188 protein-coding genes, 2 tRNA genes and 1 other RNA gene (2 of these 191 running past the window's edge) are annotated in these 230,686 nt (G+C 46.4%); 82 read left to right on the top strand and 109 right to left on the bottom strand.

Going from position 1 to position 230,686, the window contains the following annotated elements; all coding sequences use genetic code 11:
* The 5 genes in view from asnB to V7S65_RS07750 are tightly spaced (at most 41 nt apart) and all read right to left on the bottom strand, a layout consistent with a single transcriptional unit that may run on beyond the window.
* Nucleotides 1-676, bottom strand: partial view of an asparagine synthase (glutamine-hydrolyzing) gene (gene asnB, locus V7S65_RS07770; protein ID WP_111578100.1) — the 5' portion only. Its footprint begins 1,226 nt before the window's first position; 676 of the gene's 1,902 nt are visible here — the first part of the coding sequence; it begins with the start codon at nucleotides 674-676; its stop codon lies beyond the left edge, outside the window.
* Nucleotides 664-1,587 carry a glycosyltransferase family 2 protein gene (locus V7S65_RS07765; protein WP_079467416.1) on the bottom strand — a complete coding sequence of 308 codons (924 nt, stop codon included), beginning with the start codon at nucleotides 1,585-1,587 and terminating at the stop codon, nucleotides 664-666. Before V7S65_RS07765 ends, asnB begins: the two co-directional genes overlap by 13 nt.
* Nucleotides 1,571-2,779: a glycosyltransferase gene (locus V7S65_RS07760; RefSeq protein WP_079467417.1), complete on the bottom strand. Its 1,209-nt coding sequence runs from the start codon at nucleotides 2,777-2,779 to the stop codon at nucleotides 1,571-1,573. The genes V7S65_RS07765 and V7S65_RS07760 overlap by 17 nt, the downstream gene beginning before the upstream one ends.
* Nucleotides 2,779-3,930 carry a sugar transferase gene (locus tag V7S65_RS07755; protein ID WP_200817178.1) on the bottom strand — a complete coding sequence of 384 codons (1,152 nt, stop codon included), beginning with the start codon at nucleotides 3,928-3,930 and terminating at the stop codon, nucleotides 2,779-2,781. Before V7S65_RS07755 ends, V7S65_RS07760 begins: the two co-directional genes overlap by 1 nt.
* A 41-nt stretch (nucleotides 3,931-3,971) precedes the next feature.
* The gene (locus tag V7S65_RS07750) at nucleotides 3,972-4,364 is read right to left on the bottom strand and encodes a response regulator (protein WP_079467418.1); all 393 of its coding nucleotides are present in this window, start codon (nucleotides 4,362-4,364) and stop codon (nucleotides 3,972-3,974) included.
* Nucleotides 4,365-4,787: 423 nt separating this feature from the next.
* Between V7S65_RS07750 and V7S65_RS07745 the strand changes: the two genes are divergently transcribed.
* The 8 genes from V7S65_RS07745 (at nucleotide 4,788) to V7S65_RS07710 (ending at nucleotide 20,196) form a co-directional block, all read left to right on the top strand.
* Nucleotides 4,788-5,972: a glycosyltransferase family 2 protein gene (locus V7S65_RS07745; protein ID WP_181784999.1), complete on the top strand. Its 1,185-nt coding sequence runs from the start codon at nucleotides 4,788-4,790 to the stop codon at nucleotides 5,970-5,972.
* 395 nt (nucleotides 5,973-6,367) lie between these two features.
* On the top strand, nucleotides 6,368-12,487 hold the full coding sequence (locus V7S65_RS07740; protein ID WP_336388633.1) for a fibronectin type III domain-containing protein: 6,120 nt from the start codon (nucleotides 6,368-6,370) through the stop codon (nucleotides 12,485-12,487).
* 391 nt (nucleotides 12,488-12,878) lie between these two features.
* Nucleotides 12,879-15,065, top strand: a complete 2,187-nt coding sequence (locus V7S65_RS07735; RefSeq protein ID WP_336388634.1) for a GumC family protein — start codon at nucleotides 12,879-12,881, stop codon at nucleotides 15,063-15,065.
* 10 nt (nucleotides 15,066-15,075) lie between these two features.
* The gene (locus tag V7S65_RS07730; protein WP_339545453.1) at nucleotides 15,076-16,155 is read left to right on the top strand and encodes an acyltransferase; all 1,080 of its coding nucleotides are present in this window, start codon (nucleotides 15,076-15,078) and stop codon (nucleotides 16,153-16,155) included.
* Nucleotides 16,156-16,275: 120 nt separating this feature from the next.
* Nucleotides 16,276-17,709 carry an O-antigen ligase family protein gene (locus V7S65_RS07725; RefSeq protein WP_079467423.1) on the top strand — a complete coding sequence of 478 codons (1,434 nt, stop codon included), beginning with the start codon at nucleotides 16,276-16,278 and terminating at the stop codon, nucleotides 17,707-17,709.
* Complete coding sequence (locus V7S65_RS07720) at nucleotides 17,706-18,422, top strand: TolC family protein (protein ID WP_336388636.1); 717 nt, start codon at nucleotides 17,706-17,708, stop codon at nucleotides 18,420-18,422. The genes V7S65_RS07725 and V7S65_RS07720 overlap by 4 nt, the downstream gene beginning before the upstream one ends.
* A 58-nt stretch (nucleotides 18,423-18,480) precedes the next feature.
* Nucleotides 18,481-19,248 (top strand): carboxylesterase family protein, encoded by a 768-nt coding sequence (locus tag V7S65_RS07715; protein ID WP_336388637.1) that lies wholly within the window; start codon nucleotides 18,481-18,483, stop codon nucleotides 19,246-19,248.
* A gap of 6 nt (nucleotides 19,249-19,254) precedes the next feature.
* Complete coding sequence (locus tag V7S65_RS07710) at nucleotides 19,255-20,196, top strand: alpha/beta fold hydrolase (RefSeq protein WP_336388638.1); 942 nt, start codon at nucleotides 19,255-19,257, stop codon at nucleotides 20,194-20,196.
* Nucleotides 20,197-20,274: 78 nt separating this feature from the next.
* On the opposite strand, the gene V7S65_RS07705 is transcribed toward V7S65_RS07710, so the two are convergent.
* The 4 genes from V7S65_RS07705 to V7S65_RS07690 all read right to left on the bottom strand — a co-directional run bounded on the left by V7S65_RS07705 (nucleotide 20,275) and on the right by V7S65_RS07690 (nucleotide 25,794).
* Entirely contained in the window at nucleotides 20,275-21,681 is a 1,407-nt protein-coding gene (locus tag V7S65_RS07705; RefSeq protein WP_336388639.1) for a right-handed parallel beta-helix repeat-containing protein, read from the bottom strand.
* Nucleotides 21,682-22,238: 557 nt separating this feature from the next.
* The gene (gene metK / locus V7S65_RS07700) at nucleotides 22,239-23,495 is read right to left on the bottom strand and encodes a methionine adenosyltransferase (RefSeq protein ID WP_079467428.1); all 1,257 of its coding nucleotides are present in this window, start codon (nucleotides 23,493-23,495) and stop codon (nucleotides 22,239-22,241) included.
* Nucleotides 23,496-23,516: 21 nt separating this feature from the next.
* Nucleotides 23,517-24,878 carry a DUF4270 family protein gene (locus V7S65_RS07695; protein ID WP_079467429.1) on the bottom strand — a complete coding sequence of 454 codons (1,362 nt, stop codon included), beginning with the start codon at nucleotides 24,876-24,878 and terminating at the stop codon, nucleotides 23,517-23,519.
* Between the two features lie 97 nt (nucleotides 24,879-24,975).
* On the bottom strand, nucleotides 24,976-25,794 hold the full coding sequence (locus V7S65_RS07690; RefSeq protein WP_079467430.1) for a glycogen/starch synthase: 819 nt from the start codon (nucleotides 25,792-25,794) through the stop codon (nucleotides 24,976-24,978).
* A 110-nt stretch (nucleotides 25,795-25,904) separates the two neighbouring features.
* Between V7S65_RS07690 and panC the strand changes: the two genes are divergently transcribed.
* From panC to amaB, 9 genes are all read left to right on the top strand, one after another.
* Nucleotides 25,905-26,768, top strand: coding sequence for a pantoate--beta-alanine ligase (gene panC, locus V7S65_RS07685; protein WP_336388640.1), 864 nt, complete (start codon nucleotides 25,905-25,907; stop codon nucleotides 26,766-26,768).
* A 115-nt stretch (nucleotides 26,769-26,883) separates the two neighbouring features.
* Nucleotides 26,884-27,228, top strand: coding sequence for an aspartate 1-decarboxylase (gene panD / locus V7S65_RS07680; RefSeq protein WP_079467432.1), 345 nt, complete (start codon nucleotides 26,884-26,886; stop codon nucleotides 27,226-27,228).
* Nucleotides 27,229-27,278: 50 nt separating this feature from the next.
* Nucleotides 27,279-28,289 carry a lysylphosphatidylglycerol synthase transmembrane domain-containing protein gene (locus V7S65_RS07675; protein ID WP_336388641.1) on the top strand — a complete coding sequence of 337 codons (1,011 nt, stop codon included), beginning with the start codon at nucleotides 27,279-27,281 and terminating at the stop codon, nucleotides 28,287-28,289.
* Nucleotides 28,290-28,423: 134 nt separating this feature from the next.
* Entirely contained in the window at nucleotides 28,424-30,568 is a 2,145-nt protein-coding gene (ppk1, locus tag V7S65_RS07670) for a polyphosphate kinase 1 (protein ID WP_079467434.1), read from the top strand.
* Nucleotides 30,569-30,613: 45 nt separating this feature from the next.
* Nucleotides 30,614-31,501 carry a Ppx/GppA phosphatase family protein gene (locus tag V7S65_RS07665; RefSeq protein WP_079467435.1) on the top strand — a complete coding sequence of 296 codons (888 nt, stop codon included), beginning with the start codon at nucleotides 30,614-30,616 and terminating at the stop codon, nucleotides 31,499-31,501.
* Nucleotides 31,502-31,596: 95 nt separating this feature from the next.
* On the top strand, nucleotides 31,597-32,412 hold the full coding sequence (panB, locus tag V7S65_RS07660; protein WP_336388642.1) for a 3-methyl-2-oxobutanoate hydroxymethyltransferase: 816 nt from the start codon (nucleotides 31,597-31,599) through the stop codon (nucleotides 32,410-32,412).
* A 426-nt stretch (nucleotides 32,413-32,838) separates the two neighbouring features.
* Nucleotides 32,839-33,909, top strand: a complete 1,071-nt coding sequence (locus V7S65_RS07655) for a saccharopine dehydrogenase family protein (RefSeq protein WP_336388643.1) — start codon at nucleotides 32,839-32,841, stop codon at nucleotides 33,907-33,909.
* An 18-nt stretch (nucleotides 33,910-33,927) separates the two neighbouring features.
* Nucleotides 33,928-34,818 (top strand): DUF1338 domain-containing protein, encoded by an 891-nt coding sequence (locus V7S65_RS07650; RefSeq protein ID WP_336388644.1) that lies wholly within the window; start codon nucleotides 33,928-33,930, stop codon nucleotides 34,816-34,818.
* Between the two features lie 23 nt (nucleotides 34,819-34,841).
* Nucleotides 34,842-36,368: an L-piperidine-6-carboxylate dehydrogenase gene (amaB, locus tag V7S65_RS07645; RefSeq protein WP_079467439.1), complete on the top strand. Its 1,527-nt coding sequence runs from the start codon at nucleotides 34,842-34,844 to the stop codon at nucleotides 36,366-36,368.
* A gap of 359 nt (nucleotides 36,369-36,727) precedes the next feature.
* Here the strand turns inward: amaB and V7S65_RS07640 are convergent, their stop codons facing one another.
* Entirely contained in the window at nucleotides 36,728-37,261 is a 534-nt protein-coding gene (locus tag V7S65_RS07640; protein ID WP_079467440.1) for a phosphoglycerate mutase family protein, read from the bottom strand.
* Between the two features lie 347 nt (nucleotides 37,262-37,608).
* On the opposite strand from V7S65_RS07640, the gene V7S65_RS07635 reads away from it, so the two are divergent.
* A complete protein-coding gene (locus V7S65_RS07635) occupies nucleotides 37,609-39,306 on the top strand; it encodes a S8 family peptidase (RefSeq protein ID WP_336388645.1) in 1,698 nt (565 codons plus the stop codon).
* Nucleotides 39,307-39,375: 69 nt separating this feature from the next.
* Here V7S65_RS07635 and V7S65_RS07630 read toward each other — a convergent pair whose 3' ends face one another.
* From V7S65_RS07630 to bioD, 10 genes are all read right to left on the bottom strand, one after another.
* The gene (locus tag V7S65_RS07630; RefSeq protein ID WP_079467441.1) at nucleotides 39,376-39,786 is read right to left on the bottom strand and encodes a DUF4870 domain-containing protein; all 411 of its coding nucleotides are present in this window, start codon (nucleotides 39,784-39,786) and stop codon (nucleotides 39,376-39,378) included.
* Nucleotides 39,787-39,853: 67 nt separating this feature from the next.
* Nucleotides 39,854-40,229, bottom strand: an RNA gene (gene rnpB, locus V7S65_RS07625) — RNase P RNA component class A.
* A 25-nt stretch (nucleotides 40,230-40,254) separates the two neighbouring features.
* Complete coding sequence (locus V7S65_RS07620) at nucleotides 40,255-41,304, bottom strand: Smr/MutS family protein (RefSeq protein ID WP_133256180.1); 1,050 nt, start codon at nucleotides 41,302-41,304, stop codon at nucleotides 40,255-40,257.
* A gap of 143 nt (nucleotides 41,305-41,447) precedes the next feature.
* Nucleotides 41,448-41,912 carry a DoxX family protein gene (locus V7S65_RS07615; protein WP_079467443.1) on the bottom strand — a complete coding sequence of 155 codons (465 nt, stop codon included), beginning with the start codon at nucleotides 41,910-41,912 and terminating at the stop codon, nucleotides 41,448-41,450.
* Between the two features lie 47 nt (nucleotides 41,913-41,959).
* On the bottom strand, nucleotides 41,960-43,594 hold the full coding sequence (locus tag V7S65_RS07610; RefSeq protein WP_336388646.1) for an amino acid permease: 1,635 nt from the start codon (nucleotides 43,592-43,594) through the stop codon (nucleotides 41,960-41,962).
* Between the two features lie 182 nt (nucleotides 43,595-43,776).
* Nucleotides 43,777-44,748 carry a polyprenyl synthetase family protein gene (locus V7S65_RS07605; protein ID WP_111578087.1) on the bottom strand — a complete coding sequence of 324 codons (972 nt, stop codon included), beginning with the start codon at nucleotides 44,746-44,748 and terminating at the stop codon, nucleotides 43,777-43,779.
* 20 nt (nucleotides 44,749-44,768) lie between these two features.
* On the bottom strand, nucleotides 44,769-47,804 hold the full coding sequence (gene rnr / locus V7S65_RS07600) for a ribonuclease R (RefSeq protein WP_336388647.1): 3,036 nt from the start codon (nucleotides 47,802-47,804) through the stop codon (nucleotides 44,769-44,771).
* 12 nt (nucleotides 47,805-47,816) lie between these two features.
* Complete coding sequence (lpxK, locus tag V7S65_RS07595) at nucleotides 47,817-48,890, bottom strand: tetraacyldisaccharide 4'-kinase (RefSeq protein ID WP_336388648.1); 1,074 nt, start codon at nucleotides 48,888-48,890, stop codon at nucleotides 47,817-47,819.
* A 6-nt stretch (nucleotides 48,891-48,896) separates the two neighbouring features.
* On the bottom strand, nucleotides 48,897-49,472 hold the full coding sequence (locus V7S65_RS07590) for a 5-formyltetrahydrofolate cyclo-ligase (protein ID WP_336388649.1): 576 nt from the start codon (nucleotides 49,470-49,472) through the stop codon (nucleotides 48,897-48,899).
* Nucleotides 49,469-50,113, bottom strand: coding sequence for a dethiobiotin synthase (gene bioD, locus V7S65_RS07585; RefSeq protein ID WP_336388650.1), 645 nt, complete (start codon nucleotides 50,111-50,113; stop codon nucleotides 49,469-49,471). Before bioD ends, V7S65_RS07590 begins: the two co-directional genes overlap by 4 nt.
* A gap of 79 nt (nucleotides 50,114-50,192) precedes the next feature.
* Between bioD and V7S65_RS07580 the strand changes: the two genes are divergently transcribed.
* From V7S65_RS07580 to V7S65_RS07570, 3 genes are all read left to right on the top strand, one after another.
* The gene (locus V7S65_RS07580) at nucleotides 50,193-51,551 is read left to right on the top strand and encodes a pyridoxal-phosphate dependent enzyme (RefSeq protein ID WP_079467449.1); all 1,359 of its coding nucleotides are present in this window, start codon (nucleotides 50,193-50,195) and stop codon (nucleotides 51,549-51,551) included.
* 9 nt (nucleotides 51,552-51,560) lie between these two features.
* Complete coding sequence (locus V7S65_RS07575) at nucleotides 51,561-52,337, top strand: helical backbone metal receptor (RefSeq protein ID WP_336388651.1); 777 nt, start codon at nucleotides 51,561-51,563, stop codon at nucleotides 52,335-52,337.
* Between the two features lie 67 nt (nucleotides 52,338-52,404).
* The gene (locus V7S65_RS07570; protein ID WP_336388652.1) at nucleotides 52,405-52,842 is read left to right on the top strand and encodes a QcrA and Rieske domain-containing protein; all 438 of its coding nucleotides are present in this window, start codon (nucleotides 52,405-52,407) and stop codon (nucleotides 52,840-52,842) included.
* Here V7S65_RS07570 and V7S65_RS07565 read toward each other — a convergent pair.
* Nucleotides 52,839-53,651 (bottom strand): alpha/beta fold hydrolase, encoded by an 813-nt coding sequence (locus V7S65_RS07565; RefSeq protein ID WP_336388653.1) that lies wholly within the window; start codon nucleotides 53,649-53,651, stop codon nucleotides 52,839-52,841. The two genes, V7S65_RS07570 and V7S65_RS07565, sit on opposite strands and share 4 nt — an antisense overlap.
* 136 nt (nucleotides 53,652-53,787) lie before the next feature.
* On the opposite strand from V7S65_RS07565, the gene fbaA reads away from it, so the two are divergent.
* The 4 genes from fbaA (at nucleotide 53,788) to V7S65_RS07545 (ending at nucleotide 57,642) form a co-directional block, all read left to right on the top strand.
* Nucleotides 53,788-54,855, top strand: coding sequence for a class II fructose-bisphosphate aldolase (gene fbaA / locus V7S65_RS07560; RefSeq protein WP_079467453.1), 1,068 nt, complete (start codon nucleotides 53,788-53,790; stop codon nucleotides 54,853-54,855).
* A gap of 201 nt (nucleotides 54,856-55,056) precedes the next feature.
* Nucleotides 55,057-55,905 (top strand): acetyl-CoA carboxylase, carboxyltransferase subunit beta, encoded by an 849-nt coding sequence (gene accD, locus V7S65_RS07555; protein WP_079467454.1) that lies wholly within the window; start codon nucleotides 55,057-55,059, stop codon nucleotides 55,903-55,905.
* A gap of 101 nt (nucleotides 55,906-56,006) precedes the next feature.
* Nucleotides 56,007-56,444: an SsrA-binding protein SmpB gene (gene smpB / locus V7S65_RS07550; RefSeq protein ID WP_079467455.1), complete on the top strand. Its 438-nt coding sequence runs from the start codon at nucleotides 56,007-56,009 to the stop codon at nucleotides 56,442-56,444.
* Nucleotides 56,445-56,490: 46 nt separating this feature from the next.
* Nucleotides 56,491-57,642, top strand: coding sequence for a tetratricopeptide repeat protein (locus tag V7S65_RS07545; RefSeq protein WP_336388654.1), 1,152 nt, complete (start codon nucleotides 56,491-56,493; stop codon nucleotides 57,640-57,642).
* Between the two features lie 153 nt (nucleotides 57,643-57,795).
* Here V7S65_RS07545 and trxA read toward each other — a convergent pair whose 3' ends face one another.
* Nucleotides 57,796-58,092, bottom strand: a complete 297-nt coding sequence (gene trxA, locus V7S65_RS07540; protein ID WP_111578081.1) for a thioredoxin — start codon at nucleotides 58,090-58,092, stop codon at nucleotides 57,796-57,798.
* A 97-nt stretch (nucleotides 58,093-58,189) separates the two neighbouring features.
* Between trxA and V7S65_RS07535 the strand changes: the two genes are divergently transcribed.
* Nucleotides 58,190-58,753 carry a methyltransferase family protein gene (locus V7S65_RS07535; protein ID WP_079467458.1) on the top strand — a complete coding sequence of 188 codons (564 nt, stop codon included), beginning with the start codon at nucleotides 58,190-58,192 and terminating at the stop codon, nucleotides 58,751-58,753.
* Between the two features lie 54 nt (nucleotides 58,754-58,807).
* Here V7S65_RS07535 and V7S65_RS07530 read toward each other — a convergent pair whose 3' ends face one another.
* From V7S65_RS07530 to V7S65_RS07510, 5 genes are all read right to left on the bottom strand, one after another.
* Nucleotides 58,808-60,298 carry a RagB/SusD family nutrient uptake outer membrane protein gene (locus V7S65_RS07530; protein WP_079467460.1) on the bottom strand — a complete coding sequence of 497 codons (1,491 nt, stop codon included), beginning with the start codon at nucleotides 60,296-60,298 and terminating at the stop codon, nucleotides 58,808-58,810.
* 11 nt (nucleotides 60,299-60,309) lie between these two features.
* Nucleotides 60,310-63,399: a SusC/RagA family TonB-linked outer membrane protein gene (locus V7S65_RS07525; protein WP_336388655.1), complete on the bottom strand. Its 3,090-nt coding sequence runs from the start codon at nucleotides 63,397-63,399 to the stop codon at nucleotides 60,310-60,312.
* Between the two features lie 436 nt (nucleotides 63,400-63,835).
* On the bottom strand, nucleotides 63,836-65,551 hold the full coding sequence (gene aspT, locus V7S65_RS07520; RefSeq protein WP_336388656.1) for an aspartate-alanine antiporter: 1,716 nt from the start codon (nucleotides 65,549-65,551) through the stop codon (nucleotides 63,836-63,838).
* Nucleotides 65,552-65,620: 69 nt separating this feature from the next.
* On the bottom strand, nucleotides 65,621-66,082 hold the full coding sequence (rnhA, locus tag V7S65_RS07515) for a ribonuclease HI (RefSeq protein ID WP_336388657.1): 462 nt from the start codon (nucleotides 66,080-66,082) through the stop codon (nucleotides 65,621-65,623).
* A 69-nt stretch (nucleotides 66,083-66,151) separates the two neighbouring features.
* Nucleotides 66,152-67,789, bottom strand: a complete 1,638-nt coding sequence (locus V7S65_RS07510) for an acyl-CoA carboxylase subunit beta (RefSeq protein WP_336388658.1) — start codon at nucleotides 67,787-67,789, stop codon at nucleotides 66,152-66,154.
* 114 nt (nucleotides 67,790-67,903) lie between these two features.
* Here V7S65_RS07510 and V7S65_RS07505 point away from each other — a divergent pair, with 114 nt between their 5' ends.
* Nucleotides 67,904-68,365 (top strand): DinB family protein, encoded by a 462-nt coding sequence (locus V7S65_RS07505; RefSeq protein WP_336388659.1) that lies wholly within the window; start codon nucleotides 67,904-67,906, stop codon nucleotides 68,363-68,365.
* A gap of 8 nt (nucleotides 68,366-68,373) precedes the next feature.
* Here V7S65_RS07505 and V7S65_RS07500 read toward each other — a convergent pair whose 3' ends face one another.
* The 3 genes from V7S65_RS07500 to V7S65_RS07490 form a co-directional block, all read right to left on the bottom strand.
* A complete protein-coding gene (locus V7S65_RS07500; RefSeq protein ID WP_111578076.1) occupies nucleotides 68,374-69,306 on the bottom strand; it encodes a bifunctional helix-turn-helix transcriptional regulator/GNAT family N-acetyltransferase in 933 nt (310 codons plus the stop codon).
* A gap of 102 nt (nucleotides 69,307-69,408) precedes the next feature.
* Nucleotides 69,409-69,978, bottom strand: a complete 570-nt coding sequence (locus V7S65_RS07495) for a Crp/Fnr family transcriptional regulator (RefSeq protein ID WP_336388660.1) — start codon at nucleotides 69,976-69,978, stop codon at nucleotides 69,409-69,411.
* Between the two features lie 2 nt (nucleotides 69,979-69,980).
* A complete protein-coding gene (locus tag V7S65_RS07490) occupies nucleotides 69,981-71,399 on the bottom strand; it encodes an MFS transporter (RefSeq protein WP_336388661.1) in 1,419 nt (472 codons plus the stop codon).
* Between the two features lie 174 nt (nucleotides 71,400-71,573).
* Here V7S65_RS07490 and V7S65_RS07485 point away from each other — a divergent pair, with 174 nt between their 5' ends.
* Nucleotides 71,574-73,016 carry a sodium:solute symporter gene (locus tag V7S65_RS07485; protein ID WP_336388662.1) on the top strand — a complete coding sequence of 481 codons (1,443 nt, stop codon included), beginning with the start codon at nucleotides 71,574-71,576 and terminating at the stop codon, nucleotides 73,014-73,016.
* Nucleotides 73,017-73,061: 45 nt separating this feature from the next.
* Here the strand turns inward: V7S65_RS07485 and V7S65_RS07480 are convergent, their stop codons facing one another.
* Nucleotides 73,062-74,018, bottom strand: a complete 957-nt coding sequence (locus V7S65_RS07480) for an ion channel (RefSeq protein ID WP_079467469.1) — start codon at nucleotides 74,016-74,018, stop codon at nucleotides 73,062-73,064.
* A gap of 153 nt (nucleotides 74,019-74,171) precedes the next feature.
* Entirely contained in the window at nucleotides 74,172-74,879 is a 708-nt protein-coding gene (locus tag V7S65_RS07475) for a DsbA family oxidoreductase (protein WP_336388663.1), read from the bottom strand.
* A gap of 105 nt (nucleotides 74,880-74,984) precedes the next feature.
* On the opposite strand from V7S65_RS07475, the gene V7S65_RS07470 reads away from it, so the two are divergent.
* A complete protein-coding gene (locus tag V7S65_RS07470; protein ID WP_079469925.1) occupies nucleotides 74,985-75,371 on the top strand; it encodes a winged helix-turn-helix transcriptional regulator in 387 nt (128 codons plus the stop codon).
* Nucleotides 75,372-75,375: 4 nt separating this feature from the next.
* On the opposite strand, the gene V7S65_RS07465 is transcribed toward V7S65_RS07470, so the two are convergent.
* The gene (locus V7S65_RS07465; protein ID WP_111578071.1) at nucleotides 75,376-76,302 is read right to left on the bottom strand and encodes an NADP-dependent oxidoreductase; all 927 of its coding nucleotides are present in this window, start codon (nucleotides 76,300-76,302) and stop codon (nucleotides 75,376-75,378) included.
* A 96-nt stretch (nucleotides 76,303-76,398) separates the two neighbouring features.
* On the opposite strand from V7S65_RS07465, the gene V7S65_RS07460 reads away from it, so the two are divergent.
* From V7S65_RS07460 to V7S65_RS07445, 4 genes are all read left to right on the top strand, one after another.
* Nucleotides 76,399-77,730: a DEAD/DEAH box helicase gene (locus V7S65_RS07460; RefSeq protein ID WP_079467472.1), complete on the top strand. Its 1,332-nt coding sequence runs from the start codon at nucleotides 76,399-76,401 to the stop codon at nucleotides 77,728-77,730.
* Nucleotides 77,731-78,073: 343 nt separating this feature from the next.
* Entirely contained in the window at nucleotides 78,074-78,631 is a 558-nt protein-coding gene (locus tag V7S65_RS07455; RefSeq protein WP_079467473.1) for an RNA polymerase sigma factor, read from the top strand.
* Between the two features lie 66 nt (nucleotides 78,632-78,697).
* Nucleotides 78,698-79,762 carry a FecR family protein gene (locus V7S65_RS07450; RefSeq protein ID WP_336388664.1) on the top strand — a complete coding sequence of 355 codons (1,065 nt, stop codon included), beginning with the start codon at nucleotides 78,698-78,700 and terminating at the stop codon, nucleotides 79,760-79,762.
* 25 nt (nucleotides 79,763-79,787) lie between these two features.
* Nucleotides 79,788-80,774, top strand: coding sequence for a hypothetical protein (locus tag V7S65_RS07445; protein WP_336388665.1), 987 nt, complete (start codon nucleotides 79,788-79,790; stop codon nucleotides 80,772-80,774).
* Between the two features lie 58 nt (nucleotides 80,775-80,832).
* Here the strand turns inward: V7S65_RS07445 and V7S65_RS07440 are convergent, their stop codons facing one another.
* Nucleotides 80,833-81,720 (bottom strand): LysR substrate-binding domain-containing protein, encoded by an 888-nt coding sequence (locus V7S65_RS07440; RefSeq protein WP_111578068.1) that lies wholly within the window; start codon nucleotides 81,718-81,720, stop codon nucleotides 80,833-80,835.
* Nucleotides 81,721-81,837: 117 nt separating this feature from the next.
* Here V7S65_RS07440 and V7S65_RS07435 point away from each other — a divergent pair, with 117 nt between their 5' ends.
* The gene (locus V7S65_RS07435; protein WP_336388666.1) at nucleotides 81,838-83,085 is read left to right on the top strand and encodes an MFS transporter; all 1,248 of its coding nucleotides are present in this window, start codon (nucleotides 81,838-81,840) and stop codon (nucleotides 83,083-83,085) included.
* A gap of 47 nt (nucleotides 83,086-83,132) precedes the next feature.
* Here V7S65_RS07435 and V7S65_RS07430 read toward each other — a convergent pair whose 3' ends face one another.
* Together V7S65_RS07430 and V7S65_RS07425 are read right to left on the bottom strand one after the other, a co-directional pair.
* Nucleotides 83,133-85,568, bottom strand: coding sequence for a TonB-dependent receptor (locus V7S65_RS07430; protein WP_336388667.1), 2,436 nt, complete (start codon nucleotides 85,566-85,568; stop codon nucleotides 83,133-83,135).
* Between the two features lie 90 nt (nucleotides 85,569-85,658).
* The gene (locus V7S65_RS07425; protein ID WP_336388668.1) at nucleotides 85,659-86,642 is read right to left on the bottom strand and encodes a glycoside hydrolase family 43 protein; all 984 of its coding nucleotides are present in this window, start codon (nucleotides 86,640-86,642) and stop codon (nucleotides 85,659-85,661) included.
* A gap of 114 nt (nucleotides 86,643-86,756) precedes the next feature.
* Here V7S65_RS07425 and V7S65_RS07420 point away from each other — a divergent pair, with 114 nt between their 5' ends.
* Entirely contained in the window at nucleotides 86,757-89,966 is a 3,210-nt protein-coding gene (locus V7S65_RS07420; protein ID WP_336388669.1) for an AsmA-like C-terminal region-containing protein, read from the top strand.
* Here V7S65_RS07420 and V7S65_RS07415 read toward each other — a convergent pair.
* Complete coding sequence (locus tag V7S65_RS07415; RefSeq protein WP_336388670.1) at nucleotides 89,963-91,285, bottom strand: cytochrome P460 family protein; 1,323 nt, start codon at nucleotides 91,283-91,285, stop codon at nucleotides 89,963-89,965. The genes V7S65_RS07420 and V7S65_RS07415 overlap by 4 nt on opposite strands.
* A gap of 282 nt (nucleotides 91,286-91,567) precedes the next feature.
* Between V7S65_RS07415 and V7S65_RS07410 the strand changes: the two genes are divergently transcribed.
* The 3 genes from V7S65_RS07410 (at nucleotide 91,568) to fabF (ending at nucleotide 95,897) form a co-directional block, all read left to right on the top strand.
* Nucleotides 91,568-93,949, top strand: a complete 2,382-nt coding sequence (locus V7S65_RS07410) for an ABC transporter permease (protein ID WP_336388671.1) — start codon at nucleotides 91,568-91,570, stop codon at nucleotides 93,947-93,949.
* A gap of 142 nt (nucleotides 93,950-94,091) precedes the next feature.
* Nucleotides 94,092-94,649 carry a TetR/AcrR family transcriptional regulator gene (locus tag V7S65_RS07405; protein WP_336388672.1) on the top strand — a complete coding sequence of 186 codons (558 nt, stop codon included), beginning with the start codon at nucleotides 94,092-94,094 and terminating at the stop codon, nucleotides 94,647-94,649.
* Between the two features lie 6 nt (nucleotides 94,650-94,655).
* Nucleotides 94,656-95,897 (top strand): beta-ketoacyl-ACP synthase II, encoded by a 1,242-nt coding sequence (fabF, locus tag V7S65_RS07400; RefSeq protein WP_336388673.1) that lies wholly within the window; start codon nucleotides 94,656-94,658, stop codon nucleotides 95,895-95,897.
* 38 nt (nucleotides 95,898-95,935) lie between these two features.
* Here the strand turns inward: fabF and V7S65_RS07395 are convergent, their stop codons facing one another.
* Nucleotides 95,936-96,325 carry a RidA family protein gene (locus V7S65_RS07395; protein ID WP_079467484.1) on the bottom strand — a complete coding sequence of 130 codons (390 nt, stop codon included), beginning with the start codon at nucleotides 96,323-96,325 and terminating at the stop codon, nucleotides 95,936-95,938.
* A 129-nt stretch (nucleotides 96,326-96,454) separates the two neighbouring features.
* Nucleotides 96,455-97,024: a Crp/Fnr family transcriptional regulator gene (locus V7S65_RS07390; protein ID WP_336388674.1), complete on the bottom strand. Its 570-nt coding sequence runs from the start codon at nucleotides 97,022-97,024 to the stop codon at nucleotides 96,455-96,457.
* A gap of 159 nt (nucleotides 97,025-97,183) precedes the next feature.
* On the opposite strand from V7S65_RS07390, the gene V7S65_RS07385 reads away from it, so the two are divergent.
* Nucleotides 97,184-98,407, top strand: coding sequence for an alpha/beta hydrolase-fold protein (locus tag V7S65_RS07385; RefSeq protein WP_336388675.1), 1,224 nt, complete (start codon nucleotides 97,184-97,186; stop codon nucleotides 98,405-98,407).
* A 53-nt stretch (nucleotides 98,408-98,460) separates the two neighbouring features.
* Here V7S65_RS07385 and V7S65_RS07380 read toward each other — a convergent pair whose 3' ends face one another.
* Nucleotides 98,461-99,801 carry a DUF3472 domain-containing protein gene (locus tag V7S65_RS07380; protein ID WP_336388676.1) on the bottom strand — a complete coding sequence of 447 codons (1,341 nt, stop codon included), beginning with the start codon at nucleotides 99,799-99,801 and terminating at the stop codon, nucleotides 98,461-98,463.
* 257 nt (nucleotides 99,802-100,058) lie between these two features.
* Here V7S65_RS07380 and V7S65_RS07375 point away from each other — a divergent pair, with 257 nt between their 5' ends.
* Nucleotides 100,059-101,042, top strand: coding sequence for a DUF6268 family outer membrane beta-barrel protein (locus tag V7S65_RS07375; RefSeq protein ID WP_336388677.1), 984 nt, complete (start codon nucleotides 100,059-100,061; stop codon nucleotides 101,040-101,042).
* A 57-nt stretch (nucleotides 101,043-101,099) separates the two neighbouring features.
* On the opposite strand, the gene V7S65_RS07370 is transcribed toward V7S65_RS07375, so the two are convergent.
* Nucleotides 101,100-104,366 (bottom strand): S41 family peptidase, encoded by a 3,267-nt coding sequence (locus tag V7S65_RS07370; RefSeq protein WP_336388678.1) that lies wholly within the window; start codon nucleotides 104,364-104,366, stop codon nucleotides 101,100-101,102.
* 299 nt (nucleotides 104,367-104,665) lie between these two features.
* Here V7S65_RS07370 and V7S65_RS07365 point away from each other — a divergent pair, with 299 nt between their 5' ends.
* Together V7S65_RS07365 and V7S65_RS07360 are read left to right on the top strand one after the other, a co-directional pair.
* Nucleotides 104,666-105,127, top strand: coding sequence for a cold-shock protein (locus tag V7S65_RS07365; RefSeq protein WP_079469927.1), 462 nt, complete (start codon nucleotides 104,666-104,668; stop codon nucleotides 105,125-105,127).
* Nucleotides 105,128-105,247: 120 nt separating this feature from the next.
* Nucleotides 105,248-106,333 (top strand): metallophosphoesterase, encoded by a 1,086-nt coding sequence (locus V7S65_RS07360; protein ID WP_336388679.1) that lies wholly within the window; start codon nucleotides 105,248-105,250, stop codon nucleotides 106,331-106,333.
* Here the strand turns inward: V7S65_RS07360 and V7S65_RS07355 are convergent.
* Nucleotides 106,321-107,346: a sterol desaturase family protein gene (locus tag V7S65_RS07355; protein WP_079467490.1), complete on the bottom strand. Its 1,026-nt coding sequence runs from the start codon at nucleotides 107,344-107,346 to the stop codon at nucleotides 106,321-106,323. The genes V7S65_RS07360 and V7S65_RS07355 overlap by 13 nt on opposite strands.
* A 181-nt stretch (nucleotides 107,347-107,527) precedes the next feature.
* Here V7S65_RS07355 and V7S65_RS07350 point away from each other — a divergent pair, with 181 nt between their 5' ends.
* A complete protein-coding gene (locus V7S65_RS07350) occupies nucleotides 107,528-108,220 on the top strand; it encodes a molybdopterin-dependent oxidoreductase (RefSeq protein WP_079469929.1) in 693 nt (230 codons plus the stop codon).
* Here the strand turns inward: V7S65_RS07350 and V7S65_RS07345 are convergent.
* Nucleotides 108,217-109,479, bottom strand: a complete 1,263-nt coding sequence (locus V7S65_RS07345; RefSeq protein ID WP_336388680.1) for an alpha/beta hydrolase — start codon at nucleotides 109,477-109,479, stop codon at nucleotides 108,217-108,219. The two genes, V7S65_RS07350 and V7S65_RS07345, sit on opposite strands and share 4 nt — an antisense overlap.
* A gap of 183 nt (nucleotides 109,480-109,662) precedes the next feature.
* Here V7S65_RS07345 and V7S65_RS07340 point away from each other — a divergent pair, with 183 nt between their 5' ends.
* Together V7S65_RS07340 and V7S65_RS07335 are read left to right on the top strand one after the other, a co-directional pair.
* A complete protein-coding gene (locus tag V7S65_RS07340) occupies nucleotides 109,663-110,154 on the top strand; it encodes a BON domain-containing protein (protein WP_111578478.1) in 492 nt (163 codons plus the stop codon).
* A gap of 24 nt (nucleotides 110,155-110,178) precedes the next feature.
* Nucleotides 110,179-110,604, top strand: coding sequence for an SH3 domain-containing protein (locus V7S65_RS07335; protein ID WP_079467492.1), 426 nt, complete (start codon nucleotides 110,179-110,181; stop codon nucleotides 110,602-110,604).
* A 73-nt stretch (nucleotides 110,605-110,677) separates the two neighbouring features.
* On the opposite strand, the gene V7S65_RS07330 is transcribed toward V7S65_RS07335, so the two are convergent.
* The 6 genes from V7S65_RS07330 to V7S65_RS07305 form a co-directional block, all read right to left on the bottom strand.
* Entirely contained in the window at nucleotides 110,678-113,344 is a 2,667-nt protein-coding gene (locus V7S65_RS07330) for an MBG domain-containing protein (RefSeq protein WP_336388681.1), read from the bottom strand.
* A 26-nt stretch (nucleotides 113,345-113,370) separates the two neighbouring features.
* The gene (locus V7S65_RS07325; protein ID WP_336388682.1) at nucleotides 113,371-115,011 is read right to left on the bottom strand and encodes a RagB/SusD family nutrient uptake outer membrane protein; all 1,641 of its coding nucleotides are present in this window, start codon (nucleotides 115,009-115,011) and stop codon (nucleotides 113,371-113,373) included.
* Between the two features lie 9 nt (nucleotides 115,012-115,020).
* On the bottom strand, nucleotides 115,021-118,263 hold the full coding sequence (locus V7S65_RS07320) for a TonB-dependent receptor (RefSeq protein WP_336388683.1): 3,243 nt from the start codon (nucleotides 118,261-118,263) through the stop codon (nucleotides 115,021-115,023).
* 274 nt (nucleotides 118,264-118,537) lie between these two features.
* Nucleotides 118,538-119,728, bottom strand: a complete 1,191-nt coding sequence (locus V7S65_RS07315; protein WP_336388684.1) for a FecR family protein — start codon at nucleotides 119,726-119,728, stop codon at nucleotides 118,538-118,540.
* An 83-nt stretch (nucleotides 119,729-119,811) separates the two neighbouring features.
* Nucleotides 119,812-120,405: an RNA polymerase sigma-70 factor gene (locus V7S65_RS07310; protein WP_336388685.1), complete on the bottom strand. Its 594-nt coding sequence runs from the start codon at nucleotides 120,403-120,405 to the stop codon at nucleotides 119,812-119,814.
* Between the two features lie 251 nt (nucleotides 120,406-120,656).
* Nucleotides 120,657-122,594 carry an alpha-L-arabinofuranosidase C-terminal domain-containing protein gene (locus tag V7S65_RS07305; protein WP_336388686.1) on the bottom strand — a complete coding sequence of 646 codons (1,938 nt, stop codon included), beginning with the start codon at nucleotides 122,592-122,594 and terminating at the stop codon, nucleotides 120,657-120,659.
* Between the two features lie 244 nt (nucleotides 122,595-122,838).
* On the opposite strand from V7S65_RS07305, the gene V7S65_RS07300 reads away from it, so the two are divergent.
* The 6 genes from V7S65_RS07300 to V7S65_RS07275 all read left to right on the top strand — a co-directional run bounded on the left by V7S65_RS07300 (nucleotide 122,839) and on the right by V7S65_RS07275 (nucleotide 126,647).
* On the top strand, nucleotides 122,839-123,312 hold the full coding sequence (locus V7S65_RS07300; RefSeq protein WP_336388687.1) for a GNAT family N-acetyltransferase: 474 nt from the start codon (nucleotides 122,839-122,841) through the stop codon (nucleotides 123,310-123,312).
* 100 nt (nucleotides 123,313-123,412) lie between these two features.
* Entirely contained in the window at nucleotides 123,413-123,754 is a 342-nt protein-coding gene (locus V7S65_RS07295; protein ID WP_079467499.1) for a YciI family protein, read from the top strand.
* Nucleotides 123,755-123,759: 5 nt separating this feature from the next.
* On the top strand, nucleotides 123,760-124,992 hold the full coding sequence (locus V7S65_RS07290) for an RNA polymerase sigma factor (protein ID WP_336388688.1): 1,233 nt from the start codon (nucleotides 123,760-123,762) through the stop codon (nucleotides 124,990-124,992).
* Between the two features lie 32 nt (nucleotides 124,993-125,024).
* Nucleotides 125,025-125,864: an AraC family transcriptional regulator gene (locus V7S65_RS07285; RefSeq protein ID WP_336388689.1), complete on the top strand. Its 840-nt coding sequence runs from the start codon at nucleotides 125,025-125,027 to the stop codon at nucleotides 125,862-125,864.
* A gap of 67 nt (nucleotides 125,865-125,931) precedes the next feature.
* Nucleotides 125,932-126,339, top strand: a complete 408-nt coding sequence (locus V7S65_RS07280; protein WP_336388690.1) for a DinB family protein — start codon at nucleotides 125,932-125,934, stop codon at nucleotides 126,337-126,339.
* A 17-nt stretch (nucleotides 126,340-126,356) separates the two neighbouring features.
* The gene (locus tag V7S65_RS07275; RefSeq protein ID WP_111578045.1) at nucleotides 126,357-126,647 is read left to right on the top strand and encodes a DUF1330 domain-containing protein; all 291 of its coding nucleotides are present in this window, start codon (nucleotides 126,357-126,359) and stop codon (nucleotides 126,645-126,647) included.
* Between the two features lie 62 nt (nucleotides 126,648-126,709).
* Here the strand turns inward: V7S65_RS07275 and ppsA are convergent, their stop codons facing one another.
* The 4 genes from ppsA to V7S65_RS07255 form a co-directional block, all read right to left on the bottom strand.
* On the bottom strand, nucleotides 126,710-129,322 hold the full coding sequence (ppsA, locus tag V7S65_RS07270; protein WP_336388691.1) for a phosphoenolpyruvate synthase: 2,613 nt from the start codon (nucleotides 129,320-129,322) through the stop codon (nucleotides 126,710-126,712).
* Between the two features lie 173 nt (nucleotides 129,323-129,495).
* Complete coding sequence (locus V7S65_RS07265; RefSeq protein ID WP_336388692.1) at nucleotides 129,496-129,948, bottom strand: hypothetical protein; 453 nt, start codon at nucleotides 129,946-129,948, stop codon at nucleotides 129,496-129,498.
* A 418-nt stretch (nucleotides 129,949-130,366) separates the two neighbouring features.
* Nucleotides 130,367-130,621 (bottom strand): hypothetical protein, encoded by a 255-nt coding sequence (locus V7S65_RS07260; protein ID WP_336388693.1) that lies wholly within the window; start codon nucleotides 130,619-130,621, stop codon nucleotides 130,367-130,369.
* 57 nt (nucleotides 130,622-130,678) lie between these two features.
* A complete protein-coding gene (locus tag V7S65_RS07255; protein ID WP_339545662.1) occupies nucleotides 130,679-131,365 on the bottom strand; it encodes an FISUMP domain-containing protein in 687 nt (228 codons plus the stop codon).
* A 331-nt stretch (nucleotides 131,366-131,696) separates the two neighbouring features.
* Here V7S65_RS07255 and V7S65_RS07250 point away from each other — a divergent pair, with 331 nt between their 5' ends.
* The 3 genes from V7S65_RS07250 to V7S65_RS07240 all read left to right on the top strand — a co-directional run bounded on the left by V7S65_RS07250 (nucleotide 131,697) and on the right by V7S65_RS07240 (nucleotide 134,376).
* Nucleotides 131,697-132,728: a WG repeat-containing protein gene (locus tag V7S65_RS07250; RefSeq protein WP_336388695.1), complete on the top strand. Its 1,032-nt coding sequence runs from the start codon at nucleotides 131,697-131,699 to the stop codon at nucleotides 132,726-132,728.
* 191 nt (nucleotides 132,729-132,919) lie between these two features.
* A complete protein-coding gene (locus tag V7S65_RS07245; RefSeq protein ID WP_339545407.1) occupies nucleotides 132,920-133,657 on the top strand; it encodes a hypothetical protein in 738 nt (245 codons plus the stop codon).
* A gap of 98 nt (nucleotides 133,658-133,755) precedes the next feature.
* The gene (locus tag V7S65_RS07240; protein WP_339545405.1) at nucleotides 133,756-134,376 is read left to right on the top strand and encodes a hypothetical protein; all 621 of its coding nucleotides are present in this window, start codon (nucleotides 133,756-133,758) and stop codon (nucleotides 134,374-134,376) included.
* A gap of 22 nt (nucleotides 134,377-134,398) precedes the next feature.
* Here the strand turns inward: V7S65_RS07240 and V7S65_RS07235 are convergent, their stop codons facing one another.
* Together V7S65_RS07235 and V7S65_RS07230 are read right to left on the bottom strand one after the other, a co-directional pair.
* Nucleotides 134,399-135,418 carry an efflux RND transporter permease subunit gene (locus V7S65_RS07235; protein ID WP_336388698.1) on the bottom strand — a complete coding sequence of 340 codons (1,020 nt, stop codon included), beginning with the start codon at nucleotides 135,416-135,418 and terminating at the stop codon, nucleotides 134,399-134,401.
* A 153-nt stretch (nucleotides 135,419-135,571) separates the two neighbouring features.
* Nucleotides 135,572-135,724: a hypothetical protein gene (locus V7S65_RS07230; protein ID WP_336388699.1), complete on the bottom strand. Its 153-nt coding sequence runs from the start codon at nucleotides 135,722-135,724 to the stop codon at nucleotides 135,572-135,574.
* Nucleotides 135,725-135,792: 68 nt separating this feature from the next.
* Here V7S65_RS07230 and V7S65_RS07225 point away from each other — a divergent pair, with 68 nt between their 5' ends.
* Nucleotides 135,793-137,346 (top strand): S41 family peptidase, encoded by a 1,554-nt coding sequence (locus V7S65_RS07225; RefSeq protein WP_336388700.1) that lies wholly within the window; start codon nucleotides 135,793-135,795, stop codon nucleotides 137,344-137,346.
* Between the two features lie 43 nt (nucleotides 137,347-137,389).
* Here the strand turns inward: V7S65_RS07225 and V7S65_RS07220 are convergent, their stop codons facing one another.
* From V7S65_RS07220 to V7S65_RS07210, 3 genes are all read right to left on the bottom strand, one after another.
* A complete protein-coding gene (locus tag V7S65_RS07220) occupies nucleotides 137,390-137,752 on the bottom strand; it encodes a VOC family protein (protein ID WP_079467514.1) in 363 nt (120 codons plus the stop codon).
* Between the two features lie 93 nt (nucleotides 137,753-137,845).
* Nucleotides 137,846-138,199 carry a winged helix-turn-helix transcriptional regulator gene (locus tag V7S65_RS07215; protein ID WP_336388701.1) on the bottom strand — a complete coding sequence of 118 codons (354 nt, stop codon included), beginning with the start codon at nucleotides 138,197-138,199 and terminating at the stop codon, nucleotides 137,846-137,848.
* A gap of 2 nt (nucleotides 138,200-138,201) precedes the next feature.
* The gene (locus V7S65_RS07210) at nucleotides 138,202-138,837 is read right to left on the bottom strand and encodes an NAD(P)-dependent oxidoreductase (RefSeq protein ID WP_336388702.1); all 636 of its coding nucleotides are present in this window, start codon (nucleotides 138,835-138,837) and stop codon (nucleotides 138,202-138,204) included.
* 128 nt (nucleotides 138,838-138,965) lie between these two features.
* On the opposite strand from V7S65_RS07210, the gene V7S65_RS07205 reads away from it, so the two are divergent.
* Nucleotides 138,966-139,352 (top strand): winged helix-turn-helix transcriptional regulator, encoded by a 387-nt coding sequence (locus V7S65_RS07205; RefSeq protein WP_336388703.1) that lies wholly within the window; start codon nucleotides 138,966-138,968, stop codon nucleotides 139,350-139,352.
* 147 nt (nucleotides 139,353-139,499) lie between these two features.
* Here the strand turns inward: V7S65_RS07205 and V7S65_RS07200 are convergent, their stop codons facing one another.
* Complete coding sequence (locus V7S65_RS07200) at nucleotides 139,500-141,026, bottom strand: family 43 glycosylhydrolase (RefSeq protein ID WP_079467515.1); 1,527 nt, start codon at nucleotides 141,024-141,026, stop codon at nucleotides 139,500-139,502.
* An 89-nt stretch (nucleotides 141,027-141,115) separates the two neighbouring features.
* Nucleotides 141,116-142,312 (bottom strand): metallophosphoesterase, encoded by a 1,197-nt coding sequence (locus tag V7S65_RS07195; protein ID WP_079467516.1) that lies wholly within the window; start codon nucleotides 142,310-142,312, stop codon nucleotides 141,116-141,118.
* 105 nt (nucleotides 142,313-142,417) lie between these two features.
* Here V7S65_RS07195 and V7S65_RS07190 point away from each other — a divergent pair, with 105 nt between their 5' ends.
* Nucleotides 142,418-142,780 (top strand): DUF2200 domain-containing protein, encoded by a 363-nt coding sequence (locus tag V7S65_RS07190; RefSeq protein WP_111578036.1) that lies wholly within the window; start codon nucleotides 142,418-142,420, stop codon nucleotides 142,778-142,780.
* Nucleotides 142,781-142,852: 72 nt separating this feature from the next.
* On the opposite strand, the gene V7S65_RS07185 is transcribed toward V7S65_RS07190, so the two are convergent.
* Together V7S65_RS07185 and V7S65_RS07180 are read right to left on the bottom strand one after the other, a co-directional pair.
* Nucleotides 142,853-143,596: a hypothetical protein gene (locus V7S65_RS07185; RefSeq protein WP_336388704.1), complete on the bottom strand. Its 744-nt coding sequence runs from the start codon at nucleotides 143,594-143,596 to the stop codon at nucleotides 142,853-142,855.
* A gap of 222 nt (nucleotides 143,597-143,818) precedes the next feature.
* On the bottom strand, nucleotides 143,819-143,950 hold the full coding sequence (locus tag V7S65_RS07180; RefSeq protein ID WP_336388705.1) for a hypothetical protein: 132 nt from the start codon (nucleotides 143,948-143,950) through the stop codon (nucleotides 143,819-143,821).
* Between the two features lie 314 nt (nucleotides 143,951-144,264).
* Between V7S65_RS07180 and V7S65_RS07175 the strand changes: the two genes are divergently transcribed.
* Both V7S65_RS07175 and V7S65_RS07170 read left to right on the top strand, forming a co-directional pair.
* On the top strand, nucleotides 144,265-144,705 hold the full coding sequence (locus V7S65_RS07175) for a nuclear transport factor 2 family protein (protein ID WP_336388706.1): 441 nt from the start codon (nucleotides 144,265-144,267) through the stop codon (nucleotides 144,703-144,705).
* A gap of 112 nt (nucleotides 144,706-144,817) precedes the next feature.
* A complete protein-coding gene (locus V7S65_RS07170; RefSeq protein ID WP_336388707.1) occupies nucleotides 144,818-145,099 on the top strand; it encodes an SDR family NAD(P)-dependent oxidoreductase in 282 nt (93 codons plus the stop codon).
* A gap of 130 nt (nucleotides 145,100-145,229) precedes the next feature.
* Here V7S65_RS07170 and V7S65_RS07165 read toward each other — a convergent pair.
* Nucleotides 145,230-145,313 (bottom strand) — tRNA-Leu (locus tag V7S65_RS07165).
* Between the two features lie 145 nt (nucleotides 145,314-145,458).
* Between V7S65_RS07165 and V7S65_RS07160 the strand changes: the two genes are divergently transcribed.
* Together V7S65_RS07160 and V7S65_RS07155 are read left to right on the top strand one after the other, a co-directional pair.
* Nucleotides 145,459-146,736: a hemolysin family protein gene (locus tag V7S65_RS07160; protein WP_336388708.1), complete on the top strand. Its 1,278-nt coding sequence runs from the start codon at nucleotides 145,459-145,461 to the stop codon at nucleotides 146,734-146,736.
* A gap of 61 nt (nucleotides 146,737-146,797) precedes the next feature.
* Nucleotides 146,798-148,282 carry an arylsulfatase gene (locus tag V7S65_RS07155; RefSeq protein WP_336388709.1) on the top strand — a complete coding sequence of 495 codons (1,485 nt, stop codon included), beginning with the start codon at nucleotides 146,798-146,800 and terminating at the stop codon, nucleotides 148,280-148,282.
* A 46-nt stretch (nucleotides 148,283-148,328) separates the two neighbouring features.
* On the opposite strand, the gene V7S65_RS07150 is transcribed toward V7S65_RS07155, so the two are convergent.
* The 7 genes from V7S65_RS07150 to V7S65_RS07120 all read right to left on the bottom strand — a co-directional run bounded on the left by V7S65_RS07150 (nucleotide 148,329) and on the right by V7S65_RS07120 (nucleotide 154,976).
* Nucleotides 148,329-149,078, bottom strand: coding sequence for an ABC transporter permease (locus tag V7S65_RS07150; RefSeq protein WP_336388710.1), 750 nt, complete (start codon nucleotides 149,076-149,078; stop codon nucleotides 148,329-148,331).
* Between the two features lie 16 nt (nucleotides 149,079-149,094).
* Entirely contained in the window at nucleotides 149,095-149,883 is a 789-nt protein-coding gene (locus tag V7S65_RS07145; RefSeq protein WP_336388711.1) for an ABC transporter ATP-binding protein, read from the bottom strand.
* 176 nt (nucleotides 149,884-150,059) lie between these two features.
* Nucleotides 150,060-150,695 carry a response regulator transcription factor gene (locus V7S65_RS07140; RefSeq protein WP_079467524.1) on the bottom strand — a complete coding sequence of 212 codons (636 nt, stop codon included), beginning with the start codon at nucleotides 150,693-150,695 and terminating at the stop codon, nucleotides 150,060-150,062.
* A gap of 9 nt (nucleotides 150,696-150,704) precedes the next feature.
* Nucleotides 150,705-151,484, bottom strand: coding sequence for a sensor histidine kinase (locus V7S65_RS07135; RefSeq protein ID WP_336388712.1), 780 nt, complete (start codon nucleotides 151,482-151,484; stop codon nucleotides 150,705-150,707).
* On the bottom strand, nucleotides 151,454-152,092 hold the full coding sequence (locus V7S65_RS07130) for a hypothetical protein (RefSeq protein WP_111580394.1): 639 nt from the start codon (nucleotides 152,090-152,092) through the stop codon (nucleotides 151,454-151,456). Before V7S65_RS07130 ends, V7S65_RS07135 begins: the two co-directional genes overlap by 31 nt.
* A gap of 24 nt (nucleotides 152,093-152,116) precedes the next feature.
* Nucleotides 152,117-152,665, bottom strand: coding sequence for a hypothetical protein (locus tag V7S65_RS07125; protein WP_111580395.1), 549 nt, complete (start codon nucleotides 152,663-152,665; stop codon nucleotides 152,117-152,119).
* A 109-nt stretch (nucleotides 152,666-152,774) separates the two neighbouring features.
* On the bottom strand, nucleotides 152,775-154,976 hold the full coding sequence (locus tag V7S65_RS07120; protein WP_336388713.1) for a B12-binding domain-containing radical SAM protein: 2,202 nt from the start codon (nucleotides 154,974-154,976) through the stop codon (nucleotides 152,775-152,777).
* A 235-nt stretch (nucleotides 154,977-155,211) separates the two neighbouring features.
* Here V7S65_RS07120 and V7S65_RS07115 point away from each other — a divergent pair, with 235 nt between their 5' ends.
* The 5 genes from V7S65_RS07115 to V7S65_RS07095 all read left to right on the top strand — a co-directional run bounded on the left by V7S65_RS07115 (nucleotide 155,212) and on the right by V7S65_RS07095 (nucleotide 161,739).
* Nucleotides 155,212-156,468, top strand: coding sequence for a peroxiredoxin family protein (locus V7S65_RS07115; protein WP_336388714.1), 1,257 nt, complete (start codon nucleotides 155,212-155,214; stop codon nucleotides 156,466-156,468).
* 83 nt (nucleotides 156,469-156,551) lie between these two features.
* Nucleotides 156,552-157,196 carry a YceI family protein gene (locus V7S65_RS07110; RefSeq protein ID WP_079467530.1) on the top strand — a complete coding sequence of 215 codons (645 nt, stop codon included), beginning with the start codon at nucleotides 156,552-156,554 and terminating at the stop codon, nucleotides 157,194-157,196.
* Between the two features lie 200 nt (nucleotides 157,197-157,396).
* On the top strand, nucleotides 157,397-158,350 hold the full coding sequence (locus V7S65_RS07105) for a cytochrome-c peroxidase (RefSeq protein ID WP_336388715.1): 954 nt from the start codon (nucleotides 157,397-157,399) through the stop codon (nucleotides 158,348-158,350).
* Between the two features lie 20 nt (nucleotides 158,351-158,370).
* The gene (locus tag V7S65_RS07100) at nucleotides 158,371-160,926 is read left to right on the top strand and encodes a TonB-dependent receptor plug domain-containing protein (protein WP_336388716.1); all 2,556 of its coding nucleotides are present in this window, start codon (nucleotides 158,371-158,373) and stop codon (nucleotides 160,924-160,926) included.
* A gap of 18 nt (nucleotides 160,927-160,944) precedes the next feature.
* Nucleotides 160,945-161,739: a DUF4397 domain-containing protein gene (locus V7S65_RS07095; RefSeq protein ID WP_336388717.1), complete on the top strand. Its 795-nt coding sequence runs from the start codon at nucleotides 160,945-160,947 to the stop codon at nucleotides 161,737-161,739.
* 67 nt (nucleotides 161,740-161,806) lie between these two features.
* Here the strand turns inward: V7S65_RS07095 and V7S65_RS07090 are convergent, their stop codons facing one another.
* Complete coding sequence (locus V7S65_RS07090) at nucleotides 161,807-162,676, bottom strand: SDR family oxidoreductase (protein WP_079467533.1); 870 nt, start codon at nucleotides 162,674-162,676, stop codon at nucleotides 161,807-161,809.
* Between the two features lie 177 nt (nucleotides 162,677-162,853).
* On the opposite strand from V7S65_RS07090, the gene V7S65_RS07085 reads away from it, so the two are divergent.
* Nucleotides 162,854-163,225, top strand: a complete 372-nt coding sequence (locus tag V7S65_RS07085; protein WP_336388718.1) for a winged helix-turn-helix transcriptional regulator — start codon at nucleotides 162,854-162,856, stop codon at nucleotides 163,223-163,225.
* A gap of 5 nt (nucleotides 163,226-163,230) precedes the next feature.
* Here V7S65_RS07085 and V7S65_RS07080 read toward each other — a convergent pair whose 3' ends face one another.
* On the bottom strand, nucleotides 163,231-165,135 hold the full coding sequence (locus V7S65_RS07080) for a TonB-dependent receptor plug domain-containing protein (protein WP_336388719.1): 1,905 nt from the start codon (nucleotides 165,133-165,135) through the stop codon (nucleotides 163,231-163,233).
* A 56-nt stretch (nucleotides 165,136-165,191) separates the two neighbouring features.
* Nucleotides 165,192-165,644 carry a GNAT family N-acetyltransferase gene (locus V7S65_RS07075; protein WP_079467536.1) on the bottom strand — a complete coding sequence of 151 codons (453 nt, stop codon included), beginning with the start codon at nucleotides 165,642-165,644 and terminating at the stop codon, nucleotides 165,192-165,194.
* 130 nt (nucleotides 165,645-165,774) lie between these two features.
* On the opposite strand from V7S65_RS07075, the gene V7S65_RS07070 reads away from it, so the two are divergent.
* Nucleotides 165,775-165,912, top strand: coding sequence for an alanyl-tRNA synthetase (locus tag V7S65_RS07070; RefSeq protein ID WP_079467537.1), 138 nt, complete (start codon nucleotides 165,775-165,777; stop codon nucleotides 165,910-165,912).
* On the opposite strand, the gene V7S65_RS07065 is transcribed toward V7S65_RS07070, so the two are convergent.
* The 5 genes from V7S65_RS07065 to V7S65_RS07045 all read right to left on the bottom strand — a co-directional run bounded on the left by V7S65_RS07065 (nucleotide 165,909) and on the right by V7S65_RS07045 (nucleotide 169,929).
* On the bottom strand, nucleotides 165,909-166,694 hold the full coding sequence (locus V7S65_RS07065) for a PhzF family phenazine biosynthesis protein (RefSeq protein WP_336388720.1): 786 nt from the start codon (nucleotides 166,692-166,694) through the stop codon (nucleotides 165,909-165,911). The genes V7S65_RS07070 and V7S65_RS07065 overlap by 4 nt on opposite strands.
* 145 nt (nucleotides 166,695-166,839) lie before the next feature.
* Nucleotides 166,840-167,058 (bottom strand): CDGSH iron-sulfur domain-containing protein, encoded by a 219-nt coding sequence (locus tag V7S65_RS07060; protein WP_079467539.1) that lies wholly within the window; start codon nucleotides 167,056-167,058, stop codon nucleotides 166,840-166,842.
* 62 nt (nucleotides 167,059-167,120) lie between these two features.
* Nucleotides 167,121-167,501: a VOC family protein gene (locus tag V7S65_RS07055; RefSeq protein ID WP_336388721.1), complete on the bottom strand. Its 381-nt coding sequence runs from the start codon at nucleotides 167,499-167,501 to the stop codon at nucleotides 167,121-167,123.
* Nucleotides 167,502-167,637: 136 nt separating this feature from the next.
* Nucleotides 167,638-168,978, bottom strand: a complete 1,341-nt coding sequence (locus V7S65_RS07050) for an MBL fold metallo-hydrolase (protein ID WP_336388722.1) — start codon at nucleotides 168,976-168,978, stop codon at nucleotides 167,638-167,640.
* Nucleotides 168,979-169,134: 156 nt separating this feature from the next.
* Nucleotides 169,135-169,929, bottom strand: coding sequence for a DUF3108 domain-containing protein (locus tag V7S65_RS07045; protein WP_336388723.1), 795 nt, complete (start codon nucleotides 169,927-169,929; stop codon nucleotides 169,135-169,137).
* Nucleotides 169,930-170,178: 249 nt separating this feature from the next.
* Here V7S65_RS07045 and V7S65_RS07040 point away from each other — a divergent pair, with 249 nt between their 5' ends.
* The 4 genes from V7S65_RS07040 to V7S65_RS07025 all read left to right on the top strand — a co-directional run bounded on the left by V7S65_RS07040 (nucleotide 170,179) and on the right by V7S65_RS07025 (nucleotide 173,291).
* Nucleotides 170,179-171,195 carry a sensor histidine kinase gene (locus tag V7S65_RS07040; protein WP_133256299.1) on the top strand — a complete coding sequence of 339 codons (1,017 nt, stop codon included), beginning with the start codon at nucleotides 170,179-170,181 and terminating at the stop codon, nucleotides 171,193-171,195.
* Nucleotides 171,192-171,902 (top strand): LytR/AlgR family response regulator transcription factor, encoded by a 711-nt coding sequence (locus tag V7S65_RS07035; RefSeq protein ID WP_336388724.1) that lies wholly within the window; start codon nucleotides 171,192-171,194, stop codon nucleotides 171,900-171,902. Before V7S65_RS07040 ends, V7S65_RS07035 begins: the two co-directional genes overlap by 4 nt.
* Before the next feature lie 44 nt (nucleotides 171,903-171,946).
* Nucleotides 171,947-172,753, top strand: coding sequence for a helix-turn-helix transcriptional regulator (locus V7S65_RS07030; protein WP_111580407.1), 807 nt, complete (start codon nucleotides 171,947-171,949; stop codon nucleotides 172,751-172,753).
* Nucleotides 172,754-172,823: 70 nt separating this feature from the next.
* Nucleotides 172,824-173,291 carry a YybH family protein gene (locus V7S65_RS07025; RefSeq protein WP_336388725.1) on the top strand — a complete coding sequence of 156 codons (468 nt, stop codon included), beginning with the start codon at nucleotides 172,824-172,826 and terminating at the stop codon, nucleotides 173,289-173,291.
* 96 nt (nucleotides 173,292-173,387) lie between these two features.
* On the opposite strand, the gene V7S65_RS07020 is transcribed toward V7S65_RS07025, so the two are convergent.
* From V7S65_RS07020 to V7S65_RS07010, 3 genes are all read right to left on the bottom strand, one after another.
* Nucleotides 173,388-175,505 carry a right-handed parallel beta-helix repeat-containing protein gene (locus V7S65_RS07020; RefSeq protein WP_336388726.1) on the bottom strand — a complete coding sequence of 706 codons (2,118 nt, stop codon included), beginning with the start codon at nucleotides 175,503-175,505 and terminating at the stop codon, nucleotides 173,388-173,390.
* Nucleotides 175,506-175,650: 145 nt separating this feature from the next.
* Nucleotides 175,651-177,618 carry a M1 family aminopeptidase gene (locus V7S65_RS07015; protein ID WP_336388727.1) on the bottom strand — a complete coding sequence of 656 codons (1,968 nt, stop codon included), beginning with the start codon at nucleotides 177,616-177,618 and terminating at the stop codon, nucleotides 175,651-175,653.
* Nucleotides 177,619-177,670: 52 nt separating this feature from the next.
* On the bottom strand, nucleotides 177,671-178,468 hold the full coding sequence (locus tag V7S65_RS07010) for an AraC family transcriptional regulator (protein WP_336388728.1): 798 nt from the start codon (nucleotides 178,466-178,468) through the stop codon (nucleotides 177,671-177,673).
* Between the two features lie 127 nt (nucleotides 178,469-178,595).
* Between V7S65_RS07010 and V7S65_RS07005 the strand changes: the two genes are divergently transcribed.
* Nucleotides 178,596-179,021 carry a hypothetical protein gene (locus V7S65_RS07005; RefSeq protein WP_079467549.1) on the top strand — a complete coding sequence of 142 codons (426 nt, stop codon included), beginning with the start codon at nucleotides 178,596-178,598 and terminating at the stop codon, nucleotides 179,019-179,021.
* On the opposite strand, the gene V7S65_RS07000 is transcribed toward V7S65_RS07005, so the two are convergent.
* Nucleotides 179,012-179,509 carry a YdeI/OmpD-associated family protein gene (locus V7S65_RS07000; RefSeq protein WP_336388729.1) on the bottom strand — a complete coding sequence of 166 codons (498 nt, stop codon included), beginning with the start codon at nucleotides 179,507-179,509 and terminating at the stop codon, nucleotides 179,012-179,014. The genes V7S65_RS07005 and V7S65_RS07000 overlap by 10 nt on opposite strands.
* A gap of 39 nt (nucleotides 179,510-179,548) precedes the next feature.
* Nucleotides 179,549-180,532, bottom strand: a complete 984-nt coding sequence (locus V7S65_RS06995) for a terpene synthase family protein (RefSeq protein WP_336388730.1) — start codon at nucleotides 180,530-180,532, stop codon at nucleotides 179,549-179,551.
* A gap of 213 nt (nucleotides 180,533-180,745) precedes the next feature.
* Between V7S65_RS06995 and V7S65_RS06990 the strand changes: the two genes are divergently transcribed.
* Nucleotides 180,746-181,192 (top strand): hypothetical protein, encoded by a 447-nt coding sequence (locus tag V7S65_RS06990; protein ID WP_336388731.1) that lies wholly within the window; start codon nucleotides 180,746-180,748, stop codon nucleotides 181,190-181,192.
* Here V7S65_RS06990 and V7S65_RS06985 read toward each other — a convergent pair.
* On the bottom strand, nucleotides 181,179-182,672 hold the full coding sequence (locus tag V7S65_RS06985; RefSeq protein ID WP_336388732.1) for an alpha-L-fucosidase: 1,494 nt from the start codon (nucleotides 182,670-182,672) through the stop codon (nucleotides 181,179-181,181). The two genes, V7S65_RS06990 and V7S65_RS06985, sit on opposite strands and share 14 nt — an antisense overlap.
* Nucleotides 182,673-182,839: 167 nt before the next feature.
* Between V7S65_RS06985 and V7S65_RS06980 the strand changes: the two genes are divergently transcribed.
* The 3 genes from V7S65_RS06980 to V7S65_RS06970 are packed head-to-tail and all read left to right on the top strand — an operon-like array spanning nucleotide 182,840 to nucleotide 185,812.
* Nucleotides 182,840-184,057 carry an acyltransferase family protein gene (locus V7S65_RS06980; protein WP_336388733.1) on the top strand — a complete coding sequence of 406 codons (1,218 nt, stop codon included), beginning with the start codon at nucleotides 182,840-182,842 and terminating at the stop codon, nucleotides 184,055-184,057.
* A gap of 13 nt (nucleotides 184,058-184,070) precedes the next feature.
* A complete protein-coding gene (locus V7S65_RS06975; protein ID WP_336388734.1) occupies nucleotides 184,071-185,096 on the top strand; it encodes a sensor histidine kinase in 1,026 nt (341 codons plus the stop codon).
* Nucleotides 185,096-185,812, top strand: coding sequence for a LytR/AlgR family response regulator transcription factor (locus tag V7S65_RS06970; RefSeq protein ID WP_079467556.1), 717 nt, complete (start codon nucleotides 185,096-185,098; stop codon nucleotides 185,810-185,812). The genes V7S65_RS06975 and V7S65_RS06970 overlap by 1 nt, the downstream gene beginning before the upstream one ends.
* A gap of 5 nt (nucleotides 185,813-185,817) precedes the next feature.
* On the opposite strand, the gene V7S65_RS06965 is transcribed toward V7S65_RS06970, so the two are convergent.
* The 4 genes from V7S65_RS06965 to V7S65_RS06950 form a co-directional block, all read right to left on the bottom strand.
* Nucleotides 185,818-186,516 (bottom strand): hypothetical protein, encoded by a 699-nt coding sequence (locus V7S65_RS06965; RefSeq protein ID WP_336388735.1) that lies wholly within the window; start codon nucleotides 186,514-186,516, stop codon nucleotides 185,818-185,820.
* 518 nt (nucleotides 186,517-187,034) lie between these two features.
* The gene (locus tag V7S65_RS06960) at nucleotides 187,035-187,367 is read right to left on the bottom strand and encodes a hypothetical protein (RefSeq protein ID WP_336388736.1); all 333 of its coding nucleotides are present in this window, start codon (nucleotides 187,365-187,367) and stop codon (nucleotides 187,035-187,037) included.
* A 64-nt stretch (nucleotides 187,368-187,431) separates the two neighbouring features.
* A complete protein-coding gene (locus V7S65_RS06955; RefSeq protein WP_336388737.1) occupies nucleotides 187,432-187,944 on the bottom strand; it encodes a hypothetical protein in 513 nt (170 codons plus the stop codon).
* Nucleotides 187,945-187,963: 19 nt separating this feature from the next.
* Nucleotides 187,964-188,239, bottom strand: coding sequence for a hypothetical protein (locus V7S65_RS06950; RefSeq protein ID WP_111580420.1), 276 nt, complete (start codon nucleotides 188,237-188,239; stop codon nucleotides 187,964-187,966).
* A 105-nt stretch (nucleotides 188,240-188,344) separates the two neighbouring features.
* Between V7S65_RS06950 and V7S65_RS06945 the strand changes: the two genes are divergently transcribed.
* From V7S65_RS06945 to msrA, 3 genes are read left to right on the top strand one after another with little or no spacing between them, the layout of a single operon-like run.
* The gene (locus tag V7S65_RS06945) at nucleotides 188,345-189,187 is read left to right on the top strand and encodes a hypothetical protein (protein WP_111580421.1); all 843 of its coding nucleotides are present in this window, start codon (nucleotides 188,345-188,347) and stop codon (nucleotides 189,185-189,187) included.
* 39 nt (nucleotides 189,188-189,226) lie between these two features.
* Complete coding sequence (locus tag V7S65_RS06940; protein ID WP_336388738.1) at nucleotides 189,227-190,384, top strand: acyltransferase family protein; 1,158 nt, start codon at nucleotides 189,227-189,229, stop codon at nucleotides 190,382-190,384.
* A 33-nt stretch (nucleotides 190,385-190,417) separates the two neighbouring features.
* Nucleotides 190,418-190,909 (top strand): peptide-methionine (S)-S-oxide reductase MsrA, encoded by a 492-nt coding sequence (msrA, locus tag V7S65_RS06935; RefSeq protein WP_111580423.1) that lies wholly within the window; start codon nucleotides 190,418-190,420, stop codon nucleotides 190,907-190,909.
* 69 nt (nucleotides 190,910-190,978) lie between these two features.
* Here the strand turns inward: msrA and V7S65_RS06930 are convergent, their stop codons facing one another.
* The 6 genes from V7S65_RS06930 to V7S65_RS32225 all read right to left on the bottom strand — a co-directional run bounded on the left by V7S65_RS06930 (nucleotide 190,979) and on the right by V7S65_RS32225 (nucleotide 199,788).
* Nucleotides 190,979-193,363 carry an ABC transporter permease gene (locus tag V7S65_RS06930; protein ID WP_336388739.1) on the bottom strand — a complete coding sequence of 795 codons (2,385 nt, stop codon included), beginning with the start codon at nucleotides 193,361-193,363 and terminating at the stop codon, nucleotides 190,979-190,981.
* Nucleotides 193,364-193,522: 159 nt separating this feature from the next.
* Nucleotides 193,523-195,247 carry a tetratricopeptide repeat protein gene (locus tag V7S65_RS06925; protein ID WP_336388740.1) on the bottom strand — a complete coding sequence of 575 codons (1,725 nt, stop codon included), beginning with the start codon at nucleotides 195,245-195,247 and terminating at the stop codon, nucleotides 193,523-193,525.
* A 151-nt stretch (nucleotides 195,248-195,398) separates the two neighbouring features.
* Entirely contained in the window at nucleotides 195,399-196,646 is a 1,248-nt protein-coding gene (locus tag V7S65_RS06920; protein WP_336388741.1) for an eCIS core domain-containing protein, read from the bottom strand.
* Nucleotides 196,647-196,773: 127 nt separating this feature from the next.
* Nucleotides 196,774-198,303, bottom strand: a complete 1,530-nt coding sequence (locus tag V7S65_RS06915; RefSeq protein ID WP_336388742.1) for a hypothetical protein — start codon at nucleotides 198,301-198,303, stop codon at nucleotides 196,774-196,776.
* A gap of 424 nt (nucleotides 198,304-198,727) precedes the next feature.
* On the bottom strand, nucleotides 198,728-199,303 hold the full coding sequence (locus V7S65_RS06910; protein ID WP_336388743.1) for a hypothetical protein: 576 nt from the start codon (nucleotides 199,301-199,303) through the stop codon (nucleotides 198,728-198,730).
* Nucleotides 199,304-199,395: 92 nt separating this feature from the next.
* Complete coding sequence (locus V7S65_RS32225) at nucleotides 199,396-199,788, bottom strand: HYC_CC_PP family protein (RefSeq protein WP_407934869.1); 393 nt, start codon at nucleotides 199,786-199,788, stop codon at nucleotides 199,396-199,398.
* A 217-nt stretch (nucleotides 199,789-200,005) separates the two neighbouring features.
* Between V7S65_RS32225 and V7S65_RS06905 the strand changes: the two genes are divergently transcribed.
* On the top strand, nucleotides 200,006-200,353 hold the full coding sequence (locus V7S65_RS06905; RefSeq protein ID WP_336388744.1) for a helix-turn-helix domain-containing protein: 348 nt from the start codon (nucleotides 200,006-200,008) through the stop codon (nucleotides 200,351-200,353).
* A gap of 47 nt (nucleotides 200,354-200,400) precedes the next feature.
* Here V7S65_RS06905 and V7S65_RS06900 read toward each other — a convergent pair whose 3' ends face one another.
* From V7S65_RS06900 to V7S65_RS06870, 7 genes are all read right to left on the bottom strand, one after another.
* Entirely contained in the window at nucleotides 200,401-200,880 is a 480-nt protein-coding gene (locus V7S65_RS06900) for a hypothetical protein (protein ID WP_336388745.1), read from the bottom strand.
* A complete protein-coding gene (locus tag V7S65_RS06895; protein WP_336388876.1) occupies nucleotides 200,881-201,885 on the bottom strand; it encodes an RHS repeat domain-containing protein in 1,005 nt (334 codons plus the stop codon).
* A gap of 1,213 nt (nucleotides 201,886-203,098) precedes the next feature.
* A tRNA-Lys gene (locus tag V7S65_RS06890) sits at nucleotides 203,099-203,212 on the bottom strand.
* 41 nt (nucleotides 203,213-203,253) lie between these two features.
* Nucleotides 203,254-204,117, bottom strand: coding sequence for a tyrosine-type recombinase/integrase (locus V7S65_RS06885; RefSeq protein ID WP_336388746.1), 864 nt, complete (start codon nucleotides 204,115-204,117; stop codon nucleotides 203,254-203,256).
* Nucleotides 204,114-204,968 (bottom strand): tyrosine-type recombinase/integrase, encoded by an 855-nt coding sequence (locus tag V7S65_RS06880; RefSeq protein WP_336388747.1) that lies wholly within the window; start codon nucleotides 204,966-204,968, stop codon nucleotides 204,114-204,116. Before V7S65_RS06880 ends, V7S65_RS06885 begins: the two co-directional genes overlap by 4 nt.
* A 167-nt stretch (nucleotides 204,969-205,135) precedes the next feature.
* Nucleotides 205,136-207,805: a CHC2 zinc finger domain-containing protein gene (locus V7S65_RS06875; RefSeq protein ID WP_336388748.1), complete on the bottom strand. Its 2,670-nt coding sequence runs from the start codon at nucleotides 207,803-207,805 to the stop codon at nucleotides 205,136-205,138.
* Nucleotides 207,802-208,062, bottom strand: a complete 261-nt coding sequence (locus V7S65_RS06870) for a SymE family type I addiction module toxin (protein ID WP_336388749.1) — start codon at nucleotides 208,060-208,062, stop codon at nucleotides 207,802-207,804. Before V7S65_RS06870 ends, V7S65_RS06875 begins: the two co-directional genes overlap by 4 nt.
* Before the next feature lie 152 nt (nucleotides 208,063-208,214).
* Here V7S65_RS06870 and V7S65_RS06865 point away from each other — a divergent pair, with 152 nt between their 5' ends.
* The gene (locus tag V7S65_RS06865; protein ID WP_336388750.1) at nucleotides 208,215-208,562 is read left to right on the top strand and encodes a helix-turn-helix domain-containing protein; all 348 of its coding nucleotides are present in this window, start codon (nucleotides 208,215-208,217) and stop codon (nucleotides 208,560-208,562) included.
* Between the two features lie 36 nt (nucleotides 208,563-208,598).
* Here V7S65_RS06865 and V7S65_RS06860 read toward each other — a convergent pair whose 3' ends face one another.
* The 8 genes from V7S65_RS06860 to V7S65_RS06825 form a co-directional block, all read right to left on the bottom strand.
* Nucleotides 208,599-209,144, bottom strand: a complete 546-nt coding sequence (locus V7S65_RS06860; RefSeq protein ID WP_339545380.1) for a hypothetical protein — start codon at nucleotides 209,142-209,144, stop codon at nucleotides 208,599-208,601.
* 66 nt (nucleotides 209,145-209,210) lie between these two features.
* A complete protein-coding gene (locus V7S65_RS06855; RefSeq protein WP_336388752.1) occupies nucleotides 209,211-217,748 on the bottom strand; it encodes an RHS repeat domain-containing protein in 8,538 nt (2,845 codons plus the stop codon).
* A gap of 34 nt (nucleotides 217,749-217,782) precedes the next feature.
* On the bottom strand, nucleotides 217,783-218,577 hold the full coding sequence (locus V7S65_RS06850; RefSeq protein WP_336388753.1) for a hypothetical protein: 795 nt from the start codon (nucleotides 218,575-218,577) through the stop codon (nucleotides 217,783-217,785).
* An 18-nt stretch (nucleotides 218,578-218,595) separates the two neighbouring features.
* Nucleotides 218,596-225,117 (bottom strand): hypothetical protein, encoded by a 6,522-nt coding sequence (locus V7S65_RS06845; RefSeq protein ID WP_336388754.1) that lies wholly within the window; start codon nucleotides 225,115-225,117, stop codon nucleotides 218,596-218,598.
* Nucleotides 225,114-225,635, bottom strand: a complete 522-nt coding sequence (locus tag V7S65_RS06840; RefSeq protein ID WP_336388755.1) for a hypothetical protein — start codon at nucleotides 225,633-225,635, stop codon at nucleotides 225,114-225,116. Before V7S65_RS06840 ends, V7S65_RS06845 begins: the two co-directional genes overlap by 4 nt.
* Nucleotides 225,636-225,637: 2 nt before the next feature.
* Nucleotides 225,638-226,741, bottom strand: coding sequence for a hypothetical protein (locus V7S65_RS06835; protein ID WP_336388756.1), 1,104 nt, complete (start codon nucleotides 226,739-226,741; stop codon nucleotides 225,638-225,640).
* A 6-nt stretch (nucleotides 226,742-226,747) separates the two neighbouring features.
* Nucleotides 226,748-229,285, bottom strand: a complete 2,538-nt coding sequence (locus tag V7S65_RS06830) for a hypothetical protein (RefSeq protein ID WP_336388757.1) — start codon at nucleotides 229,283-229,285, stop codon at nucleotides 226,748-226,750.
* A 245-nt stretch (nucleotides 229,286-229,530) separates the two neighbouring features.
* A protein-coding gene (locus V7S65_RS06825; RefSeq protein ID WP_336388758.1) for a PKD domain-containing protein crosses the window boundary here: on the bottom strand, nucleotides 229,531-230,686 show its end. It continues 2,402 nt past the right edge of the window; 1,156 of the gene's 3,558 nt are visible here — the last part of the coding sequence; its start codon lies beyond the right edge, outside the window; the stop codon is at nucleotides 229,531-229,533.

Raw genomic sequence — 230,686 nt, 5'->3', positions numbered from 1 at the left:
CGTTCCAGTATTGGACTTCCCGGATTGAAGCATCCCCGAGCGATAACTTCAGGAGATGCCCCGGTTTCAGCTTATGGGTATTCCTGTAAATAGTGTATGGCGCCGGAATGTAGCTGTACTGGAGGAACAGCGACAAACTCTTCTCATCAATTTCTTTCCGGAAAGCTGGGTGCTCACAAATTCCTTTTAACTCCGAGGCAAAAAGCAGGGTGCGGTTGTGCCAGTAATAGTATAAAGGCTTAACACCAGCGCGGTCGCGGAACAGCGTTACTTCCTCTGCGGTGCGGTCATAAATAACAAAGGCAAACATACCGATGCATTTATCCAGGATCTTTTCCTTCCATTGTGCATAGCCTTTCAGCAACACTTCTGTATCTGCACCTGAATGAAAGTGGTGACCCAGCTTTTCCAGTTCGGTGCGGATCTCTTTAAAGTTATATATCTCTCCATTGAAAATAATGGAATACTGTTCAAAGTGCATTGGCTGGTGCCCGGATTTCGAGAGATCCAGGATCGATAAACGCCGCTGACCGAGGCCAACAGAAGCCTGTGGATGTTCGTACACTTCATAGCCGGCGTCATTTGGCCCGCGGTGTGCCATTACATCTGTCATGCTACGCAGGATGTCTGCGTCTGATTTTTGGGTAAAATCAATAAACCCTGCTATGCCACACATATATTATCTGGTTTAGGGTGTTTAAGATTCCAGAAAATTCCCTTCCAGAATGCATTCATATGAACCGATTCCCTTTTTAATAAAAACTGAACGGTATTTTTGGGAATGGTGAGAAAAATAAAATAAAGCATGAAAAACATCCTGGCAGGAAGTTTTACGTTCCGGCGCATGAATAATATCCTGTTACGTGTAATATAATACGTTTTCAACGGGCTGTTCTTACCGGTGGTCATGGACTCCTTGTGATAGATCAGCGATTTGTACTGGTAGTATATTTTATATCCCTGGCGTTTGAATTGTTCGCACCAATCGAATTCTTCATAATACAGAAAATATACTTCCGGCATCAGGCCCACCTTTGCAAGGGCGCGGGCAGATACCATCATGGCGCCTCCGTGTGCGTAGTGCGTTTCTGATACGGTGTCGTACTGACCCTTATCTTCTTCCCGGCAACCAATCATACTGTTTCTCCCGGTGAGTGTATCCACGGCTTTATACCCGGCATACTCTATTGTTCCTTTCTGAAAAAAATAATGGAACTTGGGGCTTACCACACCGGCATCCGGGTGTTTGGCAAATACTTCCAGCAGGCCTTCTATCAGTCCTTCGGTAAATTCTGTATCATTATTCACCAGGAAAAGATATTCACCGGTGGCGGCTTTGATACCGAGATTATTTCCTCCCGCAAAACCCAGGTTACTTTTGCTTTCGATAACAATAGCAGACGGGTACTCATCCTTTATCGCAGCAACCGGACTTTCTGCAGAGGCGTTATCCACTACAATGATCTCCAGGTTGGGATAGCTGATCCTGTTAAGGGAGGCCATGAGTTCCACCGTTACCTTAGCATTGTTATAATTAACAGTTATAATCGATACCAGCGGATAATATGTATTACTTTCTGGCTGCATCTAATAAAGGATTATCAATACCTGTTTGGGTATGAGTAGTATGTATAAAAGTTTTATCGGCGCCTTTCAGGCGGAATAACAATAATATCATGATGCCGACAGCGCGTGGTAAGGTAAGCACAGCGGTAAAAAGATATTTTGTAAAGAACTTCCCCGGAATAGGCAACAAAAGACTAAGTATATTCAGTATAAACAACGCTATCCACCAGTAAACAGAAACGGGTATAAAACGTTCCAGCAGGAAGGCCAGTGCTGTGCAAACCGTTAATGCCGCCAATAGCAGCATCCGCGGCAACAGTGCGTTCTGGCACACAGCAAGATTGAAGTAATTGATATCGCCTTTGAATAAAGCCGACCATCCTTTACTCCAGAATGTGCGCAGGTATACCAGCTGACTGGACATCCAGCGCTTCCGTTGATTTTCAAACACCGCCGCATGCGTAATCTTTTCATCATACACGTAGGCGTCTTCCAGGTATAAAATGCTGTGTCCTTTTGAGATCACCAGCAATTGCAACACTTTATCAAATCCACCGGTAGCCTGTATTTCACTGAGAATTTGTTTGATGAGCGGGTAGTGAAAAGCCATACCCGAACCGATTACCGAAGAAGACAATCCAAGTGCATTGGCGCCTTTGCGGTAAAGGTGATTGGCGATGATTTCATTGGCCGCATCCAGGATGGCAAAAGGAGTGTTCAGATTTTTGGCGACTCTTTGTCCCTGGATGGCGTAATGTCCCTGCTGATAAGCATGATTAATCTTCAAAAGAAAATCTGCTTCCAGCATATTATCTGCATCACAGATAAGGGCCAGGTCATAATTATCTCCCAACCTTTCAAAAGCGGTATTCAGCGATTTAGCTTTGGTACTTTTATCAAACTTAACGGCTATCACATTCACGCCTGTTGCTGCCAGCTCTTCCATCGTCCGTGGCTGGAGTGAATCCGCAATTACCACTACTTCAAACTGCTTTAATGGATAACGCAGGCGGTTATAACTATTTACAGTAGATAAAATAATACTGTCTTCCTTATATGCCGGGATGAGGATTGCAATCCTCGCATAGTTAACAGTTTCCTCATATGCAATTTTCTTTTTCCGGCTCAAACGACCAGCTATGGCTAACAACAGATTGTACAATACACAACCGGCCAGGTAAACAAACAGTATTACTTCTATAATTGTTATCATTATACATTATCTTTTTGTACAAGCGCGAATGGCGTACTTGCCATCAGCCACATATCATACCTGAGCGAGCGTTTATGGGCATAATTAATATCCAGGTCGATCCTTTCTTTCACCGACATATCTTTCTTTCCTCTTTTGCTAACCTGCCATAAACCTGTGATACCGGCCGGAGCAAGGAATCTTTCCACCCATTCGTCTGTAGTGAGCGTGGTAGCTTCATATAAAGGCAAAGGACGGTTACCCACCAGCGACATATCTCCTTTCAGTACATTCAGCAGTTGCGGAATTTCATCCAGACTGGTGTTACGGAGGAAGCTGCCGAGTTTGGTTACCCGCGGATCGTTGGATACTTTTATAAAAACAGGGCCGTCCGTTTGTCCGTCGTACTGATTCAGGTGTTTAATTTTATCCAGCTGTTTATCCGCATCAGGCACCATTGTACGGAACTTATAGAATTTGAAGACGCGGTAATTTCTACCTGCACGTTTGGCAGCGTAGAACACCGGGCCTTTGGATTCCATCCTGATCAGTACCGCGATAGCCAGCAATACAGGGCTCAGCAATATTAAACCGCCGCCGGCCAATGCTACATCGAGGGTACGTTTCAGGAAATTACTGTAGAACTTACGGTTGTATAACCGGGTGCGGAGACTGCTGCTTTTATATACCGGGAACGTGCGCATGCGTTTAAACTTGCTCACGATGGCGATTTTGTTACCCAGTACATGCCACGCGTCCATTGTGATGATATCATCAATAAAGGAATGCCTGGTCACCAGTGATTTCAGTTCATCAAATCCTTTTTCTGTGTATACGAAAAAAGGAATGGAGCAAAGAAACTGGTGCGTTTTAAAATAGGCCTCCCATTCTGAAAGGGCCGATTCATAGGCACTGTCGAACCGGTAAATAATGGCTGCCGGCACTTTCTTAAAAACGTGCTGCAACTGGCTGATCACTTTTTGCGCATCCTCTACGTTCTCTGTCACTATGCTTCTGAACTGATTGTTTTCAGTCAGCATTCCCTTATGCGGAGCACCAACAAAAAGCAAAATACTTTCAGCATCCGGTAGTTTGTAAAGCAGGGAGCTTTTACCGGTATCTACTCCTCTGATGCTTTCTACCTGCAGTAAGTTGTGAGTAAAGGTATCCATCGGTTAAAAATTAGTAGTGTATTCGTAGGTGACAATAACATTTATACGGCAGCAGCACTCAATTGTTTCTCCAGTATATAATCCACTTTGTTTAACAATTGCATCGGGTCGAAGGGCTTTTGCAGCACTTCTCTCACATTATTATATTTTGTTGAAAGATCATTTATTTTGTCGGCATAGAATCCTGAAAGCACCACTACCGGCGTATCCTGGTAGAGATAGCTGCCTGACAGGTAATCCAGCAGTTCCCAGCCGTCAATATTGGGCATCTGCAGGTCGGTGATAATCAGATCCGCTTTGTTTCCTTTCAACAGCCAGGTAATAGCTACCAGCCCGTCCTGTGCGGAAACCACCGAATATTCTTTTCCTAAAACTGCCTCCAGCAAATAACGCATCGGCATACTATCATCGATTATTAGAATTTTCTTTTTCATTTATACCTTCTTTACAAACAATTATTAAAACCGTTAATATGGGACACGCAAAAAATTATGCAAGCTCCCGAAGGCCTTTGATGGGATGTGGTCAATTATTAGTCAGGTAAGATACCTTCTGCGGTTTTAACATGGGGATATGAGAGAGGAAAGATGGTTTTTACATTTTTGTTGTTCGTTACCAGATCCGTTATCTGATGAACATGAAGCAAAAGTATTATTTTCAGGATATCATAGATACTTTTTTTGGTAAACGACTTAATTTGGTGGGTAAGTGTTGCAATTTTTACTGTAAACGGTCGGAATGATGTCAATAAAACGATATGAAACAACGATCTAATATAAAAATACAATTGCGTATGATGCAAATTGTGATACTTTTGCATTGAAAACATACGTGTCCCCATAAATGTATTGTCCTCTATGTCGATTTTGTCTGTGATTTTCTGGCTGAGTATTTTTATAGTATGCTATAGCTACGTAGGATATGGTTTCCTCCTTTACCTTGTAATCCGCGTCAAACGGCTATTACAGGGCAAAACCTCCGGAACGGCTGCGCCTTTTGTACCGGATGTTACTTTCCTGGTAGCTGCTTATAATGAAGAAGATTTTATTGCGGAAAAGATAGCCAATAGTCTGTCGATGGATTACCCCGCCGCGAAAATACAGTTCATTTTTGTTACAGATGGTTCTTCCGATAACACCAATGAAATCATTTCGCAGCATCCACGGATTACCTTATTGTATGATCCGCAGCGCAAAGGAAAAATGGCCGCAGTAAACCGTGCCATGGCATCAGTTACCACTCCTTTTGTAGTGCTGTCGGACGCCAATACCCTGCTGAACCCCGCAGCGGTATCCCTGCTCATGCAACACTTTGCAGATGACCAGGTGGGCGTGGTCGCCGGCGAAAAGAAAGTGATGGCTACCACCGGTGGTGCGGAGGCCGAGGGCGAGGGCATGTACTGGAAATATGAGTCATTACTGAAAAAATGGGATGCAGAACTATATAGCGTGATGGGCGCCGCCGGCGAACTGATAGCTATCCGTACTGCACTCTATGAACAGCCACTGGAAGATACCATACTGGATGATTTCATGATTTCATTCAAAATTAACATGAAGGGTTACCGGGTGATGTATGAACCTGCCGCTTATGCAATGGAAACCTCGTCGGCCTCCCTTCAGGAAGAGTATAAGCGCAAGGTAAGGATCAGTGCAGGTGGTTTTCAGTCGATGGGCCGGTTGCTCCCTCTGTTAAATCCTTTCAGATACCCAAAAATTACGTGGCAGTATGTGTCCCACCGGGTACTCCGCTGGACGCTTGCGCCTTTATCCCTGTTACTGGCATTGGTTTCCAATATTCTTCTTATCCTGTTCAATGGTGGTATTATATATATAGTTACCGGCGTATTACAGCTGCTTTTCTATATGGCCGCATTTACCGGTTACTTACTTGCCCAAAAACAGATCAAAGCCAAATATTTCTATATCCCTTTTTACTTTGTATTCATGAACGTGGCCGTTTACATCGGTTGCATCCGCTTCTTCAGGAAACGGCAATCCGCTGTATGGGAACGGGCACAACGTAGTATTGCTGTTCAATAATGAGAGCGCCGGTTTATTTCACCCGACAAAAATTTGCGTTTACCAGCAAAAAAACGCCGTTTGCAAAAAAAAACTTAATATATAGCTACAGTTATTTACTTTAGCGGTGAATATATAAAACCAATTGTAGAATCATTTTTGTCACAAATGAGCTGAGAATACAAATACACCATCAGTGAATTGATGATTTACCTACAGCCATTTTTTTCCAAAGACCTCATCCTTCGATAAAGCCACGTCAACTTTGGATAACAGCTATCCGGAGTGTATTTAATTTTTACCATCTCCTTTGAATTGCAAGTATGTCCGGCTTTCCGGATCAGTGCTTGTTATACTTTTTTTTCTGCAGTTGAAGCCGAATGACTGCCGGATAACATAACATATAACATACTTCCATGAATCGAACTTTACACCGCATGCTCCTTTTAATGCTCTTAGGGCTCTGCTATCTACCTGCAGTGAAGGCCCAAACAGCGTTAAACCCCAGTGATCCTGTAATCACTTATAATCCTGCAGCCCCCCCAGCAGATCCGCAGTATGATAAAATCACCAAATGGGTGAGAACTGTCAGGATGAGCTATGGCACCAGTTCTTATAAATGCTACATTTATAAGAACATGGCGTTTCGCCTGAAATTCCCGAAAACCTATGCCCCTGGTGTAAACGACGGGAAAAAATATCCCATTTACCTGTTCTTTCATGGTGTAGGTGAAAAAGGCACCATCTACGATAACGAATTCCAGTTATTATGGGGAGGCCAGACATGGGCCAACCGCGTTGATAACGGCCAGTTCGATGGTTATCTTATTTATCCTCAAAGCCAGGGTGGTTACTGGGGTCCCAACGACTACGATAACCTGAAAGAGGTGATTGATTCCATTGTTACCAGCGCGAAAGGCGATCCCGATCGCCTGAGCGTAAACGGGTTGTCCGGTGGTGGATGGGCCACATGGGAATTCACCATGCGCTATCCCCAGTTAACAGCGGCTTCTTTACCAATGAGCGCAATGGCCACAGATTACGGCAATCATATTGATACCTACAAGTTTACGCCGATGTGGCTTTTCCAGGGTGGCCTGGATGGCAACCCTGCTCCTTATACTACTAACCAGGTGGTGGCATTGATTAATGCCGCCGGTGGTAATTTTAAACTTACTACGTACCCCAACGATGAACATAATACCTGGGTTGATGCATGGAACGAGCCTGATTTTGCGCCCTTCATGCTGAGAGCCAACAGGCTGAATCCTTATCCATTATATGGATCTGCAACTTTTTGTCCGGGCGAGACTATCACCGTTGGTATAGCGCCGGGATTTTTACAATATGAATGGCAGAAAGATGGTGCCACTATATCTACCGGCACATCCAACTCCATCGCGGTAACCACTCCGGGCGCCTATCGTGTAAGAGGGCAACTGCCTAACGGCTGGACCGGCTGGTCGCCGACCCCGCTGGTGATCAGTTATAAGCCTGCTTCTCCTCCACAAACCATTACCACCTCCCCTGCCCTTGCCAGCAATGTGCTTCCGGCTCCGGATGGTACTACCAGTATTACCCTGCAGGTGCCTGCGGGTATGCTCAGTTATGAATGGATACGCGCGGGCAGCGCCACCATTATCAGTACCACCAACACTTTAACAACCTCTACTCCGGGAGCTTATGTAGTACGGGTTAAAGCACCAAACTACTGCATCGGCACCTATTCCGATACATTCAGGGTGGTAAACAGCACCGGCGTGAACGGGCCTGATCCTATCAGCAGCCTGGCAGTAAACAGTTTCACCAAAACACAGATCGTGTTGTCGTGGGTGGAAAATGCCACACCAACCTATAGTGAAAAGTATTTTGAAATATACCGGGCAACCCAGGCCGGTGGCCCTTATGTGCTTGTTGGAAAAAACAACGCCAACGTAGTTTCCTTTACTGATAACAATCTTATTCCAAATACCAGCTATTTCTATAAAGTACGTCCTGTAAACGACAATGCGGCCGGACCTCTCTCTGCTGAGGTAAAAGGCACCACTGCGTCAGACAGCTCTGCTCCTTCTGCCCCTCCGTCTTTAACCCTCGGTAGTTATACTAATAACCAGGTAATACTGAACTGGTCTGCTGCTACAGATGACGCAGGTATCGCCGGTTACGATATTTATGCAAACAATGTGTTGAGAACATCCGTAGGCAAAGTACTTACCGCAACCGTAACAGGTCTTACAGATGGTACTTTGTATAACTTCTACGTAAAGGCAAAAGATGTGTCGGGAAAATCATCTACCCCAAGTAACCAGGTAACGGTGAGAACCAAAAAGGCAAATCTTAATTATAAATATTATACCGGTTCTTACAGTAACCTGCCCAACTTTACCAACCTTACACCTGCCCAAACAGGTAAGGCTTATGTACCGGACCAGAGTATTGTACCAGCTGGTGTTACCACCAATTACGCAGTAATGTGGACAGGTTATATCCGTATCCCTGTTACTGGTACCTATAAATTTGAAACGTATTCAGATGATGGCAGCAAGCTGTATTTCAATAAAGCATACAGTAACTCTGCAACTGCAACCGTAAATAACGACGGCGCTCATGCTGCTGCTTACGCATCAGGCACTGTAATTGTCAATGCGGGAGTGTATCCTATCACGGTTACCTACTTCCAGGGCGGCGGTGGCTCCGCTATGGGCGTATACTGGACCAGCACTGCTGCGGGTATCAATACCCGTACGCTGATACCGGCAGAAGCCTTTATTGATACGTCTGTAGTAAATGGTACCGCACCTACCGCTCCTACTACCCTGGCAGTAGCTGTAAATAATTACAGTAAACTAAACCTGACATGGGCAGATAAAAGCAATAATGAAACAGGCTTTGAAATATACAGAAGCACCAGCAGCGGCGGAACTTATACCATCGTTGCTACTGCGGCGGCCAATGCGGTAAGCTATACAGATACTGCGCTGAACGCCTCCACTGCTTACTATTATAAGATAAGGGCTATCGGCCTTTATGGTGAGTCGGCCTATAGCGCTGTAGCCAATGCTACCACAGCAGCCAAGCCATTACCACCGGCAGTGCCTACCAACCTGGTTACACAGGCGCTTTCCACCCAGGTAGTGAAATTAACCTGGACAGATAACAGCACCATTGAAACAGGTTACGAAATTCAACGCTCCCTGGCAGACAGCCTGCACTTTAGCGTGCTGAAGAGCGTAGCTCCTGTGGCCTCCGGACAGGGAACATTCTCTGATTCTTCCCTCGTTGCCAATACAGTAGTATATTATAAGATAAGAGCTTTCGGTGAAGGCGGTTACTCTGCATTTACCAAAGCAGTGATAGCAAAATCACTGAACAATCCTCCGGTAATAGCCGATATCAGCAGTCAGACGATCCGTTACGGCACCACCCAGAGTATCCCGCTGTCGGCTACCGATCCGGATAATGATGCAATTACCTTTAGTCTTTATAACGCACCTGCATTCTTCTCCCTGCAGCAGAACGCCGGTACCACTTCCCTGATCCTGGCGCCAACTGCAGCGCAGCAAGGCACCTATAACGGTGTTGGAGTGATTGCCACAGATGCCAACGGAGGAAAAGACACCGCGTTGTTTAATATCATCGTAAATGATAACTATCCTCCGGTAATAGATTCCGTTGCAGGATGGAGCGCAGATGAAGGAACGCAGAAAACCGTAAAGGTATCCCTGCATGATCTGAATCCGGGTAATACCTACACCTGGACAGCACTCCAGATTCCTCCTTTTGCCACCATCACCAGTAATAATGATACCTGTGTGATCAACCTGCAACCAGGTTACGGCGCATCCGGTACTTATACTATTAAATTACAGGCAACAGACAACCAGGGTGGTATTGATGTACGCAGCTTCGTATTAACCGTGGTGGATAAACCAACACCTAACTATAAGCTGCTCCTTAACTTCACACTGAACAGCCTGGCACCTGCACCGTGGAATAATATCACCGGGGCTACTTCCAACCTGAAAGATGACAACGGACAAACCACCAGTGTTGGTCTGTCGTTCGATGAAACATGGTGGGCAGCAGGTACAGAAGGCGCCACTACCGGCAATAACAGCGGTGTATACCCTGATGCCGTGATGAGCCAGTACCTTTACTTTGGTTCGCTTCCCGGCTTCTTTACAGGTGCGCCGTCTATGCACGGACACCTCACCGGTCTGGAAACAAACAGGACTTATTCCATTAAGTTCTTCTCCAGCAGTAAATGGTGGGCGCCGCAGCCGGATAACGGCAGCACACAGTACACTATTAATGGTGTAACCAAAGCCCTGAACGTTCAGAACAATACTGCGAATACAGCGGTTTTTGAAAACCTGACAGCAGATGCTAACGGTGAAATCAAATTTACCCTCAGTATTCCGGCCGGTGGCCAGGTAGGCTACCTGAATGCGATGGAAATAAATGCAGGCGGAGCCGGTGATACTACCATCGTAGTAAATCAGCCTCCGGTAATTACGGCTATTCCAAACAAAACATTGGAAGCCGGAGATACCATCCATGTACAGCTGCAGGGATCCGATCCTGAAAATGATGCCATTACTTACACGGGTTATAACCTTCCTTCCTTTGTTTCTGTAGTACAGTCCCAGGGTAGTAATCCTTACCTCCTGGTGGCCCCTGCTACCAACAACGCAGGTCAGTTTAACAACATCGGTGTAATTGGTACGGATACTCATGGCAACAGCGACACGGCGGTATTTAACCTCACAGTGAATGCACCGGCAGGTGGAGATACCAGCGGTTATAAACTGTTCCTCAATATTAAACAGAACAGTACTGCGCCTGCTCCATGGAATAATGTTACCGGAAGAGTTACCAACAACCTGAAAAACGACCAGGGACAAACCACCGCATCCAGCCTGGTGTTTGATGAAACCTGGTGGGCGACCAATGGTGAAGGCGCTATTACCGGCAATAACAGTGGTGTATACCCTGATGCTGTGATCAACGACTTCCTCTACTTTGGTTCATTGCCGGGCTTCTTCACCGGAGCGCCAAGCATGACCGGCCATATCACTGGCCTGGAAGCCGGTAAGAAGTTTACCGTTAAGTTCTTCTCCAGCAGTAAATGGTGGGCGCCGCAGCCGGATAATGGCAGCACGAAATTTACTATCAACGGTGTTAGCCAGACACTGTATGTACAAAATAATTCCACAAGCGTGGTGAGCTTCACAAACCTCAGCCCCGACGCGAATGGTGAAATAGTATTTACGCTGAGTATCCCTGCGGGCGGACAGGTAGGTTACCTGAATGCCATCGAAGTGGTAGCGGGTACTTCCACAGCGCCAACAGTCAATCACGCACCGGTAATAACAGATATTACCAACCAGAGTGTGGAGGCAGGTTATAGTCTGAATGTTCCCGTGACGGCAACGGACCCGGACAACAACCCGATTACTTATAGTACCGTCAACCTGCCTTCTTTTGCTACATTGACGCAATCAGGCGGTAACGTATCGCTTTCTATTGCGCCAACCATCAGCGATGCAGGCACCTACAATAATGTAAAAGTTATTGTGAAAGATACCTACGGCGCTGCTGATACTACTACATTCAATATCACGGTAACTCCGCCGCCGAACACCAGCGGCAGTTACAAACTGTTACTGAACTTCAAGCTCAATAACACGGTACCGGCTCCATGGAACAATATTACAGGCGCTACGTCTAACCTGAAAAACGATCAGGGACAAACCACTACCGTAGGATTGAGATTTGATGAAACATGGTGGGCAGCAGGCGTTGAAGGCGCTACCACCGGTAATAACAGTGGTGTGTATCCGGATGCGGTACTGGCCGAATACCTGTACTTTGGCTCATTACCTGGCTTCTTTACAGGCGCACCGGTAATGCACGGTCACCTCACCGGGTTAAGTGCCAATACCACTTACACCATCAAGTTCCTGTCCAACAGTAAATGGTGGGCGCCACAGCCGGATAACGGCAGCACCCAATTCACCATCAATGGTGTAAGCAAAACGCTGAGTGCGCAAAACAATACCAGCACAACAGCCGATTTCCTGAACCTTACAGCGGACGCCAACGGTGAAATTGCCTTCACTCTCAGCATCCCTCCGGGCGGTCAGGTAGGCTATCTGAATGCGATGGAAATTATTGCTACCACCAATATCCAAAACCTGGGCAATAATACCCAGCTGATGGGTACCGGCAGTTCAATGAGCGTGACAACAAACATTGCAAAAAGCAGCATGCTGGTGAACGTTTATCCAAACCCTTACATAGATAACCTGGCCATTGATATGACACTGCAGAAAACAGCACCTGTAATGCTCATCGAAATCAATGACCTCAGTGGTAAGCGTCTCTACAGTGAAACCAGGAAAGAAGTACCGCAGGGTAAAAACCTGATAAGGATCAATACACAACGTACAGTAGTACTGCCGGGTGTGTACATCCTGAAGATTACTTCTTCTACCGGTGAAACAAAGAGTGTTAAACTTATCAGGCAGAACTGAGTTGTAACTGAATGATTATTATAAAAGTAAAACCGTTCCGGGCGATGTTCCGGAACGGTTTTTTTGTAAAAAATTCTCTTTACCCCCCAAACTTCAACGGTTACCAACTAATTTTTATGTTTCGCTTAAAAATAAAGTGTGTTTTAATATAATCTTTTACCTTTGAGCCATAACCGGATATACCTGGATAGCTATGCTCCCCGGATATCTCCCCATTAACCTCATCCGCGCCAAAAACCTGATATATTGTAAGGCTTCTTGCCAAACATTATCATCTTATTTTTTACCATCTCCTCTGACATACCAGTTACCACGCCGGGGCAAGGCTGATATACACTTATCTGTGTATCCCACTCTGCGTATCAATTAAAGCTTAAAGGAAAAATTCTATATGGACATTGTGTATTTCATAAAGGCATTGCTTAAAAAGAAATGGTGGATCCTGTTCAGCACCATCGCCGCTGTGGCAGCAGCATTTGCCTTTACAATCGGTAAACCCAAGTTATATGCCTCCACCGCCCAGATGGCGACAGGCTTTACAACAAATGAACAGATTAAACTACGCGATGAAAATCTGAATCTTTTTGAAGCAGACGTTAAATTTGATAACGTCATCGAAACCATGAATTCACCGCTGGTGATAGGATTGCTGGCATGCGACCTGATGGTACACGATCTCACCTCCAACAAACCATTCAGGCATCTTTCAGAAAAAGATTTAAAAGATCCTCATTATACCAGTGCCAACAAGGAAGAAATTGTGCGTATCTGCCGCCAGAAAATTGACTCGCTGCAAATACTCTCTTCCTCCCAGCCGGACGAAAGAAAAATACTGGAGTTCATGAAGATTTACCGGTACGACTTTGAGTCTATCCGTAAAATGCTTTACGCTACACGTCTTTCCCGTACAGATTATATCAATATCATTTGTTATTCAGATAATCCTGAATTATCTGCTTACACCGTTAATACCCTTTACAAAGAGTTTATCCGTTTTTACCGCAGTTCACGTTCCGAACGTTCTGTTGAAAACGTAGAGACATTTGAAGCACTGGTGAACCAGAAGAAACAGGAACTGGATCAGAAAGTTGAAGCGCTCAGAGGTTACAAAACACAACAGGGCGTGTTAAACGTGGAAACCGCCAGCGGCAACGAATGGGACCTGATCAAACAGTTTGAGAAATCTGTATCAGATGAAAGAGCTAATTACAATAACCTGCAGGCTTCTCTCAGTAATGTAAACGCACAGCTGGCCCAGGCAAGCAGTGGCAAACCAACTTACTCCAATTCAAACGGAGAAATAGTTAGCCTGAGAAAACAAATCAACGATCTGAATGACCAGTATGTAAATTCCGGTTCCACTGATAATGCGCTGGCAGAGAAAATAAAAACGCAGCGCGCCAAACTGCAAAAGGTACTGCTCGACGCCTCCGCTACTACCGGTAAAGTGAGTACCCGCGAAGAACTGATCCAAAGCAGGGATGCATTGGAAGCACAGGTAAGCGCCTCCAGGTTAAATATCAGCACCCTGGAAGGAAAGATCCGTAATCTTCGTTCCTCTGTTGGCTCTTACGCCAATAAGGAAGCTACTGTTACGTCCCTGCAACAGGAAGTAGAGTTAGCGCAGGATGAATATAATAAGCTGAAAGAAAAACTGGGGTCCGCATTGGATAACCGGAATGTTCCACAGGATAATTTCCGTCAAACATTAAAAGGACAACCGGCTTTCACACCCGAATCATCCAAAAGGCTGATCATTATGGGCATGTCTGGCATGGCTGTTTTTATGATCTCCTGCATCGGCATTCTCTTCCATGAGTTTATGGATAATTCACTGAAATCACCTTCTGTATTCAACCGCAGCTCCAACCTGAAACTGATTGCCACTATCAATCATACCAATCTTCAGCGATATAAATTGCTGCAAATACTGCAACGGAAAACGGATGAAGCGCAATGGTTAAAAAGACAAAATGTTTTCCGTGAACTGTTACGCAAACTCAGGTATGAACTGGAAAGCAGCGGTAAAAAAATATTTTTGTTCACCAGTACAGAACCGCAGCAGGGCAAAACCACATTGCTGCAGGCAGTGGCTTACAGCCTTAGTTTGAGCAACAAGAAAGTGTTGATCATCGACACCAATTTTTGTAACAACGATGTGAGCGTTCAAATGGAAGCAAAGCCAACCCTGGAACATTTCTCTGTACCACCGGAAGAGTTTTCCATTGAAAAGGTAAAAGAGATTGTTACTACTTACGAAACACCAGGTATTGAAATTATCGGATGTAAAGGTGGCGACTATACGCCGTCAGAAATTTTACCGCCGAACCACCTGCTCAATTATTTGCCGGAACTGAAAAAACATTACGACTATATTTTGATGGAAGGCGCGCCACTGAACGATTTCACAGATAGCCGCGAGTTGGCGGCTTACGCCGAAGGTGTGGTGGCAATTTTCTCATCTCATTTAAAAATAAAACAGATTGACAGAGAATCTTCCGAGTTCCTGGAATCTCTTGGTGATAAGTTCCTGGGAGTAGTTTTGAATAATGTAAAAGAAGATTTTATTGAGCTTTGATCTTTTAAACATGTATCAACGGATCTTTAAAGACATATTTAGTTTGCGACCCGAAAAAAATGATTCGCGTTATGCCTGGATCGATTACGCCAAGGGAATAGCCATTGTACTGGTGGTTTACCGTCATCTGGCATATGGTCTGGTGGCGCGGGGCGTATCTCTTCCAAAAGAGGTGCTGGCTACAAACGATATGCTTTACAGTTTCAGGATGCCATTATTTTTCCTGCTTTCCGGATTTTTTTTCAGCAGAAGTGTTGCTAAAAGAGGCGCCGTAAGCTTTGGAATATCAAAGATCAATACGCTATTATATCCCTATATACTTTGGGCAGTAATACAAATCAGCTTACAGATCTTCTTTCCAGATTACTCAAACGCGGAACGGTCGGGAAGAGATTTTCTGAATATCCTGCTCCAGCCAAGAACGCTGGATCAGCTGTGGTACCTGTTTGCGTTATTCAACGTAACTATGTTGTACCTGCTGACATCACTGCTGATCAAAGAGAAAAAGGGCTGGCAACTGGTGACAGGGCTGCTACTGCTGGGCGTAGCGCCTTATGTGCGAAGCCACAGTGCGCTTTATGATATTGCATTGCACTACATCTACTTTGCAATCGGCGATATTACTGCGGGATACTTTTTCCGTGCGCAAACACAACAGCAGTTATCCAACCCGGTAAACCTGCTCGTGCTGACACCGGTGTTTTGTGCCCTGCAATGGTATTACCTGTATCATCAGCAAATGAACCTGTACCTGTTAATGCTCATTGCGCTTAATGGCTGTTTGTTTGTAATAATGCTGGCATCCTGGCTTGCAAAACTGCAGAAGCTACAGTTCCTGAGCGTAACCGGCCATTACTCTCTATATATCTATCTGCTGCATATTACTGTTTTTGCGGCATTGCGGGCAATGCTGCTGAGTATCGGAATTACCAACGGAATAGTATTGCTGCTGATCTGTATACCATCCGCTATCCTGCTTTCGATTATTGCTTACCGTTTACTGGTAAAAATAGGATGCAGTTTCCTCTTTACAGGAAAGTTTGGTATAAGCCGTTCAAATGGAAAAATAATGACACATAGTTTTATATGAAAGTACAACCAAAGAAAAAGCCGATAGACCAACATCTTCATCAGATGCTGATCCTAATCTTTATAGCGCTTACTATTATCGCTATGGCTGTTAAAATAGTGTTCTTATAAATTGACCTAAGTGGAAATTGCGAAAAAAAATATCTTCAATATCTTTATTATTATCGGTTGGGTACTGCTGATTCCGGCAATAGCTTATATCAGCGCCCAGGAGATAAAATACATTGCGCTGCTCATCGGGCTGGTGATAGGAACCACTGTTGCTGCGATTTCCATTCTGAATTACCGCGCAGGTTATTTTATCTCCTGTACGGTAGCACTGACAGTACGTTTGCTTGAAAGAATGTCCGGCACGGAAATACCCGTGGGCGTATTGATAGATGCCATCCTGTTAATCACGTTACTGGGCAGTTTGCTAAAGGCAGGAGACGACAGTATTAAGAAAGTAGACTTTCTCCGGGATCCTGTGCTGATCACCTTTTACATCTACGGAGGGTACGTGCTGCTGCAGTTTTTCAATCCTGCGTTTGTTTTCGACCGGCATGGCTGGACCACCTTTGCGCGGGTATTTGTCCGCAATATGATCTTTATGTACCTGGTCATGAAAATGATCCGCAACATGAATGACCTGAAAGTGTTCCTGAAATTCTGGATTATCATACTTACTATAGCAGCCTTTTATGCATGTATTCAGCAGTGGTTTGGATTAATGCCGTTTGAAAAAGCGTACATCGCCAAATACCCCGAGAAATTCAAAACAGTAATTATTCTCACCGGTATCCGTATTTTCTCCTTTGTGTCGGACCCCGCTGTATTTGGCGTTATCATGGCCTGCGGCTGTATTATAAATATTGTACTGCTGACCAGCTCCAGTAAAATGATATCTGCATCAAAAAAAGTGTTCCTGCTGATATCACTGGCGCTTCAGTTTATGGCACTGGGATTTTCCGGTACCCGCACAGCATACATCATGGTTCCAATGGGACTGATCATGATGCTGTTTGTAAACCTGCGGAACAGGAATACCGTGATTGGCGCACTGGTATTTGTATTTGCTTTCCTGGTATTGATGTTCGGTCCGTTTCACGGCAATTCCACTGTTATCAGGATGAGGACTGCCTTCTCCGGCTCGGAAGACGCATCCCTGAATGTGCGGGAAGTGAACAGGCATCGTATACAACCTTACATCTACAGCCATCCTATCGGTGGCGGGTTCCTCAGTTGCGAACCTGGTTCCGGTAGCGAACTGGATGGCTTTCCGCCCGACAGCGGTTATTTACGTACCGCCCTTGAACAGGGATGGATTGGCTTACTGCTCATCATGGTAAATATCTACATGGTGATGCAATATATGGTCGCCAATTATTTTGCCAGCAGAACAGAAATGGAAAAGCAGTTTACGCTGGTCATCCTTTGTGTGATGTTCGCCCTGGTAGTAAGTATTTATGCACAGGAATCATCCGGCCTTATTGAATCAGCCCTGCTTTACTATGCCCTCAACGGCATCTCTATAAAATTAAAATATTTATTATCATCTCCAAATATCACAACATGAAACGAGTACTATTCTTTTTATTAGTAGCATTAACAGGTACAGTGGCAAAGGCGCAAAGAGCCGATACCAGCATTGTGCTGCGCCTGCCTGCAGATCAGCCAACAGTGGCCAGACTGAAAGCAAGACTGGTGGAGCTTGCAATGGAAAATCCCCAGATCAAAGCATTGGACATAAAAAAACAGATTACAAAATACGACGAAAACAGGGCTAAAGCCGGCTGGCTGGATATGATTGTTGCTTCAGGTAACCTGAATGAATTTACCATTAAAGGAAGCGGTACCACCAGCAACAACACACTATACCCCAGGTACAACTTCGGTATCAATGTACCACTCGGACATTTGATCAGTATTCCTAACGAAGTAAAAACTGCGAAGGCAAACGGGAAAGTATTCGAACAACAGAAAGAAGGTGAAAAGCTGGCTTTAAAATCGGCCGTATTGCGCGCCTACGAAGACTATGCAGCGAACAAACAATTGTATGAACTGCAACTCCCCCTGCTGGAAGATTCCTACAATCACTACAAACAGGTGGAACAGCGCTTCTCAAAAGGAGACCAGAACACTGCCGTGGAAGGTTTGAATGAGGCATACCGTATTTATAATGCAGAAATGGTGCGTAAGGTAAACCTCGAAAGAGAAGTAAAACAATCAAAGCTGGTACTGGAAGCAATTATCGGCACTTCGCTGGAAGAAGTATTGCTTCATTTATAAGATGGAGGTTTGTGAACAAGGTAGCCGGCAAGGCAGATTACCGAAAATAAAATCAAGAATGAAAGTATTTCTTATTATCACGTTTATGCTGCAGACGGTATTACTGTCTGCACAGGACCTGAAACCATTCAAACAGATTGAGGTGCAGATTACGCCCTGGCACCGCATCCCGGCGCTGCTGAAGCTACCGGACAATCTGAAAGGCGGAAAAAGATACCCGTTACTTATTTGTCTTCATGGCAGAAGTATTGCGGGTACTGATATTACTAAAATCTTCCGGCAGGGCGTAGCGAGACAAATGCATGAAGGAAAGAATATTGATGCCGTTAATAAAGTGGATGGCAAAAAATATGAGTTTATTGTAATGGCGCCGCTGGCCACCAGTTGGTCACTTGGTCCGGAACACCTGGATGCGGCGATTACGGATGTATTGAAAAAATACCCGATCGACTCGTCCCGTATTTACATCACCGGGTACAGTGCGGGCGGATGGTCTGTTGCGATGGCCGTAACCGATAAAAGAACGGCAAAGCGCGTGGCCGCAGCCGTGAACATGTCTCCTGCCACTATTGATGCAGAGAACCTGAAAAGTTTCCAGGTAACTGCGCAGAACAATATTCATGTATGGTATTTCGGTGGCCGTGAAGAACCCGTGTTTCTTGGCAACTGTAAACTTTATGCGGATAGCACAAACAAATACAAACCGGGGCTAACCAAACTAAGCATCGGGGAGCATAAACACTGCTGCTGGGAACAATATTACAACCCTTCCTACCGGGAAGATGGTATGAATATTTACGAGTGGCTGCTGCAATTTAAAAGATAATCCCGTATGCCCAGGGTCGCTAAATGGATACTATCACTGGTGGGTGGCATTCTATTGCTGCTGACAGCGGCTTTCCTGTTCATTAAACACGGGCAGGAAACCGCGCCTCTTAATGAGCACACGCGCAAATCTGCACCGGGGCAGTTCATACGCCTCGAACAGGGACTTGTACATTACAGCCTGTATGGCCCGGACACCGCCCCGTTGCTGGTATTGATCCACGGAGGTGGCTGCAGTGGCATGGAAGTATGGAAGTTTAACATCCCCTATCTCCTGTCCAAAGGCTACCGGGTGCTTACTTATGATCTTTACGGCAGGGGCTATTCCGACCGGCCGGAAACGGTGTATGACCTTGGCCTGTACCGGAGGCAACTGATTGCTTTGCTGGACACATTACAGCTTCGCCAGTCATTTGATATGATCGCAATGTCAATGGGAGCCCCTATCGGGCTGGATTACGCCGCCGGCCACCCGGAACGTGTAAAACAGATCATATTGCTGGGACCAGCTGCCAGCGGCGACCTTCAGCCCAGCAGGTTGTTGCGGATCCCGGTTATGAGCGATATTTTAATGAGTGGTTACTGGTATCCCCGCTCAGTGGAGAACCAACGGAAAGAATTCGTCAATCAGCCGCTGTTTAACAGCTACGCGGAGCGGTTAGAATATTTTATAAATTTCAGGGGGTATAAGCGTATCACGCTGTCGTCCTGGATGAACATGCTGAATCAAAGCCAGCTTTATTTACTGAAGAAAATACCAGCCGGAAAAATATTACTCATCTATGGTAAACAAGACCCCTTTTTCTCAAAAGAAAAATTAAGTTCTTATACTGCTTTATACCCAACTTTAGAAGTACATGAAGTAGACAGTGCCGGGCATATGCCTCATTATGAGCAACCACAGGAGGTGAATGAAATGATGTGGAAGTATCTTGAAGGAAAAAAATAATGCCCGGTAAAAAAGAAAACAGCCGCCCGGATAACCAGGGCGGCTGTTTCATTATAGCATATTGCTGAATTGTCCGGATTAGTTTGTTCTATAGCCCGTGGTCAGCAATGCTGAACCGGATTTAGGCTGATAGAAATTGTTGGTGTCCACACCAGCATCCGCCACTGTTGCAAATTTGGAATTGGCATCTGCGCCGGTTCCTTCTGTAACAGACGCTCCATTTTCAGTGTATATATAGGCATTAGGAACGATTGTGCCGCCATTTACACGTGGTTGAATGAACGCGTTATCTTTAACGATCTGCGCTGCAGTCTGGCCGAAATAGCCGTTAATACGGAGAGACACGCCACCGGTTCTTGCAATGGTGTTGTTGGTGATTTGCACCACTGCCTTGTCGGTTCCTCTCAGGCTCACACCATCTCCCTGGTTATCTCTCAACAGGTTGTTATGGATAATGTGTGTGGCGCCATTTTCGCCGGATCCGTAAAACTGGATCAGTTCACCCCATCCATCGTGTACATAGTTGTCGTGCACGTTGGTGTTGGTAGTACGGCCGCCAATCAGGATGCCGCCGTTATGACCTGAATTATGCTGACCACCCCAGTTAGTAACGGTGTTGCCATATATTTCCAGTTTGTCGATAGCGGCAGTCTGGATACCGTCTGCACCACCATTTGAAACACTATTGTTATAGATCTTTACATTGCGCCATTTAATGGGCTGCACATACTCCTGTCCGCTGGTAAATCCTGAAGGAGCACCATAGTAAGGGGCATTAGCAGTGAGGTTCCAGTAAAGGGCAGTATGACCAATATAGAATGCTTCGTTGTTGGTACCGCTGATAGCCACATCGTGGATCAGCAGATTCTCCATGTAGGAATTAGGATACTGTGTGCTTACATCGCCCTTTACCGGGTCTGTTTTAGCCCATATCCCTGTGCCGCCGTTACGTATGGTAACATTGGCGATCTCAAAATTATCGGTGTGCTTGCTGAGCGTAAAGTTAAAATATGCTTCTCTGCCTGCCTGGGTACTTCCTTCTACTACAAACTCAGATTTTGATTTTTCACCACCCGCTTTCACGTAATGGCAGTTTACAAAACTGATGGCTGTAGACCAGGAACCACCACTCCAGGATGGATTACCTATTTTAACTACGGTGCCACTGGCGTTTTTAACAATGATAGGGCTGCCTGAAGCGCCTTTCAGGTTATTAAAAACGATAGCAGAAAATGTTCCTTTCAGATTCAAAATTTCCCCGGCTTTGTAAATGCTCCCATCTACAACCAATCTCCCGTCTTTGTCGGGAACAAGCGTGTATTGCTTCCCGCCGACAGGGGGCTTTGCAGCAGTTTCAGTTGGATTATTTTCCGGTAGTACCTGGCTTAATTGATCCTTATTGCAACTTTCAGTTGTGATGACTAAAGCCAGAGCAACGGATACGAATGTAAACATAGACAATCGTGCGGTAATGTAGTGCCTCATGGTTTTTCAGATATTATATGGTTTCAATAAAAAGCTCACAATTACCCATTGGTAAATTGCAAATTGATTCAAGTGATATGGATTCGGTCATTCAAAAAATAATGCACTGCATACAATTGTCTCCGGAAACAATTTAAACGGTCCATTTTAATTTATGGCTGCGAATATCCAGAATTTTGGATATAAAACAGCATCTTAACGGACGTCCACCGCGAAATATTATATGCCTGAAAAAGGGCTTTATGAGTTACAACGGATTTCAGGAAACGAACTGACGTCTTTATGCATTTATTCCCAAATGGGCCGATCCGATAATGCGCTTGCCAGTCTTAAAACGTAGGCCAATCAATAATATTACTATTAAATATACTATAAAATCAATAGTAATATGTAACTTTTTTTGAACTTTTTATAAAAAAATTGAAAAACTTTTCCACATTCTAAAAATGTGATAAAATGAAGCACAAATGAATAAAAAGGTACAGGCTCTAAACAAAAAAGCCGTCTCAATAGTTGAAACGGCCAGTTTGTAATTATATATAATACTTCCGGGGTGATTATAAACCGAAAGCTGCTTTTACTTTGTCAACGTAATCCAGCTTCTCCCAGGTAAACAGCTCAACTTCCACACTCTTCTCGTGTTTCTTGCCTTTGTTGAATACTTTGGTAACCACCTTAGGTTCGCGGCCCATGTGACCATAAGCAGCAGTTTCGCTGTAGATAGGGTTGCGCAGTTTCAGTCTTTGCTCGATCGCATAAGGACGCAGGTCAAAGATCTCTTCAATCTTCTTTGCAATCTCGCCATCGTTCAGTTTCACTTTGGAGGTACCGTTGGTGTTTACATAAATACCGCATGGTTTAGCTACACCGATTGCGTAGGATACCTGTACCAGTATTTCGTCGCACACACCTGCAGCCACCATGTTTTTGGCGATATGACGGGTTGCATAAGCAGCGGAACGGTCTACTTTGGAAGGATCTTTACCGGAGAAAGCGCCACCACCGTGAGCACCTTTACCACCGTACGTATCTACGATGATTTTGCGGCCGGTTAAGCCGGTATCACCGTGAGGGCCACCGATTACAAATTTACCGGTTGGGTTGATATGGTGATTGATATCAAAGCCTTCAAACAGTTTTTGCAGTTCCGGTTTCAGCTGTGCTTTTACGCGGGGGATCAGGATATTGATCATATCTTCCTTGATCTTTGCCAGCATTTTCTCATCAGCATCGAAATCATCGTGCTGGGTAGAAATTACGATAGAATCGATTCTTACCGGTTTATTATCATCAGAATATTCGATGGTTACCTGGGATTTGGCATCCGGGCGCAGGTATTTGATTTCTTTATTTTCACGACGGAGTACAGCAAGTTCCAGCAACAGTTTGTGTGCCAGATCCAGTGCCAGCGGCATGTAGTTTTCTGTTTCGCGGGTAGCATAACCAAACATCATACCCTGATCTCCAGCACCTTGTTCTTCCGGAGATTTACGGTCAACGCCCTGGTTGATATCCGGAGATTGTTCATGTATGGCAGAAAGAATTCCACAGGAATTCGCTTCAAACATGTACTCACTCTTGGTATAGCCAATTTTACGGATTACTTCTCTTGCAATGTCCTGCACATCAAGGTATGCCTCTGATTTCACCTCACCTGCCAAAACAACCTGGCCGGTAGTTACAAGCGTTTCACAAGCTACTTTAGATTTTGCATCGTATGCCAGAAAGTTGTCGATCAAAGCGTCAGAGATCTGATCAGCTACTTTATCAGGATGTCCTTCTGAAACGGATTCAGATGTAAATAAATAAGGCATAAAAAACTGGGATTAGTAGTTTTATGGTTTAGTGTAAATAATTCTGAGCTTGATATTATACTGTGACAGGTTACTACCACCTACTTTCACACGGTTCAGATCCATGTACAACGGCGAATATCCTTCAAGTTTGAAACCCTTGTTGGGGTCCAGTTTCCTGATAAACCGCTGCATGGTATTGGCGAGGTTAAAGGTGTATTGCACCACCTGTACGCCTCCAAAGTTGGTAATCACCTGGCGGGTGCCGCCGAAATAGGCTGCGCCTCCACCTGTATAATAGTCTGCGGGGATCTTGGTGGTATCACCGTTTGTATACTGGCGTAAAGATAAGCTTCCTGGTTCAATAAATATATTATTCATATCACTTGGGCCGGAAGTTATTTGTGTAATCACCAGCTCAGCTTTATTGATCAATACATTCGGGAAGTTTTCCAGACCAGGTATCGTCAGGTTGGTAAACAGCCCTGGTGCGGCGTTCAGGAAGAGGATACTATCCCCGTTCGGGTTGCTGGTATTGATAAACCTGGCGGCCTGTGAACCATTGTAATTACGGGTGAAGTAATTGGCATGGGCGCTGGCATACTGATCGAACGACATGGTAGCGCGGAGCGAATCGGCTGTAGTGTTTTTGTAGAACACCGTCAGCTTCGTGTTGGTATTGTTCAGGTTCAGGTAAATCATGTTCCTGTTGGTACCGAGGTTGGTGTCCGGTACAATGGCGAATCCTTTCAGGTAAGCGCGGAAAGAGGAATCTGTGGCAAAAGCGCCATCAGACTTCTGGCTCAGCAGCTGATTACCGAAAGCGGTGCTCAGTTTAATACGCAGCTGGGCGGTTTCCTTGGTACCGTAAACGCTTACGGAGTCACGGAGCGACAGTGGCGTAACGGTAGCAGTACCCAGTAGCTCTCCCGGGTTATAAGCCAGGGCTTTGTTATAAGCGTAATTGGAGTCGATGGTGAACCCGGTTTCAGCCATCCGGTACACCCGGAAGGTTTGAGGTGAGGAAGAATCACCGGTATAGCCGCTGTAGCTCAGCGACAATACAACGGAATCCAGTGTTTGACCGGTACCTTCAAAGGTAAAGGCGCTTTTGGGTAACGATACCTGCGTGTATACGAAAGCGTGAGTTCTCCCAAAAACAGGGTCGGTGGTAACAGATCCCAGGATTTTATTATAGGCGTTTTGTCCGTTTAAAATAGAGGAATCATACCGGAGTATGTTGTTGGCAATAATACCTGTGAGCGTTGTGTCCTGTGCATTCACAAAATCGCCGGGAGGAATTAAACCACTTCCCAGGATAGTGGATTTGTTACAACCGGTTGCTCCGTACAGCAGAGTAATATAGGTAGCTAAGAAGCTAAGGTTCCTGAAATTGATCTTCACGCGTTATGTTGTTAGTGAGTATTGGTTTTACTGCCCGAACATGCTTTTAATACGCTTTAAATACGCTTCAACTACGCTTTAAAGGTGGACTTGATGGTTATTTACCCAGCAGTTGATTATACAATTGCAGGTAATCGCCCAGATCATCGTTGTCTTTTTTAAACGGCAGAATGATCTTCCCTTTTTCCGCTTTCACTTCGTCCACTACTTTCTTTTCCAGTTTATCACCGGCCAGTACAACTGCGTCCGCGTATTTTGCCGCTCCCCTGTTCAGCGCAGTGTTGGTACCTTCCTTAAACAGTTCCATATCTTTTTCCTTGATCTGGTTACTGATTGTGGCCTTCTTAACAAAGGTAGTGCCTAACTTTTCCTTGAATGTATTGGGAGTCAGCGAATATATGATCTTTGAATTGGCAAAGACAGGCTCTTTTTTGTAAGCCGTTTTCAGATACATAGGTATCAGAGAGGTCATCCAGCCACTGCAATGAATGATGTCCGGAGGCCATCCGAACTTTTTCACCGTTTCCAGGGCTCCTTTGCAAAAGAAGACAGCTCTCGCTGCGTTGTCGTCAAAAAACTCTTCGTTTTCATCGGCAAACACAGTTTTACGCTTAAAATAATCTTCATTATCCAGGAAGTAAACCTGCAACCGGGCGTTTGGAAGCGAAGCCACCTTGATAATCAATGGGTAATCATCCCCGTCAATCACAATGTTGATCCCCGACAATCTTACGACCTCGTGCAAACGGTGTCTTCTCTCATTAATAATTCCAAATCTAGGCATGATCACTCTCACTTCCAGGCCAGCCTCATTGGACTTAATTGCCATTTTATTGACCATTGCCGCGTAATCACTCAATTCCAGGTACGGCGACATCTCTTGGGCAATAAAAAGAATTCTTTTCTTTGTGGACATTTAACGCTGATTATTAATGCAGTAATTTTTAATTTGGCTTGCAAAATTACGGATTTTTTACGGAATATTGGTCAATCTGTCAGTTTTAACATCCTTTTAAGCAATGATTTATGTATCTATTTAAGCGCAGCGCGGACCTGAAGAAGCACCTGGACCTGGTAAGAAAAAGCAACAAAAGCATTGGTTTTGTGCCCACTATGGGAGCCCTCCATGCCGGTCACCTGTCACTTATTCAGGCAACCCGGCAAAAAAATGATGTGGTCGTTTGCAGCATCTTTGTCAATCCAACTCAGTTTAATGATCCAAAAGATTTTGAAAAATATCCCATCACAATAGAAGAGGATATAAAAAAATTAAATAATGTATCGACAGATATACTTTTTTTGCCATCCGTAGAGGAAATGTATCCTGAAGGTCTGGAAAGCGATCTGCATTATGACTTCGGCGACCTGGAAACTATCCTTGAAGGCAAATTCCGCCCAGGGCATTTTCAGGGCGTGGGTCGTATTGTACACAAGTTACTGGATATTGTGCAACCTGACCAGCTTTTTATGGGACAAAAAGATCTGCAGCAATGTCTTATCATCCGCCGGCTCCTCGCCATAACCCATTCCCCGGTAAAGCTGGTGGTGTGTCCTACCGAAAGGGAAAAAGATGGTTTGGCCATGAGCAGCCGCAATGCGCGCCTCTCTCCCGCTGCCCGGAAAAAAGCTGTGGGGATCTACCAGGCCCTCCTTCACATAAAAGATAACTTCGGGAAAGGCCTTCACTTTATGGAAGGCGCCCATGAAGCTTTTGATACACTGAAAAAACAAGGCTTTGAACCGGAATACGTGGATATCCTCCGGCTGGATAATGATACCCTCGTTCCCCTGGATCAGCCGCCCGGAAATGCTACCGTAGTTGTTGCCGTTGCAGCCTGGCTCGATGGCGTCCGGCTTATCGATAATATGATACTGCAGGGCAGCCTCTAACCTTATCCTGCAAGGGATGCAGCAGACACTGCACTACTGCTGCATCCCCTGTTCGATCTTCCATATTTTTTCCCTAGCTTTGCAAACGCTCTATAGCGCTAAGCCAGTATAAATTATGCAAATCGAAATTTTAAAGTGTAAGATTCACCGCGCGGTTGTGACGGAAGCCAATCTGCAATATGTTGGAAGTATTACGATTGACGAAGACCTTATGGACGCCGCTGGTTTAATCGAGTATGAAAAAGTGCAGGTATTAAACGTAAATAACGGAGAACGCCTGGAAACCTATGTGATCAAAGGAAAACGTGGTTCAGGTGTGATCTGTATGAATGGTCCCGCTGCCCGTCTTGTTGCCCCAGGTGATATAGTAATTATTATTTCCTATGCCACTATGGATTTTGAAGAAGCGAAAAAATATACGCCTGTTGCCATTTTCCCCAAAGAAGGAAATAAACTGTAAACCCGTATCTGTACCTGTTTTTAACTAACGCCCTAAAACAACTTTGGATCATGCCCAAAACGCTTAAGAACGTCATTAAGTTTATTTGCTTTTTCGGCATCGGGGTGATGTTGATATGGCTTTTTACCAAAGACATCACAACAGAACAATGGGAACAGATCAATACCGCTTTCCGTAAAGCCAATTACTGGCTGCTTATACCCACCATGACCATCGGTATTGCCAGTCACTGGTTCAGGGCCGTAAGATGGAAACTGCTGATGAAACCACTGGGTCATCAGCCCACCACACTAAATACCTTTTTTGCGGTAATGGTAGGCTATCTTGCCAACCTCGCGGTACCCCGCCTGGGAGAAGTAACCCGCTGCGGGATACTGGCCCAGTATGAAAAAGTGCCGGCCGACAAACTCGTAGGCACCATGATCGCGGAACGCGCAGTAGATATGGTTTGCCTGCTCCTGCTCATGGCCCTCACCGTGCTCACCCAGCTGGATGTTCTCGGCTCCTATGTCAACGAATCGATCTTCGTACCGGTATCCAACAAAATAGCACACGCCAATGGTATACAACTGCTGATAGGCATCGTTATACTCGCCGGCGTAATACTGCTTTTACTCTGGCTACTGAAAAAATTTGCCAGATCCAAAGTAGCTATCACCATTAAAAACCTTGCAAGAGGTATCATGGAAGGCATTCTTTCTATCGGCAAAATGGAAAAGAAAGGCTGGTTCCTGATACATACGGTGTTGATCTGGTCCTGCTACCTGTCGCAGGTATACATCGGGTTCTTTTGTCTGAAAGAAACCAGCCACCTGGGCATCAGCGCAGCTCTCGCCGTACTGATGATTGGTAGTGTAGGCATGATCGTTACCCCCGGCGGTATTGGCGCTTACCAGCCCCTGGTACAGAAATCACTGGAGCTGTACGGCATCCCTTTAGCTATCGGTTTTGCCTTTGGCTGGATCATCTGGGTGGCACAAACAGTGCTGGTGATCCTGCTCGGCTTCATCAGCCTGGTGGCCCTACCTGTTTACAATAAAAAACTTCCTGCACATAGTTAAGTTAAGCGAAGGGAAATCCCCTTCGCCACATTCTCCCCTATTTTCTTTAACTTTAATTTAATACTTCAATTAAAGCGAAAGCTGTATCATCGTGGTTTAGACGATGTGATTTTTTTGAATGTAAATAAGTTCGTATGCGTTTGCCGAATGGTGAGAACCTTGATATTATGACAATGCCCGAAGTAACAGTACCAAAAAAAACAACCAAGAAGCCCCTTACAGAGAAGAAGAAAATGATTGCCAGGGATATCAGCTGGCTCTCTTTTAATGCCAGGGTTTTACAGGAAGCAGCAGACAAAACCGTTCCATTGCATGAGCGTATCCGCTTCTTAGGCATCTTTTCCAATAACCTCGATGAATTTTTCAGGGTAAGAGTAGCTACCCTCAAACGCATGATGTCTTTCGGTAAAGCCGGAAAAATGCATCTCGAAGAAAATCCTGATAAAATACTGGATGAAATACAGGCCCGTGTAATTGAGCAACAGCGCGAATTTGACCTGGTGTGGAAAGATATTGCGGAAGAACTGGAAGCCCAGCACATCTTCATGCGAACGGAAAAGCAGCTTAACCGCGAGCAACAGAAATTTGTACTCAACTACTTCAATGAACAGGTACGCACCAACATCATCCCCCTGATGATTGAAAGCATACAACAGTTCCCAATCCTGCGTGATAAATCTATTTACCTGGCTATTGTACTGGCCCGCCAGGATAATTCTGTACGACAAAAATTTGCACTCATAGAAATACCTACCACTGTACTTCCACGCTTTATTATCCTGCCCTCCAAACCCGGAGAACATGATATCATCCTGCTGGAAGACCTGGTACGCTTCTGCTTACCCAATATCTTTTCCTATTTCGGTTACGATAAATTTTCCGCACACATCATCAAAGTAACGCGCGATGCGGAACTGGATATTGATAATGATATTTCCGACAGTCTTATTCACCAGATTGAAAAAGGACTGAAAGACCGTCGTAAAGGCAAGCCGGTAAGGTTTGTATATGACAAGGACATAGACCCGCTGCTGCTGGAATACCTGATGCGCAGACAGGGCCTCTCCGGAAAGGATAACCTGATACCAGGCGCCAGGATCCATAACTTCAAAGACTTTATGGATTTCCCGGAATCCATCTTCCCGCCTCATTTACACCGTAAAACCTTTACCCATCCGCTGTTTGTTAATGCGCCCAGCGTAATGCATGTAATACAACAGCAGGACGTAATGCTGCACTTCCCCTATCACTCGTTTGATACCATCATCGACCTGCTGAGGGAAGCCGCGATAGATCCGAATGTATCTTCTATAAAAATAACTGCGTACAGGCTTGCCCGTAATTCCAAAATAGTGAATGCACTGGTGAATGCCGTACGTAATGGTAAACAGGTAACCGTAGTGCTGGAGCTGCGTGCGCGCTTTGATGAAGCCGCCAACCTCGACTGGAAATCAAGACTGGAAGAGGAAGGCGTGAAAGTGTTACTGGGTATCCCGAATATGAAGATCCACGCCAAACTGTGTGTGATCAAAAAACGGATTGGTACCAAAACACTGCAATGCGGCTTTGTAAGCACCGGTAATCTCAACGAAAGAACAGCCAGGGTATACGGCGATCACTGCCTGCTCACCACCAACCGCGCTATCATTGCCGATATGAACCGCATCTTTTCCTACCTGGAAAACGTCCGGCATGATATCAAAATCCTGCAGGGCTGCAAAACCCTCCCGGTTAGTCCGTTTAACATGCGCGATACCTTCCTCCGCCTGATGGACCGGGAAATCAAGAATGCGAAGCATAAAAAGAAAGCGGCTATCACCATTAAAATGAATTCACTTTCTGATGCTGGCCTCATCACCAAACTGTATGAAGCCGCGAAAGCCGGCGTGGAAGTAAAGATGGTAATAAGAGGTATCTGTTGCGCCTATACGGAAAATAAAAAGTGGAAAAAGAATATCACCGCTGTGAGCATTGTGGATGAATACCTGGAACATGCCCGCGTATTTATTTTTCACCACGGAGGACAGGAAAAGGTATACATTGCTTCGTGCGACTGGATGATCCGTAATCTGGATCACCGTGTGGAGGCTGCTGCTCCTATAACGGACCCGGCTATACGCAAGGAACTGATAGACATCATGAATATTCAGCTCAGCGGTAATGTAAAAGCCCGTATACTGGACAACGAGCAGAAAAATGAATATAAGAAAGCAGGTGATAAAAAGATCCGTACACAGATAGAGATCTATAAATACCTGCACGAAAAAGAATACCATTAACTTTAAAAAGTTATACTTTTGCCCTTTTGATCTAACGACTGACAGATGAAATTAGCTGCGATTGATATAGGCTCCAATGCTGCCAGATTGCTCATCTCTGAAGCATCGCCGAATAGTGCGGGCGTAATGGACTTTACCAAGCTAAACCTGGTAAGAGTACCGTTACGGCTGGGTTTTGACGTATTTAACAACCAGGTTATTTCAGACAAAAAGGCCACACATCTTATTGATACCATCCGGGCCTATAAGCTGCTGCTGGATGTATACGAGGTGAAATATCTCAAGGCATGCGCCACCTCAGCCATGCGCGACGCCAGCAACGGCGTGGGTATCCTGCAGGAGGTAAAAGCACAAACCGGCATCGATATACAGATTATTACAGGGCAGGAAGAAGCTGCTTTTATTTACGAAAACCATGTGGCTGAAAACATGGATAAAACAAAGTCGTACCTCTACATCGATGTAGGCGGCGGCAGCACAGAAATCACCCTTTTCAGCGCAGGCAAACAAATCTTTAAAGAATCCTTTAATATAGGCACGATCCGGCTGCTGCAGCAACAGGTAACCGAAGCGCACTGGCAGCAGCTGAAAGACTTTCTGAAACAACAACTCAAAGGCATCGGCCCCGTGATTGCGATCGGTTCCGGCGGTAACATCAATAAAATATTCTCTCTCTCTAAACGAAAAGAAGGCAAGCCCCTTTCACTGGATACGCTGAAAGACTATTACAAGGAGTTCAGCGCCTTCACCGTGGAAGAACGTATTCACCTGTACGGCCTGCGGGAAGACCGCGCCGACGTGATTGTTCCCGCCCTGCAGATCTATGTAAATATTATGCGCTGGGCAGATACGCCGGAAATATATGTACCCAAGATAGGACTTGCAGATGGCCTTATTCACGCCCTTTATGAGGAGATCGCGGTGAGTTCCTGATCCCCGGCCGTACATAAAAAACATTTTCTTTTATCTTTTTATATTGCCACCTTTGCGGTTATTGCTAACAGCTAAATGCTAAAAGCTCACTGCTTATGTCTGTGAATAAAGAAATAAAGCGTGTCACTACGCATATACTGCAGAAGATGAAAGTAGACGGGGAAAAGATCTCCATGCTTACTGCGTATGATTATTCTATGGCCCGCATTTTTGATGATGCAGGCATTGATATCCTGCTGGTGGGAGATTCTGCATCCAATGTAATGGCGGGTCATGAAACCACCCTTCCTATTACGCTGGACCAGATGATCTATCATGCCGCTTCCGTAGTCAGGGCTATTAAACGCTGCTTTGTGATCGTGGATCTGCCCTTTGGCTCTTACCAGGGGAACTCCAAAGAAGCATTGGGATCTGCCATCCGTATTATGAAAGAAACAGGCGCCCACGGTATCAAAATTGAAGGCGGCGAAGAAATCATTGAATCCGTAAAACGTATCATCTCCGCCGGTGTTCCGGTAATGGGCCACCTGGGACTTACGCCCCAGTCGATTTATAAGTTTGGTACCTATGCCGTACGCGCTACGGAAGAAGCAGAAGCCAATAAGCTGATCAAGGACGCGAAACTGTTGCAGGAAGCCGGCTGCTTTGCCATTGTACTGGAAAAGATCCCGGCATCACTGGCGAAGATCGTTGCTGAAACCGTGGAAATTCCCATCATTGGCATCGGTGCAGGCAGGTATGTGGATGGACAGGTACTGGTAATGCACGATATGCTCGGCATTAATAAGGAGTTCAAACCACGTTTCCTCCGTCGGTATCTCGACCTTTACAACCAGATCTTTGGCGCCACCCAGGCATACATCAATGATGTAAAATCCAAAGATTTCCCGAATGAAAATGAACAGTACTGATTAAATGATAAGTAAGAATGACGGATTTGCAGAGAGATCATTATCTCCATACAAATTCGTCATTTGTATTTAATATAAATTCCCTATATTCGCTTCGCACTTTATAAGTTGAATGAACTACCTGTTAAACATACAACTCTCTTTACTCTCCTATCTGCGGAGCACCTGCTCCCATGTGCCATAGGTAGCACTTCCTTTCTTTTCCTTTCCTGCAGCGCCGCTTAGCGGTTTGTAATGCTATTGTATCTGCAATACTGACTTTCATCACAACAGATGATTTGCATGGGTTTGTTTTCAATCCATCCGCAAATGCATTGGTTCGTGTATAACAGTGACGGGTATACGTAGTTAAGGGAAGCGTCATTTATTATTGTTTATTCCGGAAGCAAAACATGCTTCCCTCTTCACTATAATTCCAAACAGATTATGAAACGTGTAATGATTATTGGCGCCGGTAAGATCGGCGAAACCGCGGCCTTCTTACTGCAACAGTCCGGCGACTATGAAGTAACGCTGGCCGACAGCAACAACGCCCTGCTGCAGAAATGCACCAACGCCCGTATCCGCAAAACAGTACTGGATGTAAACAATGCCACCTCGCTTCAGCAGGCATTGCAGGAACAGGACATGGTGCTGAGCGCCTGCCCCTTTTTCCTGAACGTAAAAATTGCTACCGCAGCCGCCAAAGCCAACACCCACTATTTTGATTTAACAGAAGATGTGGCCACTACCAATGCCATCCGCGAAATAGCCGCACAGGCCAATGTAAGCTTCATGCCACAATGCGGACTGGCGCCTGGTTTCATCAGCATCGCCGCCCATGATATTGCCAAACAGTTTGATACGCTGGACGCTGTTCGTCTCCGTGTAGGCGCGCTGCCGCAGTTTCCTACCAACAGCCTCATGTATAACCTTACCTGGAGCACCGATGGACTGATCAACGAATACTGCAACCCCTGCGATGCCATTCACGAAGGCGAACGCAAAGAGGTAATGCCAATGGAAGGCTACGAGCGCTTTGCCCTTGATGGCGTGGAATATGAGGCGTTTAATACCTCCGGCGGACTAGGCGCCCTTGCTGAAATCCTGGACCGTAAAGTGTACAATCTCGATTACAAAACAGTGCGCTATCCCGGCCACTGCCAGCTGATGAAAATCCTTTTGAATGAGCTGAAACTCAATAAAAAAAGAGAAATGCTGAAGGAGATTATGGAAGATAGCATACCTTTCACCCAGCAGGATGTGGTATTGGTTTTTGTATCGGTATCGGGAATGGTGAACGGCCGCTCTGTGCAACGCTCCTATTCACGCAAGATCTATAACCAGGCAGTATCTGGCAGGGACTTTACCGCCATACAACTTACCACTGCCGGCGCGGCCTGTGCAGTGATAGACCTGCATGCGAAAGGACTGCTGCCAGCCAATGGTTTTGTGCGCCAGGAAGACGTAGCATTTAATGACCTGATCAACAACCGTTTTGCGGTATATTATAACTAGCCCTAAAAGCTGTATGTCATGTTAAAAGATGTTTTAAACGGGCTGATGGAGCGCTATCAGCAAAGGGTTCCGGATGTTGGAGCCGTTATCGCCGCTATGATAAAGGAAGGCATTATTACGCGGGCAGACGATATAGAGAATGACCACATCGCCTTCCGCACAATGGGTGTACCACAGCTCGGGGTACAGTCGCTCGAGAAGATATTTCTCCATTACGGCTATACGAAAATGGATAAGTATCACTTCCCTGCCAAGAAGCTGGATGCGTGGTGGTATGCTCCGCCGGAGCCGCAATACCCGCGTATCTTTATCAGTGAGCTGCGGGTGGCCGAACTGAGTGCTGCTGCACAAACCATCATCCATCATTACACGGATGAAGTGAAGACTGACCCGGTGAATGCATTGGACCTCGACGACAGCAAGGCTGTAGATGCCTTCCTTCACAGCGCCCTGTGGCAAACCCCTACCCTGGCCGATTACAAAGTGTTGGCCGCGGAGAGCGAGTACGCCGCCTGGGTGATCTACAACCGTTATTACCTCAATCACTTTACCGTAAGCGTACATAATCTTCCTCCGGGATATAATACCGTGGCCGATTTCAACCAGTTCCTGGAGAAACATGGTTTTCATCTCAACGACTCCGGTGGTAAAATTAAAACCAGTCCGGATGGCAGATTGCTGCAAAGCGCTACAGTAGCGGGCATGATCACTGCTACTTTTTCTGGCGGGGAACAATTCCCCATCGCCGGCTCCTATGTAGAGTTTGCTGAAAGAAAGGTACTCCCTGCATTTGCGCATTTACCTGCCAGCGAAATACGCCGGGAACACCGCAGGGAAGGTTTTGAAGCCGGAAACGCCGATAAGATCTTTGAAAGCACCTACGCCGCGCAAACAAAAAAAAGTTCCTAATTTAGTTTATTAATACACCAACAATGGAAGACATCTTAAAAGCATTTGGCATCACTGCGGCACAAAGTGGTATCAGCACGGGAACCCACTGGTTGCCGGCTCACGGCGAGGAAATCACCTCGGTTTCGCCGGTAAATAATAAGAAGATTATTACCGTCAGAAGCGCTAACCGGGAAGATTATGACCAGGTGGTTGCCGTAGCCCAGGAGGCTTTCAAGGAATGGCGCACATGGCCGGCGCCCAAAAGGGGCGAAATAGTACGACAGATCGGGGTAGCCCTCCGTGAACATAAAGAACATCTTGGGAAACTGGTATCCTATGAAATGGGAAAGAGTTTGCAGGAAGGATATGGAGAAGTACAGGAGATGATCGACATCTGCGACTTTGCAGTGGGCCTCTCCAGGCAGCTGCATGGCTTAACGATGCACTCTGAGCGCCCGGGCCACCGGATGTATGAGCAGTGGCATCCGCTGGGTATTACCGGTATTATTTCCGCCTTTAACTTCCCGGTAGCAGTTTGGAGCTGGAACTCCATGCTGGCATGGGTTTGCGGAAACGTATGTATCTGGAAGCCTTCTGAAAAAACACCTGTTACGGCCTTAGCCTGTCAGCATATAGTAGCCAATGTATTCGCCGCCAATAAAGTACCGGAAGGCGTTTCCTGCCTGGTAACCGGCAACCGTGATGCAGGTGAATGGTTGGCGCACGACAAACGTATTCCGCTGGTTTCCGCCACCGGATCCACCCGCATGGGTAAAGCCGTAGGAGCTGCCGTAGGCGAGCGTTTAGGGCGCTCCCTGCTGGAGCTGGGCGGTAATAATGCCATCATTATTTCACAGGATGCCGACCTGGATATGTCGCTCATTGGCGCCGTGTTTGGCGCCGTGGGTACCGCCGGGCAGCGTTGCACTTCCACCCGCAGGCTCATCATCCATGAAAGCGTGTATGATGCGTTTACCGCGCGGCTGGTAAAAGCGTACGCGCAGTTGCGTATCGGCAACCCGCTGGATCAGCACAACCACGTAGGTCCGTTGATCGACAAAGCCGCCGTGGATGCTTATCTCAGCTCAATAGAACAGGTAAAACAACAGGGCGGTTCCTTCCTCGTGGAAGGCGGTGTATTGTCCGGCCCGGGTTATGAATCCGGATGCTATGTGAAACCCTGCATTGCAGCGGTGGAAAACACTTACGCCATAGTACAGCACGAAACCTTTGCGCCTATTTTGTACGTCATGAAATACGCTACGCTGGCCGAAGCCATTGCCATGCAGAATGATGTGCCGCAGGGGCTTTCCTCTGCCATCATGACGCTGAACCTCCGCGAAGCAGAACAGTTCCTTTCAAATGCAGGATCCGACTGTGGTATTGCCAACGTAAATATCGGCACATCCGGCGCTGAAATAGGCGGCGCTTTCGGCGGTGAAAAAGAAACCGGAGGTGGCCGTGAAAGTGGCTCCGATGCGTGGAGAGCTTACATGCGCCGGCAAACCAATACCATCAACTATTCCAACAGTCTCCCACTGGCACAGGGCATCAAATTTGATCTCTGATGCAAATAAATCAGCTATCCGTTTGCAGGTACAAATACCCCAAAACGGATAGCTGACAACAATATTTTTACTGTAAATTTTTCCGGATCATCCAGCTCCGAGGCGCTTGCCCCGGAGCTTTTAATTTTCGTGACAGGAGATGCTACCCGATCAGATTTTTAAAAGCGGTTGATAAAATTACTACGTGTCAAAAACGTTTCAGCAACCTGCGTTGCTTTTCTCTACATACACCGACGGCGGCAAGGTTTTAAAAATAGTAGCGAGGTTAGAGAACCCCGCTTTTCGTTAAACGGAAACCATGCTTATGAGAAAAGTTAGAAATGGCGGGAAGCCATTAGAAACTCTTCCGGATATAAATATTAGACTTTTTTTTGAATATTCATATTCAACTTTTGTGCTACTGCCGTATTATTACCACTGTGTTTCACCACTAAAACCTGCCCGGACCCTTTATCATACAGTGTTTTCATGATTTTACCCTTTACGCCCGCATGCTGTAACATCGCAGTAATATTTTCGGGAACGCTGCAAATAACAATCGTTTTGCCCTTATTTTTCTTTATCATGTCTTTAAGGGTGGCGGTTGTTTGCTCCGGATCGCCGTTTAACCGGAAGTAGTCCAGCTGCTGCTGGTGCGCCTTTGAGAGCGGGGTAACCGTTTGCACGGCACGGTTCAGATAGGTGGTGTAAATGGCGGAGATCTCCGTTCCTTCCAGGGAAGACGCCAGTTGGGTGGCCTGTTCCAGCCCTGTGGCACTGAGGCCGGGATCTGCTGATGGGGATGATTCCATTTCCGCAGCATTCACAAAAATGAGGGTGGTTACTTCAGGTTCAGCGGCAGACACAGGTGTGCCGGTAGCCAGCAAAGTGGCCATGAGAACAGCTTTCAACATGATTGGTAGATTTAAATAAATGAAATACGATACCTGTAATAATCCCGAACGAAGATCTGGCAGATGAGGGGTATGAGGAATAAGAACAGGTTAAAATTAAGACAGCCGGGAACAATTGCAAAAGGGATTGTGACAGGTGGTTACGGGCTATGTCCGGCAAGCAAATCAGGATAAGATAGACGTAAACAATGCCCGTCCCCGGAATGCCCGGAAAACCCTCCAATCTCCCAATCAACCAATATATAGCGCGTTTATCATTAAAATTTAATGTTATACCGCTTTTTCTATACCTTTAATCTTATCATCATGATATTTTTAGTTGTTTTTTATAGGGAAAATTATTGAACATGAAATTGTTAAGCCGAGAGGTTGCAGTCCTGGCAGGGTGTGTTGCATTGATGACTGCATTTACAACAAATACTGAAGCGCAGAGTAAACCCCAGATACCCAAAAACTGGCAGTTGTTGAGTTACGATACCGACAGTGTATTTGGTACGTCAACAGAAAAGGCCTATAAGGAATTGTTAAAAGGGAAGAAAAGTACACCCGTTATTGTGGCGGTGATCGACTCTGGTATTGACACCACGCATGAAGATCTCAAAAGCATACTGTGGACCAACACCCGCGAAATTCCCGGTAACGGCAAGGATGACGACCGTAACGGATATGTGGACGATATTCATGGCTGGAACTTCCTGGGTGGTAAAGACGGCAGCAGCCTGAAAGAAGACTCTGAAGAAGCCGCCCGTGAATACTACCGCTACAAAAGCCTTTATGGCAACCCGGATTCCGCACTGGCAAAAGATTCAAAAGAATATGCCATCTGGCAGCAGTTGCAGTCGAAAATTGAGAAGCCCAATTCCCAGTTTAAGATGCAATACAAAAGCATGTCGAAGCTCCAGGAAAACGTGAACAAGTGTGAATCCATCCTGAAAACCTACCTGGGCAAGGATGATTTCAATGTAGCCCAGCTGGACAGTATTCAAACAACCAACCAGGACGTATTGCTGGCGCGTAATTTCATGAGCCGTTTGCTGAAAAGCGCCGGTGATGAACCCGCTACTTTCGGCGAGTTCAAAATGGAATTCGACGAATACATGAATGAACTGAAGCGTAAGGCAGAAAGTACAGAAGTAGCGCCAAACGCCAACAGGGAAAGGATTGTAGGCGACAACCTCAACGATATCAACGATAACAAATACGGCAACAACGACGTGATGGGTACCTTTGGTTTCCACGGTACGCACGTTTCCGGTATCATTGCAGCTGCCAGGAACAATGGCGTAGGTATGGACGGCGTGGCCGACAATGTGCGCATCATGGCGGTAAAAGCCGTACCGGATGGCGATGAAAGAGATAAAGATGTGGCCCTGGCCATCCGTTATGCGGTAGACAATGGCGCTCAGATCATTAATATGAGCTTTGGCAAACCGTTTTCCCCCCATAAGGATTGGGTGGATGCGGCTATTAAATATGCAGAAGAAAAAGGCGTATTGCTGATACACGCAGCCGGTAACGACGGCAGCAACAACGACTCTGTTGCCAACTATCCTAACCCCAATTACCTGGATGGCACCATTGCCACCAATGTGATTACTGTAGGTGCAAGCAATACAGGATTGGGCAACGATAAAGTGGCTCCTTTCTCTAACTATGGTAAGAAAAGCGTGGATCTTTTTGCGCCTGGTGTGCAAATCTACTCTACTATTCCAGGTGGCAACAAATACGGCAGCGCCAGCGGCACCAGCATGGCCAGCCCTGTGGTAGCGGGCGTAGCAGCACTGGTACTCTCCTATTATCCGGAACTCAGCGCCAGGCAGCTGAAATATGTACTGGAAAAAAGCGCAACACCATTACCGGGTGGTACTACTGAAGTAAATAAACCAGGTACATCTGATGAAAAGGTAAATTTTGCGGATCTGTCTATCACCGGTGGAATGATCAATGCTTATGAAGCATTAAAGCTGGCGGCTACTATCAAAGGTGAAAATGTGAAAGGTAAAAAACAGCACAAGGCAAAAATAAAGGCTATCAAAAAGAACTAATTCAATCAGTATAAAAAAGGGCGGGAATTTTATCTTAAAAGATAAAATTCCCGCCCTTTTTTTATGTAATTATTTAACGAGACGAACGCTTAGCGGATACTTGTAAGATTCGCCCTTATTGGCTTTCACGGCAGCAATGATACTAAAGATCACATTCAGCAACCATAATACACCGAGCAGGTTGGTCCAGCCCCATGTACTATAAAACTCCCCTCTTGCATGACGCCAGAAGCTGGTAAGCGACCAGAAGCCGGTTACAATATTATTGATCAGGTTTACAATCACCGCTGCAATACTCAGGGTGATCTGGAAATTGATCGCTTCTTTTCCCTGGTTATCTACAAAAGTGGATTCATTCCTTTTGATAAGCCAAAAAACAAGTACGCCAATGATGTTACCGACGGTAGGTAATATCAGCATACCAATAATTCCCCCCAGGTGTACAAGGGTTCCCCAGGTTCGTTCATCATTCTGATTCATAAAATAGAGATTAAATATAATGCGGGAAGTTAACAGCTTATTTCAGGATATCAAAAAAGAGAAGAAAAAAAACTACAAACCTGTAAGCCGGATTCTGTTTCTGCCCAGGCAAGCCGGGACAGACTGCTATCATTTATCTGCGACAACGTTCGCACGTTGTCTGTATCTGCCTACCCTCGGTCATCGGGCGAGCAGCCCTCAATCGACCGTATACATGGCATTTCAGCACGCAAGGTTTACCCGCACAAACAGTTACCTGCCTGCACCGTGGGCTCTTACCCCACATTTTCACCCTTATCTGCCGAAGCAGACGGTTATTTTCTGTGGCACTTGCTGTTCCCGGTTTGCACCGGGACCCACCCGTTAGGTGGTGCGTTGCTCTGCGCTGTCCGGACTTTCCTTCCCACTGAACAAGTCAGCGAAACGATAGCACGGTTTGTAGTTGAAGCGCGAAGGTAAATAAAAATATTACCTAAACGTTATTTCTGTAGCCCCATAGCCGTATTTGGCGTGATATTGATTCACAAAGCTGGCTACTTCCGGCGTTTGTTTCAGGATCTGGTGAATTTCGTCTTTGAGCTTTCCCTTTCCGATACCATGAATCACGATCAGGTTATGCTGATGATGACTGATAGCCAGTTCCAGGTAACGCTGGAAGGCATTGAGCTGTATAGCCAGGATGGCAATGTTGCTCAGCCCTTTCCAGTTTTTTTCGAGTGCCTCGATGTGCAGATCTACTTCTTGTTTGGGCTCCAGCGAAGTTTCGGGCTGCAGCTGTATTTTACTTAACAGGCTGGCAAAGTTTCCTGATCCAACGGTGGCAATGGGTGCCTTCTTTTTGGCCTGTTCCGCCGGTGCCGGTGGTTCGGGTTCTTTCTCCGGAAATTTATCAAACAGTGGGTAAGTGATGGTAGCTTCTGCTTTGGTACGCAGTTGCTCCAGCTGTACAAACATCTGTTTGGGCTTGATCTTCCAGGTTTTCTTTACAGAAGTCGCCAGCTTGGGCTGTGGCTCTTTCAGGAAAAAAGTAAACTCAAACCGCGGATTATCATTCAGCGATTCAAAGATAAGATCAGCGAGATAGAAGTGATTATAAGGGTGTATTTCGTTCTTGATTTCCAGGTCCAGCTGATTATTCAGCCATATCTGGAAATAGAAGCGCATGGCATGCGGCGTATCATTAAACAGGTGAAACTTCATCAGCTTCACGGTTTCATCGTATCCATCCATCTGGTATACCGGCAAAACAGACAGGAACATGCCCTTATCTGTTTTAAACACTTCATACTTGCTTCTGTCTACTTTGATTTCGTCGCCGGGAATCAGTTTTGGCTTTTCTTTGACCAGTTTCTGCTGGGTAAAACGATGGAAATAAGGGAAGTCGATCTGATCCAGGTACACCGGAAAAGACGTTCCTTTCACCTCTATCATGACCATATTATCATTCACAATGTCAACAACCGTTCCTTCTTCTTTTGAACTCAACAACAAGATGTTGTCGCCTTTTTGGTATTTCATAATTGCATTCTTCAACTGCAAAAATAGAATATTGAAGGGATATGCGTGGAAGAGATTTAAGATTTGCCTGATCAGGCGGAGACATAGCTCCTTATTGCCATTAAAATGGTAACACTCACCTGTACGGCTATATGAAGAAAGCGTTATTCAGCGTACTTCCTGGTCCTTGTTTTTTCAGGATGCCGCCGCATGTAGTCGTCTACCGAAATGCGGCCACTGCCTTCTATCAGGAAGAAGATCAGCAGGAACAGCACCAGTAAGGAAATACCCATGACCGGGTATACCGTAAACAGCCCTGTTGGAGAATGAACAAAAAATACAGCCCCCAGCAATACCGGGATATTCACCAGCGCAGAAACCCTTGTAAGCAATCCCATAGCGATGAACAGCCCTCCTACTGTGTGTGCGAATACAACATAATGTCCCAGTAATATGGACAGTGTGGCCAAAGCCGGGCTCTGGTTAATCATGGAAAGCAGTGCGTCCCTGTCCTGTACAAACCGGACGCCTACATACATGAGAAATACCCCCAGCAGAATGCGAACCACACTCAGCCAATTCGGGTGATGTGTATCACCCCAGTGTTCAACCCGTTGTAGCATGTTCATAAAATATAAATTTTAAGATCAAAGAGCTACCCTGAAGTTACGAAGATTTACGCTTTTGTGGCCAGCTTACTGTTGGTATAGCTGTAGAGGAAATAGATGGTTAATCCTACCGCGAGCCATACCGAGAAAACGATCCAGTTTTTAAGCGCTATTTCCGTCATCAGGTAGAAACAGCTGAGCATCCCCAGAACCGGTATCAGTGAGAGCTTGCGGGTGAGTGAGAAATAAGAAAGTGCAATGGTAACGAGCACAAATATGTAGAAGGGAATATTATGTTTCCATACCTCCCAGCCGCCGGCGAAGGAAAGTTTTGTCATGATTTCCTTACTAAACAGGAAAACGAGTACCACTACAATGCCCGGAACGATAAACTGCCCGTTGATATAAGGCAGCTGAAACCGTTTTACGATTGATTTTTCCTCCCTGGGCAGAATGAGTACACCGCCACAAACCAGGATAAAGGCAAACAGGGTACCGATGCTCGTCAGATCCGTAACGATGGTCAGGTTCAGGAAAAGCGCGGGAATACCCACCAGGATACCCGTGATAATAGTAGCGAAAGATGGCGTTTTAAACCGGGGATGTATTTTGCTGAAGCGCTTCGGCAACAGGCCATCGCGGCTCATGCTCATCCAGATACGCGGCTGGCCGATCTGGAAAACCAGCAGTACGCTGGTAGTGGCCACCACAGCGCTCACAGAAATGAGATAACTGATCCAGGGCAGGTTTACCTGTGTGAAAACATAAGCCAGCGGGTCGTTTACCTTCAGGTTATAATACGGCACCATGCCGGTGAGCACAAATGAGATGAGGATATAAAGTACGGTACAGATAATCAGGGAATAGATCATGCCTTTGGGCAGATCCCGCTGCGGGTTGGCGCATTCTTCGGCCGTGGTGCTTACCGCGTCAAAGCCGATATAAGCAAAAAATACGGCCGATACCCCCTTCAGCACACCAGAGAACCCGTTGGGCATAAAAGGGTGCCAATTGGCCTTATTTACGTAAAAGAAGCCTACTACAATCACAAACAGGATCACCAGGATCTTCAGGGCCACCATAAAGTTGGCGCTTCTCTTACTTTCCTGGATGCCTACATAGGCCAGGTAAGTTACCAGCAGTACAATCAGAAACGCCGGGAGGTTCACAATGAAGGGGATACCTGCAATATGCGGCGCCGCGGCAATGGTTTCGGGAGTAGCGCTGTCGTAGTTACTGGCCAGCCAGTCGGGTAAACTGAGGCCGATACCACCTAAGAGGTTATTGAAATATCCGCTCCAGGAAATGGCTACGGCGATATTACCGATGGCATATTCCAGGATCAGGGCCCAGCCGATCACCCAGGCGGCCAGTTCTCCGAAAGTAACGTAAGAGTAAGTGTAAGCGCTGCCGGATACCGGTACGCGGGAAGCAAATTCTGCATAGCAGAGTGCGGAGAATCCGCAGGTAACTGCTGTAATCACAAAGAGCAGGGAAACGCCTGGTCCACCGTGGAAAGAGGCTTCGCCAATGGTGGAAAAGATCCCGGCCCCGATAACCGCTGCAATTCCCATAGCGGTAAGGTCTTTCACCTTCAACACCTTATTCATCCCCCCTGTTTCATGACCATCTGACAAACCGTCTTTGGCATCTTTAATAATGGCAGTAAGTGATTTTTTCCGAAACAGCGAATTTGACGACATTGGCTAAGGAATTACGTTTACAGTTGTCTTTAAATTTAATGAATATGATTGTCTTGTTCTCTAAAAAACAATAATGCTGATTGCCCTGATTAAATCTTTCAGAAAAAATCAATGCAATCAGCAATATCACTTTCATCCTGAATAAGACAAGCGCGAATATAATGCGAATTTGAATACGAACCTTATTGCTGACGGTTTAAGAGGTAGTTAGCCACTTCCATCAGTGCAGCCTTGCGGTTAGACAGTACCGCCACATTATCCAGGCTCTGGAAAGCCAGCTGCTGGAAGCGTTCTTTTTCCTTCTCTGCCCATTCATCTACTTTACAGCTGCGGAATAATGCCAGTACCCGTTCCACTTTATCGGCCGGCGACGTTTCCATCAGCATTTTCAGTTCCGCCCGTTGTTCCGGGGTACACAGTTCCAGCGCCTTCAGGAGCAGGAATGTTTTTTTATTAACGAGGATGTCTCCCCCCTGCTGTTTGCCAAATTTTTCAGGGTCGCCAAAAGCATCCAGGTAGTCGTCCTGGATCTGAAAAGCGATACCGATATTTTTACCAAAGGAATAAATATGCTGCTGGTTGCCTTCGCCGGCCCCGCCTATGATAGCGCCCAGCTGCAGGCTGGCGGCGAGCAACACGGAGGTTTTAAGCCCGATCATATGTACATAATCGTCGTACTGCACCTTTTCGGGGTCCATGCCTTCAAAGTCCATGTCGAGCTGCTGCCCTTCACATACTTCAATGGCGGCTTTATTAAATACGGAGATGATCTTTTGTTTGTAGTGTGTTTCTATCTTGTTCAGGCGCTCATATACATAAATGAGCATCACATCACCGGCCAGGATAGCTGCAGGTTCGCCATAAACCGTATGAACGGTGGGCTTACCGCGGCGAATCGGCGCTTTATCCATGATATCATCATGCAGTAACGTAAAATTATGAAACAGTTCTATCGCACTGCCCACCTCAAATGCATCCGTACGCAGGTCATCAAATAATTCGTTCCCCATCAGGCACAGTACAGGGCGGATCCTCTTTCCGCTTATTCCCAGGATATGGGACGCTGCATTGTATAGTTTACTGGGCTGTTCCGGAAACTGTTGTTTTTCAAAATGCTGACTAAACTGCGCTGTTAAATCTTTGAATGAATGCATTGCTGTTGGCTCGTGTTTTATTATTTACTCTTTTTCTTTGACTTGCTTTTATCAGCTGCCTTCTTTGCCGGTGCGGCTTTTTTAGGGGCAGCTTTTTTGGCTGGTACTGCTTTTTTGGCTACTGGTTTTGCAGCAGCTTTCTTCGCGGGTACTGTCTTCTTAGCAACCGGTTTAGCGGCAGCTTTCTTTGCAGGTACGGCTTTCTTAGCTACTGGTTTAGCAGCAGCTTTCTTCGCAGGTACCGCTTTCTTTGCTACTACTGGTTTTACAGCAGCTTTCTTCGCGGGTACTGCTTTCTTAGCTACCGGTTTTGCAGTAGCTTTCTTTGCAGGTAACCCTTTCTTAGCTACTGGTTTTGCAGCGGCTTTCTTCGCGGGTACTGCTTTCTTAGCTACTGGTTTTGCAGCGGCTTTCTTCGCAGGTACCGCTTTCTTAGCAGCTGGTTTTACGGCGGCTTTCTTCGCGGGTACTGCTTTCTTAGCTACCGGTTCAACAGCAGCTTTCTTTGCGGGTACTGCTTTCTTAACTACCGGTTCAACAGCAGCTTTCTTTGCGGGTACTGCTTTCTTAGCAGCCGGCGCTGGTTTTGCAGCTGCTTTCTTCGCAGGTGCTTTAACTGCTGGTTCCTGTTTAGCAGTCGTTTTCTTAACAACCACTTTTTCAGCCACCGGCGCTGGAGCTGGAGCTGGTGCTGGTGCTGGTGCAGGAACTACCGGTACTGGTTTTTCTTCCGCTACCTTTTCAGTCACTTCTTTCTTCGGTTTCTTTTTATGCACAGGCGCTGATGCCGGTGTTGCCGGTACTGCAGGCGTTTCTGGTGCATCCGGTGTTACCGGTACCACATGCGTTTCCACAATCACCTGGTCAACAACCGGTAGCGGATCGGATTCACTGAGAGATACTTCCGGCGCCCTGTGAGGTGCTTTAGCTTCCTGTTCCCAGGGCTTATAACGTTGTTTGTCTTTTTTCTTCTTCCGGTCGTCACGACGGTGATCTCCACCTTTACGGTCGTCGCGGCGGTCTTCCCGGCGTTTATGCTGGAACGGAGCGGCAGCAGGTGTGCCGGTGCCGGTCAGTTCATCTTCCAGGTCGTAGTCCAGCTGGCGTTTGGCCAGGCTGGCCGCCACCACGCGGATACTCACTTTTTCGCCTATACGAAACTTGCGGCCGGTGCTTTGGCCCACGAGGGAATACTCTCCTTCATTATATTGGAACTCTTCTCTTTTATTCAGATTGTGAATGCTGATCAGTCCTTCGCACTTGGTGTCCACTGTTTCCACCCAGAAGCCGAAATGCGCTACCCCACTGATCACGCCATCGAAGGTATGACCAATGAACTGTTGCATGTATTCCACCTGTTTGTATTTGTTACCGGCGCGTTCTGCTTCCATTGCCTTACGTTCCATTTCAGAGCTGTGTTTGCACTTCTGCTCCATCTGCTTGTCGGGACGCACGCTGTTAGCGAGGCATTCCGCCAGTACGCGGTGTACCAGTACATCAGGGAAACGGCGGATGGGGGAAGTGAAATGGCAGTAGTCCTCGAAACCAAGACCATAGTGCCCCACATTATTCACCGTATAAATGGCTTTTGCCATTGTACGGATGCCCAGTGTTTCCAGCACCGGTTGTTCCGGTTTGCCTTTCACCTGCGCCAGCATTTTATTGAAGGAGCTGGCAATACTTTCCGGTGTGCTGAGATCGAACTTATAACCGAATTTTCCGGCGAACAGTGCAAACACTTTCAGCTTTTCCGGATCGGGCGTATCATGCACACGGTAAGGGAACGGGATAGGCTGTTTATTGATCCGCAGCTTGCCCACGTATGCCGCGATGGTTTTATTGGCCATCAGCATAAACTCTTCAATCAGCTGGTGCGCTTCTTTGCTCTCTTTGATGACAATACCAATAGGCTTGCCGGTTTCATCTAGTTTGAAGCGTACTTCCTGTGAGGAGAAGTTAATGGCGCCATGCGCAAAACGCTGTCCACGCAGGGTTTGGGCGATGCGGTTTAACAGCATCACTTCATTCTTATACGGACCGTCAGATTTGCCTTCTATGATTTCCTGAACTTCTTCGTAGGTAAACCGGTGATCAGAATGGATCACGGTGCGACCAATCCAGTGCTGCTTCACCTCTCCTTTTTCGTTCATCTGGAACATGGCGGAGAAGGTCAGTTTATCTTCGTGCGGACGCAGGGAACAAAGCTCGTTGGAGATCTTTTCCGGCAGCATCGGTAATACACGGTCGGGCAGGTACACGGAGGTAGCCCGTTTATCGGCTTCTTTATCGAGTTCGGTGCCAGGCAGTACATAGTGACTTACATCCGCAATATGCACGCCCAGTTCATACAAACCGTTTTTCAGTAACCGGATGGAGATGGCATCATCAAAATCTTTGGCATCCACCGGATCGATGGTCATGGTGAGGATTTTGCGGATATCTTTCCGTTTACCTACTTCTTCTTCAGAAATATTTTCCTGGATGGTATCCAGTTCGGCTATTACCTCTTTAGGGAAATTGAGGGGGAATCCTGCTTCAATGAGGATTTCCTTCATGGCCAGGTCGTTGGTATCGCTGGCATCCAGGATTTCCACGATTTCGCCTACGGGTTTGCGTGATTTTTCTCCCCAGGCTACTATCTTCACCACGGCTTTATCGCCGCTTTTCGCTTCTCCGAGGGAGTTGGCAGGGATATAAATATCCGGCATAAACAATCCCTTTTCGGGGATGAGGAAAGCAAAGCTTTTGCTGACCTGCAGAGTACCGGTAAATTCGGTTTTATTTCGTTTAAGGATGTCCGTTATGATGCCTTCCATGCGGCCGTCGTTATGGGCTGCTTTCAATACATCCACCAGTACTTCATCTTTATCGAGGGCGGTATGCAGGTTTTTCTGCTTCACCATGATGTCTTTTGTAAGGCCATCCACGATCACAAAGGCCATTCCGGACCTTGTTACTTCCAATATGCCTTTAAAGGTTTTCTTCTGGCTATGGCTTTGTTGGGGGTTGTTAGGGTTATGATTACCGCCTTTTTTATTTTTCTTTTTTCTACTCATGTTAGTCGTAAGTTATTGTTGACCGGGCGCTGGCAGGTGCCGGCCTATGTAGTCAAAAATAAAGTTATTAAATAATTCTGCTTCTCCGAAGAGGAATGCAATCTCCACCGGAATAACAGCAATCTGCAGATTTTGTTCTGCCAGCATTCCTTTGAGCAGATGTAATCTTACCGCATCCTTTTCTGTGGTAATAACAATCTTTTCTGTGCCGGGCAGGTCGCTGCATTCTTTTTTTATTTTTAGTATATCCTTCTCCGTATAATAATAATGATCGGGAAAAGACAAGAGGTATACCTGTTCGTAACGTCGTTTCAATTCTTCGAGCAATGGTTCGGGCCTTGCTATACCACACGCCAGCAATACGGTTGCTGATTTGGGGAGGGCCACCGGGTAATGGGTGATCATATCGGACAAGGCGCCGTATTGCAAGGTAGTGAAAAAGAGCCGCTGATGAGGCAATGGTTTAATTTCTTTTTCCAGGGCCAGCTTCTCTTCCTTGCTCATGGCCGGCGGACACTTGGATACAATAATACAGTCGGCCCGGTGATATCCCTGTCTTCCTTCCCTTAAACGGCCAAAAGGTACTACATGATCCCGGGTAAACAACCGGCTGTAATCGGTGATCATGATATTAAGACCGGGTTTTATGGAACGGTGCTGGAAAGCATCATCGAGCAGCACCACCTGGGTATCGGGTTCATCTCCCAGCAGCTGCGGGATGGCCAGCATCCTTTCTTCCCCCACGCACACCTTGATATCCGGGAATTTATCGTGAAACTGCATGGGTTCGTCCCCGATATCGGCGGCAGTGCTTCTTTCATCGGCCAGGATATAGCCGCTGGTACGGCGGTTATACCCCCGGCTGAGGGTGGCAACTTTTAAATGATCCTTCAGCAGGCGGATCATGTATTCCACGTGCGGGGTTTTCCCAGTGCCTCCCACCGACAGGTTGCCCGCGGCGATCACAGGGAGGTCAAATTCCACCGCAGTGAGCAGTCCTTTATCATAAAATCTGTTCCGCAACCACATCACCAGGCCATACAGCAGGGAAAAAGGATATAAAAGAATATTCAGGTATTTAAGCACGGTTGTTTATTTAAATTGATAAATGTGATCCGGGGTCACCACTGTATGCAGCGGTACATCCCACGAATCCGCGTCTTCTATCTGCAGCACGGGTTCAAACAGCGAGAGGCCGATGGTACGCACATCCGGCCGGCATTGTTTAAGAAAACGGTCGTACATGCCTTTGCCGTATCCTACCCGTTGTCCGTGCCGGTCGAAGGCCAGCAAAGGTACAAATACAAGGTCTATATTTTCCGGTGGTACCCCTTCCCCATGGTCCGGTTCCGGGATGCCGAACTTGTTTTTTACCAGGATGGTGTTGGTTTTCCAGAGATAGTGATTCATCTCGCCGGTTTTCATGTCCGAGCGGGAAAGCACCCATTCCATTTCCGGCCATTGGGCTCTCCCCCATTTCACCAGGGGCCAGGTGTCTACTTCTTTTTTTTCAGAGATAGGGAGAAAGATATGCGCTTTCCTGACGTTGCTGTAATCGAGCTGACGGGCATTCGCCAGCAACTGCTCATTCAGTGCAAGGGCAGTGGGTTCGTCCAGGTTAAGCCGCAGCTCCAGGAAATGTTTTCGTATATCCTTTTTCGTGGTCATGCCAGTAAACTATGCAGCGAGGTTGACAACAACTGTGCCTGTTGTTGAACGAATGCCTTATCTACCGTATCTGTCAGCGGGATGCGGCCAACTTTAGGATACCCGCTCCACTTTACCACATCGTCCTCATTGCTGTGATAGTCGCCGCCAAACACCCATCCGATAACGGGCACGCCTGTATGTTGCAGCATCTTTGCAGTGAGCATTGCATGGTTGATACTGCCCAGGTAATTCTGCGCCACAATGAGCACCCGGGCTTTCAGGGCCACTATCAGGTCGAGTGTAAACAGCTCCTCGTTTATGGGCACCATCAGCCCCCCCGCGCCTTCCATCACCAATGGCCGGCTAACCGGCTGGTACTGGTCTGCCAGCTGCAGGATACGCGCCATATTGATGGTGCAATGCTCCAGCCGCGCCGCCAGATGCGGGGAGGCAGGCGCCTGCAGCCGCCAGGCTTCCGGGTGACAAACTGACACCTTATTTGACAATAAAGAAGATACCGTATCCGTATCTGTGCCTTCCATTAAACCCGTTTGAATGGGTTTCCAGTAATCGGCAGTCAATGCTTCCGTAACACAGGCCGCAGTAATGGTTTTGCCCACACCCGTACCTGTTCCTGTTATAAAAATCCGTTCACTCATTGCCGCAAATATACGGAGAGGATCGCCTCCGCGTGTCGGTTCAATTCCGTATTTTCGTAACCATACAACCTCATTTTTTATGAAATACTGTGATAACATACTCGAAACGATAGGCAATACCCCGATGGTAAAGTTGCACCGCGTAACCGCTTCCCTTCCCTGCACCGTACTGGCGAAGGTGGAGTTTTTTAACCCCGGCAACTCTATTAAAGACCGCATGGCCGTGAAAATGGTGGATGTAGCGGAAGAGAAAGGATTGCTGAAACCCGGCGGCACCCTCATTGAAGGTACTTCCGGCAATACAGGTATGGGCCTGGCCCTGGCGGCCATTATCAGGGGATACAAGTGTATTTTCACCACTACCGATAAACAATCCAAAGAAAAAGTGGATATCCTGAAAGCAGTAGGCGCCGAAGTAATTGTTTGTCCTACGAATGTGGAACCCGAAGATCCCCGCTCCTATTATTCCGTGTCCAAAAGACTGGCCACCGAAGTGCCCAATTCATTTTATGTGAATCAATATGATAACCTGGCCAACCGCGATGCGCACTACGAACAAACCGGTCCGGAAATATGGGAACAAACCGACGGGAAAATTACGCACCTGGTGGTGGCTACCGGCACTGGTGGCACCGTTACAGGCACCGGGAAATACCTGAAAGAAAAAAATCCGGACATTAAAGTATGGGCTATCGACAGTTATGGCTCCTTACTGAAGAAGTATTTTGAAACCGGCCAGCTGGATATGAGCGAGGTGTATCCTTATATTACAGAGGGTATCGGGGAAGATTTTGTGCCGGAGAATTACGACATGAAGGTGATCGACAAATTTGAAAAAGTAACTGATAAAGATGCAGCCGTGATGGCACGCCGCATCACCAAAGAAGAAGGCATCTTTGTTGGCTATTCCGCCGGATCAGCCATAGCAGGGCTGTTACAGCTGAAAGAAGGACTGAAGCCAACAGATGTGGTGGTAGTTATCTTTCATGATCATGGTAGCCGCTATGTAGGTAAAATATATAACGACCAGTGGATGCTGGAGCGTGGTTTCCTGGATGTAAAAACAGTGAAAGATGTAGTGAACGGCCGCCGGAACCAGCCACTGGTAACGATCAGCGCAGATGAAAAAGTGAGTGAAGCCATTGCCCGGATGAAAAAATATGATATCGAGCATATACCCGTAGAACAGGGCGGGGAACTGATTGGGTCCATTTCTGAAAACGGGTTGTTTAACCGCCTGATCGATGATGCCAACCTGAAAGATGCACTGATAAGCCAGGTAATACAGCCATCGTTCCCGCTGGTGAGCCAGGACACTCCTATTGAAAAGCTTTCGGTATACATCAACCGGGAAAATGGCGCGGTACTTACGAAAGACGACAGCGGCAACCACCACATTGTAACGAAGTACGATATCATACAGGCATTGGGCAGATAAAAGAACCACATGTTGTTTACCGATCAGCTCAACAGGCAGATAACGCTTGACCATCCGCCACAGCGGATTGTTTCACTGGTGCCATCCCAAACGGAGTTATTGTATTCCCTCGGACTGGAAAAGGAAGTGGTAGGCATTACTAAATTCTGCGTACATCCGTTAACGTGGTTCAGGGAGAAAACACGGGTGGGTGGCACCAAAAATGTTCACGCCGACATTATACGGCAGCTTGCTCCCGATCTGATCATTGCCAATAAAGAAGAAAACCTGGCCACTGACGTAGAGCCGCTGATGAAGGATTACCCCGTATGGGTGAGTAATATCCAAACATTGGAAGATGCTTATGAAATGATAGCCGGCATCGGCGCCATCACCAATCGTGTGCAGGCCGCCACTGACCTGACTTCCCGGATAGAAGCCGGCTTTGCCTCACTGCAGCCGCTTGCAGCGCCTGTTCCCACCGCTTATTTTATCTGGCGTGATCCCTGGATGGTAGCTGGTGGCGACACCTTCATTCACCAGATGTTGCAGTTATGCGGGTTTCACAATGTATTCGGCGATCTGCCCCGTTATCCGGCTGTTACTGCCAGTCAGCTGGCCGGCAGCGGGTGCCGCAGGGTGTTATTGTCGTCTGAACCCTATCCTTTCAAAGAAAAACATATAACGGAATTGCAGGCCATTTTGCCGGAAGCGCGTATCCAGCTGGTTGACGGGGAAATGTTTTCCTGGTATGGCAGCCGTTTGGCAGAGGCACCCGCCTACTTTCAATCGGTGATAGAAAATTAAATCGCCTGAGGCAACTTTCTTCTTTTCACTTGCGTAAACAGGATAACGATCAACTAAAACGCATTTTATGGAAAGAAGAGATTTTGTTTCCAACATTGGATTAACGCTGGCATTAGTATGTACAGCCGGTTTGGCTGCCTGCAGCAAGGGAGGCAGTAATGATCCCGATCCAACTCCTCCGGGCGGCGGCAACGCAAAGCTAACATTGAACCTCGGCAGTGACCTCACCAATGTGGGCGATTTCAGGATCTCCAACGGGGTGATCATTATCCGTACCGGTTCCGGCAATACTGCATCGGCTTTCACGGCCCTTTCCAGCACCTGCACCCACCAGGGATGCACCGTTGCTACCTTTAACAACACGTCTAAATTAATAGAATGTAATGCGCCTTGTGGTCATGGCAGCCGGTATACCACTACCGGGGCGGTGAATACGGGTCCGGCTACTGCTGCATTAACGGCTTACACCATCAAGGTAGATGGCAATGTACTCACCGTTAGTTAGTGTTTCTGCAGGAAGTCGAGCACCCATTCAGCGAATGGTACGGCGCGTACTACTGAATTATGATCTCCGGTTACGGTGCCGTGCATTCCTGCCGGCATCATAGCTGCGAGAGCGCCACCGGTATCATTATCTTCGTCTTTATCCCCCCCGATAACCAATACCGGCTGATGCACGCCGGCCAGCTCCTGTGGTGTAGTAGAGGGCTGGCCAAACTGCATCATGGCGAGGGCGCGCTGATCCAGTCCGGTCTGTTGTACGTATTTAACCATAGCGGCCAGTTCGGGCACGTCTTTCCCGGAGAGGGCTTCATAAAACTGCCGGCGGCGTGGCCAGACAGGATCCGTAAAAGCCGTACCCATACCGCCCATTACCGCGCTGCGTACCCTGGCATCCAGCACCAGCAGGCGCGCAACAATAATAGCTCCCCTTGAATAGCCTACCACCTGGTAGTTATTAATATTAAGATGGGTCATGAGTCCCATGATATCTTTTGTTTCTGCATCGTCGAGGTAAGCGAGACTGTCGTGCGGATGGTCCGACGCACCGTTTCCCCTCAGATCGAGGGTAATTACCTTATACCCGTGCACCAGCAGGGAATCGTACAAAGCTGTTTTCTTCCAGGAATCCCCGTTCGCAATAAAACCATGTACCAATAATACCGGTGCGCCGGTACCTGTTATTGTATAATGTATACGGGTGCTGTCGAAGGAGGTAAAGTATAGCAACGAATCCGCCACATTGGCCGCAGACGCTGTAGCAGCGGACATTTTCAGGAATACGCCTGCAAGGAAAAACAGAAATAATTTCATACGGAACCGGATTAATACCGGTTAAAATACATTTTTCTGTTGGTAGAATTAATACGTAAGCGCTTACTTTTCGCTATAAATCTTCTATTTAACTCCTTATATTTGCTTTCCTAAAAAATTAAACACATATCAGAGTATGGGAAAATACAGAGCTGGCGTACTATTCGGCGAAGAGCTGGATGCGCTGTATAACGATGCCAAAGACAACGGATTTGCTATGCCTGCCGTAAATGTTGTGGGAACTAACTCCGTGAATGCGGTACTGGAAACAGCTGCTAAAGTAAATTCACCGGTTATTATTCAGTTTTCTAACGGTGGTGCACAATTTTTTGCCGGTAAAGGCATGCCGAACGACAAACTGCAGGCGAACATTGCAGGTGGTGTTTCCGGCGCTAAACACGTACATGAAGTAGCAAAATATTACGGTGTTCCGGTAGTGCTGCATACCGACCATGCTGCTAAAAAATGGTTACCATGGATCGATGGTTTGCTGGATGCCGGCGAACAGTTCTTCAAACAAACCGGTCAACCGCTGTACAGCTCTCACATGCTGGATCTTTCCGAAGAACCGATTGCAGAAAACATTGAAATTTCTCATAAATATTTTGAGAGAATGAACAAACTGGGTATGTCCATCGAAATCGAACTGGGCGTAACCGGTGGTGAGGAAGACGGTGTGGACAACTCCGGTGTAGACAACTCCAAGCTGTATACCCAACCTGAGGAAGTAGCTTATGCGTATGAAATTTTATCAAAGGTAGGTCCCCGTTTCACGGTAGCTGCTGCTTTTGGTAACGTTCACGGCGTATACTCTCCGGGTAACGTAGAACTCCGTCCGGTGATCCTGCATAACAGCCAGGAATTCATCCAGGAGAAATATAAAACAGCCGCTAAGCCAGTTTACTATGTATTCCACGGTGGTAGCGGTTCTCCAAAACACCAGATCACTGAAGCACTGGGTTATGGCGTTATCAAAATGAACATCGATACAGATATGCAGTGGGCATTCTGGGAAGGTATTCATGATTTCTACGAAGCTAAGAAAGATTACCTGCAGGGCCAGCTGGGTAACCCCGAAGGCGCTGACAAACCAAATAAGAAATACTACGATCCGCGCGTATGGCTGCGTAAAGGTGAAGAAACCTTTGTTAAGCGCCTGGAAGAAGCGTTCAGGGATCTGAACTGTATTAACAGGAACGCATAATTTAGCATTAAGCTGAACGTATAAGGCAAAAAGCTGTTGTAACCGGGATAAAAGCGATCATATATTATATGTATATGTTATTATCTCCGCTACAATGGCTTTTTGCTTTTTGATTTAAACTTTATACTTTTCCCTATATGTTTTTGGCTTTATGCGATAATTCGTATCTTGCACCACTATTTTCTAATCTAATAGTAAAATATGTCAAGCTGGTTTAAGCGAATTAAACAAGGCATCTCTACCACCACCAGTGAAAAGAAAGAAGCACCGGATGGTTTGTGGCACAAGTGTCCTAACTGTAAAAAAACCACCACCGTAAAGGATCTGAAGGAACATTACTATGTTTGCGATAAGTGTAATTATCACAACCGTATTAACTCTGCAGAGTATTTTGAGATCATATTTGATAACAATCAGTTCGAGGAACTGTTCCCAAATATATACCCGACCGACTTCCTGGGATTTAAAGATCTGAAGCCTTACGCCGACAGGCTGAAGGATGCACAGAAGAAATCCGGACTGAAAGATGCGATGACCGTAGGGGCCGGCAAGGTGCTGGGTAACGACCTGGTAGTGGCTTGTATGGATTTTAACTTCATCGGGGGCTCTATGGGTTCCGTAGTAGGTGAAAAGATAGCCCGTTCTATCGACTACTGCATCATCCACAAGATGCCGCTGATGGTCATCTCCAAATCAGGCGGCGCCCGTATGATGGAAAGCGCCTTCTCCCTGATGCAGATGGCTAAAACATCGGCCAAGCTTACACAGCTGGCGGATGCAAGACTCCCCTACATCTCTTTAATGACGGATCCTACCACCGGTGGTGTAACCGCCTCTTACGCAATGCTGGGCGACCTTAACATTGCGGAACCGGGCGCACTCATTGGTTTTGCAGGACCCAGGATTATTAAAGAAACCATTAAAAAAGATTTACCTGCTGGTTTCCAGAGCGCTGAGTTCCTGCTGGAACATGGTTTCCTGGATTTCATCATGGATAGAAAAGAACTGAAAACGAAGTTGGCAAGTTTGCTGACCATCTTTAAAAATTAAGACAACAGCTTTTAGCCTTCAATTGTTAGCAATGGTATGGATCTCTCCCGCCGCAGCTAACAACTGAAGGCTAAAAACTAACAGCTCATATTAAAGCGCAAATGGCAGAATTAAAGAACAGATCGGCATATTTTGAGTACGCAATAGAAGATAAATTTATTGCAGGGATGGTGTTGCTTGGTACAGAGATCAAGTCGATCCGTGCAGGTAAGGTGAGCTTTAATGATTCTTTCTGCTATTTTTCCAAAGGAGAATTGTACGTAAAGAGCCTGCATATTGCAGAATACTCGCACGGTACTTCCTCCAATCATGATCCGCTGCGTGAACGCAAGCTGCTGCTTACCAAGCGGGAACTGAGAAAGATGGAAAACAAAATGAAAGAACGGGGCTATACCATTGTACCACTTCGTATGTTCATTACCGATAAAAGCCTGGCAAAAATGGAGATTGGGATCGGTAAAGGTAAAAAGCTCCACGACAAACGCGACTCTATCAAAGCAAGGGAGGCAGACAGGGAGCTTAGAAGACAATTCAAATAAATACAGCGCCGGCAGGCAAAGCATATCCTTATAAAACAGTTCCCCATTGAAAAAGCAAGCATTCAGGCAGTTACTGAGCATTACCGCCATCCTTCTCTACACCTGTATTCTTTCCTGTAAATCGGGTGAAAAACTATATAACAAAGGCAGATACGATGAAGCCGTTACCGCTTTTGTGAAAAAGCTGCAGCGTAAACCGCAGGATGCCACCGCCACACGGATGCTGCCTGATGCCTATAAACAGGCACTACTGGTGCGGGAAGACCGCGTGAACGAATACCTCCGTTCCAATAACCAACTCAAGTGGGAAAACATACGGAATGAGTACCGTGCCTTACAAACCCTCTACAACGCCATTCACAGCTCCCCTGCTGCCCTTAAACTGGTGCAGCCGAAGGATTACCGGGATGCCATCACCGGCGCCCAGGAAAACGCCGCAGAAATGCGGTACGACCGGGGCATGGCTTTACTGGACAAAGGCGATAAGGCCAGTGCGCGGCAGGCATACGACGAATTTGGCGCGGCGCTGAAACTGATCCCCAATTACCGGGATACCAAACAGCGGCGGGATGAGGCTTACCAGATGGGAGTAATCAATGTGGTAGTCAGTGAAATTGAAGTGCGCTCCCCCTATTACCAGTTCAGCGCCGATCAGTTCCGTGATTACCTGGTGCGTAACCTGCAACAGCGCAATATCAACCAGTTTGTACAATTTTACGATGAACGGGTGGTTCGCAATGGAAACCTCCGTCCCGATGAATATATTGAACTCCGCTTTTTTGACTTCGTAGTGGGCCAAACCTATGTAGACCGCATCCAGCGCGATGTTTCAAAAGAAATTGTGGTGGGTACCACGAAGGACTCTACCGGTAAAGAGTTTAACATCTACAAAACGGTGAAAGCCACGCTCTATATCACTAAAAAAACGGTAGTCTCAAAAGGATTGCTGGACTACCGCATCACCAACACCGGCAACGGACAATTACTGCGAACCGACCGTATTCCCGGCAGCTACACCTGGCTCAACCAGTTTGGTACCTTTAAGGGAGATGAAAGGGCGCTCAGTGATGAGGACAAGCAACTGATGGGAGGACGGGATATGCCGCCACCGCCGCCTACTGACTTATTTATGGAATTTACCCGGCCTATTTATGACCAGCTGGCAAGAGATCTGCAAAGTTTTTATAATAGGATTTAGCGGACTCCAACAGAGAGATAGTGCATGGGGAGTGCATGAACAGTGCATCAATAGTGCATGAGGAGTGCATGCTAACAGTATGGATAGTGCATGGATGATCCATGAGATACGCAAGTCCGAAGCACCGGAGAAGCATCCGGGAAGTAATAATGACTATATCTTTTGCTTTAACAGCGGTATCAGCTGATGCGCGGGCACTACCCCGCTCTGCCGCCAAATCAGTTTTCCTTCGCGGAAAAGCAACAATGTAGGTACGCTGGCAATCTGCCATTGAGCGGCCAGCTGCTGGTTTCTATCTATATCAATCTTGATAATCCTGAGTTGTTCTCCCATTTTATCCTTTACTTCTTTCAGGATAGGCGGTACCATCTGGCAGGGACCACACCAGGTAGCAAAACAATCAATCAGTACAGGGGTGGGTGAAGCGAGTATTGCCTGCAGGTTCTCCATAACACAAGTTTTAAATTGCTCCCACAAATTACGACTTTTTGAAAATCAGAAAATATAATATATATTACAAATATAATCCCGTCTTATTTGTTGGTCTATGAACGTGCTATCCACCATTATTTATTTTGCCTGGTTCCTGTCTGAAATACTGCTGCACCGCATTCTCCGTGGCAAGGACGCAGATGACAAGAAAAAACAGGATCAGGGCAGCCTCGCTTTTATCTGGATCGTAATTATTGTGTTCATCAATATTTCTGTATTGGTATCTGCAAAAACATCTTACCTGATTCTTCCGGGGCCTGATATGAATCGTATAGGCCTTAGCGTTATACTGCTGGGAATGGTGCTTCGCTTTGTGGCCATTGCGCAGCTGGGCCGGTTGTTTACCGTAAATGTAACTATCCGGAAAGATCATCATATCAAAAAGGATGGACTGTACAGCATATTGCGGCATCCCTCCTATGCCGGTTCCCTGCTGTCTTTCCTGGGATTCGGGTTATCGCAGAATAACTGGCTGGGATTAGCCATTGTGTTCATCCCGGTTTTTGTGGCATTTGTTTACCGGATGAAGATAGAAGAAAAAGTACTGAGCGAGAAGTTTGGAGAAGAATACACCGATTATATGAAGCATACCAGCCGGATCATTCCGTGGATATATTAAGCCATTAATTATAAAAAAGCCTCCGGAAAATTCCGGAGGCTTTTTTTATGATCCTTAATTATTGATGTTCGGATTATTTTGTAATTCTGTAATCGGGATAGCAAAGAGGTAGTATTTACTGTACGGTACAAACGGTGTTCCATCCGGTTGCTTCAGCGTCAGATGCCCCTGTGCAGACACTTTCACAAAGGTGCCATCACCTCTCGGCACGCTGATAATACTATCCTGCCCGTTATAAGAGAGGAAAGGCTTCCTTACTACGGTGCCGCCTGTACGAATAATATCAGACAGTGAAAACCCTTCTCCCCACAATTCTTTTCTTCTCTCCACCAGGATAGTGTCTACCAGGCTGCCGCCGCCTTTATAAAGCGTGGCATTCCTTGCGGCACGCAATACGTTGAGGGCTTCTGCGCCTTTGGTAGTGTTGCCGCTTTGTGCATAAGCTTCTGCTTCTATCAGGTACATTTCTGCGGAGCGCATCAGCACCAGGTCGCCCACCAATGCACCGGCGTCACGGAAACGGAATTTCTTATAGCGCAGGTAGCCTTCCTGGTCAGGCAGGGTGTCCCAGTCGAATAAACGGAAACGTACATCTGCACTGTCGAAGAAGTTCTTAAAGTAAGGATCTGCCATAAAGCTCTGGTAGTATGAGGCCGGGCTGGAAACATCGAGGAAATGGAAGTTGTAGCTGGCGTTGCTCTGGTTGGGCGTTTGCGCGTGTCCCCAGATCCATTCTCCATTGTTGATATCGCTGAAGCCTTTGTTGTAATCATCGCCCGACATCAGGGGATAACCATTACGGGCAGCAACAGCAGCGGTGATAGCGCTTGTCCACTGACGGTTGTAGAGGTATGCGCGGGCCAGTAAACCATTGGCTACGTTGAGATCAATTTTCCATTTCTGGGTGGCATTGCGTTGATAATTCTGCAGCAGCGGCAATGCTTTCTGCAGGTCATCAATTACCTGTTTGTACACTTCTGCCACCGTTGATTTTGCCTTTCCCGCAGTGGTTGGGCCGGATGGCTCTGTGTAGATGGGAATGGCTTTCTCTGTACCGGTTCTGTTAAACTGGTAGAAAGATGCCAGCGTGAGATAGCAATTGGCACGCAGCGCATACGCCTGGCCTTTGAGACGTTGCTTTTTATCGGCATCGCCGGTAGCATTATCCACTTTTGCGATCACATTATTACAGTTGTCGATCACCTTGTACAGAATGGTCCAGAAAGCGTTTACACGGTTCTTGGTGTTGTCTGTCATTTCAGTGTATCCATAGGAATCACGTAGTCCATACGATTGGGTTACCGCGATATCGCTGCCCATCGCGTCGCTGGTGAGATGAATGGATTTATAACCAGGCACTGCAAAGGTGAAGAACTCTTCAAACATATATGCCCAGGTACCATTGATCACGGTTTCCACGTTGTCGGCAGTATTAAACACCTGGTCGTCCGGTACGGCATTGGTTGGTTTGGTATCCAGGAAATCCTTGTTGCAGGCGCCCAATACCAAAGCAGCGATTATTATTAAGAATATATTCTTTTTCATGGTCGTAATTTTTAGAAGCTCAGATTAATACCTGCAGAAATGGATTTAATGGCCGGGTAACGATAGTAGGTGGTACCTCCTACCGATTGTTCCGGATCCAGCCCCTGGTGGTTATAGATCGTGAACAGGTTTTCTCCCTGTACATATACCAGTACATTATTAAGATGTGCTTTATCCATTAATGATTTGGGAAGGTTGTAGCTGATGTTCAGGCTTTTCAGGCGGGCATAGCTGGCATCATACAGGAACCGGTCGGATACGGATGTCCAGTTGGTTTGTACGGTAGTCAGTTTAGGCACATCCGTTATCTTGTTGTCCGGCGTCCAGCGGTTCAGCATTTCCGTGCTGAAAGGACGGCCTGCAGAGGTACCTGTGCCCAGCAGGAACAGGTAATCCTGGTCCAGTACTTTACCACCAAGACTGTACACCATCAGGAAGGAAAGTGAAAAACCTTTGTAGGTGAATGTATTGGTAAAACCGCCGTATACATCCGGCAGGGAGGAACCATTGTAATACTGCGTAGCGGAGGAATAGGTGCCGGTAGTGCCTTTGGTGCCATCTGCATTATCGACGTACCACATAGGCAAACCTGTTTCCTGGTTTACGCCAGCCCATTTTCTCAGGTAAAAATCATAGATAGATTTACCTACCATGAGTTTTTTGGTACCGCTGATAATTTCTTTCTGCGGTAACTCGGTGATCTTATTCTTATAGTGCGTGGCGTTCAGATCAATGGTCCAGCTGAACTCTTTTGTTTTCACGGGCACTGCGTGTATGGAAGCTTCCACACCGGTATTTTTCAGCGCGCCGATATTCTCATCCACAGCGGAATAACCTACGGAAGGCGCCATAGGACGGGAATACAGCAGGTCCTGTGATTTGCGCTGGAAGTATTCTACGGTACCGCCTAAACGATTTCCAAACATACTGAAGTCAACACCAATATTTAAGTTCAGGTTGGTTTCCCATTGCAGGTTCGGGTTGTATACCTGGCGGCGGTAGGTACCACCTTCACCGAGGTTACTGTTTACGTTCAGCAACGGGTAGTAGTTGTAGAATGCATCGTCCCCGAGGTTATCGTTCCCCTGTCCGCCGTAGCTGGCGCGGAGTGTGAGCAGGTTAAGCCAGGAATTGTTTTTAAGAAAATCTTCTTCTGTTAATTTCCAGGAACCGCCTACAGACCAGAAGGTACCCCAGCGGTGATTGGGTGCGAAACGGGAAGATCCGTCGCGGCGAAGGGAAGCAGATAAAAAGTATTTTCCTACGTAGTCATATTCAGCCCTGCCCAGGAAACTGGAGAGGGTGTAAGTATCGGTATATCCCTGCAAACCCGTGATGAGAGAGGCATCCGAGAGTTCTTCCAGTCCAGGCAGGGAGAAGCCGGATTTCTGACCATCCAAAAAGGTAGTGGTGTATTTGTAGGCTTCCTGGCCTGCCAGCAGGTTCAGGTGATGCTTTTCATTAAATGTTTCTTCGTAGGTGAAGATGTTGTTGAATGTCCAGCTGAACACGCGGGTATTCAACCGTTCTATGGTTCCGCCTACTTCTGCATCAAAGCCCAGATTAGGGTTGGTGTAGTCGTATTGTTGTTTGGCGGTATAATCGGCGTTATAACTTGATTTGAATTTAAGTCCGCGCCAGATAGTGGCTTCGCCATACAAACGGGCAGATAAATCATCGCGGGTGAGGCGGTGTTTATCGATAGCGGAGGTAGCCACCAGGTTGGTGTTGGTGTTTGCAGCACTGGGACGGTAGCTGCCGTAGTCAAAGATCTTATTGCCGTTGGCATCCAGGATATAGGCGCCGGTGGACCGGTCGCGCTCATAAATAGGATAGAAATTTGACATCAGGCGGCCGTAGTTTACGTAGTTATCAGAGCGACTGTCTTCCGAAGGAGGCGCATCCTGTTCGGAGTGCGTACCATTCAGGTTCAGTCCTACCTTTAACCATTTCTTGGCATCAATATCAATATTGCTGCGGAGGTTATAACGTTTGAAACCGGAAGCGAGATAAATACCCTGGTCGTTCAGGTATCCCCCGGAAACATAGTATCTTGATTTTTCGGTAGCACCGCTGAGTGCTACATCTGCTTCGGTACGTTTCCCGGTTCTTTGCATGGCATCGTCCCAGTTATCGTTCCACAGGGCTTTAGCGCCTGCTACCAGTTTCCCGTCGGTGCCTACCGGCTGCGGGAAAGCGGTGCCATAGGGGTTAATCCCTACCCTTCTTACGAGGTTGCTGCTGGCCTGGGCGGCGGCAGTAGCGGGTGATAAGCCGCTGGTAAGACCACCATTGCGGATGGCTTCCCAGTACATTTCAAAATACTGATCGGTGCTTACCCGGTCGTAATTATCCACTGCTCTTTTTGAAAAACCCTGACTAACGCGAACGTCTATATTACTTCCCTGTTTCTTTCCTTTTTTGGTGGTGATGATGATCACACCGTTGGCGCCACGGGAGCCGTACAGCGCGCTGGAAGCAGCATCTTTCAGAACGCTGATGGATTCTATGTCGTAAGGATTGAGTGCATTCAGGCTACCTCCGTAAGGCACTCCGTCTACCACGTATAACGGATCAGCGGATGCGTTGATGGAACCAATACCGCGGATACGGATGGTAGCATCGGAACCCGGCTGACCACTGGTAGACGTACTTTGCACACCAGCTGCGAGGCCCTGTAATGCTTTGGTAACGCTGGATACCTGCCTGTTTACCAGTTCATCGCTTTTGATCTGCGAAACAGAACCGGTATAGGAACTCCTTTTAGCAGTACCATAGGCTACTACTACAATTTCATCAATATCTTTCCCTAAAGAACGGAGTGAAATATTGATGGGGGATGTGCTGATAGGTACTTCCTGTTGTTCCAGGCCGATGAAGCGGATCACGAGCGTGGTGGCGGCAGGATCAGTTACCTGGATCCTGAAGTTACCTTCAGGATCACTCACCACGCCGTTGGTGGTTCCTTTAATTACCACCGAGGCGCCTGGTAAGGGCGAATTATCTTTCGCGGAATAAACACGACCGGTCACCGTACGTGTTTGTGCAAATACTGCCACGGGTCCAATGAGCAGTAGAAAGAGAAGTAGTCGTTGTAACATAGTAAAATGTTGAGAGTTTTGCAGTGATCTGGTTTTTCCTGGCAATACCTATCCCTGTCTGTTATTGAACAGGCATTGCAGCATTGTATCCCATTGTTTTTTAACGCCGGTACAGACGGAGTTCCGGAAACAGTTATTGATCGTTGTAACCTGCTGTGGTTAAGCAGACAAATATTTATTGCTGATTTTTAATGATGGCAACAACAATAGTTGCATAAACAATATGGTTGGGTAATCTTCTCCATAAGCAAATCTTTAAATTCATTCCGTTCAATTATCCTATAATTCCTATAGACTAATGGGACGCAAAGCTATATGCTTTCATAATTAAAAACAAAAGAATTGTTAAAAATGTTGAAGAAAAGATTTTTCATCAGAATAGATTTTCAGTACAGACGCGGGTTTCATTGTTAAAAAATGTGATGAGCGGAGAACATCAACTGCCTCTGTGCATCAGCAGCACGATGATAACGCCTGAAGTGGTGAGTGTAATATTAGCTACTGCATATGCCACGGTATATCCCAGTGCGGGCACTTTGCTGTTGATAGCATCCTGTACTGCCAGCAGCGGCGCGGATTCATCATGCGCGCCGGCGCAGGCGCCAAGACCAATAGCCGGATGAAATTTAAATACATACTTTGCCAGGAACAGCGCCAGCATCATTGGCAGCAGGCTTAGCACTACACCAGCCAGGAAAAGTGTGACACCTTCTTCTTTCAGTCCCTGCAAAAATCCTTCACTGGCGCTCAGTCCAACGATGGCGATAAATACATGCAGTCCCAGTTTGGTAAGCACCCATTGTGATGCAGCCGGGATGTAACCGAACCGTGGATGGATACCGCGCATCCAGCCGAATACCAGCCCTGCGATCAGGGCGCCGCCACTGGTACTCAACTCCACAGGAACGTTGCTGATATGTGCGCTCAAACTGCCAAATAAAGTACCCGCCACAATGCCGGCTGCGAGGTAAACAATATCTGTTTCCACGCCGCCCCTTTCCTTATAACCAATGATGGCAATGGCCTTGTCCAGGTCTTCCTGGATACCCACCAGTTCTACCACATCGCCTTTTTGTATCACGGTAGATGCGTGCAGCGGCATCTCGATACCGGCGCGTAAAATTTTACGCACGCTGATACCATGAAAATCCGGGTGTTTTGCAAATGCTTTCAGGGGCTTGTTGCTGGCGGCTTTGCTGGTGATGATCACGGTTACTGACTGTACCGGGAACGTGAGCAGTTCCTCATCGGCTACTTCTTTTCCCAACAGGGATGCTGACGCAATGGCCGCCGCACGCTGGCCACCCACCGCAATAATATCTCCCGGCTTAATTATAAAATCAGGGGAAGCTTCCATCAGCTTTCCTTCTCTTCTGATGCGCAGGATGTAGAGATGTCTTTTCTTATCATGAAAGATGTCTTCTAATTCACGGATGGTTTTACCATCACCGGTAAGTTCCGGGTTAACAAGATAAGCGCGGAAGGCTACCTGGTCGTAGGCGTTGGTAACATTCTCCTCTTCTTCAGCACCTGGATCTGTTATTTTTTCTTCCAGCTCCTTTGTTTTCTCTATCAGCTTTGCACGGCTGCCAGACATAAACCACGGGCCTATTACAGAAAGGAACCAGCTGGTACCGGCGGTACCAAAAATATAGGTAACCGCATACGCCACCGGGATCTGGTTGATGAGCGTATTTTTTTCATCGTCTGTAATATTGAGTTCATTGATGGTATTTGACGCCACGCCGATAATAGCAGAGCAGGTATTAGCGCCGGACATTAGCCCTGCGGTAGTACCTGTTTCAAAACGCAGCAGGGAAGCCAGCCCCCAGCAAAATAACAAACTGCTGCAGCATACTATAAATGAAAACAACGCCAGTGGCAATCCATCTTTTTTAAGTCCCTGGAAAAACTGCGGACCGATACCATAGCCGGTACAAAATAAAAAGAAGAGAAAGAAAATAGATTTTGTTTCTGAAGGAATACTGATGTGAAAGCTGCCGATGGCAATCCCCACCAACAGCACACCGGTAACGGTACCGAGGGTAAAACCTTTTATATGCACCTTACCAACCAGGAAGCCGGTCAGGAGGGTTAGCATCACCGCTATTTCGGGGTATTTCTGTAACGTGTTTATCAACCAGGGGAGCATAATTGGAATTTAAGATTGCGCTTATACTACAATTATGATCACCGGTTGGTTCAGGGCAAGTGTTATTCTTTAGGCCAATCCTTTTTCAAAACCTTCATCAATCAGCCAGTTGCCACTGTCGGCCGCTTCTGTAGCCAGTTCATCACAGCGGTTGTTGAAAGGGTTGCTGGCGTGGCCTTTCACCCATTGCATTTTTACCTGGTGTCTTTTATACAATGGTATAAAACGCAGCCAGAGGTCTTTATTTTTTTTGTCTTTAAAATTAATTTTCACCCAGCCCCATAGCCATCCTTTCTCAATACTATCCACTACATATTTGCTGTCTGTAAAAACGGTTACTGTTAATCCATCCTTCTTCAGTGCTTCCAGCGCAACAATAACGGCCAGCAGTTCCATCCTGTTATTGGTGGTTTTACGGTAGCCCTGTGATAATTCTTTCCGGACGTTTCCCCATATGAGTACTACGCCATACCCACCCGGACCGGGATTACCGCGGGATGCACCATCTGTATATACTACCAGTTCAGCCATGTTCAATTTTAGAGAAGCGCGAAGATAAGGAAAAGTGCGGAGGGGATCGAACACTTTCCCCTCCGTTCTTTACACCTGGAATACGCCTACATTAAAAGGCTGTTCCACCGGTGCGTTGTTGGCTGCTTTAATACCTTCTGCAATTCTTATCCGGGTATCGGCGGGATCAATGATATCGTCTACCCACAACCTGGAAGCGGCGTAGTAGGGAGTCGTCTGCGCGTAATATTTATCGGTAATTTCTTTCAGCAGGCGGGCTTCTTCTTCGGGTGTGATCACCTGTCCTTTTGCTTTGAGAGAAGCCACCTGGATCTGCAATAATGTTTTGGCGGCCTGCTCTCCTCCCATCACCGCAATTTTAGCGGATGGCCAGGCATATATAAAGCGGGGATCATAGGCTTTACCACACATGGCGTAGTTGCCGGCGCCATAGGAATTACCAATGATGATGGTGATTTTTGGCACCACGGAGTTGGCCACGGCATTCACCAGTTTTGCGCCGTCTTTGATAATACCGGCGTGTTCGCTTCTGCTGCCTACCATGAATCCTGTTACATCCTGGAGAAATACGAGGGGAATTTTTTTCTGGTTACAGTTCATGATGAAGCGGGCTGCTTTATCGGCGCTGTCGTTGTAGATAACGCCCCCCATTTGCATTTCGCCTTTTTTGCTTTTTACAATTTTACGTTGATTGGCAACGATGCCTACCGCCCAGCCATCGATGCGGGCGTAGCCGCAGATGATGCTTTTGCCGTAGTCCTGTTTGTATTGGTCGAGTGTGTTGGCATCTACAATGCGGTCAATGATGTCCAGCATATCATAGGGCCGGGAGCTGTCGGCCGGCAGCACACTGTCCAGTTCATCGGCAGGCTTTGCCGGTGGCTGCGGTTCAATCCTGTCGAAGCCAGCATTGCCGGTATGACCAAGTTTGCTTACAATGCGTTTGATCTGATCGAGGCACTCCTCATCAGATTTGAATTTATAATCGGCGATGCCGGAGATCTCTGTATGTGTAACGGCGCCTCCTAACGTTTCCGCATCTACGTCTTCCCCGATGGCGGCCTTTACGAGGTAAGGTCCGGCGAGGAAGATGGAGCCGTTGCCTTCCACCATGAGCACTTCATCGCTCATGATAGGCAGGTAAGCGCCACCGGCCACGCAACTGCCCATTACTGCAGCGATTTGCGTGATGCCCATTGCGCTCATGCGGGCGTTGTTGCGGAAGATGCGGCCAAAGTGTTCTTTGTCGGGGAATATTTCATCCTGCATGGGCAGGAATACGCCGGCACTGTCTACCAGGTAGATGACCGGCAGCCTGTTTTCCATAGCGATTTCCTGGAGGCGCAGGTTCTTTTTACCGGTCATGGGGAACCAGGCCCCTGCCTTTACGGTCATGTCGTTGGCCACAATCATACATTGGCGGCCGCTTACATACCCGATTCCTCCTACGGTACCTGCTGCGGGGCATCCGCCATATTCTTCGTACATGTCGTAGGCGGCAAATGCGCCGATTTCGGTAAAGGGGGTGTCTTTATCGATGAGGTATTGAATGCGTTCCCTGGCAGTGAGCTTACCTCTTTGTCTCACTTTCTCCAGGCTTTTCTTTCCTCCGCCCTGTTCTATTACGCCCAGGCGTTGTTTCATGGTGCTGATTGCCATCCGCATAGCATCTTCATTTTTGTTGGTTTCCAGTTGCTGCTGATCCATAACGATGGTTTTTATATTCTTTAAAAATAAGGGAAAGAATTCAGTAAATTACGAATAACGGGAAGGCTACCGGTGTTTGGCGCCGGATATCTTTTAAAATAAAAATCCTATTGTATGTCTTTATTACTGGAGCATTTAGCCGTATCGCTTGAAAATCTTTACAATGGCGCGCCCTGGATTGATGTTACCTTCCAGGAGCATCTTTCGCGTATTGATGCGCAACAGGCGGTAAAATCTTTCGGAGAATCCAATAATACCTGGGAGATTGTTAACCATGTGATTTTCTGGCACCAGCGGGTGCAGCGATACATGCACAATGAGGCGCCGGAGCAGGACGGGGATCTGCCTGATTTTTATATGCCGGAAAACCACGGGGAAGAAAACTGGGAGGCAACCAAACACCGGCTGGCGCATTCTTTTGAGCTGATGGCCGCTACCATCCGCAAATTCCCGGAGAAAGAGCTGTTTGACACCTTTCCGGGAACCGAACATAAGGCCATTTATTACCTGCAGGGGCTGGCTGAGCATGATGCGTATCACCTGGGGCAGATCGTACTGCTGCACAAATATGCCTGATGGCAAGCTTAAAATAAATCCATGTCGTAACGCTGTTCATACAGCTGCTGCCCCCACAGTTGCAGGTATTTTTCGCCCGTTTTGCGAAAGCCGGCATTCTTGTACAGGGCAATGGCGGTTTCCTGCATGCTGGTAGTCATCAGGTATACTTTCTGGTAATGTTTTTCTTTACAGAAGGCCAATGCTTCCTGTAATAGTTTCTTGCCAAGACCTTTACCCCTAAAATCGGGATGGATGAGGAACCAGCGCAACTGCGCCAGGTGGCGGGAAGATCCCAGGATGGCTACAGAACCCACAATCTGATCGTTTACGGTAGCAAGAAACATCCTGTCTTTGGCCGGATTATAGGTGGGGAGAAATTCATAGAACGTCTTACAAACATATGCCTCAAACTCCAGGTTATATCCTGATTCCTTCGCATACAATTGCCCGTGCAGGTAGATAAGGTATCCTACATCCCCCGGCTGGAGATTATAACGGATATGGATATCCGAAGTTTGTTCGCCCGGTTGCGCAGATAATACCTGTTCAATGGTTTTCATGGCGCCGGCCACCTGGTATTGTTGTTTTTCGGAGAGATGACCGGTGATCTGTTGAATTTCCCGGTTAGATTTATCTTCCAGGCCGGCCAGCATTTTTTTACCGGCGGCGCTGAGATAAAGAAAAAACGTACGTCCGTCGGCGGTAGACTGCTGCCTGTTCAGCCACCCGTTCTTCTCAAACTTTTTCAGCAGGCGGCTGAGATACCCACCGTCAATTTTCAGGATGGCTATTAATTGGCCCGCCGTGCATTTTCCAAGCTGCCCTATTTCAAATAAAACCCTTACTTCAGACAGCGACAGGTTGCTGTCCAGGATGTGCTGGTTCAATAGCCCGATCATGCCGGTATAGAAACGGTTAAAGCGACGGATATCACCTACAACCGGAGATTCGACAGTCATACTTACTTGTTTTCCAGACAAAAGTAAATAAATACTTGACAAAAGCAAATTTATTATTTGCCTTTGTCAAGTATTTAAAAGAAGGGATTGCGATGGGTAATATCAGCGTTTTGATTTCAGGCGGCTGAGGGTTTCCTGCGAGATATTTAAGTAAGATGCCACCAGTTTATTGGGCAGGCGTTGCACGATATGGGGGCTTTCGTCCAGCAGCCGGCGATACCGTTCACCGGCGCTTTGCGTGATGAAAGACATCAGCCGGCCCGTATTGATTACATAGGCATTTTCGAGGTAGCTCCTGTAAAATTTCTCCCAGGAGGGAATTATATCCAGCAGGTAATAAAAATCGTTGCGGGAAATGGACAACAACTGGGAAGGCAATACTGCCTGTATAAATTCGTGGGAGGTTTGCTGTGCAATAAAGCTCATCAGGCCGCAGGCAAAATTATTTTCAAAAGCCAGGTAGCGGGTGGCTTCCTGCCCGTTTTCATCAATGAAATAAATCCGTATACAGCCGCCGGCAACAAAAAAGATATTCCTGGCTACCTCTCCTTCCGTTAGCAGCAGCTGGTTACGGCCGGCCTGCAACGGTTTGAAGTGTGATAGTATTACGCCGAGTTGTGCGTCGGTAACACTGATTTTACTGAGTATAAAAGCGGATAATTGTTCGTACATGATCAGGCGTTATTACGGCGTCCTTGTGTTCTCAGCACCAAATATATCAATAAAGCAGCGACTGCCACCAGCACGGCCGCCACCAGGAATACAACCGAGATGGCGTGTGTGATAGTGCCGCTTTTGACCAGGAGCGCGAACACAGCTCCCAGTACAGCCGTTCCCGTTATATGGCCGGTGGTGCGTGCCAGCGATAACAACCCGCTCATCAGTCCGCGTTGCTCCGGCGCTGCCAGTTCCATCACGGCCGTGTTATTGGGTGTTTGGAAAAAAGTGAGTCCCAGCTGGATCAGCCCAATGCGCCACAAGAAACCAAAGATCCCCTGTCCGGTGCTAAGGCTGCTCATGGCCAGGCAACCGGCCACCATTACCAGTACGCCTGCCAGCATTACCTTACGGGCATGGAACCGGTCCGCGGCCTTGCCCGCAAATACACTCAGCACCGCGGTTACCAACGGACCAAAAGACATCAGCAACCCGGTTTGTAATGATGTGTAATGTCCTTCATTTACCAGGTAAAAGGGCAACAGCACTACGGTGGCCATGATCACCGTATACACCAGCCAGGCCGCCAGCAGGCTGGCACTGAGCAGGGAATTGCGGAACAGCTGCAGTTGCAGAAATGGTTGCGGTACTTTCTTTTCATATCTTATAAATAACACCAGTCCGGCTGCGAACCCTGCCAGCAACAACAATACCGGCTGGCTCAGCGGGCCTTTATCTTCCATAAAGGTCATACCCATACAATAACAAACCAGTACGCCTGCCAGGAGGATCATGCCGGTCCAGTCGGTTCGCTGCGGCGCCGCCTTCGCCACCACCGGTATATGCCTGCGTACTAACGTATACGCCACTACGCCGATGGGAATATTTACCAGGAACATCGACTGCCATCCCAGCGTGGAAATGAGGATGCCGCCGCAGGTGGGGCCGGAAGCGATGCCCAGTGGCACCATCATGGTAAGCCAGCCCATTGTTTTGCCCAGCCGGGCTTTTGGTACCATATCGCCGGCAATAGCGAAACTCAGCGAGAGGCAGAAGGCCGCGCCAACACCCTGTAAGCCCCTGCACACAATAAGGGTACCGATTCCCGGCGCAATGCCGCAACCCAGTGAAGCCACCGTGAACAGCGCAATACCGGCGAGATATAATTTCTTCTTGCCAAAAATATCTCCCAGGCGGCCAGCCCCTGCAATCAGTGCGGTGAGCAATAACATATAGCTAAGCACTACCCATTGGGCCGACGCAAAAGATGCATGGAGTTGTGCTATTAATACCGGCAATCCCACGATGACGATACTGGTATCGAGGTTTACCATAAAAAGGATCAGGGCGATACCGGTTACTGCCGCCTTCACGCCCCATGAACCGGGCAACAGCTGTTCCGCCACCGGCGGGGCTTTCATTGTTAAATCAGACATATTGTTTTTTTTGATGACGCAAAGATGCCCCTAACCTTTTCCCTGAAAATTGATCCACGTCAAAAAATCAGTAGCGGAATTTCCATCCACGGTGAAGTCCGGAAGATATTATATTTGCGTTTTCGCTCTTTTGCGCCTTTAGCGGGAAAGTAGTATCTTGATTAAATTTGATTTATGTCTCCAGGATTATTATTCTCATTCGTCATTGCCTACTTCGTCATCCTGCTGGTGGTAGCCTGGTATACGGGCCGCAATTCCAACAACGACTCCTTTTTCATCGGTAACCGCAACAGTAACTGGATGCTGGTGGCCTTTGGAATGATAGGCACCTCACTGAGCGGGGTTACCTTTGTAAGTGTGCCAGGCGCCGTTGGGCGCGACGCCTTTTCCTATATGCAGATCACCCTGGGGTATTTTATCGGGTACATTACCATTGCCTATGTATTGATACCGCTTTATTACCGGCTGCAATTAACATCTATCTATAATTACCTCGACAGCCGCTTTGGAAGAAGTGCCTATAAAACCGGCGCCTCCTTCTTTATCCTCTCCCGTACGCTGGGGGCAACCGCAAGACTATACCTGGTAGTGAGGATTTTGCAGGATGCCATCCTCTCCAGTTTTGGCGTGCCTTTCTGGCTAACCACTATCATCATCTTATTTATGATATTGCTGTACACGTATGAGGGCGGCGTAAAAACAATTGTATATACCGATACCCTGCAAACTACCTGTATGCTGGCCGGGCTGGTAATTTGCGTAGGATATATCCTGCATACCATGAACCTTAGTTTGGGAGAAAGTTTTACGGCCATGGGTGAAAGGGGGCTGACAAAGATCTTTAATACCGATCCGAATGACAAGCTCTTTTTCATAAAACAGATTGTGGCGGGCGCCTTCATCACCATCACTATGACCGGTCTTGACCAGGAGATGATGCAGAAAAACATCTCTGTAAAAACTTTAAAAGACTCGAAGAAGAACATGGTGTCGCTGGCTTTTATTATGGTAATCGTTATTGGCCTGTTCCTCTTCCTGGGAGGTTTACTTCATTTATATGGCGCACAGCAACAGGTAACTGCCACCGGCGATAAATTATTCCCGGAACTGGCATTGCATCATATGCCGCCGGTGATTTCCGTAATCTTTATCATTGCGCTTATCTCTGCATTGTTTCCCAGTGCGGACGGTGCTATGACAGCCCTCACCTCTTCCCTCTGCATCGACATCCTCGATATGCAAAAACGTACCGACTGGACCGAAGCAGAAAAGAAAAAATACCGTCAGCGTATTCACCTGATGATGGCATTTATCTTCCTGCTTTTTGTAATGGTATTTGAATGGGTGAATAACCAGAGCATGATAGGCGTGATCCTGAAAGTGGCTACTTATACGTATGGACCGCTGCTCGGGCTTTTTGCTTTTGGCATTTTAACCAAACGCAAAGTGCATGATGCACTGGTGCCCGTGATTTGTGTGGCTGCGCCATTGCTTTGCCTGGTAGTAGATGTGTACCAGACGCACATTTTTGGTAAATTCCAGATAGGGCTGGAACTGTTGATCATCAACGGGCTGTTTACTTTCCTGGGATTATTGCTGATTTCCCGTAAAGACTGATGATATTACCCGGATGCAGTGATCATCACTGCATCCGGGTATAAACTATTCCACTGTTTTTGTTTTGTTCAGATGGTGCAGCTCCAGCACGGTTGTTTTCCCGTTATCGCTTTCCCGGTACATCGGCACAAATTTCCTGTTGTAAATAATTTCCTGGTAAGTGTAAGAGGTGCGCTGCAATACCGTATTGGAGTACACATCATTAAAGCCCCTTACGGTTACATATAGCTCTGCATCGGCCACTTCCATGTCCTGCGCAGTGAACCCCAGAAACGGACTGTTTTCATCAATAGGATGCACCACCGTCCAGTTCATAGACAGCGTTTCAATTTTACTTCGCTCCAATGCCAGGTTGTAAAACTTATATACCGCCTCCCCGTTTTCCTGCACCTGGAAACCCGTTGTTACCAGTACTTCCACGTTGGTGAGGGTATGATTTTCTTTGTAAGAAGCAAAGCGGAACATCAGGGCTGTTTTATCCTTGTAAGGAGCAATCAGTGCATGATCACTGAACAACAGGTGTGCGCGTGGTTTTGAAAAGCGGCCATAGATAAGACCGGTAGCCACCGCAAAAGAGAGGAAGCCCGTCATGGCTTCAATGGCTGCCACGAAGTTTACACCGTCGCCCACCGGGTTAACGCGGCCATAACCCACGGTGGTAAAGGTTTCCGTACTGAAAAAGAATACTTCTTTAAATTTTTCCCAGCTGGTTTTACCGATGATTCCCTGAAATCCTTCTGTGCCTATCCACCAGTAAATGCCTGTATAGAGCAGGTTTATGGAGAAATAAAATAGCAGGATCACCAGGGCGAACTGCCAGGCGGGAACACTTAATAGGGCGTGATAAATATTAAAACGTTGCATAAACGAACGTCCTTCGCGGCGTATGTTAAAGCTTCCGTCGCGGTTAATAAACCGGCCGCCATAGCCATTTGCATTGGTACCGAAACCGGTGTCGTCGTTTTGCCTGGAAAAAGGGTTTATTCTTTTCAGAAGCGCCATAAATGGATATTTGAGGTGTAAAGCTAAGAAGAAAAGTGAGGAAAATTATGAATCAGGATGATCGTGTTTGGATGGTGTTAACAGTTGGGGAGGGAAAAAAATTGGCCGGCCAACATTCCTGCTAACCAGCCAACTCCCTTATAAAAAATCAAACTATTGGCAATCTCCGTCTGGTGTACAAACCTGGCCGGATAAGGTATCGAGTGTATTTACCGGTTGCGTGCTTTTCCATTCTGCAAAAGCCTGTTCCAGGGTTTGTGTGAATGCTTCTACCGGTTGTGCGCCGGACACACCGTATTTTCGGTCCAGTACAAAAAACGGTACGCCCCTGATTCCCAGCTGCTGTGCTTCATCCACATCTTTATTCACTGCTGCTGCCATTTCTGAAGTTTCCAGTACGGATTCCACAGCGGCTTTATCCAGCCCGATTTCCACGCCCAGTTCCAGCAGGGTGGCATGATTGCTCACATCTTTACCTTCGGTAAAATAGGCGTAAAACAGACGTTCTTCTGCGGCGTCGCCGAGGCCCTGTTGTTTGGCCAGCTGAATAAGGCGGTGGGCGTCAAAAGAATTAGCGATAACGGCTTTATCAAAGTTATAGGTAAGACCAGCTTCGCGGGCAGTTCCTGCCAGTTGGTCGTGTACGGTTAACGACCATTCGCGCGACTGTCCTTTCATTTCTGCTACATAGTCGTATACGTCCTTTCCGGGCTGGGATTTAAGGGAAGGATTCAGCTGAAAGCTTTTCCATTCCACGGTAATATCATCTTTCCCCGGAAATTTCTCCAGTGCTGCTTCAAATCTCCGTTTGCCGATATAGCAAAACGGGCACATGATATCTGACCATATTTCTACTTTCATCATTTTTAATTTAGGTTCTACCAACAAAGTTAATATATTTGCTATCAAAAAGTAACCAGTTTCCCGAAAGTAAGTGCTTTACAAAAGGTAACCAACTGTATGCAGATGAAAACAGAAGAACTCACAATTGATTGCGGCCGGCCAGAAACAGAAAACAGCGCTCATACTGATTGCCATAAAGTAATTATGCCGGTAAGAGATGCGCTGGATGTGATCAGCGGAAAATGGAAACTGCCCATTATTATAGCTGTTTCCCGCGGACATAAACGTTTCCGTGATATAGAGCGCAGTATTCCGAAAATAACGTCGAAAGTGCTTTCCAAAGAGCTGAAAGACCTGGAAACGCATAAGCTGGTAAAGCGAACCGTGTATGATACGCAGCCGGTATCAGTAGAATATACCTTAACGCCTTATGCAGCCACGCTGGACAGTGTAATTATTGCCCTGCAGAAATGGGGCATCCAGCACCGGAAAAAAATACTCGGCAAATAACTGCTTATCCTTCAGATATCTTCAGTACTATTTTCCCTCTTCCGCTACCGCCATGTTTGCTGTATTCCTGTGCCGCGGCGGCTTCCGACAGGGAGTGAAACACTTTGCGGACGTAGGGTTGGATCAATCCTTTATCCAGCAGCTTATGCACCTCCTGCATGGATGCCAGCGTTTTGGTACCGCCCCATAACGCGCGCACGCCAGCTGCTGCCACCTTTTCAGCGTCAGGCATTTGCACGATACATAGCAATAGTCCTTCCGGTTTGAGCACAGCCAGCGATCTTTCCGTGACATCTCCCCCAACGGTATCAAATACAATATCCACCGGCGCCACCTGGGTTTCAAAAGGCGCTGCATTATAATCAATCACTTCATTGGCGCCGAGCGAGGTAACGAAGTCGAGATTCTCCTCACTGGCCGTTGCAATCACGTAGGCGCCGGCATTAAACGCCAGTTGTACGGCAAAATGCCCTACCCCGCCTGCTCCTGCATGTATGAGGATGCGTTGTCCCTTTACGAGGCCGGCTACATCAAACAGTGCGCCCCAGGCTGTTCTGGCCCCTGCCATTGTAGCGGCTTCTTCAAAAGATACGCCGGGTGGTTTGCGGAACAGCAACTCCGCCGTTGAAATAGCGTAGGTGGCATAAGAACCATCTACTGAACCATATACTTCGTCGCCTATTTTCTTGCCAAATACGCCTTCTCCCACAGCGGTAACAATACCGGAAGCTTCCACACCCGGTATATAAGGCAAAGGATGTTTCATAAAACCCTCCCTTATTTTCCAGTCGATAGGATTTACGCCACTGGCCACTACTTTGATTAATACCTGGTCTTTTGCCGGCACCGGAACGGGCACTTCCTGCAGTTGCAACTGCTCAGGGCCTCCATATGCGTGTACACAAATAGCCGGTATGTGGAGGTTTTTCATAGCTTTTTTTATGCTAATGTATTGAAATAAGAATTACAAAGGACAAATCCATAATTGGTAATTCTTTACCTTTGCCGTTCATATTATAGTAGTATCATGACTTTTGGTGATTTAAACCTGAACACCCCATTATTAAACGCGATAGACGAATTAGGTTATAAAAGACCTACCACCATACAACAGCGCGCCTTTTCCGTTATCATGTCCGGACAGGATGTGTGCGGAATTGCGCAAACAGGTACCGGTAAAACCTTCGCTTACCTGTTGCCCACCTTACGGCAGTTTAAATTTTCGAAAGAGAAATATCCCACGGTGCTGATCATTGTGCCTACCAGGGAGCTGGTAGTACAGGTGGTGGAAGCCGTTAAAAAGCTCACCACCTACATGAACGTATCGGTGCTGGGCATTTATGGCGGCGTGAATATGAATCCCCAGATGGAGGCCGTGCAGGACAAACTGGATATCCTGGTGGCTACCCCGGGTCGCCTGTATGACGTTATCCTCAGCGGAGCATTAAAAGTGAAGCTGGTAAAGCGTTTGATCATTGATGAGGTAGATGAAATGCTGAACCTCGGTTTCCGGACGCAGTTAAGAAATATTATGGACCTGCTGCCCCAGAAGCGGCAGAACCTGATGTTTTCTGCCACCATTACGGAAGACGTGGAGAAAATGATTGAAACACATTTTAATAACCCGGTAAGAATAGAAGCCGCACCCACCGGTACCCCGCTTGAAAATATCGACCAGATCGTGTACCGGGTTCCTAACTTTTACACGAAGGTGAACCTGCTGGAAATGCTGATCACGGACGATAAGAGCATGACCAAAACCCTCATTTTCGCCGCCACCAAGCAACTGGCGGATGATCTGCATGAGCAGCTGGAGAAAGAATTCCCCGGCCAGGTTGGTATCATTCACTCCAACAAGGAACAGAATCATCGTTTTAATACCGTCCGCAAATTTCAGCAGAACGAATACCGTTTCCTGATTGCCACGGATATCATTGCCCGCGGACTTGATATCGCCGAAGTTACCCATGTGATCAACTTTGATACACCGGAGGTACCGGAAAACTATATTCACCGTATAGGCAGAACCGGCAGGGCAGATAAAAAAGGAATTTCGATCCTGTTTACCAAAGATGCGGAAACAGAAGACCTCGCACGGATTGAAAGCCTGATGAACTATGCCATCCCGGTGCAGCCATTACCCGAAGACCTGGTAATTTCTGATGTATTAACGGAAGATGAAAAACCGAAGATACATATGCGGAATACGCTGGTAAAAGCGCCCAAGCGGGAAGATGTAGGCCCGGCCTTTCACCAGAAGCTGGCCAAAAATATGAAGACCAACAAAAAGGTGACCCACAAAGAAAAGATGATGCTGAAATATGGCAAACCCAAGAAAAGGGGCGCCAAAAAGAAATAGTTACTGCGGGTTATTTTGTGCAGTCTGCACGAAATAACCCGCGATTTCCCGCTACCCTTCCCTGTTTTCAAACACCTGAGACAGCTTCTAGAAATAATGGAATAACAATTCATTAACAAACTTTACTTCTTATTACAAATCCGGCCATCCCCCCTGATCGAATATATTCTGTAGTGTGCATGTTATTGTATTAAAATCAGTTGTTTTACGGGTAGTTTTTCCTCATTGCTTGAAATAGCCATGCTGTTTCTGCCTGTCTGACGTATTTTCCTTTACCGCGTATCAGTAACCATTTGACAACAGCAGCCGGCACCGGGCCTGCGATTATCAACTAAATCCCAGCATGAGTGCATCTATCAACGATATAGAATTGCTTGCACAACTGAAATCGGGCAGTGTTTCCGCTTTCCAATATTTCTATGAGAGCTACCGTCAATGGCTGTACGTGACTGCATATACTATTCTAAAAAACGAAACAGAGGCCCAGGAGCTTGTCCAGGACTTTTTTGTCGATTTCTGGCAAAAGGACCTGAGTGCGCGGATTGACCTGAGTACTACCAGTTCTCTCAAAAATTTTCTCTTTGTCAGCGTCCGGAACCGCTGTTTAAATAAAATTGCCAAAGATGCCACGCGGAACAAAAGGTTAAAGGATATCATGCTGCCTGAAACCTACACCATGCCTCAAAGCAGGTTAGAAACCAACGAGCTGAAAGAGCAGCTGGAAACCGCTATCAGTCAGCTCCCGGAACGCCAATCGGTGGCATTCCGGCTGGCTTACCAGGAACACAAAACGCGAAAAGAAATAGCAGCCTTCATGGACACCAGTGAAGAAACTGTAAAAAAACAGGTAGCCAACGCGCTGAAAACTTTAAGGGCATCTTTAAAAAAAATCCTTTTTTAATACCCCGCCCGATTAAATAAACGGTTAATAGTGTACATGAACAGCGCAGAAGAAATATACAGGCTAATGACTGAAAAGCTTGCGGGAAGAATTTCCGCAGCAGATGACCAATTGCTGGAGGAACTGATCGAAGAAGATGAAGTAGTAAGGGAGAAGTGGGAAAAACTTTCCATGATGCAGATCCCGCCCCCTCCTGCCCCCTGGCTGGAGGTGATTGACTTTAAGCAGAAGAGGCCGCTGTACCGCATATTACTTCCTTGGGCCGCTGCCGCTGCGGTGATTGCCATTATTGCATTTTCCGCGTGGAAGTGGGACTTTTTCGCCAGTCCCAAACCTGCGCCGGTGGCTGCCATCAATAAAGATGTACTGCTGGAAATCACCGGCCAGCCTACCATTAACCTGACGCAGACAGCCGGCAGTGTTACCATTGGCGGCAAACCCATTCCCAATAAAAACAATACGCTGTATCTCAACTCATCAGACGATCTTCCGCAAGGGATCCACGCATTGATAGTACCACACGGAAAAAGCTACGAAGTAGCCCTCCCCGATGGTTCCGTTATTACGCTCAATGCTGCCACTACGATGGAATTCCCGGCTACCTTCAAAGGCGCCACCAGGGAGATCACGCTCAACGGGGAAGCTTATCTGAATATCGCCCGGCGCGCCGGTAAACCATTCCTCGTACACCTGCCCAACAGCACCGTGGAAGTATTGGGTACCAGTTTTAATATCAACAGCTACGACAGCGGCCTGGTGAAAGTATCCCTGGTAGAAGGAAAGGTGCGGATGAAGGCCGGCAAAAAAACAGTTACCATGAAACCCGGACAGCAGGCCATCTTCAACAAAGAAGCCGCTACCCTTGATACACAACCTTTTAATGCAACCGTGGAACTGGGCTGGCAGAAAGGACTCTACTGCTTTTCTGATACCCACCTGGATGAAATATGTAATGCCATTTTCCGGTGGTATGGCGTCCGCGCTTCACTGGATCACCCTGACCTTGCCAGCAGAACCTTCACCGGTCTGCTGGATAAAAGTACACCTATGAGCTTCTTCCTGGAAGGGATCAAAGCTACCACAGGTACTGATTATTATTTTACCGCAGACAGTACACTGCATTTCAAATAATAGGCAATATCAAAGGAAAATAACCATGAATCAACCAGAAACCAAGTACCTGCTGATCAATCCGGGGAAAAGAGTTTGCACAACGTATGAACAGGTGCCCGGCTACCTGCAGTCCCAACTGATCCCTAATGCCAAATGCTTTACTGATATTGATGAAAACGGGGTGATCATGGATCAGCAGATTCAACTCAACGAGTTATCTGTTCATTACCACCTTATTCATCTGAAACAGGGCGTGGAACTCACCACTGTAGCGCCAGACAAAGCCTGTTTAGCCGTTGGCATTTCAGGTTTTGCTGAAAACGCAGCCGCTTTCCCCATGAAAATGAAGCTGGCTAAAAGAGAAATGAATGTCCACCGTGGGGCTACCGATACCGCTACCCTGGTTACAGAAAAGGAATTTGTGATCAGCTTTCACGTAAACCTTCACCTCCCGCTGGTAAAATATTTAGTGGCTGAATTTCCCCTGTTCAAAGTGCTGAACCTGAAAGAACCAACCGTAGATAAACAGCCCGTGAAAAAAGCGCCACCCTATCATCTGAATGAAGTCAACTACCAGATCATGCACCGGATCCGGAGCTTTAAAGCAGTAGGCGAGGCTGCTGATGTTTTCTTCCGGCGCAATGCCATCGACTTTTACGCTACCTATCTCCGTTACCTGCAAGGTCCTCCCTCATTGATGCTGATGGAACACTACCGGGAGAAGCTGCGGGAAATAGCCGGTTATATTATTCATCATCCGGCGGAAGTGACCGACAAAGAAGCACTCTGCGACAGGTTTGGCGTAGCGCCGGAGTTCCTGGAAGCGCCATTTGAACAGGAATTCCTCATCACCGTGGAAGAACTCATCCTGCAGGAGAAAATGGCCTTTGTATTTAAAATGCTCATCGAAACAAACCATACACTCACCCATATTGCCAGCCTCACCCAATATAGCGGCTGGGAAGAACTGTCAACGGAGTTTGAAAAATATTATAAATGCAATATCGCAGAATTGCGAACCGCACAATAACCCCTTACTTGTGGCCACCCGGCGGCAGCCATGCGCTGCTGCTGAGTGCCATATGGCACTACTTCCCCGCAGACGGCAACTCCTTCAGTAATTCTTTTATAAACAGATCTGCCGCCTTTTTGTGATAAGTTTCCTTCTGCCAGATAATGTACGCCCTCCGCTGCAACTCTTTCCCTTCAATAGGAATGGCCACCAGGTTTTTCCATCCCAGCAACGCTCTTTCATTGAGTAAAGTGGCCCAATGCCCCTTCTCTACCAGCGATAAAATAGAATGCACATCATTCATTTCAATCTTTACCGCAGGCTGAATTTTATTCTTCTGTAATATCTCATCCAGCGAATCACGCGCGCTGAAACCACGCGAAGCAAAGATCAGGTCCATGCCATTCAAACTTTGCAGGTTGATCTTTTTTAATCCGGCCAGCTTATTCTTTTTAGACACCGCCACCACAATCCTGGAGCGGAACAGCTCCCGCGTTTCCAGGTCTTTGTAAAAAGCTTCCTGGTGAAAAGCCAGCACCAGGTCCAGCTCAGACGCCCGCAGCTTGTTTTCCAGCTGCTCGGTGGTGCCGTATTCCACGTATATTTTGATGCCTGGATACTTCACCGGGAAAGTAGCCAGCGCCGGCAACAGGAACGAAGTAAAGGCATACGTAACGCCTATACGTAATTCGCCGCTCAGCATATTCTGCAGATCCTGGATGGCCTGTTTGCCTTTCTCTACATCGAGCAGGATCTGGCGGGCATGCAGCAGGAAAACCCCGCCTGCTTCTGTAAGATGAACATGCTTGCCGATCCGGTCGAACAACAACATGCCCAGTTCATTTTCCAACTGCTTGATTTGCTGCGATAACGTAGACTGGGTAATATACAACGCCGCTGCCGCTTCTGTAAAATGCGCCATTTCTGCGGCCTTCACGAAATACATCAGTTGACGGAGTTCCATGCATTAATCGTTTTTATCAATAGATATCATTAAAACAATCTATTTCACAAATATACTTCTCTTACCGAAATTTGCACCAGTTTAATAACGGATCAATACCCTAAATATGATTTTCAGATGGATGCTTTTCGTGCTTTAAAATCCCGGAATTTCCGGTTATTCTTCTACGGACAATCAGTTTCACTCATAGGTACCTGGATGCAAAAAACAGCCGTATGCTGGCTGGTATACCGTCTCACTAACTCCGCAGTGCTGCTGGGCGTGGTGAGCTTTGTAAGTTTAATTCCTTCCCTGCTCCTGTCGCCGTACGCAGGTAGTTATATCGACCGGCATAACCGGTACCGGATCCTGATGATCACCCAGATCATTTCCATGCTGCAGGCAGGCGCGCTGGCGCTCATGATCCTGCTGCGTTACTACAATATACCAGGCATCATTTTCCTGTCGCTGATACAAGGCGTTATCAATGCCTTTGACGTTACCTGCCGCCAGTCGCTGATGGTGGAAATGGTAGAAAAAAGAGAAGACCTTCCCAACGCCATTGCGCTCAATTCCACGATGGCCAACTTTGCCCGGATCGCGGGACCTGCGCTGGCAGGGATAATCCTGAGTACTTTCGGGGAAGACATCTGCTTTGTGAGCAATTTCCTGAGCTATGTGCCGGTGCTGATTTCTTTGTGGATGATGAAAATTGTGCTGCCGCCCGTTCTCCGGTCCGACCAGAGCATCTGGGCCGAACTGAAGGAAGGTTTTCATTATATCGCGGGCGATAAGGACCTGTCGTCCCTCCTGCTGATGCTTTCAGCCAGCAGCCTGTTTGTGATCCCTTTTAATACCCTGATGCCGGTATTTGCCAAAGATATTTTCAACGGCGACGCCAAAACATTCAGCTGGTTTGAAAGCGCTGCCGGTCTTGGTTCTATCGCGTCCGCCATTTACATGGCGAAACTCAAACCGGGAAAAGACCTGGTAAAGATCCTGGTTACGGCCAGCCTTATTTTTTCATTGAGCGTGTTACTATTGTCCCTGTCGGGGTGGCTGCCGCTGGCACTGGTATTTATGGCGCTTTCCGGTGTGGGTATGATGGCACAAACGTCGTCTATTAACACTTATATTCAAACGCATGCCATACCCACCATGCGCGCAAGGGCCATCAGTTATTATATCATGGCTTTCCAGGGGATCATTCCTGTGGGTAGTTTGCTCACCGGCCTGCTGGCGCATTTTATTGGTCCGAGGTTAACGGTATTTGTAGCGGGGTTGGCGGGCGCCGTGGCTACTGTCGTCTTTGTATATTATCGTAAAAAACTACGCATTCAACACTACGAAATACAGGGAGATAATCGCGCCGGCGTAGCGGCATAAACGAAAAGCCTGAACTGTGATGATATACAGCCCAGGCTTCTTTTTTATTAAAACTTAAACGACAAACTTCCGGTAAAACTTCTCAGCTTCTGCGGATTCACAGTAGTATAACCGATCCAGTAGTGCTTATCGGTAATGTTATCCATTTTAACCGCCACCCGGAAACGGGGCTGATCGTAGAAAATGCTGCCGTTTAACACGGTGTACGATGGTAATATAAAAGTGCCGACTGTTCTGTCGTTCACTATCTTATTATCACTGGCATAATTACCACCAAATCCAAAACCAAGACCATCGGCTACGCCGGCGGATATACGATAACTGAGCCAGAGGTTAGCTACAGAAGGCGCACCAGCAGTGCCGGGACGCATTCCTTCCACATCTTTGGCTGCTGCTTCATATTTGGAATCATTGTAGGCAAAACCAGCCACAATGTTAAAGCCCTGGAAAGGATTCGCAATTACTTCTGCCTCAAACCCTTTGCTCACCTGCGTTCCATCCTGTACAGAAAAATTGGGGTTCGCCAAATCCGGACGAAGTACATCTTTTACTTTGATATTGTAGTAACTGAGCGTACTGTTGATACGGCCATTTAACAACTGTAACTTCACGCCGCCTTCCAGCTGGTTGGCCTGTTCCGGCTTAAACGCTTTACCCGCAGCACTCGTACCCACCTGGTTGGTAAAACCGTTCTGATAGTTACCGAATATGGAGATCCGGTCTTTTAAAGGTTCATACACGATTCCCAGTTTTGGAGAGAAAGCCGTTTGGTTATAACCTCCTTCATAAATGCCTTTAACATCATTGTAGCTGCCTTTATTATCAAAATAATCCACGCGGAGAGCAGCCATGATCATCAGGTTGTCGGTCAGGTTTAACATATCCGATATGTATGCGCTGTAGGTATTCGTAAGATTCCTGATTGGGAAAGTAAATGCCAGGCCGTGGTTGGCATACAAGGTATCCATGTTACGGCGGTTGAAATTGGAATACGTTGGAATATCGCCGTGAGAAGGAATGGTATCATAAGTGCCGCCACCGAAGAACTGGTTGGCATTATGATGGAAGTAATCCAATCCGCCTACGAAACGGTTTCTCAGGCTGCCGATCCTGAAATCTCCATTGAAGTTCTGTTGTATTTCCAGGATCCCGTCTCTGCTGTTATCCGTAAACTGGTCGTTGCGTGAAATATAGTTACTTCCTTTGGCGCCGGCTACCCCGGTAGCTGCGGCATCAGACAGGAGATAAAAATAGGGAGAAGGACCGTCTGAAAAGCTGTTGGTAGAACTGATGTTGGTGCTCATGGTCCACTGGTCAGACAACTTGTACTTCATCTGCCCGAAAATATTGGTATTACGGGAAGTCTGGTACAGGTCATTCTTAACGTAAGCGCGTTTATAATCTATCTTCAGCTCATCCGCGCGGTTGGTACCCAGGTCTGCTATTGGCTGCATATAAGGGAAGAAAAACACACCCAGACCGGTATTCTGCCCGGTGGAGTATTCCGCGTCGAAGAGGAATGACAAACGGTCATTAACCCGGTAGGACAAGCTGGGCGCAAAGGAAAAATTCTTGTTAAAGCCATAATCCTGCCAGCTGTCTTCGTAGTTGTAAGCGGTATTGATTCTCAGCAATACATCCTTTTCCTTGTCCAACGGCGTGTTTACATCTGCGCTAATGCGGTTAAAGCCGTAGCTGCCTATCGCATAGGTAACATCTCCGCCGAAATGGTCGTAAGGCTTTTTAGTAACGCGGTTAATGAGGCCGCCGTAGGAAGTGAGGCTGTTACCAAACAACGTAGCAGATGGTCCTTTGATGACTTCTACCTGTTCCAGGTTATACGCATCAATTTTAGCGGTCACATTACCTGCCAGGCCATTACGCAGTTTACTCTGCGTAATAAAGCCACGGAGGTTATAATAACCGCCACCATCGCCGCCTCTGCCGGTGGCGTCCCACATGCGGGTAAGACCGGGGGCATTTTTCAGTGCATCATCCACCGAAAAAATTACCTGTTGCTGTAAGAGATCTTTTGTGATGGTGCTGTATACCTGCGGGTTTTCCAGGTTTTTCAGCGGCATTTTTGCCACATCGTAGCTGGATGTTCTGATGAGTTTATTATGGTTACCGGTTACCACCACTTCTTTAAGGGCTTTGCTGGTAACGGCCAGCTGCAACCTGATATTGGTGGTTTTCCCGGCATTTACCACTACCTGTTCTTCTATCGGGGTATAACCCATCAGGGTTACCGTGAGGTGATAGCTACCCGGTTTAATACGGCTAAATACAAAAGATCCATCCGTTTCTGATATAACGGTTTCATTGATTTCCTGTAAAACGATGACTACATCGCTGGCTGGCTTACCATCTGTGGTTACCACTTTTCCCCTGATGGTACCAGCATTCTCCTCTTCTGCCCGCAGGCATACGGGTGAAAAAAGGAATGCTATTAATAAAAAAATTAAGCCGGTTTGCCTGATCATATTTTGCTTTTTTGATGATGCAAAATTGGAGCAGGCAAGACCGGCAAGATAATCGTATCCGGAATTTTATTTACGCGATAGGGAAATTGTTTAATGTATCACCGCTTTGGTAACGCCTTCACGGGTGATTTTCACTGGCTTGATATAACCGTCTTTATCAAAATACATCCGGTCAATGCAGGTTTCACGGGAGTTAGCCGCTTTTTCTGTTAACGGCCGGCGGTGGTAAACAATATACCAGCGGTTTTCCTTTGGAATGCCGATTACCGAGTGATGCCCGGCGCCGGTGGCAATAGTGGCATCCTGTTCCAGGATCTTCCCGATCCTTTTGAACGGACCCATCGGGGAATCAGCAATGGCGTAGGCTACGCTGTAGTCGGGGCCTGTCCAGCCGCCTTCAGACCACATGAAGTAATACTTACCATCTTTTTTGAACATGGTTGGTCCTTCCACATATTTTTCGGGAGTGATCTCTTTAAAGGTAGTGCCGTCTGCAAAGGGAATAAAGCCGGTTAAATCGGGCTTCAGCTGTGCAATATTGCAATGCCCCCATCCGCCGTAAATCAGGTAGTACTTACCATCGCTGTCGTGGAACACATACTGATCAATAGGCTGCGCCTTGTTAATGATCTTATCTACCAGTGGTTTGCCGAGATAATCTTTAAACGGACCGGCAGGATTATCAGCCACCGCTACACCAATGCCGCCTGTTTCCTCATTGCTTTGTATATCGTTTGCGCCAAAGAACAGGTAGTACTTTTGCGCAATTTCTATTATCGACGGCGCCCATACGGCGCGTTTAGCCCATTTTATGGAAGCGGTGTCAAGGATGCGCGGATGCTTTGTCCACGTAACCAGGTCGGGCGATGAGAAAGCATCGAAGAACACCTGCTTTTCGTAAGCAGCAGAATAAGTAGGATAAATCCAGTACTCCTTACCAAATACCACTCCTTCCGGATCGGCGTACCAGCCCGGGAATACGGGGTTTCCGGATAACTTGTCCAGCTTTTTCTGCTGGGCCATTGTAACGTGCGTACTTCCTGCGAGCAACAACAGGGCTATCAATCTTTTCATGTAACCAGATTTTTTATGAATCGTTAAAAATAATAAAAATCGCCCGCCGTTCTTAAGAGATAACAAATTTCTGCTATATTTTTTCATAATTTTATCGTTCAGAAAGGCATTTACATGAAGCGGGGAAAAAAAATAATCAGGCTGTTCCTGGTCATTACGGGTATTTTTTTATTGGTGATGACAATAGCCGGGGGGATCTTATACAGCCAACAGGAGCGGCTCACGCAGATGGCGGTGAAGGAATTGAATAAGCAGTTTGCGGGAGAGCTGGTCATCACAAAAAGTAGTATTTCTCCATTCAGCAATTTCCCATATATTTCTATTGCCCTGCACGACGTTCGTTTTTTTGCAGATAAAAAGATGCAGGGGCAGCCACTGTACCAGGTAGAACGCCTGTACGTGGGCTTCAGCTTACCGGATATCCTCCGGCAACATTATAATGCCCGCATTATTGCGCTGGCCAACGGACGGGTGCATGTAGCCCGTTATGCCAACGGCGACGTGGATCTGATCAAAGCCCATGAATTTAAAAGCAGCGGCCCCGCTACACCGGCCGATTCCAGTGAGGATCTCAGCCTGGATCTCAAAAAAATAATCCTGAAAAATATTGATGTCACTTACGTCGACGGCGCATCCGGTTTGAAAGTGAATACCCATATAGATAAGATCAAAACAGCTTTCTCTATGGATTCCGCCCGCATTGCCATCGATATGGACAGTAAGCTGGAAATAGATATTACCGGGAAATCAGATACCACGCTCTTCCGGCACAAACAACTGAACTTTAAACTGGCTGCCGTTTACGACAAGCAAAAAAAACAACTGACCTTACCTCCCGGCACCATCCGGCTGGAACAAGCCTCGCTGCAACTGCAGGGAGTAGTGAGCGAACATTATGCAGACCTGAAGGTAAAAGGCGATAAGCCGGATCTGAACCTCCTGCTGGCAATGGTGCCCGCAGACGTAGCCGCGATGCTGGAAAAATACCGCCACGATGGCCGCGTATTTTTCGATGGCATCATCAAAGGCGCTATTGGAAAAGGCGTCATGCCTTTGATGGAGTTTAATTTTGGCTGCGAAAATGTATGGTTCCAGAATAAGAAAATTGACCGGAAAGTAGACCAACTGGGCTTCAAAGGATTTTATACCAACGGCGCCGCACACAACCTGCAAACATCCGAACTGCATATCCTGAACTTCAACGCCAAACCGGGAAGCGGTGTGTTCAAAGGTAACTTCGTGATGAAAAATTTCACCGACCCGCAGATCCTGATGCAGTTATACTCTGAACTGAACCTGCGCTTTGTAGGCGAATTCCTCGGCATTAAAGACCTGGAACAAATCAGTGGTGAAATTAAGCTGAACATGAACTTCCGGGAAATAGTGGATATGCGGATACCGGAGGAAAGTTTGGCTAAACTGAAAGACGGCGTGCAAAGTGAACTCACCGTTAAAAACCTCGAGTTCCGCATCCCCGGCTATCACCTGCCGGTGCGCAATATGAATGTGCATGCGCAAATTGAGCAGGGACGGTTACACCTTGATTCCATTGCTTTTCGTATAGGCAGCTCCGATATACTGGCACAGGGCGCCATCAGTGATGTACCGGCGCTGTTTCACCAGCAGAATAAACCCGTAGCTGTAAACTTCAGCGCTTCCAGCAAGCGTTTACAGCTGGGAGAATTATATAAGTTTGATTCCACCCATCCCATCTTATCCAAAGAAGTAATTACCGGGTTTAACATTGGCCTGGCGTTTGAAACGTCCGTAAAAGAATTGCTGCACCCCAACCCTTTGCCTAAAGGGACTTTCAAAGTAGAGAAGCTGTATGCAAAATTCCAGCAGTATCCGCACGCCCTGCACGATTTTAATGCAGCAGTGATGGTCAATGACACCAGTTTACGGGTAACTAATTTTAGTGGAAATATCGACAGCACCAGCTTTGCTTTCAAAGGAAGGTTAAATAATTATCTCATCTGGTTTGATAAAATTAAAAAAGGAAACACCGAAGTGGCGTTCGACTTTAAGTCGGACCGCCTCGCAGTGAATGACCTCATCAGTGAACGTGGCCATAAATTTATTCCGCAGGGATATTGGTATGAAGAAGCCAACAACGTATGGCTGCGGAGTAAAATGAGTATAAAATATGATACTGTTTTTAAAAAGATAGATGCCCGCATCGCCAATATTTCCGGCACATTGAAACAACATCCTATTAAAGTGGAAAATATAACCGGCCGTATACGCTATGGTCATAACCGCTTTATTGTGGTGGATACGCTTACCGGTAAAGTAGGCCGTACCGATTTCAACCTGAACATGCGTTATGCTACCGGTAAAAGTAAACGCCAGTTAAAACGCAGCAATTACTTCCGGTTCAAATCTGATATGCTCGACATTGATGAGCTGATGAACTATGACTTCAGCGAACACCCCGTAGCCACTAATGCACCGGCGCGACGTACCACGGTAAAAGAAAATGATTCGCTCCATGCCACCGGCTTCAATGTATTCAATATTCCTTTTTCAGAATTTGAAACACAGGTGGATGTAAAGAAGATCAAATACAAAAAGCTGTGGCTGAAAAATGTGCTTGCCAATATTCACATGCGGGAAGACCAGAAAATAAAGGTAGATACCATTGCCATGAATATTGCAGGCGGGCATATTGCCATGCGTGGCATGTTCAATGCCGCTGATCCAAAGAAACTGTATTTCCGGAGCGGGATCTATCTCAAAAATGTAGACATCTCCAAAATGCTCATCAAGTTTGATAACTTCGGGCAGGATTTTGTGCTCAATAACAACCTGAAAGGTATACTGAGCGGAAGTATCAAAAGTTATGTACGCATGCATCCCGATCTTACGCCGGTGCTGAGTGAAACGGAATCGCAGATGGATATTGAAATTACCAATGGCACCCTGCTGGACTTTGGTCCTATGCAGGCAATGGCGGGTTATTTCAAAGATAAGAACCTCCGCATGGTACGCTTTGATACACTCCGCAACAAGCTAACCCTGAAAAACGGGACATTGATAATCCCGAATATGAACATCAATTCTTCGCTCGGCTATATCGAAGTGTCGGGCAATCAATCGCTGGATATGAGCATGAACTACTACCTCCGTATTCCCATGAAAATGGTGACCCAGGTAGGTTTCCAGGCCCTTTTTGGCCGGAAGCAGGAAGAAGTGAATGTAGACCAGGTAGATGAAATTGAGTATAGGGATAAAGATAAAAAGGTGCGTTTTATGAATATCAATATTTCCGGTACTCCTGACAAGTACAAGATTGCCCTTAAAAAAGCAAAGAAAACTTCCTAAGGCATTACAGACGCCCGCTGACGGATAATGTAAGCGATCCTGCTTTTTATTTCTTCTTCACTGGTTTTATCAGCAACCAGGTTTTTGCCATTATATTTTTTATATAATGGGGAGATGTTACCCGGCTGGAACTGCACCTGTTCTACGGAAGCTACGATACCCGGAATAACGGCGCCGAACCAATGATCATCCGGTTGCTGTTTCCAGGTGACCAATGTAAGCAGGGCATCTGCAGGATAAGTAGCAGCTCCTTTCCTGGCGCTGGCTGCCGCGCGGTCGTTGCCATACAGCGTACTCATTGTCTGATCTTTTTGAATACCGCTGGTGATCACCTTCCATTCATTCATCTTTAAGCCCAATGTATCGGGCAACGATGCAGCCGTGTGCTGTGTTGGTGTAGTGAACACAAAATCGTTGTTACGCATGGGTTGATGACAGTTAACACATTCCATTGTGAACATCGCATTTTTACCATAAGGCTTCAAATCCGTTCCTTTCCAGCGCGCCCATCCCCAGCCTTTGGTAGCAGCGTATTGATGGCTGTCTTTGATCATAAACTCTACCTGTTTAAACTCCCCGGGGGTGATGTTCCCCGCGGCATCGGTGAGTTCATCCCAGGCTATTTTTGCAAAAGCAGTGCCGTCGGGCCAGGGGTTGGTTTGGTGTTCCCGGATGGCTTTTACGGCGATGTCATTCCCGGTAATTACCCGCATGGTGCCATTGTCCAGTCGTTGCGTACTGCTGATGGCCTTCCAGTTTTTATAATCCGGCATATAGGCGATACCGTTAGGCACGGGCAATACCTTTGCAATGGAGCTATCGGGCCGCCAGGCAGCGTATTGACGGTCAGCGGCGGCTATCTTATTACTATCGGGTTTAAGCGGAGTTATTTGTGTGGCCAGGTAATTTTTCAGGATACTGATTTCATCATTGGTAAGGCGCGCCGCAGGATGGAGCGCGGTGTACTGCGACAGGGGCATTACGTTAAACTGCATCTGGTTGAGGGATTCAAACAGTTTGCCTTTTCGCTGGTCTTTCGGTATACTATCCCAGTTGGAAAAGTTAAGTACCTTCCGGCCTTCTGTAATATGACCGGCCACCAGCCAGATAGCGGGTGAAATCTGGTCGAACCAGGCCAGGTGCGTTTCATTCGAGTGGCAGTCGTAGCAGGCTTTCCTCAACACAGCACTCACTTCCGGCGGAACATCCGGTTCTCCTGTCACCGGCGGATGAGTAATACGCGGCCTGATAAACTGTAAGGCAATAAAGCAGCCCATCAATATCAGCAGCACTACTTTCCATTTCTTATACCGTTTCATAGTGTTGTTATTTATATTTGTAGCAAAGTAAATGACGTGGTCACCGCAAGCAAGTACTTTTAGGTGAATCAGGCAAATGAGGGTGTGAATCAGTCTTATTTAACAATGAACCGGGCAGATAGTTGTAGCAACCCGGCAGCAGACCGGCGAAACCTGTTCATATCCGGACACCTGCCCTTTAAAAACGGACAATAGTATTTACCCAAACAACTCATTATCAGCACATAATGCTATGGCATTATCTTAGTCGGAATTAGTCGCACTACTCCCAAATGTGTACATATGATGATGCTAAAAAATTATATTAAGATCACGTTCAGACATCTCTGGAAAAACAAAACCTACAGTTTTCTGAATATTTTCGGGCTGGCGATTGGTTTAGCCTGCGCCGGTGTAATTTTTTTATGGGTAGAAGATGAAGTGACCTACGACAGCTCGCATGTAAAAAAAGACCGGATCTACCAGGTGTGGGAAAACTGGAATTACGATGGTAATATCCGCACATTTACCTCTACACCTGCCCTGCTGGCTGACGCCATGAAGACAGAAATACCGGGCATCACACAAACCTGCCGTACCTCAGAACAGGCCACCAACCTGTTGTTCACCTTCGGGGATAAAAAAATGTATGCGGCCGGTATTTATGTGGATGCCAGTCTCTTTAATATTTTCACGTTTCCTTTTACAGAAGGGAATGCTGCTGTTCCGTTTCCGCAGCTATACTCCATTGTTATCACAGAAAAAACCGCCCGGAAATTTTTTGGCGACACGAAGAATGTAGTGGGTAAAACTATTACGGTCGATAATGCGCAGCCCTACGTGGTATCCGGTGTAATAAAAGATATCCCGGAAAATTCCACGCTGAAATTTGAATGGGTTGCTCCTTTTGAGATCTATTTTTCCCAAAACGCATATCTGAAAAACTGGGGCTCCAATTCTGTCGACACATATGCCGAACTGGCTCCTCATGCAGACCTGACCGCTATCAACCATAAACTTCAAAACTTCATTGCAGCGCACAGTCCCGGCGCCATTAACCAGGCATTCCTGTTTAGTATGAACAACTGGCGGTTACATGACCAGTTCAGTAATGGAAAACAAAGTGGCGGCCGTATAGAGTATGTCCGTTTGTTTTCGCTCATTGCCTGGATCATTCTATTCATTGCCTGTATCAACTTTATGAACCTGGCCACTGCCCGCAGTGAAAAACGTGCGAAAGAAGTAGGCATCCGTAAAGTAGTTGGTGCGGGAAAAGGCAGGCTGATCACACAGTTTATCAGTGAGGCATTGTTTATGTCCCTGCTGGCCGCCGGGGTGGCCGTATTATTGTTATTCCTGGTGTTGCCGGGGTTTAATGCGCTGGTAGATAAACACCTTAGCGTGGGGCTGGACAGGCCGGTACATCTCATCTGGTTGCTGGGGATTACGGTAATATGTGGCGTGCTGGCAGGCAGCTATCCATCACTGTACCTGTCTTCCTTTAACCCGGTTTTTGTGTTAAAGGGTATTAAATCCAAGACCGGCAGCGCGGCCTTTATCCGCAAAGGGCTGGTGATTGCGCAGTTCAGTATTTCCATTACACTCATTATCTGTACAGCCATTATTTACCAGCAGATCCAGCATGTGAAGAAGCGGAACCTCGGTCTTAATAAAGATAATCTTATCTCCATGCAGCTTCAGGGTACGATGAAGCAAAACTTTGCAGCTATCAAAACGGCTTTGCTGGCCACCGGCATGGTAGAAAATGCGGCGTTGGCGGATCATGTTCCTTTGTATGGCGGCAACAACACCAGTGATATCGGCTGGACCGGGAAATCTCCCACCGATAACATTCTTATTTCGCAGCGGGTCGTGAGCCCGGAATTCATTCAAACGGCAGGTATGAAAATCGTGGCAGGCAGTGATTTTAAACCCGTAACCGCTGCCAACGGCATGGATGTATTGATAACAGAGTCGCTGGAACAGTTGATGGGTAAAGGAAGCGCCGTAGGCAAAACTATTACCACACCGTTCAGTGAAGATTCTACTATTCATTCCCGTGTAGCCGGTGTAGTGAAAAACTATGTATATGGCAACATGTATGGCACGCCTGATCCCGTGGTATTTTACTGTATGCCTGATGAAGCCAACCTGATGTATGTACGTATGAATACAGGGGCGGACAAGGAAGCCGCACTTCATAAAATCGGCGACGTGATGAAGCAGTTGAATCCGGCTTATCCGTTTACTTACCAGTTTGTGGACGACCAGTTTAACGCCATGTTTATCAATGAAACGCTGATGCAGCAGCTTTCCCGGTTGTTTGCCACGCTGGCTATTGTGATCAGCTGCCTGGGATTATTCGGACTGGCTGCCTATACCGCCGAGCGCAGAACCAAAGAAATAGGCATCCGTAAAGTGCTTGGCGCCAGTGTATCCGGTATTACCCGGCTGCTTTCCGCCGATTTCCTGAAGCTGGTGGGTATTGCAGCGCTGATTGCCTTCCCGGTGGCGTGGTATACGATGGACCAGTGGTTACAGAAATTCCCTTACCGCATCTCCATTCATTACTGGGTGTTTGTGCTGGCCGGCATCGCCGCCATGCTGATAGCCCTGCTCACCATCAGCTTCCAGAGTATAAAAGCGGCGTTGATGAATCCCGTAAGCAGTTTAAAAGCAGAATAACGCCATCGCGTATATCAATAGTTCCTGCGGGAAGGTTTGGCTCAAACCTTCCCGTTTTGTTATGGGCCGTTGAGAAGCGAAAAAGCTGCACATTTGTTTACTTACTACTAAGTAAGTATATTTGTGCCGCAAACGGCAAAATATGTCTGAAACAAAAGATAAAATAGTGGCGCTGGCCGACCGCCTGGTAAGGACTAAAGGGTTTAATGCCTTTAGTTACAAGGACATTTCAGGACCGCTGGAAATAAAAAATGCAGCGGTACATTATCATTTCCCGGCAAAGGCCGACCTGGGCGTGGAAATAGTGGACCAGGACGTTGCGAAATTTATTGCGCAAACAAACAGGTGGAAAAGTTTGCCGGAAGAAGAACAGCTGGTGAAGCTGATAGACGTATTCCGGCGGCACAGCAAGGAAGGTAATATCTGTTTGATGGGCTCCCTCGCACCAGATTTTGACACGCTGGAACCGGCTATGCAGGCGAAAGTACAGGAAATGGCCAACGGCATCCTCGCCTGGCTTAGCCATTGCCTCGAAGAAGGCCGGAAAAAGAAACGTATTCACTTTAAAGGCGCCGCCAACACGCGGGCGCTCATTATCATATCCAATTTGCAGGCGTCCCTTCTTTTATCGAGGGTGATGGGACCATCGGCTTTCCGCCATATTGCGGAACAGCTGCTGGACGACCTGTGTCATAAATAACCAGCTATGAAAAGAGTTGTCATAACAGGAATGGGTACAGTATCCCCTGTCGGTAACAATGTTACTGATTTCTGGAATAGTCTTGTTAACGGTAAAAGCGGCGCTGCCACCATCAGCCATTTTGATGCCAGCCGCTTCCGCACACAGTTTGCACATGAGCTGAAAGGCTTTGATCCCACTGCGTTGCTGGACAAAGGCGAAGTGCGCAAAACCGATCCGTTTACACAATATGCCCTGGTAGCAGCCGACCAGGCAGTGAAAGATTCCGGGCTGGACTTCAGCACAATGGATCCTTTTGATACCGGCGTGATCTGGGGCTCGGGGCAGGGCGGTATGCAAACGTTCGAGGAACAGGTCACCGAATATGTTTCCGGCGATTTTAATCCCCGTTTCAGCCCTTATTTTGTACCCAAGCTCATCACCAATATGGCGTCGGGTATGATCTCCATTAAATATGGCCTGATGGGTATTAACTATACAACGGTATCGGCCTGCGCTACTTCCAATACCGCTATCATGGATGCATTAACGTATATCCGTTTGGGTAAGGCGAAGGTAATTGTAACCGGTGGCTCTGAAGCGCCCATTACGCCTGCATCCGTAGGCGGGTTCTGTGCCATGAAAGCGATGTCGGTGCGCAATGATGACCCCACCACCGCCTCGCGTCCTTTCGATGTACACCGCGATGGCTTTGTAATGGGAGAAGGCGCCGGCGCACTCATACTGGAAGAGTATGAACATGCCAAAGCCAGGGGCGCACATATTTACGCCGAAGTAGCCGGCGCCGCTATGACCGCCGATGCCTATCACATGACAGCTACCCATCCGGAGGGACTGGGCGCCCTGCGGGCGATGCAGCTGGCACTGGAAGACGCGGGATTGAATAAAGAAGAAGTAAATTACCTCAATGCGCACGCTACCTCTACGCCGGTAGGCGACCTGAGTGAAATAGCCGCTATCGGCAAAATGTTTGGCGCCGCGCCGGCACAGCTGCACATCAGCGCCACCAAATCCATGACCGGTCACCTGCTGGGCGCCGCAGGCGCTATAGAGGCTATTGCCAGCGTAATGAGCATTCAGAAAGGCATCATCCCTCCTACTATCAATACGCAGGAACTGGATCCCGCCATTCCTTCCACCTTACATATTGTACTGGGAACCGCAATAGAAAAAGAAGTGAATGTAGCCATGAGTAATACGTTCGGCTTCGGCGGGCACAATGGTATTGTTGTTTTCAGAAAAGCTTAATAAAAGAGGCCCGGCAGTGTACCGGGCCTCTCTCTTCATTATTTCACCACCGTAGCTTCAAATTCAATCTTTAATGTTTCAAAAAGACTCTTCACTTCCAGCAAAGTGAGCGCCTGCTTAATACCATGCTTTGCTATCCAATCCTGGAAAACATCAAAGCAGTCCAAAAACTCTGCGGATGAAGTAGTATATACATTCAACCTCGCAATACCGCTGCATTCGTATCCTGCATCACTGATCACTTTTTCCAGGTTTTCCAACGCCTGTATTACCTGGGTTTTCATGTCGGCGTTACTTGATTGCCCGTCGGCGTCTATAGCCGTTTGACCGGAGCAATAAAGCGTGCCCGCCGCCTGTTTTATTTCAACGGCCTGCACATAACTGCGTTTATCCTGCCACTGCCACGGATTAATAACCTGTTTTTCCATTTGCTGATCCTTTTAGTTTGTGCCGCTACAGGCACAACAGTTAATAAAAAATGTACACTACAAAGATGGGAACAATGCACCCTTCCTTTGTGTGACAAACATCACAATTATAAACTGCGGAGAATAAGGTCAGGACGGACGCCAAAGCCTGCTAAGGGTTTCACGCGAAACGCCCAGGTAGGCAGCCAGCAGGGTTTTAGGCACTCTTTGAAATAAAGAAGGATATCGCGTAAGGAGTTGTTCATAGCGCTCCTTTGCATTGGAAGTAAGGAAAGACAAGATGCGCTGCTGCGACCCAATGTGACCGCCATTCGCTTTTTTGAGAAAGAAATAGGTCATCTTTGGAAGACCGGCACATAGCTTTTCGTAGTCCTCCAGCGAAAGACACAGCACAGCCGTATCTTCAAGGCATTGCAACGACATGGTAGCTTTGGTTTGATTGAAATAGGCCAGGAAATCACTCTCCCACCAATCTTCCATCGCAAAGGAAACAATGTGCTGCCTGCCTGAGTCGTCGTCATACACGAGCATAACGAGTCCTGACACTACAAAATAGGAGTACTTTACACGTTCCCCATGCTGTATAAGAAACTCACGCTTTTTATACTTTTCAATAGTGAAATGAGCGCGCACAAAGGCAAATTCCTCATCGGTAAGCGGCACTATTTTTTCTATATGTTCCCTTAGTTTTTCCAGCATATATCAGCAATATAGCGTCACAAAGTTATAGTAACCGCTGATATCAATCACCTTTTTATCCCACAAATCCGGTACTCCGTCACATTAATTCCCGCCTGCATCACAACCCGGGAAATACCTGCCCTAAAAATTTCATCTTTCCATAAATAATAACCCGGTATGAAAAAACTATTCCTGGCATTCTTTATACTGTGCGCTTTCATCAGCGCAACAGCCCAGTTGAAACAAAGCCTGGTTTCCTTCGGGCAACCCGACAGCATCTATTCTGCTGTGCTGAAAGAAAACAGACCTCTATGGATATACACGCCACCGGATGATACCAGCTACTTTGTAAAGCCCGCCTATCCCGTGGTGTATGTGCTGGATGGCGACTTCCACTTCTCCTCCCTTCAATCCATGATCCTGCAACTCAGTACCATCAACGGCAATACCGCATTGCCGCGGATGATCATTGTTGGTATTCCGAACACGGGCCGTAACCGTACACGCGACCTCACTCCCACACGCGATTCCGTGTATGCCGGCTCCGGCGGTGGCGAGGCTTTCACCGAGTTTATCGGCAAAGAACTCATTCCCTATATCGATAAAAAATACGCCACTGCTCCCTACCGCACATTGATAGGGCACTCCCTCGGCGGACTGATGGTAGTGAACACCCTGTTGCATCACCGGGAACTGTTTAATGGTTACATTGCAATAGATCCGAGCCTTTTCTGGAACAAAGGCCAGATACTGCAACAGGCCACCCGGCAATTACAACAGCCATTTAAAAATAAAAGTTTATACCTGGCCGTGGCGCATACCATGAAACCCGGACTGGATACCGTGCAATTAAGAAAAGATACCTCACAGGGATCTGTTCATACCAGCGCTATCCTTACCTTAACAGACCTCCTGAGAAAGTTTCCCGGTAACCAGTTAAAATGGAGTTATAAATATTATGAAGATGATGACCATAACTCGATACCATTTGTGGGAGAATACGACGGGTTAAGATTCCTGTTTCCGCATTACCGTTTTCCTACTTATCTCTATACTGATAACAGCTGCCCGGCAGACTCGCTGAAAACACTTATCACCACGCACTTCAATACCTTGTCGAAAGACATGGGCTACCGCGTACGCCCCTACGAAACTACGTTGAATGAATTCGGGTACGCTAACCTGCAACGGAAAAAATTTGATAAATCTAAAATGTTCTTTCAGCTGAACATAGATTATTACCCGGAGAGCTTTAACACTTATGATGGTATGGGAGATTATTACCTGGAGATGAAAGATACTGTCCATGCCAACATCTTCTGGAAAAAAGCACTGAGCATCCGGTTTACAAAGGAAATTAAAGATAAGATGGAGATGGTAAATAATACTCCGTCACGTTGAGGGTTACTATTGTTTGAAAAAAGGGGCTGCAGTCACAGCCCCTTTTTATTTGTTTATGGTAAGGTATTAAAATTAATCACCGGCGCTGTACCCGATGGTGTACGGGTAAGCGGTGTATTGATCTTTACAAAATTGGAGAAGAAACCACAGTTGCGCAGGTAAAACTTTGTAGATTCCACGCCACCGGCAAAGTCCATACGGGATTGGGATGCAGCAGTAGCGTCGCCTGTAAACTGCGCCTTTGTTAACTCATACCAGGTACCGTTGGTATCCATTGCCCACTGGTTGCCGTATTGTGCTTTCCTGCCGATGTAACCTGTTTCAGTAGAGAAATTCTCCAGGAAAGAATACAACCCTGTTAAGTAAGTGTTGGTTTGCGGACGTCGGAAGCTGGCAATCAGCTGCCAGGCGCCGGTTTCAGGGGCATAAAACCAGGAAGTGAATTCCGTTTTATTATTTGCCACCGGCACAGCATGTGTTAAAAAGCGATAGGTAGTACCCGCCTGCCAGTTGTATACCAGGTAGCTTTGTCCGCCTGCGCCTTCATTACCAAAGGAACCTGTTTGTACGTTAGGACCTTTGCGCAGCAATTCTATCTTCAGTGAATCCGGGATGCTGTTGGGATCATCTGTATCGGCAGGACTCCAAACTGAAAATAACACCCTTCTTTCTGTTGTACTGTTTACCTGTATGCCAAAATATCCCTGGCTAAAGCCATTGGACATAAAGTAAGACCCAACGGGGTCCTGACCGGTGGGCACCGTTACTTCATTATAAAACCATTCAACGCTTTTACCTGCGGGCGGTGTATAACCCAGGTGTACAGAGGGACCTCTTCTGCCCCAGTATACATCGGTTTGAATGTAGTTGAGCCGGCCACTGGTGGCGGCGCCGCTGATGTACAGGTCAGACAGGTCGGCGAAGTAGCTGCCTGTTTTGGATACGCCCTGGAAATCTACTTTCACATAGCCGGTATCCGTTAGGTTGAAATCTCCCACATCAATAGTGTGATAGTTCCCGCCGGAAGCGGTGATGGTTTTCGACTGGCCCGCTGCTGTTATTTTCAGCTGGCTGCTGCCACCGGGTACTTTTCCTCGCAACGCCAGATGCAGCGTGCCGGTAGTGCTGGTGCGGAAGTAAGCGCTGAATACGGAACTGCTGCTGGTCCAGTTGGCCAGGCCATAGTCTACCACTACTTCCGCAGCGCCGGCGCTGCTTTGTGTTAACCAGGCGTTGCTGCCCAATGCCACGGCAATATCCGTAATGCCGGAAGCCTTAACAGTGGCGGGCGACAGACTGTCTTTCGGGGATTCGCCGGAGGCAAAATAGTTCTTTGAACAGGATGCGAGGGTGAGGCATCCGAATGCGAACGCAAGCGATAATTTTGGTTTCATTGCACTGTATGTTTGGTTAAAAAAGACAAATGGGCTCACAGATTTTTTCGTACGCTCTTCTACGTGGTATACCTTGAATTTAGTTACTGCAACGGTTATACGGAAACAACAACTGCCAATTATGACATTGTAATGACGCCTGTATTTTAAGAAGCGGGCCGATTGTGTTATTTATCTCCCGAAAAATAAATATGGTGATGACATAGGGGTACACCGGGTACATGGTGTCTTCCTCTAAAGCAATAAATATCACCTTCATGATGAATCAGCAACGCATATACCAACAGCCAGTGCAACGAAAGAAAAGATATACCTGTTTGTTACTCGCCTTATTTGCATTTACTCCTGTACAACGCCTGTGGGCCCAGCTGGGCGCCACTTCGCTTAATGGCCCCGGTATAGGGATCAGCGTGGATTACCTGCCTCCCTCCCGTTATATCAGGCCGGAAGACAGTGTAAAAACAAAGTCCACCACCTCGCAGCAGCGCTATAATTTCGGCGCCGTATTTATGCTGAGCAGCTATGTGGATACCGCTACCGGAAAGGTCCGTAACTGGAGCCTGTCGGCCTCCGGCAGCTATACCAAGCTGATTAACGAAGATTATGATCACCGCATCTTCCCGGAAGAACTGCTGGAAACACAACTGGCATTGCAACATTTCAGGAGTATCGGTAACCGCTGGGGTATGCTGAGTGTGTTATCTGGCGGGGTTTTCACCGATATGGAAAAGATCAATGGGAAAGATATTTTTATAAACGGAGGCGTATTATTTGTAAAACAACATAACCGGCGCTTCTCTTATGGTATAGGCGCTATGTTTACCAATTCCTTTGGTACGCCTATGCTGTTGCCCGCATTGCTCATTAAGTATCAAACAGACAGCAGGTTCAGGATAGATGTTAATTTCCCGGAGAAGATCAGTGTATCCAGCAGTCTGAATAAACAAACAGACCTGGCGCTGGCGTTCCGTATGCGCGGTTCCTCGTACGACGTGGAAAATGCACCGGATAAAAAGCGGCTGATGGGTTATGCGGAAATGAGCGTGGGATTGGAGAATACGTGGCACCTGAACAGGCATATAGATTTTGTGGCATCGGGCGGCAGTATCCTTTACAGCGGTACTACTTTCCGGGAGAAGAATTTATCGGAGATGTTTTCGGATAAGCCGATGCATCGCTTTGCCACCAACTACTTTTTCAGTGGCGGATTACGCTGGAATTTCCAGCCACGCAAGCAATAAAAAAAACGGTCGCTGTTTGTCTTAAACAAACAGCGACCGTTCAGTTATATTAAGTCTCTATCTCACTTCGTAAGGAGGCTGTGCAGGCGCCTTGTAAGGCTTTGTTTGCAACAGGCTCTTTATCTCTGTGATGGCCCGTTCCAGCTGCGGATCAACACCTTTGGCCATATCGCCGAGATTTTCATCTACTGCAATATCCGGATCCACGCCGTGTCCTTCGCGGAACCAGGTGCCGTCGTTGTTAAACATCCGGAATGATGGTACCGTGATGATGCCGCCGTCTATTAACCCCGGTGTGTTGCTGATGCCTATAAGGCCGCCCCAGGTACGGGTGCCGATGATAGGGCCCAATCCTGCTTTGCGGAAGTAATCCGGGAACGCATCGCCACCGGAACCGCTCCAGCCGTTGATGAGCATCACCTTCGGTCCGAAATGCGCATAAGAAGGCCATTGGGTGGGCGTACCGTTACGGGTGGCCCAGTAAGCCAGTGGCTTGCGGTTCAGCATTTCAATAAAACGATCAGGAACCTGTCCGCCGTTGTTGAAACGTTCATCAATGATAAGGGCTGCCTTATCCCATTGACCATTGAACTGGCGGATCAGTTCATCCTGCCCGTCGATGCCGGTACTTGGCACAAAGATGTATCCCACCTGGTTATTGGTGGCATCCGCAATACGTTTGCGGTTACTTTCTATCCAGGCCAGGTGACGCAGGCGGTATTCGCTGCCGATAGTTTTTACAATCGCCGTTTTAGCGCCTTCCAGCGAAGGACGGCTGTTCCAGGTAAGCTCCACTACTTTCCCGGCGAGCGACTGGAACGCACTGTAAGGTTCCTGCGCGGTGGTGAGTGGCTCACCGTTTACGGCCAGGATGTAATCGCCTTCGTGGATGTTTACACCCGGTTCGTCAAGCGGGTTGCGGGCTTCCGCATTCCATGCCGCACCGCGGATGATGCGTTTAACTTTATAGTATTTACCATCTGCCTGCCAGTCCACACCCAGGTAGCCTACATTTTCATGTTTGCCATCTTCAATATCTCCGCCAAAGTTATACGTGTGCGAAGCATTCATTTCACCCAGCACTTCATTGATCACAAAGCTCACTTCCTCGCGGGTGCGGGCGCCTTCCAGGAGACGCAGGTATTTATCTTTTACATTGTTCCAGTTTACACCGTGCATGCGGGGATCGTAGAAGAAGTCGCGTTCCATGCGCCAGGTGTCCATAAACAGCTGTTTCCATTCTTCTGCGGGGTTCACGGTCATTTCCATTTCTTCCACCCGCATAGCGGTATCAATTTTCTGATTTTCGGCTACGTCGATCACGCCATAGGGTCCGTTATTGATCAGTATTTTGTTCCCGTCGGCGGAAAGTTCGTACTGGCCAGGATCTTTGATGATGGTTTTCACCTGTTTGGTGGCGATATCATAGTATTGCAGGGTGGCTTCACCGCTGCTTTCCTCATCGCTGGGCGGCGTGCTGCTAATGAACAGGATCTTGCCTTTCACTGCACTGAGGCGGGAGTAGTTGCCGCCTGGCACCGGCAACAGTACCATCCTGGTTTCCATGTTGTCCAGGTCGATGCTGGTGGCGGTTTCCTTTTTCTCTTCCGCAGGCTTCTCCTTCTTCTCTTTTCCTTTTTTGGCAGCCGGTTTTTCCGGTTCTTTTTTATCTTCCTTTACATTCACCGCATCGTTGCGGGTAGCCAGCAGGGAGGGTGTTTCCTTTTGCAGGCCAATGATCCCGATCACGGTGCTGTTGGCGTAGATGAAGGTATTGTCGATGCTGCTGTAAGTAGGTTTGAACGACTGGTTAGTGAGTACATAGAGATACTTACCATCCTCATCAAACACCGGCCGGGCGGCATCATAGAAGCCGCTGGTTACCTGGTGGCGCTGGTTATTTTTTGTATCGAAGAGGAACACCGCTTCATGACCGTTGTCCATGTCGCGGCTATAGGTGAGCCACCTGCTGTCTGGAGTCCAGCTGAAGCGGAAGCCTTCCAGTACATCGGGTGAATAATGAAGGGCTTTATCTACCGCCGTGGTTTTGCCACTGGCTATATCCAGCACCCATATTTTCAGTTCCTGGTCTATAAACGCCACTTGCTTGCTGTTGGGCGACCAGTGCGGGCGATAGCGGAATCCGGCGCCGTAGTGCGTGATTTGTTTAGCTTCATTTTCCTTGCCGGCGGAGGCCAGCCAGAGCTCATATTCGCCCGACTTATCGCTCCACCAGGCAATGGTTTTGCCATCGGGCGACCATACGGGGTAGCGTTCTGCCACGCCACTGGTACGGGTAAGGTCTTTCACATAACCGTTTATGGCGGGTACGGAGAATACATCACCGCGGGCGCTTATCAATGCGCGCTGGCCATCAGGGCTGATGGCGGTGGATTGGATATATTTCACCGTGCGTTGCGTGCGTGGTTTCAGCGCAGCGAGATCCGTGCTGATATTGACTTTCACCTCGGTGGATTGCTGCGTGTTCAGCGACAGCACAAACAATTTACCATCGGCTTCATACACGATGTCGTCCGGCCCCAGCGAGGGAAAGTGCACGTCATAGTCTTTGTAGCTGGTAATTTGCTCGTATGCTTTGGTATTGGTATCGTAGCGCCAGAGGTTCATCCTTTTCTCTGCGCCGCGGTCGGACAGGAAGTAGATAAAGTTACTGTGCCACATGGGGAATTCATCGCCGGCTTCACTTTTAGCGGAGATATTCTCCGACTGTTGCTTCGTAAAATCAAACACATGAATATCTGCTTTCATACCACCGCGATATCTTTTCCAGTTGCGGAAACTCTGGGAGCGGGTTACCAGGGCCATTTTGGAGCCATCCGGCGACCATGACCCGAATTCAGCGTAGGCCAGTGGCAGTTTGGTAGCGGCGCCGCCATTTTCCGGGATGGTATAAAACTGGTTGAAGCGTTCTTTGGTACTTTCCCTGCCGGAGGCGAAAAGCACCTGTTTGCCGTCGGGCGTCCAATCCACCACGCGGTCGGAGCCACCATATGAGGTGAGGCGCAGGGGTACACCGCCGGCTACCGGTAACACGTATACGTCGGTGTTACCATCATAGTTGGCGCTGAAGGCGAGTTTACTGCCATCCGGCGAAAATTTCGGAAAGGTTTCCACGCCCGGTGGGGAGATCAGTTTGATGGCGGTGCCCCCTGTTTTCGGAACAATCCAGATATCATTGGCATAGGAAAATGCGATCTGCGACCGGGATACATCAGGATAGCGGAACAGGCCGGCATCTACCTGTGCCATTGCCTGTTTTCCTGCTATAGCAGCAAGGAAAACCAGGGCCGTTTTTTTCATCATAAGCGTTTTAAATTTTTTGACAGGACCACTTTTACGCGGTTTATTTGTTGCGGATTAAAAACCAGTTCGCTAATCTATGGAAATCCGTTGATACCATAATTACCCCTGATCACAAATAAAATATCATGATAATCAGTATTGCGAAGTAGTTATTTCCCGATGTGCAAAAAATATAGAATAGCCGCTATGGGGAGTCCTGGGGCAAAATGCGTGTGCATAAAGGCTGTGCTGCTTTATATTCCGGGCCTTTTACGCAAAAAAAGCCGATCTTTGTAAGGTATCAAAATATATACATAAATATGGCTAGATCCCAGGAAACAGTTGGTAAAAAAGAAAAAGAAAAGAAAAAAGCGAAACAAAGACTGGATAAACAGGAAAGAAAGGAAGAACGAAAGAGAGAAAGCGGTAAAGGAAAGAGTCTGGAAGATATGATGGCTTACATAGATGAGAATGGTAATATCTCCTCTACTCCACCCGATCCAAGCAGGAAAAGGGAAATCAATGTGGAAGACATTCAGCTCGGACCAGGCAGACAATTGCCGGAAGAACCAGCAGAACTGATCCGCAGAGGTGTGGTGAAATTTTTCAATGAGTCCAAAGGTTACGGGTTTATTATCGATCAGCAGACACAGGATAGCGTGTTCGTACACATTAACCAGCTGACTGAACTTATTAAAGAAAAAGACAAGGTAACTTTTGAAGTGGAGAGAGGACAGAAAGGTCCAAGTGCCGTTAACGTAAAGAAAGAAGTAAAAAGCTAAACTGTAACAGGTCTGGCTTTATTAAAATAAAAAATCTGAGCGGTTATTGATAATCGCTCATTTTTGTGCGTGGTAAGGTACTGAGCCACCTTCCTAAAAAAATACAGCGTGCCGCATCCAGTGAAAAAATTCTTCCAACGTCCTATCATCTGGCTATCCAACAGATTTTCATCCCAGCCGGATAAATCCCAGGTATTTGCGTCCCTATCCCAGCTTCACGAAGAAATCCTGAAAGGCAACCGGCAAAAAGGGCTGATCGTTCCCTTTGATTACGAGCATAGCCGCTTTATTATCTTCTCCGACCAGCATAAAGGCGGAAAAGATGGCGCCGACGACTTTATGGCCGCAGAAGCCAATTACGTAGCCGCGCTCCGTTATTACTACGACAGAGGCTATACCTTTATTAACCTGGGCGATTGCGAGGAATTATGGGAATGCCCGCCGGCAACCGTGATCCGGGAAAACCGCGACACCTTGCTGGAAGAAGCCCGCTTCCTGCAGCAGCAACGTTACTTCCGGATATTCGGGAACCACGACCTGGAGTGGCATTATGCCGTACCACGGCAGCAATTCCTGAAAGGAATCTTCGGGAAGAAACTGAAAGTATATGAAGGGCTGATCCTGCAAACACGCTACCAGGACCATGATTACAAAATCTATCTCACACATGGCCACCAGGGCGACCTGCGCAGCGACGGCAATGCTTTCAGCAAATGGTTTGTAGCCGCCATATGGACACCCATACAACGCTTTTTTGACATCCGGATGGATACCCTTTCCGATTCCTTCGACCTGGCCGACCGGCACAATATCATGATGTACGAATGGAGCATCCAGTACAAAAAAACATTCCTCGTTTCGGGGCATACCCACAAACCGGTGTTTGCATCACTGGATCACATCGACAAGCTTACGAAACAACTGGATAAAGCCCGCGCCCAGGGGGATACCGGCGAGATTGCCATCTTACAAAAAGCATTGGCAGCAAGACAGGCAGAATATGCCGGCAAACAGCTGGTAAAAACAATGGCGTACCCCTCCTATTTCAACACCGGCTGCTGCTGTTTTAATGATGGCGATATTACCGGGCTGGAAATAGCAGATGGCGCTATCCGGCTGATCAAATGGAAAAAAGATGCACAGGGGAATTCCCGCGTGGTGCTGGAAGAATCCCCGCTGTATTACCTCTTTGATCAGATGACCTGATCAGCTGTTGTTTGTCTCATTGGTTGATGCTGCACCTCTTCGAGGAACGCCTGTTTCACCACTTTCGCCGTTTTATGATCCCCGGTATGGCTCCATCCCGGCGGCATTACAACGTACAGCAGCTTATTTTTTATACCGGGCGCTTTCCGGACATCCTTCCACAAGCCGTACAGTTCACCAAAATAAACATCCAGGAAATTGTTGGGATTCATTTCCCTTGAAATACCATATTCAATCTGCATATCCCGCTTTTCAGGCTGGAAAGTACCAAATACTTTATCCCAGATGTTAAGCAGGTTACAGAAATTGGTATCCATATACAAAGGGTTCTTTGCGTGATGCACCCGGTGATGCGACGGCGTGAGAATGATTTTATTGAGAAAGCCAAGACGCCCGTCTTTAATCAGGTTTTCACCCACATGGATGAAAGAGCCCCAGGTGCCGTCAATAAACATAATGATAAAAAGCAACGGCGGATTAACGCCCATCAGGATACAGATACTGGTGCGGATCACATCTGCATAAGGCGCCTCCAGGAAGAAATGCGCATAGGTAACCGAAAGGTTCATGGTTTGCGGCGCATGATGGGTAGAGTGCAGGCACCAGAACAAGCGCACCTTATGCCCGTAGTAATGATAAATAAAGTGGGAGAACTCCCAGATCACATACCCGTAAATAAACCAGTACCATTTAAGAGAAGTATTGATCAACGCATATTTCTCCAGCAATCCAATACAAAAGGCTACCGCTGCAATAGAAATGAACCGGGAGATGAACCGGTTGGCCACAAAGATCAGGAAGGGCATTTTGTAGTCTTCGATCTTGAACTTCTTATAAAAAAGGGCCCGCCCTATTTCCAGCAACAGCAGGAAAGGCACCAGCGGGGAAATAACAGAGAAGATCCCGTTTAGTGTAAGCAACACCTTGTAATTCCCCGTTTTACATACTTCTATTAATTGTGAGATCCCCAGGAAACCGATGATCTCCTGGAATACCGTTTGAATGACCTCCATAACGCGCGTTTATTTAGTTTACTTTGTACGTACAATATACGACTTTGTATGAACAAAGTATATACAAAGGAATACTTTTTTCAGATAAGGAAGTGTTTGGTAAACCGGGATGATATGCCGGGAGCACCGCCTGATGGGCGTAAATCCGTATATTTATACCCGAAGACCCAAAAATTATTTTATGGAAGAGGCGGACAAACTAAAGCGTATTGTAGAAGCGAGAATGAAGCTCAAATCCCGCTTTGAGGAAAAGATGCGGCTTACCCCATCGGTAGCCGACAACAAACCCAAAGGCAGCGGCAATCCTAACCGGCATGGCATGCCGGTATTACCTGTAGGGCAAACCATCACACATAAATGGCCGGTACTGGACCTGGGAATACAGCCGGAAATTGAAAAGGACGAATGGCAGCTTATCCTGGACGGCGCCGTGGAACACCCGGTAACATTAAACTGGGAAGACTTCCTCGCGCTTCCGCAAACATCCGACACCTCCGATTTTCATTGCGTTACCACCTGGTCGAAGCTGAATATGAACTGGGTAGGCGTTCGCCTGCTGGACCTGGCTGCATTGGTACAACCCAAAGATACGGCCACGCATATACTCTGTTACGGCTACGACGATTACACCACCAACGTGTCGCTGGAAGAAGCATTGAAACCCGACGTGTTACTGGTACATACCTTTGAAGGCGCGCCATTGCCCAGGGAGCACGGCGGACCGGTAAGAATGATCACCCCTGAATTATATGCCTGGAAAGGCGCCAAATGGATTCACCGCATTGAATTCCTCACCACCAACAAACTGGGCTTCTGGGAAGAAAGGGGTTACTCCAATACTGCTTACCCTTGGCGCAACGACCGGTACAGTTAATTCATTATAAACTTCACCAGCGAGGGCACTAATTGCGCTGACAACGGCAACGGCGCCTGATTTCCCGCCGGAACCGGTGCGGTGTCTTTCAGTGCATGCGTCATTCCTTTGATCATCAGCAGCTGCGAACCTGGTTTGCAATTATGAAGGATATCCGCCTGCACAGGCGGTACCTGTACATCACTGGTGCCGCCGATAATAAAAAACGGCATCTTTACTGCCGGCAGCAATGCACAGGGATCATAGTGAAAAGTGCTTTTCCAGAAAGTGTATAAGGAGGGATTAAAAAGCATGCTTAACGCCGCCGGTACCTGTTGCGGATTATTACCCTGCCGGAGTTCATTTAAAATCACGGTTACATCGTTGTACAGCGAATCCGCCAGTTTCGGTTTTAACTGCGCCAGCAATACTTTATCCATACATTCCCCTGGTCCGGATAAAGATACCAGGCTTTTGAAGCTCCTGCGGCCGGCTGCCATCAAACCTATTAAGGCCCCTTCACTGTGACCAATAACCGCCACATTTTTAAACTGCTGCATATTTTTCTGCAGGTGATCTATCCACGCAATGGCATCATCCGTATAATCATCGAGCGAGGTGGCGCTGCTACTTTTTTTGAAGCCGGTACTTTGGCCGATACCCCGTTTGTCGTAACGCACGGAAGCAATACCATTGGCCGCCAAAGCCGCCGCCAGCTGCTGATAGGAGTTGCCGTTGGTGGCAGGCGATAATGGATTATTCCCATTGTGATCAGTGGGGCCCGATCCTGCAATGATGAGTACCACCGGCCAGGGTTGTTTCATCACGGGCTTTGTAAGCACGCCGTACAGGATACCACCGTCTGTGGTAACCACCGTATCCGTTTCTTCATAAGGCAGCAGTGCGGTAGTTATAAGTTTGGTGCCGGCAATAAAAAAGCCGGCGATCCGGTGATTGTTGTCGAACACCACCCGGAATGTGAGAATGGCCTTACCAAAGCGGTTATCTGCCAGTATAATATCATAGGCGGCTTCCTTTGCTGTTTTTTGGGAGATGAGCGCTTCCCATTTCCCATAGGATTGTTCGAGCTGTTGCCAGATCCCTTTGAGCATGTCCGGCGTTACCTTTGTTTTCATATTGGCATCCATATTTTCCCTGGCGCCATCCCAGTTTCCTTTGCCGAGTTGCTCAAAAAATTGAGTGGTTATCTGATCGTTTTGTTGTGCAGATGCCGTGCAAAACAGGATGCACAGGAATGATAACAGGTACCACTTCTTCATGGGTCCGGAATTTTTTTGTTGACCTAAATTAATCGAATACGGCTGACAGTCCAATTAAAATCGGGTTAAAAAGACAGGGAGCGTTTATTAAAAAATAAACAACTCTTATAGTCTTATTGCCAGATGAAAAAAGATACTTAACTTAAGATGGTATTTTTTCATCATTAAAACCTCAGTATGATTATGAAACTGAAACACCTGACCACAGTGATCCTCTCCGTGGGACTATTGTTCATGATTTCCTGCAAATCGAAACCAAAGGATGCAGACATACAGGCTGCAGTAACCACTGCATTACAGTCCTCTCCCGGCGTTAGTGCAGATGTTAAGGATGGCGTAGTTACCCTTTCCGGATCTGTTGCCAGCCAGGCTGACAAAGATGCGGCAGAAGCTGCTGTTAAGCTGAACCAGGGTGTTAAGAGTGTTGTTAACAATGTTACCGTAGCCCCACCTCCTCCGCCACCATCAGCACCGGTAGAAGTTACTGCCGACGATTCGCTGAAAACAGCGGTAGCAGGTATTGTGAAAGACTTCCCTGGTATCCAGGCGGATGTTAAAGATGGAGTGATTATCATTACCGGCGAACAAAAAGCTGACCGTTGGAAGAAACTGAAAATGGCGCTGGATGCCCTGAAACCTAAAAAGGTAGATGCCTCCGGTTTAAAAGTAAAATAATCTTTCTCTTTAAATACAATAATCATGGCAGCATTACAGGATAAATACAAAGAGTTGATTGATGCAGCACAGGCTGCAGGCACCAGCAACCTGAAAGTAAACGAACTGGATGGCGTATTGCATATAGAGGGCGAAGCGCCTACCGGCGCTGTAAAGGACCAGCTGTGGAACATCTACGGAAAAATTGATCCCAACTTCCTCACCGGCGACGTAGTGATGAATATTAATGTAGCTACTGCGGTAGCAGGCGCTAAACTGAAAGTGATCACAGAGTCATCTAACCTGAATATCCGCAAAGGCCCCGGCACCGACCAGCCTATTGTGGGAAAAGCAGCACACAATGAAATTGTTTCGCTGATCAGTAAACAAAGCGACCAGTGGTGGCTGATCCGCACAGATGCAGGCGAAGAAGGCTATGCCTATGCGCAGTATCTGCAACCGGTAGAATAACTATTGAATGTATAAAAGAGAAGGCGCCCGTATTTGTTACGAGGCGCCTTCTCTATTTTATAGCTATAGGTGGTTATTTAAATATCTTAACAGAAATGCGCCAGCGGGGTGTAGTAACTGTCGCTATATAAATCCCTCTTGCAACATTTGGTACCTGGAACTGAAACAGGTTTATCCCCTTCCGCAGCGTAACGTTTTGTGCAAAGATCCTTCTTCCACTTAAATCCACCAGCTGATAAAATGCCGTTCCTGCATAAGTGCTGAACATGTTAGACATTAAAGTAGTGCTACCCAGGAATACGCCGGTGAGTACATTGGGCGTTCCTTTGGTGCTATTGGTACTTTCACCCACCGTAAGCGTTCCGTTATTGTAAATAAACGAATAGTTCGCCGCCGCAGCCCCGGCAGCAGTAATCGGATACTGCCCCGGAAACGAATACAGTGTAGCCGTAGACGTTAGCACCGGGCGTTGGGTGATAACGGTTGAATCATCGTCATAAACAAATCCGGTGTAATCTATTTCAAAAGCAGGATTGGGCATCCCGTATATTCTGCTGGTATCTTTCGGAGTAGCCGTTAACAGGGCCGGGCTGATCACCAGTGTTCTCTGAATTTTTTCTGCAGATGGATATATGTTATAATCCCACTGGGTAGCGGTAATGGTATCGGTACCCGCGCCCAGAATTTTAACCTTCCATTGATTATTAGCGGTACTGTCCCGGTAAACCCTGGTGAGCACAGGGTTGCCGCCGGAAAAGGTAACGGGCAAAAGCGTGTTATCACTGCCGGCGGTCAATGCAAAGTCAGCATCTCCATATTGCTTCCAGGCAATGGAATCCATTCTCAGGTTACCGGGAATGCCAATTTTGTAGGCGCCTATTGAATCGTTCAATACGATGAAACGTACTTTGGCGCCTTTGTAAGTAGCTATGAGGCTGTCTCTGTGCAATACATTATAAGTAACAGCTGTATCGGCAGACCATACGGCCAGCACGGCGGAGCTGTCTTCCTGCTTCCGGAACGCCAACGCCCAGATGTCATTATCAACGGTGGGAAGTCTTTTAACAAACCCCGGATTGCTCCCCAGGTACCCCGTCATTTCCTTATAGGCATTATAAGATGGTTTGGGTGAAAAGTCCCATCTCAGCAAACCGAAATTACTTTCCTTATCTGCGGCATTGTTGCCATCGTTATGCAGGTCGTACCAGAATATTTTCTCTACCCCCAACGATAAATAATTCAGGTATACCCGCTGCAGCAGGTTGGCCTGGTCGCTTTCAGAGTAACCTCCCGCCAGCGAAGCGGTACCCATGAGTATACCTCCCTGCCAATCGCCATAAGTAAACAGCGACATGGCTTCTCCTACATTTACATCGGTACTGTTGTACGCATGAATGATGGGATAATAGGTATCGCCCGGCTGGAGGTTTTTGGGGCTGATAAAACGATCAACAAGTACATTGGATAAGGCCGGCACTCCTCCTGCCAGGGCATCAGGACTTACAGCAATCCTGGTAGTACTTTGCGGTATACCGGGTTTGGTCCAGAAAGCTTCAAAGCCCAGCCTGAAATAAGGATAGGTAATCCCTGTTTGCGATACATTGCTCCAGGTACCATCCGGGTTCTGAATACCGGTATAATAGAACGGCAATACATTCACCGCCAGCATTAATCCGCCGTTGATCACATAATTACGCAGGGGCTCCAGCAGGGGCTGATCGGTGGTGGTGGACTCAGAACCGAGTATCACGGGGAACTCCGCGGGATCAACAGTGGCCAGCTCGCTGAACGGGATAGGCTCCAGGGTGATACCCGGCAACCACGAACGCCACGTTTCCACCTCATCGAGATTAGGAACCCTGGGTGATACCGCAATCCCTACTTTGAAAGAGGTAGTATCTTTTCCTAACTTATGCAAAGCATAACGAATGGCTTTAACAACAAACTGCGGCTGCTTCTGGATGGTAGGCGCCACAAAGGAGGAGCCGCCGGACTCCGTGATCCAGACAGGCATACCCGAATCGCCGCGCAGTTTCATTTCTGCATAGAAGTCGTTCCGCATACGGATGATCCGGGCGCTTTTGTCTGTTGCATAGCCATAGGGATGAACAGCTATTTTATCGAAGTAGCCTTTTGCACCGGCGTTGTACATGCTTTTCAGGTAGTCAGTATTCCATCCGGAAAGACCGCCAACGATCACCGCGCAGGCCGTGTCAATACTCTTTATTTCTTCATAGGCTGCTTTCAGCACCGGTACGTATTGCGTTGCATTGGGACTGGGTTTCCAGAAGCCGCCATCCTGTTCATTCCAGATCTCCCAGTATTTCATATCGCCGTGATAGCGGGTTACCACTGCATTTACAAACGCCCGCCATTCGGGCAGGTGATTATAAATAGGCACCATATCCGGCCGGGGTTTGGTAATCTCCGAATCAAACGCCTGTAAGATGGGAAGGATCTGGATACCATACTGCCGGCATTTGAGCAGTAGCGAATCATACCTGCTGAACTGCATAACACCGGCGGTAGCGCATACGTAGGAGAATTGTATATCTACCCGCATCCATTTGATGCCTGCCTGCTGGCATTTCAGCAGTTCATTATCAATCATAGGCCACTCCGGATTTTTTTGTGCATGTGCACAAACGCCCCAGGGACTTCCTGTTTGTGCGGAAAGGGTGATGTAGGGCAACAGGAAAGTAATGCATATAGTAATGCAGCGAATAATTTGGTTGATCATAAAATGTTTTTTAAGATGTTACATTATCAATAGCCGTCATTTTGTGGAAATGCAGAGATACCACCTGCTGTTTTATCTATCTGATCCTGCGGTATAGGTCTTAGTACATGAAAGGGTTTAATATTTGGTGCACCGGTCGGATTATGCAGCCGTACCCTTTCCAGCAATTTCCCGGTACGAACCAGGTCAAACCACCGGTGATGTTCACCAAGTAGTTCCCGTTCTCTTTCGTCCAGGATAAAATCGATGTTGAGGTCGGAGGCAGTTATTTCCATAGCAGACTGGTTGGCAGCCGTTTCTTCTGCAGTGGCGCCGGGTTTGGCGGCACGTTTGCGCACGGCGTTTACATACGGCACTGCTTCTGCAGCCTGGCCGCTCATCATCAGCGCTTCTGCTGCCACGAGGTACGTTTCCGCCAGGCGGGAAACAATAAAATCGCGGGAACCAGCTTCGTTGTTAATGTCGGGGCGTTGCGGATCGAGGAACTTTGTCAGCGTTGGAAAATTGGTTTGGTTATACTGACTGGGAGCAATAACGGTATAGTTAACTGCATTCCTTTCTGCGGAGGTATATTCACGCCCAGGAAAATAAGCGGCGGTATCACCCAATTGCAGGGTTACACGTTTACCGTTAATCGTATAGGCGCCAGGGTTATTACAATAATATACTGTAACAAAACTCTTTTCGTAGCGACTGTCGTGTGCCTTATCGAACAATGTGTCCGTGGTGAAACGGGTAGGTCTGAAATACGAATACGGTCTTCCGTTAGCGAGATCCCTGGCCATTCCCGGCAGGGAAGTATAGCTCATAATAAAGAACAGGTGAGTTTGATTGCCAACGCCATTGGTCAATACATTTTTACTGTATTGTACGGCAAAAATAACTTCGGGATTCTTCTCTCCGCTACCCTGTGCAAACACATCTGAAAAATTATTCAGCAGCTGGTATTTATAATTACTGATCACATTTTTTGCCAGCGTAGCGGCCTGCTGGTAATCGCCTGGCTGCCGGGCGGTGGTGCCTGCCCGGGTGAGGTATACTTTCGCCAGCAGGTTTTCTGCTGCCGGTTTTGTAGCGCGGCCATACTCCGTAGTGGTGGCGCCCAGGTTGGCGATGGCAAACTGCAGATCCGCAATGATGGCTTTGTATACGCTGTCAATGGGTGTGCGGTGTGCCACCGTAGTTACTTCGGTAGTTTCTGTGAGCGACAGGTTCACCGGTCCCCAGGTTTGCACCAGCAGGAAATAATACATAGCGCGCAGGAAACGTACTTCTCCCACCCTTGCATTCCGCGTTCCTTCTGCAATGGGTACCAGCGGCGCCCTCGTGATCACAGCGTTGCAGGCGTTCACCGCCAGGTTGAGATCATTCCACGGACTGGAAATAAATCCCCTGCCGGGCGTAAGGTTGAAGTTATAGGCATCCAATGCCAGCTCCCCGCTGCCGCACATATAAGTATCGGTACCGTACACGGTTAACTGTGCGCCCATCTGGTTACCATACCAGGCGCGCAAATAGCTGTAAGCGCTGTTTACGCCGGCGTTAAAGCCCTCCGGCGTATTGAGGTAGTTATCCGGGATACCGGAACGCATATCCTCATTCAGTTGTTTATAACAGGAAGAAGTAAAACAGGCGAATATGATGATAATAAAGCAAATCGGCTTCATAAACGGAATTTAGAAAGTGAGGTTGATGCCAAATACATAGTTCACATAAAAAGGCTGACTGAGGATTTCAGGATCTATCCCCTGATCCTTGTGTACGAAGGACGAGAACACATACGGATTTTGCACGTTGGCGTATATACGAAAAGATTGTATACCGGCATGTTTCAGTGTGCTGCCTGGCAGGCGGTAGCCCAGGTTGATATTTTTGATCCGCAGGTAATCGCCTTTAAAATAGGTAAGCGTGCTGCCGAAAACCGGCCCCTGTCCTTGTCCGGCACGTGGCCGCGGATAGGTATTCACCGGGTTATCCGGCGTCCAGTAGTCCACGTTTACGGTGTTGTACCGTCCTTCGAGTGCAAAGGTGTTACCGCTGCGCAGCGGATCTTTTACCAGGTGTCCGAATGCACCGTTAAGAAAAACTGACAAATCAAAACCGCGGTAACTAAAGCGGCTGGTGATGCCTCCGGTCCATTTGGGTCTTACCTGGCCCAGGATTATACGGTCGCCTGCATCTATTTTTTTACTGTTGTTCAGATCACTCACTTTTATTTGTCCTACTGCAGAACTGTATTGCGCCGCCTGTTGCTCCTCGCCGGTTTGCCAGATGCCTGTTTTTACATAATCGAAATACACGCCGAGCGGTTCCCCGATAAAGCGGGCATTGCCTATGTCATCTACTTTTCCCTGCGACAGGGAAAGGATCTTTTCCTTATTGTAAGCCATATTAAAATCGGTGCTCCATTCAAAACCTCCTTCCTGCTTTGCTTCGATATTTACAGACGATACGGCGAATTCAATACCCGAATTACTGGTAGAACCGACATTGGAAGTGATAGTAGCATAACCGGAAGTAATGGGCAGCAATCGTGGCAACAGGAGGTCAGTAGTTTTGGATTGGTATACATCCACGGTACCGGTAATCCTGTTATTAAGGACACCAAAATCGAGGCCCGCATTGGCCGACCGGGTGGTTTCCCACCTGAGGGAGCCATTACTCAAACTGGCGGGCCGGTAGCCAAAGGCGGCCACCCCGTCCCAGTCGTACGACGTACGTGACAACAATGCCCTCGTCTGGTAGGGATCTATCCCGGCATTACCATTCTGTCCGTAGCTGAGTCGCAGTTTCAGGTTGTTCAGCCAGTTCTTCTTACTAAAAAAATCTTCGTTACTGATATTCCATCCCAGTGCTACTGCCGGGAAGAAGCCCCATTTGTTCTTTCCGGCGAACTTTGATGATCCATCGGCGCGGCCGGTAAGCGTTAACAGGAAACGGTCGTCGAAAGCATAGTTCACGCGGCCCATCCAGGATAAGATGCTCCAGCGGTTGTAACCACTGCCAATACCGGTAATGGTGGCGCCGGCGCCCACGTTATAATAGAGGATGGAATCCAGCCCGGTGGGCAGGTCTTTCACACTACCGCTGCTGCTTTCGCTGTTGAAGTTCTGGAGACTGTATAAGCCGGTTACATTCAGTTTATGTTTACGGGCAAATACTTTGTTATAGGTAAGCATGTTTTCCCAGGTATATGACAGCGTAAATGTTTCGCTGTTATTTGCTGCGGGTGCTGCACCGTTCTGGAAAGTGGATGTAGCACCGCGGTAGTTACCGGTTCTGCTTTCTGTGAGATCCGGGGCGAAGTTCATCCTGAACTTCAGGCCGGGCGCCAGGTCCGCTTCTCCGTATATGCTGCTGAGAATACGGAAACGTTTATTGCGGTTCACTACTGCTCCGGGCTCCAGGTCTACCATCGGGTTTACCTGCAACTGATCCGACGAAGGGCGCATATTTATTTTCCCGGTGCTATCAAAGGCTGCACTTAAAGGCGAAGTGGTGAGCGCAGCATAAAAAGGGTTTACATCGATGCCATTAGATACGCTGAAAGTGCCCAGGGTAGACATGCCCGCTTTAATGCGGCGGCCTATCTTCTGGTCAATATTAATGCGCGTGGTATACCGTGTAAAGTCCTGTATGCGGATGTATCCTTTATCACTGAAATATCCCAGGGAGATGTTAAAGAGCGTATTATCGTTGCCGCCGGATACGCTCAGTTCGTGGTTTTGTGCGATACCGGTACGTAATATCAGCTGCTGATAATCGGTAGTGGAGCCGTTTGCGATAGCTGCCAGCTCCCCTTTGTCGAAAATCTTTTCGTCTGCATTGGGGTCTGCATCATTGTAGCGGCCAACAGCGCGGTTGGCTTCCCGGCGGTATGCTGCAAACTGCGGCCCGTTCATCATATTGGCCTTCCTGGTTACATCGGATATGTTGAGATAGGAATTGTAACTGACCACGGCGGGTCCGGGCTTTCCTCTCCGGGTGGTGATGATCAATACGCCGTTGGCGCCGCGGGAACCATAGATGGCGGTAGCGGAGGCATCTTTTAATACATCGATCGACTCAATGTCATCCGGGTTGATATCGTTTAACCCACCAGACAATGGGATACCGTCCACTACATACAGCGGATCATTCCCTGCGCTGAACGACCGTACGCCCCTGATCAGCACGGATGGCTGAGAGCCGGGTTTGTTACCGGTATTGTTTACGTATACGCCGGGTACCCGTCCCTGCAGCATTTGCTGCACATTGGTTACGGCCACTTCTCTCAGTGCTTTGGATGATACGGAAGAAATAGCGCCCGTTACATCTCCCCTTTTCTGTGTACCATAACCTACTACTACCACTGCATCGAGGCCGGACAGGGAAGGCGTAAGATTCACCAGCAGAAAGTCGCTGCCGGTCAGCGTTGTTTCCCTTGTATCGTACCCAATATAACTAAACACCAGCGTTGCACCGGGAGAAACATTTTTCAGTTCAAACTCCCCGTTTTCATTGGTAAGCGTACCATTGGCCACATCTTTTTCTTTAACGGTAACGCCCGACAGTGGCGGGCCACCGGCAGCCGTTACTTTTCCTTTTATAATTTCTTTGGGAGCCGGCTGCTCCTCCACAAACACGCGTTTTCGTTTGATAACAATTGTTTTCCCGGAGATAGTGTACCAGAGCGGTTTGTCTTTCAGGCAAATTTCCAGCAGGTCAGTAACAGACGCGCTTTGCACATCTATATCCACTTTGCCGGTACGCCGCACCAGTTCTGTATTATACCAGAAAAAATAACCGGTTTGCTGCTGCACGGCATCAAACACTTCCTCCAGCGATACATTCTTTTTTGAAATCGTAACAGATTGGGCAGATACATGCGCAAAGGCATGCATACAAACACCGACCATCAAAACGAAGATCATTTTCATAACGAGGAACATTTTAGGGAACGACAAGCCAGGCAAAGGCTCCCCCTTACACTTAGTGTAGAATTTCATATTTTTGTTCAGGTTGGGTTTATCCGTTAAGCAATCTTTTACAAATGGGTGTTGTCGGATTGCCCAATTACTTGCCAGGGGCGTTGCAACCGCTCCTGGTTTCTTTTTGGCAATCACTAACGGGAACGGGTGTATTATTCACTCATACGTGGACGTTTTTCATCGTGATGGAATCGTTTTTCATTTACCGTGGAAAAAAAATGTGTTACAGGGAAGAAACCATTACCTTTCTTCCTTTAATTTCAAAGTGTATATCTTCTGTTAGTTCAAGCATCTGTAATACCTCTGTCAGACTGCTTTTCCGGGAAATAGTACCGGAAAAATTTTTTGCAGACAGGTTACCTTCAAACACCGGTTCTATATCATACCAGCGTGCCAGCTGCTGCATGATGGTAACAATATTCTCTGACCGGAACCGGAAAATGCCATCCTTCCAGGCCGTTACACCGGGGAGGTCCGGACGGGAAATAGTGAATTGGTTGTTATTTTTAGATAATCCTGCCTGTTGCCCCGGTTGCAATAATTTGCTCACGGTTCCTTTACTTACTTTCACAACGCCTTCCAGCAGGGTGGATTGGATCTCTGCTGCTTCTTTGTACGCCATAATATTAAAGCGGGTACCCAGCACGGCTACTTCCATGTTGGCTACCGATACGTTAAACGGGGCAGATGCATTCGCGGCTACTTCAAAATAGGCTTCCCCGGTGAGGTTCACGCGCCGTTCGCCGGCATTAAAAGCCACGGGATAGCGGAGCGACGACTCCGCATTGAGCCATACTTTGGTACCATCCGGTAATACCAGTTGAAACTGCCTGCCGCGGGGGGTAGTCATGGTGTTATAACTCATGCCCCCGGTACCGGAAATGGCTTCGCTGTTATAAGCCAGGCGGCCGTTGTTCAACGTTACCTGTGTACCGTTTTGCTTCGCCACTACCCCGTTGCCGAGGCTATCGAGTACCACGGTGCTGCCGTCGGATAAGGTAAGGATAGCGCCTTCGTGGCCAGGCACAATTGCCGGTACGTCCGGTGCGACGGCCAGCCGGGGCTTCTCCGGCTGACGCAGCCACAGGTAGGCGCCGCCGGCAAGCAACAGGAAAGCTGCTACCGCTGCGGCAGCCAGCCAGGAGTTGTGACGTGGTTGCTGGTACGCAGGCTGTTGTTGTTCCCATTCGTGTATGCCAGAGCGTATATGCATGAGCGTTTGATCCCAATCTGTTTTCCGGGCAAACTTATCATGGGGCGTTTTTCCCCATAACTGCCACAGTTCTTCTTTTACAGGGTCGTCGTTTTCCAGGTCGCCCACCAGCTGCCAGAACTCACGGATCTCTTCCGGCGTGCCGCTGTCATTCACAAACAGGTGGAACAGGTATCGAAGTCTTGTTGGATCGGAGGACATATAACGTGCTTATACCTCATAAGACGGCACGAAGGAAAAAACAGGACTACTTCTCCCGAAAAAAAATTTAAAAGACTTTCTGATCAGCTGATAAAGAAGAGGTTCAAGGCAGCTTTGCTGGAATGATGCCTGCGCAGGAAGTCGCTGATAGACCGGGTAGCCGCTACCATGCTGTTTTTGACCGTACTGGGCGACAGCCGCAGCGCTTCCGCTATCTGCCGGTGGGTAAGCCCCTGTTCACGGCTCATGGCGTAGATCAGCTTCCTTTGCGGAGGCAACTGGTTAATGGCCTGGAGTAATAACTGCCGGCATTCGGCATCTATCAGCAGTTCATCGGCTCCTCTCTGGAAGGCCGGCTCCTGGCGGTCGATATATATTTGCTGTAACCGGGCGTGACGGGCAGTGGTGCGGAGAAAATCAAGCGCTTTGTGATACGCTACTTTGTGTAAAAAGCTTTCCAGGTTCCGGATATTATGCAACAGCTCTTTCCCGATCCAGAACTTTACAAAGATGTCGGTTACTATCTCTTCTGCAATTTCCGGCGCCTTCACAATGGTGATGAGATAATAATACAGCTTATCCCGGTAACGTTCAAACAACAGGTTAAATGCAGGCTCATTGCCGGTTTGCAGCAATTGTATTAATTCCTCGTCTGTATAACTGTTGTCTACCCCCATTTAACCGCAAAGGTATTTTGAATCTAAAATAAAAAGAATGGTTGATAATACCGCGGATTTTGTCTTTCTCAGGATTAAACTGATTGTACTGATTCAGGGATTTGATCACTTTTGATTTTAAAAGATTCGGGGAGATATAAGCAAAAATATCCGCTTATATCTCCCCAAATCTTTTAAAATCCCAAAAGTCAAATCAAGCTAATCAGTACAATCAGTTTAATCCTGAGAAAGACAACATCCGCTCCCCCACTTTATTTATTTGCCGGAATCCTGATAAGCGCCACGGAGCGGGGAGCTACTTCATAGCTGATCACCTTATCAACTTCCAGTTTATCAGTGGCCGATGTAACCGCTGCATTTTTATCCGTTACATTCTCTGTCAACACCGTTACCGCTGCATTGGTATGCCGCGCCACCAGGCCTGCCAGGTTGGCTTTGGCAGCTACGCTGGTTTCGCCGGCGTTCACCAGTTTAATAATGAGATCACCGCTTTTACTGTCTTTCACGCAAGATACACCTGTATTTTTGTTATTATTCAGCGTGATGACATCCGGGTAATAAGTATCGCCGGCATTGTTTGAAAACAGGTGCTGTACATAATAATTTGGCGTACGCGTGATAGTGGTGCCTGTGAAATAAATAAGGTTCGGGTTCCAGGAAGTATGACCGGTGCGGGCCAGCAGCGGGGCGTAAGACGATAGCCGTACCACGTCGCCATTGCGTTCCAGGGCCGTCATGTACACCGCTTCGGCCAGGGCGTTGAACCAGGTATTTCCCCTGGAGGCATATTCTCCCAAGTATACTTTGGATTTATTACGGTTGTATGAATCATAGCGGTTTTTATTTTCCAGGAACCATTCAGGTTTTTCGTAGTAATGCTCATCTACTATCTGTAACGCATTTTTATCGGCAAACGCCCATCCTGCCTCAAAGTCTTCCCCTGCCGGCGCGGGACCTACAGTTCCGATAAGTGTGATTTCCGGATGCTTTTGTTTTACTGCCGCTTCAATTAATTTAAAGCGTTCCCTGAAAGCGGGGGTTTGTTTGTCTTCGTTGCCGACGGCCAGGTATTCCAGGTGAAACGGCGCAGGATGCCCTGCAGCAGCCCTTTTGGCGCCCCAGGTGGAAGTAGCCGGTCCGTTGGCATATTCAATCAGGTCCAGTATTTCATTGATATACGCAGGCATTTCATCAAGGGGCAATCCTTTTTGCCCGGTGCCGCCAATGCGCCAGGTGCCGCCGGAGTTCTGGCAGCTCACCGCTGCAGGTACTACGGGTAAGGGTTTGGCACCAATGTCTTCACAAAACTGGAAGTACTCGAAATACCCGAGTCCGAGCGACTGATGATAGCTCCATATATTTCGCTGTGCTTTTCTTTCTTCTACAGGACCGATGGTATTCTTCCAGCGGTACATATTTTCGAGGCCGTCGCCATGCACGAGGCAACCGCCGGGGAAGCGCATAAACCTGGGTTTTAAGTCTGCGATGGCTTGTCCCAGATCGGCTCTAAGCCCGTTTGGCCGGCCGTGAAAAGTATTGGCCGGGAACAGGGAAACCATATCTATCGCCAGGCTGCCGGGCGCTTTGGCTACCATCACCAGCACAGCGCTATCGGCTGTTTGTTGCGCGGTGAGAACGCCGCTGTTTTTTTTCCATTCCTTTGCATCCGCAGTAAAACTTACTTCTCCGTATACCTCACCCTTCCGGCTGCGCAACTGTACTGATACTGGAATGGGGGTTGCCGACAGCAACCGGGTAAATACCGAAAAGTTATATTGCTCGCCCTTTTTTATAGCAATGCCATCGAAGCCGTTGTTCTGTAACCCGATGCCTTCCTGGCCGGGTTCCTCGATGGTGAGCACTACGTAATGCGGATTATTGGGATGAATGGGCGATTTGCTTTCCACATTCACGGCGCCATAACCAAAGCCTTTGGTTACGTATTCCCAGGCGGTAAAGGAATGCCAGCCCCACCTGTCGGCCGGGGTATACTCAAACGACCTGTTCTGGATCAATTCCGCATACAGGCCGCCATCTGCTGCATAGCTGATATCTTCAAAGAAAATCCCGAACAGATCGGCGGAAATAGGCTTGCCTGCTTTACGTTTTGTTTGTGCGTCCGCCAGATGTGTACCCAACAGGCCAATGAGGAACATAAAGAGTATGTCTTTTCTTAGATTCATTTTCATAACGTGAATTGAGTTTTAAAATCTGCCCGGCGGGGTAGCCGGCATCGTTCTGACAGGAAAAATAATAAAACTATTTTATTAATCGTCAATTTGACAATTAATTTTAATAATACAGGAAGATGCCTGTATTCTGCTGTTATACTTTTTCCTGACGGAAGCAAAAGCGGGGCTTGTTCCCGGGTCTTTTTTCTCCGGCTGATATTTAAATCCTAACTTCCCGTTATTCATTTTATGACAAATGTCCATGATCATCAGACCATATACGCCCTCCGATAAACCGGCATGTGTAGCTGCATTTAAAAGTAATATGCCTGGCTTTTTCGCACCGGCAGAATTACCCGACTTTGAAGAATGGCTCCGGAAGCAGGACGCCCGGTATACATCTCCCCCAAAAAATAACAACGAACAATATTATGTAGCTACCCTGGAAGAACAGGTAATTGGTTGCGGAGGTTATTATATCGATACCGCAAAACAGGAAGCATCCATGACCTGGGGCCTCATCACGCATGCCTTGCATAAACAGGGATATGGCAAACAACTATTCCTGTACCGGGTACATGTGATTCAGTCGATATGCCCGCTATGCCGTATCAGGCTCGATACCACGCAACACTCCTACCCTTTTTTCGGGAAACTGGGGTTTGTGGTTACCAGCATCACAAAAGATTCCTATGGCCCCGGGCTCGACCGGTACGATATGGAGCTAAAAGCCTGAAGGTTGGAAAGTATTTTTTACCGGACGAAAAAAATGAAGTTATTTGTCCCCGTCATGAATAGCCGGTCGTTATTAAAACGAAACCATAAAACATTCAGCAATGAGAGAATTCATATTAATTTTCAGAAACAGCACCAACTCCCACGACAACCCATCACCTGAACAGCTACAGGAAAGAATGAACTGGCTGGCGGGTATTGCCGCCCAGAACAAACTGGCTGATAAAGGCAACCGGTTATCTGCCAGCGATGCTAAAACGGTGAAACCAGATATGGTAACGGATGGTCCCTACACGGAAATCAAAGAATTTATCAGCGGCTATATGATCTTAAAAGCAGCCAATATTGAAGAAGCGGTTGCCTTTGCCCAGGCCAACCCGGTACTTAAAGCCGGCGGTAATGTGGAAGTAAGGGCCATACTCAGACCGGAAGAGAAAAGCTAACGCCAATGGCAGCAAACACCTCAGAACTTTTACCCCAGTTATTCCGGTTGGAGTATTCCAAAATGACGGCAGTATTATGCCGTCTTTTTGGCTTACAGCACATGGAAACAGCCGAAGACATTGTAAGCGAAACTTTTTTAAAAGCTACCGAAGTATGGAGCGCACAGGGTATCCCCGAAAACCCTACCGCCTGGTTGTACACCGTTGCAAAAAATAAAACGAAAGATTATCTCAAACATATTTCCATCTTTGAAAAACAGGTAAAAGGCGCTCTTACAAGCGGTGAAACACAGGTGGAACCCGACTTTGATTTCAACCCGCAAACCATCAGCGACAGCCAGCTGGCTATGATCTTCGCCGTTTGTAATCCCGCTAACTCCGCGGAATCACAGATCTGTCTTGCCCTCCAGGTCCTTTGCGGATTCAGTGTAGAAGAAATTGCAGATGCCTTTCTCTCTAAAACAGAAACTATTAAAAAAAGATTGCTCAGGGCCAGAAGCAATCTGCGCAACGATAACTTCCAGATCCGGCAGCTACAGGAAGCAACAATAAAAGAAAGACTGGACGTTGTTTTAAGAACCCTTTATCTTTTGTTTAATGAAGGCTACTTTTCCAAATCCAATAATCACCTCATCCGGAAAGACCTTTGCTCAGAAGCAATCAGGCTGGCGCTGATACTCACCGAAAACCCGCTCACCAACACCACCCAATCCAACGCGCTGCTGGCACTGATGTGCTTTCAAAGCTCCCGGCTGGATGCCAGGGCCAACAACGAAGGAGAAACCGTACTTTATGAACAACAGGATAAAAACCTGTGGAGTAAAGAACTCATTGAACAAGGCAACTACTACCTCGTAAATGCCTGCTCAGGAAATGAAGTATCAAAATATCACCTCGAAGCAGGCATTGCCTACTGGCATACCACGCCCACCGATAACAACAAATGGTCGCACATCCTGCAGCTGTATAACCAGCTGATATTAATTGAATACTCCCCGATGACCGCACTGAACCGGACCTTTGCCTTTGCGAAAGTTTATGGACATCAACCCGGCATACAGGAAGCGGAAAAACTTGGCCTGAGCAATAATAGCCATTATCATTCCCTGTTGGGCTATCTGTATGCGGAAACCGATACAGATAAAGCGATTGCCCATTACCAGCAAGCCATCTGTCTCACAAAATCAACAGCAGAAAAGAAAACGCTGATGAAGGAGATTAACAGACTGCTGCTATGATATGATCCGTTTTTTTTCGATAACTTTATAGCATGCAGGCGGATATCCAAACACTCTATCAATCACCCATTTGCTCGGTGCATAATTTTTTGTGCCGGTGCCAGGAGTGTGCGGTATCTGAAAAAGAATACCAGGGAACATTTTCCATTGCCTATATCCGGAAAGGGAATTTCCGTTTCCGGGTTTTCAGGAATGAGCTGGATGCATACAGCGGTCTGTTCCTGCTTTGTAAACCCGGCTACGAGCACAGGGTAGCGCACGTTCACAACATACCGGATCAATGCACCATCTTTTCCTTCGAAGCAGCAAGTGAGGCGCTTTTGATGGAACACGCCGCCACCTTTTCCTGGTTTTTCAACAACCCGGATATTCACTCGATCCTGGTAAAAGCTACACCGGAAATGGAATTCCTGCATCAGCATATATTCGGTTTGCTGCAAAAAACACATTCCCCCCGGTTATGGACCGAGCAACTGATGACAGAACTTTTCCTGCTGGTGTTATCTGCCGGAGATCCCCTGCATCCCTTACCGGCATTGAATGATAAACAAAAAAGAAATTACCTGCCTGCGATAGAAAACGTGAAATCGTTTATCAATGAAAACTATGCCGACAATGTTACCCTTCCGCAACTCGCTGCGCTGGGAAATATGAGCCCGTTTCATTTTAACCGTCTTTTTAAACAGATCACTGCCGTTACGCCTTACAGTTATATGTTACAGGTAAGGCTCAAACAGGCTACCCTGCAGCTTCGCAACACCAGCCTCCCCGTAACGGATATCGCGTTTTCCACGGGCTTTAACAGCCTTGAACATTTCTCCGCTGCCTATAAAAAACAGTTTGGAAAATCACCCTCCGCCATGCGTTCCTAAAAAGAGCAATTTTCCTTAAACAGATGGCTACCCCGCCGGTTAATTTTGCGGTAACAAACTTCATATCATGAAAACGCAATTATTAACAACCCTGGAAAATGCTAAAAATTATACGCTGAGCGTAGCAGAAGCGATGCCTGAAAAGGGCTACCCTTTTAAACCAACACCAGCCGTATGGACGTTTGGAGAACTACTACATCATATTGGCTATGGCATTGGCTGGTGGGAAGAAAATTACATCAAACAACAGCCCTCTGAGTGGAACCCTCCTGCTGCCACCACCCGCAAAGCCGCTACCATCGCTTACCTGAACCAGGCTTTTGATGCACTGAAAGAAAATATGGAAAACACGCCGCTGTCGGACCAGGTAGTGGCAGGGTTCTACGCTACTATTGACCATGTTACGCATCACCGCGGACAAGCAACGGTGTATCTCCGCAACCAGGGCATTGTACCGCCCGAATATGTTTACTGATCATTCAAAAAAATCATATGCCGGTTTATTATATCAACAGCTACGATATCATTAATGAAGAAGAATATGCAAAGTACGGTCCGCCGGTTATTCAACTATTGCATAAATACGGCGCCGAAGTACTGGCATCAGACCTGCAGGCCATCGCTGTGGAAGGAACGGTAAAGAAGATGAATGCAGTGATTAAATTTCCGTCGGAAGCTGCCGCGCTGCAATGCTACAATGATCCGGAATATCAGCCGCTGAAGGCTATCAGGTGGCGTTCTACTGACAATTGCAGTATGACGCTGGTACATGGATTGGAGTGATGCGTTCATCACGATGAGTAAGAGATTTTTCCCAAACGGCCGGTTCCTGTTAACCGGCTGTTTTATAGTATTTCTATATATCCGTCCGTTCCATTCACGCGGATGCGTTGTCCGTCTTTGATCAACGTGGTGGCATTCTCTACGCCCACAATGGCCGGTAAGCCATATTCACGTGCAATCACCGCTCCGTGGGTCATCAATCCGCCTACCTCGGTGACCAGGCCCTTTACAGACACGAATAACGGCGTCCAGCTGGGGTCCGTAAATGCTGTCACTAATATATCTCCCGCTTCCAGATCAGCATCTTCCATGTTCAGGATAACACGTGCCCTCCCCTCTATCACTCCCGAAGAAACGGGCAATCCTACGATTGCGTTTGCGGGGAGATTTTCCCGTTTATACTTCCCCGTTATGATTTCACCGTCAGACGTGATAACACGCGGAGGAGTTAGTTTTTCATATAATTTGTACTCGTTTTTCCGTTTGGAGATGAGCTGGTGATCCAGTTTGTTGGTACGTACCACTTCGTGCAATTCTTCAAAAGTGAGATAGTATATATCTTCTTTTTCATGGATAACGTTGGCCCGCAGGAGTTGTTCCGCTTCTTTCAGTAACGCCTGCTTATAAACGAAGAAGCGGCTAATAATGCCGTATTTCGGATACTCACGATAACCGGCGAAGTTCCGGAGCAGGCTGATCATTTGTGCTGTTTCCGCGGCTTTTTGTTCGCCATCCGGTAATTGCCTCAACCTGGCTAATAATTCCTGTTCTTTCTTCAAGGCTTCCTGCTTCCCCTCCTCAAATTTCCGCTTGCCGGCGCCGGGCTCAAGGTTTTTAATGTTACTTAGCATCATCGGAATAAGTGTAGCCGGGTTTTCGCTCCAACGGGTTCTCGTAATATCAATTTCGCCTGCACACCGCATTCCGTATTTATTGAGATAAGTATCGATAGCATTCCGCGCTTCGGGTCCACCATTAAACCTGTCCAGTTCATCTAAAAAGTCATCCTCCTTTACCTGTTGTAAATAGTTAATTACTTCCGGGTAAGGGCGGATCACATCAGCAACATCCAATAGCTCCAGGCCCATTTCCGAGGTGATATTGTTGGGGGCAGACTGGGCAAGGGTATCTGCTGCATTTTTTTCGCCTAACCATGTGTTCATGTTTTCATTGATCCAGATGGAAGCATCTGCAGAAGCCATGATTGCACTCATATTTTGCGGATCAAATAAGCTCTTCTTTGATTGCTGACTATCTTCCAGGATAAAGTCAAATAAGTCCGGCCCTGATTTCGTTTGAATGTTTTGTTTTAACGCTGCTATCGATGTTTGAAAACGCCGGATCAGATCCGAAACGATCGCCGGATCATTTTTAATCCGGTCCAGGATATCTGCGGCCGATTTACCACTACTGGTCAGGGCAGGGTTCAACACTTTGTTATCGGGTAGCGGCTTTATAAAACCTTCCCGCTCCGTGATGGTTATCAATGCGTCTTTTATGAGCGGCTCGTGTTGTCCGATGGCATCTATCATCGTTTTTCTGCCGGTGGGCGTGGCCAGGCTATCCGTAATATCAACAAACAATCTTCCACCGGCTTTAAACATTGGCCGGGAAGCGGTCAGTTGCCATAAAGACAATCCCAGTGGTTTCATAGGATCCGTCATCATTTGCTGATGACCGACAGATATATACACGTGATTTCCCTGGTCATCCACTTCAGGGACCGGGTATAATGTAGTGATTGGCCTGCTCTGAACAATATAAAATGTATCATCTGCCAGGCACCATTCAATATCCTGCGGACTACCAAAATAAGCCTCGATCTTTCTTCCGGTATGTGCCAGCTGTAAAATTTGCTGATCAGTAAGTACCTGCATCTTTTGCTGATCAGGGCTGAGTTGGCGGGTCACTGTTCCTCCTTCTTCTTTTCCATAGATGGCCAGTTTTTTGGTTCCTATCATCTTACCGGTAATTTCCCCCTCCTGTACCTTATAGCAATCGGCAGATACCAGACCGGAAACCAGTGCTTCTCCAAGTCCAAAACCTGCATCGATGGAGAGCTGCTTCCGGTTAGCGGTAACCGGATCAGCCGTAAATAAAATTCCGGAAGCCTGTGGGAAAACCATTTTCTGAACAACAACAGATAAATAAACCTGGCTGTGATCAAATCCGTTTTGTATCCGGTAGATGATTGCACGATCTGTGAACAGGGAAGCCCAACATTTGCTGATGTGCTTCAGGATGGCCGGTTTCCCGGTAATGTTCAGGTAGGTATCCTGCTGCCCGGCAAAGGATGCCGTGGGCAGGTCTTCCGCTGTAGCGCTGGAACGCACGGCAAAGGCGTCTTTTTCATCAAACTTTGTGAGATAGGCGCCAATCTCTCCGGCGATGTCCTCTGCAATAGGTATTCTTTCGATGACCATACGGATTTTTGCGCCCAGTTCACGGATCCTTTCCCGCTCTTCTGCATTAAACCTTGTTAATTCACTCAGCAAGCTGTTAAGCGCTTCATTATTTCCGGTTACTTTTTTATACGCTTCTGTAGTAACACAAAAGCCTCCCGGCACCTGTATCCCCTCTATCCCGGACAGTTCGCCCAGATTGGCGCCCTTTCCTCCCACTAGCATCAGTTTTGTGCTGTTGATCTCCTGAAAACCAAGTACAAATTGATCCATATGTTGTCCCTCCTTTTACTGGTAAAAAATTAAGTGAAGAATGTGCTATGCCGTCAAAAATACAAGGTATGACGCGTCAAAACACCGTTTCTTAACTATATTTTTTTCTGCACAATAACGATAATAGCAGGGACGTTTTATTCCAAAATAGAGGGGATTGGGAAGCGCTGTTACTACTGTTTCTTCATCGCATATTTCAGGTACATATCGCCATCAGAGCTGGACTTCACCACGTACCACTTCTTATTATCACTCAGCAAAAGTTCATACGAAACGCCGTTTTTATTTGTAAGCTCTGTAACGCCGGCGATGTGTTTGTCAGCATATTCTTTCTTTACCGTTAGCAACACACTCAGAGGTAATTCACTTTCCCCGCAGTAGCGTAAAGCGTAAACGAGCGTACCTGCTTTATCGTACCATATTCTGCACTGCGTTTCATCCCTGGTGAAAGAAACGATGTAGTATTCATTGTCTTCCACCCACCGGGTACATTTCGCATCGGGAAATGCCTGACTGAATAGGCGGAGTACGGTGTCGGTGGGCGCTGCCACTGCCTGAGATAACCAAAGTGCGGCCATTGCCACCAGAAGGAGGATCTTTTTTATACTAAGAAAATTCCGTTTCATAATTTACAATTTAATTGAGGTGATTTTGTTTCTGAATGTAAAATTAGAACAGTCACCATCCTTTAAATTGTACAAAACGGAACAAAGCCTATATTTCCTTCTGAGAAGTAAGAAGTGCTGGTAAGGTTACTTCCCGGATGCCTCTGCGATACTTCGGACATGGGTATCTGATGGACTATCCATGCACTATCTATACTGTTCGCATGCACTCCTCATGCACTCCTCATGCACTATTGATGCACTATCCATGCACTCAGGCTGCCAGAGCCTGCTTTTCTCATTAAAAAAACATATTACAAGATTGTTGTTATGATTCAATAATTTTCCATGATGCAACGCTATCATCTTTGCCCAGTGCTTTTTTCAAATACTGCATGATAAAATCAGCCGCGGCATCCAGATTGCCTGGATCACGCTCCTACGTACAATACTCGTTTGCTTTCCAATCGACCAGGCTCAGGTCATCTTTCTCATATGTATCCAAATCCCATTGCTTTAGCTGTATGGTGGGGTCGTTGGTAAAAGGATAATATACATTCAGCATATCCCAGGTAAACTGAAACCAGTATTCGGGAGTTGTTGTGTGCTCAAACGAAATGATACACTTCGTGTTCCCGTCAATGGCTAAGTCCATCACTTTTTGCAGATATCCCTTCATGTTTATTTGTTCCATATTCTTTTTTTAATATTACCTGGCAGATTTTAATGCTCCTTTTATGACCGTCCTTTTTTATTTTGGGTTAAGCTGTTGGGCTGCAGCTTCCTCTTGTATACGGGTGGCATGATTACGTTCTAATTCCTGTCGTTGTTTTTTGTTTAGCCGCTCCTTTTTTACAAAACGGCAGAAGCCAAAATACGATTGCGGGTACGCACCAAAATGTATGTTTTTTTGTTCTTCATCCCAATGAACGGCATAAGCATCGTTAGCTACGCTATCACTGCTCCAAAAAAGGCTTAACTGCAGGCTTTGTTTATATATATCCGGTTCTGCCTTATGTCCCGGAAGAAAAAGAAGTAACTCATCTTTCAGCAAGGCCTGGTAGGATGCAGCCGTACTATCTGGCTGGTAAGGGCCAAATATTTTTCTAAAATAGGGTAACTCGCCCGAATAGGCAACTTTGCCATAAGCCAGGAACAGGCCGGCCAGTTCTTCGGAGGTTGGAAGTCGCCAGCCTTCGGGGCAAGCCTGTTGTGCCAGCTTCCAGGTATACGTTCGTCCTTCAGGACCGATGGGGTTATGCCGTGGGGTGAAGAAAAAGCTCGAACCGGGCAACCCGATTCTTGCATTACTCATTGTCCATAATTTGCCATTAATACGGCCTGTCAGATAACGACTGCCATCCCGCTTATCTATCAGAACAGCATATCCTCCTTTCTTCCGTACAATTTTAGAACTTCCGGCGCAGCTACCTAACATGATAAGTGCAAGCGCCGGGCCGCATAGTTTCCTGCATGCATTCGTGATCATATCCAAAAGTAACCACAGGGAGAAGTATAATAAATACCTGCTTACAGGTATTTATCTGCCGGTAAAACTGTATTATTTTTGATTCTTTTGAAGAAGCCAATACCCGTTTACATTTTACCCTCGCACACTTGCAGATGTTATTAAAATGAAATAATTGATGACCCAAAATAATCTTCTTAAAATATTACCGCTGTTAATAAGCAGCTTTTTTTATTTTACTTCCTGCGCGCAAGAAATCGAATATGCCGTACCACCAGGACAGTTTAGTCACATACAACCTATGAGCGAGGGGCTCATGAGCGCAAAAGCAAAAAAAGATGGGTTATATGGTTTTATCAATGCCGGGGGTGAGTGGAAAATACCCGCCCAATATCATCTATCATCCCCGTTTAGTGAAGGCTTAGCATCGGTAGTACCGGAGGGTGCTGATCTGTATGGCTACATTAACAAAACAGGAAAACTGGTTATAGAAACAAGATTCAAAGACACAAGGCCTTTCTCCTGTGGACGCGCCATTGTGTGGCTCCCCGACGGCAAAGGCTGGGCTTGTATCAACAGTAACGGTAAAATAATATTTACGGCCGAAAGTATAAAAGCCGAACCTACCAGTATGCCCAATATGTTTAAGGAAGGACTGCTGGAAGTTTTCCAGGCAGATAAAGATAACAATTTCCGCCACGGATTTGCAGATACTGCCGGCCGGTTGGTTATCCCCTATCAGTATAGCAATACCTTTTATTTTTCGGATAACGTGGCGGTAGTAACAGTAACAAATAAATCAGGCAACTCAAACGAAGAAGACGAATACCATGCAATAATTGATAAAAAAGGTACTACCCTGTTAACCATTGCCAACAATAAACAAGACGTAACAATATTTAAAACAGGCATAGCCAGGTTTCTTGAAAATGGACATTATGGATTAATGGATAAGAAAGGTACAATAAGGCTGGCTCCCCGTTTTGATGTGTTGCCACCAGATTACAATGGCGGGCCGCTTTGGGGCATAATACATGGAAAGGCCGATGGCAGCAAAGAAGGCTTTCTGTACCTATTGGACAGCAATTTTACAGAAACAGGCAAATTACTCCTTTATACCACAGGCAAACGTATTACAGGTACTGAGGGCAATTTCAGCGAAGGATTACTGGCGGTAAGACAAGATGAATTATGGGGTTATGTTGACCAAAGTGGCAAATGGGTAATACAACCACAATTTACCGAAGCCGCGCAATTTTATGAAGGGCTTGCTATTGTGAGAAATAGTGAGAATATAGTAAGCATTATTAAGAACCCAATGAAAAAGAACTAATCTCCGGAGACCTTGAAAATGATAAAGTATTACAAAACAGACGAAAAAGGGCAGCTACTTTACAAAGAAGCCTGGTTTGATGAGCAAAAAAAATTGACCGTTTGTAGATGATGAAAGAGCAGTAAGTAGTATCAAAACTTGTTTAAAGGAGTATCGGCTTGACCTTAACAAAGCAAGGATTGCAACAAAACATGAAGGTAAAAATTTTCTGTACCGTTCTATTACTATTCGGCATTATGGCACAAGCACAAGAAGGTAAAACTTATACGGCATTGGTCAATGATCTACGCTCAAAAGATAAAGACGGCGGTAAAATCAGATCAGAATATTATATGCTCAACTTTAAAAAAGATGAGGTACTCATTTTACCTTATACTATAGTTACTGAACAAGGAAACCACAAATATAATACAAGAGCCAGCCATAATGGCGACTGGATGCACGGCACGTGGTACCAATCCGATGGCAGTATCTATGTATATGGCCTCCCCGATGAAGAAAATGATGTAGCCGCCATATTAAAAAAAGAAGGCAATAATTTAGTATCTGTCCATGGCCGGAAAATAGTATTCAGGCCACAACAGCTGTCGCCTGATTCGTTAACCGGAAAAACTTATGAGCGCTATTTATATCCGGATAACTATGCCTTTCTTCGCTTTGATAAAGACGGCGTAAAAATGGGCTACCGGGGGCATGATGGTGTTAAAGATAGTGCGGGGACCGACATCAGAGCAAATAATACCGGCAGGTGGACACGGCATGCCAGGGTTGCCTTTGAAAGCAACCCACACAACAAATACAAATGGACGACAGATGGGCAGTACATTTTTGTATTTGGTTTTAATAATTGGACTATGGCCATGGTTAAAGACGATAAGGTGGTGGTTTTACATGATGGTATAGAGATAGAAATGCACCCAATAGAATGAAAACAAAACTTTTTTATACGGCGCTGTTATTGCTGTACAACATTCTTGTTTGTGCACAAACTGATAAAAGCTACACGGCATTACAAAAACACTTTTCTATGAAAAAAGGAGAAGATGTAAACGACATATGGGAATATTACCTGCTTGATTTTAAGAAAGACCAGGTAGGCATATTAAGGTACGGTATTTATTCTCAACAGCAGGGAGGTAATTACTACTACACGCTTGCATCTGTTGATGATGAGTGGACTTACCATAAATGGCAACAGCAAAACGGCATTATCCAAATAGATTACCTGCCGGAAGAGGATGTTGCAAAAAAACTGAAAATAGCCGGTGATAGTTTAGTAAGCATTAATGACAACCAAATAGTATTCAGGGAACGTAAGAATCCACAACCAGCAGATACGGTAGTCGAAAAAACTTATGTGACTCATTCCGCTAATAACTATCTTGCCTTTAGTTTTGATAAAGACAGCGTAGAGATAGCTCATTGGAAAGACATTGGCGACAAGGAAAAAGTATTTGTTTATGATGAAACCGAGAAGCCCAGGAAATATAAATGGTTAGCTGATGGCGATTATATCCTTATGCTGGGCTTCGAACCGATTAATGTGGCAATTTTCAAAAATAATACGGTTATAGGTTTCTATTTCAGGAAAGGCAGAAGAATACCAATGACATTAGAAACACGTAAACCAGGTAAAAACGTTCAGTGAGAGATGTTTACGGAAATATATCCTACTCACCTGAAATATATACGGAATCTTTAGGGTTATATAATATCAAATGTTTTATACCGGTTGGAAAATTCATCGATGCTGTTTCCATTAGCTTTTTTACCGCCATTTGAACCTCATTATAATTTAAATCAGCTGCCTGTGTTACCACGATGCTGATACCAGTTTTACCATTTATACGGGAAAAATTCCCATAAGTATAAGGACCAAATTCAACCTTCGCTGCCACATCCTTTAATCTCAAAGCTGTATCGGCATTACTACGGACAATCATATTTCCATACTCAACAAGCTGGGTATGCTCACTTTTGCACTTAATAATATAATCAGAAGTCCGTTTACCATTCTTGTATAATATCCCCGTTACCGCTTCCAATTTATCATCCGGAATAGTGGCCAATACTTCCTTCAGCGTTAAATTTAAAGCGGCCATCTGCTCTTTATTTAACCAGATACGCATCAACGAATCTTTATTCTCATCAAAAGTAATCAAATGACTGACCCCGGGAACCCGTTGTATTCCGGGAACAATATTGATTGCGGCATAATTAGCCAGGAATGCCTGATCATATGGCCCGGTATTTTCCGAATACAAATTAACCGCCATAACTATAGGCTCATTTTTTCTGAGAACGGTGATGCCAGACTGTACTACCTGTGCAGGCAGTTGTCCTGAAGCTACGGAAACCAGGTTTGAAATATTCACTGCGGCCAGGTCCAGATCAGTACCTGGTTTAAAGTAAATGGTAATAATTAATGAGCCATCGCTACTTGCGGTATAGGTCATATAATCCATGTTTTCAACATTATGAAAGATGGAATCTTTTAATGGCGGAGTTACTGAGCCTAATACAGTTCTGACATCAGCTCCAGGATAAAGCGCCCTCACCTGTATTGAAGGCAAGGCCATATGAGGGAATTGCTGTCCGGGTGATGCCATCCCGGCGCAACTAACCAGGATAATGGATATAGCATAAATAACCGTGGCAGATACAAGCCATTTCAAAAGTTTCTTAAACATCTGTTTTGTAATTATTCAACAAGGAAAAATAACTTCAAATATTGGGCTGCTACAAGGTAACTTATATTTAGATTAAATTTCGACCTAAGCACTCCTTCATTTTTTTGCAGTAGCGTAAACGAGTGCACCTGCTTTATCACACCATATCCTGCACTACGTTTTATCCCTGGTAAAAGAAACAGTATAGTACCCGCTGTCTTCCACCCACCGGGTATATTTCGCATCGGCAAATGCCTGGCTGAACAGGCGGAGCACGGTGTCGGTGGGTGCTACCACTGCCCTACTATGCGTCTCAAAAAAATACAAGATAAATTTCTCCTAACCGGCTACATTCTGGCAGGTTTTTGTAGATTAGCGCCCGATATCTGAACCACATGAGAAAAGTACTGTTTTTGCTATTACTGGCGCATCAGGGATGGGCACAACCAACCGCGAAGTCCGCCCAGCCAACCAAACCATCTATCGACAGCCTGTCTGTATACAACCGGCAGCTTTCTCCCCGGGAAATGAAGCAGGATCTGCAATTGTTCCTCGACATCCGTAAAAAAACCAACTCCGGTTTGTATCGCTACCGTACCCAAAAGCAGATCGACAGCATCTATAAATGGGCCTTCAGGGAGGTGCGCAAGCCTATGCCTGTACTGGGTTTTTATAAGATCATTTTGCAGTTGACCGATTTTGAAGGCAGCTGCCATAACTATACAGAGCCGCAGGCCGACCTTGTCAGGTATTTCAACCAGCAGCGAGGCTTCTTCCCTTTTGCCCTTAAATATATTGAGGGTAATATGATCTTCAATAGCAAAACAGCGCAAATCCCCGTGGGATCAAGGGTAACAAGTATCAATGGTGTTTCCGACAAGGACCTGATGCACTCTTTTTACAAATACATCACCACAGATGGCTTTACCGAAACAGGAAAGCTATCAGGCAGCGTGAACAAGAGTTATGGATTGCGTTACCTCTATGAGTATGGCATCAAAGACAGCTTTACCATCCGGTTTACCGCCCCGGGCGCCACTATGGAACAAACAGTAACGGTACCGGCTGTATCGCTGGAAGAACGGAAAGCCAACCTGGTACTGCGTCATAGCGCACCGGTAGACAGCGTGATCGATTACAACGTGCAGCCCAAATATAGTTTTAAGATGAAGAATCCTTCAACAGGTTTATTGAACCTGCGGATATTCTCAATGGCCACCGGGGCAGACGATCCGGCTTTCCCGGTGTATGTGGCATTCCTCGACAGCGTGTTCCGGGTACTTGATCAAAACAAAATACCCAACCTCATTGTAGACATCCGCAGCAATCCCGGTGGCAGTGATCCTACTTTTGAACAACCGATGATGTACCTGACGGATTCAAGTTTCAAAGAAAATAAGCTGGCTTATACCATCTTTGGTGATGGGATTGCCTATGAAGAATATTTTTGGGGTGTATCCACGGCTGTAAAGATGGACTCAGCATCCAAGGCAGCCGGGAAGCTGTTCCTGAAAGATTATTTTCCTGCATTGCAAAACGGCAGGAATATGCAGAACATCAAATACAACCCGGTGTATTACCCCAAGCAGCCCGGTTTCAAAGGAAAATTGTATTTACTTATTGACGAAGAGGTGGCATCGGCAGCATCACACCTGGCTTCTCTTGTGAAAGCCTATGCACGCAACGTTACTATTGTTGGGGTTGAAACCGTTGGCGGATATTATGTGCATAACGGCCATATGCCATTGATATATGAACTGCCTCATTCAAAAATAAAAACGAAGTTCTCCATCGTTTATGTGGAGCAGGATGCACCTGTAAAGCCGGATCAACCGGAAGGCAGGGGCATTATTCCCCATCACACGGTATGGCCTTCTTTCAGCGATTTTATGCAAAACCGCGATACCCAGATGGAATATGTGCTGAAACTCATCGCTGAGAAATCCTGACATATCCATCCGGGTAATCACAGCATATACGGCTGCGGGCCTGTTACAGCGACCAAACTGCCAGCTCGTAGCCGTCGGGATCTGTGAAGTGGAAACGCCTCCCACCGGGAAAACTAAAGATGTCCTTTACGATCTTACCTCCTGCTGCTACAATCTTTTGTTGGGTAGCTTCAATATTGTTTGAATAGAGAATGATTAAAACACTCCCTTTTACCGGTTTTCCCGTGGTGAATCCACCATCTACATAATCACCTTCAAATGCAGTATAGTCCGGTCCGTAATCGGTAAACTTCCAACCAAAACTCCTGGTGTAAAATTCTTTGGCGCGGCTGATGTCTTTTGACAGGAATTCGATATACTGTACCTGCTCATGTTTTAATTTGCCTTTAGAATGCGTGTCTGCCATAGATCATATGCTTTTTACAAAGATATAAAATGGCCGTTGTTGCCTGTTTGTAAAAAAACGACAGCATCAAGATTATCTCCTGTAGTATTGAACTCATGGTTGCTTTGATGCTCTATGTGCGTTTTGAGATAGATACCTGCGATGCGCAGCACCCCAGCTTGCTATTGTAAGGATAACAGTTTCCAGAGTTTTACCGTGTTTTGTCAATTCATATGCTACTGAAATAAGTTTTGGACTCACCACCTTGCGGGAAACGATTTTGCAATGCTCCAGCTCCTGCAATTCATCGGACAAAACTTTTGATGATATACCTGCCACCCCTCTCCGCAAATCCATAAAACGTGTTTTCCCGTTTCTCAACAGAAAACTGACAATTTGCATTTTCCATTTACCTGATAGTAACGGCATCACGTCTTTAACAACAGTGTTTAGCTTTTCAGAATTCATTATTAGTTGCTTATTACAGGGGCTTTATGCAGGTAAATGTTGTCATCGAGTTGTTGAACCAGAAAGTTGGCCAGATCAGCTCTTGTGAGAGAAAAGAATTTTATCTTTCCGTCACCTGTATATCCAATATTCAATTTCCCTTTTGGTGGCTTATTAGTCAACATGGGTAGGCGAACCACCGTCCAGTCAAGCTGGCTTTCAGCAATCTGTTTTCCCATCCCCACAATATCCTTCAATATATTACTGGCCAATACCCTGAGCATAACAACGCCAAATTCAAATCCGAATTGAAATTTATCATTTGCATCCCTGTAACTGGATGACACTGCAGCAATAAGTCGCTTTGTGCCGTTCTTTCGCATGCTATTGATTATGTTTTTAATGCCAGTTGAAACAAGCAGCCCTTTGGAATTGGTTTTCGGCCCCAATAAACTGATGACGGCATCGGCGCCTTTTATAGCCTCGTCGATTTTACCGGGTTGGGTTAATTCTCCTTTTACAATTTTAAGATTGTTGTGTTGAATGAATATTTTGGAAGGTGTTCTTGCAAACGCAGTTACCATGTGTCCGTTGTGTAATGCCCTTTCTATCACAAGAAGCCCTGCAGGTCCTGTTCCACCGAATATTGTGATGTTCATTTTTTTATTTGTTTGATGTAAAACGTGTTTCATGTTCATTTCTCTCTGATTCAAAATTAGCCTACATTTGCTTACATTTTATTAGCTGTTACCAAAAGGTTAGTACCTAATAATTTAATACTATAATTATGAAGGAAGAAAACGGGACTCCAAAAGCAGACAAAGCATTCACTGAAGAATGTGCTACTACTCTGGCCGCCGTAGCGGATGCTTTATATGCCATCGGGGGCAAATGGAAGCTAATGATCATTATTGCGATTGCAAGGGGCAACACCAGGTTTACCGAACTTCAAAAACGGGTGACGGGTATTTCTGCAAGGGTGCTTTCCAGTGAACTGAAGGAACTGGAGCTGAACGGCTTCGTTTTAAAAAAGGTATCGGTTGGATATCCGGTGCTCATTGAATATGAGCTGACACCTTACAGCCACACGCTCGAAAAGGTGGTGGCGTCATTAACTGAATGGGGTATTCAACACCGGCAGAAAGTCAAAAGTGAATTGTCTGCGGCCATATAAAGATCAATTCCGCAGAAGAAGATGTCCTTACGCTGATGGCCAAACTACCCTCCCGCCTGGCAGATGTTATCCGGGAAGAACCAGATCAGGCTATAAGCTGATAACCGCAACACAGCCCGCCATTAACAGCGGGCTGTAAAACAAAACTTAATTATCCAGTATAAAGGTGCCGGCTTCCGCCAGGCCGGGTTGCGGCTGACTGTCGAGCCCCGATATTGGTACCAGTTTAAAATATCTGAATTGCTTCCTTACAGGAAGGTTGAAATACTGTTTATTTGGATAGAGATTAAGCAGCACGGTAGTACCAAGATCTTCCCAGGTCTGGTTATCATTGCCCACCAGTATCTGCAACTCCTTTATTTTCCGGTCGCCATCTTTCTGGATGAAAACAAAACCATCTACGGAAAGCGTATCTCCCATGTCTACCGTGATCCAATGGTCAGGATAGTTGGTAGCAGGGGCGGAATAGCGCGCTATCCAGGGCGTGGAAGCGCTGTCGTCTATTAACCGTATGGCCAGCCTGCTGTTGTTAAGTTCTTCAGAGCTGAATCCGGCGATCGACCAATTCTCTTTGGTATACATCTTACGTACCGGTTCACCGGAAGGCTTCGGCACAAACGAACCGATTTTAACCGGTACACCGAAATTTGGCGTGCCATCTGCATTCCATGTAAATTTCTGTATGCGCGCATTCCGGCCACCGCCGCCAGCCGCACTGCGTGCGTGATAGATGATCCAGTCTTCCGTACCGTCCGGTGATTTGAAAAACCCATTATGACCGGGACCAAAGGCGCCACTATCAGCGTTCATCGAGAAAACAGGATTTGCTGTCTTCACCCAATCTGCAGGATTCATAGGATCCCCGTTCAGGTTAAGACTTAACAATCCCAGGCAGTAGGTATCCACCCAATAGCCGCTGCCCGAATACACAATAAACAGGCGTCCGTTGGGGTTGATGATTGCCTGCGGACCTTCGTTAATGGCGTTACCATTCATTTCCCAGGAGTATGTGGGGCTGGAGATGGCTACTTTCGCCCCCGCAATTGTCCAGGGATTACTCATGGGGGCGATGTAAATACGCTGTGGTGCAGCGCCTGCATTGCCGCCGGACCATAACATGTACATTTGCCCGTTATACTTAAAAACGGTTCCGTCTATTGCCCATTGATCCGTAGAATCGGCAACTTTTCCCTTCAATGTCCATGTTCCCTGTGTGGGATCGGCGGAATTATTTTCTACCACATACATCCGGTGATTGGCATTGGTGCCGTTATCGGCAGCAAAATAGATATACCATTTATTGTCGATTTCATGAAGTTCCGGCGCCCAGATATTTTTTGAGTACGGCATTCCCTGTGGAGGAATCCAGGCATCATATGGCGGCGCCAATGCCAGTTCAGTCATGGCGCTTGTTTTGTAAAGCACCAGTTTACTTCCCTGTGTATACATGAAATAGTACATTCCGTTCTTTTGAGTAACCCAGGGATCAGCTCCCCGTGGCATCAATGGATTCGTGAACGTGTTTTCAAGGGTAAAGTTCGCCTCATTCACTTCGTTAGCCAGATTCGCCGTTTTGGCGTTATCGGCAACCAGCTTACCGGGGCTTACTTTTTTACAGGCATAACAAAGTGCAAGACATAAACAGGCAAACAAATAGATAGCATTTTTTTTCATGGAGGAAGTGGATTAACTATTAACGCGGAAAAATGTGATACTTCTTCCTAATATACAAAATTATTCTTTGAACTTTCTCCACAAAAAAACTACCGCGTTAAAGCTGCACCGGCCCGTTTCAGGGTCAACACTGTTATTTCAGGCCATATGCCAATTCTGCCCTTTAATCCGTGAAAACCAAAGCCCCTGTTCACGTACAGGTATTTGCCCCCCTGCTTGTAAAGACCGGCCCATTGCTTGTAGAAATATTTTATCGGGCTCCATTTGAAACCAAACAGTTCAATACCAAACTGCATACCGTGCGTATGCCCGGCTAAAGTAAGATGTACATGTTGTTCATGATCTACAGTTACTTCATCCCAGTGCGACGGGTCATGCGACATCAGTATTTTAAAAGAGTGATCAGGTACCCTGGCTGTTGCTTTCTTCAAATCGCCATATTTATGAAAACCGCCTTTACCCCAGTTCTCTACACCAATGAGGGCAACGCGTTCGCCCTGTTTGTTTATTTCTACCGCTTCATTAAGCAGTAATTTAAAGCCTGTTTCTGCATGAATCTCCTTTAAACGTGTCAGATTGGCTTCTTTGGCCGCGTTACTTTCCCATTTGATATAATCGCCATAGTCGTGGTTGCCCAAAACAGAATACTTTCCATAAGGTGCTTTCAGGTTTGTAAACATGGGAATCCATTGATCCATTTCTGACGCTAAATTGTTGACCAGATCTCCCGTAAATAGCAGCAGATCGCTGTTTTGGGAATTTACGAGATCCAGTCCTTTTTGTACGCCTTTAGCGTCACTGAAGCTTCCGGAATGTACGTCCGATATCTGTGTGATCGTAAAACCGTCAAATGCTTCAGGGAGATCCGGGAAATAGAGCGTTTCCTTTCTTATCCTGTAAAAATGCCGGCCGCGTGTTACGCCAAAAATGATGACAAGAAAAATCAGTCCTGCCAGTACAAGCGCTGCCTCACTTATATACACGCTCCGTGGTGGAAAGCCCTGGAACAAACGAAGGATATCTTCAGTCAACAAAACCGGCGAAGAAAATAATTTTGGAATGAAAATCAATAGCATGGTCGTCATCAGCAGGGAAAGAAGATGCCGTACCTGCTTACCCGCTCTAAGCATGAACAATGTAGATATTATCCCTCCAATCAATAAAATATCAACAACCCAATAGCCCTGATGGAGCACCGGATTTTGAGTAAGTGTAATAACAGCCTGGTAGAAATAGATATCGCCCACCAGGAAAAGCAATAATATCAGGGAAAGTCTTTTAGCCATATAAATAAAACATGTAAATTAGTAGACGAACAACTAACAGGAATATTTTGGAAATCTGTCATCTTTTTGAACATAATTATGAATACCGACACTAAAATATGAGGCATGGACAATTCCAACACACATAATCGCATCGCAAAAATGACATTTGCCTCGGTCTATCCATTGTATGTTACAAAAGTGGAGAGGAAAGGCAGAACAAAAGAAGAATTGCACCAGATCATAGAATGGCTGACAGGCTTCGATAACAAGAAGCTGCAGGAGCTGATAGAAGAAAAGGTAACTTTTGACGCCTTCTTCCAGCGGGCATCGTTAAACCCCAATGTGCACCTCATAACAGGAGTAATCTGTGGGTACCGCGTGGAGGACATCGAAGATCCTTTGACGCAGCAGGTCAGGTATTTGGATAAGCTGGTGGATGAGCTGGCGAAGGGGCGGAAGATGGAGAAAATTTTGCGCGGATCGTGAGGTGTTCACGACAGAACTTCCCGGTTTTCGGCGTCTTACCAGGCCCAACCTGTTTTACAGCAACCGTTATTATCACTTTATTTTCTCAAAAATGTATTGTTCAATGACGGTATAATAAGAAAAATATACTCCTTTTTTCACCTCCTCTACTACTCTCGGGGAATTCAGAATCAGGTATCCTTTTTCGTCAATTCCGATTTGTGAAACCCCTGCACCTGCTTTGGCTAACTTATACATCATCATAAATCTCCTGTTTTCAATGCTATACTTAGCCGATATCATTTTTTTGAAAGCAGACTTTCCTGTTTCTTTAACATAAAGCTTGAAATGATTGTCCGAAATAACCGCAAAAGCTTCATCCTTACTTTGATCAGCCAAAAGAACGTCCGGAAGCCTGTAATATGTCTTCGTCGGAAGGTATACGGAGTCATTATATCGTATTGAACGAACATTCATCATTCGCCATGTCCCGATAAATTTCTTTGGGTCATCAACGATCGTTGTTGTGTCCAGCTGTGCGTGTGGAATGATTGAATTAGCTGTTACAGAAGTAACTACGCCATTTTGAGTAAAGCTCAGTGCAGCCTGGGTCTTTCTTAATGCGGGCGTAAGAAAATTATAGTAAATGTCAAAGTCGTTATCCCAATGAGGATATTCAAGTCGTGGTCTTGAAATTTTATAATTCAAAGGGAAATTAATACCTGTGTCTTTAGCGATTTTTGAAAGTTGCTCAAAGTCGTTGTCCTGAGCAGAAGTATCAACCGAAGCTGCTGTCAGAAATAGTACAGGCAGTGCTTTAATAAACTGATTCAGCATAGAGATAAGTCTTTACAATTGTGAATCGCGTTAAGTTCGTCGCAACGCAACAAGTTATTTCAATAGGTTGCACAATACCTAAAAATACCGAATATATTGCTTAGCTAAACTTTTCGAGCGTGTTAAAAACGTCTGGTACAAAAGCCGGGGTTGGATAAAAATAAAAATGGGCAAACCAGGATCAATTTCGATTTATCCCTTTTCGTGTCTTGGCCGTAAGACCTAAGTTCGTACGCTATAAGCATCTCCAACAGCGTATAAAGCATCTGCTATAGCTGATAGTAATGCTGTACAATCTTTAGTAAATGCTTTATTGTTTATTGCTTGATTTTCTTTCTGTTGCTCTTTTTTCACGATATCGCTTTTAAAATATTAGTCACTAACCTTTTAGTAACAACTAATAAAATGTAAGCAAATATGATCTAATATTGCCCCTGACTAGCAGAACAGATTTCAAATCCATAAAAAATGAACATTATCATATTTGGCGCAGGAAGTCCGGCCGGGCTTCTTGTGATAGGAAGATTATTGCCCAAAGTAACCACGTAGTAATATTTTAATGGACATTCTGGAGACGAATAAGCAGATCGCCAGCCAGGAAAAAGAAGTAGCATAAATGCAATTACTATAACCAAATAAAAGAATTTTTCAATATTAAATAAAAGAATATGACACCGGAAATTTTGAAAGCCAAAGAAGAATTAAGGAATTTAATAGATGCCTATGCATATCTGGGTGATGAAAAAAAGATATCTGAACAAATGCGGTTATTTACACCGGACGCTATATATAAGGTTTACATGAACGACTTTTTAGCAGCAAATGTTTCCGGAACAGGAAACCTGGAAAAAGAATTTAATGGACATGCCTCTCTGGTAAAAACCTATTTTACAATGAATGGACAGCATACAGTAAAAATAGATGGAGATACGGCGACAGGCGTTTCCTTTTCTCAAATCAAAATGATAAGAGAGTCTGAAGGGAAAAATATTATTACAGACTATAGTGTTAAATATGCTGACAGATATGTGTATCAAAGTGGAAAATGGTTAATAAAAGAACGTACAGGATATTTTATTATCGTAGAAGCAAGACCATTTAACAGTTAGGATTCCTACTCAATAAGAGTCACCATAGTCACCATAAGCACCCCGGCAAGATCAGGGAACCAGACCCAGGGGACGCTTCCAGAACACTAGAACATAAAATAACATTCCGAAAATGAAAAGATTTGACAACAAAGTTGCGGTCATCACAGGCGGCAACGGTGGTATCGGCCTTGCAGCTGCGAAACTTTTTATAGCGCATGGCGCTCATGTATATATTACCGGCCGCCGGCAGGAACAGTTGGATGATGCCGTTGCACAGATTGGATCTAATGTAACAGCGATAAAGGGTGACGTTTCAAATCTGACCGATCTGGATCACCTGATCTCGGAGGTGAAACACCGGAAATGTTTGATTTCTGCGGAGAGTATAATATCACAGCCGATGTTGAGATGATCAATATCCCAACAAATCAATGAAGCGTATGAGCGACTGCTAAAAGAAGATGTAAAATATCTATCCGGGTCCGGTCTGAATAAAAATAAAAATGGACAAATCAAGAGTAATCTCGATTTGTCCATTCAAGTGCCCAGAACTGGATTCGAACCAGCACACCCTTGCGGGCGCTGCGACCTGAACACAGTGCGTCTACCAATTTCGCCATCTGGGCAACTGATATTGTGTCAGGGCTGCAAATATAAGCAGCCATTTTATTTTTCCAAAATTTCACTGAAATATTTTTTCAGTCAACCACCGCAATTCCCCTGAAAACCAGCCCGATAAACAAATAACCCGCAAGCGTTGTTAAAATAACTATGACTTCCATCATCATCATACTCGTGCTTATTGCGCTCAACTTTTACTTCTCCATTGCGGAGATTGGTTTAATTTCGGTAGACAAATCCCTCCTCCAGCAGCAGGCAGACAACGGCAATAAAAAAGCCCTCAACGTTTTAAACCTGATCAAAGATCCGGATGAATTCCTCAGCGCCGTGCAGGTAGGCATCACGCTGGTAGGCATACTGGAAGGACTATACGGCGGCGATCTCATGGCCGCCTGGCTGGAACCGGTATTTGTTTCCTGGGGCCTGCACGAAAGCATGGCACACCTCGTGGCACTCATCGTAGGCGTAGGCGGCATCACTTACCTCACCATCGTTATCGGTGAACTGATCCCCAAAACCCTTGCCCTGCTAAACCCTCAAAAAGTATCTTACCTCATCACCCCCTCGATGATCCTCTTTTCAAAAGTTACCTATCCCTTTATCAAACTGCTTACAGCAAGCACCAAATTAATTCTCGGCCTCTTCTCCGTAGATACGATCCGTGAAGAGAAGTTAACGGAAAACGATCTGCGGAGCATGCTCACCACAGCTTATAAACAGGGACTCATAGACAAAGGAGAATTCACCCTGCATAAAAACCTGTTCTCTGCATACGACCTCACAGCCGAAAACATCATGACGCCCTCCAGCATGATCACCTATGTAAATAATGAAATGAGCAGGGAAGTAATAACGGAAACGATTAAACGTAGTATACACCGTACCTTCCCGGTAATCAGCAACAAAAGGGAAGTACTGGGCGCCCTGGGTGTAAAAGACTTCCTGCTTTATCCCGATAAACCGCTGGAAGCCTTCCTCAGCCCCGTTTCTTTCCTGTCGGTAAACCAGGCGGTGTATGATATCTTCCAGCAGCTACGCCGCGAAAATACCAATATGGGCGTGGTGATTAACGAGTACGGCGCCTGCGAAGGAATGATTTCCTATCATGATATTGTGTCCGGACTGCTGGGTGGCAGCCTGCCGGGATTCAATGCCACAGAGCGTTACCTCGTACAGCAGGAAGACAAAAGCTGGCTTACCTATGGCTATACACGACTAAGCTATATCCGCGAAACACTGAACTTTGAATGGCTCCGCGAATATGAAAAAGAAGACATTACTATCGCCGGCCTCCTCATCGATAAGCTAAAACATATCCCCGCGCCGGGCGAAAAAGTAATGCTCAACCAGGTAACCTTCGAAATAAAAAAAATGGATCATCACCGCATCGATGAAGTGGTGATCCGTACGCAAACGCTTGCGCAATAATACTTTTACTATAGTTTATGTACCATAACCTTTCTATCTTGACATAAACAACCTGATGGTTATGGTAAGAGAAACCTTCCTGCTTGGACTACTCGTTTTGCAGGGCTTTATTTCCACTGCACAAACACGAAAACCAAATATTATTTTTATTTATGCAGATGACCTGGGATATGCGGAAACCGGCCCTTACGGACAACAGAAAATAAAAACGCCTCATCTCGACCGCCTCTCTGCAGAAGGCATCCACTTTAACCAGTTTTATACCAGCACACCGGTATGCGCGCCTGCACGCTGTATGCTGCTCACCGGCCGTCATGGCGGACATTCGTATATCCGTGGGAACTATGAAATGGGCGGCTTCCCCGATTCACTGGAAGGCGGACAAATGCCTTTGCCGGAAGGTACCGTTACTATTGGCACTATGCTTCAAAAAGCAGGTTATACCACGGGCGCCATCGGCAAATGGGGACTGGGCATGCAATACAGCACCGGTGATCCTAACCGCCAGGGATTCGATTACTTCTACGGCTATCTCGATCAGAAGCAGTCGCACAGCTTCTACCCTACCCATCTCTGGGAAAACGGCAAAGCCGACAGTCTGCGTAATACCTTCATCAATGTACATCAGCCATTGTCGCCTGCCACGGCTACCGATGCCGATTTCGATTATTATAAAGGAAAGGATTATGCGATAGATGAAATGACGAAAAAAGCCACACAGTTTATCAGGAAAAATCAACAACGGCCCTTCTTTCTCTATCTCCCCTACACCATACCGCATGTGTCCCTCCAGGTACCCGACAGCGCGCTCCGGCAATACATCGGGCAGTTCAATGAAAAGCCCTACTACGGCCAGCAGGGATACAGCCCGCAGAAATACCCGCTGTCGGCCTACGCCGCCATGATCACTTACCTGGATTCACAGGTGGGCATTATCATGAACCTGGTAGCCAGCCTCGGGCTGGACAACAACACCATCATTATGTTTTCCAGCGATAACGGCACCACTTTTAACGGCGGTGTGGACGCTGCCTTCTTCAATAGCACCGGGGGCCTCAGAGGGCTTAAAATGGACCTTTACGAAGGTGGTATCCGCGAGCCTTTCATTGCCCGCTGGCCAGGAAAAATCCCGGCAGGAAAATCATCGGAGCTGCCAGCGGTTCAATACGACCTGATGGCCACCTTTGCGGCTATTGCAGGCACCCCCGCCCCACCGAACGATGGTATATCACTGCTGCCGGAAATGACCGGCAAACACGCTCAACAACCGGAAAGAAAATATCTCTATTTTGAATATCCCGAAAAGGGCGGCGCCATCGCCATCCGCATGGGAAAATGGAAAGCCATTAAAAACGGTCTGAAGAAAAATTCCGCCGCTCCGTGGGAACTGTACGACCTCAGTACCGATAAAGGAGAAGAACATGATGTGGCCGCTGCACACACCGCCATGCTGCCGGTATTCAACGACATTGTAAATAAAGAACACCGGAACGCACATATCAACGAATGGGAATTCATCCACCCAAAAACAAGCAAAACAAAATAAAAACTCCGCCGGGATTTTCAACGCTACTGAAAACCCCGGCGCCTCATTACTTGTTTTCCCACTTAAACCACTTCACCCCCAATACCACAAACACAATGGTATAGCCGGCAGCCGCCAGTAAAGCCCAGGTGGTATCCATGTTCCAGCTGGCAGGATCCAGGCTCGCCGCCAACACCTTTCTTACCACGCCGTATGGCGACCAGATCACCAGCAACCCTATCTTCTTTCCCAACACCCCAAACTCGCCAAACATGCCGATCATAATAAATATAAAGTAAACAAGACGGGTAGTAGAATTAACCGTATCCGGATTTTTGATGAGCCCTACAATGGCCTGCCCCATACCCAGGTACACAAAGCCGCCCAGCATCGCCATCAGCAAACCGGCGATATAACCTACCGGCGAAATATAGATATGATCCACAAAATAACCCACCACAAACACAAGGACCGTCATCAGTACGATCATCCCTATCTGCACAATCAAGCGGCTCATCATAATGGTCCATGCAGATACCGGCCCTACCCTCAAGCGCTGAAACACGCCCCTGTCGCGGTCGCGGGCAATACTGTTTGAATACCCCATCAACCCGATACTGGTAAGGCCGATCGTAATACAGGACGACAGCACAAACACGCCGCCCAGCTTATCCACCAATCCTTTCCACGACACTAAAATAACGAGCGACACCAACAACACCAGTCCAAACGAACGGCGGTTGCGCCACAGCGTTGTAAAATCGGCCCGCAGCAATGCGGCCATCACAGTCGTATTTTTTGGTACACTTGTTTCCATCCTGGTAGTAATTTGATCAGGAACGAACTGCCGTTCCGGTTAAACCGATAAACACATCTTCCAAAGTAACCTTCCCCTTCCTCACCACGCTCAGCACAGCCGGATCATCCCGGTGCTGCGCAATCAGCGCCTCCGGCGTATCTATGGCGATAATGCGGCCATGATCAATGATCGCAATACGGTCGCATACCGCTTCTGCTTCTTCCATCGAATGCGTGGTGAGTAATACCGCATGACCGTTGTTGCGGAAATGCTCCATCCTTTCCCATAACTGGCGCCGCGACTGCGGATCCAGCCCGGTAGTAGGTTCATCCAGCAATACCAGCTGCGGGTTATGAATAGTGGATATCACCAGCGATACCCGTTGTTGCTGCCCGCCGGAAAGCTGCGATATTTTTTTGCCGGATGCCTCCTCGAGGTTGATCTCTGCCAGCTTCTGTTTTACGGCAGCATCCTTTAAGTTTACGCCATAAATACTGGCAAACAACCGGATGATTTCGGAGATGGTCAGCTCCGGCTGAAAACTGGTAGCCTGTAACTGTACGCCCATATTGGCGCGGGCATGCAATGGTTGCTCCCTGATATCGAAACCCGCCACCGTAATACTCCCGGAAGCGGGATGCAGCAATCCCTCAATAGCGCTGAGGGTACTGGTTTTACCGGCCCCATTGGGTCCCAGCAAGCCAAAAATTTCGCCGGCATGCACTTCAAAGGAAACATCCTTTACGGCCTGGAAAGCCCCATACTGCACGTTTAGCTGGCTCACAGCCAGAACGGGAGCAGTTGCTTGTTGTTGATTGATCATCTGATCACATTTAGTTTAAACGGACGGTCGAAAATACAACAACCACGGGGATCGCCGCGGCTAAACCGGCGAATGCCACCGGAAAAGCGGTAAACGAAGGAGTTAAAACGGTGAAAGCCAACTGTCCGTTGGCGTATTTGCGTCGGCCCGTAAAAAAAGTGTGGGAAAACCAGGCTCTATAAAGTAACCAGTTGTCTGCGTAAAGCTTCCAGCACCATCCCTGTACGGCTTTGCACGTTTAACTTATTAAACAATATTTCGCGGTAACCATCCACCGTTCTTTCAGTAACGTTCATTTTAGCGGCAATGGCTTTATAGGTAAGATCACTGCAGGCCAGGTGGAGAAACTCCCGTTCCCGCTCCGTGAGCGTTTGCTTTTGTTCTGACTGCAGCAGCAACCGGCGGTAGTTAACATTGGAGGCATCGTTGTTATACTGACCGGTGGTATAAATTTCCGTTAATGCTTTTTCCAGTTCTGTGGGATGGATATCTTTCAGGAGATAGGCACAGCAACCGGCCTTCAGCATTTCTATGATCGTGGCGTCATTGTCTTTCATCGACAACGCTACTACTTTTACCGTGGGATATAATTTCAGTACTGCCTCGGTGGCCCTGGCGCCATCCATTACCGGCATATTTACATCCAGCAACAGGATGTCGGGCAATGCAGGCAGTTGTGCCAGTTTATCCAGCATCTCCCTGCCGTTCATGGCTTCCGCCACAATATGAAAGCCGGCGAAGCCGCTCACCAGTAAACTAAGTGACTTCAGGAACAACTGGTGGTCATCTGCAATACCTATGTTGATCTTCATAAACAAAAATTATTCAAGGGGTAATGTTATCAATACTGCGGTACCGCCGGCGGTAGTCACCTCCCAGCGGATATCGCCTCCAAGTAAAGTGGTGCGGTGCTGCATATTCCGGATGCCCATACCAATAGCCGACATTCCTGCTTTATCAAATCCGGAGCCATCATCTGCGATAATGAGGATCAACTGTTGGTTTGCCGTTCTGATACTGATGTCAATTACCTGCGGACGGGCATGTTTTATACAGTTCTGCATGGCTTCCTGGATAATCCGGAACAGGATGATCTGAGGCTCTGCCTGTAACGGCAGCACCGTTAGTTCATGGGTAAACTTTACGCTGATGGCCCTGCTGGAATTAATCCTGTCTACCTCCGCCTTCAGGTTTTCTATCAGGCTGAACTGGTCCAGCCACTGGCGGCTGAACGACTTGGAAAGCGCCCGCAGATGCTGAATAGCGGTACTCAGGGTATCTTCTGCAATTTGCAGGGTATCGGGGATTTCCTTCATGCTCCTTTGGGTAACATTGATCAGGAGCTTGGTACTGCTTAGCAATTGGCCGATATCGTCATGCAGCTCCTGTCCGAGGTGGGCAAAGGCTTCTTCCTGCATTTCAATCTGGGACCACATTAGTTGTTTGTCGTAATCTTCTTTCATTAACTTAAGCTGATGTAAGTATGCATCCTGCTTCTTCTTATAACTTATTACCGCTGCCACTACCACCAGTCCCATGATGGTAACCAGCAACGAAATAAAAATCACAGCTACAAAGAGATCCTGTTTGACCGGAAGCATACGACGCCTTTTATCAGCATAATATACAACAGGTAATTGGATAATGAGTTCAACACCGCGAAAAAATGCCTGGCCCTGGTGGTATCGTTTTCCAGTAACAGGTTATAAAAGGCATTTACACTCACCGAAGCCGCGAAATAAATAAAGAAGGCAAGGGTTAACCAAAAAACAGGGTGCCGGAATATAGACGCTTCACTATCCGGGGTTATTGAAAAAAAGGATAAAAGGCACCAGCAAATAACCAGGAAGCTCTCTATCGTGATGTTGATACCCGGAAAGGCACGCCACCCGCCCAATACAAAGCTGTAGAAAAGAGACACCATGCAAAACACAAAAATGGAAATACCCATCAGTAAGCGCCAGCGGTAATCCCTGATCCCCGATCGGAGAATAATTGTAATCAGACTATATTCCAGCACCACAAAAAAATGATACACTATAAAAAAACCTAAACCTTCTGTGCCGATCAATTCTACTATCACTTCGGTAATAATAGATACGCCGAGCAATACGCACAGCAACTTTACTTCCCTGTGCTCCAGGTGAAATAAGCTAATAATAAAACAGGCTATCAATAAAGCATAATATGCGTACACCCAACCGTTCATCGGCGCAAAAAATTTTGATTCGGGTTAACTAAATATCAGATCCAGATCTACCGTAGCTAACGGTGATCCATGACCTTTCAGCAATTCAAATAATTCTCTTAACGGAGGATCCGGAACCGGCGTTCCATTACCTCTCTCCTCTATTTTCGGATCGCCGCCGGCATGCACCATATCGTTGGCAGTGGCTTTCTGCAGCAACTGCGCATACCCGACCTGGCTCCTGTCGAAAGTTAATCCCTCAGCTACCAGGCTGAGCTTTTCGTTGGGCTCCGGAATCGCAAAATGAAAACGTACGTATTCGCAACCTTCCTGGCTGAGAATACGTAAAAGAGAAGCTTTACTGAAATCCACGGAGTATGAACCCTGAAATAAAGGAATCAGTCCCGGATTAGCAATTAAAAATTTGTAGAAGTTATTCAGCATACCAAAATATGCCGCAACAGTAATAGGCATTCCATAGGTCACGGCCTGGTCCTCGGTAAAGGGCATGCGGTAATCCAGCTGTTCAGTTATAGGATTCAGGTAGCCCTGGTCGTTACAACCATAGCCTGCAAGGGACATTTGATCACTCATGTTAGGTCAGTTTAGTGGAAACAAATATTTGACTTTTTGTTCATGACTGATACCGGGAAAATCCCCGGTAATGTATTTTACTGCTTTCCACCTGCAGCCGTCCTCTTTTTTACAACTTGAGCAAACCCAGCTTGTGAAGGGTGTTTACCGGTTTGTTGTCCCAAAACAATTCAAAATCATCCAGCCCTGCCGCCTCATAGCTGTCTTTCACTTCCTGCAGCGTATATGTTTTAGCGTTAGCCACGGCCAGCTGTTGCAGCATCTGCGTAAGCCATGCTCCCTGGGGAGGTTGCACGCTGATATTTACTTTCTCTTTTTTGCCCTGGAAAGTTAAGGAAGACATTTCCCAGGTACTCCCCTTCTTTGACTTGGTAATAATTTCCATCGCCGGCTGTTTGCCCAGGTACACTACTTTCGACGTGGGCTTCACCGTGCCCGCTTCTTCCTCCATCAGCGCGGTAGTGATGAAATCGGGATGCACCGTGGTTTTCGGCACTTTGAAGTCGAACCATTTAGACAACGGGTAATCCAGGCAGGCGCCATGCATAAAGTTCAGCAGCGACTTCTTCAAGCCATAGCTGAAAGTTTCATGGTCCGCACCTGTAGGATCGATATGCATAATATCATTATTGGCAAAGGCGCCGATTTCGTCTGTTTCTTTTTGTACGCTGAATTTCGCGGGCTCCAGCCCTACCGGGCTGTGGGCCGTCATGGTAAACTGGTGCCAGAAAGCCGACTGCAGTATCCCCGCCTGGAACATCTGCCGCACCATTTCCAGCGCATCAATGGTTTCCTGCGCTGTTTGCGTAGGGAATCCGTACATCAGGTAGGCATGCACCATAATACCCGCTTCTGTGAAATGACGGTTTACACGCGCCACCTGGGCCACAGTAATACCTTTCTGGATCAGCCCCAGCAAACGGTCGGAAGCTACCTCCAGGCCGCCGGAAACAGCAATACAACCCGATGCTTTCAGCAACAGGCAAAGGTCACGGGTAAAGCTCTTTTCAAAACGGATGTTCGTCCACCAGCTAACAGTGAGCTTACGGCGGATGATTTCCAGCGCCAGCGCCCGCATCAGCGCAGGTGGCGCGGCTTCATCTACAAAGTGGAAACCGTTTTGCCCGGTTTGCGCAATGATGGTTTCCATCCGGTCGCATAGCAGCGAGGCCGTAATGGGTTCATATATCTTTATATAATCAAGAGAAATATCACAGAAGGTACATTTACCCCAATAGCAGCCATGCGCCATGGTGAGCTTATTCCAGCGCCCATCGCTCCAGAGGCTGTGCATCGGATTTACCACTTCAATAGCGGAAATGTATTTGTCCAGCAGGAGGTTGCTGTAGTCCGGCGTACCCAGCTGGGCCTGTTTATAATCGTGCGTGGCTTTGCTGTTCACATAGGTCACTTTGTCTTCTGTGAGCAGGAAAGTACGCTTCAGCTCTTCCGCTGTTTTCTTGCCTTCGAGAAACAACAGCAAGTTTTCCAGGGGCGCTTCTCCGTCGTCGAGCGTGATAAAGTCCACGAATTCAAATACGCGCGCATCCGCCAGCGAGCGCAGCTCGGTATTAGGGAACCCGCCGCCCATCGCTACTTTTACAGCCGGATAATGTTGTTTGATCCATTGTCCGCAGCGCAATGCGGCATACAGGTTACCGGGAAAAGGCACAGAAATCGCTACCATAGCTGGTTGTACCTGTTGCATATGCAGCGCCAGGAGATCGGTCAGGATGGTATCTATATAAGTATATTCCGCCTGTAATGCGGCGTATAGTTCATCAAAGCTGTTGGCGGAGCGGCTCAGGCGTTCTGCATAGCGGCTGAAACCAAAATGCGGGTCCACACATTCCATGATCAGATCCGACAGATCTTCCAGGTACATGGTGGCCAGGTGTTTCGCTTTATCCTGCGTGCCCATGGAGCCAAAGGCCCAGTTCAGGTCGTCCAGCTGCGCAAATCTCGAAGCTTCCGGCAGGTAATCCCGCTTACAGATGAGATGTGCCAGCGTGGGATTCTTTCCCTGTAAAAATAAAATAACCGCGTCGATGGTTTGTATGTAATCCTCCTGCAACACCAGCATCCGTGCAATATTCTCCGAAGCCGCCACCGGCGGGGCCACAGCAATATGTGCAAACAACCGCTCCAGGCCCTGTTTTGAAAACAAACGGAGCGTTACCTCAATACCCAGGTCCGACTGGAAGGAAGTAATATGCTTTGTATTCAGAAATCCTTTCAGATAAGCAGTGGCCGGGTACGGCGTGTTCAGCTGGGTAAATGGTGGCGTTATTAAAAAAACGGAATTACTCAAGTCAGGTTATTTAAAACGCAAATTTAGTTCTTTTTTAAGGAGAAACGATACGGATGCCTTAAGAGTAGGATGCAGCGGGCCTTTCCTATTAGTCTACAAAATTTATAGACTTTTATTTGGAAATAATAAAAGACCCCTTTATCTTTGTTTCACCACCAGTTTTATTTCGTAGCATACCTCGTCGCCCCACCAGGACCGGCAACGTCTTGCATTGTTCAACCAATAATATACAAACATGAAAACGCATAAGCACCTATTTCTAACCGGCCTGATGGTGGCAGGATTATTTGGCAACAGTACCTTTGCCGCCCCTAAAAAACCATTCGTAAAACAAGGCATCTGGAGAGGCGTGTTTACCCTCAGCGAATCGCAGGTCCCTTTTAACTTTGAGCTGAAAGGAAAAGACCCCGAACACGCAGTGTTTACGCTGATCAACGGTTCCCGCCGCGACGACTTCCACGTGCAGCGCATTGGCAACGACTCTTTATTTATAAAGATGAATACCTATGATGCCGCACTCGTCGCCAAAATTGAATCAGACGGTAAGATCACCGGCGAATACCGCAGCCTGGTACCCAACTTCCGCGGTAATGCCCTGCCCTTTACAGCGGAACACGGACAAACCTACCGTTTCGCGGAACCTGGTACAGAAACCGCTCCCACCTACGATATCAGTGGTAAATGGGACCTGAAAATTTATAGTAAGGAACCTACTCCCAACCGGATCGGGTTACTGAAACAAAACGGTAATAAACTCACCGGTGTAGTAATGTCGGTAGTGGGCGACAGCCGCGAGCTGGAAGGCACTGTTCACGGCGATGAATTTGAATTATCCGGCTTCACCGGCCCCAGTCCCATCTACATCAAAGGAAAAGTAAATGATGATAAATCCCTCACCGGGGAAATCAGCCTGGGCATCTACAATAACATCAAATTTGACGGAGAAAAAAATGCTGCCGCCGAATTACCGGATCCCTACAAACTTACTTTCCTGAAAGAAGGGTATAAAAAACTGGACTTCACCCTGCCGGACCTCAATGGTAACAACGTTTCCCTGAGCGACGACAAATACAAAGGCAAAGTAGTGATCGTGGAAATCATCGGTACCTGGTGCCCTAACTGCACGGATCAGACTTCCTTCCTCTCACCGTGGTACAATAAAAACAAAGACCGCGGCGTAGAAGCAATCGCCATCGGCTTTGAACAGAAAGATGACCTGGAATATGCAAAATATACCCTGGGTAAACTGAAAGAAAAATACAACATACAATATGATATTCTTTTTGGTGGCATTGCTGATAAGAAAGTGGCATCAGAGAAGCTGCCAGCGCTCAACCGCATGATGGCCTTCCCTACCACTATTATAATAGACCGTAAAGGCGAAGTAAGACAAATACATACCGGCTATACCGGAGAGGTTACAGGCCAGTATTACAAGGATTATGTGGCCAAATGGAACCAGGACCTGGATGCTTTAATCGCTGAAAAGTAATTTTAACATTTAATTTCCGGATCCCGTAAACGCTAATCCGCCCGTCACCCTTAAATTGCACCAAATTTAAACACACAACATATATGCAACGATTAGCATCATTATTCTTTATTGGAGGATCTATCTTCCTGATGTCTTTCACCACACCTGCTACTGTCAACAAAGGAGAAAAACCAACCAAAGCTGCTTCCGCCAGGAAAGCAACTGTTTTCCAGGTAGACATTAAAGAAAGCAAGTTAAACTGGACAGGTAAAAAAGTAACCGGACAACACGAGGGTACTATCAATATTGCCGACGGCAAACTGGAAGTAGAAAGCAACGTACTGAAAGGTGGCAGCTTTTCACTGGATACCCGCAGCATCGCAGTAACCGATATCAAAGATGCCGGTGGCAATGCTAAATTACTGGGCCACCTGAAAAGCGAAGACTTCTTCGCCGTGGAAAAATTCCCGGCAGCCACTTTTGTAACTACCAGCGTCACTTCCAAAGGCGGCGGTAACTACGAAGTAACCGGTAACTTAACCATCAAAGGCATCACCAACCCGGTAACCTTCCCCGCAACTGTAACGGTTGCAGGCAGCAAACTCACAGCCAAAGCAGCTATTAAAGTGGATCGTACCAAATACAATATTAAATACGGTTCCAAAAGCTTCTTTGAAGGCATCGGCGATAAAGCCATCTATGATGACTTTGACCTGGATGTAACACTGGTAGCCGCTGCCAAATAATTCGTTCTTGTTTTTACTACCCCATTATATAATTCCTGGGGAGCACGGGCACTCCCGCCCATGCTCCCGGGAATGCCAATAACCATTTCTTTTTACAGCCTCCTTACAGCAACACCTTTTTTTATTCATCAACCAATTACTTTTTTGGCAACCCGCATGTTGCTGCCGGGCATTTCATGCCATCTATAACTTTTACCACCATGAAGCTGAGAAAAATGATATTCATTTTACTGGGTATGCTATGTGCCGTTACTATCGTAGCCGGGTTTAATATCACAGATCCGCCTACCAAAGCCCAACTTGGAGAAAAACTATTCTTTGATCCGTTGCTGTCGAAAGACCGCAGCATCAGCTGTGCTTCCTGCCATATCCCTCAATTTGGATTTGCAGATACCCTCGCCTTCAGCAACGGTATTCATCATACACCTACCAAAAGAAACACACCCGGCATCACCAATCTCTCCGGCCGCCCCAACTTCTTCTGGGACGGGCGCGCCGCTTCCCTGGAAGACCAGGCGCTGCAACCTATCATCAACCCGGATGAAATGGGACTGCCCATTGAAGAAGCCGTACAACGCCTGAACAACGATGAAAGCTACCGGCGCTACTTCCAGCAACTGTTTAACAGTCCACCTACCAGCAAAAACCTGCTGCAGGCCATCGCCGCTTTTGAACGCACGCTGGAAACCGCCAACAGTCCGTACGACCGGTACATCGCCGGTGACGATAACGCACTAACGCCTTCGGCTATACGCGGTCGCCTGCTTTTTATCGGTAAAGCCAATTGCAATAATTGTCATTCGGGAGAAGATTTTACGGCAGACCGCTTTAAAAATATCGGTCTTTATAACGGAACTACCCTTACAGATGCCGGCCGCTTTGAAGCAACGAAAGACAGCTCCCACCGCGGCTTCTTCAAAGTACCAGGACTACGCAATGTAGCCGTTACCGCTCCGTATATGCATAACGGTATGTTCAAAACACTGAAAGAAGTAATTGCCTATTACAATGAACCCAACAACATTGTACATGATGGCATCAACCGGGATTTGTCGCTCAGCAAACCACTGAACCTTAGCAAAGAAGAGATGGAAGACCTCGAAGCCTTCCTGGTAGCGCTTACAGACGACCGATTCAAATTATCACATCATTAACCATAAAAATCAACCAGGGCATGAAAAAAATTATACTGCCGGTCATCTCCCCCCTGCTGCTGTTCTCAGCAACACTTACAGCACAGGATAAACATCTCACCGATACCACCAGCCAGCTGGGCGAAGTACAAATTGTAGGCAGCCGCAGCGCCAACCGTACCAAGTTGAATTCGCCGGTACCGGTAGATATCATCGATATTAAATCACTCCAGGAGGCAGCGCCACAAACCAGCATCACACAGTTGCTGCAATATGTGTCGCCCTCCTTTCACTCCGTAAACGGCTCCAATGCCGGCGATGCCGGATCGGCCCTCAGCCTTGCACAATTAAAGGGCCTGGGCGTGGATCAGCTGCTGGTACTGGTAAATGGTAAACGACGTCATAAAAGCTCCAATGTTAACTGGGGCGGCCTCGGCAACGGCGCCACCGGATACGACCTTAACTCCATCCCAGCCGGCGCTATTGAGCGCATTGAAATACTACGCGACGGCGCCGCCGCACAATACGGCTCCGATGCCATCGCCGGCGTTATCAATATCGTACTGAAAAAACAAACCAACGATGTGATCGTGAGTACCACCGGCAGCATCCGCCGCCGCGGTGATGGCGCCAGTACCCGCACCAATATCAACTACGGCCTCAAAATAGGCGACCGTGGCGGCTACCTCAACGCCACCGCCGAATTCGCCACACAAGCCGTTTCCCTCCAACCCGGCCGCGATGATGCCGGACTATACAACGGTCCCATTTACGGCGGCGGCGCCAATACCCGCGGGTATGATAACATCTACACCAAAGAAATAGACGATGCCATCCTCGCCAGCCGTGGCATCGACCGCCACTTCTTCGATCAGCGCGGCGGAGGTTCCAACAAAGCTAAAGACGCACTCCTGTTTTTTAATACAGCCATTCCCGTTAGTGACCATGCGGAAGTGTACGCATTTGGGGGGATCAGTCACCGCAACTCCCAATTCACGGCGGTATACCGTCTCCCCGGCTGGACGGAACGCAACAACACCAGCCTTTACCCGGATGGTTTCCTCCCTGCCATGGATAACAGCATCACCGATAAATCCATTGCCATCGGCCTGAAAGCCAAAGCAGGCGAATGGAACCTCGATATCTCAAATGTATTTGGCAAAAATGATTTCGGCAATGTGATCAGCAATTCACTCAACGCCAGCCTGGGACTGAAAAGCCCCACCACCTTCGACGCAGGTAAATACAACGCCTCGCAGAACACCGCCAGCCTGGATATCAGCCGGTACTTCACCTCCGTATTGCATGGCCTCAATGTGGCATTCGGCGCACAATACCGTACCGAAACCTACCAGATCATCGCCGGCGAAGAAGCCTCCTACAGCAAAGCAGACCTGCGCCCCATCTACTCGGTAGATACTTCCGTGAATGGGGTTCCTTACCTCGCCGACGGCGGCCTTCTAGCACTCAATGGCCTCTCGCCCGGGTCACAGATCCATGCAGGGTTCCGGCCTTCCAATGAAGTGAATGTCAGTCGCGCTATCGTGGCCGGCTATGCCGATGTGGAACTCAATGTCACCGAAAAATGGCTGGTGTCTGCCGCGGTACGTGCGGAAAACTTCTCCGACTTTGGCAATGTTACCACCGGCAAAATAGCCACCCGGTATAGCTTTGCACCCTGGCTTGGCATCCGCGGTTCTGCCAATACCGGCTTCCGCGCACCCGATCTCGCGCAGTTCTATTATACCGAAACCTCCACCAGTTTCCAGCAGGGCCGCGCCATCGACCAGGTAACTGCCTCCAATAAAAATGCAGCTACCAGGGCGCTGGGCATCCCTTCCCTTACACCGGAAAAAAGTACAGGGTACACCGCGGGTATCACCTCGCAACCCGCCCGGAATGTAGAACTAAGTGTAGATGCCTATCTTGTGGATATAAAAAACCGGGTAGGCAACACCGGTAACTTCTCCGCTACCGATCCCAATCTCCCCGCAGATGTAAGAGCATTGCTCCTGCAAACAGGTACCACACAGGCGAAGTTTTTCTACAACGCTTTCAGTACCCGCACAAAAGGAATTGAATTCACGGGCAGTTACAAAATACCGTTACACCGGAATAGCCTGCAACTGCTGGCTGGCGGCAACTTTGTAAAAAATGAAGTAACGTCTGTAAATACGCCTAAAGGACTGGTACAATATAAATATGTCATCTTCAGTGAATCAGAAAAAGCGAGGGTAACTACCAATATCCCGCAACAGAAAATAACGTTACAGGCTATACTGAATACACCCCGCTTTACATTCCTCGCGCGCACCATTTATTTTGGATCCGTTACCACCGCCTCTGCCCTCAATGCTAATTTCCCGCGGCCCGACTACTACTTCCAGGAGCTGAAACCCATCTGGGTAACCGACTTCTCCGTAGGATACCGTATCAGCAAAGCCATACAGGTAACTGCCGGCGTAAACAATGCCTTCAATGTATTGGGCGATTACTCCGATAAAGCAATAGCTGGATTGCGCAATCCATCAGTAGTAGGTATTCAGAACGGCAGCGCAGGCATCCAACCGTTTGTGAGACTATACGCCCGTTTCTAATCCTTAAAAAATGTAATCATGAAAAATAATACCCTCTTCCTTCTGAGCAGCTTTACCCTGGTGGCTTTCAGCGCCTGCAATAAAACGGATTACCTTGATGTAAACGCCGGCGAGCGGCCTCCTCTTTCAGCTAATATCCGTTTTGTAAACGCCCGCATCCCCGCTACCGGCATCCAATTCTGGACGTTTACACAAAAAGTAACAACAGATGCGGTGCTTCCCGGCGCAGCATCCCCTTATGTATCTACTACTTTCGGAAATGTACAGATCAATTTCACCGAAGGCAGCGGCACGGCCTATAAAGCCTCCCGGCAGTTTGGCAACAGCGCCACGTATTCTGCCACCGGCGGTCCTAACGGTCCTATTGCCGGATACTACCATACTGTATTTGCTGCATCCACTAAGTACAATGCGGGAAAAGATACCCTGCTCCTTTTCTACGACGATCTCTCTGCTCCGGCTGCAGGCAAGGCAAAGCTCCGCTTTGTTCACCTCGCGCAGGGCATTGCCGGCGTAAGCGTACGGTTAAAACAAAATGATACGGAAACGCCGCTCTTTACCGCTATCCCTTATGGAAGTGCCGGCGGTAGCAATCTCCAGGGCGCTGCATACGACAGCGCGCCATTCACTAACGTAAACGCAGGTACGATTTCATTGATCGTCAGCGCCGGCGAAAATGCGGCGCCTGTTGCTATTGATCAGCAGGCACTCTCCAATATCACGCTGGAAGCAGGAAAAATTTACACCGTGTTCATCCGGGCCGACAGTAAAGGCATAGTGAGTGCAGGCATACTCTCCACTACAAGTTTGTAACCTGCAATAAAAAAGCTGCCTCAAAATTCCTTTTGAGACAGCTTTTTTGTTATTGAAACATACTCTTTTAGTTCCTGGAAAAAAAAGTTTTTTGCAGATAACTTTCCAATGAAGCCGGTTTCCTGCCCAATAACTTTTCCAATTCGCTGCCTGGCAGATTAAACTCATTCTTCTTAATCGCCTCTGCAAAGCCAGACATAACACCAATATACTCCTGTGGCACACCTGCTTTCGTTAAGGTGTCTGTATACGCATCTTTCGGAGCGTCAATATAAGCTACCTGCTTATCAGCCAGTTTAGATAATAATTGCGCAATATCAGCAAACGAATAAGTAATATCGGACGCAATGGTATATTCTTTATTATCGTGTCCTGTTCCGGTAAGCACATTAGCCGCAGCTTCTGCCATGTCTAACCTGGAGGCATAGGGTACCCTGCCCTCTCCACCCGGAATGAAAACACCGGTTTCCACTACCTTTTCTCCAAGAAACATAGGCAATACATCTGCGTACAGATTGTTGTTTAGAAGAGTATATGTTAATCCGGATGTTTTAAGGTAATTGGCGGTAGCGATGTGTGAATCTACTATCAGGGGAATAACGCTGGTGGTGGCGGCATTGGTAGCAACGCTGGTATAAATAATATGTTTCACACCTGCTTCCTTAGCGGCATTGATCACATTGATCTGCTGACCGGCACGATCACTGTGATCACTGGAAGATACCAGTAACACCTTATCAACGCCCTTAAAAGCCGGTACTAAAGACGGATAATCGTGATAGTTGCCCACTCTGATGCTAATGCCTTTTTCTTTTAATCCACTGGCTTTTGCTTCGTCTCTTACTAATGCCGCAACCTGGTTAGCGGGAACTTTCTGCAGCAGAAAATCGATAACTGCTCCTCCGAAATGGCCTGTGGCTCCTGTTACAAGAATCATAATGATAAGTTATTTAATTTTAAATAATACCCCTGTATAACTATCTTTACGTACTAATCGTACGTTAGTTACCTTTGGTAAGTCAAAAGTATTAAACAATTGATTATCAAACAATAAGGTACTCACAGGTGTGCCAATTACCTCCGGGTAAGTAATATTAAAAATCAATCTGTTGACATGATAGAAGATTATAAAAAATTTGATAAATCCATCCCTTGTCCTGTCAGAACATTGATGGATCGCATTGGTGACAAATGGGTGGTACTCGTAATCAGTACCCTTGGAGAGAAAGGAACCATGCGTTTTAACCAATTGCATGAAATGATTGGAGACATCTCACAAAAGATGTTGACCGTAACGCTTAAAAAGCTGCAGGAAGATGGATTGGTATCCCGTAAAATGTACCAGGAAATCCCTCCCAGGGTTGAATACACATTAACGGCTATGGGCGAAAGCCTTTTACCACATATTACAGGCCTTGAACAATGGGCTGTCGCTAATATGAGTGGTATTCAACAATGCAGGCAAGAGTATTTGTCCGCTAAATAATAATATCAGAAGCTCACCTTGCCACCTACCGTTATCCAGCGACCGGGCATAGGCACTGCGCCGGCTTCCACATACGTTACGTCCAGCAGGTTATTGGCATCTGCATAGATCTGGTAACGGGGTTGCCTATACGCAATACGCGCATCCACCAGGGTATAGTCTTTATAATTTACCCGCATGCAGTAACGCGCGGCAGCGGAAACGCTGAAGTGACGCGCAATATCCGTACGTACATTGGCGGTAAACTGGTGCCGCAGGCTTTCAATTACATACCGCGAAATCTTTGTCGTGATGGCATCCCCCTTGAAGGATGGGGAAAGATAGTTGTAACCGGCATTTACGCCAAAGCTGTTAAACAGCGAACCACCGGCGAAAATAGTGTTGTAGCCACTGTTAAGCGAAAAGCCTGTCATATCTGCCCGCTGGAAATTCTGCGGTTGCCAGGGAACCTTTGCCGGGTCGGCGCCACCGGCCGTATCCTTTACAAAGTCAATAAAATTGCTGACCTGCCTGTAAAACACGGATCCCGAAAAAGAGAACTTACCACTGAACTTCCGTATACCCGCTTCTGCAAAAGCTGCTTTCTCCGGTCCCAGCTTTTCATTCCCGATAATGCCGCCGCCTTTGTAATAAAGATCGGTATAAGTGGGCAGTCGTTGGGCCGTGCCTGCATTGGCAAACAGTTTTATGTCGGGTGTAATATTAAAGCCTACATCTGCTCCGGGGAAAAACTGCCAGCCATAAACCGTGTTATAATTGAGATAACCGCCTACGGTAAAACTAAAGCGGCGGTCGGCCACCGACTTGTACTCGCCGAACAGACCCAGGTTGGTTCTGTCGTGGTTACCAAGATTAGAGCTTTTAATATGCTCATAACGCCCTTCCACACCGGCGCCAAAGGTACCGATAGCGGTGCGGAACATATTATTCAGCTCTGCATCAAATACGTGGGTATTATGAAGATTACGGTATTTATCAGGTTTTATGTAGATGTAATCATCTTTGGTGTACCGGTAGCTCACCCTGGGCGTCATTACCCAGTTGGGATTGATCCGGGAAGTATTGCTTACGGCGGCAAAGAGGGTTTTCACCGTTTCTTCTGAATTCAGATCGCCGGGTGACGCATAAAAGCCATTAGCGCCGTAGCCATTATTTACAAAACCAGCCATTACGTTGTACTGGTGCAGGGTATCACGGTTAAAGGCCGCCTGGTAAAATGCGCGGTAGTTGTCGTACGCCGTATTATAGCGGTATCCATTGCCCTGGTTGCGGCTGGCGGAGAGCGACTGGCTCACGCCGTTCTTTACCAGTGCGCCGGTAGCTCCAACGCTGTAAGCGCCGTAAGGGTTGTTGTTTTCGTTCTTTTTAAAGCTGCTGCCTACGCTGCCGCTAACGGTAGCGCCGCTTTGGGTGGCTTTGCGGGTAACGATATTGATAGCGCCGTTCAGTGCGTTGATCCCGTAAATACGGGCAGCAGCGCCCCTCAGCACCTCTATATGGTCCACATCTGCCAGGGATACCGGCAGGTTCATGATGTTATGCCCCGTTTGCGGGTCGGTTATTTTTACGCCGTTCAGCAATACCAGGGTCTGATCAAAAGTACCGCCGTCGATCCCGATATCCGCCTGGATGCCGCCCGGGCCGCGTTGCCGCACATCCAGTCCCGGTACATAAGCCAACACCTCTGTAATGGACGACACCGGCATGGCTTCTATCTGCCGGCGGGTGATGATGGTAATGTTACGGTTCACCGCCTTTACAGGCGCTGCCAGCCTGTTTTCCTGTACAATCACTTCATCGAGGTGATGAGTGGTAAGGGCGGAGTCTGCCCGCTGCTGCGCCGTGGCGCTGCCACAGAGGCCCAGGAACAGGGATATCAGTAATTTGTTATTCGGCACTGCTACACGCATCTTTTAAAAATCGTTGCTAAAAGAGCGCAAAAGTACGTATTAAATCATTTATCCAATCATGAAACGGCTTTCCGGGAGCTCAGCCAGGTGTCGCGGTCCATCTCAAACCTCACCTCACCGTTTTTCATCAGCCCTGCATTTTTCCAGCCGCTGCGGGTGTAAAACCGTTCAGCCCTTGTACCAGGCGCCGTTCCCAGCCACAACGAAGTTTGATATACCGCAAAGTACCAGTCGAGCATCAGCCGCTGCAACTCCCGGCCAATCCCCGCCGCTTCCGTTTGCGGGTCCACAAACAACGCCCAGATGTTATGCCGGTGCGTATCCACAATGGCAAAGCCCACAATAACCCCGGCGGATTCACATAGCCATCCCCTGCCATCGGTGGTGAGATATTGTATGTAATCTGCGGTAGTAACCAGGTCCGGATTATTGAGCACATTTTCTTTTACGGCGGCACGTACCCGCTGCAAACCGGGAATATCTGCAATAGTTGCTTCTCTGAAAATCATATACAGGGATTAAGGGATTACGCTGACGCATACACGTAATTGTCAGCCAAAAATAATTTCATCACGTGAAATATATTAACCCCGGTAAGATACATTTATCTACACAAAAAATCTTTAATTTTGTAGTGCTATGTTACCAGATAATAACAGGAAAGCAAAGATCATCAAATGGATCAAAAAGCTCGGCTTCTGGGGCTTTCTTTTCTTTCTTATAAAAGGATTATTATGGCTGGCCCTGGGCTACTGGGGCGCTTCTTTGTTCCGTTAAAAACGGAACACCCCCTCTATCACTGTTACCGCCTCTCCCTTCAGCAATACCCGGTTACCCTGCAGTATTACTTTCAGTTCGCCGCCCCGCTGTGATGCCTGGTAAGCGAAGAATTCACTTTTATGCAAACGCGGTGCCCAATACGACGCTAAGCTGCAATGTGCTGAACCCGTTACCGGATCTTCATCAATGCCCACCGGCGTGGCAAAATAACGGGAAATAAAATCGTAAGGCGATCCTTCTCCGCCCCTTCCGGTAACTACCAGGCGGTAAGGCGCCAGCAGGTTCCTGTCGGGCACAAAATCAGCTACCGCGGCTCCCGATTTCAACTCCACGATGTAACGGTCCACACTAAATTCCACATTGGCCACTTCCCCTTTAAACAACGGACGCAGTTCTTCCGGCAGCGTGGCGGGCTCACAAGCCCTCGCCGGGAAGTCGAGCGTTATCCATCCGTTTTGCCGGCTGGCGGTGAGCAAACCGCTCAGCGTAGTAAAAGAAATGGTTTCATCCGGGGCCACCAGCCCGGTTTCCCATAATACATGCGCACTGGCCAGCGTGGCATGCCCGCAAAGCACCATTTCCACCAGCGGCGTAAACCACCGCAGGCGGTAACCATTGTCCACCGGCAATAAAAAGGCCGTTTCCGCGAGGTTGTTTTCCGCGGCAATGGCCTTCAGTACTTCATCGTCCGGCATTTGCCCCAGGAGGCATACGCCTGCCTGATTTCCTTTAAAAGGCTGCCTGGTAAAGGCATCTACCTGAAAAAATCTTACTTCCATACGTTACTGCAATTTGTAACACAAAAATGCAGCGATTTATTTTCCGAAAACAGATGCAATTCTGCTCATTTCGACCATATCAGATGTAAAAAGGCTCCGTGCAACACCTGCACGGAGCCTTTAATACTACATTATCTTGATGACCTTACTTTTTAGGAGGAAGGGCAAAAGCCACGGCTTCATGCTCAAAATGACCTTTGTGAGAGCCATCACAAAATGGCTTATTGGCAGAAAGTCCGCAACGGCAGATGCTTACCGCTTCCCGGCCGCCCAGGTCGTAATTGTTGCCGTTTTTATCCACGATCTCAAATTCACCTTCTATTTTCAGTGAACCATTGTTGTTAACAGTAATCTTAGTAGCCATAAATGTTCCTTATTTAAGCGGCAAAAGTAGGAAAAACAAATGGCTATTACATTAACACCCTGTTACGCCTGCTCCATCACCGAAAGAATATTTCCGGCAGGATCCGTAAACCAGGCAATCACAGGGCCACCTCCACGGAATATTCCTTTCTTGTCGGTTTTAAGTTCCCCTTCATATTGCTGGAACTTTATGCCCTTTGCCGTCAGCTGGTCTACAGCTTCTTCCACATTACTTACCGGGAAGTTAAGCACCGTAAACGTTGCCGGCATATGATTGGGTTTTTCATAAATTAAAACCGATGGCATACCCGCAATTTTAAGTGTGATCACCGGCTCTTTTTCGCCCGACTCCACTTCTATTCCCAGTGTTTGCTGATAAAAATTCTTTGCCTGTTGCAGGTCATTGACTGAAAAACTGCTGAATGCTTTTGTTTTCCCAAACATAATAACTGATTTTTCAGGTGAAGAATAATTCCAATAAAACCTTGCACAACGGCCTGCTCCATTGAAATATGCTGATATAAATATACTATCAGCCTATCACAGTTATGGGGGGTAAACAGGGCAAATAACGGGTGTATTACGACATAAATTCTTTCACTGCTTCCCCAAGATCATATACCGGTGTTTGCGCCTTTAATACGCCTGCCACAATGCTGCTACCTGCGGCACTTCTGTAGCCACCGGCACAATGCACTACCACCGGCTTATCTGCCGGGATTTCGGATATCCGTTCCCGTAGCTGATCCAGTGGAATGGCTATCGCATTTTCAAAAACCGGTTCGTCTTTTACTTCAGATTCCATCCGTATATCTACAATCGTATAATGCTCCGGATGCTCCCTGAAATCCGCCAATGGCAAGGGCGCCATCGTTTCGGCTCCTTTTGTGTAAACAGCCGCTGCTTTGATATGCTGCTCGTACCCAATTTTGGCGGTCTTCCGTATCAACTCCTCCAGCTCTGTTCTGTTCTCTGCCAGCAGGTAATAAGGCTCTCCCGGCGCAACGATACTTCCCAGCCATGTCTCAAATTTCCCGCCATTCTGCAGGTTGATGGCATTGGGTAAATGCCCGTGCTTAAAACCGGACTGTGGCCGGCTGTCTATGATAATTATATTTTCTTCAAACACCGGTTCTCCTTTTACTATCTCCACCTTATCCAGTGAAGCCTGCAAATCCGGCGCTCCCTGGCGGTTTATACCTACATCATATGGAAAGTATTTGGGAATAAACGGTTGCTGCGACAGCAACGCCACCACAAACTCGTCTTCTGTAACCGGCTGCAGGCTCCAGTTGCTCACTTTCTCTGCCGCAATGGTGGTGCTGTCGGCATCACCGAGCGACTTACCGCATAACGTACCTGCCCCATGCCCCGGATACACCAGCACATCATCTTCCAGCACCATGAGCTTTTCATGAAGGGAATGATACATCTGCTTTGCCAGCGCCATACGGCCGGCAGTAACATTACCGGTATTCTCCCGGAGATCCGGACGGCCGCAATCGCCAACAAATAAAGTATCTCCTGTAAATACCGCCCTGGGCTCGCCTCCATGCAGCAGCACCACGCTGATGCTGTCCGGCGAATGCCCCGGCGTATTCAACGCTTTGAGAACAATATCTCCCAACATCATCCGCATCCCCTCGTCAAAGGTTACATGCGGATAAGTTGCGCCCGTATACTTTGAACAATAAATTGTAGCGCCCGTAACCCGGTGCAGCTCCAGGTGACCACTCACAAAATCAGCGTGCGGATGGGTTTCAATAACGCCGGTGATCTTTGCATTCAAAGCCTTTGCATACGCGATGTAAGGTGTAATGTCTCTCGCCGGGTCTATCACGATCACTTCATGCGATTTTTCGCTGTAGATAGCATAAGAATACTGCGCCAATCCCTTGTCTTCAAACTGTTGGATATCCATTACTGTTTATTTTTAATGAGATAATTTCCATACGTCCGGAATGAAACATACAAGTTACAACAATCAGCATTATCACCCGGTACCGTAATTTGTTTGTTTTTGGGAGATGCAAAACGCCCCGGAGATTCCCCCGGGGCGCCAGATTATTCACAGTAGTTACTTTACAAAACGTGGCTGCAGATAAGGGGCCAGGCCCGGCAGCTTTACCTTGTACCGGTAAAAACCGCCAAAGGAATCTTCTTCTTTCAATAACTCATGTCCTGCTTTACTGATCCAGAATGTCTGCGAATAATGTCCCCTGGGCGAATCGCCTTCGGTAAACAACTTCCAGCAGTCCACCGGTTGATTATTCAGCGTATGCAGCACTTCACTGCCGGTAACTTTATACGTTACATACGCCGGAGGTTCCAGCCCGGCATCGTAAAACCGGATAGCAAAGGTTTTGCCTGCTTTTAAAGGCAGCATCTCAAACGTTTCAATATCGAGGTTCCAGTTATAATTGGGGCGGTCAAAAGCCAGCTTAAAATCCGCTGCTTTATTGTTCATGGTGGCGGTGTCGCCGCTGATCCCATTAGCCGTCCAGCGGTAAGCCTGCTGTTCGCCGCCCCTGGTTTGTGCATGAAACAATGGAGAAAAATCTGACACGCTGTTATAGGAAAGGCTTTCAAGATACCGGGCGGTGTCGCTCCCATACCAGTGCTGGGTGATCCGGAATACCGGTTCGTTGTTACGATTCGTTTTTTCAATTTCCCGCACCCACAGGCTCAGGTCCAGCCAGTTGCTGCGGGATGGCACCTGGTAGTACACAAGGTATTGTTTCACACCAGGCTTCAGGAAAGCGGTATTTAACCGGAGATGCTGCTGATCAACCGTATCGGTTTGCGCAAAAGCGGGAAGCACGGCAATGGTTGCTAACAGAATAGAAAGAATCAGGGAACGTTTGGGTTGCATATTTATCAGGAAATTTAAGTTTTCAATATCCGCTGCATACGGAAGCATAATTATTTTCAAAGATTCCCTGTTTCCCGGCTATCTTAAAATAATTTCAACAACAACCCCGGTATTTTTAATACCCTGGCAACTTTCCTCCATAACCAGCCACCGTTGAAACTTTCCGCCAACTGGTTGAAATATTACCCGTATTTGTTGAATCGCAAACAACTCCCGGTAAACGAGTGCAAAAGCTTCGTAAATTGGGGCATGCAATTAATAAGTCGTATGCCGGCAGCCGTTAAAGTGCAATGGATACTCTGGCTGGTTGTTTTTTTAATGATGTTTTTTTCGATGCTGCCGGAAGATGGCTTCTGGCAGGCTGTTATTTTTTCGCTGCTCAACGCCCTCTTTTATGCGCTGGTCATTTATGGCAATATCAGCTGGCTTTATCCACGGCTTTATTTAAAGGGTCGTATAGCGGTATACGTTATAGCCGTGCTGCTGTTTCTACCGGCGGCAGGATTAGCCAGGGGCTTCCTTCTCAGCTGGATCTACAACACCTGGTTCACTACACACCCGGAACCCGTTACGGTGCAAATAATGCTCAGGTACCTGACCGGCATTCCATTGTTATTTTTACTGAGCTTTGTATTCCGGATGGCCATCGTTTATTTTGAACTGAAAGCACAGGCCGCCGCACTGGTTTTGCAAAACACCAAAACGGAACTCAACCTCCTGAAATCACAGGTGCAGCCACATTTTCTTTTTAACACCCTCAACAACATTTATTATGAAGCCTACCTGGAAGCGCCGCGAACCGCCACGCTCATTGAGCGGCTGTCGGATATCATGCGGTATTTTGTAGATGAAAGTCCGAAGGACCAGGTAGACATCTCCACAGAAATAAATTTCCTGGAAAATTACATAGCTTTGGAACGCATCCGCATCCGGCACGGTATTAACCTGCAATTCACCAGCGATGTACCCGGTGGATGCAGCATTCCGCCGATGTTGCTAATGACTTTTGTAGAAAATATTTTTAAACATGGGATCGACAAAACCAGTTTACAAAACCATATTGATATTTCCCTCGTGAAACAGGAAAACAGGTTGCTCTTTACCACCCGCAATAGTTTGCCGCAACAACCGGTACATAACAACCCGCGCGGGTCCGGCATCGACAATCTCCGGAAACGCCTTACCCTGCTGTACGGCGCCGGATTCATCCTGCAAACCGGCAGCTCCGGAAATTACTTCACCGCATTTTTATCCGTTCCGTTATGAGCCTGAAATGTATGATCGTTGATGATGAACCCAACGCCGTAAACCTGCTGGAACTGCATATTCAGCAAACCACCGGCTGGCAGCTGGTGGCCAAATGCTACGACGCACTGGAAGCGCTGGCATTTCTGAAAAACAATAAGGCAGACCTGATTTTCCTCGATATCAATATGCCCCGGCTCGATGGTATGGAACTGGCCGCACTGCTGCCACCGGAAATGAAAATTGTGTTCACTACCGCTTATACGGAGCATGCTGCGGCCAGTTATAATTTCCAGACCGTCGATTATCTCCTCAAACCTATTACCCTCAAACGTTTCCTGGCTGCACAGCAAAAAATAGAAACAGCGTTTATGCATCCCCGTATGCCGGAAGTTGCCCTTCCTCAGCCTTCGGCCGATTACTATTTTGTAAAAAGCGGTAAAACCCTTCAACAGATTAAGCTCTCCGAACTATTATATTTTGAAGGAGAAAAGGAATACGTGCGGATTGTTACCCTCCGGGAAGAAGTACTGGTATACAAACGCCTGAAAGATATCGCCGGACAGCTGTCGCCGCCTTTTATCAGGGTACACAATTCCTACATCGTAAACACCAGCCGGATTGATAAAATCCAGGATAATCACCTGTTCATCTCCGGCAAACGGATTCCGCTAAGCGAGAAATTCCGGCCTGCATTTATGGAACTGATCCAGCAGCGTTTTTTATAAACCGGATTTTACTTAAATTGCAGTTACCGCAATTTTCAACCAAAATGAAATACAGGGAAATCCTTCCGGAACAACTGTTAAAACCATATGTAAAATGTTATTATCATTTTGAATCCGAGGCAGACACTGCTATCGACGATGTGGTATTTCCCGGCGGGCATATGGAAATCATCTTCAACATGGGATCAGCTACCTGGAAAACGGGCAGCAATAACATCTTTCAAAACACACCTAAAATTGAGCTCTGGGGTCAAATTACCCGTCCCCTTCCCGTGAAGGCGGTGGGTAGCTATAATAAAATGCTGGGTGTAAGATTTTACCCGCATACCGCCGCTTTTTTTATGCAGGAAGATATCATGCTGCTGAATAACCAGGTGAATGATCCTGCAGATATGCTTGGTACCCCCATCCGGCAATTGCATATGAAACTGCTGGAAGAAGAAAACCTGGACCAACAGATTAAACTGATTTCACAATTCCTGTTAAACAGGTTACAGGAAGTAAACAGGAAACCGCTGAACATCGCTATGGTGGGCAATATCATCCACCAGATGAAACAACCGGATGCCGATGCAAAAATTGAAAGCATCGCCCGGCAACATCTTATATCTTCCCGGTATCTCCATAAACTCTTCTTACAATATACCGGCGTTCCGCCAAAATTTTATGCAAAGCTGCACCGGTTCCAGAAAAGCCTGGAGCTGGTACAGAAAAATAAGCTTTCCCTCACCGCCATTGCCTATGAGTGCGGGTATTTCGACCAATCCCATTTCATCCGGGAATTTAAATCCTTTACCGGCGTTTCCCCTGCCTCCTATAAAGTTTCCCCCTATCCCGTTACGCTGATCTGATTTGTTCCGTTTTGTACAATGCTGAAAGCGCTGCCGGTGCTAATTTGCACTCATTAAATACTTTTAACCGATGAGCGCAAATATTTTCTTCACCCTTTCACTCCTCCTCGCAACGGCTATATCAGGATGCAGCACTACCGCCAATGACGAACTGGCTGAAGCCAAAAAAGCCATTGCCGAAAGCAATGCCATCTATTTCCAGTCGTTTGCCAAAGGAGACTCCAGCATCTTTATAGACCGGTATGCGCCCGACGCCTGCATCATGGCTCCCGGTACGCCGGCCCTTTGCGGTAAAGATGCCCCGCTGACCTTTTTCCGGATAGCCTACCGGCAGATAGGATTGCGCAATGGTAAATTTATCACTACCCGGGTATATGGCGGCGGCAATGGGTATGTAACAGAAGAAGGGATCTGGCAGTCGTTTGACGCGAATAATGTAATGTTTGACGATGGGAAATTTCTGGTACTCTGGAAAAAGACGGCTATCGGCTGGAAGATGTACCGCGACTCTTTCAGCAGTAATCATCCTGCCCGGTGATAGTAAAGATGGAGGTGCCCCTTTTATGAGACACCTCCTCTTTTATGAAATAATGTTGGGGTAATTTTGGTGAAAGCAACGTGATTGATGATAAGCTTAATGTCCCGTCAATGCTCTTTTTTCAAGCCAGCTACCAGGGTTTCCGCTTGTTACGCAATTCCATCCTTCAATAATATATTTACTCCCTGCAGCACCTAACTCCTGAATATTGCTGTTTAACACGGTATCTGTTCTGTACCACACTCCAACCGTAGGAATAGCTGTACCGGTGCATACCCTGTTGAAAACTGGCAACACTGATTTTGTTCTGTAAAGTTGGATGGGAGAAAAATAGACAGTTTTTGCTGTCTGCCCGGCAGATATAATTCTGATTACCGGAATAAGAGCCTCTTTGGATGTGAATGAAAGATAAAAACGCTGCCACGTGTCATTTACATCAAAGTATCTGATAGCTCCGTTGGCCCCATCATTTGTTGTATACATTTGAAGCGCAATCCTGGCGGTTTGTCCAACAGCTGTTCTCATAGTCACACTGAGAACAAAGTTATCTCCCGCAGCAGCAACTAGACCAATACCACGTTCCATCCAGCTGCTTCCTGCTATAGTATCAGCCCAATCTGCTCTTATGGAAAATGGCAGAATTGTATTATCCAGTCTATCTATGGTATTATCATTTGTTAAGGTGGATGTTGATATCCCACTTGTGTTGTTAACGGCCCAGTTGGTGATGGTATACCCAAATACCCCATTTGTTAAATCTCCTGATGTAGGCAGCGAAACTGGAATTTCCGGCAAGTTGGAAAATACAGTGGTGTTGTTGCTGTTGTTTATAACAAGTTTCCCTTCCAATTGAACATTGTGGTAAACATTTACAGCGGAAAACGCATCTATCTCAATATCTGCTTTCCAGTTGGCAGGGTAGGTAGTATCTGATTCGCCTTCCCTCAACGGGTGTACGGTATTGGACGAGATTTCAATGTTCTTGGAGTTACTTATTTTTATGCCCGCATACAATCCTAATTGATGAAAATCAACCCTGTTAACAGCAGATGGCGAAGTAATTATATTTCCCATAATAGTACCACCATCAGCGCCAATTACTTCGATGCCATTTTTTGTAGGTACCCTGATGATATTCCCAATAATAGTATTTTTACCAAACAAAGGTACCCCCGCTGTAAAGTAGAGTGTAATTCCATTACCTAATATAACATTTCCCGGGGTAACAATAGTGTTTCCGGTAATTGTCACTCCCGCCGGATTACTCAGGTAAATAGCTTCTTCTCCGGCTACAAAAAGCTTATTATCACTAATGGTGCTATATCTTGCTTCATTGATATAAATGTTTTGTTTGGCACATTGAAAAAATACGCATTCAGAAATACTGGCGCCATCATGCATTCCACCGGAAGCGACTTCTGCTTTCAAATACACCTGCGATTGTTTCGCTACGCCTCTTACCTTCGTATATATATTATCGTTGCTCCTTCTGTTTTGAGCATCCGAATAAATAATATAATTGGCATCGTCTTGCCTGTTCTCGAGGTCCACCGGAGTAATGTCTTCAAATAAAGAACATTCACATTGTACCTGGTTCACGACTTTATCAAGGCCCGAGTATTTTATATTATGGATGTGTACATTTATGACACCCTCTATCCGTATACCTTCTGTTCCATCTGTTGGAAGTCCACCGGTTAAATTCCCTTTTAGCGTGAGTCCGTACATTTCAAAGCTCTTTACAAGTGCAACCGGAGCGTGCACAGGGTCATAGGTGCTTGATTTGATGTTAAAAATCGGGCCGGCAGAAGTGATTAAAGTGGTATTGGAATTGTCACCAAATATTACTGCACCATTTTTATTAAAAACGTTTACACCCGATATATAATAAGTACCAGCAGGGAAGTATAGCGGGTAAATACCTGCGTATTGATCTATAATGGTTTGAATGATTCCTGAGTCCGCCACAGTTCCCTGTACACCGAACCATTTTACATCAATCCTTCCTTCATCAAGCACCCGTTTCCATCTTCCTGTAGCAACGCCGGTAACAGCAATGATAGTTCCTCCGTTATCGGCCGTTATAGAAGTGCTGTCCCAATAAAAATGACCTCCCCCGCCATCTCCGGGAGTAGTATAACCCAATATATCACAGAATTCGTTTGGTGATGTCCCGGCTGTAGTCCTTAACAGAGCAATATTTGCAATTGTCATATCAGATATTTTAAAATTGTTATGAATAGATCTAATATAGACAGTCGATACGCGCTGGAATTACGTAGTAGTTTCATAAAAAAAGCCCTCTCAATTAAGAGACAGCTTCTTCATTATTATTAAATCAATTGATCGCACTATTAAATCATTTCCCCTTCGCTACCGTTGAGGCCAGCAGCCCCGCCACCTTTGCTTCCATGCCCCCTGATTTATTATGAGCCGCATCGGCCTTCACCGCGTTGGCTGCGGCCCACCGCATCAGGTCATCATCATTCCCGGCCGCCGCCAGCTGGGCAATCCGGTAATAAGTATACGCCAGTAAGTCGGGCGCGCGCGATACGCATTGCAAAGAACGCTGGTAATACGCCAATGCCTCCGCCGGTTTATTTTGCATGGCGGCAATGCGTCCCATGTGGTATAGCAACGTATACTCCACGCCATACTGATCGTCCGGGAAACCTTCTTTGATATAGGATTGCGCCAGCTTCATGGCTTCCTCATTTTTTTGTTCCCGCCGCAGGTTCAGCACCCGCACCACTTTTGCCTGGGCAAGCGCCTCCGGTGTTAACGCCTCGTCCCAGTGAAGTACTTTAAAATAAGGATCTATCTGCACCTCTTTTACCATACCGTTAACCGGCAGTTGCAGCTGGCTGTTGCGGTCGCGGATAGTGATGTGTTGCAGCGAAGAAGTTCCGTTGCTATAAGTAATCAATACTTCCAGCGGGAGCTGATAGATACTGTCCTTTTGCGTAATGTTAAGTTGCAATTTATTTTGCTGTTGCTGCCAGCTGCTCTGCCACGCGGGCGCTCCCAGCCGCTCAAACCACTGGCTGTAAAACCACTGTAAGCTGCTGCCATATGCTTTTTCCACTTCCATCTGGAAACCATCCCACGTGATACCACCCCGGCTGTATTGATCCCCGATAGTGCGCAGCGCTTTGTGGAATACAGCTTTGCCAACCGTATTGGATAAGAGTTCCAGGGCAAGAAATCCTTTACTGTCGCCAATGGTATGACCGTTGCTACCAGTCAGTGAAATTAACGGTTCATCATTACCGGCTGCTACATTTTTGAGATAGCCCAACCCGCACTGATCGCTGATATAGCCCGGGTAACCGGTTCTACGGTATTCCATTGCATGGGCGCTGTCGAAATGGCTCACCACCCGTAAAGAGCCGTATTGTGCCAGTCCTTCGGAAAGCATTTCTTCTCCTTTGGTGCCGGCGGCCAATACTTTATTTCCCCACCACTGGTGGCCAATTTCATGACCAAAGAGTGCATAGTTAAATTCGCGCAACGCGCCGGTAGGCATCACCACACCACCTAAAATACTGGCGCCGCCAATACCGGTGATTTCAGCCACATAGTCGGGGTATTCAATAATGGAAAAGTTGGGAATGTCCAGCGGACCAAATTGCAACGACAGGTAATCCAGTACTTCAGCGGATTTACGGCTTAAATCCTTGCCATCAATACCGCTGCTCAAACTGTAAGTATAAAAAGACCGCTGCCCTTTATATTCCTGCCGGGTGTAATGACTAATATAAAGTGAGAAGATATCCGGTTGTGCATAGTGGAAAGTATAAGTATGATTCTTCACCGAAACCGTGCCCGCCGCCATTGCAGGCATCAGGTTGCCGGAGGTGGTAACCGCAATGGTACCGGTACCACGGGTATGGTTACCTGCGCCATCGGTCACCTGCGGATACCAGGCAAGGCCATAGCCGCCTGCCATACAGAAGGTACTGTCGAGATAAAACTGGAACGCCGGCGCGCCGCCCCGCTCATACGCACAGGTAAAGTGTAGCGGCGTTCCCACCGGCAGCGGGGAACGGAAATGCCAGCGGTATATAATATCGCCGGACGCTTTCAGGCTCGTATCCATTACAGCAGCAGCGCCCTGTAACTGAAGCGTTACCGGCCCTACGCCTTTGCTGATCACAATGTCTATAGAGTCGGCAGCAGCGGTGTCGGTTTCAAAACTAAATCCACCCTGCACAAAAAAAGATTTCTTTGCCAGGTCTGCTTTCACCTGCAGCTGGTAATCCAGTTTACGTTGTGCTGATAATAATGCCGGTGCTAACAAATATAAAAGGACGATCAATCGACGCATATTCTTTTTTTAACAAAGTAACAGCCGGCGTCACGAAAAAAATGGTACCGGATTAACTTTTTAGTAATGCCCGGAATTTATGGGGAGTAGCGCGGTAAAACATCCGGAAACACTTTACCAGGTGGGAAGCATCTGAAAATCCGGCTGCAAAGGCGATATCTGTTACCGGTAATTTGGTAGTGAACAGTAATGTCATCGCTTTTCGTACCCGCATCTTTAACTGGTACTCGCCGGGCGTAATGCCTTCTCTTTCCTTAAAAGCACGGGCCAGGTAAACGGGGTGTACAAACACCCGCGCGGCTAACGACTGAATAGTATGATGGGTATCGAATTCATTTTCCAGGATCTCCTTTGCCTTTGGCAGCCAGGGCAGGCGCTCAGGGAGCTTATCGCCGGTATATTCACACAGCCAGCTGATGATATGTTCTTCCGGCAGCGAACTGTCGGGGTCCTGAACAAAGGCATACAACAGCCGGTACAGGTAGTCGAACGTTCCGGTTTTATAGATCGCCGCTGCGCGGGGCAGTAAATGATCCAGTTCCAGCTCCTGTAATCCTCCCGGTTTAAATTCTATATTCAGGCATCTGCCGCCCACCTCCTGGAAGTGGTTGGCGTGGCTGTATCCCGCCGGACGGAAAAGCACTTCACCGGGCATCACTGCGCTGTCTGTTTTTTTATTTATCTCTTCATAGCTGCCGCTGATCAGTAAACTCAGGTACGGATTTTCATGATAGTGCTCACGGATCTGCACATCCGGCTGGTATGCCGTAATGTTCAGCCGGAAAGACACATTCTCGCTGACCTGTTGTTCTTTCCCAAAATAATTACCTGGCGACAGGATAATACTCATAAAACTGGCCGGTTTCCTTTAGCGGCGCCGGTTGTCAAAGATACTTTAAGCATTTGGTTTTCTGACCATTCAGCCCTTATACACCGGACCATTTTACTTACATTTGTATTGCCTAATGAAATAATATATGGAGATTAATGCCTCCGGCGATTACTACCGGTACCTGATACACGATGAAAAGTTTTTTTTTTATGCCCCGCTGCTTAGTTTTTTTTTCAAAGGAGGCGTATGGATGTTATCCATTCCTTTCCTGGCGTACATTATCCGCTCCAAAATAATCTGCACTTTTACGAATAGTATGAAGATTGATGGCGACCAGCTGACTATTAACTACATGAAATTTTTTAAACCCAGGGAGAAAAGCTTTCCGATAGCCGGCACTACCCTTGAACTGCGTAACTATCATGATGATGCCCGTTTCCCATCTTACTACCAGCTGGCAGTTGTTATCAACAAAAAAACAAAGTACGTGATAGACAGCCGGGAAGGTTTTACCAAAGAAACGCTTTTATCCTTTATGTCGGCCTTTTCAGGAGCTACCTTTTATTCCTGAGCTTCCGTTCTTTCGTATAGTTTTAATCCTCTCGATAACCAGATGATGGATTTAGTCATACGGCTTACTCTTGTTTCCAATCTTTTAGCGGAATAAATCCAGTCGATATAAAACTTCTGCTCACTTTCAGACAGGGACTTAAAGAACAGGTGGGCATTGGGTTCATCTTCCAGGCAAACCTTCAGCTCTTCGGGTATTTCGAGCGGATCATCGTCCCGGAACAAAGTGATTTTCACCCAGTCGCCTTCCTTCTTTTTTATCTTCTTCCTGATATCTGCTTTTACCGGGAGAAATAGTATGCTGTTCCCCATAGGCATCAGGTGGCATTTTTTTATTTCGTAGTCGTCAATAAATCCTTTCACTTTTACCAACCCAAAGGCTTTCACTTTATCGGGGGTAATTTCAGGAATACGCGCGAAAGTCCATCCACCTTTCCCGTGGAATTTCTCAAGGCGATACGATTGATCAACGATTGGTTTAACAGCCATAAATATTACTGATGGAACAAGTCATAAAGTTATCGAACTTTATTTAAACGACCAGTATCCATCGCGTGTTTCATCGTGTACGAGGCCGTAGCGACGGGTATCTTTCAGGCTCCAGTCGAAATTTGCACGTATCCAGTAACGCAAACCCAGTATGTACCGTTGCAGCTCATAGTCAGTATCTACATCGAAAGACGGGAGCCAGCCTTCCGGTGTTTCAAACATACGCATCATGCTATTGTGGATGTCTGCCACCTCCAGTAATGCCTGCTGCAAGGTTAAATTCCTTTCCCGCTGTATCACCAGCACCAGGTTGTGTGCTTCTTCGTTCTCCAGTTCTTTTTTTATAGAAAAGATATCATTGGAGAAGCAAATCAGCTTTGCCGCCAGCCAGCCTAATTGCTGTACCACCTCATGCCGTATTACTTCTTCCGGCAGCCGGATATTATACATTACCTCCACAGCTTCCACTTCTATCAGCGCGGCGCCATTATACACCCGGGCTACCATGTATTGTTCCACCGTAGGATTGTAGCCATGTTCGCGGTTCTGCGCTTCCCAGGTACATGCTTTCAGGTATTCCTTCACGCGGTTTATAAAGCGTTGTTGCCAGGCATCGCTGCCCAACTTCTGCAGCCGCTGCCATACTTCGCTGAAACCGGCCACCAGCGGCGGCGTACTGTCGGCACCCAGGCTCACGCCATTGATCATGGCATCCATCAACAAACAGGTAGTGGCGTGCAGGTGCGCGGCTGTTTTCCCTTCCAGGGTTTCATCACACTGATCGTCAAACAAAAAAAGCCAGGTATTCAGGTCTGCAATGGGCAGTAAAGCCTCGAGATTGTCTACCGGGAAAGCCCGTGCCGTTAACAGCGCAAATTTTCCTTTTTTGAATCGCTCCAGCGCGGCGGCGGATGTTAAAAGATTAAACTGTTGTGCCCATTCCATCGTCGATTTTTCAATGGTTTCAAAATGCGGGCTGAGATGTGGTTCACATGGGCAATAGAGGTCCGGGAATTGGATCATACAAGGATAGTTTGAGGGTTTGGATATCCAGCAGCCACTTCGGCTGCAGAGAATTTTATCAGATGTGTGATGATCGGGTTGTCTGGTTATTTTGAGTTTGTCCGGTTATGGATTAAATATACAAAAGATTTTTTCATTTCCAAGTAAGCAGCATCTGCTGAAATTCTTTCGTATTTCAATCAAACATGAATATCTATCTTCACAAAAAAATCAATGATCATTTCATTCGATCTCGATGATACCCTCATTCCGGGCATTAAAACATTCCCTACCGAACCCCAAACACTATGGCATAAACTTTTCAGCCGGGAAAAGTTAAGATCCGGCACTATCAGTCTGATGAAAGCTTTACAGGGAAAGGGTCACAGCGTATATATCTATACTACTTCATACAGGTCGCCCCTGTATATAAGGCGGTTATTCTTTAGCTACGGAATCAGGGTGAACAAAATCATTAATAAGCGTATTCATGATGAAACGCTGCGCGAAAGAGCAGGTATCATCTCTAAATACCCGCCCGCCTTCTCCATCGATATTCATATCGACGACTCTCCCGGAGTAGCAATGGAAGGCGGGCGATATCATTTTAAGACGATCATTATTGAAGAAAATAATACCGGCTGGACGGATTTTATATTAGCCCATCTTAATCGCCAATAACTTTATTTATCACACACAACTCATACAATGATGGCGGCGCACTCGCTTTCGTTACCCTAAACCGCAAGGCCGATGCCCGGTAACTCCGCGGCAGCCGGATCACTTTACAATCGCCCATAGGCGCTGAGCCCAGGTAAATCGTTTGCCATTCCCCATTGGTCATAATATCCACGGCATACTCCTGGATGCGTGGCAGTCTTACCTGCGAGAAACCATCGGGCAGTTGTTTTATATCCTTGTACTCAAAGATGCTGATCTTATTAAACGCGTCTGAAGGATTCAGCGTAATTTCCAGGCTGGCCAGTGTATCTGCAGCGGCCCAGCGGCTTTCCAGGCTTCCATCGTTAACGGAGCTGCCGTCATAACGATGCGCGGTATCTTCATATACACTCGACGCCTTCACCGGTTTTAAGGCGGAAATAAAAGTGCCATTCTTGGGCAGTGGTTTGGTGAGCGACAAGCCCAGTCTTTTCCCCAGGCCGATAGCCGCCAGCGCCGTGTATTCCCTGATACGGCCGGTTTGGTCGGGAGGTACATTCATCACGAGGCAGTTGTCGTTGTTCGTACACCAGTAAAACAGTTCTTCGAGTTCGTCCAGGTCACGTACCGGCAGCTGTACCGATTTCTCAAACCAGTTCCAGCGGTCGCTGATACAAAGGGTATGTTCAAAAGGCAGGTAATAAGACTTGCCCGCATGAAGGTACTGCTTCTTGTCATACCGGGTAATGATCTTTGGGTCCCACAAACGGAAGTCTGAAGGGAAGTATTGAAAGAAGTATTTATTGTCGGCGGTCATGTCGGCAGGAACGGTGAAATTACGTTTCCCTTCTTCATTTACAATCGTGTGATTCACGCTTACCGCGCAGGCGGGGTTAAATTGTTTTACCAGTTTATATACCTGGTCAATACCCCACTCTTCCGGCTTGCGGTCCCAGCCGCCATCCAGCCATAGTTCGCAGATGTTACCGTAGTTGGTAAACAGCTCGGTGAGCTGGTTCAGCATATATTTCACGTACAGCTGCTTATCCTGGTTCTTGTAAGACGGCTCATGGCGGTCCCACAAAGAATAGTATACAGCAAACTGAATCCCGTATTTTTTGCAGGCGTCCGACACCGCCTTCACTACATCGGTTTTCACCGGCGATGCCGCCACATCATAGGTCGTATACTTACTATCCCAGAGGCAAAAGCCGTCGTGGTGCTTGGTGATCAGCAGCACGTACCGGAAGCCTGCATCCCTGGCGGTTTTCACCCATTGATCGGGGTCCAGGTGGGTAGGGTTATACTTTTCAACGGGAATGGTGCCATCCGACCATTCCACATCCGCAAAGGTGTTGATACCAAAATGGATAAACACGCCGTAGCCACGTTTTATCATGGCCTGCTGGGCCAGGTTGGGTTTAGTAGAAGGCCGCTGCAACTGGGCCATCCCGCAATGATATGCCAGTACCAGTAAAACAGATAAATATACTTTCTTCATAACGGCAATAAAAATAAGCGGGTAAAGGCAATCTTGCTGGTCTTTTCCCGCCAATAATGAATTGTATTTTAACATAAATAATCTTTTCGACACCGGAAAACGTCCACATGTCAAAAATCTTTTCTTTAAAAAGGCCGGTCAGATAGGTTTGCAGTAAACAATTAATTATGCAACCAATATCTTCTTCCCGGCAAGCTTATTTAGACTGGCTCCGCATCATCGCCATCGTAGGCGTCCTGTTTTTCCATTCCGCCATGCCCTATGTCTCTGAGTGGGGATGGCATATAAAAAACAAAGAAACCAGCAATGTGCTGCTTGAAATGAACGACTTCCTCCATCGGTTCCGGATGCCTCTGTTGTTCTTTATTTCCGGCACCGTAAGCTATTTTATGCTGCAACGCAATTCCGGCGGCGGCTTTATCGGACTTCGCTTCAAACGGTTGTTTATTCCGCTGCTGGTGGGCGTACTTATCATTGTTCCCCCACAGGTATACATGGAGCGCCTCACCCAGGGCTTCAAAGGTAACTTCTTCGACTTCTACACCGGTATGTTTACCACCGGGGCTTATCCGCATGGTAATATGAGCTGGCACCATCTCTGGTTTATCGCTTACCTGCTTGTATATGATATCCTTTTTGCGCCGCTCTTTGTATGGCTGATTTCCGGCAACGGGAAAAAACTGCTTCAAAAATTAAGCTGGATGGGCAGCAAACGGTATATCTACTTACTCATCATCCCCGGAACATTGGTACATACCTTCCTGCTCATCTGGTTCCCGCAAACCGGCGACCTGGTACATGACTACGGCTACTTCTTCTACTGGCTGTTTTATGTGCTGGCAGGATTTATCTGCATCGCCAATCCGCTGTTCATGGACAGCCTGGAAAGGAACCGCCGGTTTTCACTGGCCATCGCCTTCGCCGGCCTTATGATTATCAACTACATCCGCTGGAATAAACTGGAACCCTGGACCTTTGGCAACCATGTTAAACATGACCTCTTCACCTACTCATTTCTGGCCCTGGGTGGTGTCGTTGCCTGGATGTGGGTATTGGCGATTGTAGGCTATGCGAAAAAATATCTCAATAAACCCTTGCCCATACTGACATATGCCAACCAGGCCGTATACCCTTTCTATATCCTGCATCAAACCGTTATTGTGATACTTACTTATTACCTTGTGCAGGTACCGGATGGCGTTGGGCTGAAATATACTTTTACCGTTCTTATTACTTTTTTAATCAGTATATTCATCTTCCATTTGTTTATCAGACCCTTTGCCATCATGCGTTTCCTGTTTGGTATGAAACCGCCGGCACGGGAAGAAAAAGACCGCAGGTCCAAAGGAGCGAAATTGATACCAGCACAACCCGAAGTGATATAATTAACTTGTTATAATGAAAATATTCTGGAAATATTTCTTTCCCCCGTTGTATGGCCTGCTGGTATATTTTACCATCCGCCTGCTTACGGACAGCGTTACAGAAATGAAATTCTGGCACCGGCCACTACTGCTGAACATCATTGAAATAGCATCCAGCATACTGATGGGCTATCTTTTTGTATGGATCTTCAATCACCTGTTCCGCTATTTCGATAAAAAAAATCAGGCAGGCTTCTCCTATAAAATCATCCTGAAGGAATTGTTGTATGTCTTCATTATCAATCAACTTATACAGAATGCCGTGTTTACGCCAATGGCCGCCTTCACTGACAACGGCCTGCAATCGTTCGACCTCATCGACATCAATGTGATTCCTTTATTATATTGCTTTATTTATTATGGAGTACGCAGAAGCAACTCGTTCCTGCAGGCATATATCAATAACCGTTTGCAGCTGGAGAAAATCACCAACGACCAGCTGCAAACGGAACTCAAATTTTTGCGGGCGCAATACCATCCTCATTTTTTGTTTAATGCACTAAACACTATATATTTCCAGATGGATATGGATGTAGACGCAGCAAAAAAAACAGTGGAACGTTTTTCAGAGCTGCTTCGTTACCAATTGTACGACCAGCAGCAAACGGTAAGCGTTTTGAATGAAATACAATACCTGCAGAACTTTATTGCGTTGCAGAAGATCAGGTCGTCGCGCAGGTTGCAGCTCAACGTATTTTTTGATGAAGCCCTGCACCATGAACAGGTATATCCGTTGTTGTTTTTGCCGCTGGTGGAAAATGCCTTTAAATACGTAGGAGGAAACTTTTATATCGATATCCATCTGAAAAAACAGGATCATGAAATATCTTTTTGTGTAGAAAATTCAATACCCGATAAAATCAGTTTCGAGGAAAAAGGAGGCATTGGATTGGATAACCTGAAAAGGCGACTGGAACTGTTGTATCCCGGTAAACACACGTTTACCGCGCAAATTAAAGAAGATAGTTTTTTGGCTGAATTAAAACTCATTACCCAATAATGGATCCATTAACGATACGCTGCATTATCACGGACGATGAACCGCTCGCCGGGGAAGGATTACAACGCTATGCTGAAAAAACGCCTTTCCTGCATGTAGTGGCTGTTTGTGAAGATGCCATACAGCTGAATACCCTGCTGAAGCAACAGCCTGTTGATCTATTGTTCCTGGATATCGAGATGCCTTACATCACCGGCATAGAATTCCTGAAAAGCTATCCCAATCCGCCAAAGGTCATCTTTACTACCGCATACGAGCAATATGCCATACAGGGTTTCGAGCTGGACGTACTGGACTATCTCGTAAAACCAATTTCATTCGACCGCTTCCTCAAAGCTGCCAACAAAGCGTTTGATTATTTCTCCTCACAACACGCCAGCAAAGAACAACCTTACTTCTTTATTAAAACAGATAATAAACTGGAGAAAGTAATATTCAACGATATTCTATTTGCAGAAGCATTGGGCAATTATGTAGCTATCTATACGGCAGATAAAAAAATAATAACACATGCCACCCTGAAATCCGTACAGGAAAGCCTGCCTGCCCGGCAGTTCCTCCAACCACATAAATCCTATCTCATCAACATCAATCACATCAGTGCTATCGAAGGCAACGTGCTGCACATGGGTAGTCATGAAGTACCCATCAGTAAATACCAGAAAGAAGAATTACTGGAGAAGATAGTCAATAACCGGTTGCTGAAGAATAAGTAATATCACTATGCCATCCGGTCCCTGACGAACTGTATAATCTTATCGGCCGCAGGCCGGTATTGCGACTGGTACTTAATCCTCACCGAACTTTTATAGATGTTATCAAAGTACACCCAGCCGCCCATCTCCTGGATAATATACTTTGGCTGTTTATCTTCATTATAAACTTTGTCGGTGGGTATGTTTGCAAGAAAATCCCGGTGTACTTTTTCAAACAACGCTTTATCGATAGCCGGTCCGTTAACGAAGGTAATGTTCTCCTGTTCGTAGTTATAGTAACTATCAAAATACAAATCTCCCGAAAAATGATACGTGTGATCGTAATAATCAATAACCTCTTCAAAGGTCCCGAACCGTAAGATTTTATCGGAATGTCTCGGCAGGATGATAAAAGGATACTGGGTATTGTCAATGGCCGCAATGATATCCCCGTCGATAGTAGTGGCAATCGTTAGCCCGTTCAACACCACCGGTTCTTCACTTTCCGGCAGCTCCCACAAATCCATGTATTCCCCGAAATTAGACCGGATATGCGCCTCATCGGGCTGGTGGATCATCAGTAGTTCATTGAACGCTCCCAATCCGTAAGTATAAAGAAAATCCCGGTAGCTCACCGGTAAAGGGAATGTTACCGTAGCTGTTATTTGCTGAAACTCAGCTGTGGTCAATGGTTTTATCTGTCCTATTAAGTAAGGAGCCTGCATATCCAGTAATTCACTTATTTACAACCGCAATATACGAAGGGTAACAGAGAATATTCTCACGATAATATTATAAAGCAGTAATTTGTTGCCACATCTAAACTTAAACCGGTGAAAATGAAAATAGCCATCCTGTTGGATGGCTGTAAAGAAAGACTATCTTTTAATTCTACTGGTTCGGAGACTCCAAATTGTCTGCGGTTATAAGGTGTAACATGACATTTTCCTTCCCATATAGACATACCTCAATATCGCTATTCCGTTTTACGATTTCCCTTGCGGAATGAAGCGCTGCATTTATATCATTAAACACGGTGAAAACTTTCTGTGAAACATTTACTGCTAACTGAAAGTTGTCGTCAATTACATGACCTGTGGCTCGTTTGGCTCTAAGCAAGGCTATCTCCCCATCTTCTAAAACCGGAAATTCTTCTATCATTATATATATTCTTTAAATGGAACTAAGCTCACAATAATAACATAACCATGCTATTCCCATTCCTGTTACTAAAATCCAGACGTTAAAAATAAAAGTAAATCCCCGTTTCCCGCTTTACAGCCTCTTCAAAAAGGGATTTAATTCTTTTCACGCTATCTATAAGGTTTGCAGTGAAGATATCACTGGCCAACACTTTCTCCAGTTTCTCTATTTCCGCTATATACTCGTTTTCATAAATATCAATATTAACACCAGCGATATTATTTATACGATCAAAGATGCCTGCTTCCCATAGCTCTTTAAACATTGTTTCATCTAATGTCATTTCTATTAATTGTTCTGGCGTTGCCCTATCATAATCCAAAGCGATTTCTGCATCCTTGTTTTTAGGAACAACTATTGTCTTATTTTTCATTGTAAGCTGCTATTGTTTTCACCTCATTATTAGTGTGCCTGGCGGTTTTTATCTTATAAAACACTTACCCTGCTATAATTTTGCTTAATGGAAGCGTTGCTAAACTTTCATTTTGCAGATAATGCTCAATCTTAAGAACTTTATTAATATCCTTCCTCCTTAGCTTAGAGAATAAAATACCAGTGTAATAGCCGGCCATCCTTAAGCGTATTATTTCAACGTATTTAGGATCGGGAAACTCGTTTCTTAACAAACCATTAAATTCATCTAATAAATAGTAACCTGTTTCAAGTTCTGTAGTAGTTATAAAGCTTTTCTGCCCAAAGACCGAAGATAAAAGGTAATTGAATCTACCTGCGCTGCCACTCAATTCATGGTATTGAGGATATAACATCAGTTTTTGGCATATCTCAATAAAAAAATCAAAATAATATTCTACTTCAGTTCTTCCTTTATAAAAAGTGCGTAACTCGTTCCAGCTGGTCCATCTACATCTGTCAATAGACAAATCCACCTGCCGCAGGCATGCACTCACTCCTATCAGATATTTATAATCAATAATTACTTTATCATTCATTCTTACCTAATCTTCATCTTTAATCATACCCGAGTGGGAACCAAACACCACGATACACAGGTGGTTTCATGTTGGGAATTACCCAGCCCTGATTAAGTGTTCTTATATCAACATTTTCAACAACTTTTTTAAAAGGAGGTCTTTTTATAAGATGAAACACTTTCTCATCCAGAATTTTAAGTGCATCATTATAATCACACGCAGTTATACCACAACCGATGCCTATTCCCGGAGGGAAATTAAATGCAGTATCAATCTTAAATTCAAACCAGAACCTTTTATAAATAGTTTTCATTTTTATCCACGGCCTTACCCGTAAATATAAGTATAAACCTCCTATGCAGCCTGGTTGTAAATTTGACTTCCTTTTTTTCGTATTTTTAAGAAAAATGTTAACCCAATGGCAAAACAAACAGGAATACTCCCATTCACTGGGAAATTAGGTAACCTGATCGGTTACCGGAGGAACGGAAGTTACTTCGTCCGTTCCATGCCCGAAGAAGTAAGACAAACCACCGCCACACGGCAGTCGTCAAGGAATTTCGGTATCGCCAGCAGAACTGGTAAACTGATCCGGCAGGCCATTACTCCCCAATTAAGTATTGGCCGCGATGGCACACTCGTAAACCGCCTCAACAAAGCGCTGATACAGGGCCGCCTGCAACAGCTGGAAGGGTTCCGGTTCAACCGTCATACCGGCGTGGATAAGTTCTTCTCCCGGCTCCCCGTCTTATCTTCCGGTGGCGCACTGATGATCCCCGCGCAAACCTGGCCGCCGTCAACAGCCGGCGACAAACTGGAGATCAGTGTCATCGCCGTCCGTATCAATCCGGTTACACGGCAGATAACCGGCAGCCACACCGCCACCTTGCTCGCGGATCTGGACGAGCCATTTAATGGCGCCGCACTGGAAGCCACTACCCCTGGAAAAGGCACCCTGCTGGTTACACTCCAGGCAAGAATATTTAATGGTACCATCCCTACACTAAACCGCCGGTTCATGGCCGCGGATATAATAGCGGTCGTCCTGCCGGCAATCAAACAGAAATCCCGCAAAGGAAACCGCCTGGCTGGTGTAAAACAGGTGTCACCTTACCACCTGCATACAGGTAACAACGTGCAGCTCACCACCAATTCAACTCCGGATCAAGTCCACCTCTACTCCGGGTCATCCCCTACCTTTCGCCCTGTGCCAGGGCATTCCGGGGCAGATGCTCCCCCACCCATTGCTATTCTCTTTTAAAGGCATTATTTTACAAGGATCAACAGACAGGCATTTTTCATGACATACGCTAAAAAGCTCTACGGACTGGATCATTTAAGGTCGCTGGCAATACTGATGGTGTTGTTCTATCACTACCGCATGTTCCAACATCCGGAGTGGCTGGATAATATTATGGGCTTCGGGTGGACGGGCGTAGACCTCTTCTTTGTATTAAGCGGCTACCTGATTTCCTATCCCCTCTTTTTAAACATAGCATCCGGGAAAAGCATTTCTCTCCCGGAGTTCTTTATCAAACGTTTCTTCCGGATCATTCCCGCCTACCTGGTGGTACTTGCCATCTATTTCCTTTTCCCGGCATTCCACGAAAGGGAAGCGCTGCCACCGCTCTGGAAATTCTTAACGTTTACACAGAATTTCAACTTCGACATAAAAAACTATGGTACGTTCTCTCATGTGTGGTCACTGTGTGTGGAGGAACATTTTTACCTGCTTTTCCCGCTGGTACTGGCTACCCTGATTCATTTCAACGCATGGAGAAAAGCGGGTATCCTGCTGGCGGCATTATTTCTGTTTGGCATCGGCATCCGGCTGTACTGCTGGTATGCGCTGATTGCTCCTCACGCAGGCGAGGACAACATTTGGATCATCTGGTACCGTCACATGTACTACCCTACTTATACCCGGCTGGATGGCTTGCTGGCGGGCGTTTCCATTGCCGCGTTGTTTGCATTTAAACCGGCTGCAAAAGCATGGGTTACCCAACGTGGTAATATAATGCTGTTACTATCCCTGGTTGTTCTTACGGGCGCCTGGTTCCTGTGCGACGACCAGCAGAGCTTTCATGCATCCATATTCGGCTACCCGCTGGTGGCAGCCGGTTATGGATTGATGGTGGTGGCGGCGGTAAGTCCGTCGTGTATACTGTACCGGTACAACAGCCGCGTTACCACGTTAATAGCCAAACTGTCGTTTGCACTTTACTTATCGCACAAAGGCGTGATACACCTGGTGCAACCCCTGCTGGCTCAAACAGGTATTGCTCCAAAGGGCAACCTGATGCTGGTGCTATGCCTGCTCGTAGCCGTACTGGCCGCGCTCATACTAAATAAAGCAGTAGAAGCGCCATTCCTGCAGCTCCGGCAACGTGTACTGAACAAACGGAAAAGCACCGCCCATAAAAATGTGGCGCTTCTCACAAAGGATTCAGCAGCTTAACTTAACTTCACGTAATTAAAAGAGGAAAGACATATGAATATTGAAAAAGCGATTCTTGCCGGTGGCTGTTTCTGGGGTGTGGAAGAACTGATCCGCCAGCTTCCGGGCGTAATCTCAACAGTAGTGGGATACACCGGCGGCGATGTTCAAAACGCCACCTACCGGAATCATGGCACACATGCAGAAGGCATTGAAGTTACCTTTAATTCAGCAGTACTATCATACCGTTCCCTTCTGGAATTTTTCTTCCAGATCCATGATCCTACCACCCGGAACAGGCAGGGCAACGATATAGGTACTTCTTACCGCTCCGCCATCTTTTACCGGAACGAAGCACAGCACGAAACCGCCAATGAGCTAATTGCGGAACTGAATGCCTCCGGTAAATGGCCCGGGGCAATTGTAACGGAAGTGGTGCCCGCAACTGCCTTCTGGAACGCAGAAGAAGAACACCAGGCCTATCTCCAAAAGCACCCGCATGGGTACACCTGTCACTTTGTGCGGCCCGAATGGAAAATAAACTAACATAAAAAAGGAGAAAATGAAGTTGATTCATTTTCTCCTTTTTTTATACAGAGAGATAAACAATGTTCGCTATTCTGATCTCAGCGACTTCACAGGGTTCATCAGCGCCGCCTTCACCGACTGGTAGCTCACCGTCAGCAAGGCGATTAACAGCGCTCCCACAGAAGCTGCCACAATGATCCACCAGGATATTTCCGTGCGGTATTCGTAACGCTGCAGCCAACTATTCATAAAATAACAGGCCACCGGCACCGCTATCACCAAAGCAATAACAACCAGCAGAATAAAGTCCTTCGTCATTAAACGCCATAAATTGAAAACAGAGGCCCCCATCACTTTCCGCACACCTATCTCTTTTACCCGTTGCTCTGCCATGAAAGACGCCATGCCAAAAAGCCCCAGGCAACTGATAAATATTGCCAGCACTGCGAAGAAGCTCGACAATTTAGCGATGCGTTGTTCCGCATCAAATTTAGCGGCATACTCATCATCCACAAACCTGTAAACAAAAGGAATACCCGGGTTATACTTTTTAAAAACGTCCTCGATCCGGGCAAGCGCATCAGCCGTTTGTTTAGCCGGATTTATCCTGGCATTGATGATATTGGCCGCGTTGTAATCCAATGTAAAAACAGTGCGGAAAACCGGCTTATACGGCGACTGCATCACCATGTCTTTTATCACGCCAATCACCGTAAAAGGTTGGCCATCTTTTTTTACAATTTCTCCTATGGGATTTTTAAGACCCATGAACTTAACAGCCGATTCATTCAGGATCATAGCCGTGGTATCAGAAGCAAAATCCCTTGAAAAGTCGCGCCCTGAAATGATCTGCCAGTTAATCGTTTTTCCGAAATCATGTGTAACGCTTACTGCTCCAAAGTTTCCCTGCGCTCCTGGCGCCATGCCTTTCCAGGTATATCCATTGTTGATTGCATCCACATCTGTTGTTGGCGCGGAAGAATAAGACATCTCCGTAATAGCACCTGATACCACCAGCTCATTCCTGATAAGCTCGAAATGATCTTTCAATGCCGATGTAGACACCGGGATAAGGAGCAATCCCTCCCGGCTATAGGCAGTGGGCCGGTTTTTAGCGAAATGGATCTGCCTGAATACTACAATTGTCCCGATAATAAGAATCACCGATACGGTAAACTGTGTCACCACAAGGGCTTTCCGCGGAATGGCAGCATAACGTCCGGCGCGGAAAGTACCTTTCAGTACTTTTACCGGTTCAAAGGAAGAAAGATATAACGCCGGGTAACTGCCCGCAATTAAACCGGTGAAGAGCGTAACAGCAAGACCAACCAGCCAGAATACCGGGCTGCCAAAGGGTATGCTTACCTTTTTATCGGCTACGTCGTTAAATGCGTGTAATCCGGCCTGTACCAGCACCAGCGCTCCTACAAAACCGATCGCAGCCAGCAGAAGGGATTCACTGAAAAACTGCATGATCAGTTGACCACGAAGGGAACCTACCGCCTTGCGGATGCCCACTTCTTTGGCCCTCTTTTCAGAGCGGGCGGTGCTCAGGTTCATAAAGTTGATACACGCCAGCAACAGCACAAATACGCCAATAATCCCGAAAAGCCATACAAACTGGATCCTGCCACCAATATTCTTTCCGTTCTCCCAATCAGCATATAAATGCCACTTGCTCATGGGATGAAGAAAAACCTCCGGCTTAAAAGCAGCGTCTGCTGCACGTACTTTGCGCAGTTTCACATCTTTTATTTTAGCGGATACTTTTTCAAGGTCCGCATGATCAGCAAGCTGTGCATAGGTTTGCGTGAAATTAGACCGCCAGGGGTTTTCCATTTCCCTGATCCAGGGCTGGTTGCTCAGGTATAATGCCCACGGCGCCATAAAATCCAGGTTCCTGAAGGCAGAGTTGTACGGAAGATCTTCATACACCCCGGTCACTTTCACGGCTGTTCCGTTATCCATTTTCACCAGCTTATCGATTGGATCCATCTCCCCGAACAATGTCTTTGCAGTAGACGCAGACAAGAGGATGGAAGCCGGATCCTTCAACCCGCCACGGGTGCCCTTCAGCATTTTAAGCGTAAGCATCTCTGGAAAATCCGGTTCAAAATAATTCCCTGTTTTGGAAACAGCATTGTTATTATAAGCCAGTACATGCTTATTTTCCCACGAAGCCATTACAACATACTTGAAATCGCTGCCGTATTTATCCCGTATCTCTTCACCCAGCAGATAAGGGTTAGCTGTTTGTGTGCCTACCACCCCGTTAAAGGTTTGATGCTGCATTACCGCCACAATACGGTCGTAATTCGCATGATTTTTACTGAATGTCAGCTCATCGTGTATCCACAAACCGATCAGCAGGGCTACCGCCATACCGGTCGATAGTCCCACGATATTGATGAACGAAAACGTTTTGTTCTTCAAAAGGTTTCTCCAGGCAACCTTGGTATGATTTCTTAACATGGCTAACTGATTTACCGTTGAAAAACAATAATACTGCCATTCCTGCAATACTTACTGGTAGACGTTCTATGAGTATTTTGTTTTCATGTATCTGTCCGGATACGAACACGGGTGTCTGAAAATGGACACCGCAACAATCAGGCAAGAGATGAAAGATTCCTACGGGGCTATATTGGATGATGAATTAATTTTTACATCTGCATATTGCCAGGCGGATTCAAATGCTGCTAATACTTCCTTCGCCTCCTTATTTTTCTTCTGCAAAACCAGCGCATTATATAAACCGATCAATGCCCATCCATTTTTCCTCCATATTTCCAGGTCTTTCCGGTAAACTATCTCTGCCTGCCGGTATTGTCCTGCTTTGAGCAGCACAGCGCCTAAATGATGCCGCACGGAGAAGAACCAATCTGGCGGCTCGTTGTAGTTGAGGTGGTCTTCCATAGCCACGGCCTCCTTTAACAATGAAATAGCTGTGTCGAATGACTGTTGCTGAACTGCGATGCCCGCGGCTAGTACCTTTCCGGCAATTTGTACCAGGTCGGCCGAAGTATTGATATTCCAGATCGTCAGACTTCGCAGGATGGTATCAGCAGCAAGTACATGCAGGCTATCCAGTTCTTTTTGGGCCTTTGTTACCTTATGCTTGCCCAAAAAAGCCAGTCCTTTTGCGTAATGCCAGATGGCCCGGGGATACACCAGGTTGTTTTCCGGTGATGGAAGCGCCAGTATGGTATCCCACATCGATAACTTCGCGGCAATATAAAACGGGATGGTATAGTAGTGCTGCAAAGTGCCCCAGCCAGGCATGCTCATAATCTCTTTGGAGGTATGTTGCTGCAACCTGACAGCGGTTTGCCAGGCCAGTGTGGAATTGCCTTCCAGTGCGGCAGTAGCTGCCAGAAAGTGATAATTATGCGGGTGGTACGCCAAAGGGTAAGCGCCCTGTGCATGACACGCAATTGTATACACACTATCTGTTGCCAAAGCGCGGATATTTGACAGAGAACCTTCATGGTAATCGCCGGTACGGATATAAACATGTGAAGGCATGTGTAACAAATGTCCGGCGCCGGGCACCAGCGTATCCAGTAATTTTGCACTATGCAAAGCTTTTTCCGGCTGCGAAGAGGCTTCCATTGCATGAATATAAAAGTGATGCGCGCCGGGATGAGTGGGGTGAAGTTTCATCAGGTGTTCCAGTACCGCTACTATCGCGGGTGTCCATGCTTTGGGCGCTTGTGTTCTTTTTTCATACAAATCCCAGGGATGCAGGTTCATCATCGCCTCTGCGTATAAAGCACCGATATCCGGATCATCAGGAAATCGCGTATACACTTTTTTCATGGCTGTCGCATAGGCACTGTCCAGGGCGCTGCGATCAGCCGGAGGCTCTTTAGTATACCTCCTGGTCAAAGCGGCGATGAGGGCCTGCTCTTTTGCGCTGCTTTGATGGGAAAGCGCTTGTGCCTTCATAACTGCTTCGTAAGCGCGCTGAAAATTATCGGATTCCATGCCGGCATTGTAATTGGGTCCCAGTACATATGCAAGGCCCCAGTACGCCATGGCACACGTTGAATCCAGCCGGGTAGCTTCAAAGAAAGAACGGGCTGCTTCTGCATGGTTAAATCCATAGGACAGCATCATTCCCTGGTTAAAATAAACCTGTGCTGCTTTCACGGATGTTGAAATCGTGAAATGAATACCTTGCAATCCATCAAACAGCGGCGCTTTCTTTCCGGATGTATACCATTCTTTGTCAGTGGTGGCAGGAACTACGCAAGCAATGGTATTCGCCATGCTTTTTACCTCTTTGATCGGGCGTCCGTAATTGCAGGCCATCAGGCAGCCTGAAATAACAGATACTACATATAAATTTTTCATAAGGGATTAAATTGTAAACATACTTTGGGGTAATGGAAAATATCGGGGTATAAGCCTGTCGCTGATTACTAATTTACATAAAAATCAGTACTAAAGGAAGAAGTGGGTGTATCAATGTTCAGATACACCCGCTGTAATTTCGTGGGTATATTTATGCAGCGGCGCTATCGTCTGTGGTTGCATGATCTTCGCTGGCAACAGGGCCTCCGGATGCGGAGGAGGATGAATCTCCACCCAGGAATATTAATAAGGCCGCCGCGCTTGCGGTGCCGATGATCAGTCCTAATTTGGATACAGGCTCGGGGTCTGCTAAAGCAGCCATCACTAATACAACCATTCCTCCAAGAGCGAAGGCCGGGATGCCGATATTGATCAGGAATCGCTCTACCCGTTGCCGTAATTCCGGGCTTGTGTCGGGGCTTGGTGAAGCCGTTACGGGCGCTCCTTCCCGGCGCATAGTAGGGAGCGGCCTTGAGGGAAACTCTCTTTCAGCAAATTCCCTTGCTTCAGCAAGATCCTGCGCTTGCTCCCTGGTTAACTGGTAGCCCCGGCACCTGTCGTTGATATCCCATTCTCCCAGTTTGGTGCGCAGGCGGCCACGGTCATAATTAAAACGGTCGCGGTGCCCATCCCAGCTTCCATAATCGGGATGTGGGGTACTCCTGCCAAAGAGGCCATGAGGGTCGTTTTCAGCGTCCATAATACGGTGTGCAACTTCATCCAGCAAAGCAATGATCTCCTGGAGCAAATTAAAGCAGGGATCCGGCCCACCCGGTGTACCGGCGATCTGGCGTTGTACCGTGGCCGGTGCTGTAACGTTTTGCTGCACTACATGCGTAAGCTCATGCGCCAGTAAATGTTGTCCTTCCCGGGAATGAGGATTGTATTCCTGTTCATTGAATACAACATGATTGCCCAGCGTATAGGCCCGGGCGTTGACAGCTTCCGCCGACTGCGCAGCTTTATTATCTGTATGCAGCACTACATTGCTAAAGTCGTAGCCTATTTTCTGTGACATTTGCCGCTGGATGGTGTTATTCAGTGGCTGCCCGCCAGTGGAAATCACTTCATTTATCATGTCTGTGGATGGAGCAGCGGCTTCCGCGCCGCCGATCTCTTTGCGGCTCAGCTCTTCTTCATGTTCGCATGCCTTACATTTTCGTTGCAGGGATGCGCTGTGGCCATTATTTATTTTAAGGTCCATAGCGGCAGGCTGAGTAACGGCATCGGCTACGGCGTCGGCCTCTTTTTCCAGCGGGGTATCCGGTTGTCCGACCTTTAGCCGGGGCTGAAAAAAGGCGGGTTTCACAGATTGCAGGTGATCGTTTTTAGCACTGAAAAAAGGGGTAGGCTGTGGGTGTACAGTCCCTGGTGATTGATTGGGTACTTTAGAAAACATTTTGGGGTAGATTAAATGTTAATGGATTTTGGGGTTCATCTGTAGGGAAGTTACTAAAAATTCAGAGAAAAAAGAGGGAATAGGAGATCGTGACTGAGGGAGGTAGTTCTGTCCAAAGAATTTCATCTTAAAACTCTTTCCATTTTGTCAAATAAATAGAGCGTGGTGCATCTCTATCAAATTTCCTTGTACCGAATACATATATTTCCCTGGAAGTGTTCACGAATATGTACTCTCCCTGACTGTACCGCATCTCGGAGTCTTCAAACGTATAATCCCATATGTAATGTCCTCGTTCGTCTACCTTTAGTATATAAGCAGAAGAGGAACCATAATCATTATCGGATACATAGCCTGTAATGTAGTGTTGATCATGATTTCCCATATAAATACTGGTTGGATATACCTTCCCATTAATGCCATATTTGGAGTTAAAGTAAGTTTGCTCCCACAACACGTCACCATTTGTTTTATCAACCTGAAATAGCCAAAGGCTTGTTTGGCTATTGTAAGAATTGGTATATCCTAAAATGGAGAAATTACCTTCCGAAGTAATTTCCAGACTGACAGGCGTATCATAGCCGGTTTTACCGTAGATTCTCTCCCAGTGCAGTTGATTTTTTTTATCGAAATAATGAAGAATCGCGTCTCCTGTCATATTCGTGGAGCCGGGAGGGTTATAATAATAGTAAGGGTTAGCAGCCATAAAAGATGAGTCTGGAGCAGTAGCCATTTTATAAATGTATAATCCCTCATTGAATTTATTGTAATTAGGTGTACTCCACTCTAAAAGCATATTACCCTGCAGATCATACCAACAGTCTGTTAAAGTCGGATTCAGGGGATTAGGTGAGTAACCTGTAATAGTTCTTACGGTCACTTTAAAAACATCTTCCTTTAATAACTGAAAACGGACAAATCGCTGCATGGCATTGATATCGATATTTTTTTCCCACATCCGGTTCCCGTTGACATCAAGTTTAACAATAGCCACTCGTGGCGTATACAGGTATTGGTATGTGGCTGCCAAAATGTAGCCATCCTTTACTTTCATTAGCTGTGTAGGTGTCCACTGTTCATGTTCATGGTATTGCATGTCCCATTGTACATTACCGGATGTGTCCATTTTAATGAGCCTTGGCCAGGCTATAGTGTTATCATACATTTTCGCCAGTATAATAAATGCATTATCGGTTGTCGGCAATACCTGTAAGATCTCCTTGATCCTTCCATCCGTGTATTCCTTTTCCCAAAGTTTTGTTAGTCCTCCTGCTGTGATTTTCTCTGTTTTACTTTCATAGATAATTTGCCCACTATCAGCTACAATAAAGGCTCTACAATAAATGGTCCTACCTTGTCCTATACCTTTTAAAGAAGCATAGAACGAATCTGGTGATGTTACTTCCAGGATATTATACATCATGGATGAGTCGGGGCTGTTTCCCCAACGAAAGCCACGCAGCCGTACTTTAGCAGAGTCGATGCCGTGATAAGAGGCTTGAATAGTAATATTATCGAACTTTTGAATAGAAATGGAATCGATAGTTACGAAAATAGTGGTATCACCGCTTTTTTGAGGGGCAACATCCCCGGTCTTTACACACGAAAACAATAACATGAATAATGGGGTAACCAATGCCAGCAATGAGAATTTCATGATATAGGTAATTTTATTTGGGAAAGTTAATATTTTTTAATGATGATGTGGTATCGCCGGGAACATCATTTTATTTTCTGGCTGATAGAAAAAGAAACAAATAAAGTATTGGTCAGCAGCTCATTCCCAGGCATGCCGAATAAAACACAATTATTCATCAGGTGAAATTTTGATAATATCGTTTCATCAGTGAATTGGGCTAGATTAACCACTTTCTACCTTTTCCTTTAACTGAACACGGAGATCAACGCCGGCCTCCGGTGCCTCCGGAGCGCCGGCAAGCTTTGCTACCTGCGCAATCTTTCGATTGTTTATTTCACGACACCCGTCATGGGTTAGTACGTTTACTTTCCACCTGGGCCGGCTTTGCTTAATCCCATTGCTTAATTTTTCCTATTCCCACCCTGAGCAACTTCTTATGTTGTCACTGATTATCTGTATAAACCTGGTTTAACTTATATATTTTATGATAGCTATCATATTCAATCAGCTCTTCATCTTTCCTGAATTGAAGATCTAACGCGTGATGAAACTTATGATTATTAGGGGAAGCAGCTTTCAGGTTCGCTTTTGTCAAAGGCTGTGGTGCAGAAGCAGCATCCTTGCTGAAGAAATATTCCGGCTGGTACTTTTCTGATTCTTTTGGTGAGTGTGCCAGATGCTTAAATTCATATATCAATATAGTTTCTTCGGGATTGAGGACTCTGTATTCCTTCCTATCAACAAATCTGAATACATTTCCCTTTGTATCTTTAAATCCATAAGTCGCATCTTTATCCATTGTATAAGATTGGCCATCGTGTTTGATCTTTATTTCATTGCCATCAAATAGAATATTAGTGCTGATTTTGTGCTTTTCTGTTTTGTAATTAATAGCATAAGTCAGTTTCTTATGCTGAAAGTCAGTGGCAGTTTGATAAATACCGCTACTGTCTTTTTGCGCCACGGCTGTGGAAATTGTAAAAAGGCTACTTGCCAGCAGGAGAAGTAAATTTTTCATTTTCTAAATATTTAAATTTTAGTTATACTGTTAATGTCATTAATGACCAATACCAGTGATCTGATTTTCGGCATCATCTTAACAGAGAAGTATCAGATCCGGAAAACCTGCACAAGGAGGAAGATAGGTTGAGGAGAGCTTCGCTTGACGAAACAGAAGATATGATATGGGATAGTGCGTTCGGGGACTAGATGACAGCTATAGTTATTAACTGGAGGTAATTCAGCAGTATACAAAATTGGCTTTTCCACAAAAGAAAGCTGCAGAACACTGATTTTATGGTTATCGGTCTTTGCAATATGCATTTTGTCTTTACAACAACCTTTTAGTGTACCTTCAGGATTGCATCCACAGCCGTTCTTATCCCCAAAATTTAAAATCGAAATTTTTGCCAGGTGTCCGCAACAGTAATGAAAATTGATAGCCACGCCAAGTGCAACATTCGTGTATACTACTACCAGAAATATGGCGAATAGCTTTTTCATTTTTCTTTAATTACTTTAGCGCAATTCCTGCTCTAAAGTAGAATCAAAAACGCGACTTTTTAATGATGCTCGTCAGGTATACTGCTGATAGTGATCAAAGAAATTGTATCAGCATTTAACAAAAAAGGCTTGTAAGTCAATTACTTACAAGTCTCTTGTGCCCAGAACTGGAATCTAACTATATCTGGGTATCAATATGCTATAGATCAGTTTAAAAATGGCTACTTTCGGTAAAAGAGTTAGAGAGTGCAGGGAAGCTAAAAGCCTTTCCCAGCAAGAGTTAGCAAAGCAAATGAAGACTTCTTATACTGTCGTGGGTAAGTATGAACGTGATGAGATGCTGCCTTCCATTGAAGTAGCTAAAACCTTAGCCCGACTCCTGAACACAACCGTGGGTTATTTACTAGGCGAAGCTGCTAATAGCAATACGTTTAAAGACCCTGCCATGTTGCAGCGCCTTAATGAGATCAGTTCTTTGCCAGAAGAAGATAAACACTGCATTTTATATACTATCGATAGCCTGTTACAAAACGCCAGGACAAAGAAGGCATTTGCACATAAATAGAAAACCCGGTCTACGACCGGGCTTTATCATTTATGAGATTCAATATATTATGAGTTCGACTTCCAAAACCATTTTCCATTCTTCAGAAAATATGACATATTTATAATCAGTGTTTTAACAAAATGTGCAGGATAGTAAGAATCAATCTCAAATAACAGCTCCTTATCTCCCTTACCGATTACAGAAATAATATTTGTTTTAGGTAATCGGCCATCAACTATCTTGAAATTTTCATTATCAAACTCATTCCCCAATTTAACTATATCCTGCAAAAACATTTCTTCATTATTATTTCCAAATTTTGAAACAATTCGATCTGTAGTAATAAGAACAAAATTATTTTGCAAAACACATTCTAACACAGGAAGCTCATCTTCCTTTAAATAGTGATTAAATGCTGTTTGGCTTACATCTTCTATGATCTTTGTATGCAATTCATTATTAAATGTCTTCCAATTTTCTGGCGGCTCATTTATTAACAACAAAGATTTTCTAATTGCTTCTTTCTTAAATATTTCTTTTTCCATTTAGTCTAATGGTTTAGTCCATTGAACGTGTTGTGATCCCAAATTATCTGTATACTTTGAATAATAATATCCTAAAGACTTCGCCAATTGCTCACTATGGAGAATATACGGACTGACTACCAGATTAAATTCTATTTGAACCTCTGAAACTCCAACCGATTTAGCGATACTTTCCGCTTTACTCGCAAAATTTGAGAGAACAGAACCTTTTACAGTATTGTTAGCTGATTTAAGAATAGAGCTGATATTAAATTGTGCTGTATAGCCACCATTTACGCCCAAATCAGCTTGCCCTACCAAACTTTCTACACCTTCGATAAAATTATGATCAAGATTAAACTTATCGCCAAGCTTATAGGTGCTTGACATAGCCGCACTTTCACCTGCTTCTGAGACACCTGGATTCTCAACGAATGGAACTCTTGACCGTGTTATTGCTTTACCTATTCTTTTAGTAGCATAAGCAGTTAATAACATTCCTCCAATATTCTCCCAAGTATCAACCCTTTTAAGATCCTTCAATCGCATTTCTTCAACCTCATGAAAGGATTCATTCAACATTTCACCACCAGACTTACCATCAAGCGCTTCATTCCATGTACTAGCTATGCCATTCCATCCAGCAGCTACTGTATTCCATCCAAACACGCCTACCTTTCCAAGCCCTGAGTAATTTTCGTACTTCTCTTTATTTATCTTTCCTAAATTACCCAACCCTAGTGTTAAAACTGGTTTTCCTCCATATTTATTCTCTCTGAAATACCAAGGTAGAGCCTTCTCCAATCCATCTAAATCGATAAAAAGTATAGGTGAATTTTCAGAAAATTGATATGGTGTTAACTGTGGATATTTCGGTGATAACGGATCTACACTTAAAAACTTCCCTATCCTCGGATCATACACCCTCATCCCATAATCCTGCTGATTCCCCTCTCCCTTCACCTCATTATCATTCTCCTTCCCGTTAAACCCATACCTATATACCTCCCCGCATCCCAACTCCACGGGCTCTCCTGCCAGCTGCAACCTGGCGCACTCAAAGAACTCTCATAAATATATAGCTTTTTCTTTCATCTGTTTTTTCATTTGAAAGAAAAAAATACAGGCGGGTAAAATGTAGGTAACCGTCCTGGTAAGATGATGTGTTACTACAGCTGATGTTATATGCTAACGATAGCCATAGAACTACCGTCCAGCCTATGTTCTGCTGTTGACCACATCATCTTACCAGGACGGAAGCAAGATAGTACTACAGGTGATCAGGGTACTGGCGCTGGTGTTCGCGCAGTCTTATTCTCCGGGTGTCGGGTCAGCGGTATAACGCTGATGGTTATATCCTATCGCCCTAACATAAGGTCTGCCGCCCCACACCGCCATTCCCCCCTGGCCGCTGGGGCGAGAGTGCGAGCCGGGCCCCGAAGCGCAGCGGAGGGGCATGGCGATGCACGGAGCACCAGCAGGCCGCGCCTTCGACCTATATCTCGCCGGGAGCGCCAGCGGACGGCAAAATCAAAAATGCAAGGCCAGGGGGGACGGCGGGGGGCGGACAAAATGGACAGCGAAGGGATGGCGGGCATAAAAACGACCAAGATTAAAAACAGCCCTTAGCCAGACCGGGAGCTGGCCGAACGAAGGGCGAAGGGAGCGCAAAAAGCGTGACAGGACGGAGCGCAGCCCCTGTAGCGCAGCGCAAGGGGCAAGCGTAGGACTGGCGCGCCTTTTTGCCGACCTAGCCCGCAGTGAGACCTTTTCACCTGCCAAGGCTTTATGGTGATTAGCAGCGACGTGTTATTCCGAAGCAATGTCACTAGCCTTTAATACGCTTTATACCCGCCTTTGACTAGCCTTTGAGGTGGACTTGATCGCCTTCTGATCCGTAGTCAGATGCTCAATAAGGAAGGGGTTCGACTGGCCCCCCTCACTGCTAGCTGTCAGGGATTCGAACCCTCAATACTGCTTATTGAGTTGTATTTTTTACGGATTACTTCCGGATTAACTTCCGGGTTTATCACCCTTAGCTTTTAATCCATTGATTTGTAAGGATTCAAGTACAGCTTGCAGAGAAGGTATAATTCGAACCCTTGAACCTTTGGACGCAGGTTCGATTCCCACCATCTCCACCTTTTTCTGGATTGGATTCGAACAGGTGGCCTACTGCTTAGAAGGCAGTTGTTCTACACCACTTTTCTAATTAAGGATTTTTATAAACGGAAGGATGCGACCCCCCTGGGGCTCGAACCCAGGACCTACTGATTAAGAGTCAGTAGCTCTAACTTAGGTGCGAAGGAGGAGATTCGAACTCCCAAAACCTTTCAGGCACTCCTACAGGTTCCGAGCGGATTCGAACCAGCTAACAATAATAAAACATTTTCTTCATTTCATAGGATGATACTGTTCTATAGCAGCTTTCAGCGTTTCCACCTGGCTTTGTTTATACCGTTCTGTACTCGATGGGTATTTATGACCCGCGAACTGCTGCACCACGCTAATATCATAGCCCTGCTGTAGTAGATTAGCTATCACACTGCCTCGTATAGCCTGAGCCGTTACTGACCGTTCAGGATACACATGTTTATAGCTCCTGATTACATGCTTGACTATATCATCCGCACTCATCGGCCTTCCTCTGTGACCGATCAGCAACACATCACTATCAGCGCCCTTTAGCAGCTGCGGGCGCACCTGCTGCAACCAGGTATATAACAACAGGATCTGGCCGGGCTTTAACGATAACGTACGACTGTTAGTAGTATGCGTAGATTTTATATAGATGCCACCCGCTTCCAGATTAATGTCTGTAATGCCTATTTGAGCCATTTCCTGCGGCTTTAATCCCTGATAGACCAATAGCCCCATTAATACCCGGTTACGGTAATATAACACCTGATAACGCTCTTTACGTTCCAGTAACCTTTCCAGCTCTTCCCCGGTAAACAGATCCTGTAACTGCACGTCACGGCTGCGCTGATCACGTAACAGGATAGAACGCGCCGGATGATCGCCTCGGCTGCCGATACAACATAAATAATCATAGTACACCTTAATACTGCATAGGATGCGGTTTAACGTAGCCGCATTATTATAACGCTCACGTAAAACACTTAAGTAACCTATCAGCTCTGCATAACCAGCCATCTGCGCAGCTGGGTAACTACTTAAAAAGATGGATATTTCCCGGTGATAACTTTCCGCTGTACCAGGCGTATAGTGCTTTTCAAGATATTCATATAATGTCATAAGGCTTGTAATTGATGCGCTCCGGGCCGGGCATAGATCTGTGTGGATTCAAGGCATCTATGTCCTAAAAAGTCACGTACATACTCCATGCTCATGCCGCTTTGTAAAAGATGGGTAGCTATACTATGCCGCAGATGATGAGGGCTGATATTCTTATCCATACCTGCTTTACGCAGTAAAGATTTAAGCAGCGTTACATAACTATTACCGCTCATGGCCCTACCCTTACTATTAAGCATAAACGCAGTACCTGTACGCCGGGCCTTGCCCCGCTCCTGCAATATATACTGCTCCAGACTGACCGCAACCCTGTCCGTTAAGGGGATCACCCGACGCCTTTCACCCTTGCCTGATCTTACATACAGTAACCGCGGCCTGAAGTGAACATCGGATAACCCTAGCCGTACCGCCTCACTGCGTCTTAGCCCGCAACTATAAAACAGGTGAAGCATAGCGTGTTCTCTGCAGGTGACAGCTGCTGCAAACAAGGTTTGTACCTCCGCTACTGTTAAGGGTTCCCGGTAGCTACGTTCAGGGCTTTTAAACTTCAGCACACTAACCGGGTTAATGGTAATACCTCCGGTTTCAAGCTGCCAGCTAAAAAACACCTTGAGCGCATACACGTAATGACTGATCATCATTTCACTCAAAGCGCCCTCTCTGCGCTTTAACGGCCGTTCATGCAGCCACTCATAAAACATACTAATATCCATTGGCTGGATCTGCCCTATACTGCTATACTGCCCATACTCCAAAAAATCACGGATACACGCAGGCAGCATACGTTGCGTACTACTGCTGTATCCCAGTACGGACAGGTAGCTTTTAAAGCTATCTACGATCTGGTACATAACTAATGATGTTATTTTGTGATAAAATAAAAGGATGGGTTAACGGTATGGCGATTCTGGTATAAGTATGACGTTTTTCTAAAGTAGGGCTTGAGCACTTTTTTGTTACGCGTTACGCCAGCGCACATTTTGGCTATGGCAGAGGATTCTGGCGTTTCGCTGGTGTTTCACTGGTGTAACATAGAGGGGGCTGGCGTAACATTTCTAAGCAGATCGATTTGCGTTTGCAGGTGCTGCTTCACCCTTGCCCGTAAGGCTTCGTAATTATCCCAATAGATTACCTGATAGGTAAATCCACGGTTAGCATGGCCGCCCTGCTGACGAACATACTCTAAGCGGCTAAGATCATTAAAACAACGGAACACCTGCATTTTACTGCAACGCAGTCCCTGACGAACTTCCCGCAGACTAAAGGCAGCCGTTTTATAGTTTTCGCTGTATTCCTTGCGTAGCCAGCACTTCAGCTGTTCAAAAAACTGTCGCAGACTTCCATCCAGCTCGTCCACCTTCAGCACAATACTATCGAACATAATAGCTACCGCCGTTTCAAGATCGGATATTTCTGTGATTAAACGGCCTTTACTATCCTTTTTTCGCTGGTACTGATGTACCAATGTAACCATTTTTACAAAGTTTAAAAACAGGTCATTTAAACGACGGATCTTATGTGCGTCCTGCGGCAGCTGTAGCTTGCTGGCATAGGGGTTAACCACCTGGCACGACTGTAAACACCGCACAAGGTTTTGTATAAAACGTTTGGTGTCCTGTTCCTGCTTACTGTCGATCTGACCAGATGCTTTATTATTCTGGTAATTAATAATGCGGCTGGTCTGATCCGCGCTTTCATCCACTGCCAGCAGGAACACACGGCTCATATTATCCTCATAGATTTCTCCACGGGTAGTACACGCAAGGGACGCAATAGGCCCCTTTACTGTTTTCTGGCCGCTGGTGATCTGTCCGTTATCCAGCTTGATACTGGTGGCACTGTTCAGCTCTCCGTTGCTCTGTAGCTCCCTAAATGCAAACTCTGCTTCTTCACTAAGCCCGTCTATATCTTCAAGGCATAGCAACCGGTTTACAAAATAATGCTCCGGGTAATTATATAATACTTTATCACTAACACGGGTGAGCTTCGTTACTTTCTCCTGTGGGATGCAATCAGATATTTGTTTTAACAGCCGGGTCTTTCCGCTGCCGCTACTGCCTTGTATCAGCGCGTGTAAGGTTTCAGGCATCTTATAACTGATAGCGATTAGCAGTAAAAATAAACGGTTCGTTTCCTCTCCTACTATACCTGCCTGACCCAACAGATCATTTAATCTGGTTATCAGATCACCTTCCTTTAAAAAGGTTTCTGCTGCCGTGCGCTCCTGTAACGTAAGCGGATACACGCCTGTAACAGCTCCGTTATCCCCTCCCGGTGTAATAAGATCCTTTTCCCGGTACTCGTCCAGCAGATCCGTTAACCGGTATAAATCAGCTTCCAGTAAGGATTTATCCAATAGCAGTTTTTCGCTCACCTCCCTGCTCACTTTATCCACCTGCTTATCTTCGTAAAGATCCAGCTTGTTACGGCTTTTCTGGCTGTTATCCTTCCGCTCTACTACCAGCGTAACTTTCATACTATCCAGCTGCTTGCTGATACCTCCCTGCACATAATAAAAAGTATGGTCCGTGCTATAGCAAAGTTTATAAGGATTCGTCGTATCCAGACCACCAGGTGATGGCCCCTTTTCTGTAGCCACCGTAGCGGGTTCCGGTATTGTTTTTTCAGATGAAAGAAAAAATTCTTTTCGCTCACTAAGCAGGTGAACAAAAATATCCGGTTCATGGGATAGCGCCATACTGTTTATATCCTCGCCAACAGGAAGGATAAGCGTAGTAATAATAATATGCGGCAGCTGCTCCCGCAGCTGCGCCGCATATTTAGCTGCCGCTTTATTCCCTGCATCATCCCCATCAAAAGCAAAAATGATTTCCTGTAAGACTGCTAAAGATTTAACTGCCGCCCAGTGTTCATTTGTAAAACCATTGGTACCGTAGCAGGATAGTACACTGTAATCCTTTGTAATAAAAGATTGCTGTAGTAATGTGGCTGCATCTATAATAGCTTCGGTAAGGATTAAACGCTGCGTGTCCGGTTTGGGATAACCCGGATAAAGACCCCGACGGTCTTTTAAATAAAAATGTTTCTGCTCATCATCGTTAATCGTACTACGGAAGTAAAGGCCACTCACCTGGTTACCGCTGTCACGCAACGCGAACACGATACAATACTTGGCAAAAGGTTTATATGCCTGCCCACCTTCACGGGTATTGGTTCCCCACGGCGATAACAACCCCACTTCTACACAAGGCCCGATAAGGCTTGCATCTTTACGGTTGCCATGATGGAACTGCGCCGTATTATAACCGATCTCTAAAACAGTAGCATCCAGCCCACGGCTACCTATATACTCCTGCGCTGGCTTGCTGTGATGTACCGCATTCCTAAAATAGATAAACATATTGCCCAGTATAGATATACCGGGCGGTGAGGGAACGTAAGTTTGATATACGGGGCCACCGATTAATTGTTTGCACTTCTGGATAGCCTCATGTTTGCTGCAGCTTTCCTTATGCATCACAAAATCAATCACGTCTAATGCCTTGCCATGTGTTTTACAGTTAGAACTAAAACAATAACAGGTATGCGTTTTATAGTACACCTGCAGGCTAGGCGTTTTATCATCATGGAACGGACAGTGTAACCGCAGATGCTTATCTGGTTTTAAGCCATAATGCTGCAATACAGCCGATAACGTAAGCTGCTGCTTAATCTCCGCTATATTCATTGTGCCAGCTTTTTCAGCGTCTGCTTCATTTCCTGTAAGGCTGATTTATACTCATGCGCTACCTGCTCTGTTCCGTCCAGTGGTTCTATGATCAGCAACCTGTCACGGGTGGTAATCTTTACCATATCGCCCACTTTAAAACCCAGTTCCTCCAACCACACACCGCTGATATTGAGCCAGGGTACTACGGTATGGTTCCCTGATTGATCCCGGTGTTTCGGTTGAAGTTTGATTTGTCTGTTATTGCTTGTCAACATAAAAAATATTTTTTTGTACCTAATCCGATACAAACATACTTAATCATATTTATTTGACAAACTTTTTTAGATTTTTCTGTAGCCTTTAAGTACTATATATTTGTACAAACACCGTATTATACGGTCATTTAGTACCTAATCCAGTTTATAAAATGGCTACTTTCGGTAAAAGAGTAAGAGAGTGTAGGGAAGCTAAAAGCCTCTCCCAGCAAGAGTTAGCAAAGCAAATGAAGACTTCTTATACTGTCGTGGGTAAGTATGAACGCGATGAGATGCTCCCTTCTATTGAAGTGGCTAAAACCTTAGCCCGACTCCTGGACACCACCGTAGGCTATTTACTAGGCGAAGCTGCCAACAGTAATACGTTTAAAGATCCCGCTATGTTGCAGCGCCTTAATGAGATCAGCTCATTACCTGAAGAAGATAAACACTGCATTTTATATACTATTGATAGTCTGTTACAAAATGCCAGGACAAAAAAAGCATTTGCGCATAAATAAATAATAACCCCGGTCGTTGACCGGGGTTATTAAAAACTAATAAAACATATAACCTCTAGCGGTAAGTTGATATTCTTTTTGACTGCCATCGTAAAACACTAGTCCATAATACTGCAGATGATTTAATCCAGCATCTAATTCTTGATAATCTATTGATTTATCTTTATTTCTCGATGCCCTTTTCCATAACTCATTAAGCCCTTCTTTAAGTCCCTCTCGACTTAATCGATAATGAACTCGCAGAAAAGATAAAATGCTATCACTTTGATATTCTTGAAATAAATTTCTATTATAAATATACAAGCCTCCTTCCATCTTATTACAGAGGGCTACAATATCAAAGAGATTAATTAGTGCTCCAAGATAAAAATCCTGACTATTCCTAAAATTCAGCTTAACCGACTTATCTTTATATCTCATTATAGTAACTCCCTCATAATAGTTGGTAGCCCTATTTAATAGCAAGTCAGAAATAATATCGTTTAATTCGCCCTCTAGCGATTTAATCCGTTCATCTCTTAGTTGCAACAACGGAACCTCTTCTGTTAGTTGATCCAAACTTAACATATGAATATCTAACAAATCTCTATAATTAAATGTTATATAAGTAGTCTGTACATCGGAACTAATACAAATCTGTCTCATAAATTATTTCGTAAATGTGGCTTCTACACCATTAGGTAAATTGTTTACATCAACTTTTGTAAAACCAGCCTTCTTTGCCAGTCCTCCAGATGGGGTTGCCCATGCCGCTTCTTTGTCTGTCAAACCACTGCCCATAGCTTTTCTATATTCTTGCAGATTCGTAGACATTCCACCAGGATATCTATCATCTAAAACCCAAGTACCTGTAAACTTTTTGGCATCCGTCACTTTCATTGCATCTTCAAATATTTGAGTTGCCAAACCCTTTTTCTGAAGATCAACTGGAATATTCAAGTCAAGCTCTAATCCCTTCTGTGCTGAAAACTCATACCATCCTAACGGCTTTTCATTATAATATGCGAATGTCATGCTACTTTCTCTATCAAAGGTAACAACTGCTTTTTCTGCTATTGTAAGCCCATCTACACTTGCTGATGCTAATAAACTCCCTTTAGATCCCCCCTTAGGCAAAGCAAGTTTTCCCCCTAAATAAATACCTGCCCCTATCCTTAAGGCATCTGGAGATGTAAGTGATTGTATCGGATGGTTCCACACGGTAACTGCTCCCTGTCCCAAACTAGCACCTACCTGTTTTCCCTCTGTTGTCAGATCATGTATATAAGTTCCTTTCCTTAAACTTTGATATGTATCTACTCCACTATTCCAAACTGTTGGGACAAGATTTAATAGATCTATACCCGCATTATTAAAGGCATTGAGATAATCCATTCCTGTACCTTTACCCGAATTTGGAAAAGCTAGAAAATAGGGCAATTTCTCCGCACCATCTAAATCGATACTCCTTATAACATCATTCTCCGCAAAAGCATAAGTACTATTCCATGGGTATTCTGCACTTAACGGATCCACACTTAAGAACTTCCCTATCCTCGGATCATAAATCCGCATCCCATAATCCTGCTGATTCCCCTCTCCCTTCACCTCATTATCATTCTCCTTCCCATTAAACCCATAACGATACCCACCTCCATTCATCTTCCTTCCAACCAACTGCATTCCAAACGGCGAATAATCCACGGCACTGCTAAGCGTCACATCATACACGCTACCGGTTGGTGTCTTGTTATCCGTAATCGTGGTCAGCACATTTCCCAGGTGATTCGTAATCTCGTATTCCCGGTTATTAAATGCGGTCCATAGGGCATCCTTTGTTGCAGTAGAGCCCAGTTTCATATTAGGCTTCCACACACCCAAACGGCTGCTACCATAAAGATACTGCTCTTTCCATATAATATCTGCTGAACCTGTTTTTTGTTCGTAGGTAGCTAACACGTTCCCGTTTACGTCCCTTTCATAAAAGGTGGTAGTAAAGTTTTGCGCAGACGTTTCCACCACTTTCCTGGACCTGTTACCTGCCGGATCGTAAAAATACTCTGTTTTAAGCGTTCCTTTCTTAAAACTCTTGATTTTTCCAATAATATTCCATTCTATTTCAGATACGTCGTTTCCATCCTTTATCAGGTTACCAATTTCGTCATACTGGTAGGCGTCACCCGCTACATTCCCAATCTCACTTGCTGTTTCTACAGCTGGAGCCTGATTTCCAATATCGACACCTGGGTAAAGTGGCAATGCGATCCCATCCCTGACATATCTCAACCGGTTACGGGTAAGCTGCCCGCTACTATTCCGCGGATAGTTATAAGTGAGCCGGTCCATCGGTGCACCGCTCATGTTATTACGGTTATACGTGAGAATATTACCGCTGGCATCATAAGTAATATCTTCTGCATAGGGTGTTGGAGGAGTAGTACCCATTTCCCAGGTGGTGGCCCCTCCCGCTAGTGTATGCTGACGCATGGTTCGTAACCGGTTCAACTGGTCGTAGCGGTAGCTATAGCCTATCGGATTTCCTCCGTTTATGCCTTTCAGGGCAAGCTCTGAACGGGCGATGTTGCCATTATACAAATCCTGCCCTGCAATATCAGCGGCCTTACCCTCCCATTTCAATGCGAACGGATTCGTAACAGTGGGAGGCTTGCCAATAGGGGTATAGTCACCCTGGAAGTAATCCAGTGTATACGAGGCTACGTCTTTGGCAAAATGCGCCTTCGTTCCCGAAGGGTCACCATCCCTTCCCATATCGGATGCTGGCGAGAGATAGTTGCCGTTAATACCTTTCAACCAACCTTGCAACGTATAGGCGTAATCGATACCCTGTACGGCATTACGAAGATACTCCATGCGGCTGAGTGGGCCATGTTTATAGTAGCGATAGTAGGCATCTGTAACCGCACCACTAATCTCCCACTTGTCGACAGATACGCTGCTGATACCGGATTTTGCCTCTACTAACCTGTTTTCCGCATCATATGTATAGGCATAATAGAACTGATCATCTTTTCCGGGCTGATAACGAACTGCATTCACTTTTCCACTGATCAGGTCATAATTGTAATCTGTCTGTTTGTAGTCGTACAACCCATTCCCATGCCAGAACGTTTTCACATTCCCAAGCAGATCATAGCTGTAAACAAAATTATCAGTCGTAGTTCCTCCTGTAGGGGCGGCAACGTACCGGTACTGAGCGGAGACCCTGTTTCTAAGGTTATCCTGTGTACCTATGCTGGAGGGTAGCATGGGGCTGTCGTAGAAAGTATAAATGCGCTCAGGATTTGAAATCGGATTCACTAATAAATCCCCATAGCTTGTAATAAATCCTGGTTCAAAAATACTGACGTTACTAAAAACCTCGCCATTCTCTGTAATACGGCCAAGTGCATCATATACTGAATAGTTATAATTGTTATTTCGGGCCCACTGTTTTGCATTTCGTGAGGCAATCAGTCTTCCCAGGTAATCGTACCAGAAACCGCTGACACCGGCATCCGGAGTCTTCTGTTTCGATACCTGGTTTAAAGAAGTATAGGCATAATCGGTAGCAAGCCTGTGTTGAGGCTGCACTGGCATAGGACGTACTTCAATGTTGGAGTTCGGACCGCCCACTGTTCCCGGTGCACCGTTAGCCGGTACATTATAACGCCCCCAGAAGCGCCTCGCGTCCAGGCCCGCCATCTGTGCCATACAAGGCTCCTGGGAGTTGGTCCATATTTCATCAGCCGTAAGCTGACGGTTATATGTTCTTAAGTGCTTCAGATCACTGAGATCACTGGTGATAGATACTCCACCTGTACCAACCACAATCTCCCAGGTGCAAGGCGCCGGTGGTGCTTTCGTATCACTATTCAGTAATTGACCATTTACATAGGTACTCAGTACCCCATCCATCAAATTACTTCCCTGTACTACCAGGTGCAGCCAGTCGCCACCTCTAAAAGCCGTAATGGGCACCGCTATATGACTACTGTTCACGATATTGATAGCATTAGTCTCCGGATTCATCTTATAAATCGAGACATAGCAATAGGTGCTGCTAATGCAGGTAGTAAAGAAGTAATTGTTATTGGAGGTAGGAGTCAACACCTGTGTAGCTCCAGTTGACCGGCCTTTAATCCACATTTCTACCGATATACCGGTCTGAATATTCAATGAATTAGTCAGTTCTGTCAATGTCAATGGCAAACTTGTATTAACGATAGCGCCATTGTAGTTACAGGTAAAGTCAGCCGGAACTTCCGTGGTGGTGGTATTCAATCTTTCCGTACTTAGTACATCCACCCCTTCCGGAGGTACCGTCCTCACCAGGTTACCCGCCTGATCATAATAATAAAGCGTGAAATGATAAAGCTGTTGTCGCGTTTTCAGATTCGCGGTAGCCTTTGTACCTGCACATACGGTAACGTATTGTCTACGGAAATCCTGTCGTACAGAATCAATATATACAACATAACGACGACGACCACCCGCAATTGCTCCATCTATCATTCCCATCAAACACTCAGCAGGATCAGGGGTTACTGACCTGAACACCGGCTCATTGCAGAGCAACGCCGAAGTACCCGCCGTTACCTTCTGCCTGTAGTCATCATAATCCAAATACCCGAGTGAAAAGCCCCAGCGATGGTTCAGATAAGTAGCTACAATGGTTTCATAGTTATCCTTCGTGTTATCCAGTCCACCTGACCATGGCTCCTGGTTAAGAGCCGTCATTCCGGCAGTGAACTCTGCAGGTGTAATACATCCTTTTGTATTTACTTCCAGGAATACCGGCAGTGTAAGCTGGCTGGCCAGCAGATACCGGCAGTTACCACAACTTTTTATCAGCTGATCCAATTCCTCCTGTTTGAGATTCATCGCACTGCCATACGTATCTGTAAGGTATTTTAAGAATGTGCGTCCCGCAGCATTGTTGTTATAGGTTGCCTGCAAAGCACTCAAACGGGCGCAGATAGCCGGGTTCGTGTTGCCGATAACCGCTTCTGCTGTTTGTGCCTTCACATTAAATGGATATGGCCCGGAAAGAATCCAGGGATTATTCTTCATTGTAATACTACCCGTGCCCAATACACCCAACATCACATCCTTAAAGGAACGATAACCCTCCGCAGTAGCACCAGGCACTGCCGCACTCGCACCGTTTAAGTGAGCAGTATCCCCACCCAGTTTGCACACTTCAATCAATTTCTGACGAAGCGCATCTCTTTTTATAGAAGTATAGCCACTCAGTCCTTCCTCTAATTGCGACATCCATACATCTGCATTATTGGCACAATTGTCTGCCACCAGGTTCGCTATCTGTGCAAAACCATCGTTCCTTAAAGAATCCGGATTCATGGAGAAAGTCTGATCATAGTCAATTCTCTCCATACGGGAGATTTTATTCCTGAATAAAGGAGAACAGCCGCCGGTGGGGTCGTTACAGGTATAAGAAAGTACCGTAATTTGCTGTTCTGCCGGCGTTGGACTATCAGTACCAATATAGACTGACCCAATATAAACCGGATCAGGTGGGTTCATCTTAACAGTAACTATATTGTTTGGATTTGTCCCAATTTTCAGAGTAAATACATACTCAACATCAGTTGATAGCGGAGACGAAAATGTTATCTTATAACCTAATGTACTATGTATTATTTGATCCACCTCCACCGTATAATCGGTCCTGCATGGCAGCGTAACGGGCCCTTTCGGAGGGAAAGACACAGCCCCACTGTTCCTGCAATAAACCGAATCTACTTTTAACACACTCAAAGGAAGATATTGTGGTATGCATATCGTCTTATATCGATCTCCTGCACCAAATATTAATATCTCTGAAGTATTGGTTGTCCCTGTGGAATATGTAACAGCCACCCGCGTTTCCGTAGCAAAACGGTTTCCTTCAAAATTAACCCGCACCCGCTTTGTTCCGGCACTGCAATTGCCCAATGAATCTTCTGCAAAAGAAAAGTCTGACACGGTGGCACAACTTTCTCCCAGCATTGGCAGCGGTCGACCTATTTTACAGATATCACCGCACCTGGCATCGCGGATACGTTGATAATAGATCTCCTTCAACTGGAAATAATACTCCGCATAAGCCAGCCATTCCCTGTCAGGTACCCGGCACTGCGTTTGTGGTACACAATTATTCCAACGGGATACAAAAGTTACATCTGCAGTAGCATTGGTATTGCCTGTGCTATCGGCACAATAGAGCAGATAATCAACATACTGCCAAATATTCTTGTTATTGTAAGTGCTGCTTTTAAACGGCGTCCGGTTCCTGGAATAATTGTTCAGATCATTCACAAAACTACCAATGAACGGCTGCGCTGCGGTGTTTGTTGCAAAAGGATCGGCATTCAATAACCAGGTCGGATTATTACGATCATAATTACTACCCACATATTTAGGAAGGTCCGATGCTTTTAAACACAAGGAAGTGATCTTTTCATCCCAACGCTTCACAGCAGACAAGCTTTCACAGCTTTCCAGGGCACAATACTCCCAATGATATGGCAAAAACAGATCTGCCCATTCCGGTCTCCAGTTCTTTACCAGGTCCTCCAATGTAAAGTTGGCATCACAGGGCGATATACTTATCCCATCAACATTGATGATCCTGGTTGACTCATAACTGGAACCACCAACAGTATCGACCGGGAATATTGTTCTGAAATAAATTGCCAGTATATTCACAGCCTGTTCCAGCGGCCGGCCATAGCTGTCGAACTGCGCATACTGTCCACCCGGACTTACATCCTGCTTCAGGGTTTCTTTTAACTCCTTACAGGGATCAGGTACGCAGTTCAACAAGGCAATAGTGCACCTCATCTTCAATATGTCGTACAAGGGGCCGCTCCAATTATTGATGTCATTGGTGTACAAGGTCGCATTCACCTGATTGTCGGCGATTCTCTGCCATACCTTCTGTTGAAATTCCGCTTTAGTACCCAACGCTACTTCACAAGTATGACAATCACTCACGCAGCCGGAGAAGTCGGTCGTTCTCAGTTGGTTGATAATAAAATAGAACTCCGGCTGCAAATTGGTGTTACGCTTGATAAAGTCGTCAGTATAGGCAGCAATGACATCAGGATTCAGCGACAATTCAAAGCGGATGCTATACTCGCCGGCCTTTCCCAGGTCTACCACAAAGCTGTTTTCTACACTACCATCGTCCGCACAGTTGGGGGTAAGACTGCCAATCTTGATCGGTGTTATATTCGCGTCTACCTTGTTATTACAATCATCATATACATCAATCTTCAGTTCATAATAGCAATTACTGCAGATCTCTACCGCATTCTCTTTATACTTCTTGATCAGCTTATCTATCCGGTACCTGATGCTGGCATTATGATCCGGCACTGCGCAGAGATAGGTAGCGGCCCCCTTCAGTTTCAGCTCCTGTGGATCAAACACAAACGACTCTGGTTCCAACACGGGTACATCCACCAATTCTGAAACGCCTTTCGAAGCCAGGGGTAACACATTATCGGGTGATCCACCGCTTAAAGCTGTGGCCACCGGCTTACCGGAAGCATTCAGGTAGCTGATACTGATCTGCCCATTGGGGTCAATGGTCATATTCTTCAAAAAGTGCGAAGCCTTTCCCGCGCTTGAACCGAAAAGCCGGTCCAGTTCCCATTGCACAGGTTTTCCATAGAAGTACCTGGTGGAATGATTCAATGCTTCGTCCTGGTTAGGCTGCATTACATCTCCCACTCCACCCTTTACCCGCACACGACCGGTATTATCATTGGTATAGGCAGTAATGGCAAAAGGATATCCGCTGGCATCAGGAACATAGTTCATCGATGCGTCCGTCGCTTTAAAAGGATTGGCGGATGAATAGTACATACCGGCGCCCCCCGTCGTTCCCAATGGCGCTGGCTTTACGACACAGACACCTGTGCTGTTGTTGTAAATGTCCTTGTAGGAATATACTTTGTTGAGGGCGTTCAGATTTTGCCTCCCATAGTACGTTAAAGCAGTTGCGTTAATAGGGGCAGGCAAAATATTAGCCGCTACCCTTCCATACTCGTCGTACACATTCTCCTGCAATACTACATTCTTATCCGTGTTGTTGATGGTAACCGTTTGCCGGTTCTTTAAAATCCCATCAAAATAAGCGACTACTTCTTTTTTCTTACCCCCTTCCGCATAACTGGCGCTGAATTGCCAATTAAACCCAGGTTGATGCCAATCCAGATCCAGTACCCTCGCCACCTCTCCGCTTGCCAGCTTTACCTGGTAAACCCATGGATGTTCTTCCCGGAAACCATTTACATAGATCACATAACGGATACGGAGCAACAGGTATTTGCTGCTATGCAAAAGCGTGATATCGTAGTTATGCTGATCGGTGGTGATACGGGTGGAATTATTCCGGAACATCGCTTCCAGCTGCGCATCCGTTATCGAGGAACGGTTTGCAGTGATGAACTGCCCATTGGTGGATTCATCGTCAATATAGGTCCACTCCAGGTCATATTCCTGCCCGGGTATGATCTCATTCCAGTTAACGTTTATAATACCCGTTAAAGGTGGCGTATTTGGTGTAGCACCCATAGGAGTGACAGCTGCTTTTCCCTGCTTTTTTGGAGCAACGTCCGTTTCCCCGGATTTAAAAAATGCTGTCATCGACAATTCCTCTTCCTTACTGGAGATATATTGCCGGTCTACTATTACTTCTCCTTTCAACGAAAAAATTGCCGGCAGATCGGTACCCAGCTCTTTGCTCGTGATATCGTTGATCGTTAATTTTACCTTATAGGCATTGGTAAAAGAATAAATATTTTCTCCCTGGTAGGGCGCCAGCCAGGCGGTATCATAATCAATATTCAACCGCGCATGCTCAATGGTGATCGGGTCGTCCTGGTCGGGCTGACTCCAGTATTCTATTTTCAGATCGAGTTCGCACTTGAAAGGCTTATCGATCCGGTAGGTAGAATCCCGGTACAAACCGAAAGTAACGACGTTATTTACGAGCTTGTTATTGATCGATTTCCAGTCAAAGGCATCATTCCGGAATTTTTCATCCTTAATAACAAGGGTATCTCCTTTTTTTATCTTTCCCTGCAGCCGTTTCTGGTAGGACTCTACCTGCGCGCTGGCAACATGAATCGTTCCCAGCAGCAACAACAGTGCACAGCATACACTGTAACAGAGAATATTTAATTTTCTATAACCCATAGGTAAAGGGCATTAATGGTGAATAGGTTAACACTTAAAGCGTTGATATTAATCTGAAATTACTATAGGCCGCAGCAGGTTTCCAGCCTGCTCCTTCCTTCTGCAGGTAGGTAGACAAACTAAGCCGGCGGCCATCTGTAATCACCTCATTCCATTTATTGAAAACCGTGGTGATCTCCCTGTCCATCTCCCTGTTCAGCGGATCTTCCAGGTTGGTTAAGCGCATATAAATGCTGTTCAATTTCCCGGCACTACGGTCATAGGTAATTTTCAACTCCTTACAGGTAACATGGCGTTCACAAAGCAGTTGCACGGTTGTTAAATTATCGGTGTGCGTGGTATTGATAGCATAGCTATCGCTCTCCCAGAGTGCAATGATACTATCCACCGCTAACTGGGGAGCCGCCACTACCTCTTTGGGAGGTGAAACAAATAGTTTCTCAATTCCCCGGTTAGCCGAAATACACACGTCTTTCAGCTGGATCATTTCATTATCGCCCAGCTGATAATACATTTCTGCATTTCTCCTGCAATAATTAAATGTGGCATTCACATTTTCTGTCGGCTCCGCCGGATCACTGATCCGGATACTACCTCCCATATCAATCACAGACAACGTATCGATACGCCTGTAAATAGCAATGATCTGTCCGAGCAACGCAGCATCCTCTCGTTGAAAATGGGTTGCTTCTTCCGCTACCGGCGCCTGTTCTTTCAAAGAAGGCCACCAGCTGCTCAGCAAGGGCCTGGCGCCTATAGCAAATCCAACCACCATTACTGCCGCCATGAATAAAATGATAAACTTTCCACTTATATGATACTTCTTCATCTTTCAATATTAAAGCGGTTAATTTTTCGCCCTGTAAGAAGAGCGGTTTTCTTTAATCGTCATGATTCCCCGGTCTGTTTCCTTCTTTAACCTGATCAGGGTACCTTCATCATCATACTCATACAGTGTGGCCAGGTTATTTTCATCCAATTGCGCCATGAGTCGCTGGTTTTGAGGATCATATGCATAGGTTTTAATATTGCCGGCAACAGGTAAAATACGTATGTCGTCTATCCTGGTAGCACTGCCTGCAGACAGGGTTAGGGCAGTAGAAGATGCGGTTGGACCCGCATAAAATCTGAGCTCTACCAGCTTCCATCCTTCTACCGAAGCTTTTACTGTGAGGGGCCGGTCAACGTCATTAATACTCACTTTCAGATCGGAGGTACTACCAGCAGGTTGTGCATCTTTTACCCAGGCAGAAAAAATGTACTCTGCACCTGGCTTCGGCGCAAATCCCATCGGGTAAACATTAGGCCTGGTCGTACGCATATATTCACCCAGGTCAGAAAAATCCAGGTAAGGCAGGGTATGGTGCACATTTTCATGCGGCCGCGTGTATAATACCAGTGGGCTGTTTAGTTTCAGGCTGTATTTACCGGTGTGAGCGATTTTGTTATCCAGCCAGTCTGCATACTGTCCCTTGTCGCGGATCATCACGAACATGTTGAAGCTGTCTTTCGGATTACTATTTTCCGGAATGGCCTTCACCCGATATGCATAATCCTCAAATCCATCATAAAATATTTCCCGCTGCATCGCATTGGAAGCCACAGCGGCGGTAAGTGTATTATTAAAACTAAACAGTGCGCTTTTGAAAATCCCCAATGGATCTTTTGATTCCAGGCCATTTCCCTGGGCGTCAAAAAGAGTGGCAGTACCGGTGCTGACCCATTTTTCATTATTCACATAAGTGGGCTTCCACAAATTATCGGTCACTGAGAAATACCAGTAAGGAGTAAAGTTCTGATAAGTCCCACCCTTCCTGATATCAGGGATAGACAGCTGCTGCCCGATCCTGTTCACCAGGAAAGCTTTCTGCTCTATTGGGCGCCAGTTTCCGAGGAATCCATACAAGAAAGGATTCATCTGAAAAATGATAGGTGTGACATAATCCTCTTTACTTATCAGCGTACCTAACGCCCCCTGAAGTTCCTCTACATTGGCGGGATAACGTATCAGATCTTCCGATGAATAAGCGATAATATTTGTATAATTACCGGTGCTATATAATTCATAAGCCGATTTATTATAGATCTCCGCAGCAAAACCGGCTTCCTGATCCTTGGAATTACGACCCATGACCCGGAAATTATGCTTACCAGGAAGCAGGTTCGGTAATTCAAAAACATGCCATTTTCTATGATTGCTTAGCTTCTCTTCCGTGAGCTTTCTCACTTCCACACCATCGATATATACATACACCTCATCATTACCACCCAGACCAAGAGAATAGCTGGCAGCTGGTTCCAATGTTATGTTGGTGTTGTAAGAATACCAAAGCGGATTATTTAGCGGATTCTTATACCTGGGATACATCCCAATGGCCGTTAATCTTCCGGTGTTGCCATTCCCTCCCCAGAAATACCCCTTTCTGTTACCGTATTCCGTACCATTCTGATCATAAAAGCTGGTTCCGTCATTCCCATCCTGGGAATCTTTATACAGCGCATAATAGGGCCACATGCGGTCGTTTGCATTAGGATTTCTGATATACACGCCTCTGTCGGGGCGCTCATAGACATACGGATCTGGAATGCCCTCCATTTTAAGCCGGGCGCCCCAGGATTGATCGTACAATGTTACATTGGCATCCAGCACACCCAGGGAAGCCAGTTCGTCGTTTGTATCTGTTGTAAAACGGAAAGCTCCATTTTGTACCGGGTTTTTCAAACACACCACGGAAGCTCCGGGGGCCGTCAGTTGGTTCCGGTATCCGGAGCGGGCTAACTTTACGTCGCTTTTAAAATTCTTCGCCACAATCCCGTCCTTGTTGATAAGCTTATAGGATGGGTCCTGGTCTCCTTTGGTCAGTGTTTTTACCACCCAGTAAATTGAATTCTGCTCCTTCAGATCAATCAATTCATCTCCTGTAGTCACAAAGCTGGTAAACGTGGATAGAATTTTCCCTTTGAAATCTGTCTCGAAATTCCGGATAAGGGCATTGTTATTTTTATAAGCGCCAGACATGCCGCTATTCATCCAGTATGCCGGCATATTTACCTGGTATACGGGATCATCAAATTCGTTATTGGTAGTGGTGACTACCGGATCGCCGGTAATAGCATCGTACAAGGTATTTTTGGTGGTAACAGTAGATCCATTAATGGTTTTCACGACCCGGTCCAGTACCCCGGAATATTGCACGGTTTTTAACACAGATGCTGAACGGAACAACCGGTACTCATCGTTCTGACTCATGGGCCAGTGTGGGATCACCCACGGTATCGGGAAACCGGGTATCATATCAAAACCCGCGCGGATGGTCCGGCCTGTGTTACTGGTTTCTTCTTCCCGCATGTCTACTATCATTTCTATCTCTCTACCGATAACCTGGTTCTGCGTAATCTCTCCTTTTTCGTTCACTACATCCACGTTATTCACGAGCGTTTGCGTGCCTACCCCCAGTGGCTTTGCATTGAAGTAGTAACTTGTGCTGGCAATCTCCGCGCCCGACTGGTTAAATACTCTTTCTGCTTTTGGCTTGCCATGCATGTCGTTCAGTTTCACCACATACCCCTGGGATAACACCAGTTCATGTGCTACATTGGAACCAATAAAACTAAACCAACCTTTGGAATCATAATTATAGGCGTCCGGACTTTGATCATAGCTTACCTGTACCGGAAAATCCTTTGAGGTATAGAACTCATGCTGTACCCATCCCGTTTTAGGAGCAGCTTCCACCACGCCTTCAGCATTCAGATTTTTCACCACCACTTTGCTATAACCCACTACCGGTGACGGGAATAAGGTTTCTCCAAAGGGTTTCTCCAGGTAGTAATAGTTATTGAGGCCCCCCTTTACATCTTCGGTATAAGGTACCGGTAAACGCAGGGGATTTTCATCGCCCCCTACTGCCGGCTCATAGCTGGCCACACCACTGCTGATTATTTTTCCATTCCAGGTAGTGGTATACGTATATTCCTGACCGTAGGTTGCACCTGTTAAAGGCTCACCACTGATCGTGTTCCAGATATCTGATATTCTGACACGCTTCACCCGGGCCGCACCGCCCAGTTTCATTCCATCCACTTTTGCAATACGTCCAAAACTCTTTTTCAGATCCACACTTCGTGCAAATCTCTTCCGCTCCGCTCTTTTATAGAAGTTCCCCGTAATTTCACTGAGGTTACTGATGGAGTTCACAAGGGCGCCCAATGCGGCCTGTATAGGCATATCGTCGGATATCCTGTTCTTGTAGCCAGGATAAGCATACCTGGGATACTCTAATCTCATTTTCTGCCAGGCGGCAAAAATGAAAGGATTCGAAGTCACATTCCCTTCGCCCATGGTGTCGAATATGACCGCTACATTTCCACCGGATTTTTCTATCACATCTTTCACCTTTCCATAACACGGAACATAATCGCAACTACTTTCAGCCGTGCCATTGTCGGGTTTATCCGTCAAATTCACAAATAGCTTGGCGTAAAAATCCCTTTCGCCATTCAGGTAACGCCTGATAAAATCATTTTTTTTCTCTTCTGCGGAGGCTCCGTTCAGGCTTTCTTTAATATTGATCATAAATCCACGGGCAAAAAAGAAGTCCGGCTCCGGGTTACCGTCTTTATCTACCAACTGCGTCAGTTCCACCATCTGCATCGCCTGCTTATCCTGTACATAAGCGTAATCGCCGGATTCATAATCTACGTGAATTTCTCCGCCTGTTGGCAAACTGATGTCCGTCAAATTCCAGGCACTGGCATTCTGATCAGCGATCGCCTTATCCTGTGTACTATAAGGGAAGCGGTCATTATTTAAATTATTCAAACCGGATTTGGCCGCTTTATAATTACCCCACCGGTCGGTAGAGAGATACTCATAATCGGGATTCTTGCCCGTATATTTGAAAGTATAGGGAAAATGTTTCCCTTTGGTAGAAGCACCATAGGTAAAGTGCAAACCCGTTAAGGTAAGTTTACCACTATCGGCAACGGCCTGGTTGGGTACTTTCTGACAGAGCGTGTATTCATAGTTGAATACCGCTGTTTTTATGGGTGTTGTAAGATCTTTCTTCGAATACAGGCGGACTTCCTTCAAACAACGCTGTCTGCCACTGGCGGTATTGTCTATAACGCCGGTGATACCGGTAACACCTAACGCATCATTCCTGCTGTCCAACAGGAAAAACATGACCTTGTTTTTTGTTTCGATGGAGTTTAACAACCATATTTCCTTCTCCCCATATACGATGCTACTTTTATCATCATCCTGATCAGCATTCAATGCTTTGTTATACAGCGCCCTATTCGGCTTCATCGGAGAGCGCCACTTGTAATTACCGTTTACCTTTGTATAGTTAAATTTAATGGCAGTACCCAGGTCATCATCTGAAATACCGTCGCCTGTTACATCTACATAATCGGGCGACAATATCGCAGACAACAGGAAAGCCGATGCATATGCCGGCTGCGTTTCCTTATGAAAATATTTATCAATGCCGTAATTGTGCTGGATTCCTCCATCGGGTTTCAGCGAAAATCCTACGAGGTTTCTGTCCTCCTCCTTCACTGCATTCGGATCTGTGGCAAATGAATACTCTTCCTGTACCTTGTTATAAACGGGCAGGCTGTATACCATTCTTTTCCCGTCGTCTCCTGTGACCGTAAATTCAGAAAGATGGGTACCATATCTTGACTCTGTTACTGCGGAAGGCAGCGCTGGTGTAAAACCAGTTACTTTGTTCTCCCGGTAATCTTCTTTCATTCTTATCACGCCACCCTTGTAGGTTTCTGAGGCGGTAAGATAGGAAATGGCGTTCCGTCTTACCTGTCTTGCTTTCTTTGTCAGCGGGTTGGATGTGGATATGGGATAAGTATTATTATATCCGTCTTTCAGTTCACTTTTACTGCTGAGTCCATCCAAAGACACATGCACTACGTCTTCGCCTTTGATCAATGTCTCATATTCATTGCTCCCCACATTCTTCTCATCCATCTGCTTAAAATAGGCATGCTCTTCGAGGGTATTATCGGTGTTCTTATAATCAGCTACTTCATTGAATTGGTTATTGTTTTTCCACTTCCCGGTTTTGTTGGATACATCCTGCTTATAAAACGTGACCCCACCATGAAAGTATAATCCAAAACCCAGATCTGCTCCAAGGGTAGTGGTGTTATTCGCGTCATTGACAGCAGGGTCAAACACCGTTCCTGAACCGCCGCGATGCAGGCGGAATTGCCCGCTTCCCAGCTGGCTGGAATAGGAAAAAATATCGGCCGTAGCGATAGGAATCGCAATGTTTGGCATGTTGGGAATTACTGCATTATCTTTCTCCCGCATGAAATCCATTACTGCGTTGGGCACATCTTTACCCTGGTTAGCATACAGGTATCCGTATGCCGGATTAGTATTAATCCTGTTCAGTATTTCGCGTTTATACTGGTAGCCGGTAAGTCCTACACCCGCAAAAGCACCGGCGCCGGATGGTCCTACATCTATACTGTAGCTACGGTTGGTAGACCTATAGGGTACCCCGATATGCGGATAAAAAGGTGGTGTGTTATAAGTGAATCCGATGCCACCTACATCGAAACTAGAAGAACCCGCTTGATTATCCCAATCTCTCGTGGTTACACCGAAAGACCCGTTCAGTGTGAGGCTTTTCAGCCCCTGGCGGGTGTTATAACCTAGATTGGCCGACAGCCCTACGTTTGTGGTCTTATTTTCATTCGACTTATCATATAAAGCCAGCGTGATATTAGGCGATACATCCACACCGTTACTGGTATTGGACATCAGGCCCACGCCCAGTCCGGGTGTTAAGGCACCACTCCCGCGTGTAAGAGAGATACCGGCATTTATGCCGAATTCCGCTCCTATCCCGGTATAAGTATCACTGAAGATACCGAGCGACAAAGAGCCTTTCAGGCCAATCAGTTTCGCCCCGCCAAAGAACTCCGCTTTAACAGTTCCCCGGCCACCGGTTGTTGTTTTAGGCGCCGTATAATGTTCCGTGATTACCTTATCTCCGTTCATATCATCCGGAATACCTCTCAGGCTCCGGCTAATGGCGCCCACATTGAGATTCCAGCCCAGTCCTACCCAGCTGGCCTCATCATCCATTCCTACACCGGACTGGTAATTTAAATTGATGGGGTAACCATCAATATCCATTATCGGAATATTGTATTTAAACGCACCGGTAAACATGTCGACCGTTTCACTGGTACCTGCTTCCGCAAACTGTTTGCTTTCCGGTTGAGAAGGACCGGTTGTAAGTGCCCATGCAGCGCAGGGTACCAATATCTGGAAGGCAAGCAAGCCTAGAAAAAAAACTGCAATGGACTTTCTGAATATTATGTTTCCTGGAATCATAACCTGCCGCTTAATGAGTCAATACTATTGATATGTGTAACCTGGAAGGGAAACACCAACTTATGATGCGTATACATCCAATCATTCATCACGAAATACAATACAGCTGTTCCTGCCGGCACGGCCCTTTTGAACGTGGTCAGGTATTCTGCTGAAGAGGTACTTCCATTCGGAATTCGCTGCGTAAACTGTGCCGCCAGCGTATCACTTCCCACTACCAGCCAAAACAGGGTATCCACGCTTACCGCCTGCATTTTCCGGCTTTCTTCCCCGGAGGAAGCTGGCAGGGCAACGTTTAACTTAAATGTCATTTCCCCCGCTGCATCCGGATTTTCCCTTCCCAGCATCCGTTCCCACTGCACCGGGAGGTAACTGGCCCTTACCCTGATACCTCCTGCATCCTGTTCCTGAACCAGCGCCTGGCCATTGTTGGCATAAAAAGCTTTTATTTCTTTCTTTCCTGAATGACAGGCAGACATTAACAACCCTATCATCACAGATATTATTAAGTATTTCATCGCTATTCCGTTTCACTTTTATAAAGAAATCTTAATTGTTTTTCTTCACCGTTAGGCAGCTTCAACTCCAGCAGGTAATAGTAGCCATCCACGAATGACCTGTTCTCTGCCAGGGGTATGACCACATGGTTATTTCCCCGATTCAGTTTGATCGCTGGTAGTTTACGCATTTCCAGTTCGGGCCTGGTGATACAACGGATCTTATAATTCAGCGGGGCTTTGTCGTACACATTTTCTACCGCAAACAGCACTTTTCCGCGGGCCACATAAAAATTACCTTTTGTCAGATCCGTAATATCCCTGAAGCTTTCCGGCACTACTGCCGCGGTTTCCTCTTCACAGAACACAGTAAACTCCCATATCTCGGAGTTCACCAGCAGCATATCATTTTTGTAGGCGCTTACCTGCCACACGTACGTTTTTCCCTGCATAAGATCTTTTGCCAGAGAAGGATAAAAAAGCATGGGGGAATTAATGCCCAGCTGGTTAATCAAAGGCATATTGTAATTAAGTGCTTCTACCTTTGCCTGTCCGGGTTTCACTTCTGTGAGTACAAGCCGGTATTGTACCCCCGGAACAGCCGGCAATAGTGGTTGCCAGAAAAAGGGTGGTCGCTTGTTACAGATCTTGTCTTCTTCTGCCGGGTTCAATAGCAGCAAGGGAGAAAACGGCTGGAGGTAATAATCGAAGCACTGGTCGCCCAGGGTTTCGCCCTGGTGCGACTGATCACCGGCATTCAGTTCAAAACAGTATTCGTAATCCCCTTCCGTAAAGTAGCCGGACTGGCGACAGATAGTGGCCACCTTATTTTCTGCAAAGCGGATGGCAGATCTGGCAATCAATCCACCCGGTAAGGAGTTCGTGCCAGGCATTAACTGAAAGGCAGGTGTTTTTATACTGACAATATTGCCAGCATCGGCAGCAGATACTTTTACGGTAAGACTTACCAGTTGCGACTGGCTGCCGGTATTCGCCAGCTTCACCTGCAACAGGCCATCCAATGTGCGGCCATGCAGTTCCGGGATAAAAACAAAGGATACCTGGGCACGGAGTTGAACAGTACAAAACAGCATCAAAAAAATCACTCCCTGATAAAACTTTAACATAGGTACTTAATTCAATTGGTAAGAAATAGCCAGTTCACTTCTGAAGTTGCCGAACAGATAGTTCTGTGGCGTATTCAACAGGTTTTTACGGCAGTCAACATACATATTCACATTTAACCGGGGCAACACACTGGTGCCGGCAGTTTGCCTGAAACCGAGTTGCTGCACCACCGCCTTATTATCCAGGTAGGTCATACCGCTGCTACAGCTTATTTTCTTCCACACCTGGTAGGTCCATCCCGTTTCAACCGTAAGGAGGTTGGCATATACCGCTTCACCCTTAATATCTTTATTGTAAAACAGGTTTAACGAAAGGACATGTGAGCTGATCACCAGGTTGTGGTTAATATTAATATTCAGTAAGGTGCTGTGTTGTGGCAAAATATCGATCTGCTGATATCCCAGCATAATATTGCTGTTGTATGGAAGCGCGGCCATTTTTCCCTGCACCTGTGAAGCGAGCGATAACTGCCGGGTCATATACTGAAAGGATGCTGCCTTTTCACCGGTGCTTTTCATGGCCGACTGGTTAAAACGCGCATCAAAGGCGATCTTCTTATTCAGTTTCCAGCGACCATCAATAGCAAACTGCCTGTTTTTCCATTTGCTGGAAGTCAAGGCCGAAGAGCTGATATCCTGGAAATCGGATCTTACTCCCAGCACCAGTTTATTTTTATACCAGTTTCTTTTCAGTTTTAACCCGTAACGTATCGTTCCTCTTCCTGCTCCGGGAGACGCCGGGTTATTATATCCCAGGCCAGAATAGCTGACATAGGCACGCTGGTTCATATTCCACTCGCTTACCTGCCCGTTGTAGTCGAGCCCCACAGACAAGGTTTCCCAGAAATCGTTGAACAGCGATAATGCAGCAGCCTTACTGGCCAGCATCGGGTCATTACCTACTGCCGAATTCTTAAACTGGTTATTGGACTTCGATAATTGTGCGGCGATACGGCCATAACTACCCAGGCTGATATCTTCCGAAAAAGCGCCTACAAAAGTATTTCTAGGTAAATTCAGGGTAGTATACTGGCGGCGGGAATCGCTTTTGGTATTGGCGTTCACGACCCCTGCATGGCTGTGTGGCTGCGTAATATCACCGGCGCCCATTTGCAGGAACTGCATGCTATAAGCCCCCGGATCAAGCGATGAATTAAAAGCAAGGTCTTTTATTGTTCCGCCATCGATACGCTTTCCGGCACCCAGCATCAGGAATTTATTGTTGTTCAGGAAACTGGTTTGTATACCGGACATAAACAAGTCCTGTACCCCACCTTTACTTCCGGAAGCCGCAATGTTACCGATGTCGAGTTGTTTGGCACTTAATAACAGGCGTTGCAGACCGCTCAATGGCAACAGTTCTTTAATGTTCCTGATTTTGTTGCTCTCCTCTTCCAGTTGCCCGTTGATTTTTCCTCCCGCCACCCGTTCGTCTGAGATAATGGATTTAGCCTGCAGGCCTTCTCCTACTTCTTTCTTCAGCGCAAAAACGCCCGCCATATATTTTCTGGCTGCACTGGCTGTACGGAAGTGTTCCAACAGTCCATTGAGGCTGCTGTCGGCCACCGGATGCGCCAGTAAGATACTATCCTGCAATGCCGCAACAACCGGCTCGAGGTCTTCTGCTGTAATGCCGAGGGCTCTATTGTTCAGTAACTCATTCCGTAGTTGCAACGAATCCAGCTGGATGATATGATCGCTGTTGAGCAATTGGCCGAAGGCGGCTGACTGCTTTTCTCCCAGCTCCGTGAGTTTTTGCTGGAGCGCTTCCAACCGGCTGTTGGTAAAGGATTTTACCGCGCTTTTGATATCAATGTCTTTCAGAAAGTATTTTTTGAGATCATATTTCTTTTCGACTATGCTATTGAGGCGTTTTACGTAAGCGTCTTTATCAAATGAAAACTTCACGAGCGACTGATCCGCAAAGGGATTGTTCCAGGTACTTTGTCCTGAAATATTTGAATACCTCACGTTAACGGGTATATTCTTTATCATCAGCTGATCCCCTATTGTAACGCTGGCACCCAGCATAGGCATGCCCGGCGTATTTTCTGCGAAAGCACCGGCACTGGCTTCTTTAAGACTGTTACTATACGCACCGGCATTTAACAGCTTATTCACGCCCGTTTCATCCCGTAAGGCATAGAAGCCCCGCAGTTTATCCGCGATGTATTGACGGATACGGGCAGTGTCTTTGATGGTACTCATGCCTTGCTGCAACTGCGTGAGCTGCTGTTTACCGGCTGAATTACCGATAAACTGAAAGAATTCCTGCCGGGCGGATTCCTGCAGATATTTGCCGGCGCCTACATCCGGAACAGCCGGAAGATTTTGCCGGAGATATGCTTTAGCCTGTGCCATGGCTGACCTTTTGTTCAGCGAGTCTGCGAGTATCATCTGCAACATAGGGTTACCCATAGGCAGCCCAGCTTTTTTGGCATATTCCTCCAGTTGCTTAACGGGGGCATTTACTTTTACCGTTTGAGCATGAACGGTGACGGAAAGTAGCACACAGGTACACCACGCCGCTATAACTTTTGCCATATAAAAATTTTCATGGTATAGGGATTATTTATCTGGGAAGCAGCAGGAACGCTATCCGGGGAAGCAACCCTGCTGCGGGTTATTTTTCTTGCATATCAATGCATTCAGGAATGAAAAAGAGCCGTATATAGCAGAATTAGCTGACTGATACACCGCAATGTTGATATTCCCGTTTGCATCTGGTGTTACATTTTCTACCAGGGACACAGTTCATGAGCTAACGTCTTTACGAAAAGTTCCTCGCATTAATCTACTTTCTCAACGATCACTGCATTCATAAAACACAAACCCCAAACATCCGGCATATAGCAACCAATTTTTATGGTTTCTCCATCTTTTAAATAACCTGTATAAGAAAGATAGTTGTTAACATTATCCTTACCTACAATTGTATTATCACATACTCCATTACTGCTACCCATTTTTACCCAAATTTTTGATGGTGCAAAATCAGCTGTAGTACTTGAAAGTATCTTCACATTGTAAGTGCCTGCAGGTAAGCCCATTCCAGGCACACCAATTACTTCATAGTTATAGTTTTGTGTAGCTGGATTAAAATTCAAAGCATAATTTAACCTCGCACTTTTAGAAACAACTGCTGGAAAAATATCGGTATAAATATTAGCAGGAGCTTCATTGTCATTCCCATAGTTACCACCATACTTTGCCCAATGAGTTGGATCAGTACTAACAGTATTGATTGACCAACCTGATACAGGGTCTGTTGCTGTTTGAATTGATGCTGTTGGGTCGCCTGTTAAAGTTGCCCAGTCAGGATGAGAAGCAGCGGTTGTGCTGGCGAAATTAAATTTGCCAAAATTGGTTCTTGGATTAGCCGTTGTTGTTTTTTCAATCAATAATATTGCAACGGTTTGACCATAATAGGATATGTTCTGATTGAATTGAAAATTAGCTAAAGCGGACATATTCATAACTATCTCTCCAGATGCATTCGGTTTAACATTATAATGGTCTGTTGTAAACATTGTGTTAAAACCCTCCAATCTACTTTGAGCGATACTGCCGTTCAATTCTGACCTGGTACCAGTTTTATTATTTGAATTAAATAAAGCTCCTGAAGTATTAGAGTTGTATATAATTACATCATAATATTTATTTACATCCAGTCCGGTTAACTTCCATTGCGCTGGATTAACATTTGAGTATTTGAATGCTGTTTTGAACATATCGGCACTCATACCCATGTAATTATGATTAAGTCCATCAGTTGTAATTCCGTCAGGGTTGCTAACTACTGTAAAACCTTTTGTACTTGTACCATTTTTAATGTCTTTCAAATTTGATACAGTTGTATTGTTAGCCGCTGAAGTAACGTTGTTGATAGTATATAAGTTAAAAGTTGAATTACTGCCAAGATTCAACATATAATACTTATGATCT

The sequence above is a fragment of the Chitinophaga sp. CCNWYY40 genome (genome assembly GCF_037483205.1).
Classification (GTDB): domain Bacteria; phylum Bacteroidota; class Bacteroidia; order Chitinophagales; family Chitinophagaceae; genus Chitinophaga; species Chitinophaga ginsengisegetis.
Note: the sequence above shows the minus strand (reverse complement) of the source record. Positions and strands in the feature narration are given on the sequence as shown.

Excerpts from the sequence above, each read along its gene's own strand:
- V7S65_RS07200 (WP_079467515.1), bottom strand. The coding sequence starts at position 141,026 with ATGAAAAAAAATGCTATCTATTTGTTTGCCTGTTTATGTCTTGCACTT.
- V7S65_RS07090 (WP_079467533.1), bottom strand. The coding sequence starts at position 162,676 with ATGATTCTTGTAACAGGAGCCACAGGCCATTTCGGAGGAGCAGTTATC.
- V7S65_RS07000 (WP_336388729.1), bottom strand. The coding sequence starts at position 179,509 with ATGGCTGTTAAACCAATCGTTGATCAATCGTATCGCCTTGAGAAATTC.
- V7S65_RS07010 (WP_336388728.1), bottom strand. The coding sequence starts at position 178,468 with ATGAGTATTATCCTGTCGCCAGGTAATTATTTTGGGAAAGAACAACAG.
- V7S65_RS07025 (WP_336388725.1), top strand. The coding sequence starts at position 172,824 with ATGAGCGCAAATATTTTCTTCACCCTTTCACTCCTCCTCGCAACGGCT.
- V7S65_RS07410 (WP_336388671.1), top strand. The coding sequence starts at position 91,568 with ATGATGATGCTAAAAAATTATATTAAGATCACGTTCAGACATCTCTGG.
- V7S65_RS07715 (WP_336388637.1), top strand. The coding sequence starts at position 18,481 with ATGAAAGTATTTCTTATTATCACGTTTATGCTGCAGACGGTATTACTG.
- V7S65_RS06995 (WP_336388730.1), bottom strand. The coding sequence starts at position 180,532 with ATGATCCAATTCCCGGACCTCTATTGCCCATGTGAACCACATCTCAGC.
- V7S65_RS07175 (WP_336388706.1), top strand. The coding sequence starts at position 144,265 with ATGACACCGGAAATTTTGAAAGCCAAAGAAGAATTAAGGAATTTAATA.
- V7S65_RS07470 (WP_079469925.1), top strand. The coding sequence starts at position 74,985 with ATGAAAACAGAAGAACTCACAATTGATTGCGGCCGGCCAGAAACAGAA.
- V7S65_RS06950 (WP_111580420.1), bottom strand. The coding sequence starts at position 188,239 with ATGAAAACTATTTATAAAAGGTTCTGGTTTGAATTTAAGATTGATACT.
- V7S65_RS07535 (WP_079467458.1), top strand. The coding sequence starts at position 58,190 with ATGAACGTGCTATCCACCATTATTTATTTTGCCTGGTTCCTGTCTGAA.
- V7S65_RS07170 (WP_336388707.1), top strand. The coding sequence starts at position 144,818 with ATGAAAAGATTTGACAACAAAGTTGCGGTCATCACAGGCGGCAACGGT.
- V7S65_RS07280 (WP_336388690.1), top strand. The coding sequence starts at position 125,932 with ATGAAAACGCAATTATTAACAACCCTGGAAAATGCTAAAAATTATACG.
- V7S65_RS07480 (WP_079467469.1), bottom strand. The coding sequence starts at position 74,018 with ATGGCGCTTCTGAAAAGAATAAACCCTTTTTCCAGGCAAAACGACGAC.
- V7S65_RS07160 (WP_336388708.1), top strand. The coding sequence starts at position 145,459 with ATGACTTCCATCATCATCATACTCGTGCTTATTGCGCTCAACTTTTAC.
- V7S65_RS07105 (WP_336388715.1), top strand. The coding sequence starts at position 157,397 with ATGAAGCTGAGAAAAATGATATTCATTTTACTGGGTATGCTATGTGCC.
- V7S65_RS07505 (WP_336388659.1), top strand. The coding sequence starts at position 67,904 with ATGTCTTTATTACTGGAGCATTTAGCCGTATCGCTTGAAAATCTTTAC.
- V7S65_RS07690 (WP_079467430.1), bottom strand. The coding sequence starts at position 25,794 with ATGTCCACAAAGAAAAGAATTCTTTTTATTGCCCAAGAGATGTCGCCG.
- metK (WP_079467428.1), bottom strand. The coding sequence starts at position 23,495 with ATGCCTTATTTATTTACATCTGAATCCGTTTCAGAAGGACATCCTGAT.
- V7S65_RS07190 (WP_111578036.1), top strand. The coding sequence starts at position 142,418 with ATGGACAATTCCAACACACATAATCGCATCGCAAAAATGACATTTGCC.
- V7S65_RS06835 (WP_336388756.1), bottom strand. The coding sequence starts at position 226,741 with ATGTTAAAGTTTTATCAGGGAGTGATTTTTTTGATGCTGTTTTGTACT.
- V7S65_RS07300 (WP_336388687.1), top strand. The coding sequence starts at position 122,839 with ATGATCATCAGACCATATACGCCCTCCGATAAACCGGCATGTGTAGCT.
- V7S65_RS07565 (WP_336388653.1), bottom strand. The coding sequence starts at position 53,651 with ATGAAATTATTTCTGTTTTTCCTTGCAGGCGTATTCCTGAAAATGTCC.
- V7S65_RS07450 (WP_336388664.1), top strand. The coding sequence starts at position 78,698 with ATGACTGAAAAGCTTGCGGGAAGAATTTCCGCAGCAGATGACCAATTG.
- V7S65_RS07305 (WP_336388686.1), bottom strand. The coding sequence starts at position 122,594 with ATGAAAATGAATCTAAGAAAAGACATACTCTTTATGTTCCTCATTGGC.
- V7S65_RS07125 (WP_111580395.1), bottom strand. The coding sequence starts at position 152,665 with ATGAGTGATCAAATGTCCCTTGCAGGCTATGGTTGTAACGACCAGGGC.
- V7S65_RS07580 (WP_079467449.1), top strand. The coding sequence starts at position 50,193 with ATGAAATACTGTGATAACATACTCGAAACGATAGGCAATACCCCGATG.
- V7S65_RS07325 (WP_336388682.1), bottom strand. The coding sequence starts at position 115,011 with ATGAAGCCGATTTGCTTTATTATCATCATATTCGCCTGTTTTACTTCT.
- V7S65_RS07065 (WP_336388720.1), bottom strand. The coding sequence starts at position 166,694 with ATGGAAGTAAGATTTTTTCAGGTAGATGCCTTTACCAGGCAGCCTTTT.
- V7S65_RS07575 (WP_336388651.1), top strand. The coding sequence starts at position 51,561 with ATGTTGTTTACCGATCAGCTCAACAGGCAGATAACGCTTGACCATCCG.
- V7S65_RS07430 (WP_336388667.1), bottom strand. The coding sequence starts at position 85,568 with ATGATCAGGCAAACCGGCTTAATTTTTTTATTAATAGCATTCCTTTTT.
- V7S65_RS07210 (WP_336388702.1), bottom strand. The coding sequence starts at position 138,837 with ATGAACATCACAATATTCGGTGGAACAGGACCTGCAGGGCTTCTTGTG.
- V7S65_RS07485 (WP_336388662.1), top strand. The coding sequence starts at position 71,574 with ATGTCTCCAGGATTATTATTCTCATTCGTCATTGCCTACTTCGTCATC.
- aspT (WP_336388656.1), bottom strand. The coding sequence starts at position 65,551 with ATGCTCCCCTGGTTGATAAACACGTTACAGAAATACCCCGAAATAGCG.
- V7S65_RS07455 (WP_079467473.1), top strand. The coding sequence starts at position 78,074 with ATGAGTGCATCTATCAACGATATAGAATTGCTTGCACAACTGAAATCG.
- V7S65_RS07310 (WP_336388685.1), bottom strand. The coding sequence starts at position 120,405 with ATGGGGGTAGACAACAGTTATACAGACGAGGAATTAATACAATTGCTG.
- V7S65_RS07140 (WP_079467524.1), bottom strand. The coding sequence starts at position 150,695 with ATGAAGATCAACATAGGTATTGCAGATGACCACCAGTTGTTCCTGAAG.
- V7S65_RS07195 (WP_079467516.1), bottom strand. The coding sequence starts at position 142,312 with ATGGCTAAAAGACTTTCCCTGATATTATTGCTTTTCCTGGTGGGCGAT.
- V7S65_RS07100 (WP_336388716.1), top strand. The coding sequence starts at position 158,371 with ATGAAAAAAATTATACTGCCGGTCATCTCCCCCCTGCTGCTGTTCTCA.
- V7S65_RS07350 (WP_079469929.1), top strand. The coding sequence starts at position 107,528 with ATGGAAGAGGCGGACAAACTAAAGCGTATTGTAGAAGCGAGAATGAAG.
- V7S65_RS07085 (WP_336388718.1), top strand. The coding sequence starts at position 162,854 with ATGATAGAAGATTATAAAAAATTTGATAAATCCATCCCTTGTCCTGTC.
- V7S65_RS07075 (WP_079467536.1), bottom strand. The coding sequence starts at position 165,644 with ATGATTTTCAGAGAAGCAACTATTGCAGATATTCCCGGTTTGCAGCGG.
- V7S65_RS07380 (WP_336388676.1), bottom strand. The coding sequence starts at position 99,801 with ATGAAACCAAAATTATCGCTTGCGTTCGCATTCGGATGCCTCACCCTC.
- V7S65_RS07130 (WP_111580394.1), bottom strand. The coding sequence starts at position 152,092 with ATGAACGGTTGGGTGTACGCATATTATGCTTTATTGATAGCCTGTTTT.
- V7S65_RS07365 (WP_079469927.1), top strand. The coding sequence starts at position 104,666 with ATGGCTAGATCCCAGGAAACAGTTGGTAAAAAAGAAAAAGAAAAGAAA.
- V7S65_RS07590 (WP_336388649.1), bottom strand. The coding sequence starts at position 49,472 with ATGACCACGAAAAAGGATATACGAAAACATTTCCTGGAGCTGCGGCTT.
- V7S65_RS07290 (WP_336388688.1), top strand. The coding sequence starts at position 123,760 with ATGGCAGCAAACACCTCAGAACTTTTACCCCAGTTATTCCGGTTGGAG.
- V7S65_RS07295 (WP_079467499.1), top strand. The coding sequence starts at position 123,413 with ATGAGAGAATTCATATTAATTTTCAGAAACAGCACCAACTCCCACGAC.
- V7S65_RS07730 (WP_339545453.1), top strand. The coding sequence starts at position 15,076 with ATGTATCAACGGATCTTTAAAGACATATTTAGTTTGCGACCCGAAAAA.
- V7S65_RS07055 (WP_336388721.1), bottom strand. The coding sequence starts at position 167,501 with ATGTTTGGGAAAACAAAAGCATTCAGCAGTTTTTCAGTCAATGACCTG.
- V7S65_RS07115 (WP_336388714.1), top strand. The coding sequence starts at position 155,212 with ATGAAAACGCATAAGCACCTATTTCTAACCGGCCTGATGGTGGCAGGA.
- V7S65_RS07510 (WP_336388658.1), bottom strand. The coding sequence starts at position 67,789 with ATGGATCAGCAGCAACTGGAAACCAACAAAAATGAAGATGCTATGCGG.
- V7S65_RS07490 (WP_336388661.1), bottom strand. The coding sequence starts at position 71,399 with ATGTCTGATTTAACAATGAAAGCCCCGCCGGTGGCGGAACAGCTGTTG.
- V7S65_RS07240 (WP_339545405.1), top strand. The coding sequence starts at position 133,756 with ATGAAAAAAGGAGAAGATGTAAACGACATATGGGAATATTACCTGCTT.
- trxA (WP_111578081.1), bottom strand. The coding sequence starts at position 58,092 with ATGGAGAACCTGCAGGCAATACTCGCTTCACCCACCCCTGTACTGATT.
- V7S65_RS07265 (WP_336388692.1), bottom strand. The coding sequence starts at position 129,948 with ATGAAACGGAATTTTCTTAGTATAAAAAAGATCCTCCTTCTGGTGGCA.
- V7S65_RS07320 (WP_336388683.1), bottom strand. The coding sequence starts at position 118,263 with ATGAAAATGATCTTCGTTTTGATGGTCGGTGTTTGTATGCATGCCTTT.
- V7S65_RS07620 (WP_133256180.1), bottom strand. The coding sequence starts at position 41,304 with ATGAAATACCAAAAAGGCGACAACATCTTGTTGTTGAGTTCAAAAGAA.
- V7S65_RS07095 (WP_336388717.1), top strand. The coding sequence starts at position 160,945 with ATGAAAAATAATACCCTCTTCCTTCTGAGCAGCTTTACCCTGGTGGCT.
- V7S65_RS07570 (WP_336388652.1), top strand. The coding sequence starts at position 52,405 with ATGGAAAGAAGAGATTTTGTTTCCAACATTGGATTAACGCTGGCATTA.
- V7S65_RS07720 (WP_336388636.1), top strand. The coding sequence starts at position 17,706 with ATGAAACGAGTACTATTCTTTTTATTAGTAGCATTAACAGGTACAGTG.
- V7S65_RS07245 (WP_339545407.1), top strand. The coding sequence starts at position 132,920 with ATGAAGGTAAAAATTTTCTGTACCGTTCTATTACTATTCGGCATTATG.
- V7S65_RS06965 (WP_336388735.1), bottom strand. The coding sequence starts at position 186,516 with ATGCAGGCTCCTTACTTAATAGGACAGATAAAACCATTGACCACAGCT.
- V7S65_RS07760 (WP_079467417.1), bottom strand. The coding sequence starts at position 2,779 with ATGATAACAATTATAGAAGTAATACTGTTTGTTTACCTGGCCGGTTGT.
- V7S65_RS06985 (WP_336388732.1), bottom strand. The coding sequence starts at position 182,672 with ATGAAGAAAGTATATTTATCTGTTTTACTGGTACTGGCATATCATTGC.
- V7S65_RS06920 (WP_336388741.1), bottom strand. The coding sequence starts at position 196,646 with ATGTTTTCTAAAGTACCCAATCAATCACCAGGGACTGTACACCCACAG.
- V7S65_RS07460 (WP_079467472.1), top strand. The coding sequence starts at position 76,399 with ATGACTTTTGGTGATTTAAACCTGAACACCCCATTATTAAACGCGATA.
- V7S65_RS07135 (WP_336388712.1), bottom strand. The coding sequence starts at position 151,484 with ATGCTTCCGGTCAAACAGGATCTCTTTGTAGCTGTGATTTTTATTTCG.
- V7S65_RS06855 (WP_336388752.1), bottom strand. The coding sequence starts at position 217,748 with ATGGGTTATAGAAAATTAAATATTCTCTGTTACAGTGTATGCTGTGCA.
- V7S65_RS06875 (WP_336388748.1), bottom strand. The coding sequence starts at position 207,805 with ATGAATATAGCGGAGATTAAGCAGCAGCTTACGTTATCGGCTGTATTG.
- accD (WP_079467454.1), top strand. The coding sequence starts at position 55,057 with ATGTCAAGCTGGTTTAAGCGAATTAAACAAGGCATCTCTACCACCACC.
- panC (WP_336388640.1), top strand. The coding sequence starts at position 25,905 with ATGTATCTATTTAAGCGCAGCGCGGACCTGAAGAAGCACCTGGACCTG.
- V7S65_RS07420 (WP_336388669.1), top strand. The coding sequence starts at position 86,757 with ATGAAGCGGGGAAAAAAAATAATCAGGCTGTTCCTGGTCATTACGGGT.
- V7S65_RS07475 (WP_336388663.1), bottom strand. The coding sequence starts at position 74,879 with ATGAAAGTAGAAATATGGTCAGATATCATGTGCCCGTTTTGCTATATC.
- bioD (WP_336388650.1), bottom strand. The coding sequence starts at position 50,113 with ATGAGTGAACGGATTTTTATAACAGGAACAGGTACGGGTGTGGGCAAA.
- V7S65_RS07500 (WP_111578076.1), bottom strand. The coding sequence starts at position 69,306 with ATGACTGTCGAATCTCCGGTTGTAGGTGATATCCGTCGCTTTAACCGT.
- V7S65_RS06970 (WP_079467556.1), top strand. The coding sequence starts at position 185,096 with ATGGATCCATTAACGATACGCTGCATTATCACGGACGATGAACCGCTC.
- V7S65_RS07640 (WP_079467440.1), bottom strand. The coding sequence starts at position 37,261 with ATGTTGAAAGCTGTTCTCATGGCCACTTTGCTGGCTACCGGCACACCT.
- amaB (WP_079467439.1), top strand. The coding sequence starts at position 34,842 with ATGGAAGACATCTTAAAAGCATTTGGCATCACTGCGGCACAAAGTGGT.
- V7S65_RS06885 (WP_336388746.1), bottom strand. The coding sequence starts at position 204,117 with ATGACATTATATGAATATCTTGAAAAGCACTATACGCCTGGTACAGCG.
- V7S65_RS07335 (WP_079467492.1), top strand. The coding sequence starts at position 110,179 with ATGGCAGCATTACAGGATAAATACAAAGAGTTGATTGATGCAGCACAG.
- ppk1 (WP_079467434.1), top strand. The coding sequence starts at position 28,424 with ATGCGTTTGCCGAATGGTGAGAACCTTGATATTATGACAATGCCCGAA.
- V7S65_RS07215 (WP_336388701.1), bottom strand. The coding sequence starts at position 138,199 with ATGAATTCTGAAAAGCTAAACACTGTTGTTAAAGACGTGATGCCGTTA.
- V7S65_RS07330 (WP_336388681.1), bottom strand. The coding sequence starts at position 113,344 with ATGATCAACCAAATTATTCGCTGCATTACTATATGCATTACTTTCCTG.
- msrA (WP_111580423.1), top strand. The coding sequence starts at position 190,418 with ATGAATATTGAAAAAGCGATTCTTGCCGGTGGCTGTTTCTGGGGTGTG.
- V7S65_RS07635 (WP_336388645.1), top strand. The coding sequence starts at position 37,609 with ATGAAATTGTTAAGCCGAGAGGTTGCAGTCCTGGCAGGGTGTGTTGCA.
- V7S65_RS06830 (WP_336388757.1), bottom strand. The coding sequence starts at position 229,285 with ATGGCAAAAGTTATAGCGGCGTGGTGTACCTGTGTGCTACTTTCCGTC.
- V7S65_RS07495 (WP_336388660.1), bottom strand. The coding sequence starts at position 69,978 with ATGTACGAACAATTATCCGCTTTTATACTCAGTAAAATCAGTGTTACC.
- V7S65_RS07530 (WP_079467460.1), bottom strand. The coding sequence starts at position 60,298 with ATGAAAAAGAATATATTCTTAATAATAATCGCTGCTTTGGTATTGGGC.
- V7S65_RS06930 (WP_336388739.1), bottom strand. The coding sequence starts at position 193,363 with ATGTTAAGAAATCATACCAAGGTTGCCTGGAGAAACCTTTTGAAGAAC.
- V7S65_RS07035 (WP_336388724.1), top strand. The coding sequence starts at position 171,192 with ATGAGCCTGAAATGTATGATCGTTGATGATGAACCCAACGCCGTAAAC.
- panD (WP_079467432.1), top strand. The coding sequence starts at position 26,884 with ATGCAAATCGAAATTTTAAAGTGTAAGATTCACCGCGCGGTTGTGACG.
- V7S65_RS06840 (WP_336388755.1), bottom strand. The coding sequence starts at position 225,635 with ATGAAATACTTAATAATATCTGTGATGATAGGGTTGTTAATGTCTGCC.
- ppsA (WP_336388691.1), bottom strand. The coding sequence starts at position 129,322 with ATGGATCAATTTGTACTTGGTTTTCAGGAGATCAACAGCACAAAACTG.
- V7S65_RS06880 (WP_336388747.1), bottom strand. The coding sequence starts at position 204,968 with ATGTACCAGATCGTAGATAGCTTTAAAAGCTACCTGTCCGTACTGGGA.
- V7S65_RS06865 (WP_336388750.1), top strand. The coding sequence starts at position 208,215 with ATGGCTACTTTCGGTAAAAGAGTAAGAGAGTGTAGGGAAGCTAAAAGC.
- rnhA (WP_336388657.1), bottom strand. The coding sequence starts at position 66,082 with ATGGCTGAACTGGTAGTATATACAGATGGTGCATCCCGCGGTAATCCC.
- V7S65_RS06925 (WP_336388740.1), bottom strand. The coding sequence starts at position 195,247 with ATGAAAAATTTATATGTAGTATCTGTTATTTCAGGCTGCCTGATGGCC.
- V7S65_RS07385 (WP_336388675.1), top strand. The coding sequence starts at position 97,184 with ATGAAAAAACTATTCCTGGCATTCTTTATACTGTGCGCTTTCATCAGC.
- V7S65_RS07465 (WP_111578071.1), bottom strand. The coding sequence starts at position 76,302 with ATGAAAAACCTCCACATACCGGCTATTTGTGTACACGCATATGGAGGC.
- V7S65_RS07030 (WP_111580407.1), top strand. The coding sequence starts at position 171,947 with ATGAAATACAGGGAAATCCTTCCGGAACAACTGTTAAAACCATATGTA.
- V7S65_RS06910 (WP_336388743.1), bottom strand. The coding sequence starts at position 199,303 with ATGAAAAATTTACTTCTCCTGCTGGCAAGTAGCCTTTTTACAATTTCC.
- V7S65_RS07225 (WP_336388700.1), top strand. The coding sequence starts at position 135,793 with ATGAGAAAAGTACTGTTTTTGCTATTACTGGCGCATCAGGGATGGGCA.
- V7S65_RS07355 (WP_079467490.1), bottom strand. The coding sequence starts at position 107,346 with ATGGAGGTCATTCAAACGGTATTCCAGGAGATCATCGGTTTCCTGGGG.
- V7S65_RS07205 (WP_336388703.1), top strand. The coding sequence starts at position 138,966 with ATGAAGGAAGAAAACGGGACTCCAAAAGCAGACAAAGCATTCACTGAA.
- V7S65_RS07235 (WP_336388698.1), bottom strand. The coding sequence starts at position 135,418 with ATGTTTAAGAAACTTTTGAAATGGCTTGTATCTGCCACGGTTATTTAT.
- V7S65_RS07630 (WP_079467441.1), bottom strand. The coding sequence starts at position 39,786 with ATGAATCAGAATGATGAACGAACCTGGGGAACCCTTGTACACCTGGGG.
- V7S65_RS06900 (WP_336388745.1), bottom strand. The coding sequence starts at position 200,880 with ATGGAAAAAGAAATATTTAAGAAAGAAGCAATTAGAAAATCTTTGTTG.
- V7S65_RS07610 (WP_336388646.1), bottom strand. The coding sequence starts at position 43,594 with ATGTCGTCAAATTCGCTGTTTCGGAAAAAATCACTTACTGCCATTATT.
- V7S65_RS07710 (WP_336388638.1), top strand. The coding sequence starts at position 19,255 with ATGCCCAGGGTCGCTAAATGGATACTATCACTGGTGGGTGGCATTCTA.
- V7S65_RS06980 (WP_336388733.1), top strand. The coding sequence starts at position 182,840 with ATGCAACCAATATCTTCTTCCCGGCAAGCTTATTTAGACTGGCTCCGC.
- V7S65_RS07155 (WP_336388709.1), top strand. The coding sequence starts at position 146,798 with ATGGTAAGAGAAACCTTCCTGCTTGGACTACTCGTTTTGCAGGGCTTT.
- V7S65_RS07080 (WP_336388719.1), bottom strand. The coding sequence starts at position 165,135 with ATGCGTGTAGCAGTGCCGAATAACAAATTACTGATATCCCTGTTCCTG.
- V7S65_RS06845 (WP_336388754.1), bottom strand. The coding sequence starts at position 225,117 with ATGATTCCAGGAAACATAATATTCAGAAAGTCCATTGCAGTTTTTTTT.
- V7S65_RS07755 (WP_200817178.1), bottom strand. The coding sequence starts at position 3,930 with ATGGATACCTTTACTCACAACTTACTGCAGGTAGAAAGCATCAGAGGA.
- V7S65_RS06960 (WP_336388736.1), bottom strand. The coding sequence starts at position 187,367 with ATGAAAAATAAGACAATAGTTGTTCCTAAAAACAAGGATGCAGAAATC.
- V7S65_RS07250 (WP_336388695.1), top strand. The coding sequence starts at position 131,697 with ATGAGCGAGGGGCTCATGAGCGCAAAAGCAAAAAAAGATGGGTTATAT.
- V7S65_RS07605 (WP_111578087.1), bottom strand. The coding sequence starts at position 44,748 with ATGCATTCATTCAAAGATTTAACAGCGCAGTTTAGTCAGCATTTTGAA.
- V7S65_RS07045 (WP_336388723.1), bottom strand. The coding sequence starts at position 169,929 with ATGCAACCCAAACGTTCCCTGATTCTTTCTATTCTGTTAGCAACCATT.
- V7S65_RS06915 (WP_336388742.1), bottom strand. The coding sequence starts at position 198,303 with ATGAAATTCTCATTGCTGGCATTGGTTACCCCATTATTCATGTTATTG.
- V7S65_RS06945 (WP_111580421.1), top strand. The coding sequence starts at position 188,345 with ATGGCAAAACAAACAGGAATACTCCCATTCACTGGGAAATTAGGTAAC.
- V7S65_RS06905 (WP_336388744.1), top strand. The coding sequence starts at position 200,006 with ATGGCTACTTTCGGTAAAAGAGTTAGAGAGTGCAGGGAAGCTAAAAGC.
- fbaA (WP_079467453.1), top strand. The coding sequence starts at position 53,788 with ATGGGAAAATACAGAGCTGGCGTACTATTCGGCGAAGAGCTGGATGCG.
- V7S65_RS07020 (WP_336388726.1), bottom strand. The coding sequence starts at position 175,505 with ATGACAATTGCAAATATTGCTCTGTTAAGGACTACAGCCGGGACATCA.
- V7S65_RS07015 (WP_336388727.1), bottom strand. The coding sequence starts at position 177,618 with ATGCGTCGATTGATCGTCCTTTTATATTTGTTAGCACCGGCATTATTA.
- panB (WP_336388642.1), top strand. The coding sequence starts at position 31,597 with ATGTCTGTGAATAAAGAAATAAAGCGTGTCACTACGCATATACTGCAG.
- rnr (WP_336388647.1), bottom strand. The coding sequence starts at position 47,804 with ATGAGTAGAAAAAAGAAAAATAAAAAAGGCGGTAATCATAACCCTAAC.
- V7S65_RS07615 (WP_079467443.1), bottom strand. The coding sequence starts at position 41,912 with ATGAACATGCTACAACGGGTTGAACACTGGGGTGATACACATCACCCG.
- V7S65_RS07405 (WP_336388672.1), top strand. The coding sequence starts at position 94,092 with ATGTCTGAAACAAAAGATAAAATAGTGGCGCTGGCCGACCGCCTGGTA.
- V7S65_RS07340 (WP_111578478.1), top strand. The coding sequence starts at position 109,663 with ATGAAACTGAAACACCTGACCACAGTGATCCTCTCCGTGGGACTATTG.
- V7S65_RS06870 (WP_336388749.1), bottom strand. The coding sequence starts at position 208,062 with ATGTTGACAAGCAATAACAGACAAATCAAACTTCAACCGAAACACCGG.
- V7S65_RS07150 (WP_336388710.1), bottom strand. The coding sequence starts at position 149,078 with ATGGAAACAAGTGTACCAAAAAATACGACTGTGATGGCCGCATTGCTG.
- V7S65_RS06975 (WP_336388734.1), top strand. The coding sequence starts at position 184,071 with ATGAAAATATTCTGGAAATATTTCTTTCCCCCGTTGTATGGCCTGCTG.
- V7S65_RS07740 (WP_336388633.1), top strand. The coding sequence starts at position 6,368 with ATGAATCGAACTTTACACCGCATGCTCCTTTTAATGCTCTTAGGGCTC.
- V7S65_RS07060 (WP_079467539.1), bottom strand. The coding sequence starts at position 167,058 with ATGGCTACTAAGATTACTGTTAACAACAATGGTTCACTGAAAATAGAA.
- V7S65_RS07050 (WP_336388722.1), bottom strand. The coding sequence starts at position 168,978 with ATGGATATCCAACAGTTTGAAGACAAGGGATTGGCGCAGTATTCTTAT.
- V7S65_RS06940 (WP_336388738.1), top strand. The coding sequence starts at position 189,227 with ATGACATACGCTAAAAAGCTCTACGGACTGGATCATTTAAGGTCGCTG.
- V7S65_RS07255 (WP_339545662.1), bottom strand. The coding sequence starts at position 131,365 with ATGTTAGGTAGCTGCGCCGGAAGTTCTAAAATTGTACGGAAGAAAGGA.
- V7S65_RS07435 (WP_336388666.1), top strand. The coding sequence starts at position 81,838 with ATGGATGCTTTTCGTGCTTTAAAATCCCGGAATTTCCGGTTATTCTTC.
- V7S65_RS07375 (WP_336388677.1), top strand. The coding sequence starts at position 100,059 with ATGATGAATCAGCAACGCATATACCAACAGCCAGTGCAACGAAAGAAA.
- V7S65_RS07765 (WP_079467416.1), bottom strand. The coding sequence starts at position 1,587 with ATGCAGCCAGAAAGTAATACATATTATCCGCTGGTATCGATTATAACT.
- V7S65_RS07395 (WP_079467484.1), bottom strand. The coding sequence starts at position 96,325 with ATGGAAAAACAGGTTATTAATCCGTGGCAGTGGCAGGATAAACGCAGT.
- V7S65_RS07440 (WP_111578068.1), bottom strand. The coding sequence starts at position 81,720 with ATGGAACTCCGTCAACTGATGTATTTCGTGAAGGCCGCAGAAATGGCG.
- V7S65_RS07665 (WP_079467435.1), top strand. The coding sequence starts at position 30,614 with ATGAAATTAGCTGCGATTGATATAGGCTCCAATGCTGCCAGATTGCTC.
- V7S65_RS06955 (WP_336388737.1), bottom strand. The coding sequence starts at position 187,944 with ATGAATGATAAAGTAATTATTGATTATAAATATCTGATAGGAGTGAGT.
- V7S65_RS07745 (WP_181784999.1), top strand. The coding sequence starts at position 4,788 with ATGTCGATTTTGTCTGTGATTTTCTGGCTGAGTATTTTTATAGTATGC.
- V7S65_RS07370 (WP_336388678.1), bottom strand. The coding sequence starts at position 104,366 with ATGATGAAAAAAACGGCCCTGGTTTTCCTTGCTGCTATAGCAGGAAAA.
- V7S65_RS07345 (WP_336388680.1), bottom strand. The coding sequence starts at position 109,479 with ATGAAGAAGTGGTACCTGTTATCATTCCTGTGCATCCTGTTTTGCACG.
- V7S65_RS07525 (WP_336388655.1), bottom strand. The coding sequence starts at position 63,399 with ATGTTACAACGACTACTTCTCTTTCTACTGCTCATTGGACCCGTGGCA.
- V7S65_RS07005 (WP_079467549.1), top strand. The coding sequence starts at position 178,596 with ATGGAGATTAATGCCTCCGGCGATTACTACCGGTACCTGATACACGAT.
- V7S65_RS07315 (WP_336388684.1), bottom strand. The coding sequence starts at position 119,728 with ATGTCCTCCGATCCAACAAGACTTCGATACCTGTTCCACCTGTTTGTG.
- V7S65_RS07445 (WP_336388665.1), top strand. The coding sequence starts at position 79,788 with ATGAATCAACCAGAAACCAAGTACCTGCTGATCAATCCGGGGAAAAGA.
- V7S65_RS07415 (WP_336388670.1), bottom strand. The coding sequence starts at position 91,285 with ATGAAACGGTATAAGAAATGGAAAGTAGTGCTGCTGATATTGATGGGC.
- V7S65_RS07110 (WP_079467530.1), top strand. The coding sequence starts at position 156,552 with ATGCAACGATTAGCATCATTATTCTTTATTGGAGGATCTATCTTCCTG.
- V7S65_RS07705 (WP_336388639.1), bottom strand. The coding sequence starts at position 21,681 with ATGAGGCACTACATTACCGCACGATTGTCTATGTTTACATTCGTATCC.
- V7S65_RS07070 (WP_079467537.1), top strand. The coding sequence starts at position 165,775 with ATGTTACCAGATAATAACAGGAAAGCAAAGATCATCAAATGGATCAAA.
- V7S65_RS07260 (WP_336388693.1), bottom strand. The coding sequence starts at position 130,621 with ATGGAACAAATAAACATGAAGGGATATCTGCAAAAAGTGATGGACTTA.
- V7S65_RS07185 (WP_336388704.1), bottom strand. The coding sequence starts at position 143,596 with ATGCTGAATCAGTTTATTAAAGCACTGCCTGTACTATTTCTGACAGCA.
- V7S65_RS07675 (WP_336388641.1), top strand. The coding sequence starts at position 27,279 with ATGCCCAAAACGCTTAAGAACGTCATTAAGTTTATTTGCTTTTTCGGC.
- V7S65_RS07275 (WP_111578045.1), top strand. The coding sequence starts at position 126,357 with ATGCCGGTTTATTATATCAACAGCTACGATATCATTAATGAAGAAGAA.
- smpB (WP_079467455.1), top strand. The coding sequence starts at position 56,007 with ATGGCAGAATTAAAGAACAGATCGGCATATTTTGAGTACGCAATAGAA.
- V7S65_RS07145 (WP_336388711.1), bottom strand. The coding sequence starts at position 149,883 with ATGATCAATCAACAACAAGCAACTGCTCCCGTTCTGGCTGTGAGCCAG.
- V7S65_RS07220 (WP_079467514.1), bottom strand. The coding sequence starts at position 137,752 with ATGGCAGACACGCATTCTAAAGGCAAATTAAAACATGAGCAGGTACAG.
- V7S65_RS07655 (WP_336388643.1), top strand. The coding sequence starts at position 32,839 with ATGAAACGTGTAATGATTATTGGCGCCGGTAAGATCGGCGAAACCGCG.
- V7S65_RS07285 (WP_336388689.1), top strand. The coding sequence starts at position 125,025 with ATGCAGGCGGATATCCAAACACTCTATCAATCACCCATTTGCTCGGTG.
- V7S65_RS07650 (WP_336388644.1), top strand. The coding sequence starts at position 33,928 with ATGTTAAAAGATGTTTTAAACGGGCTGATGGAGCGCTATCAGCAAAGG.
- V7S65_RS32225 (WP_407934869.1), bottom strand. The coding sequence starts at position 199,788 with ATGAAAAAGCTATTCGCCATATTTCTGGTAGTAGTATACACGAATGTT.
- V7S65_RS06850 (WP_336388753.1), bottom strand. The coding sequence starts at position 218,577 with ATGAAGAAGTATCATATAAGTGGAAAGTTTATCATTTTATTCATGGCG.
- V7S65_RS07040 (WP_133256299.1), top strand. The coding sequence starts at position 170,179 with ATGCAATTAATAAGTCGTATGCCGGCAGCCGTTAAAGTGCAATGGATA.
- fabF (WP_336388673.1), top strand. The coding sequence starts at position 94,656 with ATGAAAAGAGTTGTCATAACAGGAATGGGTACAGTATCCCCTGTCGGT.
- V7S65_RS07750 (WP_079467418.1), bottom strand. The coding sequence starts at position 4,364 with ATGAAAAAGAAAATTCTAATAATCGATGATAGTATGCCGATGCGTTAT.
- V7S65_RS07390 (WP_336388674.1), bottom strand. The coding sequence starts at position 97,024 with ATGCTGGAAAAACTAAGGGAACATATAGAAAAAATAGTGCCGCTTACC.
- V7S65_RS07735 (WP_336388634.1), top strand. The coding sequence starts at position 12,879 with ATGGACATTGTGTATTTCATAAAGGCATTGCTTAAAAAGAAATGGTGG.
- V7S65_RS07425 (WP_336388668.1), bottom strand. The coding sequence starts at position 86,642 with ATGAAAAGATTGATAGCCCTGTTGTTGCTCGCAGGAAGTACGCACGTT.
- V7S65_RS06990 (WP_336388731.1), top strand. The coding sequence starts at position 180,746 with ATGATCATTTCATTCGATCTCGATGATACCCTCATTCCGGGCATTAAA.